Raw genomic sequence first — 230686 nt, forward strand, 5'->3', positions numbered from 1 at the left:
CTGGATAGAATGCCGGTCCCGCACCGCCTCATGGCGCTGCGATGCCCGCCCCGGCACTGGTCGGTGGCGCGGCGGTTCTACAACGCGCCCGTAGCTCAGCCGGATAGAGTAGTGGCTTCCGAAGCCATTGGTCGGGGGTTCGAATCCCTCCGGGCGCGCCATTTTTCCTGTCTGGATCAACGCCGCTCACCGTGCCCAGGTGCAACGACGCCCCATCCTGCAGGCAGGCAACCGGATCTTCGACGTCGGCGGTCGGCCCCATAAGCGGGTACGCAAGCCATGCCGGATATGACATCGATCTATGCTCATGCGGTTGCCAGCCAGATCCGGATTGACCACGGGAACATGGTCTCGGATTGGTCCATGCTCTGCTCGATTTAGACGGGACGGCACGCACGGGTCCGACCAGCCTGTGTGGATGCTCATCATCCGAGCGCAGACCAGGCGCTGAAGCCAGAGTACCCGTCGAGCAACCAGGCACGTCGTTGCTGGTCTCCAGCCAGGCCCACAGCGCCATTGACACCTGAGTGCCTGAAACGCAATCTCCGTGACACCCACGCCTCCAGCGCGTGGGTGAGGCTAATCATGGACCGAACGCCAAGGAGAAATTCGTGGACCCGCGATTCTGGCTGATCCTGCTGTTGGCACCCGCAGCCGCTCTGTTTTCGACCCCGTCTCTGGCGTCTGATGCCGTCGGCTACTGCGGAACTCCGTATGACAAGGCTGTCACCACAGAGTACCCAATACGCGGAACATGGATGTACGCCCGGTCGGCCTGTGGGTGGCAGACCTCGCTGCAGGACTTTCATCGGATGGGTGGCACGACAGTACTCAATTTCGGGCCGCATCTTAAGCGTCACACCGATCCTAGTACCGTCGCGATCGGTTGCACGACTGCGGAGGGCACCTCCTGCGTGCAGCAGGCCAGGCAGGAGATCGGGACTGGGCGCATCCGCAACTGGCTGAGCTACGAGTTCAACGAACACTACGGCTCTGCCATCGCGTGCCCCGGAGGATTTGATCGGAAGATCGAAACTGTCGTTGACGGCGTACCCAGAGTGTTCTGGCGCATTGTTCTGCCCCATGACGGGCAGGCAGCCTGTGATTACTCCAGTGGTTCATTCGACGTACTTTTCGTTCAGTACGACGCGAACGCAATCGAGAGCACCACCGCAATGCTCACTGTTGCCGATCACCTCGGCATGGAAGTCTACCTCGGAGCTCCCGCATTCCCCGTCGTCACCGGCCAAGAGTGGCAGATCGATGCAGCCATGCTCTCGTCACACCGCGACTGGGCGCGGCGCGTCTATGCCGACTGGGCAACAAGACATGCTGGACACAGTAGTTTTCGCGGCGCATATCAATCCTATGAGGTGCTGCTGGGAAGCACCTACACTGCGTCCGACACGGAGTACGGCCAGGATGCCGGCCTGTTCCGAAACCTCAACCCAGGCAGAAAATATGCCATCTCACCCTACCTTTTTCTTCTGAAGGACGGTCGCGGCAATACCCAGACCGTCGAGCAGACCGTCAGCGGTTTCAGGCGCTTGGCCACGGCCGGAGTGGACATCATCGCGCCTCAGGATGGGCGCGGTACCGGAAATGCGGCCTACTACTGGCCGGGCCAGGCAACGCAGCTGGTGGGCGCCGTCGACCCCAGGCTTGGTCTTTACCCGCGCGTTGACGCTTCTAGGAGTTTCTCCAGTCAATACGGCGGATCGATACGGGATGTATTCAATGCCCTGGGAGAGGCCAAGAGTGAATTCAACCAAGGGAATCGACGGGTCGAACTGTGGGCCAATATTGAGGCGTTCGAGGAAGACACCGAAAGTCCAGACTACGCAGGTTGCAGCTACATCTCGCTATCGCGAACAACGAAGGAACGGATGGATCGAGCCCTGACATTCGTAGCAGGGCGCGTCGACAAAGTTATTTCCTTCATGTACGACCCGTTGTTCACCTGCACCGATCGCTTCGGTCTTCCGCTCCATCAAGCTATCGCGGCCGATCATGATCGCCCTGTCATAACCGATGCATTTTTCTGGGATGCACCGTCAACCGGCATGGTTGTGAACGGCCACGGCATCGGTGCGGGCACCGAACTTCAGATCACCTGGTACGACTCCAACTGGCAATTGCAGACCCAGCGTCTTTCGCCAGGCTGGATCTATCCAGGTGGCGCCGGCGCAGGGCTTGACTCCATATGGATTCCATTCCAGCGCTCAGATCTTGCTCCCGGCTTCTTCATTTACATCGGTGCGGTTAAAAGTACCCAGTCCGGAACAAAATCCACTACCGAGAACTTCAGCCTCGGATATTGACTGGTTTCGTCGCAGCCGAGCGTGGGCTCGGCTCTACAAGGCGAATGCCCCAGAAACAGCAACGCCGGGAATCGCCCGGCGTTTCCGTCACAACATGGAAGGGGTAAATCTCAGTACTTGCCGTCAAACGCAAAGATCGGCTTGCGCTGCTTCCACTCACCGGCGGTAAAGTCCGGGAACTCCAGGGTCTGGAAGCTGTTGGCGATCGACTGCTCGCTCAATGGGGTGATCGCGCTCCAGGTCACCGCGTCGTAGATGTCGATCGGCATCGGTGCCTTGGCCTTCAGCGCTTCAACAAATGCATGGATGACGAACCAGTCCATGCCACCATGCCCTGCACTCGCGGCGGTGTCGGCATTCTGCTTCCACAGCGGATGCTCGTACTCGTCCTGGTACTTCTTGAACTCTTCCCACTGGTGCGGCGGGCTGCGGCCTTCGATGTGGATCGAATGGTTCACATCCATCCACAGGCCCTTGGTGCCCTGCACACGGAAGCCCATCGAGTACGGTCGCGGCAGTGAAGTATCGTGCTGCAGCAGGATGGTTTCGCCGTTCTCGCAGGCCAGCGTGGTGGTCACGATGTCGCCCAGCTTGAACTTCACCTTGGTGCTGGGGTGGGTGGTGCCGCCGCTCTTGGCCACGGTGTATTCGTGCAGGCCGCGTGCCTTGGTCGCGAAGGCATTGATGTGGGTGAAGCGGTTGCCACGGTTGATGCCGGTGTACATCGCGCACGGGCCGATGCCGTGGCTGGGGTACAGTTCGCCATTGCGCTCCACCGAATGCTCGGTGCGCCAACGTGCTTCGCTCCAGCCCTTGGGACCGAATTCCACGCCGCTGTCGTAGGGCTGGTTCGGGTCGCCGGAATTGAACTTCACGCCGCGCAGGTCGTGCTGGTAACCGGCCTGCAGGTGCACCAGCTCGCCGAACAGGCCCTGGCGCACCATCTGCAGCGCGGCCATCACGTCACGGCGGTAGCAGACGTTTTCCAGCAGCATGTACGGAGTGCCGGTGCTCAGCTGGGTCTTCAGCACATCCCAGTGGTCCTGCAGGGTGATGCCGGCCACCACTTCGCAGCCCACGGCCACCCCGGCCTGCATGGCGGCAATCGCCATCGGCGCGTGGTATTCCCACGGCGTGGCGATGATCACGCCATCGATGCCCTTCTGTTCCAGCAGGCGCTTCCAGGCGTTGGTATCGCGGTCCTGGCCGTAGGTCTTCGGGGCCGGCTTGCCGGCCTTGGCCACCATGTCCATGGCACGGCCGAGCATGATCGGTTCGATGTCGCACAGCGCGACCACCTCGACGTCGTCGCGGCGCACCAGCTCCTTCAGCAGCACCAGGCCACGCATGCCGGTACCGATCATGGCCAGGCGCACCTTGCGCCCGCGCGCCCATGCCGGGGTCTGCGGCAGCAGGCTGCTGGCGGCGACAGCGGCACTGGCCGCGATGAATTCCCTACGCTTCATGGCAAACATCTCTCCTCTTGGCAGCGAGCCGGCCGTAGCCGGCCCGCCGGGTCACGCAAACGGGATTACTTGAAACGGTAGCCGATGGTCACACTGTAACCACGGCCAAAGATGGTTGCGTAGTCACTGGAGTCACCCAGGAAGCTGTTCGGATCGTAGAACGGCAGGCGGTTGAACAGGTTCTTGACGGTGAAGCTGAGGTTCCACGCATCATCCGGGCGCCAGGTGACGCTCATGTTGGCGGTCCACCACGACGGCGCACCATCACACTTGCTCTTCTGCAGGGCCAGGTAGCCGCCGGTGCAGGTTTCCTTGTTGTTGCTCACTTCATCGACCTGGTCGGTGGCCCACTTGGTGCCGCCCACGTAGTTGACGAACATGCTGGTGGTGACCTGCTTGTAGGTCCAGTCGGCATTGAGCGTGGCACGCAGGCGCGGGTTGTTGTAGTAGCCCACTACGTCGCCGTAGTACCAGCCGTTCTCCGCATCCATGTAGAAGCGGTTGCGGTTGGCAATGGTGGCGGCCAGGCCGATGTTCAGGTTGCCCCAGTCGCCCAGCGAGAAGCGGCTGCGCGCATCGATGTCGAAGCCATCGATCAGGGTCTTGCCGCGGTTCTTGTACTGGCCCACCACGCTGGCCACGTTGCCGGCCGAGTAGCCCGGCAGGTTCGCCGGGCAGCTCACGCCGCTGGCCGGGTCGGCGCACATCGCCGCCAGCTGGGCCAGGTTGGCACGGTCACTGTCGGTGATCGGCGAGCGCGACATCGAGATGATGTCTTCCATGCGGCGATAGTCCGGCGCGACGATTTCGTTGTTGCGGTAGATGAACCAGTAGTCGGCCGACACCGAGAGCCAGCTCGCCGGCTCGTAGACGAAGCCGAGAGTAGCGATCTTCGCCTTCTCCGGCTTCAGGTCCTTGTTCGGCTGGGTCATGCGCGCCACGGTGCGGCTGCAGTCCACGTTCAGCAGGGTCTTGCCCAGATCGACGTCACCCGGGCGCTGCGAGCGCAGCAGCAGGTTGGCGATGGCGTTGGTCTCGTTGCAGCGCAGCTCGTCGCGGAAGCCACCCAGCTGCGCGAACACGCCACCGTTGCCCGACTCGGCCAGGCTGGGTGCACGGAAGCCGGTGGAATAGGTACCGCGCAGCATCAGCTGGTCGAAGGCCTGGTACTTGAAGCCGATCTTCGGTGCCACGTTGGCGCTGAAGTTCGGGTACTTGTCCACGCGCACCGCCGCATCCAGTTCCAGCTTGTCGGTGATCGGCGCCACGGTCTCGGCGAACAGCGCGTAGGTGTTGCGCTTACCGTCGAACCAGGAGCCACCCTGCTGGGAGATCAGGCCGTTGGCCGCATCGGCGTTGCCCGGGGTGTAGAAGGTTTCGCGGCTGGCGTTGAAGCCGAAGGCCGCACGCATCTCGCCGGCCGGCAGCTGGAACAGCGGACCTTCGATCTTGCCGTCGAGGGTGTGCAGGCGGGTCCACGACTGGATGTCGAAGGTCGGGAACGCTTCTCGGATCAGTGCGGCGTTGGCTTCGCTGATCTCGCCGAACTTGTACGCCGGGTGGTCGGAGATGATCACGCGGCCGGTGCCCGGATCGATCGAGTACGGGCCGAACGCCTTCTCGAAGCCCTTGATGTTGACGTTGATCGTCTGGTACGTGGTGGAATGCGTACCCGCGCTGGCGAACGCGGTTTCCCAGTTCCAGTCACCGCGGTTGCCACGCGCACCGGCCAGCACGCGGTAGCTCTTGTCAGTATTGCGCTGGCCGAAGTAGTTCGGGCCGGCATCCTGCAACAGGTAGTTCAGGCCGACCACGCCGCCCATCATTGCCTTCATCTGCGGGCTGGCGTGGTTGTACTCGTTGTTCGGGCCCAGGAACGGGTACAGGAACTGGTTGACGGTGTTGCCGGTATTGCGCGAGAACCAGCTGGTGGGGTTGCCGGTGGTGGTGCCGTAGGTGCGCGGCGTACCGCCGTTGGCGCGCAGGTCGATATCGGTGTAGGTCGCCTCGGCGAAGATCTCGGTGCTGTCGCCCACCAGGAAGGTGCCGTTGAGGTAGGCGGTGTTGCGCTCGGATTTGGCGCCGGCATCGATCTCGTTGTTCATCCAGGTTTCCCAGACGCAACGCGGGCCGGCCGCTTCACTGGTCAGCACGTTCTTGCAGCCCGGCGCGGCTTCCTGCACGCGGCGGCCGGTGACCGGATCGAACGCGAAGTAGCTGCCCGGGTTGAACTCACCCGGCTTGCTGCCCACGCCCAGGCGCAGGTTGTTGAGGTAGTTCGGATTGTTGACGTAGTACTGGTCGGGCCGCTTGTCGTAGAAGTCGCTCAGCGGAATCGCGTCGCGGCGGTACATGTTCACCGCGCCGTAGATGTTGAAGCGGTTCTCGGCCAGGTCACCGAAGCCGGCGGTAATGCTGGCCTGGCGCTCGCCGTAGGAGTCGATGCGCGAGGAGGTGTCGTTGGTGAAGCTGACCTCGGCACCCTGGAAGTTGCGCTTGGTGATCACGTTGATCACGCCGGCCACCGCGTCGGTGCCGTACACCGCCGAGGCGCCGTCGGTCAGCACTTCCATGCGCTCGATGGCGGCGGCCGGGATCGCATCGATGTTGACGAACTGGGTCTGGAATCCGGCCGGTGCGCCGTAGTACGACAGGCGACGGCCGTTCAGCAGCACCAGCGTGCCCTGCGCACCGAGCCCGCGCAGGTTGGCCTGCGAAGCGCCATCGGAACCGGTGAACAGCGAACGCGCATCCTGCTGTGCCGGGCGTGCGGCGGGCAGGTTGTCGAGCACCTGCAGCAGCGTGCGCGCACCCATGTTCTGGATGTCCTGCTTGCTGATCACCTGCACCGGGGACGCGGTTTCCACGTCGGTGCGGCGGATGTTCGAGCCGGTGACCTCGATGCGGGCCAGGTCGGTGGCCTTGTCCTTGCTCTCCTGGGCGAAGGCGGGAACGGCGACCGACAGCAGCACGCCGGCGATGGCCAGCGACAGCGGAGCGATCGAACGACAGGGGGGGCGGTGGTGGCGTGCGGGCAACATCGGGGTTCTCTCCTGGCAGGGGTGCAGCGCAATAAGTGAGCGCGTGGGCGTTCGGCGGGCAAAACGCTCCCGGGCCACGGCCATGAGGGCCGTAGTCGGAATGGGCGGGGGGAGGAGCGGTGTTACGAGGGGGTCATGGGGCGACGATGCTGGCGGAGTCGCCCTCCTGGCCGATCAGCACGGCGTTGGCCCAGTTGGCGCAGACCTGGGCGGGTTGGCTGCCCTGCGCACCCAGCGTGCGCAGGCTCAGGCTGGAAAGGCCACGGATGTCCAGCTCCGGCTTGACCACGCCGGGCGCCTTCACCAGGCCGCTGTCGTACAGCAGGCGGTTGTCACCCCAGACCTGGAACTGGAGTCCACCAGCGCTGCGGCACGCGTCGTCGATGCCGAGGTCGGCACGCAGCAGGTGCCAGCCCCCCTGCAGGCGCAGGTCGATGCGGCTGGTGGCGCCCACGCCCAGGCCACGGCGGAACTGCAGGCCGTTCATGCGCATGCCGGCGTCGCCACGGAAGGACTGGTCGGTGCGCACCTGGCTGGCCAGCGCGGCCGGCACCGGCAGCTCGGAGAGATAGCGCTGCCGGGCCGGTCGCTCCGGTTCCTGGTGTTCGAGGATGTGGAAGGTGGACAGGGCGATCGGGCCGACGTCGCGCGGCTGCAGCGCATCGAAGGCACGGGCGCTGCCCTGCGCTGCCGTAACCATCGGATCGGTGCTGCTGGCGCCGTCGCCTTCGGGGTTCTGCACGCTCAGCACGCGGAAGCGCAGCAGGCGGCCGGCGTGGGCCGGGAAGTCGATGCGCTGCACGCCTTCCTTCAGCTGCAGGCGGCCGCGGGCGATCGGCTCACCCCACTCGCCATTGCTGTCACCCAGGTACACCTCGTAGTCGCGCACCTGGCCATGCTTCCAGTTCTTGTCGTTGCGCGGCGCGATGTCGATGCCATCGATCATCTTCCGCTCACCGAACCCGATCACCCACTCATGCGCTCCGGTGCGCACGGCCTGGTTGCGCACGCTGCGGAACCAGGTACCCGGGTCATCATCGAAGGCGTTTTCCAGGGCGTGGCCGGGCTCTTCGGCCGGGCGGTTGACCACCAGCAGGCTGTCGGCGGGCAGTTCGCGGCCGAGCACCGGTGCGGCCGGATAGGCATCGTCGGCAGCGGCAGCGGCGGCGGCGACCGCGAAGTCCAGCTGCAGCTGCAGCGGCTGGCGGATGTCCTGGCTGGCGGTGCGCACATGCAGGGTGCCGCGACGCTCGGCGGCATCGAAGTACCAGCCTTCAGCAGCAGCGTTGAACGCAGCGGCATCAGCCAGCGCCGGCAGCGCGCGGCCAGCGGCCTGCACCGCACGCGGTGCCTGGCGGCTGAGCACGCGCAGGCCATAGCGGCGCTGCGGCAGCTGGCCGTTGTACTGGCCCTGCACCGCATCGATCTGCACCTGCACCGGGCCACTGCCCTGCGCCGGCGCCTGCACGCGGATCCGCTGCGTGCTCGACTCGCCCTGCTGGTAACGGCGGGTGTTGCCGTCGTCTTCGTACAGCGTGTACTGCGAGTCGCCCTGCGGGTACAGGTCGAAGGTCACTTCATCGAGCGGTTTCTCGCCATCGAACAGCATCGACGGGTACATCGGCAGGATCGCACCGGCACGCACGAATACCGGCAGCGTGGACAGGTCCACCTGGCGGTCGAGCTGGCGGCCGTCGGCGCCGGCCTGCACGCGGCGGCCATCCCAGTAGTCGATCCAGCCGCCGGCCGGCAGGTGGATGTCGCGACGCCAGCCACGGCTGGCGGCCTGGCTGCGGTAAACCGGCGCTACCAGCAGGTCGCGGCCGAGCAGGAACTGGTACTTGTAGGTTTCATCCTGCGCATGCGGGTCGCGCGGGTTGTCCCACATCAGGCCACGCACCGGCGGCGCACCGGTCTGCGCGGCGTCGTGCACCAGCCCGTACATGTACGGGGTCAGGCGCATCTTCAACTTCAGGTAATCGCGGTTGATGCTGCGGTAGGGTTCGTCGTACCACCACGGATGCTTGCGTGCGTTCGACGACCAGCCGCTCATGCCCATCAGTACCGGGGTGAATGCTTTCCACTGCAGGTCGCGGGTGAAGGTTTCGGCGCTGCCGCCGAAGATCGCATCCACATCGCCGCTGGCGTAGGCCATGCCGGACAGGCCGGAGCCGACCAGGGTCGGCACGTGCCAGCGGATGTAGTCCCAGCTGCTGCTCTGGTCGCCGGTCCAGGCCACGGCGTAGCGCTGGATGCCGGCCCAGCCCATCACTGTCCACAGGAACGGGCGCGAATCGGAATTGTCGAGGATGCCGTTGAACGCCTGGCGGTTGGCGTCCATCGCGAACTGGTAGCCCTTGCCGGTCCAGGCCACGTCCAGCTTCTGCACGCGGCTGCCAGCCTTGCCCACTTCCCAGGCGATCTTGTCGACGCCGTTCTCGGTCCACAGTCCGGTGCGGAAACCGTAGCCGGCCAGCCCCTTCACCGTTTCCGGCAGCTGCTTGTAGCCACAGCCGTAGCCATCGTTGGGCAGGATCCAGCCACCGGGCATGTCGTGGGCGCGGTACTGCTTGGCCACGCTGTCGATCACATCGGGGGTGGTGCCGGTCGGGCCGTCGCTCCAGCCTTCGGGCACGGTGCCGGGCTTCTTGCTGTTGTCGCCGTCGTTGTAGCAATCGGCATCGCCGTAGGACAGCGCCCAGCGCGCGACCATGTTCGGGCGGCCGGTCAGCTGGGTGTAGCGCTCGATCAGCTTGGGCAGATCCGCGCCGACGAAGTAGTAGGCGTCGAAACGGTCTTCGCGATGCAGCAGCGTGGCCTGGTCGGCCTCGCGCAGATCGTAGCTGCCATCACTCCAGGTATTGCGCAGCATGCCCCAGCCAAGGCTGCTCAGCAGCATCGGCGCCGGGCTCGGGCGGTCGCCCTCTTCCCAGCCGCCGGAATAGGACACGTCCAGCTCGCGGCCCTTGAACTGGTAGCGGCCGTTCTGCTGGCCACCGCCGAAGTAGCCTTCATCGGCCTGCGACGACAGCACCTGCACGCTCTGCGTGGCATCCAGGTCCAGCGGCTGAAGCTCCCGCCACAGCGGGGTGGGCTGGCCATTGTCCAGGCGTTCCAGGCGCATGCGCAGCGGCTGCCGCTGCACATGCAGCACCAGCGCATCGGTACGCACGCGGATTTCCTGCGCGTCTTCTTCCAGCTGCGCCTGCACGTTCGCCTTGGGCTGCGGCAGCACGATCGGCGCGGCCTTGTCGCCGGCGCCGATCAGTTTGCCGTTGCGGCCGGCCTGCACGCGGATGATGTCGGCAGCCGGCAGTTCGATGCGGATGCGTGCGCCCTTGTCGGTCTGCAGGTCCCAGCCGCGCACGCCATCGCGGCTGTCGCTGGTGCTGACCGAATGCAGGTTGCCGACCGGCTCGGCCCGGGCCGGCATGGACGCCAGCATCAATGCCGGCAACAGGGCCAGCATCAGCGGCGAGCGACGAACGCAGTTTTCCACGCGGACTCCCAACCCGTTCACCGGGCGTTTCGAAAGCGATTGGGCCGACTCTAGGGCAGCAATTCGAAAGATGTCAATAAACTGAAAGGAAAAAGGAAGATATATTCCATTGAAACGAAAGTTGTTGCGGCGCAATACTTTGTGTAACCGCTTGCAGATGCCTGTTAAGCATTGTGCGATACGGCATTCGACGGTTTCTTTCGTTTCCCGGCATGCCCGGGACAGAGCGAAGTCGGCATCACATTTTCTTTCTTTTTACTTTCGCTATTTGACATTTCGAAAGAAAACACAGATGGTGCGCTGGCCCAACTGGAACCTCCGAATGGACGTCACCCTGCTTTCCGATGTGTCCGCCTGGCAGCGCCTGGGCGGAGCCGATACCGCTACCGAAATCGCCCAGCAGCCTGCGCTGTGGGAAGCCCTCGCCCAGGACCTGTCGCGGGCCCGCGACCGCCTGCAGGCCTTCCTCGGCGACAGCCTCAACGATCCCAACCAGCGCGTGCTGTTCACCGGCGCCGGCAGCTCCGGCTTCATCGCCGAAATGGTGGCCGACGCGATCAATGCGCAGTGGCCGGCCGAGGTGCGCGTGGTGCACACCACCAGCCTGCTGACCCACCCGGCGCTGTACCTGCAGCGCGACCGCCCCACCCTGCTGGTGTCGTTTGGCCGCAGTGGCTCCAGCCCGGAAAGCGTGGCTGCGGTGGACCGCGTGCGCGCCGATGTGGATGACGCACGCTTCCTCGACATCACCTGCAACGCCGATGGCGAACTCGCCCGCCGCGGCGCCGGCCGCGCAGATACCTGCACCCTGCTGATGCCCTCGGCCAGCTGCGACCGCGCGTTCGCGATGACCAGCAGCCTGACCTGCATGCTGCTGGCTGCGCTGACTGTATTCGACCGCTCGCCGTGGGATGCCCGCGTGGCACGCCTGAAGCAGGTCGCCGCGCTGGCCCGCGAAGGCCAGGCGCAGTGGGATGCACCGGTGGCAGCGCTTGCACAGGGCCCGTTCAACCGCGTGATCTACCTCGGCAGTGGCCCGCTGGAAGCACTGGCGCGCGAGTGCGCGCTGAAGGTGCTGGAGCTGACCGCCGGCCGCGTGCTGGCGTTGGCCAATACGCCACTGGGCTTCCGCCATGGCCCGAAGTCGACGCTGGACGGCAACACCCTGGTGGTGGTGCTGCGCAGCGTGCAGCCGCTGGCGCGCCGCTACGAACAGGACCTGCTGGAAGAACTGCGCCGCGACGGCGTGGCCGGCCAGGTGCTGGCGATCGGCCCGCACTCGGATATCGGCACCGATGACGAGTACACCCTTGTGGTGCCGCCGCTTCACACTGCATTCGACGACCCGTGGCTGGCGCCGGTGTGGCTGGGCTTCGCGCAGCTGTTCGCGCTGCAGCGCTCGGCCGCGCTCGGCCTGACCCCGGACAACCCGTTCCCGGACGGCACCGTCAACCGCGTCGTCAAGGGCGTCACCATCCACCATGGCTGAGCTGATCGCCCACGCCTGCTACGGCATCGACATCGGCGGCACCAAGATCGAGCTGGTGGCGTGCGATGCGGCGATGCAGGTCACCTGGCGGCGCCGGGTCAGCACCCCGCAGGGCGACTACGACGGCTTCCTGCAGGCCCTGCTGGGCCTGGTGGCCGACGCGGATGCCGCGCTGGGCCGCAATGATTCCGCCATCGGCATCGCCCTGCCCGGCGTGCGCGATCGCCGCAGCGGCCGCCAGCTGAGCGCGAATGTGCCGGCATTGACCGGCCACAGCGTGGCCGCCGACCTGCAGGCGTGCCTGCAGCGGCCGCTGCACTTCGGCAACGACCTGCAGTGCTTCGCCCTGTCCGAGGCACATGGCGGTGCTGCTGACGGTTACCCCAGCATGTTCGGCGCCATCCTCGGCACCGGTGCCGGCGGCGGCTTCTGCCTGCAGGGTCGCCTGCTGTCCGGCTTCAACGGCCTGGCCGGCGAATGGGGCCACTGGGGCGTGCCCGGCCACCTGCTGCAGCGCCATGGCCTGCCACTGATCGACTGCGCCTGCGGCCTGCAGGGCTGCGTGGAGCGCTATGTGTCCGGCAGCGGCCTGGCGATGATCGAACGCCACCTCGGTGGCAGTGCAGTGGATGCCAGCGCTGTGATCGCCCTGGCCGAAGCCGGCGATGCACGTGCGCGCAAGGCGCTGGACATCCACCGCGATCTGCTTGGCCACAGCCTGGCCGCGCTGGTGCTGGCGCTGGACCCGCACGTGATCGTGCTCGGCGGCGGCCTGTCGCAGTACGCGCCGCTGTACCAGCAGCTGCCGGCCGCGATTTCCGCGCATCTGTTCAACGGCGTGCAGGTACCCCCGATCGTGCCGCCGCGCTTCGGCGATGCCGGCGGCGCACGCGGTGCTGCCCTGCTCGCTTGCCAACCCTCGTTTTCCTGATCGACCGGAGCCTGACCATGTCCCCGTTGCAGACCCTGCTTGCCTCCCACCGCGCCGGTGCCAATGTCGGCCTGTACAGCGTCTGCTGCAGCAACGAGCAGGTGCTGCGCGCGGCCATGCACGTGGCGCTGGCGCATGGCACCGTGCTGCTGATCGAGGCCACTTCCAATCAGGTCGACCAGTTCGGCGGCTACACCGGCATGACCCCGCCGCAGTACCGCGACTACGTCGGCAGGCTGGCCGATGAAGAAGGTTTCCCGCGCGAGCGGCTGATCCTGGGCGGCGACCACCTTGGCCCGAATGCCTGGCAGAAGCGCCCGGCCGCCGAGGCGATGACCCACGCACGCGTGCTGATCGAAGCCTATGTCGCCGCCGGCTTCCACAAGATCCACCTGGATTGCAGCATGTCCTGCGCCGATGACCCGGTGCCGCTGCCGGACGCCATCGTCGCAGCGCGTTCGGCCGAGCTGGCTGAAATCGCTGAGCGCACCGCTGCGGATCATGGCCTGCCGCCACCGGTCTACGTGATCGGTACCGAAGTGCCGATTCCCGGTGGCGAAGCCTCGCTGGCCGAAGGCCTGCAGGTGACCACGCCAGCGGCCGCCGCGCAGACCCTGGCCATCCACCAGCAGGCCTTCGACACGCCGCAACTGCGCGATGCGTGGCAGCGCGTGATCGCGATAGTGGTGCAGCCGGGCGTGGACTTCGACCACAGCAGCGTGCACGAGTACGACGCGGCCGCTGCCAGCACGCTGGCCGACTTCCTCGAACAGCAGCCGCGCATCGTGTTCGAAGCGCATTCCACCGACTACCAGCGCGAAAGCGGCCTGCACGCCCTGGTGCGCGACCACTTCGCCATCCTCAAGGTTGGCCCGGCGGCGACCTTCGCCTACCGCGAAGCGCTGTTCGCGCTGGCCGCGATCGAGGCCGAACTGCTGCCGGCCGCACAATGCTCGCGCCTGCCGCAGGTGCTGGATGAAGTGATGGTGGCGCAGCCGAAGTACTGGCAGTCCTACTACCAGGGCGATGAGGCAGCGCTGCGCCTGCTGCGCAGCTATTCCTTCAGCGACCGCTGCCGCTACTACTGGGGCGAGCCGGCGCTGGTACAGGCGGTGCAGACCCTGTTCGCCAACCTGGAACAGCACGCGCCGCCGCTGGTGCTGCTCAGCCAGTACCTGCCGGAACAGTACCGCGCCGTGCGCGAAGGCACCCTGGCCAACACCCCCACCGCACTGGTGCAGCACCGTATCGGCCTGTGCCTGGGTGAGTACGCCCGTGCCTGCAGCGCCAACCAGGCCGGAACCCGCACTCACCACGCAGGTTCGGCTGCCGCCGTTGCTGCGAACGGCTAATCTCTACCTTTCCCCGCGACACCGAGAATGGCCATGCGCAACACCCGCTCCCGCCGGCAACAGATCCTGCAGCTGCTGATCGAGCACGGCTCGGTGCAGGTGGCCGATCTGGTCGAGCGCTTCGGCGTGTCGGCGGTGACCATCCGTGCCGACCTGACCCATTTCGAATCGCAGGGCCTGGCCAACCGTACCCACGGTGGCGCCACGCTGGTGCGCACGCCGCCGCAGGAACAGGACATCCACGAAAAGGACGCACTGAACCTGCCGCTGAAGGAATCGATCGGCGCGTGTGCCGCGCGCCTGGTACGGCCTGGTGACAACATCATCATCGATTCCGGCTCGACCACGATGACCCTGGCCCGCCACCTGCGCAGCCAGCGCGACGTGACGGTGATGACCAACGGGCTGAACATCGCCTGGGAACTGGCCAACGCGCCCGGCATCAACGTACTGCTGACCGGTGGGCTGCTGCGCCAGCAGTCGCTGTCGCTGCAGGGCAGCCAGGCCGAAGCCAGCCTCAACTCCTACAGCTTCGACACCCTGTTCCTGGGCGTGGACGGCCTGGACCTGCAGTTCGGGTTGACCACCCATGACGAAGCCGAAGCCCGCCTCAACCATCGCATGGTCGAGCGTGCACGCCGCATCGTGGTGCTCACCGACGCCTCCAAGTTCGGGCGCGTCAGCCTGCACCGCATCGCCCTGCTGGATCAGATCCACACCATCATCACCGATGCCGGCATCGACGACGCGTCCCGCGAGGGCCTGCAGCGGCTGGGCATCGAAGTGATCATCGCCGAGCCAGCCGCATGACCGACACCCGTTCCCTGCATGGCCGCATCCTCACCCCGCTGGGCTGGCGGCGTGGCCAGGTCCACTTCGATTCGCACGTGCGCCAGCTGCAGGTGGACGACCACAGCGGTGCCGACGACCTGCAGCTGCCGGTGATCCTGCCCGGCTTCATCGACCTGCATGTGCATGGCGCCGCCGGCGTGGACCTGATGCAGGGCGGCGACGTGGCGCGCACCATCGCCCGTACCCATCTGCGCTTTGGCACCACCACGCTGCTGGCGACCACCATGACCGCTGGCCTGGATGAGATCGAGCACGCGCTGCATGGCGTGGCCGCCACCATGGCCGCACCCGACGCCGAGGCCGCCTGTATTGCCGGCGTGCATCTGGAGGGGCCGTTCATCAGCCCGCAGCGGCTGGGTGCGCAGCCCAACCGGACCATCGAGGCGACGCTGGCGCTGGTACAGCAGCTGCGCGCGCTGGCGCCGATCCGGGTGATGACGCTGGCGCCGGAGATCGGCGAGCACACCGCGCTGATTCCCGCGCTTTCGGCAATGGGCATCCGCGTGCAACTCGGCCACAGCGCCGGCACGTACGAAGAGGGTGTGGCTGCGCTGCAGGCCGGTGCCTCCGGCTTCACCCATCTGTTCAACGGCATGACCGGCGTCGATCACTATCGCCCGGGCATTGCGGCGGCGGCACTGGCACATGCGCAGTACGCCGAGATCATTCCCGACCTGCAGCACATCCATCCCGGCGTGATCCGTCTGGCCGCGCGCGCGATCCCGCGCCTGTACGCGGTGACCGATGCCACGGCCGCCACCGGCATGCCCGATGGCGAATACGCGCTGGGCGAGCAACGCGTGCACAAGTGCGGCGGCTGCGTGCGCCTGGCGACCGGTTCTCTGGCGGGTAGTGCACTGACCATGGACCAGGCGCTGCGCAACCTGGTGCAGGTGGGCCTGGAGCTGGCCGATGCCTCGCAACGTGTTTCCACCTTCCCGGCCGATTACCTGGGCCTGGGCGATCGCGGCCGCATCGCGCCCGACGCCCGTGCCGACCTGGTGGTGCTGGACGCCGAACTGCGCCTGCAGCAGGTGGTGGTAGGCGGGCGCGTGGTCGATTTGAACTGACACGCGCGATGCGGCCCGGATGCCGCGCAGGCTCCCTGTAGAGCCGAGCCATGCTCGGCTCAGCGCGCGAAGCGCGGCATGGGGAACCTCGATATCGGAACGGAAAGCAGCCGAGCATGGCTCGGCTCTACAGAAAGCACTCTGCGACGAACCGCCGCCGGGCGTGGCCCGGCGCTACCACAGGAACTGCCGATGACTCCAAGCACCGCTCCGCGCTGGCCCGTACGCTACCTGCTCTTCATCGGCGGCCTGGGTGGCCTGCTGTACGGCATCGACATCGGCATCATCGCCGGCGCCCTGCCCTATCTTGAAGCAACTGCCAGCCACGCCTGGCAGCTCAGCAGCCAGCAGCTCGGCTTCGTGGTGGCCGCGGTACTGCTGGGCAGCGTGCTGTCCTCGCTGTTCGCCGGCATGGTTGCCGACCTGATCGGCCGTCGCGGCGCGATGCTGCTGGCCGGCCTGCTGTTCACCGCCTCGATTCCGATCATGGCACTGGCCTCCGGCTACACGCCGCTGCTGCTGGGGCGCCTGCTGCAGGGCATCAGTGGCGGTTTGATCGGCGTAGTGATTCCACTGTACCTGGCCGAAGTGCTCAGCCCCGAGCGACGTGGGCGCGGCGCGGCGATGTTCCAGCTGCTGCTGACCGTTGGCCTGGTGCTGGCAGCCCTGATCGGCCTGTACCACGCCCACGCCGTGGATGCCGCCGCCGAAGCCGTGCGTTCGCTGCCGGTCGCGCAGCAGGCGCAGGAACTGTTCACGGTGAAGGACCACGCCTGGCGCACCATCTTCTGGACCTGCCTGGCGCCGGGCCTGCTGTTCTGCGCCGGCATCTTCTGGCTGTCCGAATCACCACGCTGGCTGGTGCGCCGCGGTCGCATCGATGAAGCCCGCCGCAGCCTCCAGCGCGTCCTGCCCGCCGCAGATGTCGAGCCCACGCTGGCCCAGATCCAGGCGCCGGAATCGAGCAGCAGCGACGGCAAGCGCGATCCGCTGCTCAGCCGCCGCTACGTGGTGCCGTTCCTGCTCGCCTGCGTGGTGCTGGCCTGCACCCAGGCCACCGGCATCAACTCGGTGCTGGCCTACGCGGTGAACATCCTCAACCAGGCCGGCCTGTCCGGTTCAGTGGCCAACGGCGCCGACGTGGCGATCAAGCTGCTCAATGCGGTGATGACCGTGGTCGCGTTGCTGCTGGTCGACCGCAAGGGCCGCAAGTTCCTGCTGATGCTCGGCAGTGGTGGCATCTGCGTGGCGCTGCTGGCCGCGGCCACGCTGTTCTTCCAGGCCGAGCGCGGCCGTGCCGATGTGCAGCCGCAGCTGCAGGCGGCGGTCAGCGGCGACGGCCTGCAGCTGGTGCTGGATGATGCGCAGTGGCAGCGCCTGGGCGCGGGGATCGACCGCGAAGGGCGGCCGATGCAGCTGACCGTCTCTTATGCCTACGGTGATTTCACCAACGTGCGCGCCCTGCGCAGCGACAACCTGACCGATCGCGAGCTGCGCATCGAGCGCGCCGGCACTGTGCAGCCCGACAGTGTGATTGGCGCATTCTTCCGCAAGTTGCATCTGAACCCGTTCGCCGACCCGGCCAGTGCCGCGCAGGCGCCGCTGCGCATCGAACAGGCCCGCATCGGCCCGGTGCCGCCGCCTGCACATGGCTGGGCGGTGGCCGCCTGCATCCTGGTATTCGTCGCGTTCTTCGCGGTCGGCCCCGGCGTGTGCGTGTGGCTGGCACTGTCGGAACTGATGCCGAACCGCATCCGCTCCAACGGCATGAGCATCGCACTGCTGATCAACCAGTTCGTGTCGACCACCATCGCCGCCATCTTCCTGCCCACGGTGGGCCACTACGGCTACGCCAGCATGTTCGTGTTCTGGGCGGCGTGCACCTTCGTGTTCTTCCTGGTAGCCGCGTTGTGGCTGCCGGAAACCAAGGGCAAGTCGCTGGAGGAGATCGAGGCACGGTTCGCCCGGTAGCGGTCGACCTTGGTCGACCTCCGCGCGTAACGCGGTGGTGTTGGCGCGCCCGTCACTGACCGGTGATGTGCTTCGCCAACGCCTGTGCCTCGGCAATGCTCGGCAGCCCGCTCAGCATCATCGACTCACCGAACGGGCCTTTCACCGTCGCCACCATCAGCACGCGGCCATCCACACTGATCGCTGCTCGCTGGCCCACCAGTGCTGCCGTGCCATCGTGGATGCGCTGGTGCGCTTCGGGTCGATAGCGGATCTGCAGGCCAGGTTGCTTGGCTTCATCCAGCACGTAGCGCACGTCGGCAATGTCGGTGCTGCCGGCAATCGGCGGCTCGCGCAGGGCCAGGGTTTCGCCTTGCCATTGCGCCGGCTTGCCTTTGCCGGAGGCGTCCACCGCGCTCAGGCGCACATCCACGCCAGGGCGCGGCACGTGATCCTTCCCTGCCAAGCCACCGGGCGTGGCGCCCGGCATGCAGCCGGCCAGGGTCAAGGCCACGCCCAGCAACAGCGGAAGCGCAGCCCTCACTTCAGCTTCCGCAGCTTGAATGCCACCAGCACCTGCAGCAGGCCGTACAGCAGGCTGCCGATGCCGATCCACAGCGTGGTTACCGCCACGCCGGCATATGGATTCGCCGCAAACAGCAGGCCCAGCACCACCGCCAGCACGCCGCTGAGGATCAGCAACCATTCGCCCTGGATCTGCTTGCGCACGCGGATCGCGAACACGATGCGATAGATGCCGGCCACCAGCAGCCACGCCGCCAGGAACAGCACCAGCACGCTGGCGGTGGCCAGCGGATTGATCACCGCCAGGATGCCGAAGCCCAGCGAGGCGAGGGCGTACAGCGCCAGCCAGCCGCGGGACGCGCCGCTGCCGCCATTGATCAATGCGAACAGGCTGATGACGCCCTCGATGATGGCCATCACGCCCAGCGTCCAGGCCAATGCCATGGCCGCCGACAATGGCCAGCCGATGGCGACGATGCCGAAGCCGAGAGCGACCAGGCCATACAGCAGGAGGATCCACCAGCTACGGCCAACCGCCGACAACAGGGGAGACAAGGGGGAATTCATGACCACTCCTTCGATCCGGAACCGGGTTCATCGTAGCCGTTCGAGATGAAGGGGGAGATGACGGTGATCGTTGGCGGGTTCGTCGTGGGCCGGCGCTGCCATGGACGAAATTGCTCCGATCTCATCAATAGACAACAGCTGTCGTTCTTCTTCGCGTCGCCCGGCGCCCCATTTCGCCAGCGACGGTGAGCCGGGTGGGGCTGATGCCACTGCCATTGATCCTGGCGCGGGATCGGTCAGCAGAACAAGGCTCATCACCTCATGACCTCAAACTGCGCTGACCTTAGTGAAATCTGCGCAATTGTTGCGCCGCCCCCATCGCAGAACTCAACCTCATAGGCTTCCTCTGGCTCGGAGAGTACGGCAACTACCACCCCGAGACTGCCACGATAAATTCCCACTGAAGGAATATCCTCCAACAAGCGTACACCTTCATTGATTCTAAAATTCATATATAAATTACTTCACAAATACTGCTGTCAGCTCTGGAGCATCTGATCCGAGCTTATAGATCCACCCACCTCTAACGACCCCGCCCTAAATGCAAGAATATGAGTAGATCTACACCGCCCCCAGAACAAGCCTATTAAAACGTTCAAGTTCCGAAGGACTTACATCCTGATACTCACAATTCAATCCCGAACCACAAACAAAGCCGATACGTTCACTATATGCGGCATATACCGAACCAGAGCTATCCACTGATGAGAACACATCCAAGGAGGGGCTACTCAGTTCCGATCCACACCAGGAAATGATTGCGCCCCCCTCAACAAACCATTCCAGTGATCGCCTAATGCATATCAACCACTCGTCCTCATCAGGCCAGGAATTTATCTTAACTTCGGCGGACAAATTGCTCATACCTTGCCCCTCCCACTCCCTGAATCTCACATCGACGCGACCACTCCATATGTCCTCAAACGAGGCACTATTCTTGCCAAATTCGCCAATCGAACCACAACTCCAATACCCGTAGAAAATAATTCCGCATACCTCCTCCTGATAAACAACACGACCAGACTGGTCTGGAATGGCCCAATATATTCCGAGGCTGCCTTTCGTTATCATAGTCCGAAATTCTTGATCTGCTGCGGGGATGGCTTGATCGCTGTAACAATATCTCCAGCCGCTATCTTGCCGCGAGGCTCCTTCGCCACAAAGATAACAACGTCCTCTCCGTTAATTTTCCCATAAAAGCCTTTAACCGGCTGCCCGCCTTGAACCATTACGTGGTCAAAAGTTTTTATCGGTTTTGTAAGAATAGCCCGCCCGATATCCTGGAACGCCTGCCGAGCGGCTTTTGACCCAGAGTTCTCCGTAATTATTCCAGCATCGATCAAATGCCTGGCAGAGTGGTCAATTCGACCGATGTTGGAGAGCGGAAGATTTACGACATCATTGGCGAATGCTACGTGCCCTTCTTTGGCAGCTTCGCTAGCTGCATTCTACACCGACTTCAGGATCTCCTCAGATTTGAGCACACCCTGCTTGGTCGCGGCCCCGGCGATCTCCGCACCCACTTCACCAACGATCTTCGCTCCAGGCAACCGCACCGGGATCAGGAACGACGCTGCGCCGATGGCAGCACCGTTGCCGTCGCCCTTGGCTACGCTGGCGATCACGGTACCAGCGGCGCCAATGTCGCCACTGAAGGTCCCCATCATCGTCCAGCCGTCACCTCCCCGGATCTTCGTTCCGCGCAGGTTGTTCAGATCATAGAATTTGAGCTGCATGTCGTCCTTGGATACGCCGGAGGACAGCAGGGATCCGATGACCTGCCTGTACAGTGCATCGTCGTTGAGCAGATCGTTGCCATAGAGGTTGAAGTTTTTGTATTCCGCCTCCGTCGCGCCGAACCCGTATGCCCCGCCCATCTTGCTCAGGAAGTCAGTGGCTTCCAAATCAACGTTCTCGATGCCCACCAATCGGGCGACCTTTGCATCAACACGCGCAGCACCCTCCGTGGTCAGCCTCCGTACTGCCTCTGCTTCGCTGATACCCTCCTGGGCAGCGAACGCGGCAGCATTCATGTTGATCCACTTCACCTCATCCGGGTGCAGCTGCCGATTGAACCGGTCCCCGGTCACGGCAATGTTGGCGCCCGTGCTTCCACCCAGAGCACCACCCACCATCGCGCTGCCCACTTCCATCAGCGACTGGTAGTCCTCCCAGCTCAGGCTGCCCTTGTTGTTCTCGAGGAATTCGGAGATCGCGATCTTGGCCTTCTCCGCACCGGCAGCACTCACTGCGCCCTTCAGCGCATCCGCACCACCCAATGCGGCCATCGCTGCACCGGCCATGCCGTGCAGCAGCGCGCGGCCATTGCCGCCGTCGGCCCAGAACGCCTTGCCTTCTTCGGTCTCCGCCTTCTGGCTCAGGTAGCCGCCCAGGTCGCCCACGCCCTTGAACAGCAGCTGCCCACCCAGCTGCATCACCTCGGCGCGCTCCTGCATCTTGCGCAGGTCAACGGCCGACAGTGCGCTGTCGGTATCAAAGCCGGTCGCGGTCCGATCGAGGCCGGCCAAAGCGCTCTCATTGCCATCGCGCACCACCACGGTGCCGGCGGCGATGTCCGAGCGCGTGGTGCTGCTGTCGTTCTTCTTCGTGCCGCCCAGCAGGCTCAGCCCCGCGCCGGCCGCGCTCCCCAGCGGGTTACTGATGCCACCGCCGCTGCTCATCCCGGTGCCGATGCCACCGCCACTGGTCTTGGCGCGGGATTCGTTCTCGATGTCGACAACGGTCAGGCTGCCGGTATCCAGGCGGTTCTTCGAAGCGTCGGCGGTGCTGCCGATCACGCCGCCTTCCAGGTGCGTGTTGCCGCCCACGGTGATGTTGAAGCCACCGCTGCCGGCAACGATGCCACTCTGTTCCTGCACGCTGCGCAGGTGGCTCTCGACCTTCTGTTGGCCGATGTTGACGCTGCCACGGCCGCTAGCTTCTACATGTTTCTCACCCTTGTTATTTCCCTCTTAGCCATGACCCTATTCTTCTGTGAAACTTTTTTGTCGAAGGCAACAGAATTCAAGTCATCGATAATTAGTTCAACGTCTTGCTTATCCAAGAATGAAACCCAAGAAAGCGCCAACCCTATCCAGTAGTCAGAGTCATGATTCAAGCCAAGTTGAACCAAAAGAAGATATGGGAAATTTCGACCTAAATCCGAAATTAAATTTTCAAATTGAAACTAAAGAAGAGTAATCGCACGCCTGAGCGCCTCCTTTCCTTCTAGGGGAAATTATACTGATGGCCCTCAAGTCGCCACACTCCCATCCCGTCACTAAAAATAACGAGACCGCCACCCAGGAATTTTTTCCCGCGGAGTACTCATAAATTACATTTGATTCGCATGAATGACTCATCGCACCGAAGGATCTGGTCATTCACTTGATCGATCGTTGAGTAGCCAAGGAATGCATTGGGGCCCCTGATAAGCTGCTGCTCTGCCGCGTATCCACGTCCGCGTTTCTCCGAGGCCTCCAGTTGAGCCTTGTTCGGATCGCTATCCGGTACGCCGACGGAACAATGACTCAGGGCACACATTGCGTCGTTCAAGCGCTGCTGCTCATCAGCGGTCTTGCCCTGCTTCAACTCATCCAGCTTCTTTGCTTCGTCAAGGTGCAGCTGCCGATTGAATCGATCTCCTGTAAGCGCAATGTTGGCGCCGGTGCTTCCACCGGCCAGTCCACCCACCATCGCACTACTGACCTCCATCAAGGACCGGAACTGCTCGGGGCTGTTCTCGCTCTGGTTGGCGGTGAGGTAATCCGAGATCGCCTTCTTGGCCTTCTCCGCACCGGCAGCACTCACCGCGCCCTTCAGCGCATCGGCCCCACCCAGCGCGGCCATCCCAGCGAGTTGCTCCGAATGGCTCCTATGCCACCACATTAACCGCATGACCGACGCAGAAATCGACGGGTCATTGCACATTAGCAACATGCGCCGATTGAAATCTGATTGCGGTGCAACTCAGGACCCCAGCCGGCCAGCACACGAGAAGGCTCCGACCAAATCGGGCGCATACATCCTGATTACATCAATCAAGCGTACCCACCCACTTCTTCCAGCCCAGCGAATATATGAATTATACCATCCTCAATACTGGAGGCATCTCTCCTCAATATAATATCCCTGGCACGATCACAAAAAACAAATGTCAACCTCGATCCAACCCTCCCCCCATCCAGCTTGAAAATGAAGTAGGAACCCTCTCCATTGATAAGCCCATTTATGACATCAACAAAATCAGAGAAATAGTTTTCGCCAATAGGCACGCCTACTCGCTCAGAAAAGTTCACAGCCAGTTCACTCTTGCTTTTCACTCAAGCCCCCTAAGAGCCTTTGAAATTTCGTCAATTGACTTTAACTCGCCAGTGGAAACACGGTCAACGACCTTCCACACCAGCTCACGTGGCGGCCCGTCAACGGCGTTCCTTTCCACAAGAACCTCGAAAACCTCAACAGCAGTCCTCTTATTTCCATTTACAAATCCGTGAGCCCCAGCAATGTCACGAATGAACACGGCACTCTTATTATAAAACCCCTCGTAATTGGCGGCGTTTGCGATTGTTTTTGAAACATCCCAGTACTCACCGGATCCACTTATTCTTTGATTTATCCCGCGAACCTCTTCTGCGGTAATTCCATATTTAAATCCGGAGACGCCCTTCGCACTTTCATAGGCTCGAGACGCAGCGCGACTTGTGCTTATTGTTTCCTCTGCAGCCAACCCGGCTTTCGCAACGACACCAGCCGCGACAGGAACAGAAATCGTATGTCCGCCAACAAAGTCTGCCGCAAGAGCGTCCGCCGTTCCCTTTAGCGCATTGGAGCAAGCGATCGGATTTAGCAAGCACCAGCCACCGAACTCAACAGCCGCCGCCGCACCGATGCCAAGAGCGGCTGCGCCAGCCTGGACCACGGCAACGCCCTTCTGAGAGCGCGAGGCGTCGCCGTAGTAGCGCAGTGGCTCCTGGAACTCAAAGCGCCAGTCCTTGGTTGATCCGGCGGCGTAAGCAGTTCCCGAGATGGCAGTGTAGACGTCTTTGAAATAGCCGGTTTCGCGCCCAAGCTCTTCGCTGAACTTAGAGAAGTTGTCCCGATCGCTGCTGTCGAACGCGGTACCCCAGTCGTACTTGTTCTGGTTCTTGTGCAGGAAATCAATTGCGTCAGTGTTGTTTTCTACTCCACTCAGGTCGGACTGTATTTTCGAGTCAACGTACGCAGCCGCTTCCACAAGAAGGATGCGATAGGCCTCTTCCTTCGATATCTTCTGCTCGCGGGCGAACTCCTCTGCATGGAAGCGGATCCACTTCACCTCATCCGGGTGCAGCTGCCGATTGAACCGGTCCCCGGTCACGGCAATGTTGGCGCCCGTGCTTCCACCCAGAGCACCACCCACCATCGCGCTGCCCACTTCCATCAGCGACTGGTAGTCCTCCCAGCTCAGGCTGCCCTTGTTGTTCTCGAGGAATTCCGAGATCGCGATCTTGGCCTTCTCCGCACCGGCAGCACTCACCGCGCCGTTCAGCGCATCCGCACCACCCAATGCGGCCATCGCTGCACCTGCCATGCCGTGCAGCAGCGCGCGGCCATTGCCGCCGTCGGCCCAGAACGCCTTGCCTTCTTCGGTCTCCGCCTTCTGGCTCAGGTAGCCGCCCAGGTCGCCCACGCCCTTGAACAGCAGCTGCCCGCCCAGCTGCATCACCTCGGCGCGCTCCTGCATCTTGCGCAGGTCAACGGCCGACAGCGCACTGTCGGTATCAAACCCGGTCGCGGTCCGATCAAGACCGGCCAGGGCACTCTCATTGCCATCGCGCACCACCACCGTGCCGGCGGCGATGTCCGAGCGCGTGGTGCTGCTGTCGTTCTTCTTGGTGCCGCCCAGCAGGCTCAGTCCTGCGCCGGCCGCGCTCCCCAGCGGGTTGCTGATGCCACCACCGCTGCTCATCCCGGTGCCGATGCCACCGCCACTGGTCTTGGCGCGGGATTCGTTCTCGATGTCGACAACGGTCAGGCTGCCGGTATCCAGGCGGTTCTTCGAGGCATCGGCAGTACTGCCGATCACGCCGCCTTCCAGGTGTGTGTTGCCGCCTACGGTGATGTTGAAGCCACCGCTACCGGCAACGATGCCGCTCTGTTCCTGCACGCTGCGCAGGTGGCTCTCGACCTTCTGCTGGCCGATGTTGACGCTGCCGCCGCTGCCGTACACGAAGGTGCCGCCAGCCTGGGTCTGCTTGCTGGCGTAATCGTCGGTGTCCTGCTCGCTGATGATGGACAGATTGCCGCCGATGCTGGCCACCACCTTGTCGCCGCTCAGCTGGGCACCCTGCAGCGTGGTGTCCTTGCCACTGATGACGGTCAGGTTGCGGTCGGCGTCCACCACGGTTTCAACATGCGTGGTGCCGTTGCCGCTGCCCTTGCCCTTGGCGGTGCTGGCCGACACGTACCAACCGGTCTGCGCGCCGATGCTGAAGCCGATCTCACCGCTGCCGCTCTTGTTCTTCGACGACTGCGTGTGGTCTTCCGCTTCGCTGCGCAGGGTGATGTTGTCCCGCGCGGCCAGCGCCACGTTGTCACCCTTCACCTGGCTGCCGATGATGTTCAGGTCACCGGCGGTGGCGACGATGCTGACGTCGCCCTGGCTGCGGATGGTGCTGCCCACCGCCGACTGGTCGTGGCTGGTCTGGCTGGCACTGGAGCTGGAGGCGCCGATGCCGATGCGCAGGCTCACGCCGTCGGTAGCGCCGGAGGCGCCTTGCTGCATGGCGCCGCCGACGCCAGCGGCGGCATTGGCCGCCTGCACCGCGTACAGCGCCTTCAGGCGATCATCCTGCGCATGGCCGGCCGCCTTGGCCGCACCGTAGGCGGCCAGGGCGGCATCCACCACCCCGCCGGTCAAGCCGACGTTGATACCGGCACTCTTCTGCTTGGTGCTCTGGTGTACGTCAGTGGTGCCCTGTGCCGCGTCGATCACCACCTGCCCGCCCACCAGCTGCGTACCGGTCTTCGACAGCACGTCCGAACCGGTGATGTGCAGCGTGTTGCCGGCGCTCAGGTTGACCCGGCCATCAGTTGAACCGATCAGGCTGCCCTGCGGCGCGCTCTGCTCGATCTCCAGGCCCTTTTCAAGCTTGCTCTGGCCGATGGTCAGGTTGAAGCCACCACCGCCGAACACGCCCGAGCGCTTGACGGTCTTGTCGTGCTCTTCGCTGTGCGTGGAGGTTGCCGTGCCAATGGTCAGGTCACGGGTAGCGGCCACCACCACATCACCGGTGGCTGCCACCTGCGCCGCCTGCGCGACGACGTCACGACCGGCGCCGATGGTGACGGTCTCGCCGCTGAGCGTGGTGCCTACCACCAGGCTGTCGTGGGTCGCGTCATAGGTGGTAGTGGTCTTGCTCGACAGCAGGCCCTTCTTCCTGCGCGTGGTCTCCTGCTCCCAGCTGTGGTCTTCCTGTGCCGCCAGCAGCTTCACGTCGCGCGTAGCGGCAATGCTGATGCCACCGTCGGTGCTGCCGACCTGCGTGGCAGTGAGGTTGGCATCACGTCCAGCCACCAGCGCGATGTCGCCGCCGGCCTGCAGCGAAGTGCCGTGCACGGTTTCGTCCATGCTCTGCGTGGTCTGCGAGAACCGCTTGCCACGGCTCTGCTGCTGGCTGGTGTTGGTGGTGGTTTCGGCCTGCAGGTTGAGATCGCGCCCGGCCACCACGGCCAGGCCGTCGCCGGCCTTCAGCTGCGCGGCCTGCAGGTTCACGTCCTGCCCGGCCTGCATGCCCAGCGAGCCACCGGCCTCGATGCCGCTGGCGTTGAGGGTTTCGCGCACGTAGCGGTTGCTGCCCCAGCCGCCCTGTTCGGTGGTGGTCAGTGCGTTGAGGTTGATGTCGTTGCCAGCCGTGGCATGGACGCTGCCGCCGGCCTTGGCGGTCACCGCCGTCAGGTTCAGATCGCGGCCGGCGTCCAGCGACAGGCTGCCGCCGACATCCAGCGTGGTGCGGCGCAGGCTGCCATCACCCTGCATCTGCGTGGTGAGGTTGAGGTCGCGGCCGGCCTCCAGCGCCGCGTTGCCGCGGGCACGGGTCTGCGAACCGACCAGTGCCAGGTCACGCCCGGCTTCCAGCGCCAGGCTGCCGCCGCTGCGGATGCTGGCCACGTCGATGCCGCTGACACTCTTCAGGTCGCGGCCGGCCACCAGGGCCACGTTGCCGCCCTGGATCAGGCCGCTGTTGTTGAGGATGTCCTCCACGGCGGTGATGCGGGCATTGCCGCCCGCGGAGATGCCACCGCGATCGTTGAGCAGGCTGCCGGTATCGATGGTCAATCGATCATCGGCGCGGATCATGCCCTGGTTGGACACATTGCCGGCGCGGATCTCCACCGACTCGCCAGCGATGGCGGCGCCCCCCAGCTGCAGGCGGTTGGCGGTGGCCTGGGACAGGTACACCACCGGCACCAGCACCTTCTGGCCATCCACTTCCTGGGCGACCATCCACACGATGTCTTCGTTGAGCGCGGCCACCTGTTCGGCCGACAGCGCCACGCCCACGCTCAGCTGCTGGCGCGCGGCTTCGCTCACGCCGGCATCCATCATGGCGCGGTACTGGCCCATGCCATCGCCTTGGTCGGCATCCAGGTAGCGACGCCCGGTCAGGCCAGTGATCTGTTCCATCACCAGGCGCTGCTCGTAGAAGTCGTCACCCATCCGACGCAGCTGCTTGTCGGGGTCCAGGTTCAGGCGCTGGAACATGTAGTCCGAGCCGATCCACTGCCCGAAGTTGGCGAAGCGCGGATCGGTTTCCACCAGCCAGCGCTGGTTGCCCGGATTGACCGTGTACAGGCCGCCACTGGGCAGCGACAGGCCCGGCAGCGGATTCTGCGGGCTGCCCACCACCTGCGGCGGCGGCACCGTGGTGACACGTCCAGGGCCCGGGGAGCCGGTATCACCGGCCGTTCCCGCACCCTGCGCCTGCGCGCTGGCAGGCCCGGTGGCCACGCCCTGCTGTGCACCCGGTGCGCCAGCATTGCCGCCGACCGCGCCGGCGCCCTGCTGCTGGCCCAGTTCGGGTGCATAGGCGTTGTTGCCCTGCCAACCGGCGACGTCCAGCGGCGTGCCACCGCTATGCGCGGTGACCACGGCGTTGTTGACCTCGCGCGCTTCGATCTGCACCTTGCGGCCGGCGGTGATGCTGGCATTGCCACCGGCCAGCGTGACCTGCTTGGTGACCGTGCTGGTGCCCAGCGCGCGGCTGCCGCCATAGATCTCGAAGTCGCAGCGGCTGGGGCAAGGGCGGTAGGTGTAGTCGATGGTCGACGTACGCTGAACCACCTTGTAGCCGGCCAGCGCCTCGTTGTTGACCACGCCGGCCCAGTCGTTGGGGTCTTCGCTGTTGGACGAGCCGCGGCCGTTGATCGAGAGGTTGCGACCAGCGGCGATGGCCGAGTTCCGGTTGTCGACCGAGCCGCCGGACATCTGCATGTCGCGACCGGAAATCAGCTGCGACGCCGCGCTGGCGGCGATGACGGTGGTGCCTTCGAGTACCAGGTCCTTGTGCTCGGTCCAGACTTCCAGCACGGCACAGTCGCCGGGGCACAGCTTGCCCGGTGGTGCCGGGCCATCGATGCCATCGACCCTGAACGTGCCGCTGTCCGGGTCGGCAGCGCCTTCGTTGCCGCTGTAGACCTTGTGCTGGGTGACCAGCACACGGCGCTCGTTGGCCACGCCCAGCGCAGCCAGGATCAGGTCGTTCTCGGCCTGGATGCGCCCGGAGCGGTTGCGGATCTGCTGGGCATTGCCGCCGTTCCAGCCCTGCAGGCGGATGTCGCCCAGGCTGAATAGCTCGCCGTCGAGGTTGTCGATGTAGTTGGCATACAGATTGATGCGGCCGGTGGCCGCCATCAGCCCTTCGTTGTAGTCGCGTACGACCAGCGTGTCGCCCAGGTCGCGGCCGTTGGTGATGCGCGAGGCGCGCAGTTCCAGCGCGTTGCCCATCAGGGTGCCGGTGTTGGTGATGTTGGCAGCCGACACCTCCACCGTATCGCCGTCAACGCGACCGGCGTTGCTGAAGTCACCTGCCGTGGTCAGCACAACGCGGCCGCTGCCATTGCCTGCCGTGGCATTGAGCAATGCACCGGCGGTGTTCTCGATCCGGGCCGCCGAAACTTCAAGGGTGCCCTTGCTCTCCAGGCGCCCCTGGTTGACCAGTGCGCCGGCAACGTCCAGCTTCAGCAGTCCGTTGCTCTCCAGGCGCTGGCCGTTGCCATGCACGTAATCGCCCGCCAGCGTCAGGCGCAGCTCGCTGCCGCCGAACAGGCGGCCGATGCCGCTGAAGGCCTGCAGGCGTGCGCCGAGTGCTTCATAGGCGCTGATTTCGCCGCCACCATTGGCCAGGCTGCCCAGCGTCAGCTGGCTCTGGCGACTGAGCAGCCGGCCGTTGCTGTTGTCCAGCGCGGCAAGATCCAGGCGCAGCAGGTTGCCTGCGCTGAGCTGGCCACCAACGTTGAATACCTGTGCGCCTGCGCGCTCCAGGTACAGGGTATTGGCGGCGTGGACCATGCTGCCGGCGTTGTCCAGCGAAGCGGTCTGCAGGCGCAGGTCGGTTCCAGCCACCAGCTTGGCCTGGCCGCCTTCGGCGCGGTTGTCCACGCTGCCTGCGGTCAGCGCCAGCGCACCACCGGTACTGCCCAGGGTGCCGCCACGGTTGTCCAGCGCACCGGCCGATTCCAGCGTCAGCTGCCCGGTGCCGTTGGCCACGATGCGGCCGCCACGGTTGCCCACCGACGCCGCACGGATGCTCGCCGAGCCCTGTGCTTCGATGTTGCCTTGGCTGTTGTCCAGTGCCTGGCGGCTCTGCAGATCCAGCGAGGTGCCGCCGTGGACCAGGCCCCGCTGGTTGGCCAGCGCACCGGCCACGTCAAGCGCGAGTTCCTGGCGGGCGTACAGGTTGCCATCCACGTTGCGCAGGTCGCCCGTGCGACTGGTCACGCGCGCATTGCCCTCGGCCCCCAGCAGGCCATTGCTGTTGTCCAGCTGGGAGGCCAGCACCTGCAGCTGGCCGGCGCCGCGCTGCACGATGGTGCCAGTGCGGTTGTCCAACGCCCCGGCAGCGTCCACGGCAAGGTTGCCGCCAGCATCGAGCCGACCACCGGTGTTGACGATCTCCGTACCAGCCACGCGGGCACCGGTGCCCGCGGTGAGCGTACCGCCGCTGTTGTCGAGGCGACCGGCAACGGCCACGTCCGCCTCGCCGTTGCCGACGATCAGGCCTGCATTGCTATTGTCCAGCGTGCCGGTCTCGATCTTCAGCACACCCGTGCCCGCATGCTCGATGCGGCCGCCCTGGTTCAGCAGCTGCGCCGCCCGCAGATGGACATTGCCGGCGTTGGCAGCGATGCGCCCGCCGGTGTTGCGCAGCGCGCCTGACAGGCTCAGCTCGAACGGATCGGTGCCGGTCTGCAGCAGTTCGCCGGCGCTGTTGTCCAGCGCGGCCGCCAACAGACCGATGCGCGTGCCCTGCAGGCTGCCCGCATTGCGCAGCAGGTCGGTGGCACGCAGGTCGAGCAGACCGATGGCGGTCAGGCTGCCGCCGATATTGCGCCACTCACCGCTGCGCGCCTGCGCCAGCAGGGTGCCACCGGACCAGACCTGGCCACCCTCCAGCAGCAGGCTGTCGCCCAGCAGGTGAACCTGCTGGCCGGCGTTGATCTGGCCGGCGTTGCGCAGCTGCTGACGCGCATCAAGGGTGACGCTGCCGGTGCTGCCGACCTCGCCGTCGGCCAGCAGGCCCGCCACGATCACGCCGCTGTTGTCGATCTGCCCCGCCCGCAATTCGATGTCACCCGAGGCCAGCACGCGCCCGCGATTGCTGGCCTGGGCGGCCTGCAGCGTGACCGTGCGCGCCTGAACGTCGGCCGCAGTGCGCAGTGCCTGCGCAGCCTGCAGCGACAGCGCGCCGCTGGCGAACAACGCCGCCTGGTTGTCCAGGTCGCCATCGCTGCGCACCTGCAGATCAGCGGCGCTGTCGATCGTTCCCTTCAGCGTCACGCCGGCATCGGCGGACAGCACGACGCCCTGCTGCGCAAAGACCTTGCCCGACTGCTCCAGGCTGCCGCCCGCGTGCGCGGTCAGTGTGCCGGCAGCCAACGTGCGCCCGCCCAGCACCAGGGCCTGGTCACTGCTGAGCTGCACGTTGCCGCGCTCGCTGCCCAGTTCACCCTCGCTGCGCAGGGTCCGGCCCCGCACCTGCAACGTCTGGCCGGCCACCAGGCTGCCCTGGTTGTCCAGCGAATCGCGCACGGTGACATCGACATCGCCGGCGCCATAGAGGTCGCCACGGTTGTCGATCACATCGGCCTTGGCCGTCAGTGCTCCCTTGGCGAACACGTTGCCGGCGTTGTCCAGCGTCACCGCATCCAGCTGCAGCGACTGCGCACTGGACAGGTTGCCGCCGGCGCGGTTGTGCAGCGCGTCGGTGCGCACGTCAAGCGCGCCATCGCTGGCGATCACGCCGGCATTGTCCAATGTGGTGGTGCGCAGCTGTGAGCGGTCGCGACCGTAGATCACGCCACTGTTGCTCAGCTCAGTGGCGCGAAGATCCATTGCCTGCTGGCCATGCAGGCGACCGTCGTTGATGACCTTCTGCACGTCCACGGCCACCACGCGTGCCAGCGCCGTGGCGGCCGCCTGCTGGCGCAGGACGCCGCCCTGCAGGGTCAGGGTGCCGCCGGCTTCAAGCCGGTTGCGGTTGTCGAGCGTGGCAACGGACAGGCGGGCATCGGCTGCGCTGCCGATGATGCCGGCGTTGTCCAGCACATCGGCGTCGACCTGCAGGCCCTTGCCCCCCTGGATGCTGCCGGTGGTGTCATTGTCGATGCGTGCGTTGGACTTCAATGCCAGCAGGTCCACCGCCTGCAGCGTGCCGCTGTTGCGCAGACGGTCGACCGTCAGCGTGGCCTGGCGGGCCTCAAGGGTGCCTTGGTTGTCCACGCCGCCGGCAGACAGTTCCAGCGCCTGCTCGGAGAGGATGCGTCCGGCGTTGTCCAGCTGCTGGCGCGCCTGGACCTTCAGCAGCCCGCCCGCAGACAGCTCGGCACCCTTCAGCTGGGTGATGCGGTCGGCCGCTGCACGCAGGTTGGCACCGGCACCGATGATGCCCTCGTTGTCGATGCTGGCCGCATCGAGTTCGACGTCGGCGTCGCTGTACAGCTGGCCGGCGTTGTGCAGCTGCGCGGCCTGCATCCGTACGCCCTGGTTGCCCAGCAGCAGGCCGGCGTTGTCCACCTGGCGGGCCTGCACGTCCAGCACCTGTGCGCCCAGGCGCGCGCCCTTGTCCTGCGCCAGCGTGTCGGCGCGCACGGCAAGCCCGGCACCTGCGGTCACCTGTGCACGGTTCTGCACCTGCGCGGCAGCCAGCGCGATGCTGCCCGCGCTCTTCACCGTGTCAGCCAGGGTCAGCGTGCCACCGGCGTCCAGCTGCATCTGTGCGGCCTGCGCGCTGCCGGCCAGGTCCAGATTCTGGTTGGCGCGTACGGCCAACGCAGCGCCCGCCGACGTCGAACCGGCAAGCGACGCCTGCCGGGCACGGATCTGAAGATCTCCCTGCGCGTACTGGGTGCCGTCGGCCTTCAGGTCACCGTCGGTTTCGATCTGCAGGCGGCCTGCGGCCGCCGTGCGTCCGCTCAGGCGGACATCGCCGGCCTGGGTCAGGATGAAGTCGCCTGCGTCGGCCACCATCTCGCCCGTGCTGCGCACGCCCACGCCGGCCTCGGTACCGACCAACCGGATCTTGCCTGCATACATGCCCCCGAGAGCGGCAACATCCAGGCCGAACTGCGGGCGTTCGCCGTCTCCGGTGATCGCCTGCGTCGCCAGGGTCTGGGCATCGATCTGGTTGGCGCCGGTGACCACGTTCACCTGGCGCGCCCAAAGGCCCGCGTTGAGCTGCACCGCGCGGGCCAGCAGGTCGACGCCTTCCAGGTTGCCGGCATCCAGGCCGTTGCCTTCCAGGCGGATCGTTCCGCGCGACACCCGGAACGCAGACAGGCTGCCATCGTTGCCGAACACCGGGGTGCCGGTGGTCAGCGTGCCACGGGTGGTATTGATGAAGCCGCAGCCATCGCAGGTGATGCCATTGGGGTTGGCGACGATCACCGCCGCCGAGCGCCCCGCCACCTCGATGTGGCCCTGCAGGCGCGACGCGTTGGTGGATGTCACCTCATTGAGGATCAATCGTGCCGACTGGCCCGGCTGCAGGTTGCCGTTGCCCTGGATGTAGCCACCCAATTGGGTCTGCACGGTGCTCGCGCTGTTGTTGAGGATCTGCCCCTCGCGCCCGACGTTGTAGTCCTGGAAGCGGTTGTGCGATACGCCGCCCGCGTTGGGCCGGTTGATCTGGATGACCGGCACGCCGTTCGCCGCCTGGTCGGCCCGCGCCTGCTCGCCGGCCTGTACCTGCACCTGGGCAAACGAGCTGCCCGGGGCCAGGAACGCCAATGCCAGGGTGGCGCTCGCCATCGCGGTGCGCAGGCGCGTGGCCCAACCGGCGCCCGAAGCGGACAGGGACAGACTGCGGAATACGTTCTTCATGCCAGGTGCTTCCATCAACCCAGGGGGAACTGCACACACAACAACCCGATCACGTCGCCACGTGGCGACGGTGCTTCCAGTCGAATCAGAACTGCCAGGACGCGCGGAATCCGATCACGTGACCGCGTGCCTCATGCTTGAGCCAAGCCGGGCGGCTCATCGGTACGCCGACGAAGCCATCCCACGCCAATCCGCCCAGCTCGCCACGTGCACCCAGGTGGGCGCCGCTGAGGGTTCCGCCGCCGATACCCTGGCGGTCGTCGCGCTCGATGTGGCCGATATCGATGCCCGCATAGGGCGCGATGGCGCGATGTGCCATCCAGCTGATGCTGTTGCGCCAGTAGCCGCCACGGCTGCCGCCGAGTGGCACCTCGCCGTCGAAGCCGTTGACGGTATAGCGGCCACCGACGCTGATGAACTCCGAGCCGTACAGCGTGTCCTTGCTCCACTGGTAGCGGAGCGCGGTATTCCATGCCAGCGGACGCGGCCCGGATGTCAGGGCGCCACCGGCGCCGATATCCAGCGTGGTCAGCCCATAGCGGAACGTCGGCGCCAGGCCATCGCGGCCCACGGCGTCATCATCGCCTCCCAGCCACGGCACGCCGCGGCGGTGCGCCAGGCGGATATCGGCCTGGACCCGCCCCAGGTACTGGCGGTGCAGCAGCGCCAGCTCGACCGAGGTAGTACGCCGGCGCTGGCCTTCGATCTCCACGCCTTCCACGTAGCTGTGCGACGACCGTTGCGCCACGCGCAGCTCGATGCCGCTGCGATAGCTCTGGCCACGCACCAGCAGCCGTTCCACGGCCAGGTCGACGTTGCTGGAGGTGCCGGTGCTGGCGAATGTGTCGGCGTTGCTGGCGATGGTCTGCTTGTAGCGCGAGCTGTAGGTGCTGGTGCTGAAACGCCAGTTGCCCAGCGGAACCGACCACGATGCATTGAAGCCGTGGGTACCCCGGCCCTTGTCGGCACTGCCGTCGCTGCTGACGCCGATGCTGAGCAGGTCGTTGACGCGAGCCAGGTTGTCTACCCACGCGGTCGCGCCGACCTGCTGCTTTCCGGTCGCACGGCTGCCGGCATCATCCAGCGACACCGAGGCACGCCATCGCTTGCCGTGGCGGATGCTGATGACCACGTCCGACTCGCCGGGCGCCTCGCCCGGCACCAGTTCCATGTTCACGTCCTGCGACGGAACTCGCTTGAGCTGCTCCAGGCCCTGTTCCAACGCGCGCAGATTGAGTACGTCCCCCGGCCGCGCGGGAAACGCACTCTTCCACATCGAATCGGGTACCTCTTCCGCGTTGAAGCGGATCTGCCGGATCACGCCCGGCACCAGCTGCAGGCGCAGGGTTCCGCTGCCCAGGCTCTGCTCGGGCAGGCCGATGCGCGTGGTCACGTAGCCCTTGGCCAGCGCCAGATCCGAGGCACGCCGCACGATCAGCGCGATGCCCTGCTGGCCCACGCAGCGGCCACGGTAGCGGTCGAGATAGCGCTGCAGGAACGCGAACTGCGCCAGATGCGCGCCGTCGAGCTGCAGCTGCTGCAGGGTGAAGCACGGTTCTTCGTCCGGCAGTGCCAGCGAATGCAGATCGGTGGCAGCGGCCGGCTGTTCACGTGATACATCCGGCAATGCCTGCCGCTGCTCACGCTCGCGTGCCTCGCGCTCGGCGCGTTCGCGCAGTTCCTGCTGCTCGGCGAACGAGGGACTGGCCGACTGCGCATGCACGACGCCGATCAACAACAGCCCCGCAGTGCCCAGAACGGCACGCATGCTGAATCCTGCTTTTCTGTTACCCATCAACGACTTCCTTGTCCAGCATTGGTACAGACCTGAAGCTGTGAACAGACATCGTGCAGAGAGAACGTGCGACCGACACCGACTCGACCGCCAACCGCTATCGGCGGGAGTGCGCGGAACTTTAGGGTCTTTGCATCCGTGCACCCATTGCGGCGATGCAGTCGAGCACCGCGCGCTGAAGGATGGGCATCCTTCAGCTGCCGTCATGCGATGTCAATCGCTCCGGTCATCACGGCACCCGTGCGCACACCCATGCCCGCACGTCCCTGGCACCGGCCAGCCGCAACGTCTCGGCGATTTCCATCACTGTGCTGCCGGTGGTCATCACATCGTCCACGACGGTCAGCCGTGTCGGCGGCGACAAGCGCGTGCCGAATGCGTCAAAGAGATTGTCCCTGCGCTGTTCTGCGCTGCGCTCGGACTGCGGCGCGGTGTGGCGGCGTCGGTAAAGCCCCTGCCAGACCGGCATCGGCAACAGGCGGCACAGTTCGGCGGCCTGGTTGTAGCCGCGCTGGCGCAGGCGTTGATTGTGCAGGGGGACCGGCACCAGCGGCGCGCATGACCACGGGGGCGGGGCGCGCTGCATCAGCTGCGCGAGCAGGCGACCTGCCGCCAGGTCCTGATGGAACTTGTAGCGCACCAACAGCTGATCGACGGGGGGAAGGTACAGCAGGCTGGCATGCGTGGCGGACTGCGGCGGTACCTCGTCGCGGCATATACCGCAGACGATCAGGGCGTTGTCCGGCAACGGCAGTGCACAGCGCAGGCAGGCACGACCGGCCCAGGGCAGTCCGGCGAGGCAGGCGCTGCACAGGTCAAGTTCATCGTGGCCCGGCTCGCCACAGACCAGGCAGCGCAGTGGCAGCAGCACGCGAAGCGCTGCCTGCAGAAGACGAGTGGGCGTGGACAGGGCCGGCATGCGCTACAGCGTGATCGCGCCGCGACCCCGGGGCCATCAGGCGCACGCCCTTCAACCCGTAGGCATCCTTACCCGTTTACGGAGCACTTCACCGCGTCGGCGCAGGTGCGGCATCCACACGCGTGCGGTACACCATGTAGGGCTTCTGCCGGCGATCCACGCCGCCATTGAAGCCGGCCTGTCGATGCAGCTGGTTGGCGGTGAAATACAGATAGCCGTCCGGCCCCATCGACAGCGTATCCGGCCACAGGATGCGCGGGTCGTGCACCACCGTCGTCCATCGCCCCTGCGCGTCGCGGGCATGGATGGCGTTGTGCTCGTAGTCGCTGGCATACAGCCGCCCGTTGGCGTCCATCTCCATGCCATCGGAGGCACCCTTGTCGCCCAGGTCGACCACCGCTGCCGCCAGTTCCGCTTCACTCAGCTTCGGGTCGCGCAGCAGCGCGGTCGGCACGCTGTACAGATGACGGCTGGACAAGGGTGTGTAGAACAGGGTGCCGCCATCGGGCGACAGGGCGATGCCATCGGCGGCCACGGTGAACGGCTGCGTCGAACCATCCGCGTTGCGCAGTCGCATCTGCTGCCCTTCCACGATCGGCACGAACGCGGGATCGGCCGAGGTGGATACGTGGCCGACCAGGCGCTTGGACGCGGCGCCAGTGGCGAGGTCGATCACGATGATGCCGCCGATACCGCTCAGCGACGAATCGGTCACGTAGGCCACGCCCTCGCGGCCGACCCGGAAGTCGAAGCGCACATCGTTGACATAGGTGCGCGCATCGATGACGTTGGCCGGGAACACCAGCGTCCTGGCCACGCTGTCGGTGGCAAGGTCGATCGCCACCAGTTTGGCACCGCCGGCCTGCGGAGCGGAGAAGCCCGGCGCAGCGGTATCCAGCACCCAGAGGCGCCCCTGGCCATCGGCCACCACGCTCTGCACGCTGATGAAGTGTGCAGCCGGGTCCGCTCCTTCCGCGCTGTTGATGCGCGCATCCGGATAGGGCACGGCGCGGCCGTCGCGCCATTCGGCCACGCTGTAGGCCACCTCATCGCCCCAGCGCGGGAAGTTGACGAAGATGCGCCCGGTTTCAGATACCGCCACGCTGGTGGGCATGGCGCCTTCGAAACGCGCCACCGGTTCGAGGGTGCCGATGCTGCGCTCGCTGGGCAGCAATGGGGTGCCCGCCAACGCCAGCGCGGGGGAACTGGCCAGGGCCAGGACGGCAGCCGCCAGGCTGCGGATACGGCAGTTGATCATGGTCGCGCTCTCGATGCAGGTCCGGGTGCAGCCCCGGCGTGGACGCATCTTCTGCGTCGCGCGTGGCATCGGGTAGACGGTGCAACGCGGAATCAGCTTCACCGCTGGAGTGAAGATGGAGGGCTGATTGATCGCGTTGATGGAAGCAATGAATGTCGTCTATCAGTTGCGTGCCTGCGTTGGGGCGAACCCGCTCAACACATCTCAACGGCTGCCAACGCGGTCTCGAACCTGCGCTGGCCTTCTTCACCCCACCAGGGAACGGTCATCACGCCACCCCGTCGCTGCAACTGGTGCAGAAGGAGCAGGAAGGCCTGGACCTCCCGCTGGCCCCATGACGATCCCATGCGGTAGTCGAGCGTCAACCCATGGCGCATGACGAGCACACCCAGTTCTGGCAGAAGAACGCCGCCGCAGGCAATGTCTGCAAGGCCGACATGGAAGGGTTCCACTTCGCCCTGGAGAACGCGTCGCGCGTCGCCCGGTCCCATGAACGGCTGACCACGATCTTCCGCACGGTGCCAGAGTTGCACGCTTCCAGAACCCGCGACGCGGGCACCGCAGGCAAACAGATAGGCGAACGCATCGGCCGTCCCGGCGGCCTCACGGTACGCGAGCTCCACTTCCGGAAGCGAGCCATCATCGGTGACGAAGTAGCACCGCAACGTCGCCAACACCTCCTGTCGGAGGAACATTGCTGCTCCAGGCTGCATTGCTCCTAGTCATCTCCATTTTCACGGGTGCGGGAGGTTCGCACGGCAGGCGCCTCGACAGCCACATCTCCAGCCGTTTTCGGCACCATCAACAGCTCCGCCAACCCGCGATAGATCGGTACCCTGCACACCAGCCCGGACACACCACGGGCGATCAGCACCGTCGCCAGGATCGGCAACAGCAGGTCGCCACTGTCGGTCAGCTCCAGCGAGATCACCGCCGACGTCAGCGGGGCCTGGGTAACGCCGGTCAGGTAGGCACACATGCCCAGCAGCACGAACGCGCGCGGGTCCACGCCCGGCATCAGCACTGCCAGGTTGTGGCCGAGTCCCGCGCCGACCGCCAACGCAGGCGAGAACAGGCCACCGGGAATGCCCGCCACGTACGAGGCCAGATTGGCCAGCAGCTTCATCAACCCGAACTCGTGGCCGACCATTGCCTGGCCCTGCACCAGGCTGCGCGCCTGCTCGTAACCGGTGCCGAACGCGCCTTCACCGAACACCAGGGCGAGCAGTACCACCACCAGGCCACAGCCTGCGGCCAACAGCACCGGATGCCGCTGCCGCAGTAGCCCGAGCCAACGCGGGCGACCCGCAGCGCTGGCCAGCACCGCACGTGCGAACAGCCCGCCCAGCAGCCCCGCCACCACGCCGCACAGCAGGATTGCCAGCCAGCCCTGGCCCAGCGGCAGGCGTGCGCTCACATGGCCGAAATAGGTGTAGTTGCCCAACAGACCGAGCGATACCACGCCACCGACGATCACCGCGGTCAACAGGGTGCCGGAGAAGCGATGTTCAAAACGGCCGCTGAGCTCCTCGATGGCGAAGACGATGCCCGCCAGCGGCGTGTTGAACGCCGCCGCAATACCGGCAGCGCCACCGGCCAACAGGAAGTGCGAGAGCTCGCGCGGATCCTTGAAGCCGAACCAGCGGCCGAACAGGTACATCAGGCTGGCGCCCACATGAACCGTCGGGCCCTCGCGGCCGACCGATGCACCACCCAGCAACGACAGCGAGGTCAGCAGCAGCTTGCCGGCCGAAACCACGGGTGACAGGTTGGTTTTCCGGAACGGCTCATCGGCCTTGTCCAGCGCAGCGATGACCTGCGGAATACCGCTGCCCCGCGTGGGTTTCAGCACGCCGGAGGTCAGCCAGGCCAGCAGTGCGAAGATGCCCGGCGTGAGCAGCAGGGCCCACCACGGCGAGTGCGAGGTGATGCGCTGGAACAGATGGAAGGCCGCATCGCTGGCCTTGGCGAACAGGATCGCCACCAGCGCCACGGCCACGGCACCGCCCCAGAGCGCGGCGCGGCGGCGCCAGGCCTCGCTGAGGACCAGCGCGGTGATGCGGCCGCGAAGGCGATGGAGATCGGTCATGCAGGACAGTCTGGACACGTCGGAGGTCGACGGACAGCGGCCACTGTGGCTGAACGCCTTGCAGGATGCGGTGAAACGCGGCGTGTCCGCCGGGGGTGACTGGGCGGGCACGCCGTAAACCAAACTATGTACACGCTAGTTGACAGTCTTTCTCGACCCACCCACACTGCCGCCCTCGCTCCACTCGTACCCAAGGTCCCGCCATGGCTGCTGCCATCCGCCACGACTGGCAACACGACGAACTGCAGGCGCTGTTCGATCTGCCGTTCCCCGAGCTGCTGTTCCGCGCCGCGGCGGTCCATCGCGAGCACTTCGACCCATCGCAGGTACAGGTGTCCACGCTGCTGTCGGTGAAGACTGGTGGCTGCCCGGAAGACTGCGCGTACTGCCCGCAGGCGCAGCGCTACAACACCGGGGTGAACGCGCAGAAGCTGATGGAGACCGATGCGGTGCTGGCCAAGGCGCGCCAGGCCAAGGCCGCCGGCGCCTCGCGTTTCTGCATGGGCGCCGCATGGCGTTCGCCGAAGGACCGCGACATCCCGAAGGTGGCGGCGATGATCGCCGGGGTGAAAGCACTGGGGCTGGAAACCTGCGCCACGCTGGGCATGCTCAGCAGCGAGCAGGCGCGCGCGTTGAAGGATGCGGGCCTGGATTACTACAACCACAACCTCGACACCGCGCCGGACTACTACGATTCGATCATCCACACGCGCCAGTACCAGGACCGTCTGGATACGCTGGAGCACGTGCGCGATGCCGGCTTGAAGACCTGCTGCGGTGGCATCGTCGGCATGGGCGAGACGCGCGCGCAGCGCGTCGGCCTGCTGCTGGCGCTGGCCACGCTGCCGGCGCATCCCGATTCGGTGCCGATCAACAAGCTGGTGCAGGTGGCGGGCACGCCGCTGCATGGCAGTGCCGAGCTGGACCCGTTCGAGTTCGTGCGCATGATCGCAGTGGCGCGCATCGCCATGCCGCGCTCGATGGTGCGGCTGTCGGCCGGGCGCGAGGCGATGAGTGACGAACTGCAGGCACTGTGTTTCCTGGCCGGTGCCAACTCGATCTTCTACGGCGACAAACTGCTGACCACCGGCAACCCGGAGAGCGAGCGCGACCTGGCTTTGTTCGCCCGGCTGGGCCTGCAGCCGATGGCGGTGCAGGTGGATGCCGAGGGCCATGACCACGGCGGCACCGTGCACGCCGATATCAGTGCCGATACGCCCGGCTGCGGCTGCGCTCACGCGGCCTGAGACGGGCCGCAAGCAGGCGCCGCGGCAACGCGCTACCCTAGCCGCCCCGTCGACGCATTCAGCCACCATGGCCCGCCCCGACCTGACCGCCCGCCTCCACGCCCAGCGCGCCCTGCGCGATGCCCAAGGCCGTCGCCGCCCGCGACGCACGGTCACCCGTCGCGATGGCGTGCGCCTGGAAGTGGACGGCCAGTGGCTGACCGGCTTCTGCAGCAACGACTACCTCGGCCTGGCCCAGCAGTTCAGCGTGGTCAACGCGCTGCAGGACGCCGCCGCACGCGAAGGCGCTGGCGCCGGTGCCTCGCACCTGGTCTGCGGCCATCATGCCCTGCATGAGGCGCTGGAACGCGAGGTGGCCGAATGGCTTGGCTATCCGCGTGCGCTGCTGTTCGGCAGTGGCTTCGCCGCCAACCTGGCGGTGCAGCAGGCGCTGCTGAGCGAAGAGAACGATGTCTGCGTACAGGACAAGCTCAACCACGCCAGCCTGCTCGATGCCACCCGGTTGGCCGGTGCACGCCTGCGCCGTTATCCGCACCTGGATGCGGAAGGCGCAATGCGTCAGCTCAAGCATGCGCCCGATGGCGCGGCAATGCTGGCCACCGATGGTGTTTTCAGCATGGATGGCGACATCGCACCGCTGCGTGCATTGTCGCTTGTGGCACGCCTGCAGCAGGCGCTGTTCTATGTGGATGATGCGCACGGTGTAGGCGTGGTCGGTGATGGCCGTGGTGCCGTGGCCGCCGCCGGACTGGGCGTGGACGATGTGCCGCTGCAGCTGGTCACGCTGGGCAAGGCACTGGGCGGTTCCGGTGCACTGGTGCTGGGCCGCGACGACCTGATCGAGCATCTGGCCGAGACCGCACGCCCGTACATCTACACCACCGCCGTGCCACCAGCGATGGCCGCCGCTGCGCTTGAAGCGGTGCGCCTGGCGCGCAGGGACAACTGGCGCCGTTCCAAACTGGCAGATCTGATCGCGCTGTTCCGCAGCGAAGCACGCCGCCATGGGCTGGACCTGATGGCTTCGGACACGCCGATCCAGCCGCTGCTGTGCGGCGATGACCACACCGCCGTGGCCATGTCCACGGCGTTGGAACAGGCCGGCTGGCTGGTCGGTGCGATCCGCCCGCCGACCGTGCCGGAAGGCAAGGCGCGCCTGCGGGTGACGCTGTCCGCGCTGCACACGCCGGAACAGGTGCGTGGCCTGGTCGAGGCCATTACCAGCGCGCGTGAACGCGTGGCCCTGGCCGTGCGTGAAGCCGCGCCACCGCCGCTGCCTGCATTCGCCTGAGTTCCGCGTCGTTGCCCATGCATATTGAAGTCACCGGCCGTGGGCCGGACCTGGTAGTAATTCACGGCTGGGCCCTGCAGGGCGGTGTGTTCGCGCCGCTGGTGCAGCGCCTGGCGGACCAGTTCACCCTGCATCTGGTCGACCTGCCCGGCCATGGTCACAGCCGCGAGGACACCACGCCGCTGCGCCTGCCGTTCGTGGTCGGTGCCATTGCCGCGGCTACGCCGCCGGCGGTGTGGTGCGGCTGGTCACTGGGCGGCCTGTTCGCATTGCACGCGGCGGCCACGCTGCCAAAGGTGCGCGGGCTGGCGATGATCGCCGCCACGCCGCGCTTCGTGCGAGGCGATGACTGGCCGCACGCGGTGGAGCCGGCGGTGTTCGAGCAGTTCGGCCGCGAGCTGGCGACCGACTTCGGCGGCACGCTGGAACGCTTCCTCGCGCTGGACGTAATGGGCTCGGCACACGCCCGCGAGGAGCTGCGCACCCTGCGCCAGCGCCTGGTCGAGCGCGGTGCGCCCACCGAACGCGCCCTGCTGGAAGGCCTGCGCCTGCTCGAAAGCACTGACCTGCGCGGCGCACTGCCAACGCTGGGCAAGCCCAGCCTGTGGATCGCCGGCCAGCGTGACCGGCTGGTGTCTCCGGTGGCGATGCAGGCCGCCGCAGCACTGGCCCCGGGTGCGCAGGCGCTGACCATCGCCCACGGCGGCCACGCGCCGTTCCTTGGCCATGCCGACGAAGTGGCCGCCGCCCTGCAACACTTCGTTGCCGCCCTGTCGCCGGCTGATGGCGGACAATGAGCACCTTCCGAATTCCGCAGGACTGACGCATGGATCTGGGTATCAACGGCCGCTGGGCACTGGTCTGCGGCGCCAGCAAGGGGTTGGGCCTGGGCTGCGCACGTGCACTGGTGCGCGAGGGCGTGAACGTGGTGATCGTGGCGCGTGGCGAGGCTGCACTGCAGGTCGCCGCCGACGAACTGCGTGCACTGCCCGGTGCCGGTGGGGTACGCGCCGTCGCCGCCGACGTCACCACCGAGGCCGGCCGCACTGCCGCGCTGGCCGCCTGCCCGCAGGTGGACATCCTGGTCAACAATGCCGGTGGCCCGCCGCCGGGCGATTTCCGCACCTTCGAGCGCGAGGATTGGATTGCCGCGCTGGATGCCAACATGCTGGCGCCGATCGCGCTGATCCGCGCCACCGTGGACGCGATGATCGAGCGCGGCTTCGGCCGCATCGTCAACATCACCTCGTCGGCGGTGAAGGCACCGATCGACATCCTGGCGCTGTCCAACGGCGCGCGCAGCGGCCTGACCGGTTTCGTCGCCGGCCTGTCGCGCCGCACGGTGGCCCACAACGTCACGATCAACAACCTGCTGCCCGGCCAGTTCGACACCGACCGCCTGCGCGCCAACTTCGCCCACAGTGCGGGCAAGGACGGCGACGCCGCGGAAGTGGCCGAGCGCCGCCGCCAGCAGATTCCCGCCGGCCGCTTCGGCACGCCGGACGAGTTCGGCGCCGCCTGCGCCTTCCTGTGCAGTGCACAGGCCGGTTACCTCACCGGGCAGAACCTGCTGATCGACGGCGGCGCCTACCCCGGTACGTTCTAAGAGAGTTTCGCAATGCCGTCCCACTTCGATGCCCGCCATGTCCGCCGCGCGTTCGCGCGTGCCGCCAGCAGCTACGACGCCGCCGCCGCCCTGCAGCGCGAGGTGCAGTCGCGGCTGATCGAATCGCTGGACTACCTGGAGGCACGCAAGCCCGAGGTGGTGCTGGACATCGGTGCCGGCACCGGACACGCCAGTGCGCTGATGAAGAAGCGCTGGCCGAAGGCACAGGTGATCGCGTTGGACGTGGCGCTGCCGATGCTGGACCAGGCCAAGCGCCAGGCCAGCTGGTGGAAGCCGTTCCAGCGCCTGTGCGGCGACGCCGCTGCGCTGCCGCTGGCCGACAACAGCGTGGACGTGATCTTCAGCAACCTGTGCCTGCAGTGGGTGGACGACCTGCCGGCGGTGTTCGCCGGGTTCCGCCGCGTACTCAAGCCCGGCGGCCTGCTGCTGTGCTCGACCTTCGGCCCGGAAACGCTGATCGAACTCAACGAAGCCTTCGCCGCCGCCGACGACCGCCCGCACGTGAGCCGCTTCGCGCAGATCGCGCAGTTCGGCGATGCACTGATGATGGCTGGCTTCCGCGACCCCGTGCTGGACCGCGATCTGTTGACCCTGACCTACGACGACCTGCCCTCGCTGATGCGCGAGTTGCGCGCGATGGGCGCAACCAACGCGCGGGTAGACCGCCGCCATACCCTGACCGGTCGCGGGCGTTTCGCCGCGGCCGCGGCCGCGTACGAACCGATGCGTCGCGCCGACGGCAAGCTGCCCAGCAGCTGGGAAGTGATCTACGCCCACGCCTGGGCACCGGACCCCGGCGCCCCGATCCGCGAAGGCGGGCATGACGTGGCCGCGGTGCCAGTGTCGGCGATTCCGATCCGCCGCAAGCAGACCTGACTGTCTGGTAGTGTCGGCCGCTGGCCGGCAAACCTCACGATTCCATGGTGGGCATCTGCCGGCCAGCGGCCGGCACTACCGCATGCCACGCCGATCAGATCGCGGTACCGCCAGCATTGTGCCAACCAAGGTTGGCACCCACCCAAAGCAGGCGGCCGCCGCTCAGGTATTGGCCGGCGAACTCAGCGGCGGGCGCACCAGATCACGGTGGAAGAAGTAGATCTCCTGCACCAGGAAGCGCCAGCTGGTATGGAAGCTGCGGAAACGCGTGCTGGGTGTGGACGAGGCCAGCGCATCGATGCCCAGCGCCTTGCTCAGGCGCAGCGCGCGTGCCATGTGCAGCGGGTCGCTGACGATGATCACCCGGTGCAGGTCGCGCTGGTCCATCAAGCGCTTGGCTTCCACCAGGTTCTGCACGGTATTGCGCGAGGCGGTCTCGATCAGGATGGCGTCGTCCGGCACGCCATGCTTCAGCGCGTAGCGCCGCGCTACCTGCGATTCGGAGAAGCGCGCACCGGTGCCACCATAGCCACCGGTGAAGATCAGCAGCGGCGCATAGCGTGCTTCATACAGATCCAGCCCATGGCGGATGCGTTCTTCGAACACCGGTGACGGCTTGGCGTCATAGGCGGCGGCACCCAGCACGATGATGGCGTCGGCCTTGGCGGCCTGGTCGCGTTCACCCACCCAGACGATCCAGGCGGTCACGCCCAGCAGCCAGATCACCAGCAGCACGAACAGCCGCCACAACCAGCCCAGCAGGCCGGTGCGTTCGCGATGCCACCCGCGGCTCACGCCGCCCCCCAGCGCAGCGCTGGCAGGTCGACGTTGCCGCCGGACAACACCAGGCCCACGCGCAGGCCGGCGAAGCGCTGCGGCTGCGCCAGCACCGCAGCCAGCACGGTGGCCGAGGAGGGTTCCACCACCTGCTTGAGCACGTCCCACAGCAGGCGCATCGCCGCCAGCGTCGCGGCGTCATCGACCACGATCACCTCGGCACCGGCGGCGCGCAGCAACTCGAAATTGGGCGCGCCGATCAGGGTACGCAGGCCATCGCAGATGGTGTCCGGGGTGAACGCGCCCTGGCGCTCGCCGATGGCCAGCGAGCGCGCGGTGTCATCGGCACCGGCCGGCTCGGCCAGGATCAGACGCGTGTGCGGACTGGCGTGCTGCAGGGCCAGCGCGGTACCGCTGGCCAGGCCACCGCCGCCCACCGGCACCACCAGCACATCGAACGGGCCGTCGCTGTGCAGCAGTTCCAGGGCCGCAGTGCCCTGCCCGGCCATCACCGCCGGGTCCGTATACGGATGGACCAGGGTCGCGCCGGTATCGGCCTGCACCCTGGCACAGGTGGCCTCGCGGTCGGCGATGGTCGGCGGGCAGCGCCAGAGCGTGGCGCCGTGGCGGGCGATGTTGGCCAGCTTGGCGGCCACCGCCCCTTCCGGTACCACCACATGGCAGGGGATGCCCCGGGTGCGTGCGGCCAGGGCCAGCGCGGCACCGTGGTTGCCGGAGGAATGGGTCACCACGCCAGCAATGGCACGATCAGCATCAAGCGACCACACCGCATTGCAGGCACCACGGAACTTGAATGCGCCACCGCGCTGCAGGTGCTCGGCCTTGAATGCCAGCTGTGCGTCGGTCATCGCATCGAGCGTGCGCGAGCGCAGCACCGGGGTCACGCTGGCATGCGGGGCGATCCTCGCAGCAGCAAGCAGGACGTCATCGGCGCGGGGCAACAGTGAATCGCTCATGACGCAAGATTAACGTATGCCCCTGCGCTGGCGACCGGGGCACAGGTCATGCCAGCATGCAGGCCTACGCCTCCATTCATCCTGGCCAGCCGAATTAAGGGCCGATTCAATGCCCGCGCACGAAGCTGGCTGCACACCCGTCCTCTGGGGGGACCCACCATGAAAATGCGCCTGTTGCTTGCCGGTGGCCTGTTGCTGGGCCTGACTGGCTGCACCACCTACGACTATGTGGGCGGTGGCCGCGGTGGCGGCTACTACCACGGCGCGCCGTCGGTGGAGTACCGCTACCCGGCCGGCTATCCCTACAACTACGGCTACCCGTACTACGGTGGCTATGGCGGCTATTACGGCGGCTATGGCAACCCGTACTACTCGCGCCCGATCTACCGCCCGCCGCACAACCACCGCCCGCCGCCGCGTCCGCCCGGCAACGGTGGCGAGAACCGTCCGCCGCCGCCGCCGCGGCCGTCGTACAACGGCGGTTCCCCGTGGCGGAACATGGATTCGATGCGCCGCCCGCCGCAATCGAACATGCAGCCGCCGGCGCCCGCGCCACAGGCCCGCCCGGCCCCGGCACCGAGTGCGCCGAGGATGAACGGTTCCCCCTGGCGCAACATGGATCGTGCGACGCAGCGCACAGTTGAGCGCTGAACCGTCTTGCATTTCACACGGTCTAAGCCGCAATCTACGCGGACAGTGACGGCCCGCGTCACAAAGTGACAAAAACGACACGGGCCGCCGCAAAAAGCTCTACGTCGATATCCGACAGGAACATCTGGATCCCCCCTGTTCCGGCCCTGTCGGATGTCGGCACCTCTGAAGGCAGACGGCCCCGCAATGCGGGGCCGTCTGTTTTGGGGACAAGCCAAGCGCCATTCGCGCAGGCCCGGTTTCAGTAGAGCCACGCCATGCATGGATGAAGCTCTCCCGGCAGCCCTGAAAAAAAACAGGGCCGGACAGTCCCCCGACTGCCGGCCCTCTGCTCCCCCATCGTGCGCCTGTACCGGCCCCTGTTCCAATTCCGGTCACGGGCGCCTGCGGCGCCAGCCACGATGGGTGCTATTGGGTTATCTGCAAAAATCCTGCCAACTTTAGGGCCGATTTCGCCGCCAACTGACCGGCGCCGGCGTCCGGACCCCGAATGGCGCTAAAATCGCCACCCCGGCGCCGCCCCCGGCCGCGCCTGCCCCAAGCTGAACAGCCCCCATGAACCCGTCTTTCCATCGTTACGACGTCATCGTCATCGGCGGTGGCCACGCCGGCACCGAAGCCGCGCTGGCCGCAGCCCGTACCGGCGTGCGCACCCTGCTGCTGACCCACAACATCGAAACCGTGGGCGCGATGAGCTGCAACCCGGCCATCGGCGGCATCGGCAAGGGCCATCTGGTCAAGGAAATCGACGCTCTGGGCGGTGCGATGGCGCATGCCGCCGACCGCGCCGGCATCCAGTGGCGCACGCTCAACGCATCGAAGGGCCCGGCCGTACGTGCCACCCGTTGCCAGGCCGACCGCAACCTGTACCGCATGGCGATCCGCGCCATCGTCGAAGGCCAGGCCAACCTGACGGTGTTCCAGGCCGCGGTCGATGACCTGGTCATCGAAGGCGATGCCGTGCGCGGGGTCATCACCCAGACCGGGCTGCGCTTCGACGCCGAGGCGGTGGTGCTGACCGCCGGCACCTTCCTGGCCGGCAAGATCCACGTCGGCCCGACCCAGTACGCCGCCGGCCGCATGGGCGATCCGCCGGCCACGACGCTGGCCGCGCGCCTGCGCGAGCGTCCGTTCCAGGTCGACCGCCTGAAGACCGGCACGCCGCCGCGCATCGATGGCCGCTCGCTGGATTACAGCGTGATGGATGAGCAGCCCGGCGATTCGCCGCGCCCGGTGATGTCCTTCCTCGGCTCGGTGGACGAGCATCCGCAGCAGGTCAGCTGCTGGATCACCCACACCACGGAACAGACCCACCAGATCATCCGCGACGCGCTGCACCGCTCACCGCTGTACAGCGGCCAGATCGAAGGCATCGGCCCGCGCTACTGCCCGTCCATCGAGGACAAGGTGGTGCGCTTCGCCGAGAAGGCCAGCCACCAGATCTTCGTCGAACCCGAAGGCCTGGGCATCGTCGAGATCTACCCCAATGGCATCTCCACCTCGCTGCCGTTCGACGTGCAGCTGGAGATGGTGCGCAGCATCCGCGGTTTCGGGAACGCGCACATCACCCGCCCCGGCTATGCGATCGAGTACGACTTCTTCGACCCGCGTGGGCTGAAGGCCTCGCTGGAAACCAAGCTGGTCAACGGCCTGTTCTTCGCCGGCCAGATCAACGGCACCACCGGCTATGAAGAAGCTGCCGCGCAGGGCCTGCTGGCCGGCCTCAACGCCGCGCGCCAGGTGCGCGGGCTGGACGGCTGGTGCCCGCGCCGCGACGAGGCGTACCTGGGCGTGCTGGTGGATGACCTGATCACCCACGGTACCAACGAGCCGTACCGCATGTTCACCAGCCGCGCCGAGTACCGCCTGCAGCTGCGCGAGGACAATGCCGACCAGCGCCTGACCCCGGCCGGCCGCGAAATGGGCCTGGTGGACGACCGCCGCTGGAACGCGTTCGAGACCAAGCAGGCCGCCGTGGCCGCCGAGCGTGCGCGTCTGGGTGCGCTGTGGGCGACCCCGGCCAATGCGCTGGGCCGTGAAGTGCAGGAAACGCTGGGCGTGGCGGTCAGCCGCGAAACCAATGTGCTGGACCTGATCAAGCGCCCCGAGCTGGATTACGCGCAGCTGATGCAGGTGCCGTCGCTGGGCCCGGCCGTGGCCGACGGCAAGGTGGCCGAACAGGTGGAGATCGGCGTGAAGTACGCCGGCTACCTGGATCGCCAGCGCGAGGAAATCGAGCGCCAGCAGCGGCATGAGGCCACGCCGATCGCCGAGGCGTTCGACTATGCGACCGTGCGCGGGCTGTCGGCCGAGGCGCTGCAGAAACTGGAGCGCGTGCGCCCACAGACCATCGGCCAGGCGCAGCGCATTCCGGGCATGACCCCGGCGGCGATCTCGCTGCTGCTGGTGCACCTGGAGCGGGCGCGCCGCGGCCGCGTGGCGTAAGCGGTCGCACCTGCCTCTGGTGGGTGCCGACCTTGGTCGGCACAAATCATCCGATCGCGATGCTGCATGCATGTGTGCCGACCAAGGTCGGCACCCACCGGAGCGGAACACACACCCACATTGGCGAACGCGTTACCGTGCGTCCGTGCCACCGCCCAGCACCTTGAACAAGGTCACCCGGTTGCCCGCTTCCTGCTGCTGCAGCGCGATCAGGTCCTGCTGCGCGGCATACAGGCTGCGCTGTGCATCCAGCGACTGCAGGTAGCCGTCCAGCCCGGTGCGGTAGCGCGCATCGGCCAGCGTGTAGCTGCGCTGGCTGGCCGCCACCAGCGCGCGCTGAGCGTCCATCTGCGCGGTCAGGTGGTCACGCGTGGCCAGCGCATCGGCCACTTCGCTGAAGGCCTGCTGGATCGCCTTCTCGTACTGCGCGATGCCGATGTCCTTGCCGATCTTCGACGCATCCAGCGACGCCTTCAGTGCGCCGGCATGGAAGATCGGCGCGGTGATACTGGGCGCGAACGACCAGCCACGGGTACCAGCCGAGAACAGCGTCGACAACGCGGTGGAGCTGTGGCCGTAGTTGGCAGTCAATGTCAGCGTCGGGAAGAACGCGGCGCGCGCGGCGCCTATATCGGCATTGGCCGCCTGCAGCGCATGTTCGGCGGACAACACGTCCGGGCGTTGCAGCAGCACGCTGGAGGGAAGATTGGCAGGCAACGGGGCCAGTGCCACGCTGCCCTCCAGCACCTGCGCGGTCGGCAGCAGGGCCGGATCCAGCGGCGCCCCCACCAACAGCTGCAATGCATCGCGATCCTGCGCCTGCTGCGTCTGCAGCTTGGCGAGCGCGCCGCGCGCGGCTTCCACGCTGGTCTGCACCTGCGACAGGTCCAGCCCCGAGGCCAGCCCCTGCGCATGGCGGGCCTCGGTGCGCTGCAGGGTCTGCTGCTGGCTGTCCAGGGTCTGTTGCGTGAATGCCAGTGACTGCCCATCGGCGGCCAGCGCCAGCCACGCCGTCGCCACTTCGGCGACCAGGCTGGTGCGCGCCGCGCGCTGGTTCTCGGCACTGGCCAGCCAGTTCTGCAGGGCTTCGTTCTTCAGGCTGCGGATGCGCCCGAACAGGTCCAGCTCCCAGCTGCTGATGCCGACCTGTACCGCGTCGGACTCGGTCACCTGGGTGGCCCCGGTCTCACTGTTGGCATCGCTGACCCGCGAACGGGTGACGCTGCCGCTGGCATCCACCGACGGCAGCAGCGCCGCGCGCTGGATGCGGTACTGCGCACGCTCCTTCTCCACCTGCAGCATCGCTACACGCAGGTCGCGGTTGTTCTGCAGCGCCAGCGCGATCACCTGCTGCAGGCGCGGTTCCAGGAACACCTCACGCCAGGCCGGCATCGCCAACGCCGGCTGGGCCTCGCCGGTGGCGGCATTGCCGAACTGCACCGGCACCGGTGCCTCGGGCCGCTGGTAATGCGGGGCCATGCTCACGCAGCCACCGAGTACGGTGGTCATCGTCGCGGCCGCCAGGGCGCGCAGCAGCATCGGCTTCATGGGCGTGCCTCCGGGGCAGTGGCGTGGGTCGCTGCGCGCCCCGGGAACAGGCGGCGCACCAGCAGGTAGAACAACGGCACGAAGAACATGCCCAGCACCATCGAGGCGACCGTACCGCCGGCCACGCCGGTACCCAGTGAACGGCGCGCCGCCGAACCGGCACCGGTGGCGAACACCAGCGGCAACACGCCCATCAGGAACGCCAGCGAAGTCATCACGATCGGCCGCAGCCGCAGATAGACCGCCTGCAGGATCGCTTCGCGGGTGCTCTTGCCCTGCTGTTCGAGGATGCGCGCGAACTCGACGATCAGGATGCCGTTCTTCGCTGCGAGACCAATCGTGGTCAGCAGGCCGACCTGGAAGTACACGTCGTTGTTGAGGCCACGCAGGTTCATCATCAGCACGGCACCGAACACGCCCACCGGCACCGCCAGCATCACCGCGAACGGCACCGCCCAGCTTTCATACAGCGCGGCCAGGCACAGGAACACGAACAGCAGCGAGATGGCGTACAGCATCGGCGCCTGGTTGCCCGACAGCTGTTCCTGATAGGCCATGTCCGACCAGGCATGGCTGAAGCCCTCCGGCAGTGTGTCGGCCAGACGCGCGATCTCGGCCATCGCTTCGCCGGAGCTGACACCCGGTGCAGGCTGGCCGGTGATCTCCATCGCCGAGATCCCGTTGTAGCGCTGCAGTGCGGCCGGTGCGCTGGTCCAGTGCGTGCTGACCAGCGACGACAGCGGCACCATCTGCCCGGCCTGGTTGCGCACGCTCCAGCGCTCGATGTCCTGCGGCTGCATGCGTGCTTCGGCCGTGCCCTGGATGAACACCTTCTTGATGCGGCCCTTGTAGATGAAGTTGTTGACGAAGTCGCCGCCCAGCGCCGCGTTCAAGGTGTCATTGATGTCCTGCGGATTCACGCCCATGGCCTGCGCCTTGGCGTCGTCCACCTTCACCGCGTACACCGGTGCATCTTCCAGGCTGGCATAGCGCACGTTGACCAGCTTCGGATCCTTGGCAGCTTCCTTCAGCAACGTGTTGCGTGCAGCCACGGCGGCGGCATGGCCGGCGCCGCCTTCGTCCTGCAGTTCCAGGGTGAATCCGCCCGCATCACCCAGGCCGAGGATGGCCGGCGGCGAGGTGATGAACACCTGCGCATCGGGCACGCTGGCCATGGCCTTGGTCAACCGTGCGGCGATGGTATCGGCATCATCCTTGCGGTCATCCCAGTCCTTCAGGCGGATGAAGGCCTGGCCGACATTCTGGCCGCTGCCGGTCACGCTGAAGCCGGCGGTGGCCTGGATCGACAGCACGCTGTCGTCCTTTACTGCGGCGGCACTGAGGCGATCCATCACAGCACGGGTCTGTTCCAGCGTGGCGCCGGCCGGCAGCTTCACCAGCGCGTTGAGCATGCCCTGGTCCTCGTCGGGCAGGAACGCGCCGGGCAGGTGCCACAGCAGCAGGCCGGTGACCACGCTCAGCACCAGGTAGAACACTACGCCGAGCGTGCGCCGACCGAGGAAGCCATCCACCCGACGACGCAGGCCGTTGGAGGTGCGCTCGAAACGGTGGTTGAACCAGATGAAGAACTTGCCCAGCAGGCTCGGTTCGCCGCCGTGGTCGCCGTGCGGATGGCCGCCCTTGGGAATCTGGTGCAGGATGCTGCCGCACAGCGCCGGGGTGATGGTCATCGCCACCAGCACCGACAGGATCATCGCTGCCGCAATCGTCACCGAGAACTGGCGGTAGATCACGCCGGTGACGCCGCTGAAGAACGCCATCGGCAGGAACACTGCGGTCAGCACCAGCACGATACCGACCAGCGCGCCGGTGATCTGGCCCATCGCCTTCAGCGTCGCCGGCTTCGGCGCCAGCCCTTCGAAGGTCATCACCCGTTCCACGTTCTCCACCACCACGATGGCATCGTCCACCAGCAGGCCGATGGCCAATACCAGCGCGAACATGGTCAGCGTGTTGATCGAATAACCGAACGCGGCCAGCACGCCGAACGTGCCCAGCAGCACCACCGGCACTGCGATGGTCGGGATCAGGGTGGCGCGCCAGTTCTGCAGGAACAGGTACATCACCAGCACCACCAGGATGATCGCCTCGATCAGGGTGATCACCACTTCCTTCAGCGAGATGGTCACGAACGGCGTGGTGGTGAACGCCAGGTGGGCGGTGTAGCCATGCGGCCAGTACTTCTGCAGCTGTTGAAGCCGTGCATCGATGGCCTTGGACACGGCGATGGCATTGGCACCGGCATTGAGTTCGATACCCAGCGACGCAGACGGCTTGCCGTTGAAGGTGCTGATGCTGTCGTAGCTCTCCGGGCCCAGGCCGATCTTCGCCACGTCGCCCAGATGCACCACGCTGCCGTTGGCATCGGCCTTCAGCACCACCTGCGCGAACTGTTCGGGCGTGTGCAGGCGGCTGCGCGCGGTCACCGTGGCGTCGAGCTGCTGGCCCTTCAGCGCCGGCTGGCCGCCGAGCTCACCGGCCGAGACGTCGGTGTTCTGTGCCTGCAGCGCGGTCTCGATGTCCGACGGCATCAGCGCGTACTGGCGCATCTTCTCCGGGTCCAGCCAGATGCGCATGGCGTACTCCTGGCCGATCGGCTGGATGTTGCCGACACCGCTGACGCGGCTGATCTGGTCATCGATGCGCGCTTCCATGAAGTTGGCGACATCGAAGTTGTCCATGCTGCCGTCTTCGCTGGTGAACGACAGCACCTCAAAGATCGAACCACTGGACTTGGTGATGGTCAGGCCGTTCTGCTGCACCGCCTGCGGCAGCGTGGCCATGGCCGCCTGCAGCTGGTTCTGCACCTGCACCTGCGCGGTATCCGGGTTGGTGCCGGTGGCGAACACCAGGTTGACCTGCGCCGAGCCATCCGAGGCACTGGTCGAGGTCATGTACATCAGGTGATCGAGGCTTTGCTGCGACTGCTCGATGACCTGGGTGACCGCGTTCTCCACGGTCTGCGACGAGGCACCGGTATAGGTGGCGCGGATGGTGATGGTCGGTGGGGCAATCTGCGGGTAGCGGTCCACCGGCAGGATCAGGATCGCAAGCAGGCCGAGCAGGCTGACCGCGATGGCGATCACCCAGGCGAAGATCGGCCGGTCGATGAAGAAACGAACCATGCGCGGCAGGCCTCAGTGCGACTTTTCGTCGGTGTTGCCGTTCGGGTCGATCGCCGGCATCGCCGCCAGCTGCGCCGTCGTGGCCGCCACCGCCTTCACCTGCTGGCCCAGTGATACCGCACTGCCGTTGCTGACGATCACCCTTTCGCCGGTCTTGAGACCATCGGTGATCTGCCACTGGTTGCCGACCACCTGGCCGGTGCTGACCCGGCGCTCGACCACATGATCCCTGGCGTCGAGCAGGCGCAGCAGCGGCTCGCCGCGTTCGTTGCGCGTCACCGCCTTCTGCGGCACCAGCAGCGCGCGCGCGTCGGTGGCCATCGGCAGCACCGCCTTCAGGTACATGCCGGGCAGCAACAGGCCGTCCGGGTTCGGGATGACCGCACGCAGCACCACATTGCCGGTACCCGGATCGACCGCGCTGCCGACGAACTCCAGGGTGCCTTCGTGCGCATAGGTGCTGCCGTCCTCCAGCAGCACCTTCACCTGTGCCTTGCCATCGATGGCCTTCACCAGGCCGGCATCGAGCTGCTTGCGCAGCGCCAGCATCTGCGTACTGGACTGGGTGACATCCAGATACACCGGGTCCAGCCGCTGGATGGTGGCCAGCGCGGCGTCCTGCCCGGCCGCGACCAGCGCACCAGCGGTCACGCTGGAGGTGCCGATGCGACCGTCGATGGGCGCGGTCACCCGGGTGTAGTCGAGGTTGATGCGGGCGGCCTGCAATGCAGCGCGCGCAGCAATCACATTGGCCTGCGCCTGCTTCAGCGCCGAGGTGGCGTCGTCGGCATCCTGCTTGCTGGCCGCATCCATGCTCACCAGCGCGCGGGTGCGCTCGGCCTTCGGTTGTGCCGACAAGACGGTGGCCTCGGCCTGCGCCAGCTGCCCGCGGGCGGTATCGAAGGCCGCCTGGTAGGGCGCCGGATCGACCTGGTACAGCAGCTGCCCTGCCTTGACCTGCTGGCCTTCGGTGAACAACCGCTGGCGGATCAGGCCGCCGATCTGCGGCCGCACCTCGGAGATCTCGAACGGCACGGCGCGGCCGGGCAGGGTCTGCTGGAGTGCCAGCGGCTGCGCGCTGGCCGTGATGACGCCCACTTCGGGCATGGCCGGTGCTTCAGTCCTGCCCGCCGAACAGGCCGCCAGGGCCAGCAGCAGGGGCAGCAGCAGGGGACGCGGGGAACGGGACAGCGGGTGCAGGAGGGACATGGGGGGCGTGGGGGGCCTTGCGTTGACCCGTGCACGCTGCCGTGGAACTGTGCAGAGAATATGGAGATTGTGCGACCGGCTCAGCTGGCGCTTGCTTTCGGTGCCGCATGCGCCGCTAATGGCCTCCGCGATGGCGAAGATTCGACTCAAATTCGGCCTGACCGCGAAGACCTTCCTCGCGATCTTCACCGCCTGCCTGCTGGTGCTGGCAGTGAACGGTATTGCCAGCCGCGTGGCCTTCCAGACCGGCTTCCTGGACTACCTCAACGACCAGGGCGACCTGCGCATGCAGCGGCTGATGCCCCACCTGCAGCGCGAGTACCGTGAGCACGGTGGCTGGGGACATCTGCACGGTGATGGCGACCGCTGGGCGCGGTTGCTGCGCCCGGATCTGGCCCATGGGCACGAAGGACCGGTGCCGCCGCTGTCCGACCAGACCGGCGTGCCGTCGCGTCTGGGCCTGTTCGATGCGCAGCATCGATTCGTGGCCGGCAACCCCGACGCCACCAGCGATGACGAGCCGCATGCGGTGCAGGTGGACGGGCAGACCGTAGGTTGGCTGGGCATGGTGCCATTCCAGACCGTCATCGCCACCAACGACCTGAACTTCTACAACACCCAGGTGCGCGCCTGGTGGGTGATCGGCATCGCCCTACTGCTGGTGACGGTACTGCTGGCCTGGCTGGTATCGCGGGCGCTGCGCCAGCGCCTGGCCAAGCTGGCCGCGGCCACGCACCGGCTGGCGGCCGGTGACTACGCCACCCGCATCGAGCGCACCAGCGACGATGAGCTGGACGCACTGGTCAACGACTTCAACCGGATGGCGCAGGCGCTGGACGATACCGAGCGCAACCGCCGCGCCTTCATCGCCGACATCTCGCACGAGCTGCGCACGCCATTGGCGGTGGTGCGCGCCGAGCTGGAGGCGATCGAAGATGGCATCCGTCCGCTGGACCGCGCCAACCTGGTCGGCCTGCAGGGCGAGATCCGCCAGCTGGGCAAGCTGATCGACGACCTGCACGACCTGTCGATGACCCAGTCCGGCGGCCTGGCGTACCGCTTCGCGCCACTGGACCTGGCGGCGCTGCTGCGCAGCGAACTCAACGGCATGCGCGTGCGCTTCGCCAATGCAGGCCTGGCGCTGGAGGAAGATCTGCCCGCCATGCCGTTGCAGGTGTCCGGTGACGAGCGGCGCCTGCAGCAGGTGCTCGCCAACCTGCTGGAGAATGCACTGCGCTACACCCAGGCCGGTGGCCGCGTACTCGTGCAGGCAGCGCACGTGCCTGCCGGCGTGCAGCTGATCGTGGAAGACACCGCGCCGGGCGTGCCGGCCGACAAGTGCGCGCTGCTGTTCGAACGCTTCTACCGCGTGGAGAGTTCGCGCAATCGTGCCAGTGGTGGCAGCGGGCTGGGCCTGGCCATCAGCCACAACATCATCCTCGCCCACCACGGCGTCATCCACGCCGAGCCCTCGCCACTGGGCGGGCTGCGCGTGGTCATCACCCTGCCGGAGCCTGCATGAGCACGTCGCCCGCCACGTCCGCGAAGATCCTGATCGTCGAGGACGAGCCACGCCTGGCCTCGGTACTGCGCGACTACCTGGCCGCTGCCGGCATGGCCAGCGAGTGGGTGGACGACGGTGGCCAGGTGATCGACGCGTTCGCGCGCTACCAGCCCGATCTGGTGCTGCTGGACCTGATGCTGCCGCAGCGCGACGGCGTGGACCTGTGCCGCGAACTGCGTGCCAGCAGCGATGTGCCGGTCATCATGGTCACCGCACGGGTGGAAGAGATCGACCGCCTGCTGGGCCTGGAGATCGGTGCCGACGACTACATCTGCAAGCCGTTCAGTCCGCGCGAAGTGGTCGCTCGGGTAATGGCGGTGCTGCGCCGCTACCGCCCAGACCCCGGTGCGCGCGCCAACGGCGGCCTGCACATCGACGAGCCGGCCGCACGCGCCACCTGGAACGGCAAGGGCCTGGACCTGACTCCGGTGGAGTACCGCCTGCTGCGCACGCTGCTGGCCACGCCAGGCCGGATCTGGGCGCGCGATGAACTGCTCGACCGGCTGTACCTGGACCATCGCGTGGTGGTCGACCGCACCGTCGACAGCCATGTGCGCAACCTGCGCCGCAAGCTGGCCGACGCCGGCATGGAAGGCGAGCCGATCCGTTCGGTGTACGGCATGGGCTACAGCTACGAGCCATGATCGCGCTCGCCGGGCATGGCCCGGCGAGCGCAGCGATGCAGACCTGCGCTACAGTCGAGAACGCTCGACATCAACGAATCACGATTGCATGGACGACATCCACCCGATCGCGCCGGACAAGCGCGCCGCCATCCTTTCCACCCTGGCCGACATCGAACAACGCTACGACGTACGCGTGCTGCTGGCCTGCGAGTCGGGAAGCCGTGGCTGGGGCTTTTCCTCACCGGACAGCGACTACGACGCGCGCTTCATCTACGTACATCGCCAGCCGTGGTACCTCAGCGTCAACGAGAGCACCGGTCCCGGCGAAGCGCAGCGCGATGTGATCGAACTGCCGATCGACGATGAGCTCGATGTCAGCGGCTGGGACCTGCGCAAGGCACTGCGTCTGGTCTCAAAATCCAATCCGACACTGATCGAATGGCTGCGTTCGCCGATCATCTACCAGCAGGATCACAGCGCGGTGTCGCAGCTGTGGAAGGCAGCTGAGTCGTTCTATTCACCACTGGGAACGTGGTGGCACTACTTCAACATGGCGCGCTCGAACCATCGCGGCTACCTGCGTGGCGAAACGGTACGCACGAAGAAGTACCTGTACGTGCTGCGCCCACTGCTGGCCTGCCAGTGGATCGAACACGAGCAGACACCCCCGCCGATGGCCTTCGAGGATCTGCTGGACCGGCTGCTGCCGCTCGGCCCGGTGCGTGAAGCCATCGATGCCCTGCTGGCCGTGAAACGCGCCAGTGCCGAGGTCAGTGCCGGACCACGCATCGCGGCGATCAGCGATTTCATCGATCGTGAACTGGCCGCCCGCGCCGGGCAGGCCCCGCACCTGCCTGCTGGCCAGGGCGACAGCGCCTGGCTGGACGCGCTGTTCCGGCAGATGCTGGCCGAGCACGCGCCTGCGTGAAGAGCCGCACCTGCCTCTGGTAGTGCCGGCCGCTGGCCGGCAACCGCGCGGCACGCCTGGATTTCCGTGGTTGCCGGCCAGCGGCCGGCACTACCACACGCGTATCATCGTCGCGAATGCCCTGATTTCCGGAGACACCGATGAACCCGCTGCGCCCCTTCCGCGACAAGATGCCCGTCCTCGGCGAGCGTGTGTACATCGACCCGGCCTGCACCGTCATCGGTGACGTGGAACTGGGCGACGACGTGTCGGTGTGGCCGGGCACGGTCATCCGCGGCGATGTCAATTACGTGCGCATCGGTGCGCGCACCAACGTGCAGGACGGCACCATCATCCATGTCAGCCACCACAGCCCGTACAACAAGGCCGGCTACCCGACCCTGATCGGCGAGGGCGTGACCGTCGGCCACGGCTGCATCATCCATGCCTGCACCATCGGCGATTACAGCCTGATCGGCATGGGCGCCTGCATCCTCGACGGTGCCCGCGTTGAACGCCATGGCTTCGTCGGTGCCGGCGCGGTGATCGGCCCCGGCAAGGTGGTGGGCGAAGGCGAGCTGTGGGTCGGCAACCCGGCCCGGCCGGCGCGCACGCTGAGCGACAAGGAGATCGAGTCGCTGCACTATTCGGCCGACCACTACGTGCGGCTGAAGGGCGAATACCGGGGCTGAGCAGCCAACGCCGCCACGCGGCTCTGCTAAAGTCTGGGCCCGACCAGGACCTGTCGAGACCCCCATGCCTGTGGTTGCCAGCCGGAGAGGACTCCGGCGCCCACAACGAAGGCCATCGCGCTGATGGCCGCACCGATGCTCGATACCTACCGTGAGGTGGTGACGCCGGAGGGTGTGCTGCTTCAGTTGCCGGTAGCCGGGCCGCTGCCGCGGGCCATGGCCTGGCTGGTCGATCTTGGCGTGCGCATCGCGGTACTGGTGCTGATGGCGATTCCGCTGGCGGTGCTGGACGAATTCGGCTCCGGCATCAACCTGGTGCTGATGTTCCTGGCCTACTGGGTCTACCCGATCGTGTGCGAGGCGCTGTGGGGCCGCACCCTGGGCAAGCGCGCGCTGGGCCTGCGCGTGCTGTCGCGCGATGGCGCGCCCGTGGGCTGGATGGCGGCGATCACCCGCAACCTGCTGCGTACGGTGGACATGCTGCCGTTCGGCTATGCACTGGGCCTGGTCAGCAGCCTGTTCGATCCGCACGGCCGCCGCCTCGGCGACCTGGTGGCCGGCACGGTGGTGGTGCACGCACCTGTGCTGTACCTGCCACCGCCACCCACCATCGACAGCGTGCTGGCCCCGCCGCAGCCGCTGCGGCCGGAGGAACAGGCCGCCCTGATGGCCTTCGCCGAGCGCGCCCCGCGTCTGTCCGCGCCCCGCCAGCAGGAGTTGGCCGGCATCGCCGAACCCCTGACCGGCAGCCTGGGCCAGATCGGTGTGCTGCGCCTGTACGCGATGGCCAACTGGCTGCTGGGGCGGCGATGAAACAGGAACAGTTCGTCGCCCGTTACCAGCAGGAATGGCAGGACCTGGAACAGTGGCTGCTGCTGCGTGCCGGCGCCTCGCGCCGTGCGCGCCGCAAGGCCAGCGGCCTGGCACTGGACGATGCCACCGTCCCGCAACGCTATCGGCGCCTGTGCCAGCAGCTGGCGCTGGCCCGCGAGCGCGGTTACAGCCCACAGCTGGTCCAGCGCCTGCAGCAGCTGATGCAGCAGGGCCACAGCGTGCTGTACCGCACACGGCCGACGCGCTGGCGCGCCGCGCTGGAATTCCTGGTGGCCGACTTCCCGCTGCTCGTGCGCAGCCAGGCACGCAGCATGTGGGTAGCGCTGGCGATGTTCGCGTTGCCGGCAATCGCCTGCTTCGTGCTTGCACAGGTCTACCCGGACCTGATCCACACGCTGATGGACAACCGCCAGATCGCCGCGATGGAGCGCATGTACGACCCTGCCGCCGAACGACTGGGCCGCGACAGCGGCACCGACTGGATGATGTTCGGCCACTACATCCTCAACAACATCAGCATTGCCCTGCGCACCTTCGCCAGCGGCCTGCTGGCCGGGCTGGGCACGCTGCTGGTGCTGCTGTTCAACGGCGTCACCATCGGGGCGGTGGCCGGCCACCTGCAGCACATCGGGCACGGTGGGCCGTTCTGGCGCTTCGTGGTCGGCCATGGCGCATTCGAGCTGACCGCGATCGTGATCGCCGGCGGTGCCGGTCTGCAGCTGGGCATGAAACTGCTGGCACCGGGCCGGCGCAGCCGCCTGGATGCGCTGGTCGACGGTGGCCGCATCGGTGCCCGGCTGTGCCTGGGCGTGGCGTTCATGCTGCTGGTCGCAGCCTTCATCGAAGCGTTCTGGTCGTCGATCGCCGAAGTCCCTGCATGGATCAAGTTCAGCGTCGCCGGAGTGCTCTGGGCCGGCGTGCTGCTGTGGCTGTGGCGTGGCGGGCGTGGAGGTGGTCATGCGCATTGACCGCCTGGACGTGGTGCTGCGTGCACGCAGCGGCTGGGAAGCGATGGAGCTGGGCAGTGCCCTCGCCCGCCGCCATGCGCGCGCCGTGTGGGGCAGCTGGCTGCTGGCCAGTGCTCCGTTGTTCGTGATCTTCAACGCGCTGGGATGGTGGCTGGATGCCTTCGGCTGGGCCTGGCTGGCGATGTGGTGGTGCAAGCCACTGTTCGAGCGTGCGCCGCTGTATGTGCTGTCGCGCGGCATCTTCGGCGAACCGGTCAGCACGCTTTCGGCCCTGCGTGCGCAGCGCCACTGGGGCAACACTGGTTTCTGGGGCTACCTGGGCTGGCGTCGCTTCAGCGTGCTGCGCAGCCTGTGCCTGCCGGTGAACCTGCTGGAAGGCAACGCACCGGGCCAGCGCGGTCCACGCCGCCGTGCGGTGGCGGCCGGCGCCGCAGGTGCGGCGACAGTGCTGACCGTGACCTGCATGGCGTTCGAAGCGGTGCTGGTGTCCGGTGCCATCGGTGCAGTGTTCATGTTCATGCCACTGGACCTGATGTCCGAATCCTGGCGTGCGGCGTGGGACATGATCGGCAAGGACACGCCGGCCTGGGCTCGCTTCGGTTTCAATCTGGCCTGCTGGCTGGCCTCGGCGCTGATCGGCCCGTTCTTCGTCGGTGCGGGCTTTGGCCTGTACTTGAACCGGCGTACGCAGATGGAAGCCTGGGACGTCGAAATCGCCCTGCGCCGCCTGCGCGATCGCCTGCTGCCGGCAGCGTCGACGCTGGCCCTGCTGCTGTGCCTGGCACTGCCGCTGGTCTCCGCACCGGTGCATGCGCAGGACGCAGATGCCGAGCCCGGACGCGCCATGGGCAAGCCCAGCGACAGCGGCATCGCCGCCGAAGAGGACGACGAAGAACCGACCATCGACCCGGCCAACACGCCGGCCACCATCTTCGGTGGCACGCCAGTGGACACTGCTGGATTCCGCCAGGCGGTGAATCGCGCCTATGAGGATCCGCTGCAGCGCCCGACCCGCCAGGTCACCCGCTGGAAGCCGATCGAACAGGCCGAGGAAAAGAAGAAGGAAGACAAGCAGCTGCGGAGTGACAGCAGCCCCCGGGGCGAACGCAAGGCGCGCAAGGAGGGCATCGCCTGGCTGGCACGGTTGGCCGAGTGGGGCCTGTGGGGCCTGCTGGGCATCCTGCTGCTGGTGCTGCTGCTGACGGCCCGGATGTGGTTGCCCTGGCTGCGCGGCAGCGGCCGGCGCAAGACCGATGCACCACCGCAGGTGATCGAGGAACAGGTGGAACTGCCCGTGGTGCTGCCGCCGGACGTGGCCACCCAGGCCGGCCTGCTGTGGGACCAGGGCCGGCCCCGCCAGGCGCTGGCCCTGCTCTACCGTGCCAGCGTGGGTACCGTGGGAGAGCGCAGCGGCATCGCGCTGCCCCCCGGCGCCACCGAAGCGCAGTGCCTGCGTGCATCGCGACGCATGCCTGACGCCACCGACCGTGACCTGTTCGCGCGCATCGTCCGCATGTGGCAGTACGCGGCCTACGGTGGCCGCCTGCCCAGCCGTGCCGATTTCGATGCACTGGCCGACACCCTGCGCCAGCAGTACGGGTGGCAGGCATGAGCCCGCGCGTATTTTGGTCGTTGTTGCTGGGCGTGCTGGTTCTGTTCGGCGTGCCGCTGACCATTCTCTACCTGCGCACGCATGAGCGCGTGACCGAGACCATCCGGCTGCCGCCACAGGGCGAGGCGGCTTACAACCCGCTCTACGTGCTCGGCCAGGCCCTGCGTGCCGACGGCATCGACGTGCATTCGCTGCCCCGGCTGGAACTGCAGCAGATGACGCTGGGGCCGCACGACACGGTAGTGCTGCTGCAGGACAGCAGCGAACTGCCGCCGCCCGTCGCCAACGCCCTGCTGGATTGGGTCGAGGATGGTGGACACCTGCTGGTACGCACACCGCCGCCGGCCGAGGACGATGCCGGCAGCACGCAGGGGCCGCTGCTGGACCGGCTGGGCGTGGACAGCCTGTTCCAGCGCAGCGACTGCCAGCCTTTCCATGTCGATGATGATCCGGGCCACGTTGAATTCTGCGGTGGCCGCCGTTTCACCCTGGGGTTTGCGGCCAGTGCGCAGGCCGAACGCCGTTGGGGCGGTGATCGCGATCTCGTGTTCGCACGCCTGCGCCATGGCCAGGGCAAGGTGAGCGTGCTGGCCGACATGGACTTCATGCGCAGCGAGGTGGATTCACCGGCAGCGCGCCTGGCCTCGGCGGGCGGCAAGGCCAGCGATGGCCTGCACGATGCTTCGCACCGCGACCTGACCCGCTATCTGCTCGACCCGAACTACGGCAAGGGTGCGGTCTGGCTGATCTACGCCAGCCGCCCGCCATCGCTGTGGGCACGCATCTTCTACCAGGGCTGGCCACTGTGGGCGCCTCTTCTGCTGGCCCTGCTGGGTTGGCTGTGGAGCCGCTCGCAGCGCTTTGGCAGCCTGCAACCGTCGCCGGTGCTGGAACGCCGCTCGCTGCTGGAGCATGTGCGCGCCAGCGGCGAACTGCTGCTGCGTTTCGGCCACGGTACACGCCTGTACGACGCCGTGCTCGCCCTGTTCCTGCATCGCCTGCGACTGCGCGCGCCAGTTGCCGCCGCGCTCGATGGCGCACCGCGTGAGCAGGCCATCGCCGCGCTGCTGAAGTGGCCACAAAGCCGCGTCGCCAGCGCGCTCACACCGCCTCCGCCGCACGATTCCTCCGCCCTGCGCGAGCGCATCCGCTTGCTGCTCCAGATGAGATCCCTGCTATGACCGAAGTCCCCGAGCTGCCGGCGGCCGCCGATGCCCGCCTGATCGAACGCGTCGATGCCATCCGCGAGGCCGTCGGCCGCGCCTTCATCGGCCAGGCCGACGTGCTGGACCAGATTCTGGTGGCCCTGCTGGCCGGTGGCCACGTGCTGATCGAGGGCGTGCCCGGGCTGGGCAAGACCCTGCTGGTGCGCGCGCTGGCGCAGGCCATGGAGCTGGACTACGGCCGCGTGCAGTTCACCCCCGACCTGATGCCCAGCGACGTCAGTGGCCACGCGGTGTACGACCCGAAGAGCGAGAGCTTCAGGATCCGTCGCGGCCCGGTGTTCACCAACCTGCTGCTGGCCGACGAGATCAACCGCGCTCCGGCCAAGACCCAGTCGGCGCTGCTGGAAGTGATGCAGGAAGGCCAGGTGACCATCGAAGGCAAGGCCTTCACCCTGGCACCGCCGTTCATGGCGCTGGCCACGCAGAACCCGCTGGAGCAGGAAGGCACCTACCCGCTGCCGGAAGCACAGCTGGACCGCTTCCTGCTGAAGGTGCTGATCGACTACCCGGAGCTTGAGGACGAGAAGCGCATGGTGACCGCGATCACCAGCGGCCGCGCCGCCAGCGATTTCGACCTGAGCCAGGTGCCGCGCGTGCTTGGCGGCGGCGAACTGCTGGAGCTGCAGCGCGCCACCGCAGCGATCACTGTCGATGACGAAGTGATCGACTACGCGGTGCGGATCGTGGCCGCTACCCGTCAGTGGCCGGGCATCGCGGTCGGTGCCGGCCCGCGTGGCAGCATCGCGCTGGTACGCGCCTCGCGCGCACAGGCGGTGTTGGCCGGCCGTGACTTCGTCACCCCCGACGACGTGCGCGACATCGCGCGCCCCGCGCTGCGCCATCGCATCGCGCTGGCCCCGGAGCTGCAGATCGAGGGCCAGGATGCCGACGACGTGCTGGGCGCACTGCTGGCCAAGGTGGAAGCACCGCGCCGATGAGGCCGGCCCCGCTGCTGCTGGTGCTGCTGCTGGCCTGGGCCGCCCTGGGCGGCCTGGTGCTGGGCGGACTGCTGCCACGCTGGAGCTGGGCGTTGGCCGCGGTGGCCATCGCACTGCCTGCACTGTTCGACCTGTCGCGGCAGACGCGGCGTCCATCGCCGCAGATCCAGCGTGAGCTGCCCGAAGCGCTGGCATTGGGTGTGCGCCGCGAGGCCGCGCTGCGCCTGCAGGCGGACGCAGCGATGACGGTGCAGGTGTTCGACCTGGTCCCCGGCGGCTGGCCGCTGGAATCGCTGCCGCAGCGCGTGCGCCTGCAGCCTGGCAGCGCCTCCACCCTGCACTACCACCTGCAGCCGCTGCAGCGTGGCCGCTTCCGCTTCGACGGCGTGCATCTGCGCATGCGCTCACCATGGCGGCTGTGGTGGCAGCAGCGCACCCTGCCACCGGCGCTGGACGTACGGGTCTATCCGAACTTCGTGCCACTCACCCGCTTCGCCCTGTTCAGCGCCGACCAGGCCTCGCGCCTGGTGGGTGCGCACGTGAAGCGTCGCCGTGGTGAAGGCACCGACTTCCACCAGATGCGCGAATACCGCGTGGGCGACAGCCTGCGCCAGCTCGACTGGAAGGCCACCGCAAGGGCGCGCAAGCTGGTCTCGCGCGAGTACCAGGACGAGAAAAACCAGCAGCTGCTGCTGATGCTCGACAGTGGGCGACGCATGCTGGCCAGCGAAGGCGGTCTCTCGCATTTCGACCACGCCTTGAACGCCTCGCTGGTGGTGGCGTACCTGGCATTGCGCCAGGGCGATGCCGCCGGCCTGTTCGCTGCCGGTGGCGAGCGCCGCTGGGTGGCGCCGCAGCGTGGCATGGGCACGGTCGAGCACCTGCTGCGTGCCAGCTACGACCTGCAGCCGCGCGCGGTGGCCACCGATTACCTGGCCGCCGCCACCGAGGTGTCGCTGCGCCAGCGCCGGCGCGCACTGGTGATGCTGGTCAGCAACGTGCGCGACGAGGACATCGAGGATCTGCTGGCGGCGGTGCGCCTGCTGCAGAAGCGCCACCTGGTGTGCGTGGCCAGCCTGCGTGAGCGCGAACTGGATGCTGTCCTCGATGACGAGGTGCAGTCGCTGGAGGACGCCGCCCAGGCCGGCGCTGCGGCGCTGTACCTGCAGCAGCGCGCGAAGGCGCATGAAGCGCTGCGCAGCGAGAAGGTGATGGTGCTGGACGTGACCGCCGACGCCCTGCCCGCAGCGCTGGTGGAGCGCTACCTGGCAGTGAAGCGCGAAGGATTGCTCTGAAGCGGTAGCGCAGGGCATGACCCGGCGCTGCCGACGTACCGCTCTGGTAGGTGCCAACCTTGGTTGGCACGAACCCCACAGCGCCAACCCAGGTCGGCATCCACCAACACCGATTGCCGGCCAGCGGCCGGCACTACCCCTGCGGCAACCGATGCCTCGCTCTGGTAGGTGCCAACCTTGGTTGGCACGAACCCCACAGCGCCAACCCAGGTCGGCATCCACCAACACCGATTGCCGGCCAGCGGCCGGCACTACCCCTGCGGCAACCGATGCCTCGCCCTGGTGGGTGCCTACCTTGGTTGGCACGAAACTCACGGCGCCGACCAGGGTCGGCATCTACCAGCGGCGGTTGCCGGCCAGCGGCCGGCACTACCCCCCTGCACCCACCAGTGCATCGCCCTGGTGGGTGCCAACCTTGGTTGGCACGAAACCCACAGCGCCGACCAGGGTCGGCATCTACCAACAGCGGTTGCCGGCCAGCGGCCGGCACTACCCCCCCTGTAACAACCGCCACATCGCCCTGGTGGGTGCCTACCTTGGTTGGCACGAAACTCACGGCGCCGACCAAGGTCGGCATCTACCAGAAACGGTTGCCTGCCAGCGGCCGGCACTACCCCCTGCAACAACCGGTGCATCGCTTTGGTGGGTGCCAACCTTGGTTGGCACGAAACCCAAAGCGCCGACCAGGGTCGGCATCTACCAACGGCGGTTGCCGGCCAGCGGCCGGCACTACCCCTGCAGCAATCGCCGCTGCAATCGCTCCACCGCGCGCTGCAGCAACACCCGGTTGCGGGCCAGCTTCATCCACTGCGGCAGGCGCGAGAACATGGATCGGTGATGGCCGCGGCTTTCGCGCAATGTCGCGCTCGCATACTCGTGCAATGCCTGCAGATGTTCAGCGTTATAGGCCCAGAGCAGGCCTGCACGGGTCGGTTCGACCAGGCACAGCGGCAATCCGAAGTGCGGATCGGCAGGCTCGGCATCACGCAATGGACGCACCAAGACCGAAACATCGGTACTGCGATCACATTGCGCACATCGAGCAGCGAAGGACGCTGGTGCAGGAACGCCAGCGGGAACCCGACGACGCACGTGCAGCCACTGATGCCCACAGAATCCACAAGGTTGGCGGCCCAGCATGTAGACCGCACCGACCCAGTCACCACTGTCCAGTGCAGAACTGCAGCCGGTGCAGCGGAATCGCGCGGTCCACCGGTAGGGTTCCCAGCTGGCGACCACCCAGCCGGGGGTGTCGCAGCGATGGCAACGCACCGCGACGCGGTCCGCGAAGGCCTGCAGGCTGCGCCCGTCATCGAAGTGCCGGCCAGGCACGGGCGAAAAACGCCCATGCCGGCCAGGCCAACGCCGCACCGCCATCAAACGTAGATCCGCGTCGGCGCCTCATCAACGATCGCATGTGGCACGAAGCGCGCACTGTCGCGGGTGATCGCACTGTCGTCTTCGCGGATGCCGATGCCGCAGGCGTGGTCGCCGATCACCCAGCTGCCGATCAGCGGGTAACCCCCTTCGAAGCGGGTGAGCGGATGTGCGCGCTGGATGATCGCCGGGCCGTCGTAGGGACCGTCGCTGCGCTGGGTGCTGCCATCGTCCAGGTGCATCTCGATGTTGGCACCTTCGCGCGAGAACAGCGGCTTGCGCACCCAGCCCGACGCCAGCGTGCTGCCGTCATCGAAGTGCGCTTCCAGCAGGTTCGGATGGCCCACGTTGCGCTGCCACAGCAGCGGCAGGATGCCCTTGTTGCTCAGCACCGCCTTCCACGCCGGTTCCAGCAGCTGCACGCCCGAACCCGGAAGCGCGCGACCGAACTCCTCGGCCATCAGGTCTTCCAGCGGGTACAGCTTGAACAGCGTGCCGATCACCGAATCATCCAGCGCGGTGAAGCGTCCGTCCTCGGACAGGCCGATGTCCTCGATGGCAATGGCCTGGCCATGCAGGCCGGCCTGCGAAGCGCAGTCGCGCAGGTAATCGACGGTGCCACGGTCTTCTTCGGAACTGCCCACCGCGCTGAAGTACAGCGGCGGTGGCAGCTGCGTGGCCAGTTCGCCGAAACGCTCGACCAGCGCCTCATGGATCGCATTGAACTGGTCGGCATGCTGCGGCAGGCGGCCGGCGTTGCGCTGGTCTTCCAGCCACTGCCACTGGAAGAAGCTGGCCTCGAACAGCGAGGTCGGCGTGTCGTAGTTCAGTTCGTACAGCTTGGCCGGGCCAGTGCCGTCGTAGGCCAGGTCCAGGCGGCCATAGAGGTGTGGCTGACGCTGGCGCCAGCTGTCGGCGATCCAGTCGCGGTAATGCGACGGAATCGCCAGCTGGTCCATCAACCGCTCGCTGCCGATGACATCACCGACCAGGTCCAGCGCCATCTGGTGCAGCTCGGCACTGGGGTCTTCGATGTCCTGTTCGATCTGGCGCAGGGTGAACGCGTAGTACGCGCTTTCATCCCAGTACGGCTGACCATCGATGGTATGGAAACGGAAACCCGCTTCCTCCGCACGTGCCCGCCACTGGGCACGCTCGGCAATCCGGATGCGCTGCATGGGTCGATCAGCCGCCGTAGCTGCCGCTGTTGCTGCGGCGCGCGCTGGTGTTGCCGAAGCCACCACGGCTGGCAGTGACTGCACGGTTCGGCTCGCTGGTGACCGGGGCCAGGCCAGCCTTGCCGGCGCCGATGCCGCTGGCAGTGTTCAGGCCACCGGTGCCACCCGGTGCCGGGCGCGCCCAACCCGCATTCTTGTCCTGGTAGGCCGGCGCCGACGCCGGTGCCTGCGGTGCCAGGCCCCCGCGGTTGCTCAGCATCTGCGACATGAAGAAGCCCATCATCATCGGGCCGATGAACGAGGTACCCGCCGACGTGTGCTGCTGCACGCACTGCTCCGGCTTGTAGTCCTTCTCGCAGGCTTCCTTGCTGGCGTACTTCGGCGCCGCATCGGCGGCCTGCTTCTGCGCTTCGGAGAAGGCGTTGCGGCACGACGACGGATCGCCGGTAGCCTCGGTGCAGGCCTCGACCGAGGTGTACAGGCCTTCCTGCACCTTCACCTCCGGCTCCTTCTGGCAGGCGGTGAACAGCAGCGGCGCGGCGCTCATCAGCAGCAGCGCGGTGGTGCGGGAACGTTTCATGGCCTCATGCCCTGTCGACGGATCAATGCCCCAATGATGCCAAATCCGGGCCAACAACCGGAATCGGCAAAGTCCGAAAGATGAACGGACTTTCATTTTCGTCGTTCCCCATCAGCCACGCATGGCGTGGATCTACCACGTCGACCAATGTCGACACCCACCAACAGCATTGGGAATCTGTCGAAGGCGGGGTGGGGCCGCTGGCGGGGGTGTCCGCTGCATGGATGCCGCGGCCAAGCCCCCAAGGACGGGTTTACGGCGTCCCCCGCCAGCGGACCCACCCCGCCATCCCACGGATAGCCCAGCTGTTGCTGTTGAGGTTGCCGGCCAGCGGCCGGCACTACCGCGGGTGCCGGGCGCAGCCCGGCCGGACCACCTCCGGTGGTTGCAGCAGCAACCGAAAAAATTGGCCATGATCGGGTGACCCCCACGTCGTACGGCCCGCCCGTTCCGCCAGCCATGCCCGAATACCGTTCCCGCACCTCCACCGCCGGCCGCAACATGGCCGGCGCCCGCGCCCTGTGGCGTGCCACCGGCATGAAGGATGGCGACTTCCACAAGCCGATCATCGCCATCGCCAACTCTTTCACCCAGTTCGTGCCCGGCCACGTGCACCTGAAGGACCTCGGCCAGCTGGTCGCGCGCGAAATCGAACAGGTCGGCGGCGTCGCCAAGGAATTCAACACCATCGCCGTGGACGACGGCATCGCGATGGGCCACGACGGCATGCTGTATTCGCTGCCCAGCCGCGAGATCATCGCCGACGCCGTGGAATACATGGTCAACGCGCACTGTGCCGACGCGCTGGTGTGCATCAGCAACTGCGACAAGATCACCCCCGGCATGCTGATGGCCGCGCTGCGCCTCAACATCCCGGTGGTGTTCGTGTCCGGCGGGCCGATGGAAGCGGGCAAGACCAAGCTGTCCGAGCACAAGCTGGACCTGGTCGATGCGATGGTGGTGGCCGCCGATGACAGCGCCTCCGACGAGAAGGTGGCCGCGTTCGAGCGCAGCGCCTGCCCCACCTGCGGTTCCTGCTCGGGCATGTTCACCGCCAACTCGATGAACTGCCTGACCGAAGCGCTGGGCCTGTCGCTGCCCGGCAACGGCACCACGCTGGCCACCCACGCAGACCGTGAGGCACTGTTCCGTCGTGCCGGCCGCCTTATCGTCGAGCTCTGCCACCGCTGGTATGGCGGCGAAGACGCGAGCGCGCTGCCGCGCGGCATCGCCACCCAGGCCGCCTTCGCCAATGCGATGACCCTGGACATCGCCATGGGCGGTTCCACCAACACCATCCTGCACCTGCTGGCTGCCGCGCAGGAAGCCGAGGTCGACTTCGACCTGACCCACATCGATGCACTGTCGCGGCGCGTCCCGCAGCTGTGCAAGGTGGCACCGAACACGCCTAAGTACCACATCGAAGACGTGCACCGCGCCGGCGGCGTCTTCGGCATCCTCGGTGAGCTGGACCGCGCCGGCCTGCTCGATACCCGCGTGCCGACCGTGCATAGCGCCAGCCTGGCCGACGCGCTGGAACGCTGGGACGTGGTGCGCAGTGACAACGACACCCTGCATACCTTCTTCAAGGCCGGCCCGGCCGGCATCCCCACCCAGGAGGCCTTCAGCCAGGCCACGCGCTGGCCGACCCTGGACGTGGACCGCGCCGAAGGCTGCATCCGCTCGCTGCAGCACGCGTATTCGCTGGAAGGCGGCCTCGCCGTACTGCGCGGCAACCTGGCCGTGGATGGCTGTGTAGTGAAGACTGCCGGCGTGGACGAGTCGATCCATGTGTTCGAAGGCCCCGCGCGCGTCTACGAAAGCCAGGACGCCGCCGTCGCCGGCATCCTCGCCGACGAAGTGCAGCCGGGTGACGTGGTGGTGATCCGCTACGAAGGCCCGAAGGGCGGCCCCGGCATGCAGGAGATGCTGTACCCGACCAGCTACCTGAAATCGAAGGGGCTGGGCAAGCAGTGCGCGCTGCTCACCGACGGCCGTTTCTCCGGCGGCACCTCGGGCCTGTCGATCGGCCACGTCTCGCCGGAAGCCGCCAGCGGCGGTGTCATCGGCCTGGTGGAAGATGGTGATCGCATCCGCATCGACATCCCTGCCCGCCGCATCGACCTGCTGCTGGATGAGGCCACGCTCGCCCAGCGCCACGCCGACACCGATGCCCGCGGCTGGAAGCCGCGCGCGCCGCGCCCACGCAAGGTCACCAGCGCTCTGAAGGCTTACGCCCTGCTCGCCACCAGCGCCGACAAGGGTGCCGTACGCAACACCGCCCTGCTCGGCGATTGAATTGCCGTGGGGTCGGATCCGTTCCGCAGGAAGGTCTGACCCCGGCTCAGGCATCAGAACGCGAATGGCGCGCCATCCAGGCGGCACGCACCTGCTGAAATGTGGATCGCGCCGCCGGACTGCAGCTCAAACACCACGCGGATGACACCTTCGGCGCGATCTTCGCTCGCCATCACGTCGTTGATCGAAGCACTCGGTCCCCACGGTTCGCTCCTGTCCAGCGTCACATGCTCGACTGCATCAAACTGCATACGGCGCTCGGCTTGCGTTGAATCACGCAGGACGAGTTCAAATGTGGCGGCGATCCAGTCACTGTGGGTCGCGATGATGGTCCAGTCGTGCATGTGGCCTCACTCACCTATCGCCGCGGACGACGCGTGCCGGGCACTCACACTCGCCAGCACATCGACCGAGGGATAGCGGAGGAACCGTGCATGCTCATCGCCGCGCGATTCCAAGCGCAGGTCCTTGCCACTCCAAGACTCGGGTTCCCCCTTCAGCACCACGCCGCGTCGGTGCAGGAACGTTGTGCGGAGCAGTGCATCGAACGCCTTCGCGCTCTTGTCCAGGCATCGACGCAACTGCTAGTTTTCCACATCATCAATCGATGCAACCCAGTAGACGCGGTCCTGGCTGGCGTCAGAGAAATCGACGCGAATGCAGAAAGCGTAGAACACGCTGCCGTCGTCAGACAGCACGCCCTGGATCAGGCCGTCGTAATACTCGGAAAACAACTCGATCTTCATCTGCGCGCTCCCTGCCTGCTGGGGCATGTTAGCGCGGCTGCCGGTGATCTGCCGGCCAGCGGCCGACACTACCCGTCCCTATGGGTTACGGTTACGGTGCCGACCCTGCCTCAGCCGATCACGCGCTTGAACGGCGGCAGTGCGTCGATGATGCGCTTGCCGTAGCGGCGGGTCAGCAGCCGCGAATCGAGGATGACCACGCGGCCGGTGTCGGTGGAGGTGCGGATCAGGCGGCCGGCGAACTGGGTCAGCGTGCGCAGCGCATGCGGAATGGCGATCAGGTTGAACGCATTGAGCCCGCGCCCCTCGAACCACTCACTGAGCGTGGCGGTCTGCGGGTCGGTCGGCACCGCGAACGGCACCTGGGTGATCACCACCGTGGTACAGGCCTCACCCGGCAGGTCGAGGCCTTCGCCGAACGAATTCAGGCCGAACAGCACCGAGCCTTCGCCTGCGGCCACGCGGCGCAGGTGCTCGTCGATCAGGCGGGTCTTGGACATCTCGCCCTGCACCAGCACCTGCTTGCGGCGCGCGGCCGACATCAGCCCGGCCACCTTCTCCATCTTCCAGCGCGAGGTGAACAGCACCATCGAGCCCTTGGCCCAATCAAGTTCGGTGTCGAGATAGCGCGCCACTTCGCGCGGGTGGCCTTCGCGGTCGTCCGGGGTGACCGGGAATTTCGGCACGATCAGCTCGGCCTGGTTGGGCAGGTCGAACGGTGACGACAGCGAGACCATCTCGGCCTCTTCCGGAATGCCGTTGTCGATCGCCAGCGACTGGAAGTCGCCACCGCCGGTCAGCGTCGCCGAAGTCATCACCACCGAGTCCACTTCATCCCACAGCAGCTTGCGCAGCACGTGCGCGGCCGACACCGGCGAGCCGTGCAGCACCAGGTCGCCGTCGCGGGTGGCGGTGACCCAGCGCGCCATCGGCGGCGCACCGTCCTTGTCTTCGCGACGCCAGGCCTGCCACAGGTTGTACTGCTGCTCGATCATTTCCAGCGCCATGCCCAGGTTGCGCTGCAGGCGCTCGCGCGCGGCATCGTCCGGCTTGCCCTTGGCCACCTGCGCGGTAGCGGCATGCGCCCAGTTGTAGAGACTGCGGGTATCGTCGGCCAGTGCTTCGATCGGCTCGCGCCAGGCCTCGGGCAGGCGTCCATTGGCGGCGCGCCACATCGGTTCCTCATCGGCCGGCGCCGGCATCCACACCCGCTCGATGTGGTCACGGAACGCGCGCAGCTGCTTGGCCACGTTGCTGGCCACTTCGATCGCTTCGTTCGGCAGCAGGTTGCCAAGGCGGTCCTTGTCGACCGCACGGTAGGCGCCGGCGATCAGGATCTGCAGGCGGCCGGTGCGCTTGGCCATTTCATCCAGCGCCAGGCTGGCCGCGCCCTGGTCGATCGCCACGTTGCCGATGTGATGGCCTTCGTCCAGCACCAGCAGCATGTCCGACGGCGGCGCGATCAACGGCTGGCCGTTGTCGCTGTCGCCGATCGACAGTGCCGACAGCAACAGCGCATGGTTGGTGACCACGATCTGCGCATCACGCACGGTGTTGCGCGAACGCAGCACCGCGCACTGCGCCGAATACGCACAACGGCGCCCGGCGCAACCCGAGGCCGGCGTGGTGATGCGGCTGCGCAGGCCGGGGCTGATCGTCTCCGGCGCGTTGTCGATGTCGCCATCCCAGCTGCCGCCGGTGAAGGCATCGGTCAGGCGCTTGGCGATGTCCATCTCGATCGGCGCCAGTGGCCGGTCGAACAGCGGTGCATCATCCTCGAACATGCCGCCCTGCGAGCCCTCGCCCTGCGCCTCGGCGGCATTGCGCGTGCACAGGTAGCGGGTACGGCCCTTGGCCAGCGCCACGGTCGCTTCCAGGCCGGTGGCCTTGAGGAAGTTGGGAATGTCGCGCTCGACCAGCTGCGACTGCAGCGCCACGGTGCCGGTGCTGATCACCAGCTTCTTCTTGCTGGCCAGCGCGATCGGCACGCCCGCGGTCAGGTAGCCCAGGCTCTTGCCGACGCCGGTGGGCGCCTCGACCACGCCAACGCCGCCACTTTTCGACAGCGCGCGCGACACCACGCCGATCATCTGGCTCTGCGAGCGGCGGGTGGAAAAGCCGGGCGTATTGGCCTGCAGCGTCGTGTACGCCTTGCGGATCGCGTCCTTCAAGGAGTCATCGAGCGTGCGCGGAGCGGCGACGGTTTCGGTCACGCCGGGAACTACCGTAGCTGGATCAGGCTGACCATTGTCGCATGGCCGGCCGCATTCACCGGCGCTGGGACCCTGAACGGGCCAGCGACGACGCCCGCTGGCGGTCACGGTCCGATGGCCGGACCGTCCCAGGGGCAGATACGCCGGGCATGCCCCGGCGCGACCGGTCAGGCGGCCGGGACCGTACGGCTACGCAGCAGGCGCACCAGCGCCCACACCAGCAGCACCACACCGATGGCCTCGACCATCGCCAGCGCGAAATGCAGCACGCCGAGGATGGCGCTCAGGCTCGACACGGCACTGAAATCACCGCTGCGCACCATCCACATCGGCAGGATGCCCGCCGCCATTCCACCGAGGCTGGCCAGCAGCAACAGCAGCAGGCCGACCAGGGCGCCGGTGCGGGTGGCATCGCGCGGTGCGCCGACCACCCAGACCAGGCCCACGCACAGCGCGATCAGCACCGGCAGGCGCACGCCGACCATGCTCAGCACGGTCACCATCAACGTTGTGCTGTCCATCGATCAGTCCTCGCCGGCCAGCACTGCCGAGCCCTGCCGCAGCGACTGGTAGATCTCGTCGGTCTGCGGGCGCACGCCATGCCACTGCAGGAAGCTCTCGGCCGCCTGCTCGACCAGCATGCCCAGGCCATCAACCGTATTGCGGCACTCTGCGGCGCGCGCCCAGGCCAGGAAGGCGATGGCGGCCTCACCGTAGTTCAGGTCGACGGCGGTGGTCATTGAATTGACCAGCGACAGCGGCAGCTTGAACTCGACGGCGCGGTCGCGGCCGGCCGAGGTGGCATTGACGATCAGCTCGAAGTCGCCCAGGTCACGCAGGTCTTCCCAGTAGCGGCTGATCGCCCGGCCCGGTTCGCCCATCGCGTCGATCAGTTCATCGGCGCGTTCCGGCGTGCGGTTGACCACCACCAGCTCGGTGATGCCGGCATCGAGGAAGGCCGGGGCGACGCTGCGCGCGGAGCCACCGGCACCGATCAGCAGCATGCGGCGGCCACGCAGGTCCAGGCCATGGCGGTCGGTCAGGTCACGCACCAGGCCGATGCCATCGGTGGTGTCGCCATGCCAGCGGTCGCCCTTGCGCAGCAGCGTGTTGACCGAGCCGGCGCGGCGCGCGCGTGCGGTCAGGGTGGTGCACACCGAGAATGCGGCTTCCTTGTGCGGCGAGGTGACGTTGGCGCCGACACCGCCGTCGGCGGCGAAGGCTTCCAGGCCGGCCAGGAACGCATCCTGGGCCAGGTCGATCGCGCGGTAATCCACCGCGATGCCTTCCTGGCGACCGAACGTCGCGTGGATCTGCGGCGACTTCGAGTGGGCAACGGGGTGTCCGAAGACGGCGTAACGGTCGGTCATGGAATCCTCAAGCTGGCTAGACTGATGCTCTTTCGTGCACGGACCCGGATGATGCGCATCACCCCGCCCCTGCTGGTGCTTGCCGCCAGTCTACTCTCTGCCCCCGTGGCGATGGCGTTGAACGAGTACGGCATCGAAGGCATGGGCGTGGTCTCGACCCGTGCCGACGAAGGCCGCGCCACGATCAGCGCCGACGGCCAGCGAATCGTGTTCGCGCGCCGCGGCGAAGCCGGCTGGGGCCTGTGGGAGGCACGCGTGGTCGACGGTCGCTGGCAGCAGGCACAGGCACTGACGGTGGGTGTGGCCGGCGAGGCCCGCGATCCCTACTTCAGCCGCGATGGCCGCTGGCTGCTGTTCGCGGCCGGCCGCGACGGCAAGCTGACGCTGTACCGCGCCGCGTTGGCCGCCGACGGCCAGCTGGGCCCGGCGCAGCCGCTCGCCGGTGACGGCGAACGCCGGGAAGAGCGCGGGCCGGCCCTGAGCGCGGATGGCCAACGGCTGTTGTTTGCCCGCCAGCAGGGCCGTGGCGGCGGCTGGGACCTGTTCGTGGCGACGCTGGATGCGCAGGGCATCCGCGGACCGGCCACCGCACTGAGCGCGTTGAACAGCGCCGACGACGAGACCGATGGCGACTGGCTGGGCCATGACGGCGCCGTGGTGTTCAGTCGTGGCAGCGGCGCGACCGCGCAGGTGTGGAGCAGCGGCTGTGCGTGGACCGGCGCGGCGCTGCAGCCGTTGGGGCTGTCGTTCAACCAGGCCAGCGGCTGGACCGGCGCACCGGTGATCGACAACGCCAAGCCGGGCGAGATGCTGGTCGCCAGCAGCGCGGCCAAGGCACCGCGTGCCGGTGGCGTGGATGTGTACCGGTTGGCGGTACCGAAGGTGGCGTTGGTGGCGGGGTGCGTGCCGGGCGCACGCTGACGGCGCTACCGGTAGATCCACGCCATGCGTGGATGATCGCGGGGTGGGTGCCAACCAAGGTTGGCACCCACCCGTCAGCGCGACAACACCTTGGCGCGCAACTGCTCGTACTCGACCTCGCTCAGCTGGCCATTGTCCTTGCGCTGGTTCAGCGCGGCCAGTTCGGCCTGCACGCTCTCCGGCAGGGCCTGCTCACGGGCCACGTGGCGGGCAGCGGAGAACTGCTCCGGCGGGCGCTTGCCGGCCCGCCAGGCGGCGATGAAGACACCGACGATGATGGCGCCGAACACCAGCGTACCGATGCCCCAGATCAGCCATTGCATCCATCCCAGTTCGGGGCCCATCGCGCATTCCTCCGTCTATCGTGGCGCTATTGTCAGCGCTCGCGCAGCCATCGCGCCACCTGCGGCGCGAAATAGGTCAGCACGCCATCGGCACCGGCCCGCTTGAAGCCCAGCAGCGACTCCAGCACGCAGGCGCGCTCGTCCAGCCAGCCGTTGGCGAAGGCGGCCTTCATCATCGCGTACTCGCCACTCACCTGGTAGGCGAAGGTCGGAACGCCGAATTTCTCCTTCACCCGGCGCACCAGGTCCAGGTACGGCATGCCCGGCTTGACCATCACCATGTCGGCGCCCTCTTCCAGGTCCAGCGCGATCTCGCGCAGGGCCTCGTCGCCGTTGGCCGGGTCCATCTGGTAGGTCTTCTTGTCGGCCTTGCCGAGGCTGGCCGCGCTGCCCACCGCATCACGGAACGGACCGTAGAACGCCGAGGCGTACTTGGCCGAGTAAGCCATGATGCGCACGTTGACGTGGTTGTCGGCATCCAGCGCTCGGCGGATCGCGCCGATGCGGCCGTCCATCATGTCCGACGGCGAGACGATGTCCACACCGGCCTCGGCGTGCGACACCGACTGCTTGACCAGCGCCTCGACGGTGATGTCGTTCAGCACATAGCCCTTGTCATCGATGATGCCGTCCTGGCCGTGGGTGGTGTACGGGTCCAGCGCCACGTCGGTCATCACCCCCAGTTCCGGGAAGCGCGACTTCAGCGCGCGGATCGCGCGCTGCGCCAGGCCGTCCTCGGCCCACGCCGCCGATGCATCCAGCGATTTCAGCGACGGGTCGATCACCGGGAACAGGTCGATCACCGGAATGCCCAGCTCCAGCGCCTCTTCGGCCACCTTCAGCAGTTCTTCGATCGACAGCCGCTCCACGCCCGGCATCGACGGCACTGAGGTGCGGCCGGCCAGTTCGTGCACGAACACCGGGTAGATCAGGTCGTCGGTGGTCAGCGTGTTCTCGCGCATCAGGCGGCGCGAGAACTCGTCGTGGCGCATGCGGCGCGGGCGGTACAGCGGGTGGGACATGGCAGGCTCCGAGGAGTGGCTATTGCAACAGGTAGCCCTGCGGCAGCAGGGGTTCGGGCAACGGGCGTTCGCCGAGCGCATCGAGCTGGTCGATCTCGATCGTGCGCACCAGCGCGTCCAGCGGCAGGTCGTTCGGCTCCAGGCCGAACGGGTCTTCCATTTCTTCGCCCAGCTGGTCCAGGCCGAAGAAGGCATAGGCCAGCACCGCCGACAGCACCGGCGTCCCCCAGCCCAGCGAACTGGCCAGGCCGAACGGCAGCAGCACGCAGAACATCCACGCGCAGCGGTGCAGCAGCAGGGTGTAGGCGAACGGCAACGGCGTGGTGAGGATGCGCTCGCAGCCGGCCTGGATCGACGACATCGCGTGCAGGCGTTCTTCAAGCTGGGTATAGAGGATGGGGTCGAGCTGGCCAGCGCGCAGCGCCTGCGCCAGTTCGGCCGCGATCATCGCCAGCAGTGCATCGGGCACGTTCTCGCGCTGGCCCAGCTGTTCGCGCTGGCGCTTGTCCAGCCACGGCAGTGCCGCCAGGGCGACGATGCGACCACGCAGTCGCGCCGCCAGCGCATGGGCGAACGCAGTGGTGAGGTAGGCGACGCGACGACGACGGCCCGCGTCGTCGGCCAGCAGCAGGTTCACCTGGCGCGCCAGCGAACGCGATTCGTAGACCAGCTGGCCCCACAGCTTGCGGCCTTCCCACCAGCGGTCGTAGCAGGCGCTGTTGCGGAAGCTGAGGAAGATTGACAGCACCAGGCCAAGCAGGGTGAACGGCGTGACCGAAACGCGTTCGATGCCGGTGGGCGGCGCCAGGTCGACCACTGCGGCCACGGCGATGGACAGGACCAGGATGGCCAGCACCTTCGGCGCGATCGCTTTGACGATCGAGCCGCGCAGGATGTACAGCAGTTGCCAGCCGTGGGGACGGGGTCGGATGATCATGGGGCAGCCGCGCGGAGCGCGGATTCACAGGCACGCGGGGGGCTCGCGCAGCCATTCATTGTACGCCCCCGCCCGGCCATCGGCCGTGTGCCTGCGACGCCCTGTCGCACCCGGGACCCGGGCTCAGACCACGCCGCCGCCCAGGCCAAGACGCAGGATGCCGACCACCACCACGATACCGTTCAGGACCAGCCCGGCCCACGCCCGGCCACGCTTGCTCGGGTGGGTGAACAGGATGCCCAGCGCGGCGATCACCGCACCGACCGCGGCGAACGGGATCAGGAACCAGTTGCCCCAGCCCAGCAGCGGAATCAACGCCAGGATCATCCACAACAGCGCCAATACGCCCCACAACAGACTGATCACACCCATGCCGCTCTCCCGCAGTTGGTTCCTGGCCCCACCATAATCGTTCCCGTTGCTGCCGCCTACTGCCATTGGCGGGGCTGTCACCCGACCCGTGCTAGCGTGGTGTCGTGCGTGCCCCGGCCCGGGTGTTGGCGCCGATTCAGAGTGGCCCGCCGATCATCGCAACCAGTCCTGCAGGGGTAGTGCCATGAACATCCGTTGGGCCGCGTTGGCGGCCATGCTGCTGGTCGCCGCCGGCTGTGCCAGCACCTCCAAGGTGATGCTGGGCCGCGCCCGCGCACCGATCGATCCGGCGCTGGTGCAGATCTATTCGACGCCACCGGCCGGCTCCCAGGAAATCGCCCAGCTGGAATCGGCTTCCGCCGTCGGCTTCGGCACCCAGGGCCAGACCGATGCCGCCGTGGCCCGCCTGAAGCGCGAGGCCGCCGCGCTCGGCGCCAACGGCGTGGTGCTGATGGGCGTGGGCAGCAGTGGTTCGCCGGTAGGCATGTCGGTGGGCGCCGGCACGTTCGGCTCGCATGTCGGTGGCGGCGTCGGCATCGGGATTCCGACCACCCAGAAGCGCGCCGCTGGCGTCGCCATCTGGGTGCCGAATCCGGCACCCCCGGCGCGGTTGCCGACACAGGTGATCACGCCGCAACCACAGCGGTGATGCGATTGCATCACCGCGGGTAGTGCCGGTCGCTGGCCGGCAACCTCATGAACCTGTCCGGCGCCCAGGGAATGCCGGCCAGCGGCCGGCACTACCGGATAGCAGGCATCACTTGTACTTCGGCACGAACACCTTGTTCACCGCGTCGGCCAGCTGATCCGGCGGCAGCAGGCCCTGGTCGAGCAGGAAGTTGTTGAACGCCAGGCGGTCGAACTTCGCGCCCAGCGCCAGCTCGGTCTGCATGCGCAGTTCCAGGATGCGGGTGTAGCCGTAGAAGTAGCTGCCGGCCTGACCCGGCATGCGCACCATGTAGCGGTCCAGTTCCTGGGTGGCCATCGCCTTGGACAGGCCGACCTGCTCCATCAGCACGCGCTCGCCGTTGGCACGGTCGGTCAGGCCGAGGTTGAGCATCGGATCGAGCATCGCGCGCGCGGCGCGCAGCAGGCGGAACTGCAGGGCGATCATCTGCCCGTCCAGCGGCTCGTACGGCACCATCTCGGCTTCGGCATACAGCGCCCAGCCTTCCACGTTCACCGAATTGAACGCGAACATGGTGCGCGCCAGCGACACGCCGCGCTCGACCATTGCGGTGAACTGCAGCTCGTGCCCCGGGCGGCCTTCATGCGCGCTCAGCGTCCACGCCGCCGCACCGAAGTTGAAGTCGTCGTACTGCGCGCCCGGGCCCGCGGCCGGGTTGCCCAGCGGCAGCACGAAGGTACCCTGCTGCCCGGTGTTGTTCACCAGCGGCGCCGGCAGGAAGTGCGGGGCCGGGCTGGCCGCGCTCTCGGCCGCCGAGCCCAGCCGCATCTGCATGGCGCGCTTGGGCACGTCGACGATGGCGTGTTCACGGATCAGCGGATCGATCGCATCGATCACCTTGCGGTAGTGGCCTTCCAGGTGATCGTCGGCGATCTTGTCGGCCTTCAGCGCGCGGATCACCGCCACCGGGTCGCTCGGATCAGACACCTTCAGGCCCTTGTCCTTCACCACCAGCGGTGCCAGCTGCTGCATCGCCGAGCGGGTTTCCATGAACTCCAGCTGCGCGCGCTGCATCAGCAGCTTCGGGTCGATATCGATGCCTACCTGCTTGAGCTGGTAGGCGTACAGCGGCGCCGGCAGGCGTGCATCGGCACGTGCCTTCGGCAGCACCTCCCTGCGCGTCCAGGCGGCGTAGTCCTTCATCTGCCCGGCCAGGGTCTTCATCGCCTCGTCGGCGCCGGCGATCTGGTACTTCTTCAGCAGCGACTCGATGCCGGTGACGTAGGTCTCGACGTTGTCCAGCGACTGCTGCACTTCGATCTTCGTCGGCTGCAGCAGGCTGCTGTCCTTCAGCCGCTCTTCGTAGCGCTGGCGCGCCAGCGTGGTGAAGGCGGTGCCGCCCGGCTGCAGGCCGGCGTAGGCCTTGAGGCGGTCGACCGCCTTGGCCCGGCGCTCGGCCGGCACCTGGTCGGACAGCAGCAGGTTGAGGCCGCTGAACACCGTCTGCGGCGCGTCGCTCCACGGCAGCAGGTATTTCTCGTTGAGCTCGCTGCCTTCGATGTTCTGGTTGGCGGCGTGGATCATGATCTCCAGGTCCTGGCGGACGTTGGGATCCTTTTCGGCGGCCAGCTTTGCCTTCAGTTCGTCGCGTGCCTTGGCCATGGCAGCGCGGTAGCGCTTGCCGTTGTCCGGGCCGAGGTCGGCCACCTTGTCGTCATAGCCGGGCACGCCGAAGAAGCCGGTTTCCTCCGGCTGGAACGGGCCCTGCGCATCCAGCAGGATCTGCGCCAGCGCATTGCTGCGGGCGACCCAGGCCGGGCTGGCCGGGGTAGCGGCCTTGGCGGCAGGTGCCGCCAGCGCCGGCGGTGCGGACAGCAGCGGTGCGGCGCTCAGCGCCAGGGCAACGGCCAACGCGATCGGCTTCATGGTGCACTCCAGGACAGGGTTGCCCGCACCCTACGCGCTCACGGCGGTGGCGACAATCGGCGGGAAGTCATGGCGGGCTGGTTGTGCGGCCGGGCTCCGCGGAAACCTGGCAGGGGTAGAGTCGACTGTCAGTCGACTATCGCGCGCAGCGCGGGGTTTTTCGCTTTCTGATTGAAGAGCAGTCGACTGACAGTCGACTCTACCCAGTCGCCTCTACCCGGTTGACGTCCCGCAGTCGCCTGCCCGTGAAGGTCACAACGCGGCGGTCAGCGGGCATTCGCCACGATCACGGCAGGCCTGCAGTTCGCATTCGTGTGCAGCCTCATCATCATCCAGCGCCGTCAGGTCGAAGGTCTGCTTGTCCTCGCCCAGCACGTACATCACCGGGTAGTCCCACACATCATCGCGACGGGTGCCCTGCACGAACAACCGTCCATGCGCGTGCGGGCCTTCCAGGGCCACGGTCAGGCCGACATCACGCTGGCCGTTGATCGCAGTCTGCATGCTGCCCAGCGGCATCGACTCGATGTTCAGCGGCTCACCGAACGCTCCCACCAGTTCGATACTGCAACCCGCGCGCCGCAGTGCCTCGCGCATCGGCGGGCTCTCGCGTGCCGCCTCGCTCCAGCGCAGCACGCTCCAGGTCACCACACCCCCTGCCCCGCCCAGCACCAGCACCACCACCAACGGCATGGCCCAGCGCCAGTGGCGGCACCACCAACCGGCGGATGCCGGGTCATGGGCGGGAATCGGCGGTGGCAGGGTCATCGGCGGGCTCCTTCCCGTAGCTGGATCAGGGTTTCAGGCAACGTCCCAGGAAGGCTTCGGCCACACGGTAGCGATGCAGCGCATCGGCGCCGGACAGGCCGTGCTTGGCACCCGGGTAGGTCATCAGTTCGAACGGCTGGGCACGCTTCTGCAGCGCGCTCATCAGGCTGGTCGAATTGGTGAACAACACGTTGTCGTCCGCCATGCCGTGGATCAGCAGCAGCGGCGAACGCAGGCCGTCGATGTGGGTCAGCACGCGTGCTTCACGGTAGCCGGCTTCATTGCGTGCCGGCAGGTCCATGTAACGCTCGGTGTAGTGGCTGTCGTACAGGCCCCAATCGGTGACCGGTGCACCGGCCACGCCACAGGCGTAGCTGTCGGAGGCCTTGGCCAGCAGCATCAGGGTCATGTAGCCGCCATTGGACCAGCCCTGTACGCCGATGCGCGCCGGGTCCACCCATGGCTGCTGCTTCAGCCAGGCCACGCCGCGCAGCTGGTCGGTCACTTCCACCGTACCCTGCCTGCCGTACAGCGCGCCGCCGAAATCCCGGCCACGGCGAGGGGTGCCGCGGTTGTCCAGCGAGAACACCACGTAGCCCTGCTGGGCCAGGTACTGGTTGAACAGGTGGTCGCCGCGGCCGGGCCAGCTGTCGGTGACGGTCTGGCTGGCCGGGCCGCCGTAGACATACACCGCCACCGGGTAGCGCTTGGACGGATCGAAGCCGGCCGGCTTGATGATGCTGTAGTTCAGCGGCGTCCTGCCGTCAGCAGCGGTGAGCGTGCCGAACTCGATCGGGCGCTGCGCATCGCGGTAACGCGCATACGGATGCTTGGGATCGGCCAGATCGTTCTCGAGCAGGGTGGCGATCTTCTCGCCATTGGCGCGGAACAGTTCGATCTGCGGCGGCGTGCTGCTGTTGGACCAGCTGTCGACGTAGACGCTGGCGTTGCGCGCAAAGCTGGCGCTGTGCATGCCCGGCGCCTTCGACAGGCGCTGCGGCTCGCCGCCCTGCAGCGACACTGCGTAGATCTGGCTTTCGCGCGAGGTTTCGATGCCAGCGCGGAAGTAGGCCTTGCCGGCCTTCTCATCGACCGCCAGCAGTTCGTCCACCGGCCAGTTGCCGTGGGTCAGTGCAGTGGCCTTGCCCTTGCTGTCGATGCGGTACAGGTGCTGGAAACCGGAGCGTTCGGACGACCACAGCACGCTGCCATCGTCGAGGAAGCGCAGGCTGTTGTGCAACGGCACCCAGGTCGGGCTGGTTTCGTGGGCGAGCACGCGCTGGCGGTTGGAGTCGAGCGCCACTTCCACCAGGTCCAGCTGCTTCTGGTCACGCGACTGGCGCTGGAAACTCAGGTGCTGCGCATCGCGCCAGTCCACGCGGGCCAGGTAGATGTCCTGTTCCTTGCCAAGATCGACCCAGCGCGGCTGCGCATCGGCAGCCGGTGCGATCACGCCCAGCTGCACGCGCACGTTTGCGTCGCCGGCGGCCGGGTAACGCTGCTCGATCACGTCAGTGCGGTCGGCATAGACCTCGTAGCGCTTCTGCACCGGTACCGGCGATTCGTCGATGCGGGCAAAGGCGATCGCCGAATCATCCGGCGCCCACCAGTAACCGGTGTGGCGGTCCATTTCCTCGTCGGCGACGAACTCGGCCACGCCGTTGCCGATGGTGGTGCTGCCGTCGCGGGTCAGCTGCAGCTGCTTGCCGCTGGCCAGGTCGATCACCCACAGGTTGCGACCGCGGATGAAGCTGACGAAGCCACCCTTGGGCGACAGCTTGGCGTCGGTGGCAAAGCCCTCACCGTGGGTCAGCTGGCGTACCGCCGCATGGCCCTGCTGCGTGAGGTCGTACAGGTACAGTTCGCCGCCCAGCGGGAACAGCAGGCGCTGCGCATCCGGCGACCACTGGTAATCGACGATGCCGGTCATCGCGGCGATGCGCTGGCGCTCGCGGCGGGCCTTTTCCTCATCGCTGAGGGTCTCGGTGCCGGGCAGCACCACCTTGGAATCGACCAGCAGCCGGGTCTGGCCACTGCCAATGTCATAGGTCCACAGGTCCAGCTGGTTGCGGTCGCTGTCCTTGCCACGCAGGAAGCTGACCTGCGAACCGTCCGGCGCCACCTTGGGCTTCATCAGGGTCGGGCCGGACAGCGGCAACGGGCCGGTGATGGCTTCCAGGGTCAGCTTTTCAGCGTGGGCGGCGGTTGTGGTGGCGAGCATGAGGGCGAGCGAAGCGAACAGGTGGCGCATGGAGGATCCCGGCAAACGGCAGGTCCGCCCCCGCGATGGACGCGGAGCGGTCGTCCCCCATCCTAACCAAGCCTGTGCGGGAAGGCAGCATGACCTTCTGCCCATGGCCGGGTGCTGGGGTCAGAGCCCTTTGCGCTGCAAAGGGATCCGACCCCGAGGCGGTCAGCGTTGGCCGAACAGGTGCTTGCGCTCTTCGTCGCTGAGCGGCTTGCCGGCGTTCGGATTGACCTGCTGGCGCAGGGCATAGGCACGCTGGGTAGCCGGGCGTGCGGCAATGGCTTCATGCCAGCGCTTGAGGTTCGGGAACGCGGTGAAATCCACCGGCAGCTTGTCGTAGGCGCCGATCCACGGGTAGCTGGCCATGTCAGCGATGGTGTACTCGTCGCCGGCCAGGAACGCGTGCTGGGCCAGGCGCTTGTCCATCACTCCGTGCAGGCGGCGCACTTCGTTGTCGTAGCGCTCGATGGCATACGGGATCTTTTCCGGCGCGTACACGTTGAAGTGGCCCATCTGGCCACTCATCGGGCCCAGGCCGGCCATCTGCCAGAACAGCCACTCCAGGGTGGTGACGCGGCCGCGGGGGTCGCTGGGCAGGAAGCGGCCGGTCTTCTCGGCCAGGTACAGCAGGATCGCGCCGGACTCGAACACGCTCTGCGGGGCGCCGCCATCGGCCGGGGCATGGTCGACGATGGCCGGCATCTTGTTGTTGGGCGAGATCGCGAGGAATTCCGGCTTGAACTGGTCGCCCGAGCCGATGTTGACCGGGTGGATGCGGTACTCCAGGCCGGCTTCTTCCAGCAGCAGGGTCACTTTGTGGCCGTTCGGGGTGGGCCAGTAATACAGGTCGATCATGGCGGCGGCTCGGGGTGCGGAAAGGAACCTGAAGTCTAGTGCGTGAGTTGGGTTGGCACCGTCATGGCGGGCCGGTAACCTCGCCTCTCCCCCGAAACGCAGCATCCCCCGCATGAGTGCAAACCGCCCGCCGCTGTCCCCGTTGTCCACGCTGATCTTCGCCTCGCGCTGGCTGCAGCTGCCGCTGTACCTGGGCCTGATCGTGGCGCAGTGCGTCTACGTGTTCCTGTTCGGCAAGGAACTGTGGCACCTGATCTCGCATTCGGTGTCGATGGGTGAGCAGCAGATCATGCTGATCGTGCTGGGCCTGATCGATGTGGTGATGATCTCCAACCTGCTGGTGATGGTGATCGTCGGCGGCTACGAGACCTTCGTCTCGCGCCTGCGCCTGGAAGGACACCCGGACCAGCCGGAATGGCTGAGCCACGTCAACGCCAGCGTGCTGAAGGTGAAGCTGGCAATGGCGATCATCGGCATCTCCTCGATCCACCTGCTGAAGACCTTCATCGCCAGCGGTGCGCTGGGCGGCATCCCACTGTGCACGCCGGAGCAGATGAGCGTGGCCGCTGCCAACATCGGTGTCGCCCGCTGCTCGATGCTGACCCAGGATGGCGTGCTGTGGCAGACCATCATCCACTGCGTGTTCATCCTGTCGGCGATCGGCATCGCCTGGACCGACAAGCTGATGTCCAACAGCCACAGCAAGCCCCACGACAAGTCGCACGACCACTGATGTCGTTGCCAGCAGCGACATGACTCCGTTGCCCGTCCCGGCCACCGCCCCTTGTGCGCGGCGGTGGCCGGGATGCTAGATTGCACCCTCGCCGTTGCCGGCGGTGGCGTCGGGAAACGTCACCCTGCCGCGCCCGGACCGCAGGTCCCGGCCATGCGTATCAATGATTTACGTCACGTCGTCTTCTAGAGGGGAGCAGGATGTCGCACGTCTCAACGATCACCGCCGCGCGCCGGTGGCTGCCGGTTGCCCTGGCACTGGCCCTGGCCGCCTGCTCGGGCAAGGAAGAAACCGCAGCACCGGCCCCGGCCGCCGCACCCACCGCCGCTGCACCGGCCGCACCGGTGGTCGCCGCCAAGGTGCAATCGATGGGCACCGAGCAGCTGCGTGAGTCGGCCAGTCAGGCGCTGCGCGAGAACCGCATGTACGCGCCAGCCGGCGACAACGCCATCGAGTACTACCTCGCCCTGCGCGACAAGACCCCGGACGACGCCTCGGTGAAGAGCGCGCTGACCGACCTGCTGCCCTACACCCTGATCGCCGCCGAACAGCACCTGGGCCGCGAGGACTACACCGAAGCGCAGCGCCTGGTGGCGCTGATCGAGAAGGTGGATGCGTCCGCGCCGGCGCTGCCGCGCCTGAAGGACGGCCTGGCCAAGGGCGTGCAGAACGCTGCCAAGCGCACCGAGGCCGAAGCCGAGAAGGCGAAGAAGGACGCCGAGGACCGCAGCAAGCAGCAGACCGAGCAGCAGCGCCTGACCGAGCAGCGCGCCAAGGAAGCCGACGCCGCCAAGCAGATTGCCGCGCAGCAGGATGCCGCCCGTCGCGACAATGAGCGCCAGGAGGCCGAACGGCAGGCCGCCGCCCGTCGTGAAGCCGAGCAGAAGCAGCAGCAGGCTGCTGCCCAGCAGGCCAGCGCCGCACGCCAGGCCGCCGCATCCGCAGCCCCCACCCTGCGCCCGGTCAGCACACCGGCGCCGCGCTATCCGGGCGAAGCCCTGCGCTCGGGAACCTCCGGCGAAGTGCTGGTGGAGATCACCGTCGGTACCGACGGCTCGGTGGTGAACGCTCGCGTGCTGCGCGCGACGCCGGGACGCGTGTTCGATCGCGAAGCCCTGAACGCCGTGAAGCGCTGGCGCTTCGAGCCCGTCAGCGCGCCGGTGACCACACGCCGTACGCTGGTGTTCGCGCCGGGCAACAACTGAGGCACGTCGAGGTAGCGCCGGGCCACGCCCGGCGACAATGGATCAAGGCCCGGCATGTCCGGGCCTTGTCCGTTTCAGGCCCCTCCATCGATCAGGCGTTGCAGGGCCGGCTCGTGCGCCATCAGCACCTGGAACAGGCCCAGCGCATGCAGCCCGGGCAGCAGCGCGCGCAGATCCGCTTCGGCCGTGGCCCGGGTGGCGGGATCGCTGGCCGGGTCCTGCCAGTCGCGGACGCTGGCCAGGAACGCACCCACACTGCCCTTGCGCACGGTCACGCCGTTCACGTGCACGTCGTTCTGATGGTCGGGGAGGATGTCGTGTGGCTGCATGGATGAGACTCCGTTGGGATCGGAAGCCAGTGTGGCGCCCCGCAGCCGGCGCATCTGCCGTATAACTGCCAATTGATATGGCAGATCAGACATCCATCGCGTTGATCGATCCCACCCTGGCGGACGCCGGCGATGGTCCCGCCGTGCTGTCGTCGCAACTGCGCGCAACTGGACGACGCCGCACAGCACGCCACCGGCACGTGCGCGGCCAGCTGCTGGGTGTCCACCACGGCATGCTGCGCATCGAGGCCGGGGATCTGCAGTGGCTGCTTCCGGCCGGGCACGTCGCATGGATACCGCCCTCGCTGCCCCACGCACTGGTGGAGGCAGAGGATTTCGATGGCTGGAGCCTGTACTTCAGCGCTGCGGCCTGCGTGGAACTGCCAGCGACACCGCGTATTTTCCAGCCCACTACGCTGCTGCAGGCGGCGACGGCTCGTGCACTGCGATGGCCCCATCGGATGCTGGATGCTGCGCAGGAGCGCCTGGCCGGCGTGATCGCCGATGAGATCACCGCCAGCACGCCGCTACCGCTTGCCCTGCCGCAGCCGCGCGACCGACGCCTGCGCCGTATCGCCGCCGCACTGGCACGCGCCCCGCACGACAACCGCAGCATCGACGACTGGGCCGCCAGCAGCGGTCTGTCCAGCCGCAGCCTCGCCCGCCACTGGCAGGCCGAAACCGGCATGACGCTGAGCCAGTGGCGGCAACGCCTGCGGGTGCTGCTGGCGCTGCCACGCCTGCTGTCCGGCGAGCCGGTGATCAGCGTCGCGCTGTCGATGGGGTACGACACGCCCAGCGCCTTCATCGCCGTGTTCAAGCGCGAGATGGGGGTGACGCCTGCGCGGTATGGAAAGGACTGACGCATTCGGCACTACCGCCACCTTTCCGCACCTCCTAAGCTCGCTGTCGATCTCAAGGGAAGAACAGATGAAGTACGACGACGCCAGCTGGCATTCCGGCGGTGATTTCCCCACGGATCTTCCTCCAGAGGCTGGGGCTACTCACATTGGCATGTACCTGGCGTGGCTGCTGCTACAGGGAATGGCAAGCGCGGAACTCGCGGAAGACGCAGAAGAAGACCTGCAAGCGCTGCTGGAACGCAGAACGACGCCAGGCCTGTTCCTGCTGGAGTGCAGCGACGGCAAATTCGTCGACGATCTGATCAGTGATGAAGCCAACTCGTTCACCGCTGCGTACTACGACCTCGAGAATGGCCAGTACCTGGACGACTATGAGGAACAACTGGGCGCCAATGTCCCGGATCTGTACCACGTCGCCGATACCTGGGAGAACTTCGACCGCCTGGCGCCGGTGATTGCCCAGCGCTTTGCCACTTGGCAGGCAACCCAATCCTGAAAACAACGAGGCCCGGACTGACCGGGCCTCGTTTCATATCCGCCGGGCACAGCCCGGCGCTATCTCTGCGGTCAGCCGGAGATGGCCAGGCGCTCGTTGTGATAACGGCGCACGGCGGCGAACCACAACACGGCGGCAAGGCCGAGGCTGGCGCCGAGGTAGATGGCCCAGACCGCGGGTGTGATGGTCTCGTGGCGGATCACCTTCAGCAGCATCTGGTTCTGCGACAGGAACGGCACGGCGTACTGCCACAGCTGGCTCTTCACCGGGTAGGCAATCAGCGCATAGCCCGGCAGCATCGGCAGAAGCATCAACCAGGTCATGTGGCTCTGCGCTTCCTTCATGCTCTTGGCCGCTGCGGCCAGGAAGGTCAGCAGCGAGGTGCCGATCAGCAGCATCGGCAGCATCACCAGCAGCATCTGCACCATCGCCATGATGTTCATGTTGAGCTGGCGGCCGATGTTGCCGGGGGCGATCTGCGCGCTCACCTTGAACGCGGCCAGGGTCAACAGCAGCGACGCAAAGCCGACCATGCAGGCGGCGGCGATCTTGCCGCTGACAATCGCACTGCGCGACCCCGGCGTGGCCAGCAGCGGCTCCAGCGACTGCCGCTCACGCTCGCCGGCGGTGGTGTCCATCACCAGGTAGGCACCACCGAGGAACGAGGTGAGGGTCAGCAGGATCGGCAACAACGCCGACAGCATCAGGCCACGCTTGGCTTCGGCACTGGCCATGTCCTGGCTGGCCACGTCCAGCGGCCGTGCGACCTGGGCGTCGATGCCCCGCGCCATCAGCCGCAGCGCCCCTACCTGCCCGTTGTACGTGGCCAACGCCGCCTGCAGGCGCGCAGTGGGCACCTCGGCGGCACGTCGTGTGCTGTCACTGATCACCTCCACCAGCGCTGGCTTGCCATCGGCCCAGTCCCTGCCGAAGTCCGGGCTGATGCGCAGCGCCACGTCGATGTCCTGCGAACGGATGGCCTCGGCCAGGTCCTTCGGCGCAGCAGCGGTATTCAGGCCCTGGGCAGCCAGGAAGCGCACCAGGTTCGGCGCATGTTCGGCGCCGATGGTGGGAATCTGCAGCGGCTGCTCGATCTGCGTGCGCACGCGGCTTTCGGACAGCTTGCCCATGCCCAGGATCAGCAGCGGGTACAGCAGCGGCCCGAACAGCAGGGTCAGCGCCAGCGTACGGCGGTCGCGCGACAGGTCACGCAGCTCCTTGCGCATCACCGTCATCAGGGTCGACATCATGCTCATGCGTGCAGGCCCTCTTCGCTGCCGATCAGTTTCACGAACGCATCCTCCAGGTTGGATTCGCCGGACTGCGTGCGCAGTTCATCGGCGCTGCCGGCGGCCATCACCGTGCCCTTGGCGATGATCACGATGTGATCGCACAGCGCGGCCACCTCCTGCATGATGTGGCTGGACAGGATCACGCAGCGGCCTTCTTCGCGCAGACCCAGCAGGAAGCGGCGCAGTGCGCGCGTGGTCATCACGTCCAGGCCATTGGTCGGTTCATCGAGAATGACGTTGCGCGGGTCGTGCACCAGCGCGCGGGCAATCGCGGTCTTGGTGCGCTGGCCCTGCGAGAAGCCATCGGTCTGGCGGTCGAGGATGTCCCCCATGTCCAGCGCGTGCGACAGCACCTCGATGCGCTCGCGGATGCGCTCGGCGGACAGGCCATGCAGTTCGCCGAAGTAAGCGATGTTCTCGCGCGCGGTCAGGCGCTTGTAGACGCCACGCGCATCGGGCAGCACGCCGAGATGGCGACGCACTTCCACCGGATTGCGCGCAGCGTCCACACCATCGACGCTGATGCTGCCCTGGTCGGGCGTCATCAGCGTGTACAGCATGCGCATGGTGGTGGTCTTGCCGGCGCCATTGGGCCCCAGCAAGCCGGTGATGCGACCATCCTCGGCGCGGAAGCCGACGTTGGCCACCGCCTGGATGCGGCCGGTGCGGGTATCGAAGGCCTTGTGCAGGTTGTCGGCGACGATCATGGGGCCCATCCGTTGAACGAAGTGAACGCCGGCACGTAGCTCAGCGTATCCAGGCAGCTGGCATCGATCGCCTTGGCATTGGTGGTGTCGATGAACTGGCCGAGCAGGCGCGGCATGCAGCCGGCGTTGAGCGTGCCGTGACCCTGCCCGCGGGCAACCAGCGCTCGGCCGTTGGGCAGGCCCTTGAGCACCTGCTCGGCGTAGCGCGGCGGGGTGACCGGGTCCAGCTCACCGGAGAGCAGCAACACGGGCAGATCGCCCTTCAGCGCTGCGGTGCTGGCGGCCGGCGCCGGCTGGTGGGGCCACACCGGGCAGGCGGCGAAGAACGCGCGCGCTGCTTCGGCACCGAACAATGCGTCATCGCTTTCAGGCGGGGCCTGGTAGCGCGGCGCGTCTTCGCTGCAGATCACCGACCACTGCATGCCGCGGTTGATCTGGAAATCCATGCTGCGGGTGGCGCCACGCACCAGCGAGGCCAGCGGTGCGTAGCGGCCCTGTGCGGCTTCATCCAGCACCAGTGGCAGCAGCGAGGAATACTCGGGCACATAGGAGAAGGCGAACGCCAGGCCAACCACGCTGTCCGGCGAAAGCACGTCCTGGCGCGGCGCGTTCGTACCGGGGTCGCGGTAATCGACCGTCACCGGCGTGCGGCGCAGGGTGTCGGACACGCTGCGCAGCTGTTCACGGGTATCAACCGGGAAGCGCTTGCTGCAGGCGGCATCCTTGCGGCACTGCGCCGACTGCAGGGTGATGGCGTTGTCGAAGGTCCTGGCGAACTCGCCACCCACCACCAGATCGTTGGGCACCACGCCATCGATCACGATGCTGCGGGTGTGCTGCGGGTAGGCCATGGCATAGCGCTGGGCCACGCGGGTGCCATAGGAGCCCCCGACCAGATTGAGCTTCTCGGCACCCAGCGCCTGGCGCACGGCGTCCAGATCGGCAATGGCTTCGGTGGTGGTGTAGAAGCGCGGATCGGCACGGCCTTCCAGCGAGGCCAGGCACTGCGTGGCGAAGTCGCGCATCACCGCTTCGGTGGGCGCGGCGTCTTCGTCCAGCTGCAGTTCCTTGCCGTCGGCGCCCAGGCAGCTGAGCGGGTTGGAGCCGCCGGTACCGCGCTGGTCGATCAGGAACACGTCGCGCTGCTTGCGCACCTGGCGCAGGGCAGTATCGACAATGACGGCCACCTCGCTGGCGGCCTGGCCGGGGCCGCCGGCCAGGAAGAACACCGGATCGGGCTGGCTGCTGCTGCCGTCGCCCGACTCCAGCCAGGCGATGCGCAGGCCGATGCTGCGGCCTTCGGGATGGGCGCGATCCTCCGGCACCTGCAGGGTGGCGCACTGCGCTTCCACATTGGCGCTGGCGCCGACGGTGGACAAGGTGCAGGGCTGGAAGCCGATCGTGCCGAAGCGGCGGCTGGGCGCGTCGGTGCTGCCCTTCGCGTCGGCGGACGGCGGTTGGCTGCAACCGGCAAGCATCAGGCTGGCCAGCATTCCGGCCAGCGCGAGGTGGTGTCTTTGCATCGTGCGTGTTTCCCCTGGAGGACGTTCCTGCCGACCACGACGGGCTGCCGTGGAAGATGTGACCCAACTTACACGGGCAGCGCGCCGGCGGCGATGGGCAGAGGCGGATTCCCGGCCGGGACGGCGCAGGCCAGGCGATCGCGGCCCTCGGCCTTGGCCCGGTACAGCGCCGCATCGGCCGCCGCCAGCAGCGTGGACAGGTCGCCTTGGCCTTCGTCCATCGCCAGACCGATGCTGGCGGTGACCGTCACCGGTCCGGTGGCCAGCCGCGCCGGGCACCGCTGCAGAGCGGCACGGATCGCTGCGGCCCCTGCCATTGCGTCGTCCTGCGTGCTGCCGGCCATCACCAGCACGAACTCCTCACCGCCGTAACGGCCCAGCAGGGCGTCGTGGCCCGGTGCACAGCGCTGCAGCAACGCTGCGAAATGGCGCAGTACCTGGTCGCCTGCCAGATGGCCCCAGCGGTCATTGATCTGCTTGAAGTGATCGACATCCACCAGCAGCAGCGCCAGCGGCCGCCCTTGTCGACGCAGGCGCTGCAGATGCGCCTGGCCATCGGCCAGCACGGCACCGCGGTTGAGCAGGCCGGTCAGGCCGTCGGTGCGCGCCGCATGCCGCAGATCGACCAGCATCCGCTCGACCAGCAGCAGCACCATTGCGAAGCAGCGCGCCAGTTCCAGCATCACTCCGGCGATGTAGGTGGCGAACATCGGCGAACCGGTACGCATGATGTCCTCGCCGGCATCCGGAGCCACCGGCAGGAACAAACGCACGGCATACAGCGTGGCTTCGGCCAGGAACACCGCCGCGGCCAAACGGCAACTGGTGCGTTGCTGGACCGGGGCATGGCGCAGCAGTAGCCATGCAATCCAGCCATCGACAACCAGCGCGAACACGCTGAACACCTGCAGGCGCACGCCGAGGCTCGGCCACAGCACCAGGAATGCAAAGATGCAGGCCATGAACGCGGCCGCCATCAACAACGGCCGCCACAGAGGCAACGGCTGCTCCAGGTGCAGCGCCACGCCGCGCAGCATCATCAGCGCGCACCCGGCCATCGCTGCATTGCCGGCCAGCACGGCCGGCACCAGTGGCAGATAGGGACGCAGCGCCAGCAGGGTCACGCCCAGGGTCAGCAGCCACAGGCTGGCGGTCCACTGGCGCAGCGCGGGTTGCCCGCGCAGCACGAGCAGCAGCAGCGAGAACCCCACGGCAATGCCGATGCAGAGCAGGAAGCCAAGCACGGTGATGGTGCGGAAATCCAGGGACATGCAGCGCTCGTCGGCCGGGGCGGCGCGCGCATCTTAGCGCCTTGCAGCGTGATTCCTGCGGCGCTCTTCGGCTCGAGGGTGATGCCGGGTCTGAAAACGGCGAGCAGGCCCACCGGCGCATGCGCAGAATCGGCGAAAGCCCAAGGAGACGCACATGCACGCGTGGTACCTCGGTGGCATCGACCACCGCCCCTTCCTGCCCCTGTTCGAGATGAGTGACAACGCGCTCGCTGCACTGGGAATCCAGCGTCGCTGGGCAGGCGATTCGGGAGGACACCCCTGCCGGATCAGCCTGAGCGATCCTCCCTGCGGCAGCGAACTGCTCCTGCTGTCCCATGTGCACCTGCCGTTGCACTCGCCCTATCGCGCGTCCGGCCCGATCTTCGTGCAGCGCGGCGTCACCCGTTGCGTATTGCCCGCCGGGGAGGTGCCACCCTATGTGCAGCGCCGCGTGATCTCGCTGCGCGCCTACGACCGCGCAGCGTTGATGCGCAGTGCGCAGGTCTGCGCCGGCACCGAGGTCGCCACGCAGCTGGACACGATCTTCGCCGATCCAGCGGTGGCCTTTGTCCAGCTGCACAACGCGGCACACGGCTGTTTCTCATGCCAGGCAGATCGGGTTGGCATCAACGCCACGTAGCGCCACCTCCACGACGTGATCGACGGCACGCCGATCACGTGACCACTGGCGCATCCGTTCAGCACCACGTGAAGCCTGCGGGAAGGGCTTCACATGCACAGTCACGGATCGGCATTTCCAGGGTTCCGCCGCCCGCACCACGACTCGATACTCGCTGTGGTGCCGCCGCAAGTCCGCTGCGCAGCGCACGTCCTGCGGTCACCGTTCCCTTTCGACGACCACAAGGATGCGCCATGTCATTCCGATCCACACCGTTGCTGCTGGCCACCGCGTTCGCCGCCGCAGGCCTGAGCCTGGCCGGCACTGCGGCCGCCCACGGCACCATGACCACGCCGGTCAGCCGCGTCTATGCCTGCTTCCAGGGCAATCCCGAGAACCCGACCAATCCGGCCTGTGCCGCCGCCAAGGCGATCGGCGGCTCGCAGGCGTTCTACGACTGGAACGGCATCAACCAGGCCAACGCCAACGGCAACCACCAGGCGGTGGTACCCGATGGCAAGCTGTGCAGCGGCAACAACCCGACCTTCCGCGGCCTGGACGTGGACCGCAGCGACTGGCAGACCACGCCGATCCAGCCCGATGCGAATGGCAGGTTCACTTTCGTGTTCAAGGCCACCGCGCCGCATGCCACGCGCGACTGGCGCTTCTTCGTCACCCGCGAAGGCTGGCAGCCGGGCAGCCCGTTGCGCTGGGCCGACCTGCAGGAATTCTGCACGCTGGGCAATACACCGCTGTCGGCCGATGGCACCTACAAGCTGCAGTGCACGCTGCCGCAGCGCACCGGCCAGCACGTGATCTACAACACCTGGCAGCGCTCGGATTCGACCGAGGCGTTCTACACCTGCATGGACGTGCGCTTCCAGGGCGGCGGCACCACGCCGGCACCACAATGGCAGGATGCCGGCCCGGTGACCGCACGCGGTGACCTGCCGGTCGGTACCACGCTGGCGCTGCGCGTGTTCAACGCCAGCGGCAACGATGTCGAGCGCGTGGAGGCCACACTGGCCAACGGCCAGACCGCCGCTGCGCAATGGCCGTTGGCGCTGGCCCGCAAGGTCAATGCCAGTGCCCAGCATGCGCGCGTGGGCGTGCTGGCCAATGGTGCAATCACGCCGACGGCCTCGGCCACCGCCAACCGCGTGTACCTGAAGGATGGCAACCGCTTCCAGCTCGACACGAAGGTGCCGGGCCCGGGCACGCCGTCGCCGGGCGGTGATTTCGACCATGTGTACCCGGCCGGTATCGGCAGCTACGTGCCGGGCCAGACCGTGGTGAAGGGCACCGACGGCAAGCTGTATGCCTGCCGACCATTCCCGGAAGGTGCCTGGTGCAACGTCAATGCCGAGGCGTACCGGCCGGGTGTGGGTGCGGCCTGGCGCGATGCGTGGCTGCCGTACTGATCCGTTGCGGGAGGCGGTGCGCATGCGCCGCCTCCTGCCTGGAGGTCAGGATGATGAGCACCGTATTGCAGATCGGGCATGACAGTCATCGAATTCAAACTTGTCTGATGTTGCCGGCGCATCTGCATGTGAAGACTCCATGAGGTTTCCCACACCTCGCAAAGGAGTCTCTGCATGCACCTGTCCCATCGGGCAGTCCTCGCCCTGTCCGTCGTTGCCGGCCTCGCCTTGTCCGGCAGCGCCTTCGCCCACGGCACCATGACCAAGCCGCTCAGCCGCGTGAAGCAGTGCCACGAGGGCAATCCGGAAAACCCGACCAACCCGGCCTGTGCCGCAGCCAAGGCCGTTGGCGGCGCTCAGCCCTTCTATGACTGGAGCGCGATTGCCCATGGCAATGCCAATGGCAACCACCGCGAACTGGTGCGGGATGGCGAACTGTGCAGCGCCAGCATTCCCAAGTACCGCGGCCTTGACCTGAACCGCACGGACTGGCCGACCACGCCGATCCGCGCCGACGCCCGCGGCCGCTACACCTTCGAGTTCTACGCCCCGGCCCCGCATGCCACCCGCGAGTGGAAGTTCTACGTCACCCGTGACGGTTGGCAGCCGGGCAGTCCGTTGCGCTGGGCCGACCTGCAGGAATTCTGCACCCTGGGCAACGTGCCGGTGGACGGCAAGACCTACAAGCTGGACTGCCCGCTGCCCAAGCGCAGTGGCCAGCACATCATCTACAACACCTGGCAGCGTTCGGATTCGGGTGAAGCGTTCTACACCTGCATGGACGTCCGCTTCGAAGGCGGCAACGGCGTGATTCCGCCGCCGGAGTGGCAGGATGCCGGCCCGGTCACCGCCCGCGGTGCACTGGAGGCAGGCACCACGCTGACCCTGCGCGTGTTCAATGCCAACGGCAACGATCTGGAGCGCCCGGAAGTGACCCTGGCCGCCGGCCAGACCGCTCCGGCGCAGTGGCCGATGGCGCTGGCCCGCAAGGTCAACGGCAGCGCCCAGCACGCCCGCGTCGGCGTGATGAAGAACGGCGTGATCACGCCGGTGGCGTCCGCCACCGAGAACCGCGTGTACCTGAAGCCGGGCAACCGCTTTGAACTGGAAACCCAGATTCCGGGCCCGGTCGATCCGGTCGATCCGCCGGGTGGCGATTTCGACTTCGTATATCCGGCCGGCCTCGGCAGCTACAAGCCGGGCGAGACCGTGGTGAAGGGCACCGACGGCAAGCTGTACGCCTGCCGCCCGTTCCCGGAAGGCGCCTGGTGCAACATCAACGCCGATGCCTACCGCCCGGGCACCGGATTCGCCTGGCGTGATGCCTGGATCGCGTACTGAGGCAGGGCACCGGGGGCGGCGTGATGCCGCCTCCGGTTTGCGGGATTGCCGGCCAGCGGCCGGCACTACCCTGGCTTACTTGCTGCTGACGTACTTCTCGCGGCGGATCTGCGGGTTGCCCAGGCCAGCCGCCTTGAGCAGCTCGGCGCAGGCATCGACCATGTCCGGGTTGCCGCACAGGTAGGCGATGTCGGTGGCCGGGTCCGGCGAGAAACCGGCCAGGGCCTGCTGCACGTAGCCATGCTGCACGTCCGGGTGTGGATCGGCCGGCAGTTCGCGCGACAGGCACGGAACATAACGGAAGTTCGGGTGCTTTTCGGCGAAGCTGTAGAAATCTTCGCTGTACAGCAGCTCGCCCGGGCTGCGCGCACCCTGCAGCAGCACGATCTGCACGCCACGCTCAGCCATGGCCGTTTCCAGCAGTGGCAGCATCGAGCGGTACGGCGTGACGCCGGTACCGGTGGCAATCAGCAGGTAGCGGGCATTGTGGTCGCCAGGGTTCAGGCAGAAACGGCCGTAAGGGCCGGACGCGCTGACCTGGCCGCCGTGCTCCAGCGCCTCGAACAGCGCCGTGGCGGCGCCGCCGGGCACGAAACTGACCGCGATATCCACCGCCTCGCCCGGGCCCAGCGCGTGGTCGTGGATGGTCGCCAGCGAGTAGCTGCGCTTGGTTTCGGTGCCGTCGGCGTAGCTGAAATGGACCTGGATGAACTGGCCCGGCTGGAAATCCAGCGGCTGTCCATCGTCACGCACGAACTGGTAATGGCCGACGGTCGGGGCCAGCATGCGGCGGCCGACCAGCTTGAGGGGGAATTGAACAGGCACGACTTTTCGGGACAGTGTGTAGCCGGGGCAAGCCCTCGGGGTCTTCTATAATAGCCCCTCCCCGCCCCCTCTCCAGCGCCAGCCCATGGGCGCGAAGGCTTCGAGCTTGGCATCCCAGAACGATACGGCGCCCGCCCTGCGCGTGCGCGACCTGCGCAAGACCTACGACAACGGCACCCAGGCCCTGAAGGGTGTTTCCCTGGAAGTGGCCCCGGGCGACTTCTTCGCCCTGCTGGGCCCCAACGGCGCCGGCAAGTCGACCCTGATCGGCATCATCAGCTCCCTGGTCAACCTCAGCGAAGGCCAGGTGGAAGTGTTCGGCAGCGACCTGGTGCGCAACCGCAGCGCCACCATGCGCCTGATCGGGCTGGTGCCGCAGGAAATCAACTTCAACCTGTTCGAGAAGCCCTTCGACATCCTGGTGAACTACGCCGGTTTCTACGGCGTGCCGCGCGAGGAAGCCGAAAAGCGCGCAGAAGAGGAACTCAAGCGCGCGCACCTGTGGGAAAAGGCGCAGGTGATGAGCCGCACCCTGTCCGGCGGCATGAAGCGCCGGCTGATGATCGCCCGCGCGATGATGACCCGCCCGCGGCTGCTGATCCTGGACGAACCAACTGCCGGCGTGGACATCGAGATCCGCCGCGACATGTGGCGCGTGCTGAAGGAGATCAATGCCGCCGGCACCACGATCATCCTCACCACGCACTACCTGGAAGAGGCCGAGTATCTGTGCCGCCACCTGGCGATCATCAACCACGGCCAGATCGTCGAGCAGGGCCCGATGCGCGCCCTGCTGGCCAAGCTGGACGTGGAAGGCTTCCTGCTGGACATCGACGGTGAGCTGCCGGCGCAGCTACCGGTGATCGAAGGCGCGACGTTGACCGCCCCGGACCCGCACACGCTGGACATCGACATGCCGCGCGCCATGGACCTCAACCGCGTGTTCGCCACGCTGAACGAGGCCGGCATCCGCGTGCGTTCGATGCGCACCAAGAGCAACCGCCTGGAGGAGCTGTTCGTGCGCCTCACCGGCAACCTGGAGACCTCCGCATGAGCACCACCGAGCTGACCGACGGCCAGCGCAACCGCGTCGCGCTGATGACCATCGTGCGCCGCGAAGTCGCCCGCATCATGCGCATCTGGGGCCAGACCCTGGTGCCGCCGGCGATCACCATGACCCTGTACTTCCTGATCTTCGGCAACCTGATCGGGTCGCGCGTGGGTGACATGGGCGGCTACACCTACATGCAGTTCATCGTGCCGGGCCTGGTGATGATGAGCGTGATCCAGAACAGCTACGGCAACATCAGTTCCTCGTTCTTCGGTGCCAAGTTCGGCCGCCACGTGGAAGAGCTGCTGGTCAGCCCGATGCCGAACTGGGTGATCCTGTGGGGCTACGTGGCCGGTGCCGTGCTGCGCGGCCTGATGGTGGGCGTGATCGTGCTGATCATCGCGATGTTCTTCACCCCGGTGCGTATTCCGCATCCGATCGTGATGCTGACCACGGTGATCCTGGGCGCGACGATCTTCTCGCTGGCCGGCTTCATCAACGCGGTGTATGCGAAGAAGTTCGACGACGTGGCGATCGTGCCGACCTTCATCCTGACCCCGCTGACCTATCTGGGCGGCGTGTTCTACTCGGTGAAGCTGCTGCCGGGCTGGGCCGAGGCGGCCACCCACGCCAACCCGATCTTCTACATGGTCAACGCGTTCCGCTATGGCCTGCTGGGCAGCAGTGACGTACCGCTGCCGGTGGCCTACGGCCTGATGATCGGCTTCGTGGTGGTACTGACGGCGCTGGCGCTGTGGCTGCTGCGCCGTGGCGTGGGCATGCGCAGCTGAGTTCTGCCTGCAGGGCCTGCGGCCCTGCACCCGCTGAATCAACGTCAAGGTCAACTTCAACGGCAAAAGCTGACTAGCCGAGGGATGGCGGGGTGGGTCCGGTTGCGGGGGACGCCGTGAATCCGTCCATGGAGGCTTGGCCGCGGCATCCATGCCGCAGACACCCCCGCAACCGGACCCACCCCGCCTTCGACAAATTGCCGCTGCTGTTGGTGGGTGTCGACCTTGGTCGACACGATGGATCCACGCCATGCGTAGATGGAGCGTTCACGGTAAGGCCGACGCCCGGCTCTTTTCGTTCGGGATTGCGGCTAGGCTGTGGCGATGAAGATCACTTCCATTCCGTTGGACAAGGCCGTGTCGGACGGCCCCATCGATGCCTTCAGCCACGCGCTGCTGGGCGATTCGCCCACGCTGGATGAGGTGCTGGAATACCTGGCCACACGACACGCAGCTGATCCCCGGTACCGCTATCTGTGCACGCTCGATGATGCCGGTCAGTGCCGCTACACCAGCATGCACGCCTCAGACGACGCGCGCATCGCGCTGTACGAGGACGAAGACCCGGCAACCCCCGACGATGCGTTGGCGGCACGCGAGCGGTTGCTGGCGCATGTCATCGCGCAGCTCGAGCATTCCTCTCATCGGCTGGAATGGAGCGCGCTGGCAGGCACGCTGATGTGCAGTGACGCAGACATCGAGGCGCTGGTTGCTGCCAATGCCGCGCCGGATCTGATCGTCGACGAGGTGGTCTGCGTGCAGCAGGTACCCGTGGCCCGTGACGACCTGCTGATCGCCGCCCTGCCCAATGGCTACTTCAGCGCCGACTGGGACATCTTCCAGAACCACGCCCTGATCCGGCACCTGCAGGAACACCATGGCTACCGCCTGTTCGGGCTTGGCGCATCGTGGCTGGGCTTCCAGCATGACCGCGCGCCATCGCCAGCAGAGGCGAGCGCGTTGGTGGCGGGCCTGCAGCGCATCTATGCCGCAGGAAGGGACGACACCTGGTCGCAACTGGCTGCGACGCTGGCCACCCGCACCACGCTTCTGTTGGGATACACCGAAGACTTCAGCGAACAGCTGCGCTGAGCACCGCTCTACATGGGCGAGCGCAGCGAGCGACCCGCTTCCGCTCTTGAACGGCTTCCCGCGGTGGCCGCGCCCGGCCAACTCCACTGAACAGTGCTTTCCGCGAACCACCACGAGGGGCACCGACGCTGGTCGCAATCTCCGGCACAATCGCCATCATGATTCCCCCAGAACACGGTGAACGTGCAATGCGCATCCTGATCCTCGGCGCCGGCGGTACCGGCGGTTACTTCGGTGGTCGCCTGGCCCAGGCCGGCGTGGACGTAACCTTCCTCGTGCGCCCCGCCCGCGCAGCGCAGCTGGACCGCGATGGCCTGGTCATCCGCAGCCCGCTCGGCGACGCCCGCTTCCCGGTGCAGCACGTCACTGCTGATGCGCTGCCCGCACTGGCCGCGCAGAAGCCGTTCGACCTGGTCATCCTCAGCTGCAAGGCCTACGACCTGGACAGCTCGGTTGACGCCATTGCCCCAGCCGTTGGCGCAGGCACCACCGTGTTGCCCATCCTCAATGGCCTGCATCACTACAACGCGCTGGATCTGCGCTTCGGCCGCGAGGCGGTGCTCGGTGGGCTGTGCTTCATCAGCGCCACCAAGGCGCCCGATGGCGCGGTGCTGCATCTGGGCAAGCCGGCCAAGCTCACCTTCGGCGAGCGCGATGGCGGCGCGGTCTCCGCGCGCGTGCGCGACTTCGCTGCGGTCTGCGCGCAGGCCAACCTGGATCACTTGGCCAGCGAACGCATCGGCCAGGAACAGTGGGTCAAGTACACCTTCCTGACCGCGCTGGCCGCGGCCACCTGCCTGCTGCGCGCCGATATCGGCACCATCGTCGCTACCCACGATGGCGAGGCGATCGTGCGTGCCTTGTATGACGAGTGCCTGGCCGTGGCCGAGGCCGCCGGTGAACCGATTCCCGAAGCTGCGCAGGACACCGCGCGCGGTACCTTGACCCAGGCAGGATCTGCCCTGAAGGCGTCGATGCTGCGCGACCTGGAAGCAGGCCAGCAGGTGGAAGCCGAGCAGATCGTCGGCGACATGCTGGCGCGTGCCCGCAGGGCCGACCAGGAAGCCCTGCTGCTGCAGGTCGCCTACAGCAGCCTGCAGGCCTATCAGGCACTGCGCAGCGCGTGAGCTTCGCGTTGCAGGCCAACGCACTGCCGGCGCGGGTGCTGATCCTCGGCCTGGGCTGGAGCGGGTGCGTGCTGGCCACGCAGTTGCAGGCGCGCGGCGTGCAGGTTGCGGGGACGGTGCGTGATCCGGCGGCGGCGCCCGACGATGGCCTGCGTCGACACCGGTTGCATGCCGACGCCTCGCCCTCGCCATCCCTGCTCGAGGAAATCGCACAGGCCAACGCCGTTTTGTGCAGCGTGCCGCCAGATGCCGAGGGTGACCCGGCACTGCGCCTGCTGTTGCCCGCGCTGCAGGCCAACCCGGCATTGCGCTGGGTCGGCTATCTGTCGTCGACGTCGGTGTATGCCGACCGCGCCGGCGGTTGGATCGATGAGCGCAGCGCGGCCGATGCCACCGACGCGGCCGGCGTGCAGCGCCGGCTGGCGGAAGCACAGTGGCGTGCACTGGCCGGACAACGCGGCATCGCCTCGGCGGTGTTCCGCCTGCCCGGCCTGTACGGACCAGGCCGCAATGCGCTGGTGCAGTTGTCACAGGGCCGCGCACGCCACGTGATCCGCCCCGGCCTGGTGTTCAACCGGCTGCACGTGCAGGACCTGGCGGCGGTCATCATCGCCGCGATGCAGCGCCCCACCGCACAAGGGTTGTACCTGCCCAGTGACGACGAGCCGGCACCGCCGCAGGAGGTGCTGGCCTTCGCCGCGCAGCTGGGTGGGTTTGCGCTGCCGCCGGCCGTGGCCTGGGACGACCCGGTGCTGAGCCCGGCGTTGCGCCGCTTCTACGAAAGCAACAAGCGCATCGACAATCGTGGCACGCGTGCGGCGCTGGGGTGGGCACCGCGGTTTCCGACGTATCGGGAAGGACTGCAGGCGCTGGCCGCTTCGCTCGCCGGGCATGGCCCGGCGCTACCGGACAGCTCTTTGTAGAGCCGAGCCCATGCTCGGCTGCTCTTTGCGTCTTTCGCGCTGCGCGCGATAAGCCGAGCATGGGCTCGGCTCTACGGATCAACCGGCGTTGGGCAGGCGGAAGAACGTGCGCGTGGCAGCAGTGGCATTGGCCGCGGTCACCGCAACGTCCTCGCCACGGTCACGTGCCAGCTCTTCCACGATGTGGGACAGGAACATCGGTTCGTTGCGGCGGTCCTTCGGCATCGGCTTCAGCGTGCGCGGCAGCAGGTACGGCGCGTCGGTCTCGATCATCAGGCGGTTGGCCGGGATGTTCTTCACCAGTTCACGCAGGTGCGCGCCACGGCGCTCATCGCACAGCCAGCCGGTGATGCCGATGTACCAGTCCTGGTCCAGGTAGTCGAACAGTTCGTCGCGTTCACCGGTGAAGCAGTGCACCACCGCCGGGCCGATGCGGCCCTCGAAGTTCTTCATCTGTGCCATGAAATCGGCATGCGCGTCGCGCTGGTGCAGGAACAGCGGCTTTCCATTCTCAGCGGCCAGCTGCAGCTGGCGCTCGAACGCGCGGTGCTGGGCCGGGCGCGGCGAGAAGTCACGGAAGTAGTCCAGCCCGCACTCACCCACCGCCACCACTTCCGGGTGGGCGTGCAGCGCGCGCATCTCGGCATCGCATTCGTCGGTGTATTCCACCGCATGATGCGGGTGCACGCCGGCGGTGGCATACAGGAAGCCCAGATGCTGCTGCGCCAGCTGCAGGGCCAGCGGCGAGTGCTCGCGGCTGGCACCGGTGATGACCATCTGCACCACGCCGGCCTGGCGCGCGCGGTCCAGCACGGCGTCACGGTCGCGGTCGAAGGAATCGTGGGTCAGGTTGGCGCCGATATCGATCAGGTGCATGGTCATCGCGGGGGAAAAGTGCCCGCGCATTGTACCTGCGCCCGCCGTGGCCCCTTATCCTTTGCACATGAACGCCCCGCTCTTCCCGATTTCCCCGCTGCTGCCACAGATCCAGCAGCACCTGGCCGCGCAGCCGCGGCTGGTGCTGGAAGCCCCACCTGGCGCCGGCAAGACCACCCAGGTGCCGCTGGCACTGCTGGATGCACCCTGGCTGCAGGGGCGGAAGATCATCCTGCTGGAACCGCGCCGGGTGGCCGCACGCAGCGCCGCGCTGTTCATGGCGCGGCAGCTGGGCGAAGAGGTGGGCGGCACCGTCGGCTACCGCATCCGTTTCGAGAACAAGGTTTCGTCGCGCACGCGGATCGAGGTGGTCACCGAAGGCATCCTGACCCGCATGCTGCAGGACGACCCGATGCTGGAAGACGTCGGCGCGATCCTGTTCGACGAGTTCCACGAGCGCCATCTCAGTGGCGATCTGGGCCTGGCGCTGGCGCTGGACGTTCAGGCCCAGCTGCGCGATGACCTGCGCCTGGTGGTGATGTCGGCCACGCTGGATGGCGAGCGGCTGGCGCGCTTCCTGGATGCACCGCGCCTGAGCAGCGAGGGCCGCAGCTACCCGGTGGCGATCAGCCATTTCCCGGCGCGCCGCGATGAAGCGCTGGAGCTGCAGGTGCGCCGAGCGGTGCAGCAGGCGCTGGCCGAACACCCCGGCGACGTGCTGGTGTTCCTGCCCGGCCAGCGCGAGATTGCGCGCGTCCAGGCCGGGCTGCAGGAATCACTGGACGGCAACGTCGAGGTACTGGCACTGCATGGTGAGTTGCCGGTGGAACAGCAGGCGCGCGTACTGCAGGCCGCCAGCGACGGCCGCCGCCGCGTAGTGCTGGCCACCAACGTGGCCGAGTCTTCGGTGACCCTGCCCGGCGTGCGCGTGGTGATCGACAGCGGCCAGGCGCGCGAACCGCGCTACGACCCCAACAGCGGCTTCACCCGGCTGGACGTGGTGGCGATCGCGCAGGCCTCGGCCGACCAGCGTGCCGGCCGTGCCGGACGCGTGGCCGAGGGCGTGGCCTGGCGGCTGTGGCCGCAATCGCAGCGGCTGGAACCGCAGCGCCGCGCCGAGATCGACCAGGTGGAGCTGGCCGGGCTGGCGCTGGAACTGGCGGCCTGGGGCAGCAGCGATCTGCGCTTCCTCGATCCACCACCGACCGGCCCGATGAGCGCGGCGCGCGAACTGCTGCAGCGTCTCGGTGCCCTGTCCGGCAGTGGCGCGATCACCGCACTCGGCCGGCGCGTGCTGGCATTGGGCACGCACCCGCGGATGGCGGCAATGCTGCTGGCCGCGCCGGATGCACGCGCGCAGGCACTGGCGGCGGATCTGGCCGCACTGCTGGAAGCCCGCGACCCGCTGCGTCAGGGCGGTGACGCGCTGGCGGCCCGCTGGCGCGCACTGGCCGCGTTCCGCAATGGCCGCGCACCGGGCGATGCCAACCGCAGCGGACTGGCCGCGATCGATGCCGCCGCCAAGCAGTGGCGTCGCCGCCTGCGCTGCGAGGCTACGCCGCCGGCCAGCATCGAGGCGCACGAACTCGGTGACCTGCTTGCGCACGCCTTTCCCGACCGGATCGGTTTCCAGCATCCCAGCGATCCGCTGCGCTACCTGCTGGCCAATGGCCGCAGCGCGCGCCTGCACGAGCTGAGCGACCTGCGCGGCGAACCGTGGCTGGTCGCCAGCGAACTGCGCTTCGAGGCGCGCGATGCACTGCTGCTGCGCGCCGCGCCGGTGGACGAAGATCGGCTGCGCAAGGCATGGCCGGAGCGCTTCGTCACCGAAGACGTAGTGCGCTGGGACAGCGAGCGACGCGCCCTGGTGGCACTGCGCGAGACCCGTTTCGACCGGATCGTGCTGGACAGCCGCTCTGCCGGCCGGGTCGATCCGCAGCACGCCGCGCAGGCGCTGACCGACGCGGTCGCCGAACTCGGCCTGCACGCCTTGCCGTGGACCGAAGGCCTGCGCCAGTGGCAGGCACGGGTCGAATCGCTGCGGCGCTGGATGCCGGAGCTCGGCCTGCCCGACTGCAGCGACGACGCCCTGCTGGCCAACCGCGCGCAGTGGTTGCAGCCCGCGTTCGCCGGCAAGAGCCGTCTGGATGCGCTGGACGAATCCAGCTTCGGCGAAGCGTTGAAGTCGCCGCTGGAGTGGTCGCAGCGGCAGCTGGTCGAGCGTCATGCGCCGACCCGCATCACCGTGCCGTCCGGGCTGGAGCGGCCGATCAGCTATGCATTGGACAGCGAGAGTGGTGATCCGCTGCCGCCAGTGCTGGCGGTGAAACTGCAGGAACTGTTTGGCCTGGCCGACACGCCGCGCATCGCCGATGGCCGCGTGCCGCTGACCCTGCACCTGCTCTCCCCCGGCGGCCGCCCGCTGCAGGTCACCCAGGACCTGCGCAACTTCTGGGAGAACACCTATGCCGAGGTGAAGAAGGAAATGAAGGGCCGCTACCCGCGCCATCCGTGGCCGGATGATCCGTGGACCGCGATAGCGACGCACCGGGCCAAGCCGCGCGGAACCTGAGGGGGCGGGGTCGGATCCCATTGCATCGCAATGGGCTCTGACCGCATACATCGCGCTGGGGTCAGAGCCCTTTCCCAACGGAAAGGGATCCGACCCCACCCTGCCTGATCCTGAATGGCTGGAGTAGAGTCACACCATGCGTAGCCCCGACTGACATACCGTTTACGGGCAACACGCGACACTGGACTTCGACCCGAGGCAAAGGACCCCCGCATGAGCAAGCTGACCGTAATCACCGACCGCGCTCTGGAGCGCGCCCTGGAGCTGGCCCACACCGCCGGCGATGGCCTGAAGAGCGCCGGTGGCAGCCTGCGCAACGCGGACTGGATCAAGACCGGCGCCGCCATCGGCGCAGTGAAGACCGGCGGCAAGGCCGCGACCAAGTTCGTGCGCCGCAATCCGGCAGTGGCCGTGGCCGCAGCTGCGGTCGGCGTGGGCCTGCTCGGCTATGCGCTGTACCGCAAGCAGCAGAAGAAGAAGGCCGCCAATGGCCACGTGGTGAATGGGCAGGCGCAGCGCATCAATGCACGTGACCGCCGCAACGACACCGTGGTGGATGAGCACAGTGATATCGGCAGCGACGCCTGAGATCGTCGGCCGCTGCCAGGGCCGGGGTCCTTCCGCAGGAAGGGCTCCGGCCTTTTCATTTCAACCGATCTGCCGCCACTGCCCCGGCTGCAGGTCATCCAGCCGGTACGGCCCCATCGAAACGCGCACCAGGCGCAGCGTTGGCAGGTTCACCGCCGCCGTCATCCGCCGCACCTGCCGGTTGCGGCCCTCGCGGATCGTGATCGCCAGCCAACTGTCGGGCACGGTCTTGCGGAAGCGGACCGGTGGATCACGCGTCCACAGCGACGGCGCCGGATCAAGGCGTTCGATCTTCGCCGGCAGCGTCGGGCCGTCGTTGAGCACCACGCCTTCGCGCAAGCGTTGCAGCTGCTCATCGCTGGGCGTGCCTTCCACCTGCACCCAGTAGGTCTTGTCGGCCTTGTGCCTGGGATCGGTCAGCTTGTGCGCCAGCGTACCGTTGTCGGTCAGCAGCAGCAGGCCCTCGCTGTCATGGTCGAGCCGGCCAGCGGCATACACGCGCGGCGGCAGGCCGAACCCGGCCAGGGTCGGCCGCGGCGGCACGCTGCGGTCGGTGAACTGGCAGAGCACGTTGAAGGGCTTGTTGAAGGCGATCAGCATTGCAGGCACGGCGGGCGGCAGGTAGGGCATTGTCCCATTCCCGCATCGCCGCCGCGATCACCGGCTACTCAGCCGAAGACCTTCCTTTCCATCAACAGCGCGACGAGCACCAGCACCACGCCGCACGTGGCGGCCGCGTTGGCCTGGTGCCGCAGCCGCGCTACCGGTGGGCAGGCCCTGCGCGCACGCTCGTCCCACAGGCCACCAACGAGCAGCGCCGTAAAACCTGCCGCCGCCACCAGGTCATGCACGTGACCCGCATGGAACACGAAGTCGTACAACCGCGGCAGCGCCATCAATGCGAAGGCGAAGTACAGCACCTTCTTCAACAGTCCACTCCATTGGCGGTAGCGCCGGGCCATGCCCGGCGGATACACAGTACGTCCATTGCAGCGCCGCTGCGCTCGCCGGGCGTGGCCCGGCGCTACCCCCTTACGGCTTGATGAAGCGCAGGGTCATGCGGTCGCTCTCGCCGATCGCCTGGTACTTCGCGTCGTCGGCCTTGTCGTGCTGGTTGGTCGGCGGCAGCGTCCACACGCCGTTCGGGTGGTCCTTGGTATCGCGCGGGTTGGCGTTGACCTCGCTGCGCGCATCCAGCTTGAAGCCGGCGGCCTCGGCCATCGCGATCACCTGCTGCTGGCCGACATAGCCGGTGTCATCGTCGTCGGCCACATCGGCATTGGCACGATGCTCGACCACCCCCAGCACGCCACCCGGCTTGAGCACGTTGAAGAAGCCCTGGAACATGCCCTGCGCCTGGCCGGCCTTGCGCCAGTTGTGCACGTTGCGGAAGGTCAGCACCACGTCGGCTGAATTGGCCGGGCCGAACACCGGCTTGGCCGGATCGTAGGCGACCACGGCGGTCTTGCCGAACTGTGCCGGTGCGCCGGCGTACTTCTTTTCCAGGCTGTCGCGGCTGCGCTGCTGGTAATCGCGGCCACGGCCTTCGGGCACGGCCATCGGATCGACCACGGCAGCGACGTAATGACCCTTGTCATGCAGCAGCGGCGCCAGGATCTCCGAGTACCAGCCGTTGCCAGGGGTGATCTCGATGACGGTCTTTTCCGGAGCCACCTTGAAGAACGACAGCGTCTGCGCCGGATGACGGAAGCCATCGCGCTTGACGTTGTTGGCATCGCGGGTGGGCGCCTTCACCGCTGCGTCGATGGCCGGCGATACCTGGATCTTCGCCGGCGCTACCGTGGCCGGTGCGGCGAACGCGGGAACAGCAGCAAGCAGGGCCGAGGCAAGCAGCAGTCGGCAACCACGCAGGGACGAAGCAGGCATCATCGGAACGACTCCAGCGGAAGATGCGGCGAGACTAGCAGTCGCAGCGTCCCAGGTGTTCACAAAACGTTAGCAGCGTGCGTGTCGCGGAACACTGTTTTGTGGCCATCGCCGCAGCACGGTCACACAACGCGTTTTATTCTGGAGCACTTCCCCCAAGGAGTCCGTGCCCATGACGGCAACCCGCGAACTGGGCCGTTCCGGCCTGCATGTACGTCCGCTCGCCTTCGGTGGCAACGTGTTCGGCTGGAGCGCCGATGAGAAGGCCAGCTTCGCCCTGCTCGATGCCTTCGTCGATGCCGGCTTCAACCTGGTCGACACCGCCGATGTGTATTCGGCGTGGGTGCCAGGCAATGCCGGCGGCGAATCGGAAACGCTGATCGGCAAGTGGTTTGCCCGCAGCGGCAAGCGCGACAAGGTGGTGCTCGCAACCAAGGTGGCCAAATGGGCCGAACGCCCTGGCCTGACCCCGGACAACATCAATGCCGCGGTCGAGGATTCGCTGCGCCGCCTGCAGACCGACGTGATCGATCTGTACCAGGCCCACGAGGATGACGAGTCGACGCCGCTGGAAGCGACCCTGGCCGCGTTCGGGCGCCTGATCGAAGCCGGCAAGGTGCGTGCGATCGGTGCGTCCAACTACAGCGCCACCCGCCTCGCCGATGCGTTGAAGGTGTCCACCGACTACAAATTGCCGCGTTACGAAACCCTGCAGCCGGAGTACAACCTGTATGACCGCGCCGGCTACGAAAAGGAACTGGAACCGCTGGTGCAGCGCGAACAGATCGGCGTGATCGGCTACTACGCGCTGGCCAGTGGCTTCCTCAGCGGCAAGTACCGCACGCCGGCCGATGCAGCCAAGAGCCCGGCACGTGGCGAAACGGTGGTGAAGCGCTATCTGAACCCGCGCGGCCTGCGCATCCTGCAGGCACTGGATGACGTGGCCAGCAAGCACGGCGCCAGCGCCGCGCAGATCGCACTGGCATGGCAGATCGCACGGCCGTCGATCACCGCACCGATCGTCAGCGCCACCAGCGTCGAGCAGCTGCACGACCTGCTGGCCGCAGCGAACCTGTCGTTGAGCGTGCAGGATGTCGCGCAACTCGACGCCGCCAGCACGGAAGCCTGAGACCCGGTAGTGCCGGCCGCTGGCCGGCATGACACATACACCGAAGAAAATAATTGAACAAAATGGTTGCACGCGACTAAATCGTGGTTTATCGTGCGCACCTCGTTTCAACAACCACTGGAAACTTCCCTTGAACGCGCATTCCGTCGCCATCGCCAAACTGCTGCCATGCCTGCGCATGGACGTGCTGGCGCGCGCGTTCGGCAAGGAAATCCAGCTGACAACGGCCTGATATCCGCCCTGCGGAGATCGGCCACCCCGATCTCCGAGGCCTGACGACGCCCTCGGAACGCAAGTCCCGGGGGCGTTTTCGTTTGCGTCGGCACAAGGACCCGCGATGCCAGAACTGCACCCCGCGCGGCAACCCGCCGCTCACTGACCCAGGTTTTTCCGCCCCGCCGAAGGATTTACTTCGCGCGAGTGGCGACGCCTGGACATTATCTGCATCGCACCCAAACATTATCGCTCGCGATAATGTCGTTGGCCTGCACCCTCGATTCTCCAACGGTCCCGTTTCATCCACGGGCTGGTGCGCGCGGCGTTGCCGTGGCGTATGCCGGAGGTCGCGGACATGCCATCGCCTGGATCGCCTGCTGGAGGCAGGCGCCGGTTCGCCGGCACGCGGTTCGATTCCGCGCGGTTCACCACTGGATAGCTCAGTAGGGTAGAGCAACGGATCCTGATTCCGTCTGTCGTGGGTTCGATTCCCACTCCAACCACATGACCTTCCACGTCATGACTTGAAGCAACACCCGGGGCGCAAGCCCCAGCGGCCATCGTCGCCGTCCACGGACATCGCCTTCGGGCAGGAACGTGGAAGGCAACGGACCGCACGCCGGGCCCCGGCCCGCCGCCACTGCCAGCCACGTTCCGCCCCGGTGCTGCCTGCCGGGAACGACGATGGCAGCACTGCCGGTGCACCGATGGCCCCGCGCGCGGACCGTCCGCCGATGGCCGCCCTCTTCCGCAGGCGGCACAGCGTGTGCCGCCTGTCCTGCCACGACCGGTTCGACCCGGGTCATGGCATTCATTCCATCGGGTCGAACCACCAGAGCCATACAAGGAGAGACTCCCATGTTCTGGACCATCAAGGTCGTGATCGGCGACGGCGAGCGCGGCCTGGTGTATCGCAACCGTCGCTTCCAGCAGATCCTGCTGCCGGGTGTGCACCGCCTGTCGCTGTTCGGCGGCCGCCCGCAGGTGGACCTCCACAACGCATCGAAGGGCGCGGCCTACACCGGCAGCGATCAGGACAGCCTGATCGAAGCGCTGGGCGCGACGCTGGACACGCACTTCGTGCTGGCCAACGTCGGCGCCGGCGAGGTCGGCCTGTTGCTGCGCAACGGCCGCATCGATGAAGTGCTGCCGCCGGGCAGCCGCCGTCTGTACTGGCGCGGTTCGGTCGACACCCAGGTACGCGTGATGGCGCTGGGTGACGATCCGCGCATTGCGGCGGACGTGCAGCAGCGCCTGGGCCAGTTGGGCGTGCTGCCGCGTGTGGCGGTGATCAGCACCGTCCCGAGCGAGTCGGTCGGCCTGCTGTTCATCGACGGCACGCTGCGGCAGACGCTGGATGCCGGCCTGCACGCGTTCTGGAACTTCAACGGCAACGTGTCGGTGGAGCGTGTGGAACTGCGTGCACGTTCACTGGACGTGTCCGGCCAGGAGCTGCTCAGCCGCGACAAGGTGACCCTGCGTGTGAACCTGGCCGCGACCGTGCAGGTGATCGACCCGGTGCGTGCACACCGCACGCTCAGCAATGCCGATGAGTTCGTCTATCGGCAGCTGCAGTTCGGCCTGCGCCAGGCGATTGCCGCGCGCAGCCTGGACGAGCTGCTGGGCGACAGGGCGGCGCTGGACGGCGAGATCGCCGCCCATGTGCAGGCCGCGATCGAGGGCCATGGCGTGCGGCTGCTCGGCGTGGGCATCAAGGACGTGATCCTGCCGGGCGAGATGAAGGAGATCCTCAACGGCGTGGTGCTGGCCGAGAAGCAGGCCCAGGCCAGCGTGATCCGTCGCCGCGAGGAGGCCAACGCCACGCGTTCGCAGCTCAACACCGCAAAGCTGATCGAGGACAACCCGGTGCTGATGCGCTTGAAGGAGCTGGAGGCACTGGAGAAGGTCACCGAGAAGATCGACAAGCTCACCGTGTTCGGCGGCCTGGATGGCGTGCTGAAGCAGCTGGTGACGATCAGGTAGGGGGCAGCGGTGGCGCAGGGACGCGCCACCGGCCCATCAAGGACATAGACGAAGACATGGACACTCAACAGAACTATCAATGGCTGCACGCCGAGGGCACCACGCCGATCAAGGGCTGGGTCAACGGCGTTCCGCTGGAAGCGCAGGCCCACGAGCAGCTGCGCAACATCGCCGCGATCCCGTTCGTCGGGCCGTGGGTGGCGGTGATGCCGGACGTGCACCTGGGCAAGGGCGCGACCGTGGGCTCGGTGATCCCGACCCGTGGCGCGATCATTCCGGCCGCGGTCGGCGTCGACATCGGCTGTGGCATGGCCGCCGTGCGCACCACCCTGCGCGCCAACGACCTGCCCGACGACCTGCGGCAGCTGCGCAACAGCATCGAGCGCAGCATCCCGGTCGGCAACGGGCGCGGCGGCGAGCACCAGCGCATGCCCGACAGCATCCACACGCGGCTGGTGCAGTCCGGGCTGGCCGCCGGACTGGAGAAGATCAAGGACAGGCACCGCAGGATCCGCACCGACAAGCTCGACCGTCAGCTGGGAACGCTGGGCGGCGGCAACCACTTCATCGAACTGTGCCTGGACGAGACGGACACGGTGTGGGTGATGCTGCACAGCGGCTCGCGCGGTACCGGCAACCTGATCGGCACCTACTTCATCGAGAAGGCGCGCGAGGAGCTGGCACGGCGCGTGCTCGGCTTCCACCTGCCGGACAAGGACCTGGCGTTCTTCATGGAAGGCGAGCCGCTGTTCGACGACTACGTCGAAGCCGTGTCGTGGGCGCAGGACTACGCGCGGCAGAACCGCGAGGCGATGATGTCGCGGGTGCTGGCCGAGATGCGTCACCGCTTGCCGAAGTTCCAGCTGGCCGCGATGGCGGTGAACTGCCACCACAACTACGTGCAGAAGGAAACGCACCACGGGCAGGAACTGCTGGTGACACGCAAGGGCGCGGTCAGTGCGCGCGAGGGCGAGCTGGGCATCATTCCCGGCAGCATGGGCACGCGCAGCTACATCGTGCGTGGCAAGGGCAACGCGGACAGCTTCCACAGCTGCAGCCACGGTGCCGGCCGGGTGATGAGCCGTGGCGCTGCACGCCAGCAGATCACGCTGGCCCAGCACCGCGAGGCCACCGCGCATGTGGAATGCCGCAAGGACAGCGGCGTGCTGGACGAGTCACCGGCGGCGTACAAGTCGATCGATGACGTGATGGCCGCCCAGCTGGACCTGGTGGACGTGGTGCACACGCTGCGGCAGGTGCTGTGCGTGAAGGGATGATGGAACGGTGCCGGCCAAGGCCGGCACCCACCGCACCCGATTGCGGTGGATCCACTCCATGCGTGGATGGAACAGCCCCGACCAAGGTCGGCATCTACCGGAACACGCCCGATCAACGCGGCACGCTGTCCTCGGCCACCAGCGCATGGTGCACGCCAATGCCCGCGCGCACGCCCTCGGCAGCAGCCAACGTGATGTTGCCGACCGTTGTGGCATCGCCTGCGGCATACACGTTCGGCACCGAGGTGAGCTTCATCATGTCGACCTCGATCAGCACGCCCAGCGGGCTCTCGGCCAACGCGCAGCCCAGCTGCTGCACCAGTGGCGTGGCCATTGCCTGCAGTGCCGGCACGAACAGCGCCCGCTGGGCGATGCGGCGTCCATCGGCCAGCTCCACTTCCAGCCAGGTCGGCTGGTCACCCTGCACGCCCACCACCGGTGTGGTCTCGATCTGCACGCCGCGCTGCTGCATGGCGGCCTGCTCCTCATCGGTGATCGGCAGGCCCTGGCTGAAGAAGGTGACATTTCCCCAATCGGCGAACAGTGGCGCCTTGCTGGCGGACATCGGGTGACCACCAAGCAGGCCGATGGCGCCACCACCCACTTCGTAGCCGTGGCAGTAGGGGCAGTGCAGTACAGTGCTGCCCCAACGCTCGGCCAGCCCGGGCAGCTCCGGCAGCTGGTCGGCGATGCCACTGGCCAGCAACAGCTTGCGTGCGGCCAGCACCTGGCCGTCGGCGGTACGCACCTCCACGCCCTCTGCGCTGGCGGTGGCCTGCACCGCCTCTGCGTGCAGCCAGCGCACGCTGGGGTAGTCCAGCAGTTGCTGGCGCGCAGTCTTCAGCAGCTCGGCGCCACTGGTGCCATCCAGCCCCAGCACGCCATGCGAATGGCTGGCGAAGCGGTTGCGCGGCAATCCGGCGTCGATGACCGTGACCGGGCGGCGGGCACGGGCCAGGATCAGGCCGGCGGCGATGCCGGCATAGCTGCCGCCGACGATGAGCACATCAGGATTCATGGTGACCTTCCAGGGAACGGTGATGGGCGAGATGGCGGGCGAAGTCGGCGCCGAGCTGGTCCAGCATGGTCGCCTGCAGCCGCGCTTCGAGCAGGCGCTGCGCCTCGCGTGCACCCTCGAGCAGGGCGCCGTTGACCAGCTGCTGGATCGGGCAGCCGCCGCCGGAATCGCGGGCGCCGACCTGCACCAGCGGGGGTGCGCCCACGGCCAGATAGATGTCATGCAGGGTGATCGTTGCGGCATCGCGTGCCAGCTGGCTGCCACCGCCATGACCGCGTGTGCTGCGCACCAGGCCGGCCTTGTGCAGCTGCGCCAGCAGGCGGCGGATCACCACCGGATGGGTCGGCAGGCACGAGGCCAGCTGCTCGGAGGTGCGCGGGGCGGCCTGGCCGACCAGGTGCGCCATCACATGCAGGGCGTCGGAAAGCGGGTTCGCGGATTTCATGTAACAACAATAGTTACATTTAAATCACCTGTCGAGGGTGCGCATTCGTTCCATCTGGACACATTTGTCCTATGAAATATCTCCTTCACATCACTAAACGAAACGGTAATGTGATCCAAGTCGCACTTCAGAGAGAAGTGGCGCCGGTCGATACCGAATCGCCCCTTCCCGAGAGTCCCTCCCCATGAATGCGTCTGTCCGTGCTCCGCGCCTGCAGTCCAAGCTGCTCGGCGCGGTTTCCGTTGGTCTTGCTGTGGTCCTGCTGTGCGCTCTGGCGGGCCTGGCCTCCGCTTGGTTGAAGTTGTCCACCGAGGTTCCGCCCGAAGTCGCGCACAGCCGCGACGCCGAACGCCTGCAGCGCGAGTTCCGCGGCCAGGTGCAGGAATGGAAGAACGTGCTGCTGCGCGGCCATGACGACGCACTGCGCCAGCGCCATCTGGACGCCTTCGACAGCGAGGGTCGCCTGGTCGAGCAGCTGGCCAAGGGCCTCACAGCCAGCCCGGACGCGCGCACGCGTGAACTGGCACAGGCCTTCATCGGCCTGCACACGCAGCTGCAGAAGGACTATCACGCCGCCCTGCAGGCATTTGCGGAGGCCGGCTACGATCCCGCTGCCGGCGACAACCTCGTGCGCGGCAAGGATCGCCCGGTGGCGAATGCGCTGGACGCGCTGAGCACGCACGCCACGCAGGTGGCCGAAGCCGCAGTGGCGGCGCGCTCGCAGCAGGCGCGGCAGACCCTGCTGCTGTGCGCGGCGCTGACCGTGCTGGCCGCGGTGCTGCTGTTGATGGGACTGGCCTGGTGGCTGCGACGCGCGGTGGTGCAGCCGGTGCTGGCGGTGGAAGCCGCCGCCCGCGCGGTGGCCGCCGGCGACCTGCAGCACGTGGTGCAGGTGCGCAGCCGCGACGAGATTGGACGCCTCGCGCAAGCCATGCAGGCGGTGCAGTCCACGCTGCGCGGCGTGCTGGATGCGCAGACTGCGATGGCACAGGCACACGAGGCCGGCACCATCAGCCACCGCATGGACGCCAGCGCGTTCCCCGGCGCCTTCGGCACCATGGTGGCCGACTGCAACACGCTGGTCGACGCACATATCCAGGTGAAGATGCGCGCGATCTCGATCATGGGCCGCTATGCCGTCGGCGACCTCAGCCAGGACATGGAGCGCCTGCCCGGCGAGAAGGCCGTGATCACCAACGCATTGGATACGGCCAAGGCCAATCTCGGTGTGATCAACGGCGAGATCCGCCGCCTGGCCGAAGCCGCTGCCGCCGGTGACTTCAGCCAACGCGGCGACAGCGCACGCTTCGAGCATGATTTCCGCGCGATGGTCGACGGTCTGAACCGCCTGATGCAGACCACCGAGCTGAACCTGGGCGAGGTTTCCAGCATGCTGCGCGCGATTGCCGACGGCCGCCTCGGCGCGCGCATGCACGGTGATTTCCAGGGCGTGTTCGCACGCATTGCAGGCGACGCCAACACCACGGCTGCACAGCTGGCGACCATCGTCACCGACATCAAGCACGCCTCCGGCAACATCCATACCGCTGCCGCAGAGATCGCCGCCGGCAACAACGATCTGTCGCGCCGTACCGAGCAGCAGGCGGCCAATCTGGAAGAGACCGCTGCCTCGATGGAGGAACTGACCTCCACCGTGCGCCAGAACGCCGAGCACGCGCGCCAGGCCAACCAGCTGGCTATCGGCGCGCACACGGTCGCCTCGCAGGGTGGCAGCGTGGTCGGCCAGGTGGTGGCAACAATGGGCGCGATCGAGACCTCGTCGCGGCAGATCGCCGAGATCATCAGCGTGATCGATGGCATCGCGTTCCAGACCAACATCCTGGCGCTGAACGCGGCGGTTGAAGCGGCACGCGCCGGTGAGCAGGGTCGCGGCTTCGCCGTGGTGGCCAGCGAAGTGCGCACGCTGGCACAACGCTCGGCCGCTGCCGCCAAGGAGATCAAGGCACTGATCGAAGCCTCGGTGGAACAGGTCGGCCACGGCGCGCAGCGCGTGCGCGAGGCCGGCGACACCATGGCCGAGATCGTGGCGTCGGTGCAGCGCGTGACCGACATCATGGCCGAGATCTCCGCGGCCTCGCAGGAGCAGAGCGCGGGCATCGAACAGGTCAGCCAGACGGTGATCCAGATGGATGGCACCACCCAGCAGAATGCGGCGCTGGTGGAAGAAGCCAGTGCCGCCGCACGCAGCCTGGAACAGCAGGCGAACCGATTGATCGATGCAGTGGATGTGTTCGACCTGTCGACCACCGCCGCAGCGAAGGACGCGCTGGCGCGCGCGGCCTGATTGATCCGGTTGCCGGCCAGCGGCCGGCACTACCGTGGAACGCGGTCACGGGTAGTGCCGGCCGCTGGCCGGCTCAGTGCGGACCAACGGTCCGCACCCACCCGAATCCGATCAGCGCAGGTAATCGCTCCGCGCCATCGCTTCACCCAGGTAATCCAGGAACGAGCTGATCCGCGCCGATACTGCGGTGTTGCGGTAATACACCGCATGGATCGGCTGGTACACGTCCAGCGTCTGTGCCGCCAGCACCGGAACCAGGGTGCCGGCGGCGCGGTCGCGATCGGTCACGAAGTCGGACAGGCAGGTGAGGCCCACCCCTTCCACCGCCAGCCGGCGCAACGTTTCCCCGCTGGACACCGCGATGTCCGGGCGCACCCGCAGCAGGCCATCGGCATCGCCCGGCAGCGGCCAGTGATTCAGCGATTCCGGCTCGTTGAAACTGAGCAGGGTGTGCTGGCCCAGCGCCGCCACGCTGGCCGGTTCGCCATGTGCGGCCAGGTAGGCCGGGCTGGCCACCAGACGCAGCTGGCAGCGGCCCAGTGGTCGTGCATGCAGGGTGGAATCGGCCAGTGGACCAATCCGGATCGCCAGGTCGGTGCGCCGTTCCAGCAGGTCGATGTAGCGCTCGGAGCTGTTCAGCTCCAGCTGTACTTCCGGATAGCGCGCACGATAGCCGGCGACCAGCGGCGCGATCACATGCAGCACGAACGGCATCGCCGCATCCACGCGCAGGCGTCCAGCCGGGCGTTCGCGGCGCGCCGCCATCTGCTCCTCGGCTGATTCCACTGCGTCGATGATCGCCCGGGCATGGCGCAGGTAAGCCTCACCCTCGGCGGTCAGGTGCAGGCGGCGCGTGGTGCGGGTCAGCAGAGTGGTGCCCAGCTTGTCCTCCAGCCGCCCCAGCGCACGGCTGACGCCGGAGGGCGTCTGCCCCAGCTGCTCGGCTGCGGCGCTGATCGAACCGCTGTCGATCACCGCCAGGAACGCCTGCATTTCATCGAGGGTCGTTTTCATGGCGCCATTATTGACCAAGCGGCAAGAGTGATTGGCGTGAAGACGGGTTTTTAGGCAAAGGTTCGCCGCGCACACTGCGCGCCTTCCTTCCCTCTGGAGCCTGCCATGATCCGTGGCATTCCCCTCGCCCTGCTGGCCCTGACCCTCGGTTCCTTCGCCATCGGCACCACCGAGTTCGTCATTGTCGGCCTGATTCCAACCATCGCCGCCGACCTGCAGGTCAGCCTGCCCTCGGCCGGCCTGCTGGTGTCGCTGTACGCGCTGGGCGTGGCCATCGGGGCGCCGGTGCTGACCGCGCTGACCGGCCGCGTGCCGCGCAAGACCCTGCTGGTGGCGCTGATGGTGCTGTTCACCCTCGGCAACATCATCGCGTTCATGGCACCGGGCTACACCTCGCTGATCGCTGCACGCATCCTTACCGGCCTCGCCCATGGCGTGTTCTTCTCGATCGGTTCAATCATCGCCACCGCGGTGGTACCGAAGGAGAAGGCGGCCAGTGCCATCGCCATCATGTTCACCGGCCTGACCGTGGCGCTGGTGACCGGCGTGCCGCTGGGAACCTTCATCGGCCAGCACCTGGGCTGGCGCGCGACCTTCCTGGCCGTGGCCGGGCTCGGCGTGATCGCACTGCTGGGCGCGCTGCTGTTCGTGCCGCGCAGCGTGCCGCAGAGCGCGCCGTCCAGCTTCCGCCAGCAGATGGCCGTGCTGGCCCAGCCGCGCCTGCTGCTGGTCTATGCGATGACCACGCTGGGGTATGGCGGCACCTTCCTGGCGTTCACCTATCTGGCGCCGATCCTGCAGGACGTCACCGGTTTCTCGGCCAACGCGGTCAGCCTGGTGCTGCTGGTGTACGGCGTGTCGGTGGCCATCGGCAACCTGTGGGGCGGCCGCATGGCCGACCGCATGGGCCCGGTGTCCGCGCTGAAGCGCATCTTCGCCCTGCTGGCGGTCGTACTGTTCGTGCTCACCTTCACCGCCTACAACGTCTGGCTGATGCTGCTGACGGTGCTGGCGCTGGGCGCGGTGGCATTCGGCAACGTGCCGGGCCTGCAGGTCTACGTGGTGAAGCAGGCGCAGCGCTACGCACCGCAGGCCAGCGACGTGGCCTCGGGCCTCAACATCGCCGCGTTCAACATCGGCATCGCCCTGGGCGCCTCGCTGGGTGGCCTGGTGGTGGAGCACATCGGCCTGATGCACACGCCGTGGCTGGGCGCGCTGGTGGTGTTGGGCGCCTATGCGCTGACCGTGCTCAGCGGCCGCCTGGACCGCCGCGATGGCATCGATGATCGTGCCGACGGCATCGCCGTGGCCGCGCACTGAGACAGTCCATGCCGTACCGGCGCCCTGCCGGTACGGTGGTGCAATGCACCGTTGCCGGCATGCATGCAGCCACTGGCCTACCCTTTGCCGGATATTCCCGCACCCCTCCCCCTTTGCTGGAGCTCCCCATGACTGTCCCCGCCTTCGGTCTCGGCACCTTCCGCCTGAAAGACCAGACCGTGGTCGACTCGGTGCGCAACGCGCTGGATGTCGGCTACCGTGCCGTTGATACCGCGCAGATCTATGGCAATGAAGCCGAGGTCGGCCAGGCGATCGCCGATTCGGGCGTGCCGCGTGATGATCTGTACCTCACCACCAAGGTGTGGATCACCGAGTTCAAGCGCGATGCGCTGCTGGCCAGCCTGCATGGCAGCCTGGAAAAGCTGCGTACTGATCATGTGGACCTGGCGCTGATCCACTGGCCGTCGCCGAACGACAAGGTCGACGTGCCGATGGACGAGTACCTGCCGGCGCTGGCCGAGGCCAAAGCGCAGGGGCTGACCAAGGCGATCGGCATCTCCAACTTCACCATCGCCCAGACCCGCAAGGCCATCGAGATCCTCGGCGCCGATGCAATCGCCACCAACCAGATCGAGATCCACCCGTACCTGCAGAACCGCCTGCTGGTGAAGTTCCTTCAGGACAACGGCATCCACATCACCGCCTACATGAGCCTGGCCTATGGTGAAGTGATCAAGGACCCGGTGATCCAGGCCATTGCCGGCCGCCACCAGGCCACACCCGCGCAGATCGCGCTGGCCTGGGCACTGCAGCAGGGCTTCTCGGTCATTCCGTCCTCGACCAAGCGCGAGAACCTGGCCAGCAACCTGGAAGCGGCCGCGATCCGCCTGACCGACGAAGACATGGCACAGATCGCCAAGCTGGATCGTGGGCACCGCCTGGCCAATCCGGAAGGCATTGCGCCGGCCTGGGATTGATCCCGACCGCGGTTACGGAACCGAATCGGTGGGTGCCGACCTTGGTCGGCACTGATCTCTGATCGATCGCTGAAACACCGTGCCGACCAAGGTCGGCACCTATCAGAAGCGGGGTTCACTCCCTGCTCTGCAACAACCACCCACGCATCGCCGCACTGACCTCGTCCGGCTTTTCCATCGGGGCCAGGTGCCCGCAATCGGGCACCACCACCAGCTGCGAGTGCGCCACCAGGGCGTGCATTTCCTCGCTCACTGCCAGCGGCGTGATGCGATCGTTGGCCCCGCAGATGATCAACAGCGGATCGCGGTAACCGGCCAGCACATCACGGCCATCGCGGCGTTCCAGCGCGCTCTGGCGCAGGAACACTTCCGCGCCCAGGCGAGCGGTCATGTCGCGCACGCGCTGCACCAGCACGTAATCGTCCAGCCGCGAGGCATCGATGTAGCTGCGCATCAGCGTATCGCCGAACCCGTGGAACCTGCCCGGCAGGCGCACGCTGGCGCGCTGACTGCGGCGCTGCTCGGCGCGCTCCGGTGAGTCGGCGTGGATCGAGGTGTCAACCAGCGCCAGCTGCAGTACGCGCTCCGGGGCGATGCGCAGGATCTGCTGGGCGACGAAGCCACCCAACGAGAACCCGGCCAGGGCGAAGCGCTCCGGCGCCTGCGCCAGCACATCCTCGGCCACGGCCTGCAGGGTCTCGCCACGGGTCTGGTCGCCTACGGTGCAATCGGCAATGTCGGCCAGATCGGCCAACTGCGCGCGCCACAGCTCGGCGTCGTTGAGCAGGCCGGGCAGCAGCAACAGGGGAATACGGTCGGTCATGCGGGTATTGTCGCGCTGGTGCGGTGACGGAACCATGCCGCAACGGGCGATTGCGCTGTAGAGTCGAGCCATGCTCGACTGCTCCACAGCCCGTCGAGCATGGCTCGACTCTACAGAAGACCCTACGACACGGACGCGGCCATGGCAGACCCCTACAACAGCGGCAACCCGACGACCTCGCTGGCACGCTTCGACGATTCACTGGTCACCACGGCCTTCGAGCTTCCCGGCCACCGGGTCGTGCGCAACCTGGGCGTGGTGCGCGGCATCACCGTGCGCTCGCGCTCGATCGTCGGCAATTTCCTGGGCGGCATCCAGACCCTGTTCGGTGGCAACATCACCATCTACACCGAGCTGTGCGAACAGGCCCGCGAGGAAACCTACCGCGACATGGTCAAGCACGCGCGGCAGCTGGGCGCCAACGCGATCATCGGCATGCGCTATGACGCTACCGATGTGATGACCGGGCTGACCGAGGTGCTGTGCTACGGCACGGCAGTGGTGGTGGAGCCGGTGCGCTGACGTTGTAGAGCCGAGCCCATGCCCGGCTCAGGCGCGCCCGTGCGATGCAAGGCAGCCGAGCGTGGGCTGGCTCTACAGAGGGGTCTCAGGCACTTCGACCTGCTGCACTGGCAGGGTCACCATCATCACCGTCGGGTCGTCCGGGTCCAGCCTGGTCTTGAAGCCCAGGCTCTGGCACATCGCCAGCATGGTGCTGTTCTCGCGCAGCACCTGGCCCTCGACCACATCCAGGCCCAGCCACTTGGCGTACTCGATCATGATCGCCATCAGCCGCCAGCCGATGCCGTGGCCCTTCAGGTCCGAGCGGATCAGGATGCCGTACTCGCCGCGGTGGTAATCGGCATCGGCGTGCAGGCGTACCGCGCCGAGCATTTCACCACTGCGCGGCTCGATCGCCACCAGTGCGATCGAGCGTGCGTAATCGAGCTGGGTCAGGCGCGCGATGAATTCGTGGCTGAAGTGCTTTACCGACTGGAAGAAGCGCAGGCGCAGGTCCTCGTCACTGACCCGGGCGAAGAACGCACGGAACAGTGCATCGTCTTCCGGCCGCACCGGCCGCACGAAGGCGCGACCGCCATCGGACAGTTCAATGGTGCGCTCCCACTCCTTCGGATATGGGAACACCGAGAAGCGAGGATGGCCACGCCCCTTGTGCAGGATGCGCGACGGCGCCACCGCCACGCGTGCGTCGAGGGCAAGTATGCCCTTGCTGTCGACCAGCAGCGGGTTGATGTCCAGCGTGCGCACTTCGGGAATATCGGCGGCCAGCTGTGCCAGCTTCACCAGTGCCAGGGCCAGCGCGCGCTCATCGGCAGCCGGTACATCGCCATACGCCTTGAGGATGCGCGAGGCGCGGGTCTGGCCGATCAGCTCATGGGCCAGGCGCAGGTCCAGCGGCGGCAACGCCAGCGCCTTGTCGTTGATTACTTCTACTGCAGTTCCGCCGCGACCGACCACGATCACCGGACCGAAGGTCGCGTCATCGGCAATGCCGACGATCAGTTCGCGCGCCTTCGGGCGGACGATGGTCGGCTGCACCAGCAGGCCGTCGATGCGCGCGTCCGGTCGCAGCTGTCGCGCACGCGAGAGGATCGCGTTGGCTGCGCTCTGCACTGCCGGCAGCGTCGCAAGGTTCAGGCGCACGCCATCGACTTCCGACTTGTGCGGAATGTCCGGTGACAGGATCTTCAGCGCCACGCTGGCACCACGCTCCAGCAGCGGCTGTGCCAGGTCCATCGCCTCGTGCGCGTCGCGCGCGTGCATCACCGGCGCCGACGGAATGCCGTAGGCCTTGAGCAGTTCGTGGGTGGCCAGCGGGTCCAGCCATTGCTGGCCGTTGGCCAGCGCCGCATCGACCAGTGCGCGTGCGGCCGCCGCGTCGACACTGAAGTCCTGCGGCAGGCTGGGTGGCGTTTCCATCAGCGCGTTCTGCGCCTCGCGGTAGCGCACCAGATGCTGGAAGCCGCGCACCGCTTCGGCCTCGGTCGGATAGGTCGGCACCCGTGCCGCGTTGAGCGTGGCGGTGGCCTGATCATCGTTGCCCAGCCACACCGCGAACACCGGCTTGTCGCGATGATGGCGCGGACGCAGGCCGAGCGTGCGGGTCAACGCCTGCGCGGCGTCTGCGGATGAGGTGAATGCGGTCGGCACGTTGACGACCATCACCGCGTCGTTTTCGTTGTCGGCCAGCAGCGCTTCGATGGCGGCGGCATAGCGGTCACCATCGGCGTCGACCACGATGTCGACCGGGTTGCTGCGCGACCAGCCCTGCGGCAGCACCGCATCGAGCTTCTCGACCGTGCTGTCGGACAGGTTGGCCAGCGTGCCACGCAATGCGATCAGCTGGTCCACGGCGAGGCGACCGACGCCGCCGCCGTTGCTGAGAATCGCCAGGCGACGGCCCGGGAAGGTGCCCAACCGCCCCAGCGATTCGGCAGCGGTGAACAGTTCATCCAGCGCGCCCACGCGCAGCAGGCCGGCGCGGTTGAATGCGGCGCCATACACATCGTCGGCGCGCGCCAGTGCCTGCACGTGGGTATCACGGCTGCCCGGCTGCACGCGCTCGGCGCGGCCGGACTTCACCACCACCACCGGCTTGGCGCGCGCGGCGGCACGCGCGGCCGACATGAACTTGCGCGCGTCCTTGATCTGCTCGACATACAGCAGGATGGCCCGGGTGCGGTAGTCGGTGGCGAAGTAGTCGAGCAGGTCGCCGAAGTCGACGTCCAGGGTGTCACCCAGCGAGACCACGGCGGAGAAGCCGACCGAACGCGCCACGCCCCACTCCACCAGCGCCGCGGCAATGGCGGAGGATTCGGAAATCAACGCAAGGTCGCCGGCCTGGGGGAAATGCGCGGCGATGCTGGCATTGAGCCGCGCGTGCGGCGCGATCACGCCCAGGCAATGCGGGCCTAGGATGCGCAGGCCATGCTTGCGTGCCACCGCCTCCACCTGTGCCGACAGCGAGCCCGGGCCTTCACCCAGGTGCGCGGTAAGGATGATCGCGGCCTGCACGCCGCGTTCGGCGGCGGTACGCACCACCTGCGGCACGATTGCCGCGGGGGCGGTGATCACCACCAGGTCCGGTACCCAGTCCAGGTCCTTCAGCCGCTTCACCGTGCGGATGCCATCGATCTCGGCATGCCGAGGGTTGATCCACGCCACCTTGCCGGGGAAACCCGTGCCACGCAGGTTGCGCATCACTGCGCGGCCAGCCGAACGCTCACGCGGGCTGCCGCCGATCACCGCGACCGACTGCGGACGGAACACGGACTGCAGGTGGTAGGTACTCATATGCGTACGGTAACCAAAAAGGGGACGGAGGGGATTAAGTCGTTCGTGGCACAAACGACTTAATCCCCTCCGTCCCCTTTTATTGCTTGCGTGCCGACCAAGGTCGGCACCCACCAGGGCACGGGGGCTTCGGTTTACAACAACGTGCCGTGCAGGATCATCGCGGCGATGCTGAAATAGATCACCAGGCCGGTCACGTCCACCAGGGTGGCGACGAAGGGGGCCGAGGCACTGGCCGGGTCGAAGCCGAGGCGCTTGAGGATGAACGGCAGCATCGAGCCGGACAGCGAGCCGAAGGTGACGATGCCGACCAGTGCCGCGCCAATGGTGATCGCCAGCAGGATCCAGTGCTCGCCGTAGTCATGCAGGCCGCCCAGCTGCCAGATCACGATGCGCACGATCGCCAGGCAGCCGAGGATGGCACCCAGCACCATGCCGGTCGGAATCTCGCGGATGGCCACCTTCCACCAGTCGCGCAGGCGCAGTTCGCGCAGCGCCAGGCTGCGGATCAGCAGCGAGGTGGCCTGTGAACCGGAGTTGCCGCCGGAACTCATGATCAGCGGAATGAACAGAGTCAGCACCACCGCGCGTGCCAGTTCGTCCTCGTAGTGCTGCATCGCGCTGGCGGTCAGCATCTCACCCAGGAACAGCACGCTCAGCCAGCCGGCGCGCTTGCGCAGCATCTCGAAGAAACCGATCTGCATGTACGGCTTGTCCAGCGCTTCCATGCCGCCGAACTTGTGCGCGTCCTCGGTGGATTCCTCGATCAGCGCATCGAGCACGTCATCGACGGTGACGATGCCGAGCATCTGCTGCTGCGCATCGACCACCGGGATCGCCAGCAGGTCGTGGCGGCGGATCAGCCGCGCCACTTCTTCCTGGTCCATCAGCGCGTCCACCGTCACCGGCGGATTGACCTGGGCCACGTCCAGGATCGATTCCTCGGGCAGGCCGGTGATCAACCGGCGCATGGTCACCACCTGCTGCAGCTGCTGGCTGGCCGGGTCCAGCACGTAGATCGCGTACACCGTCTCGCGGGTGCGCTCGACCTGGCGGATGTGCTGCAGGGTCTGCGCCACGGTCCAGCTGGCCGGCACCGCCACGTACTCGGTGGTCATCAGCGCACCGGCGGTGTTCGGCGGGTAACTGAGCAGCTTCTGGATGGCCTGGCGGGCATCGGTACCGAGCAGCGGGATCAGCCGTGCGCGTTCTTCTTCGTCCAGCTCGTGGACGATGTCGGTGGCCCGGTCATCGGCCATCAGCCCAAGCAGGGCGGCGGCGCGGGCCGGCGGCAGCGCGGCTACCAGTTCGCCGCTGCGGTGCAGTTCCGGTGCCTCCAGCATCTTCACCGCACGCGGCAACGGCAGCGCGGCCAGCGTTTCCGCAGCGCGCACGAGTTCCAGCGTGTTGAGGAATTCCACCGCATCGGCGGTGTTGTAGTTCGCCAGCGGTGCGGCCAGGGCGGCGGCATCGGCCACCGGGCGCAGCAATTGCTTCTGGTTCATCGGGTTTGCCTTGTGGGGGTGCGACCTCGCGCAACGCCAACGCAGGCAAACCGTCCCGATGTCAGGCGGTGGCCATCGCTGGCGTCGAACGAGGTCGACTTCTACTGTCGCTGGACATGGGTTGGGGACTCCGGGATGCGTGTGCTGGCGGACGCGCCGCCAGCGGCGGGCAGTCTGGACCCGTGGGCCATGCAGGTCAACCTGGCCCCGCCGCGGCAGCACCCTGCCCCGCAGGTTGTTCTCGTGCGTACACAGACCGGCGCGCATAATGGCGCGGTGGCGTTCGCCACGCTTTCTCCACCCGAACGGACGCACAGCGGGCTCCCCCGATGACCAGGTATTCCCATGCATAGCGGTGGTCTGGAACTGGCCCTGGTGCTGCTGCTGGCGGCGGTCATCGCCGTGCCGGTGTTCAAGAAGTTCGGTTTCGGCGCCGTACTGGGCTATCTGGCGGCGGGCGTGGTGCTCGGCCCGGACGGGCTGGGCTTCGTGCAGGACGCCGACCGCATCCTCGGCGCCGCCGAGATCGGCGTGGTGATGCTGCTGTTCGTGATCGGACTGGAGCTGTCGCCGGCGCGCCTGAAGGTAATGCGGCGCTCGGTGTTCGGTGCCGGTGCGGCGCAGGTGGCGCTGTCCGGGCTGGTGCTGGGCGGCCTGCTGCTGCTCGACCACTTCCAGTGGAAGAGCGCGCTGGTGGTGGGCGTGGCGCTGGCGCTGTCATCCACGGCGGTGGGCCTGCAGCTGCTGTCCGAGCACAAGGCGATCAACAGTGACCACGGCCGGTTGGGCTTTGCCATCCTGCTGTTCCAGGACCTGATCGCGATCCCGCTGCTGGCGGCCATTCCGCTGCTGGGCGGGGTCAAGAATGAAACCCTGCGCTGGGAAGATGCGGCCGTGGCGCTGGGTGCGCTCGCGGTGGTGATCCTGTGCGGGCGGCCGGTGCTGCGCCGGGTGTTCAGCACCATAGCCCGGACCCGCAGCCCGGAAGTGTTCACCGCCACCGCGTTGCTGGTGGTGCTGGGCACCGCTTGGTTCATGCAGGAAGCCGGCCTCAGCCCCAGCCTCGGCGCCTTCCTGGCCGGCGTGCTGCTGTCCGACTCGGAGTTCCGGCACGAACTGGAATCGCAGATCGAACCATTCAAGGGCCTGCTGCTCGGCCTGTTCTTCATCGCGGTGGGCATGGGCATCGACCTGGACCGCATCGCCGCCGAGCCGTGGCTGATCGCCGCGGGTGTCGGCATCCTGCTGGTGGTCAAGTTCAGCCTGCTGTACGCGGTTGGCCGTGTCGCCCGGCTCAGTTCGCGGCAGTCGCTGCTGCTGGGCAGCGTGCTGTGGCTGGGCGGCGAGTTCGCGTTCGTGGTGTTCAACGAAGCCCAGCGCGCGCATCTGCTGGGCAATGCCAACCACGACCGGCTGGTGGCGATCGTCGGCCTGTCAATGGCGATCACGCCGCTGTTGATGATCGCGCTGCTGAAACTGCTCGGCCAGGAGAAAGCCGCGCCGCGAGACCCGGCTGACGCCGACAAGGTGGCGCCGGACAACCGGCCGAAGGTACTGATCGCCGGCATGGGCCGTTTCGGCCAGGTGATCGCGCGCCTGCTGACCGCGCAGAAGGTACCGTTCGTGGCGCTGGAGGCGAACCCGGACACCGTGGCCGACCTGCGCCGATTCGGCAACCAGCTGTATTACGGCGACCCGACCCGGCCGGAGATGCTGCGCGCGGCCGGCGGCGAACACATCGATGTGTTCGTGATCACCGTGGATGACCCGGAAACCAATCTGCGCGCGGTGCGCATGGTGCGACGGCTGTATCCGGACGCGACGGTGCTGGCGCGTGCGCGCAACCGCCAGCATGCGTGGCGGTTGATGGACATGTCGGCCGAACCGTTCCGCGAGGTGTTTGGCACCAGCCTGGAGATGAGCGGCCGCGTGCTGACCGCGCTCGGCATTGCACCGGACGTGGCCGAGCGCCACGTGCAGCGTTTCCGCGAGCACGACGAACAGCTGCTGCGCGACCAGTACCTGGTCTATGACGACGAGGCCGCCGTGATCCAGACTTCGCGCGATGCACGTAACGACCTGATGCACCTGTTCGAGGCCGACGCGGAAAGCGACGACAAGTAGGCGTGCCGACCAACGGTCGGCACCCAGCCGATCGAGGGTGGACCCGGTAGTGCCGGCCGCTGGCCGGCAATTTCGGGATCCCGGTGGTTTCATCAGGTTGCCGGCCAGCGGGCCGGCACTACCCACTGCGGATTCCGACCCCGACCCTCAGCCGTTGTCGCGCAGGAACCGCGCCATCGACGAAACACCCGGCACGCGCGGTTCGAACTCGCCGGCCACGTCGATGAAGCCGCGCATCACCGCAATCTCGCGCGGGCTGCGGTTGAGGCTGTCCCGCGCCTCCGGATCGGCACCGGCACGCAGCAGGCGCTGCACCAGCAGTGGCAGGCCGTGCAGGGCCGCAAGGTGCAGCGGTCCGAAGCCGCGCGGATCGCGCACCTCAAGGCTCACGTCTTCGTCCAGCAGGCGTTCCACCGCGGCCATCACCACCTGTTCGTCGCAGGCGGTGCCGGGCTCGGCGCGGGCGCCCAGCAGCAGCAGCAGCGGCGTGACCGAACCGGCCGCGGCCTGGTCCGGTTCGGCACCGGCCAGCAGCAGGGTGTCGAGCAGGGCGAGCAGGCGCGAACGGTCGCGGGCACTGAAGCCGTACAGCGCGGCACAGTGCAGCGGGCCCAGCTGCTGCGCGTCACCGGCGTGCACGTCGGCACCGGCGGTGAGCAGGCGCGCAACGATGTCCGGCAGGCCCAGCGCCGAGGCCAGCATCAGCACGGTCACCCCACCCGGCAGGCGGTGTTCCAGCTTCGCGCCGGCGTCGAGCAGGGCCGAGACGATATCCACCTGGCGCATGCTGACCGCCGCCGACAGCGGCGTGGCACCACTGGCCGCCGCGTGCTGCGGATCAGCGCCACGCGCCAGCAGCAGGTCGGTCACCGCCAGATGGCCACCACCGGCGGCGCGCAGCAGCGCGGTGCAGCCCTGCGCATCGACCGCATCAACGGCGAAGCCCAGATCGATCAGGCGGCGCACTGCATCCACGTCACCAGCCATCGCGGCGGCCGGCAGATCGGCCTCGCGCAGGGTGCGGCGCGGCAACGGCCACACCCGCCAGTCCAACCAGTCGGCCAGATCGCGGCGGCCGATCGACAGCGCCACGCCCAGCGGCGTCTGGCCATCGGCGGCGCGGGCTTCCGGCGAGGCACCGTGCTGCACCAGCAGCTTCAGCGCACCTTCGCGGGCCAGCGCGGTGGCCAGATGCAATGCGGTCATGCCGTGGCTGTCGCGGGCTTCGCGATCGACGCCCGCCTTCAGCAGGGCCTGCTGCAGGCGCAGCCAGCCCAGGCGCACCGCCAGCGAAAGCGGCGGATCACCCGCCGGCGAAGCTGCGAACGGATCGGCGCCACGCTCCAGCAGTTCCAGCGCCAGCTGTTCCAGGCCGCGCGCCGCCTGGTCGTGCTGGGCGCAGGCGGCCAGGAAGCGCGCCAGGCCGCCACGGCCGGCCGGCGACAGGCCACGCTGCAACATCACCTGCAGCGCCGGCACCGCGTCGATGCCGCGCGACAGCAGGGCGAACATCGGCGTATCGGAACAGGCGTCTCGCACGTAGGGATCGGCGCCGTGGGCCAGCAGCCAATCGACCGCGCGCGGCTCCAGCGCCAGTTCCGGATCGAGCAGCAGGCCACCCAGTTCTTCCGGCTGGCACAGCTTGGCCAGCGCGGCCATGCCTTCGGTGTTGCCGAAGCCCAGCGCTTCGCGCAGCAGGGTCAGCGGCGGCCGGTCCGGCAGCAGGCCACTGGCACTGGCGGCTTCGCCACGCTCGGCCAGGCCGTCACTGACCGCGGCCGGCAACGGATAGGAGGGATCCAGCAGCGCGACGATCGCCCAGCGGCCGGCTTCGGCAGCGTAGTCCACCGCGCGGCGACCGACCGGATCGGTCGCGTCGGCGGCGATGCCCAGCTCCACCAGGCGCTTGACCAGCAACGGCGAGACATCCTCCGCCATCACCGCCAGCTGCACCGCGTTGCGGCCTTCGCCGTCCACGGCAACCAGGTCCGGCTTGTGCGGCAGCAGGTGTTCGACCACCGCGGCGCGCCCGGCACGGGCGGCTTCCAGCCAGGGCGTGCGCCCCAGTGCATCGCGCGCTTCCAGGTTGGCACCGGCGGCCAGCAGCACGCCGATGATTTCAACGTGGCCGGCCAGCGCCGCCTCGTGCAGCGCGCTGCGGCGCTGGCGATCACGCGCGTCGGCACGTGCCTTGTGCTTGAGCAGCAGCTGCACGCCAGCCGGATCGTCGTCTTCGGTGGCAGCGGCGGCCAGCAGCACCGGGGTGCCCTCTGCCGGTTCGCTGCGTGCACCGCGTTCGAGCAGGAAGCGGGCCAGGCGCCAGTTGCCGACCTGGCAGGCCACCGCCAGCGGCGACCAGCCATCGCGGTTCAGCGCGTCGACTTCGGCGGCGGCATCGCGCAGCAGCGCGGCCACACCCGGGTCGGAACTGCGCGCGGCATGGTGCAGCGGCGTATTGCCATCGCTGTCGGTAGCACGGGAGTCGGCACCGTTGGCGAGCAGGGTCATCACCGCTTCCGGGCGGCCATGCCAGCTGTCACGGGTGGCGGCCAGCAACGGCGTCATGCCGCGGTGCGGCGCGTTCACATCAACGCCGCGGGCGATCAGTTCGCGCAGCAGGCGCAGGTCCGGCAGCACGGCGGCCAGCACTGCCAGGCTGCGCTGGTCGCGCCAGTTCGGGTCGGGCAGCGCATACGGATCGGCACCGGCCTGCAGCAGCTGCAGGCCGCGGTCGATGCGGCCATGACGGGCGGCTTCATACAGTGCCGGGGTCAGTTCCTGCGGTGCCATCGCCTCCAGCGGCGCGGTCTCGGCCGCGACGGCGAACATCGGTTCGTGTTCGTGGCTGGACGTCGCCAATGGGCTGGAACGCAACGCCACCAGCGGTGCCGGCTTGACCCGCTGCAGCAGCAGATGCAGCAGCGGTGACAGCAGCACCACCGCCAGCGTGGCGGGCCAGCGTGCGCTTTCCGGCAGCAGGTCCGGCCAGGCGGGCAGCACCACCAGCGCGGCCAGCGCGATCACCAGTGCGGCCACGCCGAGACCGCGCCAGGCGGTCAGGTCGCGACCGGCCAGCGCCTGCCAATGGTGGGCCAGGCTGCCATCAAGCCGTTCAACATCGTTCCACAACGGCCAGGTGCGCCAGGCCGCGAGCAGGCCGGCACTGACCAGCACGCTCAGGCCCAGCACCGCCGCAAGGCTGCCGCTGTCACGCAGTGCGGCCAGCGGCCAGGCCAGCAGCAGCGCCAGCAACACCGGTGCCGCCGACCACAATGCCAGCAAGGCCGGCAGGTCCTGGCGCGCAACCACCTTCAGCGGCAGCAGCGCGCGGCTGCGCCGCCACCACGACACACCCAGCGCGAACGCCGGTTGTGCCAGTGCGCCAAGGACGGCACCGGCAACGCCGCCCACGGCAGCGCCCAGCGCCAGCAGGGCGCCGACAGCGAAGGCGATCGACAGGGCGCGCGGACGGGAGGCGTCAGTCATAGTGGCGCGGCATCAGGCTGGCCACCGACGGCGGCACCTGCAGGTAGAACCCGCGCTCGCTCATTTCGCTGCGAACCTTGTCCGGGTCGGCCTGGGCCAGGCGGCGCTGGGCATCCAGAGCCACGTCCAGGACGAAAGTGAGCGCACCCAGCGAGGTGAGCAGCGGCGCAGGCAGCGCGCTGAAATCATCGCGTCGGGGAACGTAGACGTAGGTATCAGGCTTGAGTTGGCTTTTATAGACGTAGGCGTGCATGTCCGCGGGACGATAACCCGGGAAGAGCCATGATTGTGTCGGAAAGCCGACACCGGGGAAAGCCGTCAGCCGACGATGGCGGCGGGATCAACGGCGTTTCCCCGACGGGGTTCAGCAATGTGGCGGCGGCGTTCAGGCAACGCCACCGCCCTGCGGTCGCTTACTTTACCTTGGCGTAGGTGCCCTTCAGCGCCACGCCGGCGACGAAGGTGCCGGCCCAGCACTCGTAGTTGGTGCTGCTCTTGAACTCGTTCTTCTTGTAGTAGCTGACGATGTCGACCACCGCGTTGGCACCGCGCGACTTGGCGCCATCCTGCAGCGCGCGCAGCGCCGACAGCGCGACCCAGCGGCAGGCTTCGGCGTCGCTCTTGTTGGCGGCGTTGGTCTTCTTGTTGGTCACGTCTTCGCCCAGGCGCTGCTGCACACCGACCGGCTGGCCGGCCAGGTAGAAGCGCACGCTGCCGTCAATGCCGGCGTCCCTGGCGGCCTGCGAGCTGACCAGCTCCTGCAGGGACTGCTCGACGCGGGTATCGCGGGCGGAAGCGGTGGAGGTCAGGGCCAGCAGTGCGGTGGCCGTGGCGATCATCAGGGTGCGGCGCATCGGAACATCTCCTTGTCGAGGGTGCGGGTGGGTTGCGGAAAAAGGCGGGATGGGACGGCGGATCATTCGCTCCAGCGGCGGAACACCAGCGAGGTGTTGATGCCGCCGAAGGCGAAGTTGTTGCTCATCACGTACTCGGCCTGCAGTTCGCGGCCCTGCCCGGTGATGAAGTCGAGCTGGCCGCAGCGCGGATCGACCTCGGCCAGGTTCAGGGTCGGCGCGAACCAGCCGGCGCGCATCATTTCGATGCTCAGCCAGGCCTCGAACGCACCACAGGCACCGAGCATGTGGCCGACGTAGCTCTTCAGCGAGCTGATCGGCACGCGGCTGCCGAACACCTGCGCGGTCGCCTGGGTCTCGGCGATGTCGCCGTGATCGGTGGCGGTGCCGTGGGCATTGACGTAGTCGATCTGCGCCGGCTCCAGGCCTGCATCTTCCAGCGCCAGGCGCATGGCGGTGGCCATGGTGTCGGCGCTGGGCTGGGTGACGTGCTGGCCATCGCTGTTGGTGCCATACCCGACCACCTCGGCCAGGATGGTGGCGCCGCGTGCCTGCGCGTGCTCCAGGTCTTCCAGGATCAGCGTGCAGGCACCCTCGCCCAGCACCAGGCCATCGCGGCCGGCATCGAACGGGCGCGGCGTGGTCTGCGGCGCGTCGTTGCGCACGCTGGTGGCGAACAGGGTGTCGAACACCGCCGCAGCGGTGGCATCGAGCTGCTCGGCACCACCGGCGACCATCACCGTCTGCTTGCCGCTGCGGATCGCTTCATAGGCCGCGCCCACGCCCTGGCTGCCCGAGGTGCAGGCACTGGACGTGGTGTAGACGCGCCCGGACAGGCCGAAGAACACGCCGATGTTGACCGGCGCGGTGTGGCTCATCATCTTCAGGTAGGTGGTGGCGCTGATGCCATCGGTGGTGAACTCGTTGAGCATGCGCCCGAACTCGCCGGTGGCTTCGTGACTGCCCGACGAGGAACCGTAGGCCACGCCGGTGCGGCCGCTGCGCAGCACCGGGTGCTCGTGCAGGCCGGCCTCGCGCAGCGCCACTTCGGTGGCGCGCACCGACATGATCGCGACCTTGCCCATCGAGCGGGTGGTCTTGCGGTTGTAGTTCGGCGGCAGCTCGAAGTCCTGCGCCGGCGCGGCCAGCTTGGTGTTCAGGCCGGCGTAGACATCCCATTCGGGCATCGTGCGCACCGCGTTGCGGCAGCTGCGCAGGTGCGCTTCGATGGTCGGCCAGTCATGGCCGAGCGGACTGATCGCGGACGCGCCGGTCACCACTACGCGACGATCGGCGGCCATCAGAGCATGCCTCCGTTCACCGAGATCACCTGGCGGGTGATGTAGCCGGCCGGCTCGGACAGCAGGAACGCCACCGTGGCGGCCACTTCGTCGGGACGGCCGACACGGCCGGCGGGAATCAGCTTGAGCGCGTGTTCAACCACTTCGTCGTTGAGCATTTCGGTCTCGATCAGGCCCGGGGCCACGCAGTTGACGGTGATCTGGCGGCTGGCCAGTTCCAGCGCCAAGGCCTTGGTGGCGCCGATGATGCCGGCCTTGGCGGCACTGTAGTTGACCTGCCCGCGGTTGCCGGCCAGGCCGGATACCGACGACAGGGTGACGATGCGGCCGGGTTTGCGCCGCCGCACCATCGGCATGATCAGCGGATGCAGTACGTTGTAGAAGCCATCCAGGTTGGTGTGGATGACCTGGTCCCAATCATCGGCCGACAGTGCCGGGAAGGCGCCGTCGCGGGCGATGCCGGCATTGCAGACCACGCCGTAATACGCGCCGTGCGCTTCGACATCGGCCTCCAGCACGGCGCGTGCATCCTCTCGATCGGCCACGTCGAACATCAGCACGCGGGCCTGCTGGCCCAATGCGTGGATCTCGGCCATCACGGCCTGTGCCTCATCCAGGCGGCTGCGGCAATGCACCACCACGTCGAAGCCATCGCGCGCGATGCGCAGCGCAATGGCCCGGCCGATGCCGCGGCTGGCGCCGGTCACCAGCACGCTTCGATTCCCTGTCATGCCTGTCCACTCTCCAGATAGGCCATCGCATCGGCCGGTTCGAACACCGACACGTTGGCTGTCGCCCATTCGTCCTCGCCCGCCAGGATGCGGCAGGCGAACATCCCCAATCCATTGTCACCCAACAGCTCGCAGCGCGCCTGTACACGCAGTCGCGAGCCGGTGGGGAAGCTGCTGCGCGCGCTGTTGTAGCGGCGGCTGCCGAGCAGGAAACCGAGCTGCGGCGGCTTGCCGGCCGCGCGCGCGCGGCAGCCGGCCCAGGCGGCGATGGCCTGTGCCATGTATTCGATGCCCACCCAGGCCGGCACTTCGTGGTTCTCCACGAACAGGCCGGCCTCGGGCACCACCAGTTCGGCCTCGATGGCGTCCTGGTCCCAGTGCGTGATGCGCTCCAGCAGGCACATGTCCTGGCGGTGCGGCACCACCTCTTCAATCGCATACAGCATGTTCATCGGCGTTCCAGCGCCAGCACGGCATTGCTGCCGCCGAAGGCGAACGAGTTGCTCAGCACCCGCCGCGGCGGCTGTGCCAGGCGGGTAGCGGGCGCGACCAGCGGCAGCGTCGGCAGCGCGGGATCCGCCACGCCATCCCACCAGTGCGGTGGCAGCTGCTGCTGCGGGTTCTCGGCCAGCAGGATCCAGCACAATGCGGCTTCGATCGCGCCCGATGCACCCAGCGTATGGCCGGTCAGCGGCTTGGTCGAACTGGCCGGAACGTCATTGCCCAGCACCTGGGAAACCGCCAGGCTCTCCATTGCATCGTTGTGCCCGGTGGCGGTGCCATGCAGGTTCACGTAGTCCACTTCATCGGCGGCCCAACCGGCACGCTGCAGCGCCTGCTGCAGAGCATCAATGGCGCCCAGGCCCTGCGGGTCGGGCGCGGACATGTGGTGGGCGTCGGCCGATTCGCCCCACCCGGCCAGGCACACCGGGCCCGGCTCGCGGGTGAGCAGGAACAACGCGGCGCCTTCACCGATGTTGATGCCGGCGCGGTGCTGCGAGAACGGGTTGCAGCGCAGGGCCGACACCGATTCCAGCGCACTGAAGCCGGCCACGGTGAAGCGGCACAGCGAATCGGCGCCGCCGGCGATCACGGCGTCGACGATACCGGCGCGCAGCATGCGCGCGGCCGACATCAGTGCCTTGGCACTGGAGGAGCAGGCGGTGGACAGGGTCCACGCCGGACCCTGGGCGCCGCTGCGCTGGCGCACGAACTGCGCAGCAGTCCCCATTTCCTGCTGGGCGTAATCGAAGCCCTGCGGCCACTGGCCCTGTTCGGCGTAGGTGCGCAGGGCCTGCTCGGATTCACCGATGCCCGAGGTGCTGGTGCCCAGCACCACCGCCACGCGCTCGGCACCGTGGCGGGCGATGGCAGCACTGACCGCCGGTGCGATCTGTGCCAGTGCCACCTCCAGCAGTGCGTTGTTGCGCCCGCGCAGGGCGACCGGCAGGTCCTCCAGCGCCGGCAGCGGCGTGCGCACTTCGCCCAGCGCCAGGGTGCGCCCCGGCAGCAGGCGGTCGTTGTCGCTGAGCCCGCCCGGCACATCGGCGAACATCGCCGACGCGACCGAGGCGCGGCCCTCGCCAAGCGCGCAGACCATGCCCAGGTCGTTCAGGTAGATCGGTGCACTCATCGGTCCTGCCCGGCCATGTCGATCGATTCAATGCGCAGGGCGTAGCCTTCGGCGCGATTGTCCAGCTGCACGCTGCCATCGTCCAGGCGCTGCAGCTGCAACCACACCGTGCCGTCGCGCGACAGGCTGCGCTGCTGGCCGTCATCGCTGACCTGCCAACCGGCCGGCAACGCGGCGGCAATGGCCGCGGTCGGCCACAGCGCGAACTGCAGGTCATCCAGCACGCGCTCGGCACGCACCTGCGGCGGCAGCCACGGCGCGCGCTGCTGGGTCAGCTGCTGGCCGTCCCACTGCAGGCGCACGCCGGTCTGGCCCATCGCCTGCACCGCCAGCTGCACCTGCTGCGCATCGGCTTCCAGCAGAGCATCCAGGTCGCGCTCATGCGTGCCGAACCGGAAATGCAGCTGCTGCTGCAGTGCCAGCGGCGCCGGCAGGCTGGCCGGCGACAGGCGCAGCGGCGGCAGTTCCACCTGTGGCTTGGGCATGCGGCCGGCACAGGCGGCCAGCAGCAGGCACAGCAGCAGGGCCGCAGTACGGAAGATCAGGCGCTGCACAGTTCCTCCAGCACGCGCATGCGGCGGCCGCTTTCGTCGGCCACATACGGGTTGTTGGTGTCCCAGGCGTATCCGGCCAGGATGGAACTGATCATGTTGCGTACTTCCGGCTGCTGCTGCGGGTGGTAGATGATCTTCTGGAAGCCGCCCTGGTACCAGCTTTCCACGAAGCGGCGGAAGGTCTTCACGCCTGCACGCAGCGGCCTGGAGAACTCCGCCTCCCAGTCCACGGTTTCGCCGGCATAGCGGCGCGCCAGGCACTCGCTGGCCAGCTGCGCGGACTTGAAGGCAATGGTCACGCCGGAGGAGAACACCGGGTCGAGGAACTCGCCGGCGTTGCCCAGCAGCGCATAGCCCGGGCCCCACAGCGAGCTGACATTGGCCGAGTAGCCGGTGATGCGGCGCACCGGCAGCACCGCCCATTCGGCATTGGCCAGCAGCCCGGTCAGGTTGGGGTCCTCGCCGACGATGGCCTGCAGCTTCTGCAGGTCGTCGCCTCCGTAGCGCTCGAAGAACGACGGCTCGGCGACCACGCCCAGCGAGCAGCAGCCGTTGGAGAACGGAATCGTCCAGTACCAGACGTCGATGTGCTCGGGGTGGGTGGTGATCAGGATCTTGTTGCGGTCGAAGTCCGCCTCGGCCGGGATGTTGTCGCGGACGTGGCAGAAGATCGCGCCGCGCACCGGGAAGTTGGACGGCGACTCCAGCTGCAGCAGGCGCGGCAGCAGGCGCGCGAAGCCGGAGGCATCGAGGATGAAGTCGGCTTCGATGCGGTATTCGCTGCCATCCGGGCGGCGCACGTTCACCGCCGGCTGTTCACCGGGTTCGACCGACAGCACTTCATCACCGAAACGCAGCGTGGTTCCCATGCGCTCGGCGCCGCGTGCCAGCACGTTGTCGAAGTCGGCGCGCTGCACCTGGTAGGTGGTGCCCCAGCCCGGCGAGAACTTCTTCCGGAAGTCGAAGGCGGTACGTGCTTCACCGTGCACGAAGGCCGCGCCATTCTTGTACTGGAAACCGGCCTCGACCACGTCCTGCAGCAGCCCGGCCGCTTCGATGTACTCCATGCTCTGCGGCAGCAGGCTTTCGCCGATGGAGAAGCGCGGGAACTGCTGGCGCTCCAGCATCAGCACCTGGCGGCCCTGCTGGCGCAGCATCGCCGCGGCGACCGAGCCGGCCGGGCCCGCGCCGATGATCAGGATTTCAGTGCGTTCGACAGCATCCACAGCAGTACTCATCGGGGCGTCCTTGTTGCTCGATCAGAGGGAAAGAAGAAAAGCGGAAGGCGGGCTCAGGCTGGCGGCAGATCGTGCGGCGGCGGCCGGAACAGCGGCGAGATCAGCCAGACCAGGCCGATGCCGAACAGCAGGGTCAGGCCGAACGCGCGCAGCGCCGGGGTCTGCGACAGGCCCAGCAGGCCGAACGACAGCCAGGTGCTGGCCGCGCCCACGCACACCGCCAGCCATGCACTGGCATCGCCACGGTGCTCGATCAGGAAGATGCCGTAGTCGATGCCCATGCCCAGCAGCAGCATCAGCGCCAGTACGTTGAACAGCTGCAGCGGCTGGCCGAACAGGCCCAGCAGCCCAAGGGTCAGCGCGCCGGCAATCAGGGTCGGGGCAAACACGCGCCAGGCCTGGCGGCGGTAGCGCAGCCACAGCGCGCCGAACACCAGTGCAATGCCGACCAGCAGCAGCCCGCCCATCAGCTTGCGATAGTGGCCCAGCAGCTTGGAGAAATCAGAGGTGCGGTCTACCCAGCGCACGCCGGGCAGGCCTTCGGCGGCACCTTCCAGCGTGGCCAGGGCATCGGCGCGCGACAGGTCATCAACCATCACCACGCTGATCATCTGCCCACCGACCTCACCCACCCACAGGTGGCGGAACGGCTGCGACGCCGGCGAGGCCAGGAAGGCCTCGGCACTAAGCGGCGCAGCCGCGAACTGCGGTCGCTGCAGCGGCTCGCCCACCGCCTCGGACACGGCATCCAGCACGCCCGGTTCCACCTTCGCGGTCAGCGCCGCATCGGCCTGCTGGCGCGCGGGCGACGGCAACCAGTCGCTGATCGCGCGGTAGCCGCCGATGCGCTTGTCATCGGCCAGCGCACGCAGGCGTTCGGTCAGTGCCTCTTCGCGCTGCAGCAGCTGCGCCGCATCGGTGCCCTGCAACAGGTAGAACTGCGCCGGGCTGGGCATGCCCAGCAGCTGGCTCAGGCGGATCTGCTGGGCCATCAGCGCCGGCGGCGACGACTGCAGGCTGCGCAGGTCGTCGTTGCTCTGCAGGCGCGCGATGCCCACCGCGGACAGCGCCAGCGCGGCCACCACGAAGATCGCCACCGGGCGGCGGCCGTGCAGGCGCGGGAATCGCTCCAGCGTATTGCCCAGCCACTGCGAGAAACGGGTCTGGCGGATCTCGCCGCCATCCAGCCACGGGAACCAGAAGATCACCGTGAGGAAAGCCGCGGCCAGGCCCACCACCGAGAACAGCGCCATCTGGCGCAGGCCCGGGAACGGGGCCAGGCCCAACGCGAGGTAGGCCAGCGCACTGGTCAGCAGGGCCAGCCACAGGCCGGGCAGCAGATGCCGCAGCAGCTTCCAGCGACGGTCGGCCGGTTCGGCCTGGCGCGACGCAAACCAGTGGATGCCGTAGTCCTCGGCCACGCCCACCAGCGATGCGCCGAACACCAGGGTCAGCACGTGCACCTTGCCAAACACCAGCACGGTCACCGCCAGTGCCACGCCGCAGCCGATCAGCAGCGAGGCGGCCACCAGCAGGATCGGGCGCAGCGAACGGAACGCCAGCCACACCAGCAGCAGCACCGCAGCCAGTGAACCCCAACCGATCGTGTTGATTTCCTGGTTGGCCTGCACCGCCGCCGCTTCAGCATGCAGGGGCACACCGGCATGCAGGATTTCCAGCGACGGCGCAGCCGCCTTGGCCGCCTTTCCGGCCCGCTCCAGCAGGCCATCAAGATGGCGCTCGCCATCGAGCTGGAACGCCGAACCCGGCGTATCGAACTGCAACGCCGCCCAATGCTTGCCCTCGGCTTCGAGCAGGCCGTCATCGCCCAGGCGCAGGCCCGACCCCTGCGCCTGCTGCTGCCACCACTGCGGCCACAGCGACAGCGGGTCCTGCCGCCAGTCGGTCAGGCGCGGCGCGCCCATCGGGCCATACAGCGCGGCCAGCGCCTGTTCGGCCAGCGCCCCGGTTTCGCTGTTCTGCAGCTGGTTGCGCTGGTCGGGAGTCAGCAGGCGGTCGCGGTACGGCGCATAGAACGCGCGCGCCTCATCGAACCAGCCTTCGATCGAACCACTGGGCACCAGCAACGCGCTGTCGGCATCGGCAGCCATGGCCGCGGCGAACGCGGACTGCGCGCACTTGGCGGCGGCACCGTCCTGGCTGCCAAGCAGCACCACCACCTGCCGCGAACTGCCATCGGCGATGCGCCGGGTGACATCGCTCAACAGGCGGTCATGCGCATCCTGCGGCAGCAACGCGAGGATGTCGGTGTCGATCCGGGATTGCTGGCTCCACAAATGCCACTGCTGTGCGCCCAGCGCCAGCAGCAGCGCAAGCCAGGCAATGCCCAGCCAGTGCCACCAGCGCCGCAGCCGGTCCGGTACGTTCGATGCCACGGCCTCACTCAAAGCGGCGCGCCTCGTCGGCGTTGAGCGCGGCCGGGGCCTCGCTCAACGCACTGAACTGGATCTGCGTGCGGTCCTTGTTGGCCTCGATGATCTCGACCTGGCGCACGTAGCGGTCACCTTGCAGCGTCAACGATTCGAAGGCCTTGGCCAGCATCGCCGACTTCGGTGTCAGGCGCAGGCGCCAGCCCTGCCCTTCGCGGCTGGCAGCGACGTTGAACTGACTGGACAGCGCCTGCACGTCGCCGCTCATCAGCGCGAACATGATCGCGTTGACCGAGCGCATCGCCGGCTGCTGCCGCGCGTCGAGCTCGACGCGGGTGCTGCCATCGCGCTGGCGGCTGAGGATGCGGTCGGCGGTGACCACCACTTCAGAAGGGAACGGCTTGAGCGTGGTCCAGATCACGCCGTGCTGGCGCGCGACCACGAACCGGCCCTGCGAACGCAGCGGGTTCTTGAAGCCACTGACCTGTTTTTCCTGGCTGAACTGGCCACGCAGCACGTCGGGCCGCGCCACCGTCTGGGTGATCGCATCGACGGCGGAATCGGCCGCCTGTACACGTGGTATGGCCACCAGCAGCAGCGCGCACAGCAGCACGCTCGAAAGACGGGCAATCATCGTCACGGCGCAGGCACTCCAAGGCGTTCCCACAGCACCGGCGGGCACTGGTACAGCATTTCCTTGCTGGCCGCGTCCACCGCGACCTGGATGGTCATCGCACGGGTCAGCACCTGGCCGCTTTCCGCATCGAGGATTTCGTACTCGATCTTCAGCCGGTTCTCCCATTCCACGATGCGCGCGACCACGCGCAGGGCCTGGTTGAACAGCAGCGGGCGCACGTATTTCACCCGCGCATCGACCACCGGCCACAGGTAGCCCGATTCGAGCATCTGCGGGTAGTCGTAGTCGTAGCGGCCGAGCAGCGCGCAGCGCGCGATCTCGAAGTACTTGAAGTAGTTGCCATGCCAGACCACGTTCATCGGATCGCAGTCATGGAAGGCAGGGGTCAGCGTGATTTCGCCGACCCGTTCGAGGGCCTCATTCACCGGCATACAGCTCCCAACGTTGCGCGCGGATCTCCACCAGCAGTTCCCGCAGCTCGCGATCCAGCGCGCGGTCTTCCTCGACCAGGGCGATGCGCTGCCCCAGGTCGGCGTACATGTCGGCCAGACTGCCATGCAGCTGCGCATTCAGGCCAACCCGTTCGCGCAGGGCCAGGCCCTGGCGCGCGGCAATCAGCATCGCCGCCACCACCTGTTCAGTCAGTTCGATCACGCGCAGGCAGTCGCGCGCGGCGATGGTGCCCATGCTGACCTTGTCCTGGTTGTGGCATTCGGTCGAACGCGAGAACACGCTGGCCGGCATGGTCTGCTTCAGCGCTTCGGCGGTCCACGCCGACACGCTGATCTGCAGCGCCTTCAGGCCATGGTTGATGGCCGCGCGCGGGCCGGTGGCCGCCGACAGGTTGGCAGGCAGCCCATGGTTGTAGCGGGCATCGACCACCAGTGCCAGCTGCCGGTCGAGCAGGTCGGCAACATTGGCCACGGTGTTCTTCAGGGTGTCCATCGCCAGCGCGATGTGGCCGCCGTAGAAGTGGCCACCGTGCAGGATGCGCTCGCCGTCTGCGTCGATCAGCGGATTGTCGTTGGCACTGTTCAGCTCGGTCTCGATCAGCTGGCGCAGGAACGGCAGGCTGTCCTCCAGCACGCCGATCACATGCGGCGCGCAACGCAGCGAGTAGCGATCCTGCAGGCGCTGTTCATTGCGCGGCGGACGCTCGCTGTGCAGGTCGCTGCGCAGGCGCGCGGCGATGCGGCCCTGGCCCGGGTGCGGCTTGGCTGCGAACAGGGTTTCGTCGAAGTGGTGCGCGTTGCCGTCGCTGGCCAGCACGTTGAACGCGGTCAGGCGCGTGGCCATGCGGGCCAGGTAATCGGCGCGCTGCCAGGCCAGGCAGGCCAGGCCGGTCATCACCGCGGTGCCGTTCATGATCGCCAGGCCTTCCTTCGGTCGCAGCTTCAGCGGGGTCATGCCGATCTTCGCCAGCACCGGGCCGGCCGGCTGCACCTGGCCTTCGAACAGTACCTCACGCTCACCGCACAGCACCGCCGCCACGTACGACAGCGGGGTCAGGTCACCACTGGCACCAACCGAGCCTTCGGCCGGAATCATCGGCAGCACGTCATGCTGCAGCAGCGTGGCCAGGCCTTCCAGCAGTGGCAGGCTGACACCGGACATGCCGCGCACCAGAGAGGCCAGGCGCGCCGCCAGCACCGCACGGGTCTCGACCGGGTCCAGGTAACGACCCAGGCCGCAGCCGTGGTAGGTGTACAGATGGTGCGGCAGCTCGGCCACCAGTGCCGGCGGGATGTTCACCGTGCACGAATCGCCATAGCCGGTGGTCACGCCGTAGATCACGCCATCCTCGCGCAGCAGGCGGTCGAGGAAGTCGGCGCCGCGCTGGATGTGCGCGCGGAATGCCGGCGCGTCGCTCAGTGCGGCCTCGCACTGGCGCTGGGCCAGGGCCACCACGTCTTCGATGGTCAACGGTGCATCGCCAAAGCGGCACGCGGGTACGGCGTCAGTCGTCATGTGGAGCCTGATCCCAGAAGGGGAAGAAATTGAACCAGTCCAGCGGGGACTGGATGACCTGGAGTTCCAGCCAGCGCGCGAAGCGCTGTGCCTGTTCGGCCAGCGCGGCATCGCGCGAGCCACGCGGCAGCACGATGCGTTCGGCGAACTGTTCGAATGCCACGCGATAGCCTTCGCCCTGGTGCAGGCAGGCCATGGTGTAGACCGGGCAGCCCAACGCGGCGGCCAGCACATAGGCGCCGATCGGGAACGGCGCGCGATGGCCGAGGAAATCGGCGGTGACGCTGCGGCCGCCCTGCACCGGCGTGCGGTCGCCGACGATGGCGACGAAGCCACCGGCCGCCACGCGCTCGGCCAGCATCACGGCGGTGGCCGGTCCCATTTCGGTCACCTGCACCAGTTCCACCGCCGCCAGCGGGTCCAGCCGCTGCAGCAGGCGGTTGAAGCGCTGCGCATGTGCGGTATGCACCAGCACGGTGATGCGGAAACCCGGCACCTGCTCGGCCAGCACCTGGCACAGTTCCAGGCAGCCGATGTGTGCGGTCAGGATCAGGCCGCCTTCGCGGCGCGCGATCTTCTGCAGTACCAGGTCGCGATGCAGGTGGATGCGTTCGGCCGGGTAGCGCCCGCCCAGGCCGAAGATCTTGTCCAGCATCGTGTCGGCGAAGGCGAAGAAGTGGCGCAGGCTGTCGCGCCGCGTGGGTGCGCGGCCCAGCACGCCGCTGTGTGCCTGCAGCCGCTGCAGGTACTGCATCGAGGCCTGGCGGCCGACGCGGTTGCCCAACCAGTGGCAGGTCACTACCGGCCACACGCAGAGGCGGAACGGCCAGCGCCCGAACCAGCGGTGCACCCAGCACAGGAACAGCACGCCGGCCACCGACGTGGATTCGCCGATGTCGGCCCAGTGTGGGGCGTCCTGCGCGGCCGCCATCTCAGCACTGCCCCCGCAGGCGGCGCCACAGCAGGCGCGGTGCGCGCCAGAGCATGCCGAAGAACAGGCGGGTGTGCATGCGGCTGATACGTACGTTGTCACGCCACACATCGAAGTGCGACACGCCATCGGCGGGATAGGTCACGCGCGTGGCCAGGTGTTCGACCGGCACCTGCCGCCAGTACAGGCGAACCATCACTTCAGTATCGAAATCCATGCGCCGGCCGATGGTCTCTTCACCGACCAGGCGCAGCACCGGCGGCAGTGGATACACGCGGAAGCCGCACATGGTGTCGCGCAGGTGCAGCGACAGCGTGTTGATCCAGACCCAGATGTGGGTGGCGTAGCGGCCGTACAGGCGCGCTTTCGGAACACTGGCGTCGTAGGCCGGAATGCCGCAGATCACCGCACCCGGGTGCGCGCGCGCCGCCTCGATGAAGCGCGGCAGGTCGGCGGTATCGTGCTGGCCGTCGGCATCGATCTGCAGCACGTGGCTGTAGCCACGCGCAGCGGCTTCGGCAAAACCGGCCAGCATCGCCCCACCCTTGCCCTGGTTGATGTCCAGGCGCAGCAGGTCGACGCCGTGGCGCTGCGCCAGCGAACGCAGCACCGTCGCGCACGCCTCATGCGAGCCATCGTCGACCAGCAGGCACGGCAGGCCGGTGGCCTGCACGCCGTCGACCACCGCCGCGATAGCGTGCTCGTGGTCGTAGACGGGAATCACCACCAGTGGCGCGAACGCGGCACCGGCAACGGCCGGGTCAGTCCGCATCGGCGAAAACCACCTTGCCGCTGGCATGCACACCGTGGCTGGAGGTGTAGCGGAAGGCCAGAACATTGCGTGTGGCATCCCAGTCCAGCTGCAGTGTCAGCTCATCACCCGGGCGGGCCACGTGCTGGAACTTCACCGCATCCATGCGCAGGAAAGCGGTCGGCATCGCGAATGCCTGGCGGCCGAAACGCACGGCCCAGTCCAGCTGCGCCACGCCGGGCAGGATCGCCGCCTGCGGGAAATGGCCCTGGAACGGCCGCAGCGCCGGGTCGAGGGTCATGCGCAGGGTGGCGCTTGCAGCGTCGCGGTGCTCCCATGCCGGTACCGGCATCAACGTTTGGAAGAGCGCCGCCAGTGCCGCCTGGGTGACCTTGCCCTGTGCGTTGATCGGCAGCGCCTGCACCAGGCGCCAGCGGCGCGGCCGGGTGACCGCGTCATGTGCCTGTGCCAGGCGCGCGCCAAGGCGCTGGCCCAGCGCGCGGCGCGCGGCATCGCCCCCCTCCAGCAGCGCCGGATCGGCCGGTACCACCACCGCTGCCAGCTGCTCGCGCTGTCCTGGCAGGACCAGCACGCGCACCTCGTCCACTTCGGCGTCTTCGCGCAGCGCGCGTTCCAGCGCATCCAGCGAAACGCGGCGCTCTTCGATCTTGACGATGCGGTCGGCACGGCCCAGCAGGCGGAAGCGGCCATCGGCCAAGGCTTCCACGCGGTCCTGGGTGCGCCACCAGTCGAGGGTTTCCAGATGCGCCGAGGCGACGGCCAGGCAGCCATCCTCGATGCGCCATTGCACGCCCGGCAGCGGCTGCCACGGCGGCAGGTCGGTGTCCCAGCGGCGCCAGGCGATACCACCGGTCTCGCTGCTGCCGTAAACCTCGGTCGGTGCCACGCCCAGCCACTGCCGTACCTGGCGTGCAGCTTCTTCCGGCAGTGGGCCACCGGAGGAGAACACCGCGCGCAGGCGACCATGCAGGCTGGCCCAGTCGAGCTGCTCAGGCAGGCGCTTGAGGTGGGCTGGCGTCGCCACCAGCACCGTGTCGGTACCAGTCAGCGCGCCTACCAGGTCTTCGTGGAAGAACCGGCGCGGATGGATCAGGCGGCCGGCCGCCAGCGGCCACAGCACGCGGAACAGCAGGCCGTAGATGTGCTGGTGGGACACCGTGCCATGCACCTGCACGCCTTCCAGCTGCGCGCCGAACGCAGCCTGCAGCGCATCCACCTCGCGCGCCAGCTGGTCCATGCGCTTGTTGATCGCACTGGGCTGGCCGGTGCTGCCGGAGGTGAACACGCACAGCTCGCAGCCGCGCTCGTCCAGCACCTGCAGTTCGCCGTCAACGCCAACGGCGGGGGCAACCAGCGGTCGGTAGTCGGCGGAAACATCACCGGCGAAACCGCTCACCTGTGGCTGCAGCGCCTGCAGCGTGGCCGGCAGGTTGTCGGCGGCCAGGAACACCCGCTTGCCGGCATGCCAGGCGCCGAACAGCGCCGCAGCGAAGGCCACCGCGTCATCGAAGTACAGGGCCCAGTCGCGGCCATCGGCAGCAGCAAAGGCCGCGCGCCAGGCCAGCACCCGCTGGCGGAAGCGGGGGTGATCGATCACCTCGCCATCGCAGAGGCCGATGCGGCGCTGCGGCTGCGGGTCCACCAGCAGCCGGTCCAGGGCGATCCACTCAGCCATGCGCGTGCGCTGCCTTGACCCGACGCCGCACCAGCCACTCACCTGCAAACAACACGCCCATCATCACGTACGCCAACAATCCGTTGTAGAGCATCCAGACCCGGTCCGACGCGTAAAGCGCGGTCAGCAGGGCCAGGCTGCCGTTGAGAACGAAGAAGCCACACCACACCTGGGTGACGCGGCGGGTATAGGCCACCGCGAACGCCGGCAGGTCCGGCTCCTGCAACCGCGCCAGGCGTTCCACCAGCGGCGGGCCGAAGCGCAGGCTGGTGCCGAACACCGCCAGCATCACCACGTTCACCAATGCCGGGTACAACTTCAGCGGCAGGGCCTGGTTGAGCACGGTGGCCAGCACGGCCAGCAGGCCGGTACCCGCGGCGGCGGCCCACCACAGCGGCTGGCGCGTACTCAGCGCACGCAGCAGGGCCAGGGTGAACAGCAGCAGCGACAGCCAGCGTGGCTCGAAACGGCCCATCGCCAGGTACACCAGCACCGGGTAGGCCAGCGAAATCGCAGCCACCACGAACGTGCGTGCGCGTGCCATGGCGGAGCCGCCGGCGCTGCGGTCAGGCGGCTGCCTGGTCCGGCAGCAGCCCGTGCACGACATCGACGATGTCCTGTACGGTGCGCACGGCCTTGAACGCTTCCGGCTGCAGGTTGCGGCCAAGCAGCGGCTTGAGCTGCACGATCAGGTCGACCGCATCGATGCTGTCGATGTCCAGGTCGTCGTACAGGCGTGCCTCGGGGGTGATCCGGGCGGTTTCGATCTCGAAGCTGTCGGTCAGGATGCTGACGATGCGTTCGAACAGTTCATTCTTGGTCATGGCAATTCCTGGCGCCGTTACGACTGGCGGGCGGCGACGAACTCGCCGAGCGCGCGCACGCTGGAGAAATGGCGACGGGTTTCTTCCGAGTCGGCCGAGAGGCTGACACCGTACTTCTTCTGCAGCGCCAGGCCCAGCTCCAGCGCGTCGATCGAATCCAGGCCGAGGCCTTCGACGAACAGCGGCGCGGTCGGATCGATGTCCTCCGGCGTGATGTCCTCCAGCGAAAGGGAGGAAATGATCAATTCCTTGATCTCGTGCTCAAGTGCTTGCACGGGGCGGCTCTCCAGACAGGTCGAAATAACGAGAAAGTTGCTCGGTAACGCGGCGTGCCGCCAAGGCATCCCCCCTTGGCGAGTCGTCTTCGGCCAAGAAAGGCGCGATCGGGATATCTTCGCCGATCTGCAGCCGAACGTGAAAGCGACGTGAGGGGACACGATACCACTTCTGCCCCTTGGTCAGGGTTGGCGGGGTGCAGGTGATCCGCACCGGGGTGATGTCCAGGCGGCCACGCACCGCGATGTTGGCCGCGCCCCGCTGCAGGCGCGGCGGCTGTCCGGGCACGCTGCGGGTGCCTTCCGGGAAGATGACCAAGGTACCGCCGGCCTGCACCGCGGCTACGCAGTCGTCCACCAGGCCAGCGCCGTCATCATTGGAGATGTAGCCAGCCGCCCGCACCGGACCACGCATGAACGGGTTGCAGGCCACGGCCCGCTTGACCACGCAATCGGCGTTGGGCAGCAACGAAATCAGGCAGACCACGTCGATCAGGGTCGGGTGATTGGCCAGAACCAGCAAACCGTCGCGCTGCAGGCGTTCCCGGCCTTCGATCTGCAGGGTCATCACCCCCAGCCGGCACATCAGCCGGACATGGCTGGCAAAGGCGGCCTGGACCACGCGCCGGGCGCGCCGGCGACGGGCCACCGGGTCCCGCATCAGCAGCAGCACCGGCATCACCAGGACACCGAGCAGCAGCCCGCCGAGGCCAAACGCAGCAAAGCTCAGGCCGGTGCCGAAGACCCGCCAGGCGTGATCGAGGCGGCGCAGCAGCTCACTCACGGCGGCCCCAGCGCCAACGCTGGCCGTGGGCCACGTGCTCCAGCGCCGGCGCGCCGGACAACAGGAAGCGGTGCAGGTCCAGCGCGTGCGGCAGCAGGCCCGGCGCGGAAGTGGCCTGTTCTTCGGCCGGCTGCCACTGCAGAGAAAGCGTCGGGTGGCCCGCGGCGGGCGCGGTCAACCGCCAGCACCACGCAAAGAACGGGTCCGGTTCGTCGGCGAACGTCGCGTAAATTTCAGGAAGCGAAGATTCGTAGACCACCACCCGCACCTCGCGGGCGCCATCGGCCAGCAGGCCAACGGCCTCCAGGCACGCGGCCTCGACCGTGGCCTGGCCGGCAGCCAATGCCAGGTAGTTGCCGCGATGGCCGCGGGCGATTGAATACAGTGCGGCGATCGCGTTGTGCACCGACAGGCCGAATCCAGTGGGCGACAACGGCTGGTCGCCGACCAGCGCACCCAACAGGTCCATCGAACGTGCGACGTCGCCATGGCGGCTGGCGAACACCAGCGGCACGTCGTTGTCGGCCCCCTGCCCATCCTCGCACCAGCACGCGGCCTGGATCGCCATGCGGCCCAACCGCTCGATGCGACGGCGTTGCATTGCCGGAACCTCCGCCAGTGCCGGGGTATCGCCGCCATGCGGCAGGTACGGCGCATCGGCCCAGCCCAGCCACTGGCTACGCTCGCTCAGGCCGGGCGCCCACGCGGCCCAGTCGACGATGGAGAATTCAATCATTTAGCGTTGGTGCTTCAACGGGAGAACGATAGGCACGAGCCATTACGGCGACGCGCGGCGGCCCCCATTCCTGCAGCCGTGCGTCCGTCCAGGACGTCGCCGGCTGCCCCCCTGGCCGCCGGAAAGGAGCGCACGCTAGCACGTCCCGCGCAGGGTGTGCAGGTTTCACATTCCCCAACGCGGGGCCGGGCAACGGCCGGCCCCGCCTTCAATCGATCAGTGGTAACCGGTGTCGGCGTGCACCTTGCCGCGGAATACCCGATAGGACCAGGCCGTATAGCCGAGGATGACCGGCAACAGAATGACCAACCCAACCAGCGTGAAGCCCAGCGAGGACGCCGGCGCCGCCGCCTGCCACAGGGTCATCGACGGCGGCAGCAGGTACGGCCACATGCCCAGCACCAGGCCGAGGAAGCCGAGCACGAACAGGGCCAGGCTGAGCAGGAACGGCGGCAGGTCACGGCGAGGATGGGTGGCACTGCGCCACAGCGCGGCTGCCACCGCCAGGGTCAACAGCGGCACCGGCGACAGCCACCAGAAGTTGCCGTCGCTGAACCAGCGCGCCATCAGCCGCGAATCGAGGAACGGCAGCCAGCTGCTGACCAGGCCCATCGCCGCGATCACCGCCACCACCAGCGGCCGGGTCATCTGCCGCGCCAGCGCCTGCACGCGCCCTTCGGTCTTCAGGATCAGCCAGGTGCTGCCCAGCAGCGCATAGCCGGCCACCAGCGCGGCACCGGTCAGCATCGCGAACGGGCTGAACCAGGCGAACGGTCCGCCCTGATAGACGCCGTCCACCAGCGGGATGCCCTGCACCAGGGTGCCCAGGATCACGCCCTGGGCGAAGGTCGCCAGCAGCGAACCGAGGCCGAACGCCACGCTCCACAGCCGGCGCGAACGATGCGCCTTGAAGCGGAACTCGAAGGCCACGCCACGGAACACCAGCGCCACCACCAGCAGCAGCACCGGCAGGTACAGCGCCGACAACAGCACCGCATAGGCCTTGGGGAAGGCCGCCAGCAGGCCCGCGCCGCCCAGCACGAGCCAGGTCTCATTGCCGTCCCAGATCGGCGCGGCGGTGTTCATCATCAGGTCCAGCTGTTCCTCGTCCTCGGCGAACGGCGCGAGGATGCCGATGCCGAGCACGAAGCCGTCCAGCACCACGTACATCAGCACGCCAAAACCGATCACCGCGAACCACGCCACCGGCAGCCAGGTCATCAGGTCCATGTCAGCGCTCCTCCAGCGGTTCGTCGGCCGCCGACAGCGGGCGTGCCGGGGTGTGGCTGCCGTGGTCCAGCGATGGCCCTTCGGCGTACGGCTGCGGCCCATGGCGCAGGATCTTCACCAGATACCAGATGCCCCAGCCGAACACGAAGGCGTAGCCGACCACGTAAACGCCCAGCGACAGCGCGGTCATCCATGCACTCTGCGGGCCGACCGCATCAGCGGTGCGCAGCACGCCATACACCACCCACGGCTGGCGGCCCATCTCGGTGACGAACCAACCCGACAGCAGCGCGATGAAACCGCTGGGCAGCATCCAGTTCCAGCCGCGCAGCAGCCAAGGTGAATCCAGCAGCTTGTTCCGCCACAACTGAAAGGCCGAGACCCAGGCCAGCAGCAGCATCAACGTGCCCAGCCCGACCATGATGCGGAAGGCGAAGAACACCGGCGTCACCGGCGGCCGCTCGCTGGCGGGGACCGAGGTCAGCGGATCGAAGGTGCCGTCCAGGCTGTGGGTGAGGATCACGCTGCCCAGCTTCGGGATGGCAACTTCGAAGTCGTTGCGCTCTTCCTTTTCGTTGGGCAGCGCGAACACCACCAGGGGTACGCCCTCGCCCTCCTTCGTTTCATGCCAATGCGCTTCCATCGCCGCGATCTTCATCGGCTGGTGCTTGAGCGTGTTCAGGCCATGCATGTCGCCGACGAAGATCTGCACCGGCACGGTCAGCGCGGCGAATGCCACGGCGGCGATCAGCATGCGCCGGCCCGCTTCCACGTGCGTGCCCTTGCGCAGGTACCACGCACCCACGCCACCAATCACGAAACAGGTGGTGATGAACGAGCCCAGCGCCATGTGCGCGAGGCGGTAGGGGAACGAGGGATTGAACACCACCTGCCACCAGTCCACCGGATGCACGATGCCGTTGACCATCTCGTAGCCGGCCGGCGTGTGCAGCCAGCTGTTGGACGACAGGATCCAGAACGTAGAGAACAGCGTGCCCAGCGCCACCATGCAGGTGGACAGGAAATGCAGGCGCGGCGAGACCCGGCCCCAGCCGAACATCATCACGCCGAGGAAGCTGGCTTCCAGGAAGAACGCGGTCAGCACCTCGTAGGTCAGCAGCGGGCCGATGACCGTGCCGGCCACCTCGCTCAGCCGTGGCCAGTTGGTGCCGAACTGGAAGGCCATGACGATGCCGCTGACCACGCCCATACCGAACGACACCGCGAAGATCTTCTGCCAGAAGAAATACAGCTCGCGCCACACGGGCAACTTCGTGCGCAGCCAGCGCCACTCGATGAAGGCCAGCCAGCTGGCCGTGCCGATGGTGAAGGCGGGGAACAGCACATGGAAACTGATGACGAATCCGAACTGGATCCGGGACAACAACAACGCGTCCAAGGGACGCCTCCTGCCTGCGACCGGTGGGATACCGGACCACTTTAGGAGGATTTGGTTAAGGTGGGATGCGACCGGGTGACGCGCTGCTTCACTTTGTCGCAGGGGAAGCTGGGTGACAGGATGAATGGGCTACAGGGGCTTCAGCAAGGCCAAGGGCTGCTCCTTGGCGATTCGCAGGGCCCGGGGCACAAGTGCAGTCAAGCAGGCCGCCATCACCAGCACGAAAGCGCTCGATATCGAGAACCACGGTGAACCCCCGATGTCGTCCCGTGGCGGCCAGAACCACTGCAACGACATAGCGCCAAGCATGGCACCGGAAGTGGTGAGCAGTGAAACCTCGAACATGATTTCAGCAAAGATCGCGGATCCGGGCGCCCCCAATGTCCGTCGGACCCCAATGGAGTGCCGACGTCGATCGAGCCACGCGCCTACGACCCCGGAAACACCGACCATCAGCACACCGAGAACAACGGCCGTCATGATCGCGAGCACGATCGTAGCGAAACGATCAGCCTTGACGTACGCATCGCGATAACCCGCCAGCGTCTCGACACCGGCCGGATTCATGATCCGATAAGGCCGCTGCAGCGCATCGACAACGCGATCAAGCCATGAGCGCTCGACCTCCAACATCCACTTCGCCAGATAGTAGCGACTCGCGCCCATGGGAAGGCCCGGAAGCAACGCCCACTGCGAGTCTCGCTCATTGCCCCCTGGTGCCGGCCCGGGGACGGACGCGAACACGCCCACCACGACCCGACTGCTGCCGGGGCCGAAATGAAGTTGCCGGCCAACGGCCCTCTCTGTTCCGAACAGACTCGCAGCCAGTGCTTCACTGATCAGAACCACCCGAGCACCTTCACTCATGTCGTCCTCGGTGACAGCCCTTCCCTGCACGGTTCCCGCGCCCAGCATCGCCAGCAAGCCAGCACTGGCTGTTACCACGGGAATGCGATCACACCCAGCAATGTCTGTCGTGCCCCCGTTCATCGAGTGCATCATGGCCAACTCACTGGTGCACACACCGTATCGATGGGCTCTTCCTCCGAACGGAACCGCGTCGCTCACAACGGTGTCCTGAACGCCAGGCAGCCGAATGGCGGACAGGTCTGTTCGCAGCACTGCAGCATCCGCGCCGTCTTCGCCATCCGAGACCCTGACCACACCAATCGATGCTGCATCCTTGATGTTCCGAGTGCTCAATCTGGAGAAACTGTCCATGGCGGACTGCAATGCGAACGCACATGCCAGGCTTGCAAGCCCTGCCTGCGCTACAAGCAGGGCAGCGCTTCCAATGTGCCTTCGGGTCTCCTTCATCGATTCGAACATATCAGGCAGTCCCTTTCGCGAAGGCGCTCGACAATGAGCTCCCCCAGCAGATCCCAAACGACGGGATCAATGAACAGATCAACGTCGTTGCAACTCCCAGGCCAGCTGCCATCAGCATTGCCCCAGCATGCATCGCTGTTATCGCGCTGGGCAGAACGTCTCCCGCAGCAACCACCCGGATTCCCAGCGCATAGGTGACGACAGCGAGTGCACTGCTTGCGACTCCCGCCGCGATGGATTCCCACATGAGCTGGACGAACACGTCCCGGCGTCGCGCTCCCAGTGCACGTCGTATCGCGAGCTCCCGCCTACGGCGCCCCAGACTGAAGCTCAGCAGTGCCGCCGCATTGACGACGCACACACCGAGAAGGATCAGTGACAGCCGAAGCTGCATCCTGGCCCGCTCCGGAACCAATCCCAGCCTGTCCAGCCAATCCATCAACGGCCAGAGTGCCACCTGCTGGGTGCCTGGTTCGATCCGAAGGCCCTTTGCCTGCGCGTAGGTATTCAGACTCGCGCGGTAGGCGGCGACATCATCTGCGGTGGGCAGCCACGCCCACAGTTGAAGCCATGAAACGTTGGCTCCTGCAGGATCCGTGTTCTGGTCACCCCCCCAGATCGCCGTCCCGTCCACAACAGTCAACTTGTCCGCGATTGCGGTTTCAACTGGCAGGTAGATCTCGTCAGGCTCCACAAACGGCCGGCGTGTGAGATCTCCCTGAAACATCGGCACCGGATGCCAATCCTCCGCGACACCCACAACGGTATAGGTGCGCCTGCCCAGTTCCAACCGATGACCAACACAATCCTGTGCACACTCACGCGCGGCGAGCGCACGCGAAAGCACCACGATTCGACTCGCAGCATGCCCCTCCTCGGCGGTCCATGCCCGTCCTTGAACAACGGCAATGCCAAGCACACTGAAGACTTCCGACGTAGCGAACCTCGCACGCAGCCTTGCGCTGGACTCTCCCGGCCGGGAGAGCGTCACCGCCCCCCCTGCCATTGCTGCCTGTTTCCACGTCCCACCTTGGCCCAGAAGCGCCTTCGCATCTGGCCAGGTCAGTGCCTGTCCCGGATTCGGGGAACCACTGCGCAGGGCATCTGGACGCGCGTCAAGGTACGGGCGGAACAATGCGGAGCTCCGGCCCGGCGCGGGATCCGACGATGCCTGGAGAACAATGGAGAGCATCACGGTCGTGATCCCCACCCCCGCACCCAGCATGAGAGCGATTGCCAGATGAGTGCCGATCCGTTGCTTGAATCGGGCAAGCGAAAGCTGGATGTAGTAGAGCATCATCCAATTGCATCCGGCGTTGGATTACTGGCGCACCTGTCCATGTGATTCTCACTCCATACCCGTGGAAGCTGATGGTTGAGAGTCTCTGATTGTGAAACTCCGACTCAAGCGGAGGCATGGAGTTTGCAACTTTCCTCAGGAAACACACGTAGCTCGCGGACCCTGGATAGAGCGACTGCCACTGATGACGAGGCCGACGTGACGGAGTCTGACGGGAAAGGCCAACTGCCGACGTGGAGACAACGCCCGACGCTTGGATATCTGATCGGAAGTTGGAGGAAGAAGCGTCCCAAAGCAGTTGCGGGCGTCAATGTTCTTCTAGACCCAGAAGTACCAGGCCGCTGCAGCCAGCAGCGCGCCAAACAACAGCACCTGCACCACCACATAGCCCACGCCACTGTCGCGCGACTCAGCGGCAATGCGCTTCTGCAGCGCCTCGCTCACATCCGGCGTTTCTTCCTGCTGCACCTGCTCACGCAACGCCTGCGCCAGCGCGCGCTCTTCCGCATCACGAGGGTCGGTCGATGGGTTCACAGCAGTTCTCCGGCGGCAGCACGCCGCGTCAGTTCCTGCTTCAGGATCTGCCGCGCGCGATACAGGTGGCTCTTGATGGTACCGCGGGCCAGCCCGGTCACCTGTTCGATCTCGGCCAGATCGAAATCCTCCAGGTAGTGCAGGCCGACGATCAGGCGCTGCGGTGCGCTCAGCCGTTCCAGCGCCGCGCCGAGCTGGCGCCCGGCCTGCAGCGCCTCGCTCAACTCGGCCGGGCCCGGGCCCTCATCGCCGATTCCCAGTTCCTCGGGTACTTCCACCGCCACCATCCATTGCGCCTCCAGCCGTCGCCGGCGCAGGTGTTGCAACGCCGTGGTGTAAGCCACCCGTGAAACCCAGGTGCGCAGCGAGGATTCAAAGCGGAACCGGTGCAGCTGGCGGAACACGGCCAGGAAGGTTTCCTGCAGCAGGTCGGCCACCTGATCACGGTCGACCACCATGCGCCCGATCACATGCGCGCAGGTGCGTTGATGGGTCTCGACCAGCTGCGAAAACGCCGCCTGCGAGCCGTCGATGATGGCCCGCACCAAGGCCTGGTCCGCATCCAGCGGTGCAGCGGGTGCCGCCGTCGCCGCTGCATCGTGGCGGCGACGGCCCCGAAGTGCCGACAGCGCTTCGCCGAGCAGGCTCATGCGCGGGGCGCCCCCTGTGCCCGTGGCATGTCCTGGCTCAGCCCTTGCGTGCGGCAGGACGGGTGAAGTGCCAGGCCAGCAGCTGGCCGAGGCCGGCACTGCCGACCATCGCGGCGGCGGCGCCGAAGGTCAGTTCGCGTGCACCGATCGCCTCCAGCAGGCCCATTGCCACGGCCAGGCTGACCAGGCTGATGCCCCAGCGCAGCGCGCCCTGGCGGCGGCGTTCTTCTTCCAGTACCGCCAGCGAGCGGATCACTTCCTCCGGCACGTGCGGAGCCACCAGCTTGCTGCGGGCGCGGGCATCGGCAATGGCATGGATCGCGTAGGCGATGCAGATGAAGAGGGTGATCGGGATCAGTTCCTGCATGGTCGGGCTCCTGTTCGGTGGATGATGCGGGTTCAGGAGAATGGATGCGCGACCACGGCAACCGGTTGCACCACTTTGCCAATCCCGCTGCCATGACCTGTGGCCCCTGCCCCGGGCCGGGGCGGCTGCTACCCTTGGCCGGTTTCCTCTTCTGGTGCCGTCCGCCCATGTCCCGAGTGCTGCCCCTGTCCCTCCTGCTGTCGGCCGTGCTGGCCGCACCGGCTGCGCATGCCGCGCCGACGCCGATCACCATCGAACAGGCCATGGCCGACCCGGACTGGATCGGTCCGCCGGTCGAGAAGGCCTGGTGGTCGTGGAACAGCCAGCAGGTGGAATACCAGCTCAAGCGTAGCGGCAGCCCGGTGCGCGATACCTTCCGCCAGCCGCTGGCCGGTGGTGTGGCCGCACAGGTCGCCGATGACCAGCGCGGCACCCTGGACGTGGCCGAGCCGGTCTACGACCGCAGCCGCAGCCGCAGCGCCTTCGTGCGCAATGGCGATGTGTTCGTGCGCGACCTGCGCAGCGGCGCGCTGACCCAGCTGACCCGCAGCAACGAGCGCGCGGGCAACGTGAACTTCGCCGCCGACAACGGCGTGATCTGGCGGGTCGGCCAGAACTGGTTCCACTGGACTGCCGCCAGCGGCGTGCAGCAGGTGGCCAGCCTGAAAGCCGAGAAGGACCCGCGCACGCCGCCGAAGGCCGACGTGCTGCGCGACCAGCAGCTGCGCACGCTGGAAACCCTTCGCCGCGACCGCGACCAGCGCGAAGCACTGAAGGACCAGGACCAGCGCTGGCGCCAGGCCGACCCGACCCGCGCACCGGGCCCGGTGTACCTGGGCGCCGACGTGGAGATCGCCGACAGCGTGCTGTCGCCGGACCTGACCCACCTGATCGTGGTGACCAAGCCGAAGGACTTCGATGACGGCCGCGGCGGCAAGATGCCGCTGTACGTGACCGAGTCGGGCTACGAGGAAACCGAGGACACCCGCACCCGCGTCGGCCGCAACGGCTTCGAACCGCACACCCTGTGGTACGTGGACGTGCGCACCGGCAAGGCCGAGAAGGTCTCGCTGGCTGGTCTGCCGGGCATCAGCACCGACCCGCTGGCCGAACTGCGCCGCAAGGCCGGCAAGGACGCGCTGAAGGGCGAACGCAGCGTGCAGGTGATGAGCGACTTCATGGGCGGCGGCATCCGCTGGAGCGCCGACGGCCAGCAGGCCGCAGTGATGCTGCGTGCCAACGACAACAAGGACCGCTGGATCATCAGCGTCAACGCTGCCGACGGCCGCGTGCAGAACCGCCACCGCCTGACCGACAACGCCTGGATCAACTGGGGCTTCAACGATTTCGGCTGGATGGCCGATGGCCGCACGCTGTGGCTGCTGTCCGAGGAATCCGGCTTCTCGCACCTGTACACCCAGGCCGGCACCGCCAAGCCGCAGGCGTTGACCAGCGGCAAGTGGGAAACCTCGGCGCCGGTGCCGTCGGCCGATGGCAAGGGCTTCTACTTCCTGTGCAACCAGCAGGCCCCGCATGACTACGAAGTCTGCGCGGTCGACACCGGCAGCCGCCAGGTGCGCGAGCTGACCAGCCTCAACGGCGTGGAAGACTTCTCGCTGTCGCCGGACGGCCAGCAGCTGCTGGTGCGTTACTCCGGCGCCTACCTGCCGCCGCAGCTGGCCGTGCTGCCCAGCGCCGGTGGCCAGGCCCGCGTGCTGACCGACACCCGCACCGCCGACTACAAGGCACGCCAGTGGATCCAGCCGAAGCTGGTGGCGGTGCCGTCCAAGCACGGTGCCGGCGTGGTCTGGGCCAAGTACTACGAACCGGAAAACAAGGAACCGGGGAAGAAGTACCCGATCGTGATGTTCGTGCACGGCGCCGGCTACCTGCAGAACGTGCACCAGCGCTACCCGGCCTACTTCCGCGAGCAGATGTTCCACAACCTGCTGGTGCAGAAGGGCTACATCGTGCTGGACATGGATTACCGCGGCAGCGAGGGCTACGGCCGCGACTGGCGTACGGCGATCTACCGCAACATGGGCCACCCGGAACTGGAAGACTACAAGGACGGCCTGGACTGGCTGGTCGACACCCAGCAGGGTGACCGCGACCACGCCGGCATCTACGGCGGTTCCTACGGCGGCTTCATGACCTTCATGGCGCTGTTCCGCTCGCCGGGCACCTTCAAGGCCGGCGCCGCGCTGCGCCCGGTGGTGGACTGGCACCAGTACAACCACGGCTACACCAGCAACATCCTCAACACCCCGGACATCGATCCGGAGGCGTACCGCGTGTCCTCGCCGATCGAGTACGCGCAGAACCTGCAGGACAACCTGCTGATCGCCCACGGCATGATGGATGACAACGTGTTCTTCCAGGACTCGGTGAACCTGACCCAGCGCCTGATCGAACTGCACAAGGACAACTGGTCGATCGCACCGTACCCGCTGGAACGCCACGGCTACACCCGTGCCGATTCCTGGCTGGACCAGTACAAGCGCATCCTCAAGCTGTTCGAGCAGAACCTGAAGTGAGCAACGCCGCGGCCACGATCCACATCGTGGCCGCGGTCATCCTGGATGACCGCGGCCAGGCGCTGGTGGTGCGCAAGCACGGCGCCAGCCGCTTCATCCAGCCGGGCGGCAAGCCCGAACCCGGCGAGGCGCCTCTGCAGGCGCTGGCACGCGAGCTGGAAGAGGAACTCGGCGTGCAGCTGCGCGCCGGGGCTGCCATCGCGCTGGGCACGTTCGAGGACTGGGCGGTGAATGAGCCCGGTCACCGCGTGCAGGCACAGGCGTGGTGGGTACAGGTGGACGGCACGCCACAGGCGCGCGCTGAGATCGCCGAACTGGCCTGGGTGCCGCTGCAGCCGCCGCATGGTCTGCCCTTGGCACCGCTGAGCGAACACCATATCCTGCCGGCCGTCGCCACCCGGGTGACGGCCCGCTGAACGCGCGGGCACCGATTGCAAGGACACCGGATGTCAGTGCCGCTCCCGCCGCCCTCGTTGCAGCCTTCGCCCTACCACGCGTGGATTCGACCGCTGGTCCAGGCCTCCTTCTGGCTGTCCGCGCTGCTGACCGGTTACTTCGTACTGCAGGGGCTGCTGGTGTGGCCGCTGCACGACATTCCACTCTGGCAACTGCTGGCCGGTGAAGTACAGCATCGGCAGATGCACAGCCTGACCTGGCTGCTGGCACACCCTGTGTGTGCCTCGATGATCGCCGCACTGCTCTGCCTGGCCTCGGCCGTGGCCAGTTGGGGCCTGCTGCGAGAGCGCCGCTGGGGCCTGTGGAGCTTCGTGGTGATGCTGCTGTTGAGCGCGCTGGCCAATTTCGCGATCACCTGGTGGCTGGACGTGTTCATGCGCGAGGTGATCGTGCTGCTCGCCGACGACCCGGGCATGCAGCAATCGATGCAGCCGCGGCGCTGGATGATGACCTTCACCCTGCTCGGCACGTCGGTGCTGTTCCTCGGCCTGCAGGGCTGGCTGGCCTGGCGCCTGCTGCGGCCGGACATCCGCTCGCGCTTCCACTGAGCCACACCCCGTTCCCGCACGACAAGGACCGTCGCATGCGCTTGCTGACCCTTCTCCCCGCACTGCTGCTGTTGGCCGCGCTGCCTGCCGGCGCAGACGCGCTGCAATGTGGCGAATACCGCAGCGCCGATGGTGGCATGGCGTTGGTGTTCAGCACCGCCAGCACCGGCTACCGCCACAACGACATCAGCGAGCCGGAACCACTGTGGGTTGATCACAGTGCGGCGCAGACCCGCCTGGTCATGCTCGATGACGGCGTCGCGCAGCCCATCCGGATCAGCGCCGACGGACGGCGCATCGCGGACGACGCAGGGATGATCTACACCCTGAGGCAGTCTCGAGCCTGCGCCGTCGAGCCCAGCGCGATGGACGGCAGCTGTCGCGCCGCCGGCAGCCACTGCATTGCGCAGCTGCCCACGGCCTCACCCGGCCAGGCCCAGCGTGCGTGCGGCGAAGGCGTTGGCGCGGGCTGCTCGGCGCTGCTGCGACAACTGCGCGATGGCAACGCCGCAGCCGCCGATGACACCGGCGCCGCGCGCTTCGAACGTCCGCCCGCCTGCCGCGAACACACACCCGGGCATGACCCGCAGGCCTGCGAGGCGCTGACTGACGATGCCTTGGCTGCCGCGATGCAGTCGGTGGGTGAGCGCCTGCAACAGGAAGACGAGGACACACTGAACTCACCGCTTCCGGCCGCTGCACGCGACCGTCTGCAGCAGCTGTGCCTGCATCACCGTGGTGGTCGCTTCTGCATCGAAGTGGCCGAACAGCAGTTGATCGCGCTGAAACCCGTGTTGGCGGTGCAGGCCCTGCAGGTGGTCTGCGATGCAGGACGCATCAGTGCCTGCGAACGCATCGCACCGCTGTACGATCTCGGTGCGGATCTGCGCCTCGTCCCGGCCCAGCGGGTGCCGTGCGGCCGCTACCAGGCCGACGGTGGCGTGATCGACAGGCTCGACTTCGGCGATGGCGCGCGTGGCCGCCTGCATGACGGTGCCATCCACCTGCAGCAGAACGGCGAAACCCTTGTGCTGCGCCAGCTCGGCAATGGCGACCTGCTTGGTATGGATGCGCAGACGGGATATCAGCGTTACCAGCCGGTGCCCGGCACGGCACAATGCACGCCCCCGCGCGAGGGCCGTGGTTCGCCGTAGCGCCTGGAGTTTCCCGTTCGATCGTCAAGGAGACGACATGCATTCACCCGCACCGCGCCGCCACTGGCTGGCCTGGGCGCTGCTGCTGGCCGCGCCGATGGCCGCCGCACAGTCACCGCAATGCGGCCTGTTCAAGGCCGACGAAGGCAGCGGTACGCTGCGCATCAGCTCGCCGAACCGCGGCGAGCAGAAGCACTTCGGCAGCGCACCGACGCCCGTCGCCTTCCAGCAGATCAACGGAACGCTGCAACTGGTGAACCTGGAGTACGGCCTGCCCAGCGCGCTGCAGGTGCGCGATCGTGGCCGGACGGTCGAGGTGGATGGCACGGTCTACATCCTGCAGACCCCCGCACAGTGCGCCGCAGCCGCCGCGCCGGCCGAAGGCAGCTGCCTGGCCGATGCGGCGGGGTGCCTGGACAACCGTCGCGAAGCGAGCCCGACCGCGCTGGAAGCAGGGTGCCGGGAAGGCGTGCCCGGCATGTGCCTGCAACTGGCTGATCGTTGGCACGAGGAGGCCAAACCTACGGTCGAGGCCGATCCCGCTCTGGCAAAGGCAGCGCTGGACGCCGCCCTGTCCGGCATCAAACTCCCCGCTGCCTGTGACGACGGTGGCTTCGAGCAGGGAACCCCGGCGTGTGCCGCCGCACTCGAGGCAGACCCCGCGGTGCAGGAGCAGCTGGTCAAGGCGGCGATGACGGCAGCCATGACCGAAGCCGTGGTGACGATGGCAGCGCCGACCGCGCCGGTGATCATTCCGGCTGAGCGGCGCCATAAGTTGTTGCAGCTGTGCCGCGAGGTATCCCATGGCGGCTTCTGCACCCGCGTGGCTGAACTGTCCTGGGAGGCGGGAGATCCCCAGCAGGCGGTGCAGGCCCTGGCTGCGGCCTGCACACCCGGTAACGACGCCGCCACCTGCGAACGCCTGCCGGCGCTGCAGGCGGTGGGTGCATCGTTGCAACCGCAGCCAGCAACGGCCCTGCCCTGTGGCAACTACCGGGCCGACGGCGGCCTGATGGACACGCTGGACTTCGGTGACAACGGCCTGGTCGGCGTTGGCTGGAACAGCCATCTTCGCGCGCGCGTCGAAGAGGGCGACATCCGCATCCGCCACGATCGGGACGGCGACTTCGTGCTGCGCCCGCTGCCCGGCGGCCAGTTGCTGGGCCTGGACACCTGGACCCGCTTCCAGGTGTTCACCCCTACCGGCGAGGGCCCGACCCGCTGCAGCGCACCGAGGCAATACACGGTACTGCCGCTGCCGCAGGATTGCCCGCTGGCGCTGGCCAACGAGGACGGTGCCGAAGCCTGCTGTGCGCAGGGCAAGCTGCAGGGCTGCAACATTCTCGGCAACCGCCTTGCGCTGTCCGGGCACTGGCTGCAGGCCGCCGGGCACTACACCACCGTCTGCCGCGCTGGCGTCCGCGAAGGGTGCGAGAACCTGGTCACCGCGCAGGGCAACGGTGCGGACGTGGACGCCCGTCGCATCCTGGAACAGCTGTGCAAGGCCGACCGCAGCGGCCTGCATGTGGCCTGCGACGTACTCGGAACCCAGAACTGGGAGCTGATCACGCTGGGCGGCGCCCTGCAGAAGTCGGTTGACGAGGCGGCGGTGGACGACACTCCGGCACCGCGCAACTCCAACCGCAAGCGCTGAGCCGGCCAGGGCCTGTCCGCAGCTTCGGGCGGGCCCTGCGGTAAAGTACGCGCCATGAACGAATTCGAGCGCGTGCGCGCCTACCTCACCGACCTGCAGGACCGCATCTGTGCGGCGATCGAGGCCGTCGATGGCCAGGCCCGCTTCCAGGAAGACCTGTGGCAGCGTGCCGAGGGCGGTGGCGGGCGTACCCGCGTGCTGCGTGACGGTGCGGTGTTCGAGCAGGCCGGCATCGGCTTCTCCGACGTGGCCGGCAGCCGCCTGCCGCCGTCGGCCTCGGCCAACCGCCCGGAACTGGCCGGCGCCTCCTGGCGCGCCACCGGCGTGTCGCTGGTGTTCCACCCGCACAACCCGTACGTGCCGACCACTCACGCCAACGTGCGCTTCTTCCAGGCGCAGCGCGACGGTGAAGTGGTGGCCAGCTGGTTCGGCGGCGGCTTCGACCTGACCCCGTTCTATCCGCTCGACGAGGACGTGCAGCACTGGCACCGGGTCGCGCGCGATCTGTGCGCGCCGTTCGGCGACGAACGCTATGCCGCGCACAAGCGCTGGTGTGACGAGTACTTCTTCCTGCGCCACCGCAATGAAACACGTGGCGTCGGCGGGCTGTTCTTCGACGACCTGCACGGTGACTTCGAACGCGATTTCGATTACCTGCGGGCGGTCGGTGATGGCTTCCTCGATGCCTACCTGCCGATCGTGCAGCAGCGCAAGGACACCGCATACGGTGAACGCGAGCGCGAGTTCCAGCTGTACCGCCGCGGCCGCTACGTGGAGTTCAACCTGGTCTACGATCGCGGCACCCTGTTCGGGCTGCAGAGCGGTGGCCGCAGCGAAAGCATCCTGATGAGCCTGCCGCCGCGGGTGCGCTGGGAGTACGGTTTCAGCCCGGAGGCCGGCAGTGCCGAGGCGCGCCTGGCCGACTACCTGGTGCCGCGCGACTGGCTCTGATCTTCCGGCGCCACGCCTGACGCGTGGCGCCTTCCCCGCCTGTAGTGCGTCCAGCACCGGACAGGTCCTGCTGTACCTCCTTCAAGGATGATCCCCCAATGCCTGTCGCTGTTTCCTTCCGTCCCCGCGCTGCGGGCTGGCGCTCCCTGCTGTTGCTTGCACTGGCCTCAGCCGCGCTGCCGGCATCGGCGCAGTCAATGGCCTGTGGTACTTACACCAACAGCAGCGGCACCACCACGCTGACCCTCGAGAGCGAGGGTCACGGCCACCTGTCCGGTCCCTACCAGGCCACCGAAGAACTGCGCGTGGCCCGCGAGCAGGACGTGCTCGGCACCGGCAACCTGAGCACCGGCCGCCTGGAAAACTGGTTCTTCGAGAACGACGACCGCAACATCGTCACTCCCTATGGCGAGTTCACCCGCCAGCGCTCCGCGGCCTGCAAGGCGATGCCGGAACCGATCGAGGGCGGCTGCGTGATGAATACCTCGGACTGCCTGGAGGCGTTGCCCGAGGCCGCACCGCCGAAGCTGCACGCCTGGTGCGCCGAAGGCGTGGGCGCGGCCTGCGTGCAGTTGCTGGAAACCTACCAGCAGCAGGCCAAGGACGCGGCCCCGAAGGCCACGCGGGCAGAGCCACCGATGCCTGAACTCTGCAAGGAAGATTCCCCATCGTTCGACGCAGAAGGATGCGAGGCGATGGCCTCAGTGGTGGCCTGGGAGCAGATGGGCAAGCTGGTGTTCGGGCTGGAACACGCGATGGCGCCACTGCTGCCGGCCACGCAGCTCGATGAATTGTCTGCGCTGTGCCGGCAGCAGCACGGTGAGACGTTCTGCAGCAAGGTAGCCGATGTACTGTGGAGTGCCGGGCGCACGCTGCAGTCCCGCGACGCGGTGCAGCTGGCCTGCGCACAGCGCCTGGAGGCGTCCGAGTGCGAGACCGCCAGACGTCTCGCGGTGCTGGACACGGTGCCGGCCACGGCGCTGGCACCGGTGCCAGCCATCACCCTGCCCTGCGGGCGCTACGAAGCCGAGCACAGCGTGCTCTCGCAGCTGAACTTCCTCGATGGCGGCGTGGTCGATGTCGAGGGCCGCAGCCAGCGCCTGCGCGCCAGCCTGGAAGGCGGGCGCATCCTGATCCGCCGCGACGTCGGCAGCGACTTTGTGCTGCAGGCGCTGCAGAACGGCAACCTGATCGGAATCGACAGCGGCAACCGCTTCGCCTACTACCAGCGCAAGCCCTCTGCCGGCGGGGCCAGCTGCAAGCCACCGGTGGCCTTCGTGGAGATCCCGCTGCCGCTGGACTGCCCGACCCTTGCCCGCAAGGACGGCGCCCAGGCGTGCTGTGCCGAGGGCAAACTACTTGGCTGCAAGGTCGCCGGCGAAGCGCTGTTCGAGTCCGAAAAATGGGCCGCGTCGCTGCCCTACTTCGAGACGCTGTGCGGCGCGGGCGTGCGCGAAGGGTGCCTGGCATTGGCAGCGGTGTATTCGCACACCGCAGACCCGAAGATTCCGCAGGCCATGGCGGCGATCTGCGCGAAGGACGGCAAGGGCACGCACGTGGCCTGTGATGTGGACGCCACCCGCAACTGGCCGGCACTGAAGGCCGAAGCCGCCCCCTGACGCTCATGCACCTGTAGAGCCGAGCCCATGCTCGGCTCCGGACGCAAGGCAGCCGAGCATGGGCTCGGCTCTACAAGGTCAGGTGCTCTTCCTCGGAATGATGGTGATGTGCCCGTTGATTTCCAGCAGGGCCAGCTCGACATCCTCCACGCCCAGACAGCCCTGCTGGCGCATGGCGGCCTCGAAATCCGAGCGGGTGACCTGCTCCCGGCGCAGAACGGCGTCGAACAGGCGCCCATCACGCGCGATCACCACCGGTTCTCCCTCCACCAGGCGTTCGATCCGCCGGCTGCGGGTACTTACCCAGCCCACCCCGTAGTTGAGCAGGATCAGGGTCGCGGCCAGCAGCAGGCCGCCGCCCAGCGAGGTGTCAGTGCCCAGCAGCGCGTTCTGCACCGCATTGCCCAGCAGCACCACCAGCAGCACGTCGAACGGGGTGATCTGCCCCAGCGGGCGCTTGCCGCTCAGCCGGACCATGCCCAGCACCACGACATACACCACCACCGCGCGCAGGATGAACTCCCACCACGGCATCGCCAGTGCGAACAGATCGGGCATTGCGGGTTCCCCTGCTGGACGGTGGCCCAGCCTAGCACCTGGGGTCAGATCCCTTTGCCCAGCGGGCAAAGGGATCTGACCCCATCCGAGATGTTCCGGCGGCACAAATAAAAAGCCCCGCTGACCAGGGGGAGGTCAACGGGGCCGGGGAACGGGCACTTGGGGAGGAGTCCCCGTTCCGAGATCTGCTCCAGGGGATGGGAGAGATCCACAACAGGCGTTGCGCCTGTCGAGAGTTATAGAAGCACTCCGAACACTAACGGTTCGTGAAGGGGCCCAATTTAATGAACCTCGATCAGGGCAACATTCATGATCGAGTCAGAAACCTCTGACGAATGAACGAATTCACGTCGTTTTCGGCCTGAAACACCCTCAGTGCGCTTCGTCCCAGTTGTTGCCGACGCCGGTATCGACCACCAGCGGCACCCGCAGTTTGGCCGCTTGCGACATGCGCTCCACCACCTGCAAACGCAAGTCTTCAACGAAACTACCTTCGGTTTCGAAGACCAGTTCATCGTGCACCTGCAGGATCATCCGCGCCGGTGCGCCGCTGTCACGCAGCCACTGGTCCACGTCCACCATCGCGCGCTTGATGATGTCGGCGGCGGTGCCCTGCATGGGCGCGTTGATCGCGGCACGCTCGGCACCGGCGCGCAGGCCCTGGTTACGTGCATGAATGTCGTTCAGGTACAGGCGGCGACCGAACAGGGTTTCCACGTAGCCCTGGTCGCGGGCCTGCTGGCGCATCCGCTCCATGAAGTCACGCACGCCCGGGTAGCGGCTGAAGTACAGCGCCACGTAGTCCTGTGCCTGGCCACGGTCGATGCCCAGGTTGCGGGCCAGGCCGAAGGCGCTCATGCCGTACATCAGGCCGAAGTTGATCGCCTTGGCGGCACGACGCTCGTTCGGCGTCACTTCTTCCAGGGTGCGCCCGAACACCTCGGCGGCGGTGGCACGGTGCACGTCGGCGCCCTGCTCGAAGGCACGCACCAGGCCCGGGTCCTCGGACAGGTGGGCCATGATCCGCAGCTCGATCTGCGAGTAGTCGGCGGCCAGCAGCTGGAAGCCCTCCGGGGCGATGAACGCGCGGCGGATGCGGCGGCCATCCTCGGTGCGGATCGGGATGTTCTGCAGGTTCGGGTCCGAGGAGGACAGGCGGCCGGTGGCGGCACCGGACTGGTGATAGCTGGTGTGCACGCGGCCAGTGTCAGGGTTGACCATCTCCGGCAGCTTGTCGGTGTAGGTGCTGCGCAGCTTGGCCAGGCCACGGTAGTCGAGGATCACCCGCGGCAGCTCATGCTGGTCGGCAATCGCCTCCAGCGCCTCTTCATTGGTGCTGGGCTGGCCCTTGGGGGTCTTCACCACCGCCGGCAGCTTCAGCTCATCGAACAGCACCGCCTGCAGCTGCTTGGGCGAATCCAGGTTGAAGCTGCGGCCGGCCAGTTCGGTGGCCTTCTGCTGCGCGGCCAGCATGCGCGAGGACAGGTCCTGGCTCTGTCGGCGCAACTCGTCGGTGTCGATGCGCACGCCGTTGGCTTCAATCGTGGTCAGCACCGGCACCAGCGGCATCTCGATGTCGCGGTACACGCTGTCCAGCGCTGGCTCGGCCAGCAGCTGCGGCTGCAGCGCGCGGTGCAGGCGCAGGGTGATGTCGGCGTCCTCGGCCGCATAGCGGCTGGCCTCGTCGATGCCCACCTGCGAGAACGGAATCTGCTTGGCGCCCTTGCCGGCCACGTCCTCGAACTTGATGGTGCTGTAGCCCAGGTAACGCAGGGCCAGCGAATCCATGTCGTGGCGGGTGGCGGTGGAGTTGAGCACGAAGCTCTCCAGCATGGTGTCGTCGTGGTAGCCCTGCATCTCCACGCCGTGGCGGCGCAGCACATGCAGGTCGTACTTGCCGTGCTGGCCCAGCTTCTTCTTCGCCGGGTCCTGCAGCACCGGGCGCAGTACATCCAGCACCTGCTGCAGCGGCAGCTGCGCCGGCGCCCCGGGGTAATCGTGGCCGACCGGAATGTAGGCGGCCCTGCCCGGCTCGACCGCCAGGCTGACGCCGACCAGGCGCGCGCGCATCGCATCCAGCGCGTCGGTCTCGGTGTCGAAGCTGATCAGGTCGGCCTGCTGCAGGCGCTCCACCCAGGCCTGCAGCTGCTCGCTGGTCAGCACGGTCTCGTATTCACCCGGCGCGGCCAGCGCCGGATCCAGCGTGCCGGCGGCCGGCGCCTCGGCGCTGCCACGGGCGAAGCCGGCAGCGGTGCCGCGCAGGCTTGGGGTGGCCTCACTGGCCGCGGTGGGGGCCGGCAGCGGTGCACCCAGCTCCTTCAGCGCCTGGGTGAAGCCATAGCGCGTATACAGCTCGGTCAGCTCCGGCACATCCTGCTCGCGCAGGGCGAGCGTGGTCGGGCTGGCGTCCAGCGCCACGTCGGTACGGATGGTCACCAGCTCGCGGTTCAGCGGCAGCCGCTCCAGCGCAGCGCGCAGGTTCTCGCCGATCTTGCCCTTCATGGTCGGCGCGGCCGCCATCACCCCGTCCAGGTGCTGGTACTCGGCCAGCCACTTGGCGGCGGTCTTCGGCCCGCACTTCTCCACGCCCGGCACGTTGTCGACCGCGTCGCCCATCAGCGCCAGCAGGTCGATGATCTGGTCGGCGCGCACGCCGAACTTCTCCATCACCGCCGCGTCCGAATCCATGCGGCTGCCGGTCATGGTGTTGACCAGCTCGATGCCCGGGCGCACCAGCTGGGCGAAGTCCTTGTCGCCGGTGGAAATGGTCACCTTCAGGTCCTGCGCCAGGCCCTGCAGGGCCAGCGTTCCGATCACATCGTCGGCCTCCACGCCGGGGATGCGCAGGATGCTGATGCCGAGCGCCTCGACGATGCGGCACATCGGCTCGACCTGGCTGCGCAGCTCATCGGGCATCGGCGGGCGGTTGGCCTTGTACTGGTCGTACAGGTCGTCACGGAAGGTCTTGCCCGGCGCGTCGACCACGAACGCGACGTAGGCCGGGCGTTCCTTCAGCGTCGAACGCAGCATGTTGACCACGCCGAACAGCGCGCCGGTGGGTTCACCCTGTGCATTGGACAGGGGCGGCAGCGCGTGGAACGCGCGGTACAGGTAACTGGACCCGTCGATCAGGACTAATCTGCTCATGGGTCGATTCTACGCGCCCGTGCCTGCACCGCGACGACACGGCACGCACCCGGCGATGGGGCATAATCAGGGCTCTATCCAGGCAAAGGCCCCCGCCGATGAAGACCCTGATGCTGGCTTCCCTGCTCCTGCTCGCTGGCTGCGCCAGCATGGGTGGCGCAGGTGCTCCCCCGGTGGACGTCAAGGGCGCCGATGTCTCCAAGCGCACCATGGACAACGGCGATGTCATCGAGGAATACCGCGTGTCCGGCCAGCTGCGCATGGTCAAGGTGACCCCGTCGCGCGGTGCTCCGTTCTACATGTACGACAAGAACGGCGACGGCCGTTTCGACAACGACAAGGACGGCGTGTCGCCGGTGTACTGGAAGCTGTACAGCTGGTGATGTGACCGGGGTCGGATCCCTTTCCGCAGGAAAGGGCTCTCCCCCCCCAAAGCCCCCGGGCCGCCCCCCCCCCGGGGGGGGGGGGTATCGGGGGGGGGGGGGAAACCCCGCCATGCTCGGATATGACGCCCCTCGGCCCCGCAAAAAACAACGCCGGCGCGCATCCTGCGGCCGGCGTCGGGTCCCCTCCCCGGGAACGCTTGAATCAGTGGGTGTGGATCAGCGGATGACCAGCACCGGCAGGGTGCTGCGCGCCAGCACTTCTGCGGTCTGGCTGCCCAGCAGCACGCGGGTCACGCCGCGACGGCCATGCGAGGTCATCACGATCAGATCGCTGTTGCGCTCGCCCGCCGTCTCGATGATGCCGTCGGCCGCATAGCGGTCCAGCACATGCACGGGGTTGGCGGTAATGCCCTGCTCGGCCGCCTTGGCCAGCGCCGGCTGCAGCACCTTCTGCGCGCCTTCCTCGCGGTCGGCCTTGTACTCGGGGCTGTTCATGTAGCCCACGCTCCAGCCCATGGCGTCGTACATGCCAACGGCCCACGGCTCGGAAACAGTCACGATATCGACCTCGGCGTTGAGGTCCTTGGCCAGTTCCAGGCCCTTGGCCAAGCCCTTGTCGGCCAGCTCGGATCCGTCGGTGGCAATCAGGATGCGCTTGTACATGGTGGGGCTCCGTAGCGATCTGCCAGATGGGAACGACACCATTGCACACCGGATGTGCAGGCCGCGCCTTGAGCAGGATCAATCCGGCGCCGCGCAGCGGCGTGTGCGCACCACCCGCTTGCCCGCCCCCTTGCCGCGGCGCATGCTGGACCAGCGGCACCGCGCCGCGCCGGGAGAACGCACATGCAGGACAGCAAGCCGACACCACGAAGCTCCCTCAGCATCATCCTTTGGAGCCTCATCGCCGCCTTCGTGCTGTTCTACGGCGGCTATCATCTGGGCAAGGACATGGCGCTGCGTGACAACGCCCGCCAGGCAGCAGGCAAGTAACCCGCTTCTGTAGAGCCGAGCCCATGCTCGGCTGCTTTTCCCGTCAGAAGCAGCCGAGCATGGGCTCGGCTCTACAGTTGACCTTCTCAGGCGATCTGCACCACGCGTGCGTTCTGGCACAGCGGGTAGCTGGCCACGAATCCGGCGATCGCATCGCGCATCGCCTCGAACGATTCGCCATACATGTACAGCGCGGTTTCGGTCGGGCCCTGCCACCAGCTGCAGATCTCGCCCAGGCCATCGATGTTCTCGGACAGCTGCTCGAACACGTGGTTGGAATCACACTGTTCGTAGACCTCGTCCGGCAGGTTCAGGCCATCCAGGTAGATGCCGAGGCCCTCGGTCACGCCGAAGCTGCGATCAGCCTCGCCAGCCCCCTGCAGCTGCGAACCCTTCGGCGCACCCAGCTGTTCCAGCAGGTCGATCAGCTTCGGCACGCCGGCCGCGTCCACCAGGGCAACTTCAATATCGCCGTACTCGACCTCACCCAGGTCCGACATCGCGGTGCCGCCGCCAGTCAGCTCGCCCACCTGGGCCGCCTGCAGCAGCGCGTCGAGCGGATCCTCGAACAGTTCGTGGCGATGCTCCGGCTGCAGCCGGGCGTTCAACTTCACGGTGACGTGCAACGTGGGTTCGGTCATGGGGCGTTCCTGGAACTGGAAGATGTGGCTTCTATTGTAGAGCCGAGCCCATGCTCGGCTGTTTTTCCCGCCAGAAGCAGCCGAGCATGGGCTCGGCTCTACAACAGCCCGTCAACGAAGGAAGGGCGTGACCTTGCGCTTCAGCAGCTCCACCAGCACCGGGTCCATGTAGTCGTAGTCATCCGGGATATCCATGCAGATCACCCGCTTGCCGTTCATCCACGCCTTGTAGCGGCTGGACAGCCGGTTGCGGTGGGCGCGCTCCATCACGAACACGATATCGGCCCACTGCAGCAGCTCGGGGCTGAGCACTTCCTCGGCGTCGGCCAGCAGCCCGGCCGAGGCGGTCTCGATGCCCGGCCAATCGGCGAATACCTGCTCGGCCGTCGGGCTGCGCAGGCGGTTCTGGCTGCAGAGGAAGAGCACGTTGCGGGTCATGAGCGCAGCCTAATCGGGGTCGGATCCCTTTTCCATCGGAGAAGGGGCTCTGACCCCAGGTGCTTTCAGACAAGTTGCATGGCCGGAAGACCTTCAGCAGACCATCATGTGCTTTTCCACCATCCAGATGCCCATGATCACCAAGGATGACCTGTTAACGACGTTCGCAGAGGTGGCTGAGGCCCACGGCTGCTACTTCAGCAAGTACGTAGTCGCGACCTACGTACTCTATTGCTGCATACGGAATGCCGGGGAACATGACCTCGCGATCGCGTCCAGAAATGTCGATGATCCGGAATTCGCTGCCAGCGTTGTGCTGAACGCGCCGCCCCGTCTTTCGCATGATGGGCCAACGATCTTCAAAATTCCTTCCAACGCCTATGGGTTCACTCATGCGATGGCGGTTCCCAGCACCTATCACGGGCTTCTGAATCAGATCGAGAAGCGCACGGGTCTGTTCCTGTGCCTGCCAATTTTCCCGTGTGAGTTCAACGGCAACGAATCAGAAGATGACTTCAGGTGGTCCACACATCACATCGTTGACGTCAACAACTGGCATCGGACCAGGCAGCCGAAGATAAGCCTGTACTTCGACAATGCCCGCACTGGCGGCGGAACGGACAAGGACGGCGCTATCGTGAGCCTGGAGACGTTGATAGCCGAAATCGACAACCTCAACGGCGTGGGCAACGGCTTCATCGAGATCACCAACTACCGCGGCGAGGTGATCGAGGTGTTGTCGCCGGCGGAAGACCACTACGTGCTGATCCGCAACCGCCAGGATGAAGAAGCGATGGACCGCGCCGGGTTGGTGGCAGCCGTGGAGACATTCACCATCGGCTGATAGCCGACCGCTGTTGTAGAGCTTTCCCACCAAGAGCAGCCGAGCATGGCTCGGCTCTACAGGAATTCCTGCCCCCCCGACAGTGATCAGATCACCGTCAGGTTGGCGTAGGCCATCACCAGCCACTTGCTGCCGGCGTCGGCGAACTCGACCTGCACGCGGGCGTGCGCGCCGCTGCCTTCGTAGTCGGTCACCATGCCTTCGCCGAACTTGGGATGGGTGACCAGCGCACCCAGCTTGACCGGCGGCGCCTCGATCGAGGCATGGCCCATCACCCGGCTGGCGCCCATCGAGGCCGGGCGCGAGACCTGCACCTTCGGGCGCACTTCGTGCAGCAGCTCGCGCGGAATCTCGCGCAGGAAGCGCGACGGCAGGCTGTAGTTGTCCTGCCCGTGGATGCGGCGCGATTCGGCATAGCTCAGCACCAGCTTCTGGCGCGCGCGGGTGATGCCGACGTAGGCCAGGCGGCGCTCTTCTTCCAGCCGCCCGCTTTCCTCCAGCGAACGTGCGCTGGGGAACAGGCCTTCTTCCAGGCCGGCCAGGAATACCAGCGGGAATTCCAGGCCCTTGGCCGAGTGCAGGGTCATCAGCTGCACGCCGTCCTCGCCCGCCTGCGCCTGGCCTTCACCGGCCTCCAGCGCGGCATAGGCCAGGAACGCGACCAGCTCGTCCATGTCCTCGCCCACTTCCTCGATGTCATCGGCACGGCGCACGAAGCGCGAGGCCACCGAGACCAGTTCGTCGAGGTTGTCGGTGCGCGATTCCGAGTCCAGCGCGTTGCGGCTTTCCTTGCTCCAGTGCTCGCGCAGCTGCGAGCGGGCGAGCACGTGGTCCACGCGCTCGGCCAGGGTCATGTGCAGGGTCTGCGCCTGCAGCTCATTGACCAGCACCAGGAAGCCGGCCAGCGCGTTGCGCGCGCGTGCGGCCAGCGCACTGCCCTGGGTGACCAGCATGGTCGCTTCCCACAGCGAAATGCCCTGCGCGCGCGCCTCGCGGCGTACTTCGTCCAGCGTGCGGTCGCCGATGCCACGGGTGGGCGTGTTGACCGCACGCTCGAACGCCGCGTCATCGTTGCGGTTGGACAGCAGGCGCAGGTAGGCCAGCGCATCCTTGATTTCGGCACGCTCGAAGAAGCGCATGCCGCCGTACACCCGGTACGGCACCTGTTCGCTCAGCAGCGCTTCTTCCAGCGCGCGCGACTGCGCGTTGCTGCGGTAGAGCACGGCCACTTCGGTGTAGCTGCCACCGTCGCGCACCCACTGGCGTGCACGCTCGACGATGTAGCGCGCCTCGTCCATCTCGTTGTACGCCGCGTACAGGTCGATCGGCTCGCCGTCGCCGCTGTCGGTCCACAGCTGCTTGCCGATGCGGTCCGGGTTGTGCGCGATCACCGCGTTGGCGGCGCCGAGGATGTTGGCGGTGGAGCGGTAGTTCTGCTCCAGGCGGATGGTCTGTGCGCCCGGGAAGTCGCGCAGGAAGCCCTGCACGTTCTCGACCTTGGCGCCACGCCAGCCGTAGATGGCCTGGTCATCGTCGCCGACCACGAACACGTGGCCGGAATCACCGGCCAGCACGCGCACGAAGGCGTACTGGATGGCGTTGGTGTCCTGGAACTCGTCCACCAGGATCTCGCGGAAGCGGGCGCGGTAATGCGACAGCAGCGCCGGGTTGTCGCGCAGCAGTTCGTGCGCGCGCAGCAGCAGCTCGGCGAAGTCGACCAGGCCGGCACGGTCGCAGCGTGCCTGGTATTCGATATAGGCCTGGCGCATGGTTTCCAGCCACGCATCGTGCGGTTCGGGCTGGATGTGCTGCGGGCGGCGGCCCTCGTCCTTCTGCGCGTTGATCCACCACGCGATCTGCTTGGCCGGGTACTTGCCGTCGTCCAGTTCCAGCGCCTGCACCACGCGCTTGACCAGCCGCAGCTGGTCGTCCGAATCCATCACCTGGAAGCCTTCGGGCAGCTTCGCGTCCTGCCAGTGCAGGCGCAGCAGGCGGTTTGCCAGGCCGTGGAAGGTACCGATCCACATGCCACGGCTGCCGTTGGGCAGCTGTGCGTCGATGCGGTGGCGCATTTCGCCGGCCGCCTTGTTGGTGAAGGTCACCGCGAAAATGCCGTGGGTCGGCACGCCGTCGACTTCATGCAGCCAAGCGATGCGGTGGGTGAGTACGCGGGTCTTGCCGGAACCGGCACCGGCCAGCACCAGGTGGTGGCCGGGGGGAGCGGAGACGGCTTCGCGCTGGGCCGGGTTCAGGCCATCAAGCAGGTGGGAGACATCCATGCCCCCATTTTACGGCATCGCCGTCGCGGCTCCTGCGACCACCTGGGTGGCCAGTGCCTGGGCCTGCTGACGCAGTTCAGGCACCGCCAGGCTTTCCCACAGGCTGCCGATGCGCAGGCTGCCGAGCACGCCCAGCCGCGCCTGCGGCTGGCCACCGACGGCGCGCAGGCGGTCGCCCGGCACCGTGCTGTCCAGGCCCAGCCCATGCGGACCGGGGCGGGCAAGTCCATCGGCCTGCAGCTGCTGCAGCAACGGATTGCGCAGCGCACTGGCGCGGGTTTCGACGCCGGTGGCGTTGATCACACCGCCGATCGTCCACCGCTGTTCATTGCCCGAGGCATCGCGGCCGGACAGCTGCACGGCATCGCCTTCGCGCCAGACGCGTTGGAGGCGGGCGCGGTGGATGTGCAGCTGGCCGCTGTCCTGCAGAGTCTGCAGCTGCGCGTCGACCTCTTCGGCAATGCGGTGGCGATGCACATCCCAGTAGCGCACCACATGGCGCAGGAAGCGGCGCTGGTCGGCCGCGTCGAGGCTGCACCACAGCGCCTGCCCGTGCGGACGGATGCGGTCCATCACGCCCTGCCACGGCAGGCCGTCGGCCTGCGCTTGACGGGCGAAGCCACGCAGCGCACGCAGGCGCTGGCGCAGGTTCATCGGCAGCAGCACCGCCGGATCGAAGCTGGGCAGGCCGCCGTGCGCGTGCGGCAGCGGCAGCAGGCCATGGCGTGAGATCACATGAAGCGGGCCGGTGTGACCAGCAGCGACCAACGCCAGCACGGTGTCGGCCATGCTCAGGCCGGAGCCGACAATGGCCACGGCCTGTTCGCCGGCCAGGGTACGCACGCCGTCGTAGTCCCATGCCTCGATCACGTCATCGGCGGGCAGCGCATCGGCGCCGGGTACCGGCAGCGGGCGCATGCTGTTGCCGGTGGCCAGCACCGCCTGCGCGGAGTGCAGCGTGCTGCCATCGCCCAGTGTCAGCTGGTAGCCGTGGTCATCCGGCTGCAGGCCCAGTACCGGCTGTGCGATCACCTGCAGCTGTGCCGGGCTGGCGGCCACGGCCTCCTGCAGGCGCTGCTGCAGGTAGGCGGCAAAGAAGTGGCGGCACACATAACGCTCGCCCAGCACCTCGCGCGCCTCGCCCGGGTAGGCGTTGGCGGCCATCAGGTAATCGAGGAAATCGCCGGGCTGGTCGGCAAACGCACTCATCTTCGCCGCCGGCACGTTCAGCAGGTGCTCCGGCCATGGCGTGGCGTAGGCGATGCCCTGCGCCAGCTGCGGGGCCGGTTCGAAAATGGCCAGCGCCAGCGGCGCCTTCGCCTGGCGCAATACCTGGATCGCTACCAGCACCCCGGCCGCACCACCACCGATGATTGCCAGGTCCAGTTCGCCATTACGCGGTGAATCAGTCATGTACCGATTGTAGGCCATCGGCGATGACGGGAATGAGGGGAATAACCGGGGGTAGAGTCGACTGTTAGTTGTGATCTCTCTGTACGTTGTTCATCCGGGGCATCTTTGGAAAATGGTGGTTACCACACCGTTCCAGCCCCCAAAGAGCCCGGATGAACAATCATAAAAATGCCCGTTTGACGACGTTTAGTCGAGCGCTTCTGGTCCACCGTATCCTCCACGAGGGCTTACGCCCGGAAGAAGCAGCTCAAGCGTGTGGCGTAAGTGTGCGTACGGCCTACAAGTGGCTGGCCCGATTCCGCCAGTTCGGGGCACCGGGGCTGGAAAACCGCAGCTCACGGCCTCACCAGACGCCGCATGCCACACCTGCTCCGGTAGTCGAGCAGATCAAGGAGCATCGCCGTAAGCGGCAGACCTACCTGACCATCTCCAAGGCGCTGGGGGTCGGCCACAGTACGATTTCAAGGCTGATGCGCGCCCACGGCCTCAATCGGCTGTGTCGGCTTGATCCGCCCAAGGAGGTCATCCGATACGAATACGATCAGCCCGGAGGGCTGCTGCACCTGGACATCAAGAAGCTGGGCAACTTCCAGCGGCCAGGGCACAGAACCGATGCCAAACGCCGGGGAAATACCGCTGGCGGTGGCTGGGGCTACGTCCACGTGGCCATTGACGATCACTCCCGGGTCGCCTTCAGCAGCGTCCACCCCAACGAACAGGGCGAAACCGCCTGCCAGGCGTTGCTGGGCGCTCTGGAGTACTACGCCAGCCTGGGAATCACCTTCAAGCGGATCCTGACCGACAACGGTGCCTGCTATCGCTCCACCGCCTTTGCCAAGCTGCTCAAATCCCTTGGGATCAAGCACATCAGAACCAAGCCCTACACGCCGCGGACCAATGGCAAAGCCGAGCGCTTCATCCAGACCAGCCTGCGCGAGTGGGCTTACGCCTGCGAGTACGCATCCTCGGACCAGCGCAATTCCGTGTTGAGCCAATGGCTGCACCACTACAACTGGCACCGTCCCCATATGGCGATCGGCGGCCAGCCACCTATCTCCAGAGTGCCGCTGAACAACGTAGTGGGTTTACACAGTTAGTCGACTATCGCGCGCAGCGCGGGATTTTTATCGCAAGAGCAGTCGACTAACTGTGATCTCTCGGTAGGTTGTTCATCCGGGGCATCTTTGGAAAATGGTGGTTACCACACCGTTCCAGCCCCCAAAGAGCCCGGATGAACCACCATAAAAATGCCCGTTTGACGCCGTTTAGTCGAGAACTTCTTGTCCGCCGCATCACTGAGCAAGGCCTTCGGCCCGAAGAGGCCGCCCAGGCTTGCGGGGTGAGTGTGCGCACGGCTTACAAGTGGCTGGCCCGGTATCGAGCCGAGGGCTTGAGTGGGCTGCAGAACCGCAGCTCCCGGCCCGGCCGCAGCCCCCATAGCACCCCCGAGGCGCTCGTTGAGCAGATCGTCCAGCGTCGACGTCAACGGCAAACCTACCTGACCATTTCCAAGGCACTGGGCGTGGCTCACAGCACCATTTCACGACTGATGCGTCGAAGAGGACTCAATCGCCTGTGCCTTCTGGACCCACCGAAGAAGGCGGTCCGGTATGAGTACGACAGCCCGGGCGGCTTGCTGCACTTGGATATCAAGAAACTCGGCAACTTCCGCCGGCCCGGGCACCGGGTCGATCCGAATCGGCGTGGCAACGCTGGCGGCGGTGGCTGGGGCTATGTCCATGTGGCCATTGATGACCACTCCCGAGTCGCTTTCAGTAGCGTTCACACCGATGAGAAGGGCTCAACGGCCTGCCAAGCGCTGCTGGCCGCCGTGGCGTACTACAGGACGCTGGGAGTCACCTTCCAGCGTGTCCTGACTGACAACGGCGCCTGCTATCGCTCCGGCGTCTTCGCTCGACTCGTCGCCTCGTTGGGCATGAAGCACTATCGGACCAAGCCCTACACCCCGCGAACCAACGGTAAGGCCGAGCGCTTCATCCAGACCAGCTTGCGCGAATGGGCCTACGCCTGCGAGTACGCTTCGTCAGAGCAGCGCGACGCCGTGCTGCCTGAATGGCTGCACCACTACAACTGGCACCGACCCCACATGGGGATCGGCAGCCAACCGCCTATTTCCAGAATCCCGCTGAACAACGTGGTGGGTTTACACAGTTAGTCGACTATCGCGCGCAGCGCGGGATTTTTATCGCAAGAGCAGTCGACTAACAGTCGACTCTACCCCGCCGGTTGCATCCACCCCAACGGTTGCGTCCACCCTGCCGGTTGCATCCACCTCATCGGTTGCACGCTCCGCTCACATCAACGCATCGGCCAGCCGCGCGATGCCTTCGCGGCTGCGCCGCCACGTGGGGCGGCTGCGCCACTGCTGCAGGTCCAGCTGACGCGACTCACGCAGGTAGCCGTCCTCGATCGCGCACAGCTGCTGCACCAGCGCGCGGTCGTAGCAGATCAGGCCGATTTCGGCATTCAGCGCGAACGAGCGGATATCCATGTTGATCGAGCCGAGCACGGCGATGTCCTCGTCCACGCTCATGTGCTTGGCATGCAGGAACTGCGGTTCATACAGCGCGATGCGCACGCCACAGCGCAGCAGCTCGTCGTAGTACGCCTCCTGTGCCCACGAGGTCAGCCGCTGGTTGTTGCTGGCCGACAGAATCAGCTGCACTTCGACGCCGGACAACGCCGCAATGCGCAGCGCGCTCAGCGTGGCTTCGTCAGGCACGAAATACGGGGTGACCATCACCAGCCGGCGCCGTGCCAGGTGGATCAGCGCCGCCACCGCATCGCGCGCGTTGCTGTACGGGTAGGCCGGGCCGCTGGGCAGCAGCTGGGTGGCGATGTCGTCGCCGCATTCGGGCACATCGGTGATCACATCCAGGCGCTGCCCGGTTTCCATATACCAGTCGCTGGCGAACACCGCCTCCAGGTGCGCCACCGCCGGGCCGCGCAAGCGCGCCACCAGCTCGCGGTTCGGGTGGCCGGGCACGAACTGCGGGCGGGCCAGGTTCTGCGAACCGACATAGGCCACTTCGTTGTCGATCACCGCGATCTTGCGGTGGTTGCGCAGGTCCATGCGGCCGCTGCGGCGCCAGCGCAGGCCACCGGGCAGCATCGCACGCACTTCGATATCGCGTGCTTCCAGACGTTTGCGATAGGCGCGCAGGCCGCGCTTGGCACCCACCGCGTCGAGCAGCACACGGCACTGCACGCCCCGTGCAGCCGCACGCTGCAGCGCCTCGACGATGGCCTCGCCCACCGCGTCGTCGAACATCAGGTAGTACAGCAAGTGCACCCGGTCTTCGGCCTGGTCGATGTCGGCGATCAGCGTGTGCAACGATTCGTCGTAGTCGGTCAGTAGATCGACCGCATTGCCGTGCACCGGCATGAAATCGCCCTGGCGCTGCACCAGCGGCACGATCTCGGCGCTTGCGGTGTCCGGCTGCGGGGCCCAGCGCAGGCGGTGCTGCAGCGCCTGTTCCTCGCGGATGACCTGCGAGGCCTCGGCCTGGCGGCGGATGCGCTCGCGCGACAGCCATGGGTGGCCGAACAGCAGGTACAGCGGCAGGCCCAGCAGCGGCACGAAGCCGACCAGCAGCAGCCAGCTGCGCGCCGCACCCGGCGTGGTGCGGGTGGGAATCCAGCACAGCGCGACCAGCCGGATCAGCCAGTCGATCAGCAGCAGATACGAACCCAGCAACCACTCGAACAGCATTGTGTCGCCCGTCGGGAGGTGATGGGCCATTCTGCCCACCGGCCTTTGTAGAGTCGAGTCGCGCTCGACTGCTTTGAACCAGCGTGTCGACCAAGGTCGACACCTACCAGGCGCGGGGACAGCGTGCCGACCAAGGTTGGCACCTACCGGGGGTGGAGGGAGTGTGCCGACCAACGGCCGGCACCCACAGGCACCCACCACGGGAACATCGGGCATGAAAAAACCCGCCACAAGGGCGGGTTTCTTCGCGGGGATCGGCAATCCTTGCGGATTACTTGATCTTGCCTTCCTTGTACAGGACGTGCTTGCGCACGACCGGATCGTACTTCAGGAATTCCATCTTCCCCGGGGTGTTCTTCTTGTTCTTGTCGGTCGTGTAGAAGTGGCCGGTACCGGCCGAGGAAATCATACGGACCTTATCGCGCTTGCCTGCCATGATGCTTTACTCCTCAGACCTTTTCGCCGCGCGCACGCAGCTCAGCCAGAACGGAATCAATGCCGTTCTTGTCGATGGTGCGCAGTGCATGCGCGGAAACACGAAGCTTGACCCAGCGGTTCTCGCTGGCCACCCAGAAACGGCGCTCGTGCAGATTCGGCAGGAAACGACGACGGGTCTTGTTGTTGGCGTGCGAGACGTTGTTACCCGTCTGCACTCGCTTGCCGGAAACCTGGCATACGCGGGACATTGCGCACCTCGATAGTAGTAGTTGTCAGCCCGTAGCCCGGGAGACGGCGGCCTCGATGGTTGCCCACCACACGTCAAGAGAATCAAAGGGTTACGCTGGCGTTGGGCGGCCGGGGACGTGCTCCCGGGGGCGCCGCCCGGTAGAAAACCGGACACAGCGAGCCGCGCATTATGCACGGGTTCAAGCACTTGCGCAAGTTACCCACAGGCCGGGGCTGAACGCGGCGATCGCCCCCTGTAGAGCCGAGCGTGGGCTCGGCTCTACAACAATGACCGGGCCAGCTCAGCGCAGGTGCGGAATCACCTGGGCCAGCAGATGGGCGTCCTTCAACGCGCCATGCAGGCCACGCGTCCCTGGAATGCACAGGCGCTGCAGCACATCGTCCAGCTTGTTGCCCTGCCCGGGCCAACGCCCGCGCGCCAGCTTCAAGCTGCAGGTGACGCGACAGTGCTGGGCCAGCGTGGCAGGAATGCCGGCCAGGCGCAGCTCGTTATCGAGGAAGCCAACGTCGAAGGTGGCGTTGTGCGCGATCATCTCGCTGCCGCGCAGGAATTCCAGCAGTTCGGCGGCCTTGCTGGAGAACAGTGGCTTGCCCACCAGCATCGCATCGCTGATGCCGTGCACGCGCTGCGCGCCCCAGTCCACCTTGCGCTGCGGCTGCAGGTAGGTATGGAACTGGCGACCGGTGAGCTGGCCATCGATCAGTTCGACGGCACCGATTTCGATCACGCGATGACCCAGGCGATGGGAAATGCCGGTGGTCTCGGTATCAAGTGCGACGATGCGGCTCATCAGGGTGTGCGTTCTCCAGTACGTGCCCCCGGATTTTCGCACGCGATCAATGCACTCACCCTAACGCTTCCACCACCCAATCAATGAACACCCGCAGCCGCTGGCTCATGTGCCGGTTCGGCGGGAACATCACGTGCATCGGCATCGGTGGCAGCTGCCAGTCCTGTAGCAAAGGCAGCAGCTCGCCACGTGCTACATGCGGCGCGGCCATGTAGCTGGGCAGCGCGACCACACCCAGTCCCGCCAACGCGGCCGCCAGATAGGCATTGCCGTCGTCGAAGCCGACCGCATACCGGCCCTGCACCTCGATGCGCTCATCGCCTCGCTGCGCACCGAACACCCGGGCACGGCCGCTGCGCGGGCTGAGGAAGCCGACCATGTGGTGGTCCGGCCCTTCCAGCGCGCGCGGATCGGTCGGCAGGCCGAAACGCTGCACATAGCTGGGGCTGGCGTGGAAACCCATCGGCAGCGCAGCCAACGGCCGCGCCACCAGTGCCGGGTCGATCGGGGTGCCACCCCGGATCACGCAGTCGACGTTGTCGGCGATGACATCGACTTCGCGGTCGCTGACACCGACGTCCAGCTGGATGTCCGGGTAGCGCGCCTGGAAGTCCGGTAGCGCCGGCACCAACCGCAGCCGCGCGTAGGGTCCGGGTACATCAACCCGCAGGCGGCCGCGCGGCTGGCGGGCCGCGTCACCCAGCCCGCCCTCCACCTCTTCCAGCTCGGCCAGCAGGCGGGCGATGCGCGGGTAGTAGGCCGCGCCATCGGCGGTGACGCTGACCCGTCGGGTGGTGCGGTTGAGCAGGCGCAGCCGCAGGTGTGCCTCCAGCTGCTGCACCAGCTGGGTGACCGTGGTGCGGCTGATCTGCAGCGTGTGCGCGGCGCGGGTGAAGCTGCCGGTTTCCACGACCCGGGCAAACGCCCGCATCGCCTCGAAACGGTCCATGGCGGGCCATGATTGTTTGGAATTAGCAATCAATCTAGGCTGATCATCGCGGTTTATCCAGACAGCGCTGGCGCGGAGGATGACGTTCTCTCCCACGGGATCTTCCCCATGTCACAGCGTGATGTCGTTTTCCCCGCCGGGCGCCAGGCCCTGTACGAGCGCAACCGCTACTCGCCGGCGATCCGGTCCGATGGCTTCCTGTTCGTTTCCGGCCAGGTCGGCAGCCGCGAGGACGGTTCGCCCGAGCCGGACTTCGAAACGCAGGTGCGCCGCGCCTTCGAGAATCTCAATGCGGTGTTGGCTGCTGCAGGCTGCACATTCGATGACGTGATCGACGTGACCGTGTTCCTGGTCGATCCAGAGAAGAACTTTGAGAAGGCCTGGGCGATCGTGCCCGAGTACTGGGGCGAGGCGCCGCACCCGACCCTGACCGGCATCGGCGTGACCTGGCTGTACGGGTTCCAGTTCGAGATCAAGGTGATCGCGAAGCTGCCCGCAGACCAGCGGTAGTGCCGGCCGCTGGCCGGCAACGCGGTGGGGTCGAAAAGCGTGTCGACCAAGGTCGACACCCACCAAGGCAGGAGGTGCGCAGCCACCAGGGCAGGTGGTCGGCACACACCAGGGCAGGATGCCCCCAGGCCGTCCACCTGAACGGGAGATTCCGACGTATCCCCGAAGCGGCCATTGATATTGTATCCGGCGAAAACCGCTTGCTAGCCTCCCCTCCATGCGCCGGATCTCCCGCCACCTTCGCTCGTACCTGCTGATGCTGCTGATGGCGGCATTCGTGGTCGTGCCGGTGGCCGATGCCCTGGCGTGCACGGTGGAACCGCATGCCAGCACGGTGCATGTGGAGTCCGCACCGGATGCCGATGGCGATACCGACGGCAAGCATGTTGGTGCCTGTGGCCACAACCACTGCCACCACTCCAACCTGAGCCTGCCGGCGCACACGATCGCCGCCTTCGGGGCGCCCCTGCCGGCGCGCTGGATGAGTGCGGGCGATGCGGCGACCTATGCAGTCGCCCAGGATGAATTGACGCGTCCACCCCGGGCGTGAGTTGAGCGCGTCCCGCGATTGCGGGCTCCCGTTTCACTCACAACCGGAATCCCCCTATGTCGACCCTGACACGTCGGCCGCTGCATGCGGCCGGGCTGGTCGTCGCCGTGTTGCTGGGCCTGGCCCCGGCAATGCAGGCGTCGGCGCAAGCCGCCCCCTCCTACGACACCCTGCTTGAACGCCTGGACCAGCTGCCCGGTACCCGCGTCGGTACGGCGCTGGCCGAGGCCGCCGACGCGCGCGCCGACCAGGCCCGTGCGTTGCCCAACCCTTCCCTCTCCTACTCCGCCGAGAACGCCTGGGGCACCGGCTCCTATGGCGGCATGGGCAAGGCCGACACCGTGCTCACCCTGTCCCAGCCGCTGGAGGTCTGGGGCCAGCGTGGCGCGCGCGTTCGTGCCGCCCGCGCCGAGGCACAAGCCGCTGCCCTGCGTGGTTCGCAGAGCCGCAGCGACGTGGCCAGCCAGCTGGCGGTGGTCTATGCACAGGCGGAAAGTGCACTGCGCCGCTACGCCCTTGCTGAAGAAGCACTTTCACTGACCCGCGATGACGCCAACGCCGTCAACGCCATGGTCAAGCAGGGCCGCGAACCACAGCTGCGCGCGGTGCAGGCACAGAGCGAAGTGGCCAACGCCAGTGCCGCGCTGGATGAAGCGCAGGCCTTCCGCGATGCCGCGCTGGCACGCTTGGCCGGCACGGCACTGCTGGACGCGCCGGTGCAGTCGATCGACAACAGCCTGCTCGACCGCGCCCCGCCGCTGCCGCGCGGTGCCACCGATACCGCACTGGCGGTGCGCATCGCCGAAGCCGAAGCCGATGCGGCGGGCAAGCTGGTCGACGTGGAGCGCAAGCGCGCCCTGCCCGACCTCAGTGTCACCGCCGCGCAGACCCGCTTCCGCGAAGGCGGCGAGCGTGCCTACAACCTCGGGATCAGCCTCAGCATCCCGCTGTTCGACCGCAACCGCGGTGGCATCCGCGCCGCCAATGCCGACCAGCGCGCGGCCGAGGCACGCCTGGACCAGCAGCGCCGCGACAGCGAGGCCGAGCGCCTGTCTGCCGTGGCCGGGTTGAAGGCTGCCGGCAGCCGCACCCGTGCCGCCGATGAAAGCGTGGTCGCCGCCGAAGAGGCCTACCGCCTTGCACGCATCGGCTTCGACGCCGGACGCATCTCGCAGCTGGAACTGCGCAGCACGCGCAGCGCCCTCATCGCCGCCCGCGGCGCCGCCGTGGATGCGCGCCTGTCGCGCGTCGGCGCGGAAATCGATCTTGCCCGCCTTGAAGGGCGCGCACCTTTTGTGGAGGCCCCATGACTCTCTCCCGTTCCTTCCCCCTGCTCGGCGGCGTGCTGCTGACCGTGCTGCTGGCCGGCTGCGCTGGCAACGCGCAGACACCTGCAAATGAAGACCCCGCCGCGGCCAAGGCGGGCACCGACGATGGCCATGGCCACGCGACCGACAGCAAGGAAGCCAAGGCGGAAGCCGCCAAGGCGCCGGCTGACGCCGATGAAGGCGTGGTGCAGCTGACCCCGGAGCAGATCAAGGCGTCCGGTATCGAAGTGGTCGCCGTCGGTCGTGGCGGCGGCGGTTCAACCCGCCTCGCAGGCCGGGTCGAGCCCTCGGTCGGTGCGCGTGCATCGGTGGCCTCCACCGTGACTGGCCGCGTTGAACGCGTGCTGGTTGCACCGGGCACCGCAGTGAAGCAGAACCAGGCACTGGCCATCGTGGTCAGCGGCGAGGCGGCGGTGTTCCGCGCCAATGCGCTGGCCGCATCGGCCGAAGCCGAAGCCGCGCGCCTGGCCTATGGCCGCGACAAGGCGCTGGTCGATCAGGGCGTGGTCGCCCGCCAGGAAATGGAAGCCTCGCGCGCCCGTTCGCTGGCGGCTCAGGCCCAGGCCGCCGCCGCGCAGGCCCAGGCCGCCGCCAACGGTGCGCCCGATGCCAATGGCCGCGTGCGCATCACCAGCCCGGTGGCCGGCATCGTCGGCAACGTGCAGGTCACCCCGGGTGGCGTGGTCGCCGCCGGCAGTGCGGTGGCTGACGTCGCCGACCCGACGATGAACGAGCTGGTGTTCACCGCACCGCCGGCGCTGGCCGCGCAGGTCACGCCCGGCATGAAGCTGGAGGTGAGCGTGCCGGGTGGCAGCTTCACCGCCACCGTCACCGGTTCGGCCGCCGATGTCCGCCAGCAGGGCGGCGTCGCGGTGATCCGTGCCACGCCGGTGGATGCGTCGCTGCCGCCGGCCGGTTCGCCGGTATCGGCGGTGGTGGTCACCGAAGGCCAGGACGGTTCGCTCAGCGTGCCCGCCGATGCGGTGCAGAACGTCGATGGCAGCAGCGCGGTGTTCATTGCCATCGAAGGCGGCTTCAAGGCACAGCCGGTACTGGCCGGGCGTCGCGCCGGCGACCGCATCGAGATCCTCGGTGGCCTGGCCGGCAACGAGCGCATCGTCGGTGCCAACGCCTTCCTGCTCAAGGCCGAACTGGCCAAGGGCGAAGCCGAGCACGGCCACTGAGGAGGCGACCATGTTCAAGCTGATCATTGAAACAGCGGTGCGCCACCGCTGGCTGGTAGTGTTCCTGGCCGCGCTGATTGCTGCGGTGGGCCTGTTCCAGCTGGGCAAGCTGCCGATCGACGCGGTGCCGGACATCACCAACCGCCAGGTGCAGATCAACACGGTGGCGCCAGCACTGACCCCGGAGCAGATCGAGCGGCAGGTGACCTATCCGCTGGAAACCGCGCTGGCCGGCATTCCCGGCCTGACCACCACGCGTTCGCTGTCGCGCAATGGCTTCTCGCAGGTCACAGCGATCTTCACCGATGCGACCGACATCTACTTCGCCCGCCAGCAGGTGGCCGAACGCATGCGCGAGGCATCGGAGGACCTGCCCGATGGTGCGTCGCCGATGCTGTCGCCGGTCACCACCGGCCTCGGCGAGGTGCTGATGTGGACGGTGGACTTCACCGCGTTCGATCCGGCCAAACTGGCCAAGCCCGATGAAGCGGGCTGGCAGGCCGGCGAGGTCTACCGCACGCCGGAAGGCAACCTGCTGCGTACACCCGAAGAACGTGCGACCTACCTGCGTACCGTGCAGGACTGGATCATCGCGCCGCAGATGCGTTCCAGCCCGGGGCTGGCCGGCGTCGATACGGTCGGCGGCTATGTGAAGGAATACGGTGTACACCCGGACAGCGCCCGCCTGGCTGCGCATGGCCTCGGCCTGGCCGACCTGGTCACCGCGCTGCAGCGTTCCAACGTGCAGGCCGGTGCCGGCTTCGTACAGCGTGCCGGCGAGGGCCTGGTGGTACGTGCCGATGGCCTGGCACTGACCACCGACGATCTTGCACAGGCACCGGTGGCCACCCGCAATGGCGTGGTGGTACGCGTGGCCGATGTGGCCACGGTGGAACTGAGCCGCGCGCCTCGCCTGGGTGCGGCCAGCCGCAACGGCCACGAAGCCGTGTTGGGCACCGCGCTGATGATTGCCGGTGGCAACAGCCGCACCGTGGCGCAGGCCGCTGCGGCGCGCCTGGAACAGGTGAACAAGTCGCTGCCGGCCGACATCGTGGCCGCGCCGGTGCTGGACCGCAGCGTGCTGGTCAATTCCACCATCAAGACCGTGGCCAGGAACCTCACCGAGGGCGCGCTGCTGGTGGTGGTGGTGCTGTTCCTGCTGCTGGGCAATCTGCGTGCGGCGACGATCACCGCGCTGGTGATTCCGCTGTCGTTCCTGTTCGCAGTGATCGGCATGAACCGCTTCGGCATCAGCGGCAACCTGATGAGCCTGGGTGCGCTGGACTTCGGCATCCTGGTGGATGGCGCGGTGATCGTGGTCGAGTCGACCCTGCTGATGCTGGGCCAGCGCCGCGCCGAACTGGGCCGTGCGCTGACTGCGATGGAGCGCCTGCGCGTGGCCGCCGATTCGGCGCTGAAGATGGCGCGCCCGGCGGCGTTCGGCCAGCTGATCATCCTGCTGGTGTTCGCGCCGATCCTCAGCCTGGAAGGCGTGGAGGGCAAGACGTTCCACCCGATGGCGGCGACCTTCATGCTGGCCCTGGTCGGTGCCTTCCTCTTCTCTTTCACCTTCGTGCCGGCGATGACCGCACTGCTGGTGCGCGAGCCGATGCTGAAGGACGGCGATGCCCATGCGGACGACGGCGAGCACGAGACCAGGCTGATACGCGTGCTACGTGCGCGCATCGAGCCGGTGATCCGCAAGGCCGTGGCGCATCCGCGCACGGTGGTGGCCGGTGCGGTGGTGATGGTGATGGTGGGCATCGGCTCGTTCTCGCTGCTGGGCCGTGAGTTCATGCCGACGCTGGACGAAGGCAACGTGGCGATGCAGGCCCTGCGCGTGCCATCGACGTCGCTGGAGCAGTCACTGGCCATGCAACTGGCGTTGGAAAAGGTGATTGCCAAGCAGCCGGAAGTGGAAACCGTGTTCTCGCGTACCGGTACCGCCGAGGCGGCGATCGATCCGATGCCGACCAACATCTCAGACAGCGTGATCGTGCTGAAGCCGCGCAAGGACTGGCCGGATCCGAAGCTGGGCAAGGACGCACTGGTGGCGCGCTTCGAAAAACTCGCCGGACAGCAGCTGGGTAACAGCTTCGAGTTCAGCCAGCCAATCGAGCTGCGCTTCAACGAGCTGATTTCCGGCGTGCGTACCGACCTGGCCGTAATGATCTTCGGCGATGACTTCAGCCAGCTGCAGAAGGTGGCCGACCAGGTGGCGCTCAAGCTGCGTGCGGTGGATGGCGCCGCCGATGTGCGGGTGGAACAGATTTCCGGCCTGCCCACGCTGAACGTGGCGATCGACCACGTGGCGGCGGCGCAGTACGGGCTGACCGCCGCGGACGTGAGTGATGCGCTGTCCACCGGCATTGGCGGTACTGCGGCCGGCAAGATCTTCGAAGGTGATCGCCGCTTCAACGTGGTGGTGCGCCTGGACGATGCCTCGCGCAACGATCCGGACCAGCTCGCGTCACTGCCGATCGCCACGCCGTCGGGGCTGGTGATTCCGCTGTCGTCGGTTGCGCGTATCACGGTGAGCGAAGGGCCGAACCAGATCAGCCGCAACAACGGCAGCCGCCGCGTGGTGGTGCAGGCCAACGTGCGCGGTCGCGACCTGGGTGGCTTCGTCGGCGAGGCGCAGGCCGCCGTCGCCGATGTGGCGCTGCCACCGGGTGCCTACCTGACCTGGGGTGGCCAGTTCGAGAACCTGCAGCGCGCGGAGAAGCGGCTGGCGACGGTGGTGCCGGTGGTGTTCCTGCTGATCGGTAGCCTGCTGTTCATGGCGCTGCGCAGCGGCAAGGAAGCCATTCTGGTGTTCAGCTGCGTGCCGTTGGCGCTGGTCGGCGGCATCCTCGCCCTGCTGCTGCGTGGCATGCCGTTCTCGGTATCGGCGGCGGTCGGCTTCATCGCCGTCTCCGGCGTGGCCACGTTGAACGGCCTGGTGTTGATGCAGGCGATCCGCGAACGCCTGGATACCGGCGACCTGCCGCTGCAGGCGGCGATCAACGGTGCCTCCAGCCGCATCCGCGCGGTGCTGACCACGGCGCTGGTGGCGATCGTCGGCTTCATTCCGATGGCGATTGCCAGCGGTTCCGGCGCGGAGGTGCAGAAGCCGCTGGCGACGGTGGTGATCGGTGGCCTGATCACCGCCACCGTGCTGACCCTGCTGGTGCTGCCGACGTTTGCCGCGCGCGTGGCCAAGCCGCGGGCGGTGGGGTGAAAGGCGGCGGGGTCGGATGCTGTGATCCGACCCCGTTTTTCGGTAGTGCCGGCCGCTGGCCGGCAATGTCGAACGATTGCGGTGCGTGCAGGTTGCCGGCCAGCGGCCGGCACTACCCTGGTGTGATCAGGCCTTCTTGCGCTCGGCGATGTACGCCTGGATCTGCTGTTCCAGCACCGGCAGCGGCACCGAACCCTGCTTCAGCAGGGTGTCGTGGAAACCCTTGATGTCGAACTTGTCGCCCAGTTCCTTCTCGGCCTGCGCACGCAGGCGCACGATGGCGATCTCGCCCAGCTTGTAGCTCAGCGCCTGGCCCGGCCAGGAGATGTAGCGATCCACTTCGGTGGTCACTTCATGCTCGCTCAGCGCGGTGTGGTCGCGCAGGTAGGCCAGCGCCTGCTCGCGGGTCCAGCCCTTGCTGTGCACGCCGGTGTCGATCACCAGGCGCGCCGCACGCCACATTTCGTAGGTCAGGCGCCCGAAATCCTCGTACGGGGTTTCGTAGATGCCCATTTCCACGCCCAGCTTCTCGCAGTACAGCGCCCAGCCTTCGCCATAGGCGGAGATGTAGGCGTTGCGGCGGAACTCGGGCAGGTTCTTCTGCTCGGCGGCGATGGCGCCCTGCAGCGCGTGGCCCGGATCGGATTCATGCAGGGTCAGCGCCGGCAGGTTGTACAGCGGGCGCGATGGCAGGTTGTAGGTATTGAGCCAGTAGGTGCCCATGCCACCACGGCCGGCAGTCCAGAACGGCGCGATATCCGGCGGTACCGGCACGATGGTGAAGCGCGCGCGCGGCAGCGTCATGTACTTGCCCAGCTGGCCATCGGCGCGCTTGGAGATCCACGCAGCACGCGACAGCAGCTCTTCCGGCGTCTTGGCATAGAACTGTGGATCGGTACGCAGGAAGGTCAGGAACTCGGCGAAGCTGCCCTTGAACTTCACCTGCTTGATGATGTCGTTCATCTCGCCCTGGATGCGTGCGACTTCCTCCAGGCCGATGCGGTGGATCTCCTCCGGCGACAGGTCCAGCGTGGTGTATTCGTGGATCTGCTGCTTGTAGTACGCCTTGCCATCGGGCATCGCTTCGGCGGCCAGGGTGGTGCGCGCCTGCGGCACGTATTCGTTGACGAAGAAGGTGCGCAGCTGCTGGAACGCCGGCACCACCTTGCCGCTGATCGCCGCGCGCGCCTGCGCCTGCAGCTTGGCCTGTTCGGCGGCCGGAACAGTGTTGGGCAGCTTCTTGAACGGCGCGTACAGCGGCGATTCGGTCGGGTCCTTCAGTTCGGCGACAGTGGCGATGGACACCTCGCGGCCATCGAGCACCGCACGCGGCACGCTGAAGCCACGCTTCAGGCCGGCGCGCATGTTCTCGGTCTGCTGACCGAAGTAGCGCGGCACGTCATTCAGGCGCGCGATGTAGTTCTGGTAATCCTGCGCGGTCTTCATCTCGCGCCGCGCCATGAAGGACAGGTTGGACCAGAACGAGGAGTCGGCGTTGAACGGCATCTCATAGCCGCGCAGGCGCACTTCCTCGGCCAGGTTGAACACCTGGTCGTGGTAGATCGCGTAGTTGACCTGGTTGTCGGGCGACAGGGTCTTCGGGTCGATCTTCTTCAATGCGGCCAGGGTCTCGTCCCAGACCTTCAGGCGCGCCTGCTGCGCGACCGGGCCGACGTCGGGCATGCGGGTGGCATTGGCCGGAGCGTCTTCGTCCTCGCTGGCCTCGCCGCCGCCTTGCTGGCGCCACTTCCATTCCTTCTCGTACAGCGCGCGGAAGGCAGCATCGGCAGGCGATTCGGTAGCGACGCTGGCCGGCGCGGCGGCGGCGGGGGGCACGGCCAGGGCCACGGCGGGGGCGGACAGGGCGATCAGCAAGGCAACGGCAAGACGGGTTTTCACGAGCACAGGTTCCCGGGAAGGCAGACCCCGATGATGGCACCCCCCACCGCCCGTGGCATGGGACGAAGGTCCTGCCTGCAACGCAGGCAGGGCCGGGACCCCAGCGCCGAAGGCGCGTGGTAGAGCCGACTGGGTAGAGCCTACTGTTAGTCGGCTGCTCTCCGGCCAGACGTGGCAAAGCCCGCGCTTCGCGCGAAAGTCGACTGACAGTCGACTCTACCCACAGCAGGCAGGGCCGGGGCCCCAATGCCGAGGGCGCGTGGTAGAGCTGACCGAGTAGAGCCGACTGTTAGTCGGCTGCTCTTCCGCCAGACGTAGCAAAGCCCGCGCTCCGCGCGAAAGTCGACTGACAGTCGACTCTACCTACGGCAGACCGCATCCCGGCGCAGCCTCAGTGGCTGGCCCTGTCGCGCTTCCAGCCACGGTGCTTGATGTCCAGGTGCAGGCTGTACAGCGCGGTGAACGCCGGGAACAGGTTCTGCAGCACGCCTACCGAGTCCTGCTTGGCCGAGAACAGGAAATAGCTCAGCGTCATCAGGCTGCCGAGCACGCTCATGTACCAGAACAGGCGCGGGATCACCGGCTTGCCGGCGCGCTTTGAGGCGACGAACTGGACCAGCCAGCGGCCGCCGAACATCAGCGCGCCGGTATAGCCGATCAGCTTCCAGCCGGTCACGTGCAGGCCGGTCCAGTACAGCCAGGTCAGCGGCTGGTCGAGCCAATGCAGCTCCAGATCCATCAACGCTCCTCCACCGCGGTGCGCTTGCTGCGGGTGATCAGCCAGGCCACGCCACGCAGGTCACGGATACCGACCAGCGCGCGGCCGAGGTTGTTGTACTTGGACACGCCGGCGGTACGGTGGCGGTGGTTGACCGGCACGCTGGTGGTCTTCCAGCCAGCGCGCTGCATCAGCGCCGGCAGGTAGCGGTGCATGTGGTCGAAGTACGGCAGGTCGAGGAACGCGCTGCGCTCGAACAGCTTGATGCCGCAGCCGGTATCGGGGGTGTCGTCGCGCAGCATGCGCGCGCGGATGGCGTTGGCCCAGCGGCTGGCCCAGCGCTTGCTGCCACTGTCCTGGCGGTTGACGCGCCAGCCGGCGAACAGCTTCACCTGCACCTCGGCGGCATCGCGCGCGGCCAGCAGTTTGGGAATATCGGCCGGATCGTTCTGGCCGTCACCATCGAGGGTGGCGATCCAGGGCGCCCGTGCGTGCTTGACGCCGGTGCGCACGGCGGTGCTCTGCCCGCTCTGGTTCACGTGGTGCAGCACCCGCAGTTCCGGCGTGGTCGCCTTCAGCCCCTGCAGCACCGCCAGGGTGTCATCGCGCGAGTGATCGTCGATGTAGACGATCTCGAACGGCAGCCGGCCACGCAGCGCAGCGGTGATTTCGGCGACCAGCGGGGCGACATTGTCGCGCTCGTTGAATACCGGGACGACAACGGAAAGCTCGGGTTGGCTCATAAGGCACTCGGCCAAAGGGGGGACAAAGACCGCGCATTCTCCGAAACCGAGGTTATCCGAAGATGAACCCCGTGGCGTGAGGATCCATCCTCAGGCGCGATCGCCAAAATACTCGCGGCACCACTGCACCACAGGCGGCAGGCCTTGTTCGATCGGGGTCACCGCATCGAAGCCGAAGGCGTCGTGCGCGCGCCGGGTATCGGCCATCGTGCGCACCATGTCGCCGGGCTGCATGGGCTTGTAGACCTTCTGCGCGGGGCGGCCGGCGGCCTGCTCGATCACGCTGATGAAGCGCTCCAGCTCGACCGGCGTATGGTTGCCGAGGTTGAACACCCGGTGCGGCACCGGACCGTCGGCCGGATGCGCGAGGGCGCCGAGGATACCCGACACAATGTCGGAAACATGTGTGAAGTCGCGCTGCATGCGGCCTTCGTTGAACACGTCGATCGGCCGCCCGGCCAGCACCGCGCGCGCGAACAGCAGCGGTGCCATGTCCGGCCGGCCCCACGGGCCATACACGGTGAAGAAGCGCAGGCCGGTGGCATGCAGGCCGTAAAGCTGCGCGTAGGTGTAGGCCATCAGCTCGTTGGCCGCCTTGGTCGCCGCGTACAGCGAGCGCGGCTGGTCCACGCGCTGGTCCTCGGAGAACGGCGGCGTGGCCGAATCGCCGTAGACCGAACTGCTGGAGGCATACACCAGGTGTTGCACGCCACGGTGGCGACACAGCTCGAGCATGTTGACGAAGCCGACCAGGTTGCTGTCGACGTAGGCCTGCGGGTTTTCCAGCGAATAGCGCACGCCGGCCTGAGCAGCCAGATGGATCACCGCCACCGGCTTCACTTCGTCGAACAGCGCGGCCAGGCCCTCGCGGTCGGTCAGGTCGAGGGTGCGCAGGTCCAGCGCCGGGCACAGTGCGGCCACGCGGTCGCGCTTGATCTGCGGGTCGTAGTAGTCGTTGAAGTTGTCCAGGCCGACCACCGGCTGGCCCGCCTCCAGCAGCGCGCGGGCGGTATAGGCACCGATGAAGCCGGCAGCGCCGGTGAGCAGGATGGTCATTGCAGTTGCCTGGAAATCAATGAGTACTGGTGCAGAGGATACGCTGCGGGCTCAGAACAACCCGAAACGCTTCTTGGCCACATTGGCGCGGCCGGGTTCGATCACGTCCTGGATCTTCTTCGCATCGAAGCGGTCGAGCAGCGCCTCGGCGCCCTTCTTCAGCTTCAGATCCATCTCTTCCGGATACAGCGGAACCAGGGTCATGAAGCTGATGGTCTTGCCGTCGTCCAGTTCCAGCGTGGCGAATTCTTCCGGGGCAGTCACCGGTGGCAGCACGATGGCACCGTCGAAGCCCACCCCCGGCGCGTAGGGCTCGCTGGGATGGCCGTTGGGAATGGTGTGGCCGAAGCCCAGCCAGGTGTCGTACTCATGCGGCAGCCGCGCCATGCCCTTCAGCAGGCGCACCGGCCAGTAGTTGCGTTCGTCCTCGAAGGCGTCCTGCGTGATCGGCCAGTCGGCCGGCAGGGTCACCATCAGCTCCATGTAGCGCGGCACGTCCGCGTCCACCTCGGCGGGCACGGTCATCGGCAGGTCGCTCATGCCGGAGGTGACCAGGCGCAGGTACGGGAACTGGTCATTGGCCGGCACCACGTGCACGTCGATGTGCACCAGGTCGGAGATGATCTCGTGGAAGACACCGGACACCGGACCCAGATGGCGCTCGATGTGCGCGCCGATCGCCTCGATGTGTTCTTCGCCCTGCGGCGGGGTGAAGTCCTTCTGGCGGCTGTGCACCATGATCGGGCTGCCGCCCGGGCTGACGTCGTCGAATGCGTTGCTCATGTCCTGCTCCCTGGATGAGGCCACGGGCCGGAAGGCAGTACATCCCACGGCGCGCGCGGCGGTACGTTCCCTGTCATTCGCGGGGCACGGCAGGAACGGGCCGCGCCCCCTGTCACTGCGCCGGGCTCAGCCCTGGCGCGTACGCAGCTTTTCCAGCACGCCGTCCAGGGTATCCAGGTCGGTGTAGTGGATGATCAGCTTGCCCTTGCCGCCGCGGCCGTGGCTGATCGCCACCTTGGCACCCAGCGCTTCGGACAGTTCGGTTTCCAGCGAGGCGATGTCGGCCTGCTGCACCTTCGGCGTGGCGACCGGGCGGTTGCTCGGCACCTTGCCGGCGGCGAAGGCCTGCGCACGGCGCTCGACCTCGCGCACCGACCAGCCTTCATCGGCCGCTTCCTGCGCCAGTTTGCCGGCCAGCTCGGGGGCCAGGGTCAGCAGCGCGCGGGCGTGGCCCATTTCCAGGCGGCGGGTTTCCAGCAGCAGGCGGATCGCCACCGGCAGCTCCAGCAGGCGCAACAGGTTGGACACCGCCGCGCGCGAGCGGCCGACGGCCTCGGCGGCCTCGGCATGGGTCAGGGTGAATTCGCTGATCAGGCGCTGCAGCGCCTCGGCTTCTTCCAGCGGGTTGAGGTCTTCGCGCTGGATGTTCTCGATCAGCGCCATCGCGATGACGGTGCGGTCTTCCAGCTCGCGCACCACCACCGGCACTTCGTCCAGGCCGGCCAGCTGCGAGGCGCGCCAACGGCGCTCACCGGCGACGATTTCGTAGTTGCCTGCCGGCAGCTGGCGCACCAGGATCGGCTGGATCACGCCCTGCGACTTGATCGAGTCGGCCAGCTCGGAGAGCTTGCCCTCGTCCATCTCGCGGCGCGGCTGGTACTTGCCCGGCTGCAGCTGGCCCACGGCCAGCTTGCGCAGCACTTCGCCCGGCAGCGGCTCGATCACCGCGGTGGTGGCCTGCACCTGGCTGACCGCCCCCTTCGGGCCCAGCAGCGCATCCAGACCACGGCCGAGGCCTCGCTTCTTGGCTGCCGGCTTGCTGCTGGTCATCAGACGGTCTCCACGGCCTTGGTGGCCTTGTTGCGTTCGTTGTTGCGGCGGATGATCTCGCCGGCCAGGCCCAGGTATGCCACCCCACCGCGCGAGGCACGGTCGTAGCCGACGATGCTCTGGCCATGGCTGGGCGCCTCGGCCAGGCGCACGTTGCGCGGCACGATGGTGCGGAACACGCGGTCGCCGAAGTGTTCGGTCAGCTCGGCCGAGACCGCGTTGGCCAGGTTGTTGCGCACATCGAACATGGTGCGCAGCACGCCTTCGATCTCCAGCGCCGGATTGAGGTCGGCACGCAGCGCTTCGATGGTTTCCACCAGCGCGCTCAGGCCTTCCAGTGCGTAGTACTCGCACTGCATCGGCACGATCACCGAGTCGGCGGCGGCCAGCGCGTTGAGCGTCAGCAGCGACAGCGCCGGCGGGCAGTCGATCAGGATGTAGTCGTACTCGTCGCGGATCGGTGCCAGCGCGCGCTTCAGCCGCTGCTCGCGCTCGCTCTGCGCCATCAGCTGGATCTCGGCGGCGGTCAGGTCGATGTTGCCGGGCAGCAGGTCGTAGCCTTCGGCGGTCTCCACGCGCACATCGGCGGCGCTGGACTCGCCCAGCAGCAGATCGTAGGTGGAGGCGGCCAGCTCACGCTTGTCCACGCCACTGCCCATGGTCGCGTTGCCCTGCGAATCCAGGTCGACCAGCAGCACGCGCTTGGGTGCGTTGGCCAGGGAAGCGGCCAGGTTGACGGCGGTCGTGGTCTTGCCGACGCCACCCTTCTGGTTGGCGATGGCGATGATGCGGGCCATGCGGGTGTGCCTCGTCGACGTGTGCTGGGACCGGTCATTATGCGTACAACCGGCCCCTTGCGGAAATCGTGAATCGCCAACCCGTTGTTCCACAAAGGGCTGGCGGCGGGAATCAGGGACCTGTAACAGTGACCAGGTGGCGTTCGCCGGCCAGGCCAGGCACGCTCAGCGGGGTCACTTCACGCACCTTCCAGCCAGCCGGCAGGTCCGCGATCTCCTCATGCGGGTAGACGCCCTTCATGGCCAGCAGCACGCCGCCGGGGCGCAGCAGGTGGCCACCGACGCGGACGATGCCGGCCAGGGTATCCATCGCGCGCGCGGTCAGCTGGTCGTAGCGGCCGGCCTCGTCCAGCGCCTCGGCGCGCGATTCGGCCACGCGGGCATTGTCCAGGCCGAGCTGGCGCACGGCCTCGCGCATGAAGCGCGCCTTCTTGCCGTTGCTCTCGACCAGGGTGACCTGCAGGCCCGGGCAGGCGATCGCCAGCGGGATGCCGGGCAGCCCGGGGCCGGTGCCGAGATCAGCCAGACTGCCATCGGCCACGAACGGCTGCATCGCCAGCGAGTCGAGCAGGTGGCGGGTGACCATCTCCTGCGGGTCGCGGATGGCGGTGAGGTTGTAGGTGCCGTTCCAGCGGTGCAGCAGGGCCAGGTAGCGCAGCAGCGGCGGCGCCAGCGCGGCGTCCAGGCCCATGCTGGCCAGGCCCTGTTCCAGCGTGGCGGCCACGCTGGCGGGAAGTGGGTGTTCGCTCATGCCGGCATTATCGCCGGTTTTGCGCGCTGATTCCCCGCTTCAGTGCGGATACCAGGCCAATGCCGCACGGAACTGGCCGGTGGCCTGCCATTCGTGCAGGTGCCAGCGCGCGGCCTCGCCCAGTTCCGGGTCGCACCAGCGCAGGTGCAGGGCGCCATCGGCCCCGGGTGCCAGCTGCAGGCGGTGCAGGCCGAACGAGATACCCTGGCCGTGCGCCTTCAGCATCGCTTCCTTGGCGCACCACACGCGGAAGAACCAGTGTTCGCGGTCGGCCTGGTCCAGACTTTCCAGCCAGGCCACCTCCTCGGGGTGGAAGAAGCGCTGCACGATCTCCAGCAGGCGGGCCCGCGGCCGCAGCAGTTCCAGGTCGACGCCCAGCCGCACACCCTCGCCCAGCGCCACCAGCAACACCTCGCCGCTGTGGCTCCAGCCAGTGCCGTAGTGGGCCAGCGCGCCGCTCAGCTCCGGCCGGCCCTTGTCGTCGCGGACCAGCGGCAGCGTGTCGGGGTCGGCGCCCAACGCCTGTGCCAGCACCTGCCGGGCCTGCGGTTCGCCGCGATGGCCGGGCACGTGCGGGCGCCGCCAGACCGTCACCGGGCCGAAACGCCACGGGCCCTCAAGGGTGGCTGGCAGGCTCATCCGCACGCGCCCATCACACGATTGCACGACGGGTTCACAGGCCTGCGCGTCAACTGGTCACAGTTCCCCACCGGAGGTTCGATCATGGGCATCATCATCTGGCTGATCGTCGGCGGCATCGTAGGCTGGCTGGCCAGCATCATCATGAAGCGCGATGCCCAGCAGGGCATCATCCTCAACATCGTGGTCGGCATCGTCGGCGCGCTGATTTCCGGCTGGCTGTTCGGCGGCGGCATCAACGAAGCGATCACCATCCGCACCTTCCTGTTCTCGCTGATCGGTGCGGTGATCCTGCTGGCGATCGTCAACCTGTTCACCCGCAAGAGCATACGGTGATCTGAGGGGTAGCGCCGGGCCGTGCCCGGCGTCTCTCTGCCGCCGCTGCGCTCGCCGGGCATGGCCCGGCGCTACCTCAACTCAGCCCAACTGCACCCACGCCGGCGCATGGTCGCTCGGGCGTTCCCAGGTACGCGGCTCGCGGTCGATACCCGAAGCCACCGCACCGCTCTTCAGCGCATCGGAGACCAGGGTCAGGTCGATGCGCAGGCCCAGGTTGCGACGGAATCCGGCGGCGCGGTAATCCCACCAGCTGAAGGTACCCGCCTCGTCGTTGTGCAGGCGGAAGCCATCGTGCAGCCCCAGCTGCAGCAGCTTGTTGAGCGCGCCGCGCTCGGCGGTGGAAGTAAGGATGTGGTTGTCGTTCCACACCTCCGGGTCGTGCACGTCGCGCGCGTCCGGGGCGATGTTGAAGTCGCCCATCACGATCAGCTTCGGATGCCGCTGCAGTTCTTCGGCGATCCAGGCATGCACCGCCTCGAGCCAGCGCAGCTTGTAGTCGTACTTGTCGGTGCCGATGTCCTGGCCATTGACCACGTACAGGTTGATTACCCGCAGGTCGCCGAAGGTACCGGCGATGACGCGCTTCTGCTCGTCCTCGAAGCCGGGAATGCCGATCTGCACGTCCTGCGCCGGCTCACGCGACAGCAGCGCCACGCCGTTGTAGGTCTTCTGGCCGGCGAACACGCTGCGGTAACCCGCGGCGATCAGCGCCGAATCGGGGAACTTGTGGTCCTCCAGCTTGGTTTCCTGGATACCGACGATGTCCGGGCCGAACTCCTTGAGCCACTGCTCCAGGTGCGGCAGGCGGACATTGAGCGAATTGACGTTCCACGAGGCGATCTTCATGCGGGCATTCTACCCGGGTGGCCGGGATGGGGCTCGGGCCGGATTCCCGTGTAGAGCCGAGCCCACGCTCGGCTGCGTTGATCGGGCACCCAGCCAGGAGCAGCCGAGCGTGGGCTCGGCTCTACAGAAGAATCGGGCCGGGCCCTGATTCAGCAGAGCCACGCCCTGCCTGGGTTCACCGCAGCAGCAGCTTCAACAACCCCGCAATCTTCGAATACGGCGGCCGCAGCCGATCGCTGGCCGCCCAGCGCGACTGCCAGAGCACCGGCAGGCGCTTGCTCATGGCATCGAACCCGGCGCGGCCGTGGTAGGCACCCATGCCGCTGGCGCCCACCCCGCCAAACGGCAGGCCATCTGCGGCGAAGTGCAGCAGCGTGTCGTTCACCGTCACCCCGCCCGCCACCACCTGGCCGAGGATGCGCTCCACCGTCGCCGTGTCGTGGCTGAAGGGATACAGCGCCAGCGGCCTGTCGCGGGACAGCACGTCGGCCAGCGCCGCCTCCAGGTCCGGGTAGGCCCGCACCGGCAGGATCGGGCCGAAGATCTCCTCGCGCATCAGGTGCAGGTCGTCCGGCGGGTCCAGCACCACGGTCGGCACCAGCAGGCGCTCGCGGTCGGCACGTGCCTCATCCACCTGCGCCAGCGGAATGACCGGCACGCCGCGTTCGCGCGCCTGCGCCAGATAGCCCTGCAGGCGCCGGTACTGGCCGTCGTTGATGATGCGGGTGTAGTCGCCGGCATCGCTGAAATCGCCATAGCGTTCGCGCACCTGCTGCTGCAGCGCCTGCACGAACTCGCGCTGGCGCGCGGTATCGATCAGCACGTAATCCGGCGCGATGCAGGTCTGGCCGGCGTTGAACCACTTGCCGGTGGCCAGCCGCGCGGCGGCCTTGTCCAGCGGGAAATCTCGGCAGACGATGGCCGGCGACTTGCCACCCAGTTCCAGCGTGACCGGCACCAGATGCTCGGCGGCGGCGGCCATCACCTTGCGGCCAACGGCCGTCGAGCCGGTGAACAGCAGATGGTCCAGCGGCAGCGAGGATACCGCCGCGGCCACGTCCGCCCCGCCCTGCACCACCGCCACCCGATCGGGCGGGAACACGCTGGCCAGCAGATCGGCCAGGAACGCACTGGTGCGCGGCGTGTGTTCGGACGGCTTCAGCAGCACGTGGTTGCCGGCAGCAATCGCGGTGGCCAACGGCACCAGGGCAAGGGTGACCGGATAGTTCCATGGCGAGATCACCCCGATCACACCCAGCGGCGTCGGCCGCAGCTGCGCGCGCGCCGGCCACAGTTTCCAGCCTGCACCGAGCCGCTGCGGCTTCGACCAGCGCCGCAGATGGCGGCGCAGGTGGTCGATGGCCGACAGCACGCTCATGCCATCGGCCAGCTTCGATTCGACGTGGGCGCGGTGGCCGAAGTCTTCGGCGATGGCCTGGGCCATTTCGTCCAGGCGTGGCTTCAGCGCTTCGCGCAGGCGGCGCAGGTCATTCTCGCGCTGGTCCAGCGTGGGGCGCTGCGACTGCCAGGCGCTGCGCAGGGTGTGCAGGATGGCGGGGAGGTCTGCCGGCGTGGTGGTGGTCATGGGCCGACTATACGGGGTGCCGAGCCATGTAACGGTAGAGCCGACTTGGTAGAGTCGACTGTCAGTCGACTGCCCTTGGCGGGACATCTGGAAACCCCGCGCTGCGCGCGATAGTCGACTGACAGTCGACTCTACCCCGCCTCAATTCCCCCATTCCCTCGAACAGAAAGGCCGTGGTCTGCACCACGGCCTCTCCTTCATCCGATGAACATCATTCCTACTTGGTGATATCCACGTCCTTGGTCTCGCGCAGGAACAGGCCGCCGATCACCACCGACATCAGCGCAATGATGATGGGGTACCACAGGCCGTAGTACAGGTTGCCGGTACCGGCCACCAGCGCGAACGAGATCGCCGGCAGGAAGCCACCGAACCAGCCGTTGCCGATGTGGTACGGCAGCGACATCGAGGTGTAGCGGATGCGGGTCGGGAACAGTTCGACCAGGTAAGCGGCAATCGGGCCGTAGACCATGGTCACGTACAGCACCAGCAGCCACAGCATGAAGATGGTGCCGGCGATGTTGATGCGGGCGCCATCGGCCTTGGCCGGGTAGCCGGCGGTGGTCAGGGCGGTCTTCAGTTCCGCACCGAATGCATCGGCCTTGGCCTTGCCTTCTTCCTTGGTCAGGCCAGCGGCCTCATACGAGGTGACGCTGGCACTGCCCACGTTCACCATCGCCAGCGAACCGGCGGCGGCGGGCTGCACGTCGTACGGCACACCGGCCTTGGTCAACGCGGCGGTGGCCACGTCGCAGGAGCTGGTGAACTTGCGCAGGCCCACCGGATCGAACTGGAACGAGCAGGTGTTCGGATCGGCCACGACCAGCGCTGGCGAGGACGCACGTGCTTCTTCGATGGCCGGGTTGGCGAAGTGGGTCAGGCCCTTGAAGATCGGGATGTAGGTGACGGCGGCCAGCAGGCAGCCGGCCAGGATGATCTTCTTGCGGCCGATACGGTCGGACAGCCAGCCGAAGAAGATGAAGAACGGCACGCCCAGCGCCAGCGCGGCCGCGATCAGCAGGTAGGAGGTGGTGGCATCGACCTTCAGCATGCTGCTCAGGAAGAACAGCGCGTAGAACTGGCCGCCGTACCAGACCACGGCCTGGCCGGCCGCGGCGCCGAGCAGGACCAGCAGCATCAGCTTCAGGTTGCCGCCCTTCAGGCTGTCACGGAACGGGGTCTTGGAGCCCTTGCCTTCCGACTTCATCTGCTGGAACAGCGGCGACTCGCTCAGCTGCAGGCGGATCCACACGGACACGCCCAGCAGCAGGATCGACACCAGGAACGGAATGCGCCAGCCCCAGGCTTCGAAGGCTTCATTACCCAGGAAGTAGCGGCAGGCCAGGATGATCAGCAGCGACATGAACAGGCCGAGCGTGGCGGTGCACTGGATGAAGCTGGTGTACAGGCCGCGCTTGTCGTCCGGCGCGTGCTCGGCCACGTAGGTAGCAGCACCGCCGTATTCGCCACCCATCGCCAGGCCCTGGGCCAGGCGCAGGATGATCAGGATCACCGGAGCGGCGAAACCGATCGAGGCGTAGTTGGGCAGCACGCCGACCAGGAAGGTCGAGATGCCCATGATCAGGATGGTGACCAGGAAGGTGTATTTGCGGCCGATGCGGTCGCCGAGGCTGCCGAAGAAGGCCGCGCCGAACGGACGCACGAAGAAGCCGGCGGCAAACGCCAGCAGGGCGAAGATCATGCCCGTGGTTTCATTGACGCCGCTGAAGAACTGCTTGGCGATGATGGCGGCGAGCGAGCCGTACAGGAAGAAGTCATACCACTCGAACACCGTGCCGAGGCTCGAGGCGAAGATGACCTTCTTGTGACCCTTGGTCAGGGTGCCCGCTTTGTGTGCGGTACTGGGTGTGCTGGACATGGGGCGTTTTCCCTCTGTAGGTGCCGACCGTTGGTCGGCACTCAATCTCGGTAGATGCCGGTCACTGGACCGGCTCCGCTTTGGGTAGGTGCCGGCCGCTGGCCGGCACACAATTCGGTAGGTGCTGGCCGCTGGCCGGCACGCTCTTAGAAGCTGTACTTCGTGGTGAACTGCAATCGAGTGATGTCACCCTTGTTGCCGTTCTCCACTTCGCGGCGGCCGTACATCAGCTCCGCACCGATATCGACCTTGGGCAGCGGCGAGTAGAAGATGTTGCCGCGGATGCTCTGCACGCTCTTGGTCACCAGCGGGCCGAGCATGCTGTCGTTGTCGTAGTCGCTGCGCGCGTAGATCAGGTTGGTGCGCAGCTTCGGCGAGAACGCATGCCGCCAGCCGACATAGCCGGCCAGCACGCCGGTCGGGTTGAGCTCATCGCGGGCCACGTCGTAGGCGCTGTCGGCGGTGATGCCCAGGCCGATGTAGCGGGCGATGCCTTCGCCGCCGGTCAGCTGGTAGTGCAGCGAATCGCTGTCACCCATTACCCACTTGCCGCCCAGGGTCAGGCCGCCAGCCACCTTGTCGGCCTTGGCGCCGGTGGCCTGGTTGTCGACCTTCAGCTGACGGACGATGCCGCCGACACCGAAGGTGCCCCAGTCGCCCTTCCAGCCATAGCGCATCGTCAGGTCGGGCAGGCTGCCTCGGTCGGAGTTGGCGCTGGCGTTGGTCCAGGCCCCGGTGACCGGGTTGCGGGTACCGGTGAGGGTGGTGGTTTCCGGGTTTTCCAGCGCGACGCTGAAGCCGCCCTGGGTGTAGCGCACCTGGGCCTGGCGCACGAAGATCACGCCGTCGGTGGGGCCGACGAAGTCGACCGCTTCGGGCAGTGCGGCCGCGTCCATGAAGTTGGACCAGGTCTGGCCGGCCAGCCAGTTGTTCCAGTACATGTAGGCGTGACGCAGGGTCACGCCGTAGGTGTTGGTGGCGGTCTGGTTGCCCAGCGAGTTGCCGAAGAAGTCCATCTCGAAGAACGCACCGGCCTTGTTGCCCGATTCGCTCACGTTGTCGATGCCCAGGTTGAAGCGCGAGAACTTGGCGTGGGCGTTGAAGTCGGTGCCCGAACGCTTGCCGCTGCCGCCGGCGCCTTCCACCGGGGTCTGGCCCGGCAGGTACAGCGAACGGCCGGTGGCGTCGTCGGCCAGCTGGCCATCGCTGGTCTGGGTGGCCAGGAAATCGGCCTTGATGAAGCCGCCGATCTTGACCGTGGTGCCCGGCGCCGCGCCCGGGGTGATGGTGGTGACCTGGATCGGCTGCTTGCCGGCCGGCACCTGTACGACCGGCTTCTGCTCGGCCTGCACCGTGCGGACTTCGGTTACGGCCTGCTGGGTCTGGCTGATCTGGGTCTGTTGTTGTTGCTGCGAAGACAGCAGCAGCTGGACCTGGCGTTCCAGTTCGGCAACGCGTGCTTCCAGCGCCTTCTCTTTGGCGGTCTCTGCGAACGCCATGCCCGGTGCGACCAGGGCGACCAACAGGCAGGCCGCCAAAGGTTTGCGCACGGCTTTCAACGTACGGTGGCTCATGTTGCCCTCTCTCCCAAGTGGCAAGGTGATGCCGCGCGTGGGGCACGGTCGAGCCGAGACTGCGGGGCGATTATGTATAGCGGCTATTCGCCATTGGTCGAACCCGGCCCTGCTGGGCGCTCACTTTCGACCATGGTCTAACCAAGGTGGTGACGCGACCCGGGGTGGATGGGGCAAACTGAGGGGGATCGGTCGTTGCGATGCTGCGACCGCACATACAAAGTCAACGTGCAAGTGAGGGTGCCATGGCTGATATCTACCCCGTCGATCCGCAGTTCGCCGCCAAGGCACGCATCGACAAGAAGACCTATGAACAGCAGTACCAGGCGTCGGTGACCGATCCGGATGGATTCTGGGGCAAGGCCGCCGAACGACTGGACTGGATGCGCAAGCCGACGAAGATCAAGAACGTCAGCTACGACCTGTCCGACTTCCACATCAAGTGGTTCGAGGATGGCGAGCTCAACGCCAGCGTGAACTGCCTGGATCGCCAGCTGGAAAAGCGCGGTGACAAGACGGCACTGCTGTTCGAGCCGGACAGCCCGGATGCGCCGGCCCAGCACGTGACCTATCGCGAGCTGTACGAGCGCACCTGCCGCCTCGGCAATGCGCTGCGCAACCTCGGGGTCAAGAAGGGCGACCGGGTCACCATCTACCTGCCGATGATCGTCGACGCCGCCGTGGCCATGCTGGCCTGCGCGCGCATTGGTGCGATCCACTCGGTGGTGTTCGGTGGCTTCGCGCCGAACTCGATCGCCGACCGCGTCAGCGACTGCCAGAGCAAGCTGATCATCACCGCCGACGAAGGCCTGCGCGGTGGCCGCAGGATTCCGCTGAAGGCCAACGTCGATGCCGCGCTGAAGCTGCCCGGCACCAATACCGTGGAAACCGTGCTGGTGGTGCGCCACACCGGCGGCGCGGTGGACATGCAGGCGCCGCGCGACCGCTGGTTCCATGATGTGGTGGACAGCCAGCCGGCCAGCTGCGAGCCGGAACGCATGAACGCGGAAGACCCGCTGTTCATCCTCTACACCTCCGGTTCCACCGGCAAGCCGAAGGGCGTGCTGCATACCACCGGTGGCTACCTGCTGTACGCAGCCTACACCCATGAAGCGGTGTTCGACCTGCGCGAGGACGACATCTACTGGTGCACCGCCGACGTCGGCTGGGTTACCGGCCACAGCTACATCGTGTACGGGCCGCTGGCCAACGGCGCGACCTCGCTGATGTTCGAAGGCGTGCCGAACTACCCGGACACCTCGCGCTTCTGGAACGTCATCGACAAGCACAAGGTCAGCATCTTCTACACCGCCCCGACCGCCATCCGTGCGCTGATGCGCGAGGGCGAGGAGCCGGTGAAGAAGACCTCGCGCACCTCGCTGCGCCTGCTCGGCAGCGTGGGCGAGCCGATCAATCCGGAAGCCTGGCGCTGGTACTACGAGGTGGTCGGCGACAGCCGTTGCCCGATCGTCGATACCTGGTGGCAGACCGAGACCGGCGGCATCCTGATCTCGCCGCTGGCCGGTGCGATGGATCTGAAGCCGGGTTCGGCCACCCTGCCCTTCTTCGGCGTGCAGCCGGCGCTGGTCAATGCTGATGGCGAGATCCAGGACGGCCCGACCGAGGGCAACCTGATCATCCGTGACTCCTGGCCGGGCCAGATGCGCACGGTGTACGGCGACCACCAGCGCTTCATCGATACCTATTTCCGCACCTACCCGGGCAGCTACTTCACCGGCGACGGTTGCCGCCGCGACGAGGACGGCTATTACTGGATCACCGGCCGCGTTGACGACGTGATCAACGTGTCCGGCCACCGCATCGGCACCGCCGAAGTGGAAAGCGCGCTGGTCTCGCACCCGAAGGTGGCCGAGGCGGCCGTGGTCGGTTTCCCGCACGACGTGAAGGGCCAGGGCATCTATGCCTACGTGACCCTGGTGGCCGAAGAGGCGCCGAGCGACGAACTGCAGAAGGAACTGGTCGCCTGGGTACGCAAGGAAATCGGCCCGATCGCCACGCCGGACCACCTGCAGTGGGCGCCGGGCCTGCCGAAGACCCGCTCGGGCAAGATCATGCGCCGCATCCTGCGCAAGATCGCCGAGAACGCGCCGGACCAGCTTGGCGACACCTCGACCCTGGCCGACCCGTCGGTGGTGGCGTCGCTGGTGGACGAGCGCAAGGTACGCTGATGCACGACCCGGGGTCAGATCCCTTTCCGCAAGGAAAGGGCTCTGACCCCAGGGGCTTGGCCCCCGAACAGTTTCCCCCACGGTTCCCCCCGACCATGACCACCCTCCTGATTGCCGATGACCACCCGCTGTTCCGCGAAGCCCTGCGCGGCGCCGTGCAGCGGGTCATCCCTGGCGTGCAGTTGTTCGAGGCCGACAGCGTGGAAGCGCTGTATGCACTGGCCGATCAGCACAACGACGCCGACCTGGTCCTGATGGACCTGAACATGCCCGGTGCGCAGGGCTTCAACGCACTGGTGCACATGCGCTCGCTGCACCCGCACCTGCCGGTGGTGGTGGTCTCCGCGCGCGAAGAAGCGACGGTGATGCGGCGTGCGCTCGACCACGGCGCGCTGGGCTTCATTCCCAAGTCGGCCGACTCGGACACCATCGGCCATGCGCTGGGCACCATCCTCGATGGCGAGACCTGGGCACCACCGGAAGCGCACAACGTGCCACCGACCGAGCGAGAGGAGCGCGAAGTCGGGCAGCGTCTGCGCGAGCTGACCCCGCAGCAGTTCCGCGTGCTGCAGATGCTGGGCGCAGGCCGCTTGAACAAGCAGATCGCCTACGACCTCAACGTCTCCGAAGCGACGATCAAGGCCCACGTCACTGCGATTCTGCGCAAGCTCGGCGTGACCAACCGCACCCAGGCCGTGCTGATGGCCGGCAAGCTGGCCATCGACGACGACGCCATCGTGCTGCCGCCGGAAGAAGATTGACCGTGACGGGCTGCGGAGTCGAACATGGGCTCGGCTCTACAGACGTTGTGATGCCCTTGTAGAGCCGAGCCTACGCTCGGCTGCTCCTCGTCTGAAGACCGCACTAGTCCTGCAGAGGCCACCTGCTCCAGGCGTGGGGATATTCGCCGAGACAGTTGGCCAGCCCTGCGCGTACTGGATTGGCCGCGATGTACACCGCCTGGGTGCGCAGGCATTCATCACTGCGCAGCGCATGGTCGTAGTACCCCGGCTGCCAGATCGGCGCGTTCGCATCAACGCGCGTGGCGATGGATCTTCCACTCCTGGACTTCAGGATCTGCATGCAGCCGGCCAGCGTGCCGCTACGCAACTCGATCAACCAATGCAGGTGGTCCGGCATGATCACCCAGGCCAGTGAGTATGTCCGACCTGTACGCTCGACCCTGCGTAGTGCCTCGACCAGAAGGTCGGCGTTGGCTCCATCGTGGAACCAGCGCCGACGAGCATGTGTCACAGCCGTTATCGCATAGACATTGCCGGTCTGCGACCACCGGCCAATACGGAGTGCGGGGCTGGCCATGTCCGAAGACTGCGCTGCGATTCACAGGCTCTCCATCAGTGCACCGGCGCTCAGCCTGTCAGCCAATGCCCCGCTGTAACGCCGAGACCATGCTCGGTTGCCTTTTGCGGGACGCCCGTGCTACACGCGTAAGCCGAGCGCAGGCTCGGCTGCTTTTTGCATTGCGCCCGCGCTGCGGGCGTAAGCCGAGCATGGGCTCGGCTCTACAGGTCCGTGTGTTACGCCACGCCGTGCAGGTGTTCATACAGGATCGTTGCACCGATGATCACCAGGATCACGCCACCGATGATCTCGGCCCGCTTGCCGACCATGCTGCCCAGCACGCGGCCGAGCATGATGCCGACGGTGACCATGGTCAGCGTGCACAGGCCGATGACCGCGGCCATCACACCGATATGCACGTCCATGAAGGCCAGGCCGATACCCACCGCCATCGCATCGATGCTGGTGGCGAAACCGGTCAACGCCAGCTTCCAGAAGCCGTGGTGCTGTGAAGGATCTTCGTCGTCCTCGGCACTGTACGGTCGCAGTCCGTTGTAGATCATGTGGATGCCCAGCGCACCGAGCAGGCCGAAGGCGATCCAGTGGTCGAAGGCTTCCACGTACTGCAGGGCGGCACGGCCGAGCAACCAGCCGATGATCGGCGTGATCGCCTCGATGACGCCGAAGATGATGCCGGCGCGCAGTGCATCGCGGAACACCGGCTTGCGCATGGCCGCACCCTTGCCGATCGCCGCAGCGAAGGCATCGGTGGACATGGCAAAGCCGATCAGGAGGATCGAAATGGGGGACATTGGCGGCTGCTGAGGTCGGGCAAGGACGGACGCACGGCTCGCGCTCGCGCCCAACCTGACGTTGCGCGCGCGGGCCGCTGGTCTCGCCAACCATCATGGTTGTCCACGCCACGGCGCACTGGCCGAGTGTGTTGACGTGGACGATTCCTGCGAAGGAATCCGGCTACTCCCCAAGGGGACGCGCAGCTTAGCACCGCGATCCGCGCGTGGCGCATTTCCAGGCAAACGCGCAGGCAGGGCTGGTTTGTATAGCGATGGCTATATCAGCGCCGCGCTGCACATGCGAGCCGAGCGTGGGCTCGGCTCTACAGAGGTGTCGCGCAACCGGGAATTTGTAGAGCCGAACCGGTGCTCGGCTGCTGTTCGGTCGGACCACGGAATACCACGCACCACGCGCGAGCCGAGCGTGGGCTCGGCTCTACAGAGGGGTCGCGCAACCGGGAATTTGTAACGACGAGCCGATGCTCGGCCGCTGTTCGGCCGGACCACGGAATACCACGCACCACGCGCGAGCCGAGCGTGGGCTCGGCTCTACAATTGCCCGTCAGGGGTCGTTGTTGCCAGCATCGCGCAGCGCGCCCAGGAAGGCGCGCAGCGAGGCCGGCTTGATCGGCTTGGTCAGCACGCGGTAGCCACGCTCGCGTGCCATCCGCTTCAGTTCGTCGCGGCCATCGGCGGTCAGCAGCGCGCCCGGCAGCGGGTAGCCGGCCGCTTCACGCAGCGCCACCAGCGCATCCAGGCCATCCATGCGGTCATGCAGGTGGTAGTCCACCAGCATCACCTGCGGGCGCTCGGCAATCTTCTCCAGCGCCTGGTCGACGGTGGCGGCGGTGATCACCTGCACCTGCCAGCGGCCCAGCAGCGCGCGCATGCCGTCGAGGATCTCCTCGTCATTGTCCACGCACAGCACGCGCAGGCCGGCCAGCGAATCGCTGCGCAGTGGCGTGGCCACGGCCTGCACCGGCGTGGCCAGTTCGGTGTAGCCCGGCAGCGGCGCCACCCGCGGCAGGATGATCGAGAACATCGAGCCGCTGCCGACGCGGCTGCGGGCATTGAGGCGATGGTCCAGCAGGCGCGAGATGCGCTGGCAGATCGACAGGCCCAGGCCCAATCCCTGTTCTCCCCAGTCGAACGGCTGCTGGTAGCGGTGGAACTCATCGAAAATCTGCCGCATGTGGTGCTCGGGAATGCCGGGGCCGGTATCCCACACCTGCAGTTCCACTTCGTCGCCACGATGGCGCACCGCCAGTACGATGCGCCCCTGCCGTGTGTAGCGCAGCGCGTTGGCCAGGAAGTTCTGCAGCACGCGGCGCAGCAGGCGGCGATCGCTGCGTACCCAGGCCGGCCGCGCGAACAGGTCCAGGCGCAGTCCGCGACCGGCGGCGACCGGCGTGTACTGCGCGGCCAGCTCGCGCATCAGCGCGCTCACATCGAACTCGCCGATCACCGGGTGCAGGCCACCGGCATCCAGGCGCGACACGTCCAGCAGGCCATCGAGCAGTTCTTCGGCAGCACGCAGCGACGCATCCACGCGTTCGGCCAGGTGCTTCTGCTCATCACTCACGTGGTCGCTGTCACGCAACGCCGAGGCGAACAACCGCGCAGCGTTCAACGGCTGCAGCACGTCGTGGCTGATCGCCGCCAGGAACCGCGTCTTCGACTGCTGCGCGACCTCGGCCTCGTGCGAACGCTCGGCCACGCGCTGCTCCAGCGTCTCGTTGGCTTCCAGCAACGCCTTTTCCGCGTGCTTGTAGTCGGTGATGTCGTTGTAACTGGTGACGTAACCTCCGCCGGGCAGTGCCTGCCCACGCATCTCGATCACCTTGCCGTCGCTGCGGGTTCGCTCGAACACATGCGGCGAACCGGCGCGCATGTAGCCGATGCGGCGGTTGATCTGCACCTCGATGTCGCCTTCGCCCAACTCGCCGCGCTCGGCGTTGTAGCGGATCAGGTCGGCCACCGGGCGGCCCACGTAGAGCATGCCGTCTGGGTAGCCGAACATGTCCTGGTAGCGGCGGTTCCATGCGGTCAGGCGCATGTCCGGATCAACCACACTGACGCCGGCGCTGATGTTCTCCAGCGTGGTCGACAGGATCTCGCGGTTGAAGCGCAGCTCCTGCCCGGCTTCGTCCAGCACCGCCACTACTTCGCCCAGGTCCATGCCCGAGCCACGCAGCAGGCTGGTCAACAGCAGGCGTGCAGACGCCGCACCAATCGACGCGGCCAGCAGACGCTCGGTGAACTGAACCCACGGCCGGTCGGCCGGCGCGGAGGACTGCAGCTCGCGACCCAGTGACTGCGCCTGCTCGAAGAACGATCGCCGTGCATGGCGCTCACCGACCACGCGCGAAGCCAGCGCAAGCAGGTCGCCAACATGCACATGACCGGGCCAGCCACCGGCCACCGACGGGCGCTCGGCATAGGGGTCGAGGAACGGTGCCGCACGCAGCCGCTCGTCCACACCGGGGCGCCAGCGCGCGGACACCAGCATCATCGTCGCCGCGTTGACCAGCAGCGACCAGAAGGTGCCGTGGGTCAGCGGATCCCAGCCGGTCATGCCGAACAGCTGCTGCGGACGCAGCCACTCGATGCCGAACGGGCCGTGCTGCACCCAGGCGGCATCGACCCAGCCGGCCATGGTCATCGCCGGCAGCAGCAGCGTGTACAGCCACGTCGCGAAGCCGAGCAGCATGCCCATCTCGACGCCACGCCGGCTGGCGCCACGCCAGTACAGGCCGCCGATCAGGCCCGGCGCGAACTGCGCCACCGCTGCGAACGCCATCAGGCCGTAGGAGGCCAGCGTGCTGTCGTTGCTGCTGGTGCGGTAGTAGCTGTAGGCCATCAGCGCCAGCAGCAGGATCGCCAGGCGGCGGATCCACAGCACGCGCGAGGCAACATCGGCCGCTTCCTGGTGGTCGCCACTGCGGCGCAGCAGCACCGGCATCACCAGGTCGTTGCTGACCATGGTGGCCAGCGCGATGGACGAGACGATGACCATGCCGGTGGCCGCAGAGAAACCACCGACATAGGCGATCAGCGCCAGTGCGTTGCGGCCCTCGGCCAGCGGCAGCGCCAGCACCATCGAATCATCGGCAACGCTGCCGCCGGTGCCGAACAGGGTCACGCCGGCGGTGGCAATCGGCAGCACCATGCCGGAGATCAGTACCAGATAGCCGCCGAACATCCAGCGCGCGCGGCGCACATCGCGCACGTCACCACACTCGACCACCGCCACGTGGAACTGGCGCGGCAGGCAGATGATGGCGAGGAAGCTGAGCAGGGTCTGCGAGATGAAGCCCACCGGCGGCAGCCCGGTGAACAGCGTATGCACCGACTCGACCACCGCATCGGTGCGGTTGCTCAGCCACAGGTAGGCGAACACGCCCACCGCCACCATCGCCAGCAGCTTGATCACCGATTCAAAGGCGATCGCCAGCATCATGCCGTGGTGGTGCTCGGTGGCATCGACCTGGCGGGTGCCGAACAGCGTGGCGAACAGCGCCATCAGCAGCGCCACGTACAGCGCCGGGTCGGTGAAGAAGCCGGTGGGGCCGGTGTTGCCGGTCAGCACCTGCAGGCTCATCGCCACCGCTTTGTACTGCAGGGCGAGGTACGGAATGATGCCGATCAGCGCGATGATCGCCACCAGCGCCGCCAGCCGCCGCGAGCGACCGAAGCGCGAGGAGATGAAATCGGCGATGGACACCACGTTCTGGCTGCGCGCGATCAGCGCCAGGCGCTCGATGATGCGCCAGCCGAACAACAGCAGCAGCAACGGACCGATGTAGATCGGCAGGTAGCCGATGCCGTTGCGCACGGCGGTACCCACTGCGCCGTAGAAGGTCCACGACGAGCAGTAAACGGCCAGCGCCAGGCTGTAGACCACCGGCCGCAGCCACGGCCGGTCGGGATACATCGGCCGACGGTCACCCCACCACGCTACTCCGAACAGCAGCGCGGCATAGGCAACCGAGACCAGCAGCAGGATCCAACTGGAGACCACGCGTGTGTTTCCGTCGGAGGAACCCGCAGTGTAGGCCAGGCGTGGCCGGGGGTGCGGGCTCGTTGGGGGCAACCACCCCCACCAAGGTGGGGGCCCACAATCACCAGGCCCCCATCGAGGTGAGAGCCGGGAATCCGTGCTCGAACCGGCCTTACTCCGCCGGTACGCCCATTTCCTTCAGCAGCTCGGGCGCCGGGTAGACCTTGGCCAGCAGCCAGCGCAGGTAGCGCATGTCCACGTGCACGGCGCGCTTGTAGCGCGGGTCGAACCACCAGCTGGCGCTGACCGACTCCCAGTTGCTGTCGAAGTTCAGGCCGATCAGTTCGCCCTTGGCGTTGAGCACCGGCGAGCCGGAGTTGCCGCCGGTGGTATCCAGGTTGGTCAGGAAGTTGACCGTCTGGGTCTTCAGCGCCGGGTCGGCGGTGCTGCCGAAGTCACCCTTGGCGATCGCGGCCAGCAACGGCTTGGGTGCATCGAACGGATAGGCGTTGGTGTTCTTCTCGACGATGCCGGCCACGGTGGTCACCGGCGAGTAGGTCACGCCATCGCGCGGGTGCAGCGCCTCGACCTTGCCGTAGCTGATGCGCAGGGTGCGGTTTGCATCCGGGTACACCGCGCGGCCCTGCTTGGCACGCCAGGCGAACAATGCCTGCATGTATGCCGGGCGCAGGCGCAGCTGCTCGCCTTCGCGGGTCTTGCTCTCGTTCTCGATGCGCAGCTGCGCGGCCACTAGCGGGCCGGCCACGGCGATCAGCGGATCGGCGGCCAGTGCCTTGCCCTCGCGTGCGGCAGCGAAGCGCGACAGGCGCTGCGCCTCGTCACCCAGCTGGGTGCCGGCGTAGAGGGTGTCCAGCGCCTTGGCCAGCTGCTCCGGGGTACGGCCGAAGGCAGCGTCGAACTCGGCCACGCGCTGCGCGTCCGGCAGCTGCTGGTAGCGGGTCAGCAGGGTGGTCAGCAGGGCCTTCTCGACCTCCGGTGCGTAGCGGCGCTGGACCTGCTTGAGCACGCCTTCGATCATCGCCTGGTCGCGCTGCTGGTAGCCGCTCTCGCGCTGCGCGTCCGGCTTGGCCGATTCAATGCGCAGGCGCTCCAGCAGCAGCGCCGAGCGCAGCAGCTGGCTCTGCATCGCCATCTGGTCCAGCAGCAGGTCACGCTCGCCCACCGCCGCGCCCTGCGACAGGTTGGCCAGCAGCGCCTTGATGTCGCCCTGGTACTTGCGGTCGGTCGCGGCCAGCATCGCCGTCTCGTCGGCGGCACGCTGGGCCTTGGCATCGCTGCGCAGCAGGCCTTCCAGTTCACCGGCAGCGCGCTTGCGGTTGTTCTTCAGCGACTGCAGCTGCGAGGCGTAGCGGGTACGCGCCTGTGCATCCTTGGCGCTGGCGGCCTCGATGGTGTCGATCATCTGCTGGAACACCGACACGCGGCGCGGCAGCACGGCATCGATCTGGCCGGCGAATTCGGCGGCTGTGCGGTGGCGGTAGGTGATGCCCGGGTAACCGGCCAGCATCGCGTAATCGCCTTCCTTCGGGCCTTCCACCGACATCTGCAGGTGCGCCGGTGCCTGGTAGGGCACGTTGTCCTTGCTGTAGGCGGCCGGCTTGCCGTCCTTGCCGACGTAGGCGCGCAGCAGGGTGAAGTCGCCGGTGTGGCGCGGCCACATGAAGTTGTCGATCTCGTCGCCGTAGTTGCCGATCGCACGCGGCGGCGCGTACACCAGGCGCACGTCGCTCAGTTCCAGCTGGGCGATGCGGTAGAAGTCGGTGCCGTAGTACATGTTGGCCACCGAGCAGCGCACGCTGCCATCCTTCTCGCACTCGGCCACGATCTGCTTGCTGGCCGCATCCACGGCATCGAAGTAGGCGCGACCGGTCTTGCCACGGGCCTGCGCCAGCACCTGGTCGGTCACCTTGTCGAAGCCGACGGTGACCAGTACGCGGAAGTCCGGGTTGGCGGGGCGCTCGTCGGCGCGGTCCCTGGCGATGAAGCCACCATTGATCAGGTCGTGCTCGGGCGAGCTGTTGTACTGGATCACGCCCATCGCCACGTGGTGGTTGGTCAGCAACAGGCCATCGGCGGACACGAACGAGCCGGTGCCGCCACCGGCACGCACCACCGCGCTCAGCGGCGGCGCGGTGACGTTGGCCAGGTCAGCCGGATTGCCCTTGAAACCGGCTGCCTGCAGCGGCTTGGCCAGTTCCGGCAGCTGGGTCGGCATCCACATGCCTTCATCGGCATGGGCGCCCGCGGCGAGGGTCAGGCCCAGGGCCAGGGCGGTGGGAAGGGCTTTGCGTGGTGACATGAGGCAATCCGGTACGACAGAACAGCCCGGGACCATAGCTGCTGGGGCGCTGTCGGGCAACGCCCGATAGTCAGGCCTGCGCCGCACTCCTAGAATTGCCGTTTTCTGCACAACGGACGTCAGCAGATGATCGTCGGTATCGATCTTGGCACCACCCATTCCCTCATCGGCATGCACACGGCAACCGGGCCGCAGCTGTTCCCCAATGCCCATGGCGAGCTGTTGACGCCGTCGGTGGTGAGCCTGATCAATGGCGCCGTGCTGGTTGGCCAGCCGGCCCGCGACCGTCTGGTCAGCCATCCACAGCAGACCGTGGCCCACTTCAAGCGCTGGATGGGCAGCGATCGCGAGACCCGGCTGGGTGAGCGCAGTTTCCGCCCCGAGGAGCTCTCGGCCATGGTGCTGCGCTCGCTGCTGGCTGACGCCGAAGCGGCCCTGGGCCAGAAGGTGGAGGAGGCTGTGATCAGCGTGCCGGCCTATTTCTCCGACGCCCAGCGCAAAGCCACCCGGGCGGCCGGCGAGCTGGCGGGCATCCGCGTCGAGCGCCTGATCAATGAACCCACGGCCGCCGCGCTGGCCTATGGCCTGCAGGAGCGTGACGGCGAAGGCCGCGTGCTGGTGCTGGACCTGGGCGGTGGTACCTTCGATGTCTCCATCCTGGAACTGTTCGACGGCGTGGTCGAAGTGCATGCCAGCGCCGGCGACAATTTCCTGGGCGGCGAGGATTTCCTGCAGGTACTCGTGCAGGCCTTCCATGCCGACCAGGGCACGTCCGCCGGCGACCTGTCCGCTGCCGAACAGGCGCAGCTGCTACGTCGGCTGGAACTGTTCAAGCGCGAACTCAGCCTGAGCGGCGCCGCCAGCCTGCAGTTGCCCCTGGCCGGCAGCGAACGCCAGTGGCAGATGGACGAGGCGCACTACACGCAGCTCTGCGAGCCGCTGCTGCTGCGCATGCGTGCGCCCATCGAACGCGCGATCCGCGACGCCCGGCTCAAGCCCGAGGCGCTGGACGACATCATCCTGGTCGGCGGTGCGGTACGCATGCCGATGGTCAGCAAGCTGGCGACCCGCATGTTCGGCCGGCTGCCGCTGCGCCACGTCCATCCGGACCAGGCAATTGCATTGGGTGCCGCCGTTGCCGCCGGGCTGAAGGCACGCGACGAATCGCTGCGCGAGGTCGTGCTGACCGATGTCTGCCCCTACACACTGGGCACGCAGGTGTCCCGCCAGGATGCTTCCGGTGGCGAGCGCAGCGGCTATTTCCACCCGATCATCCAGCGCAACAGCGTGGTGCCGGTCAGCCGCGAGGATCGCTTCTACCCGCTGCACGAGCGGCAAAGTGCCATTCGCATCGACGTGTTCCAGGGCGAGAGCCCGACGGTGGATCGCAACATCAAGCTCGGTGAGCTGACCGTGCCGCTGACCCATTCTGTCCCGATGCAAGAACGCAGCGTCACCGCCCGCTTTACCTACGACGTGAACGGGCTGCTGCAGGTCGAAGTCACCGAGGACGCCACCGGCAAGCGCCACGAGCTCATCCTGGAACAGAATCCCGGGCTGCTGTCACCCGAAGAGATCCAGCAGCGCCTGCGCGCACTGGAAGCGCTGAAGATCCACCCGCGCGACGCCCAGCCCAACCTCGCGGTGATCGCCCGCACCGAGCGCCTGTACGAGGAACGCATCCATCACCGCGAACAGTTGCAGTCGTGGCTGAGCAGCTTCCGCCATGTGCTGGAGAGCCAGGATGCCGTTGCCGTCGAGCGTCATCGCCATCAGCTGGACGAGGCACTCGACACCCTCGAGCGCGATGCATGAGCTGGGCACTTCACGTTCTGGAGCTGGACGAAACCGCTGACGAGCGCGTGATCAAGCGTGCCTATGCAAAGCGCCTGCGGGTGACTCGCCCCGACGAGGATCCCGTCGCCTTCCAGCACCTGCATGAGGCCTATCAGGCGGCATTGGACTGGGTCCGCCAGGAAGCGCTGGCCGATGCCGCGGACGAGGGCGAGGGCGAGGGCGAGGGCGAGGGCGAGGGCGAGGACGAGGACGAGGACGAGGACGAACCGGCGGAGCATGCAGCCGATATCGGCCCCTGGCCGCACGACGCCGACGTGGCATGGGCGCCGCCCGAAACGCGTTCTTACTCGCCTCCATTGCCACCGCGCGGCACGCCTGTGCTGCTGCGCACGGCGCCGGTGGTGGAGTTGGACGGGGTGGTCGACGTAGCAAGCCACGCGCAGTTGATCCTGCGCCAGGCCTACCTGTTGCCGGTCGACGACTTCGGCCCCTGGCTGGAGGCCACGCCGGTGCTGTGGTCGTTGCGCTACAAGCCATTGGTGGGCGACGCGCTGCTGGATGAACTGGCACGCAGTCACAACGGCATCAGCGCAGCCAACATGGGTCTGCTGGCACGCTGCTTTGGCTGGGATGATGTACACGATGGCGTGGATCCGGACAGGCTGGCATCGATCCAGTCGCGCGGTCATCTACGCTGGGCCGCCGAGACCGGGAATGCGGCGGAGCTGTCGGCACTGCTTGAACAAGAGGGCAGCCTGCGGCTGGGGAAGATCACGATCAGCCGTTGCCTGCGTTACGTGTCGCAGCCATGGCACCGGCGACGATCCCTCTGGCAGGCGCAGCTGCCCGAGCACATCAATGAAGTCAACGCACTGCTGGATGCCATCGAGGCGGGCGGAAGGGAACAGGTGCCCGAGGCATGGGATCCGCAGCAGATCCTGTTCTGGCGAAGTCTTGCAGACATCTCCCGGCCCAACCGGTGGCGCTGGCAGGTGAACGCACTGCGTGGCGTGCTGCTGGGCGTCTGCAGCCTGTTGTTCTTTGCTGGAATCGCAGGCGTCTCGCTGGTCCAGGGAAAGACGGGCGAAGCCGCGATTTTCACCCAGCTGGGGGTGCCTTTTGGCCTGCTCCTGGCTGCGATCGGCGCACTGTGGGTGCCTGTGCGCTGGGCGCTGCGCCAGCTGACGCTGGATCTGCCCCCTTCGCGCTGGAGATGGCTGCTGGCGCTGCCAGCGCCCTTGATGGCGATCAGCAGCCTGGTTCTTGTCCATGGCCTTGGCCACCGCATCGAAGGTACCCTGTTGATCTTCATGGCACTGCCCTTGGCGACTGCGCGCCTGTGGCGACGCGTCGGTTCGCGGGTGCGGTTCGGAATCCGCCATGCCGTGTTCATGGTGCTTGCCATGCTTATCGCCGAAGCAGGCATCGTTCTGATCCTGCTGCAGTGGGGAGCCGAGTTCATACATCGCACGCGCCGTCACGCGTCGATTGACGGGCTCCCGCCAGCCTCTGGAAACACTGCGTGAACCGGGCGCTGGACGCGCTCGGGCTCGACGCCAGCGCCGACGAACGGGCGATCAAGCGCGCCTACGCGCAGAGACTGCGTGCGGCACGCCCTGACGAAGACCCCGTGGCATTCCAGGCGCTGCACGAGGCTTACCAGGAGGCCCTGCTGTGGGTGCGCAACCGCACGCAATGGCAGGAGGAAGACGGTGCAGAAGCGCTGTCGGCCCCACCTGCAGACAACAGCCCACCCGGCCCACCGGCGCTGTACGACAGCCATTCGTCGATGGACCACATGCCGGTGCTGCATCGTCCAAGCACGTTCGACACCGACCTGCCGGACGATGTGGTGGAGCCGTCATTGAACCTGCCCCGGTTTGCGCGTCTGCTGATCAACACCGCGACCGATGCCGACCCGGCCAGCTTCGAGCACTGGCTGGCCCATCGTCCGGAGCTGTGGTCATTGGCCGACAGGCCGCGTATCGGTGACGTGGTATTGCAGCAGCTGCTGCACGAGGGCCGGCCGCTGTGCGAGTCCAACTTCGATCTGCTCGGTCGATACTTCTGCTGGGATGAGATCCGGGCTGATATCGATCCCTACCGTGTCCGCGCACGGCGCAACCTGCTGCATCGCCACTGGCAGCTGCAGCCGCGCAACCACGCGGCCCTCACCGCAGCCCTGGACCGACCGCACGACCGGGTGTCCGCAACCGAGGCGCATGCCCGCGTGGAACGCTTGACCCGACCATGGCACTGGCTGCAATCGCTGCTGTCGGCCAGCGTGCCCGGGCGTGCTGCCACCATGCGGCACACGATGCAGCGTCTGGGGGTGCATGGCGTCCGTGACACGCTGGCGCCATTGGACGGGGATCAGGTCGCCTTCTGGATGGCGATATCCGAACCCAGGCGCTTCAATCTCATGAAGATGCAGGTGGCAATTGTCCGCTGCCTGCTGGGCGCTCTCGTCGTGCTGGCCGTCCTGGCGGCGCTGGCCTTGCTGGGTGATGCCGCTCGACCCATCGCGATCAGCACGTCCAGCATGAAACACGTGGCAATCCATGCCTCGGTGGTCATCGTGTCTGGCGTCCTCATGCTGACACCCTTCGTTGGAGGGACTCCATCGCGGACGGCGTCCGCGCCAGCGCCCGTCGAGCGACCGTCGCCGCTTGATGGACTCGGCATGCTCACGCACGGGCCTCGTCCGCGCAGGCCAGCCCGTTCCTTCGCCGTTGTCCGCCAGATGGACCCCGGCACAGAGGGGGGTTGAGTGGCGACGGGTTATTTCTCCCGCCGCCAGTTGATCGAACCACGGTTTTCCACCGTGCTCGATTCCACTTCCACGTCGAAGCCGCGGCGCAGCAGGTACTTCAGCGTGATCACCGAACCGGCACCGACCAGCGATACTCCGTAGCCGACGTACAGCTTGGGCGAGATGTACTTGCCGACACCGATCACCGAGCCGCCCAGCGCGCGCGACTGGCTCACACCGGCGTCGTCCAGGCCCAGCTTGGCACCCAGCTGCGACGCCAGCAGGCCGCTGCCGGCCGAGAGTGCCGCCGAGGCCGCGTTGACCTGCTGGGCCTGGTCGCTGCTGGCACCGGTCAGGCTGCGACCCAGCACCAGATAGGCCAGTGCTTCGGACTGCGACATCGCCGGCTCGGACCACACGTCCGCACGCGGCTGCTGCGCACGCCCGGTCACGTCGATGCCGGCAGTGACATCACCGATCCGGCGCTCGGCACGGATGTTGATGCGCGGGTCGGACACCGCGTTGTAGTTCCAGGTGAGGTTGCCACGGGTGATGGTCAGGTCCTGCCCGTACGCCTTGTAGCGGCCACTGACTTCCAGCCCGCCGTTGGCGGTCATTTCGCGGCCAGGCTTGGCCCAGACCTGCATCTTGCCGGTCAGCGCGCCCTTCAGGCCGAAGCCGGTCATCTTCACCTTGTCGCCGAGGCTGACCGTCAGGTCCATGTCCAGCGGCGAGGTGCGCGACTCTTCCGGATCGGCCGGGTCGAGCACCACCACGTCTTCGGACACCGAGGTGCCGCGGTCCAGGCGCTCAAGGTCGATGTCGGCCTCGGGCACGTGCACGGTACCGCGCAGCTCCATCGCCGCCTTGGCCAGGGTGAAGTCGAGGTTGGGATTGGCGACGATGCGCAGCTCGCTGGTGTTGGACAGCAGCACGTTCTCGCCGTGGATCTTCAGCTGCAGCGGCTGTGCATCGCCGAACCAGGACAGGCCACCATCCACGTACAGCGTGCCCTGGCCGGAGTTGGCCTGCGCAGTGATCTTGGCCGAGCCATCGGGCTGCGCCACGAAGCTGCCCTTGCCCTGGTCGAAGGTCAGGCCCAGTGCCGGGAATTCACCCTTGAAGTTGCTCAGCTGCGCGTCGCCACCCAGCGACGGCTGGCCACGCGTACCGCGCAGGCTGACGTGGCCTTCGATCAGGCCGGTCGGGCGCACGATGTCCGGCGAGAACAGCTCCAGCCAGTACAGCCGCGACATGTTGAGGTAGAGCTCGCCGTTCAACGGCGCGCTGGCTTCCCAGCCGGTCTGCATCTTCGCGTCGACGAAGCCGTTGCCCTGGAAGCCCATGCCCAGGTAGCCCTTGATGCTGGCTGGGGTCATGTCGAGCTTCAGCGAGAACTGGTCATATCGCACCAGCTCGCCACGGGTGGTATCGCCCACGGTGTTGCGGTTCTCGCCCAGGCGCACGCCGCCTTCCTTCGAGCGCACTTCCACGTGGCCTTCCCAGGCATTGCCGCGCGGGCGGATCTGCGCGTCCAGGCTGACATCGCCGCGCAGGTAGATGCGGCGGCCGGACTGCGGCGGCAACCACGGCTGCACCAGTGCCAACGGCAACGCATCACTGCGCACCACCAGGCCCTCGCGCGGCCAGTTGGCCTGTGCGCACAGTGCGCCGCTGCTGGCGGCGGCCAGGCAGGCCTCGGACAGCGTGTAGGTTCCGCCGTTGATCGCGAACGCCGCCGGTGCACGAAGCGACCAGGCATCGCCCTTCACCGGCGCGATGCGCAGCGAAGCCAGTTCGCCGCGCCACTGCGTGCCCTGCTGGCGCACGATGCCCTGCAGCTCGACCGCGCCCATCTCGTTGCGGGTCTGCGCCGCCAGGCGCAGGTTGGAGACACTGCCCTGCGCCTCCACATTCAAGCGTTCCAGCAGCATGCCGGCGTTGACCTGCTGGCCCTGCACCGCCAGCGTGCCGCTGTCGCCGCGCCACGGCAGGTGGCCCTTGATGCTCACGCTTTCGGCGCCGTAGCCATCCCAGTTGAGGTTGTTGCCGACCAGGTCGGCGGTGATGTCCGGTGCATCGCGCGGGCCCTTCACCTGCACCTGGCCGCGCAGGCCACCATCGGCGCCCGGCAGCAGATCGCTCAGCTGCAGCGGTTCGAAACGCGCATCGATGTCGAGGCGGTCGCCGACCTTGCCCGACGCGGTCACCCGGCTGCTGCCCAGCGACAGCTTCAGGTCACCCTGGCCCTGCGCGCCCTGCAACGCGAACTTGCCCTGCGCGTCGAGGTTGCGCTGGCGCAGCACGCCCTTCAGCGACGGCAGATCGACCGTGGCTTCGAGCGTGCCGGCGGTACCCGGCGGCGCATTGGCCGGCGGCGGCAGCTGGCGGCCCTTCGAGGCCAGGTTGCCGGACAGGCGGCCATTCCAGCCCGGCACGAAATAGCCGGGGTCGAAGTCCTTCAGCGTGGCCTTGGCATCCCAGTCCAGCTGCGGTGCCCACGCCACCTGGCCTTCCACCTGCAGCTGGCCACCCGGGGTCTGTGCCTGCAGCTGGTGGATCGACGCGGCCTGGTCGTTGCCGCGCACATCGAAGCGCAGCTGTGCCTTCTGCGCATCACGCTCGACCTCGGCACGGCCGATCGCCGCCCAGGCCTTGAGGGTACCGGCCAGTCCGAAGCGCGCTTCCTTCAGGGTGACCGGCACCGGTGCGCTGCCGGCCGTGTTCGGATCGGGCGCCGGCACGTAGGTCAGATCGCGTGCGACCACCGAGAAGTTGAGCTTCTGCTGGTCTTCCTGGCTGAAATCGGCCGTGCCTTCCAGCCGCGCTTCGCCGCCAAGCCCCTTCACCAGCAGTGGTGAAACCTTCAGCACCTGGTCCTGCAGCGACACCACCGACGGTGCCAGCTCCAGTTCCTGATCGCCCTGCTTGATCCTGCCGTGCAAGTTGGCGTTGCCGCCCTTGCCGGCCGCGGTGAAATCCAGTGCCAGCGGTGCGATCGCCGTGCTCACCAGTGCCGGCGACAGCAGCGCCAGGTCCAGTTCGTCGCTGCGCACCGTGGCGTTCCAGGTCGGGTCGGTACGGCCATCGAACACCAGCATCGCGTGCAGCGGCTTCGGCGCGCGCCCGGCTACGGCCACCTCCATGTGCGCCAGGTCGCCACGAGCGACCAGGCCGACGGTGGCGGCGGTACGTCCACGCGGCGCCGGCAGCACGGCAGTGACGGTCACGTCGGTGTCGTAGTCCTTGGCCGGGATATAGCGGCCCTGGGCGGTGAAATTGCCCATGTCGCTGTCCACCACCAGTTTGTGCGCCTGGAACTCGCCGTTGGCGATCTCGATGCCGCCACGCACGCGGCTGATGTCGATCACCGGCTCGTTGGCCTGGCTGATGCGGAAGCCATCGATGGCGATGGCGTCGGCCTGGATCGCCAGCGGCATCTCGATCTGCGGCAGCGAATCCGGCCACGACGGCAGCTTGAACGGCTCCTCACTCTTGGCCAGGTTCAGCGTCGCGTTGGTCAGCTCCAGCTTGTCCAGCAGCAGCTTGCGGCCCAGCAGCGGGCGCAGGTCCGGCTCCAGGTGCGCGCGCTCGGCGTGGAAGTGGATGTCGTTGTAGCGGAAATCGACGTTGTACAGGGTCAGCGGGCCGGCCACCGGGCCGTCTACCTTGTCCCAGGTGAAGCTGGCGCCCACCGGCAGCCGCGCCACCACCTGGGCCAGCAGCACATCACGACCGGCCACGGTCTGCAGCAGCCAGTAAACCGCCAGCAGGGCCAGCAGCACCAGGCCCAATACGCCAACACCCGACCAGGCCCAGAAGCGGCGGCGGCGATAGAAGCGCACGCGCGGCGGCGGCGTGTTCGGGGTGGGTGCGGGCGTGCTCACAGGTCCGCTCCGATGTTCAGGTACAGCTGGAACTGCGAATCCGGGTTGTTCAGGCCATGCGCGATATCCACGCGCACCGGGCCCACCGGCGATTTCCAGCGCACGCCGAAGCCGACGCCGGTATGCAGGTCGATGGTGTTGTCGAAGGCGCTGCCGGTATCGACGAACACCGCCGCACCCCACGGCCCGCCATTGAAGTAGTGCTCGTACTCGGCCGAGCCGATCACCAGGTTCTTGGCGCCCAGCGCGTACTTGTCCGGTGCCGGCGTGCGCGGCCCCACTTCGCGGTAGGCATAGCCACGGATGCTGCGGTCACCGCCGGCGAAGTAGCGCAGGCTCGGTGGCATCGCCACCAGATCGCTGGTCCAGGTGGTGCCGCCTTCGCCGCGCAGGATCAGGCGATTGCTTTCACCCACCGGGATGTACCAGCGCAGCACGGCGTTGGCCTGTATGAAGCTGGTGTCCGAACCAGCGCCCTCGATGCCGGCACGCATGGTCGCGGTACCGCTGATGCCCTTGCGCGGGAACATCTCGTCGTCGACGTTGACGTAGTCGGCGACCATCTGCGGATACACCAGCGTCGAGGTGTTGTAGACCGCATCGGTGAATTCAGTGCCGGAGGCATAGCGCCAACGCTCGCGCAGTGCGTTGATCGAGGCGATCGCGGTCCAGTGCTCGTTGATCTCGCCGCTGCGGCTGGCGATCAGCTTGAAGTTGCGCAGGTCGATGTAGTCGGTCTGCTCGTCGTAGGCGCTGGCAGCGAAGGTGTACCAGCCATCGAGCCAGTTGAAGGCCGGAATGCGGTAGCTGGTCACCAGGCTCTTGCGCTTCTGCGCATAGTCCAGCTGCGTGTTCATCTTGTGGCCGCGGTTGTTCAGGAACCGCCGCTCGATGCCACCGCGCACACCCGGGCCGCTCTCGCTGCCGTAGCTCAGGCCGGCGGTGTAGATGGTGCGCTTGGCGCGGGTCAGCTTCACATCCACCGGCACCTCGCCGTTGGCATCGGCCTCGTCCGGCCGCGGCTGGATGTCGATCACGCTGAAGTAGTCCAGCTTGGTCAGCGACTCGCGCAGCCGGTCCAGCTTGCCCTCGTGGAAATAGCTGCCCTGTTCCCAGTACACCAGCGGGTCGAACAGCTTGTCGACGAAGTAGTCCTGCTCGAAGCGCACCGGGCCCATGTTGTAGCGCCGCCCGCTGTCCCAGGTCAGATCGATGTCGGCGGCATTATCGGCACGGGTGATCTGCACCTGGCGCTGGGTGTAGTCGGCGTCGAAATAGCCACGTTCGGCCAGGCGGCGGGTGACGGTGATCTTGCTGGCTTCGTACTGCGTATGCTCGAACCGCTGGCCCTTGCGCGGCTTGAACGCGGCCAGGTCGTCCTGCAGGTACTGGTCGTACATCGCCGGGCCGGTGATGTCGATGTGCTCACGGCGGACGGTCACCGGCGTGCCCTTGTCGACATGGATCAGCACACGCACGTGCTCGTCCACGCGCGGCGCCTCGACCTTGATCACCGGGTTGTAGTACCCGAAGGGTTCCAGCGCCTGGCGGGTCTGCCGCTCGGCCTGTGACAGCAGGTATTCCAGGCGCGACTCGCCCTGCTCCTTGCCGATCGTGTCGTACAGCGACAGCGATTCCTGGATGTTCTCGATGATCGCGGCGTCGTCGCCCTTGTCCAATCCCTTGATGTCCACCTTGTCGATGGTGCCGCGCGCGTGGGCCACGGAGGTGGCGGCCAGCGACAGGACCATCAGCGGCAGGGCGTATTTCTTTGGCTGCATGCGGCACAGCATACCGACCGGAGGTGACGATGCGAAATGCATCACGTCATTGGGGATCGGTTGTTAAGTGGCGGTCAAAATACGCGCCGTTGTGGCGATCGTCGTGATCGCAGGCGAGGATGCCGGCATCGTGCGCGATGCCGGCAATGACCCCGATGGACATCCGCCGACGGTGATCCGGTAGTGCCGGCCGCTGGCCGGCAATCCACAGGTCGATGCGATGCGCGGTGGCAATGCCGGCCAGCGGCCGGCACTACCGATACCGGCGTCAGCTCGACAGGTGCTCGATCGCCGCCACCTTGCCCAGGCGTTCGCCCAGCATCGTCAGCAGCGCCAGGCGGTTGCCACGCAGCGCGGGATCCTCTGCATTGACCATCACGCCATCGAAGAACGCGTCGACCTGCGGGCGCAGGCGCGCCAGGCGCGCCAGCACGGCCACGTAATCCTTCTGGTGCAGGCTGGCGCCGGTGTCATCAATGGCGGCGGTGACCGCTTCAGCCAGTGCGCGCTCGGCGTCTTCCTGCAGCAGCGCCGGGTCGATCTGGGCCGGGATGTCGCCCTCGGCCTTGCGCAGGATGTTGCGGATGCGCTTGTTGGCCGCAGCCAGCGCCTCGGCTTCCGGCAGCGCAGCGAAGGTGCCGATCGCATCCAGGCGGCGGTCGAAGTCATACAGCGAGGCAGGCTTCAGCTCGGCCACCGCGTTGAAGTGCGTGGCCGGCACGTTCTTGTCGCCGTAGTAACCCTTCAGGCGGTCGAGGATGAAGTCGTACAGCTCGCCGACGTCGGCCTGCACGTTGCGCGCCGCCAGGCCGGCATTGGCGCTGGCCAGCAGCGCGCGCAGGTCCAGCTCGAAGCCGCTTTCGATGATCGTGCGGGCCAGGCCCAGCGCGTTGCGGCGCAGGGCGAACGGATCCTTGTTGCCGGTCGGCTTCAGGCCCGCGGCGAAGCCACCGGCCAGGGTGTCCACGCGTTCAGCAATGGCCAGCACCTTGCCCAGCGGCGACAGCGCGATGTCATCACCACCGAAGCGCGGCTGGTAGGCCTCGTCGATGGCCAGCGCCACCTCGGCCGATTCACCACCGGCCACGGCGTAGTGACGGCCGGCGATGCCCTGCAGTTCCGGGAATTCGTTGACCATGCGCGACTGCAGGTCGTTCTTGGCCAGCTCGGCAGCCCGCCTGGCCTGCGCCGGATCGGCGCCGACCTGCGGCGCGATCGCTTCGGCCAGTGCAGCCACGCGCGCCACCTTGTCGGCCACGCTGCCCAACTTGGCCTGGTAGGTCACCGTCTTCAGGCCGTCGCCCATCGACGCCAGGCCCTGCTTCAGGTCCTCGTCGAAGAAGAACTTGGCATCGGCGAAACGCGGGCGGATCACGCGCTCGTAGCCCTTGGCCACTTCGGCCACGTCCCTGGATTCGATGTTGGCGATGCCGATGAACTTCTCGGTCAGCGTGCCTGCGGCATCCAGCACCGGGAAGAACTTCTGGTTGATCTCCATCGTCTCGATCAGCGCCTCCTGCGGCACCGCCAGGAACGCGCGCTCGAAGCTGCACAGCACCGCCGACGGCCACTCGACCAGGTTCACCACCTGCTCCAGGTTGTCGTCGGTGATGCGGGCGCTGCCACCGGCCTTGGCCGCGGCAGCCTCGACCTCGGCGACGATGCGCGCGCGGCGCTCGCTCGGGTCGACCAGCACGAACGCAGCGCGCAGCGCTTCAACGTAGTCCTGCGGCTGCGCCAGCGACACGGTCTGGTCGTGGTGGAAGCGATGGCCACGGCTTGCACGGCCAGCCTGCAGGCCGAACAGTTCGGCTTCGACCACGTTGGCGCCGTGCAGCAGCACCAGCCAGTGCGCCGGGCGGGCGAAGCCCCAGGCGTGGTCGCCCCAGCGCATCGGCTTGGGAATCGGCATCGCCGCGATCGCCTCGCGCAGGATCTCCGGCAGCAGGCTGGCGGTGCTCGCGCCCGGGGTCACCGCGCGGTGCACGAAGCGCTCACCCTTGTTGTCGGTGGTCTTCTCCAGCGCGGTCCAGTCGATCCCGGCCTTGGCGGCGAAGCCCTGCAGGGCCTTGGTCGGCTGGCCTTCGGCGTCCAGCGCGATGTTCAGGTATGGGCCCAGCACTTCGCTGTGCTGCTCCGGCTGTTCCAGGCCGACGCCTGGCAGCAGCACGGCCAGTCGGCGCGGGGTCGACAGCGGGCATGCATCGCCCAGTTCCAGCGCGACGCCGCGCTTGCGCAGGCCTTCGACGACACCGTCGAAGAACGCCTGGGCCAGGCCCGGCAACGCCTTGACCGGCAACTCCTCGGTGCCCAGTTCAATCAGCAGGGGGGACAGTTGGCTCATCGGTTCGATCCTGTGGTGGGGGCGCAGCGCGCGACGCGTCCGGCGCCCCGGAAGTTGAGAGAGGGAGGGAGCGGCCGTCAGGCCTTCTTCGCGCCCGGGAAGCCCAGCTTCTCGCGCTGCTCGTAGTACGCCTTGGCCACCGCCTGGGCCAGCGCGCGCACGCGCAGGATGTAGCGCTGGCGCTCGGTCACGCTGATCGCACGGCGTGCATCGAGCAGGTTGAAGGTGTGGCTGGCCTTCATCACCTGCTCGTAGGCCGGCAGCGGCAGGTTCACTTCCACCAGCTTCTGCGCTTCGCGCTCGCAGGCGTCGAAGCGGTGGAACAGTTCTTCCACGTCGGCGTATTCGAAGTTGTAGGTGCTCTGCTCCACCTCGTTCTGGTGGTAGACGTCGCCGTAGGTCACCGGCTGGCCGTCCGGGCCGTAGGTCCAGACCAGGTCGTAGACGTTGTCGCAGTTCTGCAGGTACATGCACAGGCGCTCGAGACCGTAGGTGATCTCGCCCAGCACCGGGCGGCACTCCAGGCCACCGGCCTGCTGGAAATAGGTGAACTGCGTCACCTCCATGCCGTTGAGCCAGACTTCCCAGCCCAGGCCCCAGGCACCCAGCGTCGGCGATTCCCAGTTGTCCTCGACGAAGCGCAGGTCGTGCACCAGCGGGTCGATGCCCAGCGCCTTCAGCGAATCCAGGTACAGCTGCTGGATGTTGTCCGGCGCCGGCTTCATCGCCACCTGGTACTGGTAGTAGCGCTGCAGGCGGTTCGGGTTCTCGCCGTAGCGGCCGTCGGTCGGGCGGCGCGAGGGCTGCACGTAGGCCGCGTTCCAGCCTTCCGGACCGATCGCACGCAGGAAGGTGGCCGGGTGGAAGGTGCCGGCGCCCACCTCCAGGTCGAGCGGCTGGATGAGCACGCAGCCCTGCTGGGCCCAGAACTGGTTCAGGGTCTGGATCAGGCCCTGGAAGGTGATCGGAACGGTCGGGGTCGCGGACATGCGTACGAGTCTTGGCCGGCAAGGGGGTGCGCTAGTATAACGGCCGACCTGCGGGGCATTCCGTACCCGGGAGGAGCAGGCAGATGGAACATCGGCTGCCGGCAGGCACGCCCGGCGAGGCGGGCGGCGTCCCGCTGCCCTGGGGACGGCTGCATTTCGAGCAGATTGCCGCGGCCCTGGCCGCCGATGGACTGGTGGCCGAGCAGGACCGCGAGCGCATGCGGTTTTCCGCAAAGGGCGCGCGCAACGCCAGTGAAGTGCATCCGCTGGTACTGCTGTCCAACCTCAAGCTGGCCGCCACCGGCGGCGGCGAACTGACCCTGGAACGCCTGACCGAGTGGCTGGCGCAGCGCACCGGCAGCCGCTACCTGCGCATCGACCCGACCCGTGTGGACGTCGCCGCGGTCACCGCGCTGGTGTCGCATGCCTACGCCCGCCGCCACCGCTTCCTGCCATTGGCAGTGGATGCCGAGCGCGTGCTGGTGGCCACCAGCGAGCCGCTGGTGCAGGAATGGCGTCGTGACCTGCAGCACCTGACCCGCCGCCGCATCGAGCTGGCGGTGGTCAATCCGCTGGACCTGCACCGCTACACCATGGAGTTCTACGGGGTGACGCGCTCGGTGCGCGGCGCCCGTGGCGATGTGCGCGGCGAGGCCAGCACCACCCTGCCCAGCTTCGAGCAGCTGGTCGAGCTGGGCCGTACCGGCGACGTCAACGCCGACGACCAGCACATCGTGCACATCGTCGACTGGCTGCTGCAGTACGCCTACGAACAGCGCGCTTCGGACATCCACCTGGAGCCACGCCGCGAGATGGGGCGCATGCGCTTCCGCATCGACGGCGTGCTGCACAAGGTGTTCGAAGTGCCGCCGGCGGTGATGACCGCGGTGGTCAGCCGTATCAAGGTGCTGGGCCGCATGGACCTGGCCGAGCGCCGGCGCCCGCAGGATGGCCGCATCAAGACCCGCTCGCCGGGTGGCCGCGAGGTCGAAATGCGCCTGTCGACCATGCCCACCGCCTTCGGCGAGAAGTGCGTGATGCGCATCTTCGACCCGGATGCGGCCTTCAAGAGCATCGACCAGCTCGGTTTCAGTCCGCAGGAAGCCGCCGGCTGGAATGCGCTGGTCGAGCGCCCGCACGGCATCGTGCTGGTCACCGGCCCGACCGGCTCGGGCAAGACCACCACCCTGTATTCCACGCTGAAGCGGCTGGCCACGCCGGACGTGAACGTGTGCACGGTGGAGGACCCGATCGAGATGATCGCGCCCGAATTCAACCAGATGCAGGTGCAGGCCAACATCGACCTGGACTTCGCCAGCGGCGTGCGCACCCTGCTGCGACAGGACCCGGACATCATCATGATCGGCGAGATCCGCGATCTGGAAACCGCGCAGATGGCGGTACAGGCCTCGCTGACCGGCCACCTGGTGCTGTCCACCCTGCATACCAACGATGCGCCGTCGGCGGTCACCCGCCTGCTCGACCTGGGCGTGCCGCATTACCTGCTGGCCAGCACCCTCAACGGCATCCTCGCCCAGCGCCTGGTGCGCACGCTGTGCCCGCACTGCAAGCAGCCGCACAGCCTCGGCGCCGCCGATTGGGCGGTGCTGGCTGATAGCCATGGTGCATATCCAGATGCCGCCACGCCCTGTCGGCCGGTCGGCTGCCTGGAGTGCCGGCGCACCGGATTCCTCGGCCGTATCGGCCTGTATGAGTTGCTGCCATTGGGCTCGCGGCTGCGCGGGCAGATCCGCGCCGACATGGATCTGGCCGGCTTCACCCGTGCTGCACGGGCTGAAGGGCTGCGAACCCTGCGCCAGGCCGGGCTTGAAAAGGTGGCGCAGGGGCTGACTACAATCGAGGAAGTCCTGTCAGTCCTGCCGCCCCCGGATGAACCCAGCTCCGTTCCTGATCCTTGAAACCGGCCGCCCGGTGCCGTCATTGCGCCGCTACGGGCGCTTTCCGCACTGGATCCGCGTCGCCGCCGGACTGGACGAGCACGAGACGGTGGTAATTGATGTCGAGCACGGTGACGCCCTGCCTGATCCGCACGCCTTCGCCGGCGTGCTGGTGACCGGCTCGGCGGCGTTCGTCACCGACCACGCCGACTGGAGCGAGCGCAGTGCCGCGTGGCTGCGCCAGACCGCGCACGAGGACCTGCCGGTGTTCGGCATCTGCTACGGCCATCAGCTGCTGGCGCACGCGCTGGGGGGCGAGGTGGCCTACAACCCGGCCGGCCGCGAGTCCGGCACGATCGAGCTGGAACTGCAGCCGCAGGCCGCGCAGGACCCGCTGTTCCAGGGCCTGCCGCAGCATTTCGCCGCGCACGCCACCCATCTGCAGACCGTGCTGCGCGCGCCCGACGGGGCCGAGGTGCTGGCCCGTTCGCCGCTGGACGGCTGCCACGCCTTCCGCTGGGGGCGCCAGGCCTGGGGCGTGCAGTTCCATCCGGAGTTCGCCACCCACCATATGCGTGGCTACGTGCGTGCCCGCGCCGACTGCATCGGCCGCCATGGCGGCTGCGCCCGCAGCATCGAGCGCGCGGTCAGTGCCGCGCCGCTGGCCCGTCAGCTGTTGCGGCGCTTCGTCCGCCAGGCACGGCTGTCTTCAGCCCAGCCGGCGGCAAAACAGGGATAATCGGCGGCACGGGCAGCCGCCCGGCCCCCTCCTGTCCTTCCCGGATGTCCATGAAAGAGATTCGCAAGCTGCCGGCTTCGGCGGGCGCCCAGTGGTTGCTGGATACGTTCTCCCTGTACCGGCGTGCGCCGCTGCAGCTGGCCCGGATCGGCCTGACCTGGCTGCTGGTGAGCTGGGTG

Annotated in this window: 189 protein-coding genes and 2 tRNA genes (1 of these 191 running past the window's edge); 77 read left to right on the forward strand and 114 right to left on the reverse strand. The window is 67.2% G+C overall.

What is annotated here, in order from left to right; translation table 11 throughout:
* The first annotated feature begins 84 nt into the window (after nt 1-84).
* Together ACZK29_RS20645 and ACZK29_RS20650 are read left to right on the forward strand one after the other, a co-directional pair.
* A tRNA-Arg gene (locus ACZK29_RS20645) sits at nt 85-161 on the forward strand.
* A 450-nt stretch (nt 162-611) separates the two neighbouring features.
* Nucleotides 612-2321, forward strand: coding sequence for a DUF4434 domain-containing protein (locus ACZK29_RS20650; protein WP_049404399.1), 1710 nt, complete (start codon nt 612-614; stop codon nt 2319-2321).
* A 110-nt stretch (nt 2322-2431) separates the two neighbouring features.
* Here the strand turns inward: ACZK29_RS20650 and ACZK29_RS20655 are convergent, their stop codons facing one another.
* The 3 genes from ACZK29_RS20655 to ACZK29_RS20665 all read right to left on the reverse strand — a co-directional run bounded on the left by ACZK29_RS20655 (nt 2432) and on the right by ACZK29_RS20665 (nt 10327).
* A complete protein-coding gene (locus ACZK29_RS20655; RefSeq protein WP_478446446.1) occupies nt 2432-3787 on the reverse strand; it encodes a Gfo/Idh/MocA family protein in 1356 nt (451 codons plus the stop codon).
* Nucleotides 3788-3852: 65 nt separating this feature from the next.
* Complete coding sequence (locus ACZK29_RS20660; RefSeq protein ID WP_478448669.1) at nt 3853-6828, reverse strand: TonB-dependent receptor; 2976 nt, start codon at nt 6826-6828, stop codon at nt 3853-3855.
* Nucleotides 6829-6961: 133 nt separating this feature from the next.
* Nucleotides 6962-10327: a TIM-barrel domain-containing protein gene (locus ACZK29_RS20665; RefSeq protein WP_478446448.1), complete on the reverse strand. Its 3366-nt coding sequence runs from the start codon at nt 10325-10327 to the stop codon at nt 6962-6964.
* A 322-nt stretch (nt 10328-10649) separates the two neighbouring features.
* Here ACZK29_RS20665 and ACZK29_RS20670 point away from each other — a divergent pair, with 322 nt between their 5' ends.
* From ACZK29_RS20670 to ACZK29_RS20695, 6 genes are all read left to right on the forward strand, one after another.
* On the forward strand, nt 10650-11816 hold the full coding sequence (locus tag ACZK29_RS20670) for an SIS domain-containing protein (protein WP_478446449.1): 1167 nt from the start codon (nt 10650-10652) through the stop codon (nt 11814-11816).
* Nucleotides 11809-12747 (forward strand): ROK family protein, encoded by a 939-nt coding sequence (locus ACZK29_RS20675; protein WP_478446450.1) that lies wholly within the window; start codon nt 11809-11811, stop codon nt 12745-12747. Before ACZK29_RS20670 ends, ACZK29_RS20675 begins: the two co-directional genes overlap by 8 nt.
* A gap of 17 nt (nt 12748-12764) precedes the next feature.
* Nucleotides 12765-14099, forward strand: coding sequence for a D-tagatose-bisphosphate aldolase, class II, non-catalytic subunit (locus ACZK29_RS20680; RefSeq protein WP_478446451.1), 1335 nt, complete (start codon nt 12765-12767; stop codon nt 14097-14099).
* A gap of 33 nt (nt 14100-14132) precedes the next feature.
* Nucleotides 14133-14909 (forward strand): DeoR family transcriptional regulator, encoded by a 777-nt coding sequence (locus ACZK29_RS20685; RefSeq protein WP_106550030.1) that lies wholly within the window; start codon nt 14133-14135, stop codon nt 14907-14909.
* Nucleotides 14906-16021, forward strand: coding sequence for an N-acetylglucosamine-6-phosphate deacetylase (gene nagA, locus ACZK29_RS20690; protein ID WP_478446452.1), 1116 nt, complete (start codon nt 14906-14908; stop codon nt 16019-16021). The genes ACZK29_RS20685 and nagA overlap by 4 nt, the downstream gene beginning before the upstream one ends.
* Nucleotides 16022-16213: 192 nt before the next feature.
* Nucleotides 16214-17992: an MFS transporter gene (locus ACZK29_RS20695; protein ID WP_065197286.1), complete on the forward strand. Its 1779-nt coding sequence runs from the start codon at nt 16214-16216 to the stop codon at nt 17990-17992.
* A gap of 52 nt (nt 17993-18044) precedes the next feature.
* On the opposite strand, the gene ACZK29_RS20700 is transcribed toward ACZK29_RS20695, so the two are convergent.
* The 13 genes from ACZK29_RS20700 to ACZK29_RS20760 all read right to left on the reverse strand — a co-directional run bounded on the left by ACZK29_RS20700 (nt 18045) and on the right by ACZK29_RS20760 (nt 39705).
* The gene (locus tag ACZK29_RS20700) at nt 18045-18515 is read right to left on the reverse strand and encodes a SecDF P1 head subdomain-containing protein (RefSeq protein ID WP_478446453.1); all 471 of its coding nucleotides are present in this window, start codon (nt 18513-18515) and stop codon (nt 18045-18047) included.
* Nucleotides 18512-19063 (reverse strand): HdeD family acid-resistance protein, encoded by a 552-nt coding sequence (locus ACZK29_RS20705; protein ID WP_049431885.1) that lies wholly within the window; start codon nt 19061-19063, stop codon nt 18512-18514. The genes ACZK29_RS20700 and ACZK29_RS20705 overlap by 4 nt, the downstream gene beginning before the upstream one ends.
* A gap of 254 nt (nt 19064-19317) precedes the next feature.
* Complete coding sequence (locus tag ACZK29_RS20710) at nt 19318-19515, reverse strand: DUF4926 domain-containing protein (protein WP_081280504.1); 198 nt, start codon at nt 19513-19515, stop codon at nt 19318-19320.
* Between the two features lie 615 nt (nt 19516-20130).
* A complete protein-coding gene (locus ACZK29_RS20715; RefSeq protein WP_155760324.1) occupies nt 20131-20406 on the reverse strand; it encodes a hypothetical protein in 276 nt (91 codons plus the stop codon).
* Between the two features lie 105 nt (nt 20407-20511).
* Nucleotides 20512-21942 (reverse strand): hypothetical protein, encoded by a 1431-nt coding sequence (locus ACZK29_RS20720; protein WP_478446454.1) that lies wholly within the window; start codon nt 21940-21942, stop codon nt 20512-20514.
* Nucleotides 21943-22390: 448 nt separating this feature from the next.
* Nucleotides 22391-22912, reverse strand: a complete 522-nt coding sequence (locus tag ACZK29_RS20725; protein ID WP_146268099.1) for a hypothetical protein — start codon at nt 22910-22912, stop codon at nt 22391-22393.
* Nucleotides 22913-23103: 191 nt separating this feature from the next.
* Entirely contained in the window at nt 23104-23385 is a 282-nt protein-coding gene (locus ACZK29_RS20730; protein ID WP_146268101.1) for a hypothetical protein, read from the reverse strand.
* Nucleotides 23382-33644, reverse strand: a complete 10263-nt coding sequence (locus ACZK29_RS20735) for a hemagglutinin repeat-containing protein (protein ID WP_478446455.1) — start codon at nt 33642-33644, stop codon at nt 23382-23384. The genes ACZK29_RS20730 and ACZK29_RS20735 overlap by 4 nt, the downstream gene beginning before the upstream one ends.
* A gap of 85 nt (nt 33645-33729) precedes the next feature.
* The gene (locus tag ACZK29_RS20740) at nt 33730-35412 is read right to left on the reverse strand and encodes a ShlB/FhaC/HecB family hemolysin secretion/activation protein (protein ID WP_239504010.1); all 1683 of its coding nucleotides are present in this window, start codon (nt 35410-35412) and stop codon (nt 33730-33732) included.
* Between the two features lie 256 nt (nt 35413-35668).
* Entirely contained in the window at nt 35669-36358 is a 690-nt protein-coding gene (locus tag ACZK29_RS20745; protein WP_111188367.1) for a ComF family protein, read from the reverse strand.
* Between the two features lie 88 nt (nt 36359-36446).
* Nucleotides 36447-37616, reverse strand: a complete 1170-nt coding sequence (locus tag ACZK29_RS20750; protein WP_478446456.1) for an L-dopachrome tautomerase-related protein — start codon at nt 37614-37616, stop codon at nt 36447-36449.
* A 194-nt stretch (nt 37617-37810) separates the two neighbouring features.
* On the reverse strand, nt 37811-38311 hold the full coding sequence (locus tag ACZK29_RS20755) for a hypothetical protein (protein WP_164147064.1): 501 nt from the start codon (nt 38309-38311) through the stop codon (nt 37811-37813).
* 23 nt (nt 38312-38334) lie between these two features.
* The gene (locus ACZK29_RS20760; RefSeq protein WP_478446457.1) at nt 38335-39705 is read right to left on the reverse strand and encodes a chloride channel protein; all 1371 of its coding nucleotides are present in this window, start codon (nt 39703-39705) and stop codon (nt 38335-38337) included.
* A 203-nt stretch (nt 39706-39908) separates the two neighbouring features.
* Here ACZK29_RS20760 and bioB point away from each other — a divergent pair, with 203 nt between their 5' ends.
* From bioB to bioC, 5 genes are all read left to right on the forward strand, one after another.
* Complete coding sequence (gene bioB / locus ACZK29_RS20765; RefSeq protein WP_099473531.1) at nt 39909-40952, forward strand: biotin synthase BioB; 1044 nt, start codon at nt 39909-39911, stop codon at nt 40950-40952.
* Nucleotides 40953-41019: 67 nt separating this feature from the next.
* Nucleotides 41020-42243, forward strand: a complete 1224-nt coding sequence (gene bioF, locus ACZK29_RS20770) for an 8-amino-7-oxononanoate synthase (RefSeq protein WP_111205031.1) — start codon at nt 41020-41022, stop codon at nt 42241-42243.
* A gap of 17 nt (nt 42244-42260) precedes the next feature.
* On the forward strand, nt 42261-43040 hold the full coding sequence (gene bioH / locus ACZK29_RS20775; RefSeq protein WP_212561681.1) for a pimeloyl-ACP methyl ester esterase BioH: 780 nt from the start codon (nt 42261-42263) through the stop codon (nt 43038-43040).
* 29 nt (nt 43041-43069) lie between these two features.
* Complete coding sequence (locus ACZK29_RS20780; protein ID WP_111205033.1) at nt 43070-43849, forward strand: SDR family oxidoreductase; 780 nt, start codon at nt 43070-43072, stop codon at nt 43847-43849.
* A 12-nt stretch (nt 43850-43861) separates the two neighbouring features.
* Complete coding sequence (bioC, locus tag ACZK29_RS20785; RefSeq protein ID WP_111205034.1) at nt 43862-44746, forward strand: malonyl-ACP O-methyltransferase BioC; 885 nt, start codon at nt 43862-43864, stop codon at nt 44744-44746.
* Between the two features lie 162 nt (nt 44747-44908).
* Here bioC and ACZK29_RS20790 read toward each other — a convergent pair whose 3' ends face one another.
* Nucleotides 44909-45553: a YdcF family protein gene (locus ACZK29_RS20790; RefSeq protein WP_164147076.1), complete on the reverse strand. Its 645-nt coding sequence runs from the start codon at nt 45551-45553 to the stop codon at nt 44909-44911.
* Nucleotides 45538-46500 carry a pyridoxal-phosphate dependent enzyme gene (locus ACZK29_RS20795; RefSeq protein WP_111202323.1) on the reverse strand — a complete coding sequence of 321 codons (963 nt, stop codon included), beginning with the start codon at nt 46498-46500 and terminating at the stop codon, nt 45538-45540. The genes ACZK29_RS20790 and ACZK29_RS20795 overlap by 16 nt, the downstream gene beginning before the upstream one ends.
* A 159-nt stretch (nt 46501-46659) precedes the next feature.
* On the opposite strand from ACZK29_RS20795, the gene ACZK29_RS20800 reads away from it, so the two are divergent.
* Nucleotides 46660-47151 (forward strand): hypothetical protein, encoded by a 492-nt coding sequence (locus ACZK29_RS20800; protein WP_100443712.1) that lies wholly within the window; start codon nt 46660-46662, stop codon nt 47149-47151.
* A 555-nt stretch (nt 47152-47706) separates the two neighbouring features.
* On the forward strand, nt 47707-49596 hold the full coding sequence (gene mnmG, locus ACZK29_RS20805; protein ID WP_111202324.1) for a tRNA uridine-5-carboxymethylaminomethyl(34) synthesis enzyme MnmG: 1890 nt from the start codon (nt 47707-47709) through the stop codon (nt 49594-49596).
* A gap of 132 nt (nt 49597-49728) precedes the next feature.
* Here mnmG and smeC read toward each other — a convergent pair whose 3' ends face one another.
* From smeC to smeA, 3 genes are read right to left on the reverse strand one after another with little or no spacing between them, the layout of a single operon-like run.
* Nucleotides 49729-51144 carry a multidrug efflux transporter outer membrane subunit SmeC gene (gene smeC, locus ACZK29_RS20810; RefSeq protein WP_164147063.1) on the reverse strand — a complete coding sequence of 472 codons (1416 nt, stop codon included), beginning with the start codon at nt 51142-51144 and terminating at the stop codon, nt 49729-49731.
* Nucleotides 51141-54290: a multidrug efflux RND transporter permease subunit SmeB gene (smeB, locus tag ACZK29_RS20815; protein ID WP_164147062.1), complete on the reverse strand. Its 3150-nt coding sequence runs from the start codon at nt 54288-54290 to the stop codon at nt 51141-51143. Before smeB ends, smeC begins: the two co-directional genes overlap by 4 nt.
* 12 nt (nt 54291-54302) lie before the next feature.
* Nucleotides 54303-55499: a multidrug efflux RND transporter periplasmic adaptor subunit SmeA gene (smeA, locus tag ACZK29_RS20820; RefSeq protein ID WP_164147075.1), complete on the reverse strand. Its 1197-nt coding sequence runs from the start codon at nt 55497-55499 to the stop codon at nt 54303-54305.
* A 118-nt stretch (nt 55500-55617) separates the two neighbouring features.
* On the opposite strand from smeA, the gene baeS reads away from it, so the two are divergent.
* From baeS to ACZK29_RS20870, 10 genes are all read left to right on the forward strand, one after another.
* The gene (baeS, locus tag ACZK29_RS20825; RefSeq protein ID WP_478446458.1) at nt 55618-57021 is read left to right on the forward strand and encodes a sensor histidine kinase efflux regulator BaeS; all 1404 of its coding nucleotides are present in this window, start codon (nt 55618-55620) and stop codon (nt 57019-57021) included.
* The gene (locus ACZK29_RS20830) at nt 57018-57707 is read left to right on the forward strand and encodes a response regulator (protein WP_019337017.1); all 690 of its coding nucleotides are present in this window, start codon (nt 57018-57020) and stop codon (nt 57705-57707) included. The genes baeS and ACZK29_RS20830 overlap by 4 nt, the downstream gene beginning before the upstream one ends.
* Nucleotides 57708-57795: 88 nt before the next feature.
* Nucleotides 57796-58617 carry a nucleotidyltransferase domain-containing protein gene (locus ACZK29_RS20835; RefSeq protein WP_164146506.1) on the forward strand — a complete coding sequence of 274 codons (822 nt, stop codon included), beginning with the start codon at nt 57796-57798 and terminating at the stop codon, nt 58615-58617.
* 140 nt (nt 58618-58757) lie between these two features.
* Entirely contained in the window at nt 58758-59288 is a 531-nt protein-coding gene (locus ACZK29_RS20840) for a gamma carbonic anhydrase family protein (protein ID WP_478446459.1), read from the forward strand.
* A gap of 123 nt (nt 59289-59411) precedes the next feature.
* Complete coding sequence (locus ACZK29_RS20845; RefSeq protein WP_111202454.1) at nt 59412-60101, forward strand: RDD family protein; 690 nt, start codon at nt 59412-59414, stop codon at nt 60099-60101.
* Nucleotides 60098-61090 (forward strand): stage II sporulation protein M, encoded by a 993-nt coding sequence (locus tag ACZK29_RS20850; RefSeq protein WP_106550025.1) that lies wholly within the window; start codon nt 60098-60100, stop codon nt 61088-61090. Before ACZK29_RS20845 ends, ACZK29_RS20850 begins: the two co-directional genes overlap by 4 nt.
* On the forward strand, nt 61080-62702 hold the full coding sequence (locus ACZK29_RS20855) for a DUF4129 domain-containing protein (RefSeq protein ID WP_111202457.1): 1623 nt from the start codon (nt 61080-61082) through the stop codon (nt 62700-62702). The genes ACZK29_RS20850 and ACZK29_RS20855 overlap by 11 nt, the downstream gene beginning before the upstream one ends.
* Entirely contained in the window at nt 62699-63883 is a 1185-nt protein-coding gene (locus ACZK29_RS20860; RefSeq protein ID WP_111202452.1) for a DUF4350 domain-containing protein, read from the forward strand. The genes ACZK29_RS20855 and ACZK29_RS20860 overlap by 4 nt, the downstream gene beginning before the upstream one ends.
* Entirely contained in the window at nt 63880-64866 is a 987-nt protein-coding gene (locus ACZK29_RS20865; RefSeq protein ID WP_111202451.1) for an AAA family ATPase, read from the forward strand. Before ACZK29_RS20860 ends, ACZK29_RS20865 begins: the two co-directional genes overlap by 4 nt.
* Nucleotides 64863-66161 carry a DUF58 domain-containing protein gene (locus tag ACZK29_RS20870; protein WP_111202450.1) on the forward strand — a complete coding sequence of 433 codons (1299 nt, stop codon included), beginning with the start codon at nt 64863-64865 and terminating at the stop codon, nt 66159-66161. The genes ACZK29_RS20865 and ACZK29_RS20870 overlap by 4 nt, the downstream gene beginning before the upstream one ends.
* A 729-nt stretch (nt 66162-66890) precedes the next feature.
* On the opposite strand, the gene ACZK29_RS20875 is transcribed toward ACZK29_RS20870, so the two are convergent.
* Genes ACZK29_RS20875 through ACZK29_RS20885 form a run of 3 tightly spaced genes read right to left on the reverse strand, consistent with a single transcriptional unit; the run spans nt 66891 to nt 69296 of the window.
* Complete coding sequence (locus ACZK29_RS20875) at nt 66891-67538, reverse strand: hypothetical protein (RefSeq protein ID WP_478446460.1); 648 nt, start codon at nt 67536-67538, stop codon at nt 66891-66893.
* Nucleotides 67538-68716 (reverse strand): glutathionylspermidine synthase family protein, encoded by a 1179-nt coding sequence (locus ACZK29_RS20880; RefSeq protein ID WP_111202366.1) that lies wholly within the window; start codon nt 68714-68716, stop codon nt 67538-67540. The genes ACZK29_RS20875 and ACZK29_RS20880 overlap by 1 nt, the downstream gene beginning before the upstream one ends.
* A gap of 7 nt (nt 68717-68723) precedes the next feature.
* Complete coding sequence (locus ACZK29_RS20885) at nt 68724-69296, reverse strand: DUF1190 domain-containing protein (protein WP_164146503.1); 573 nt, start codon at nt 69294-69296, stop codon at nt 68724-68726.
* Nucleotides 69297-69755: 459 nt separating this feature from the next.
* On the opposite strand from ACZK29_RS20885, the gene ilvD reads away from it, so the two are divergent.
* Nucleotides 69756-71594, forward strand: a complete 1839-nt coding sequence (gene ilvD, locus ACZK29_RS20890) for a dihydroxy-acid dehydratase (RefSeq protein WP_111202364.1) — start codon at nt 69756-69758, stop codon at nt 71592-71594.
* A 53-nt stretch (nt 71595-71647) separates the two neighbouring features.
* Here ilvD and ACZK29_RS20895 read toward each other — a convergent pair whose 3' ends face one another.
* The 5 genes from ACZK29_RS20895 to aroE form a co-directional block, all read right to left on the reverse strand.
* Nucleotides 71648-71938 carry a hypothetical protein gene (locus ACZK29_RS20895; RefSeq protein WP_478446461.1) on the reverse strand — a complete coding sequence of 97 codons (291 nt, stop codon included), beginning with the start codon at nt 71936-71938 and terminating at the stop codon, nt 71648-71650.
* A 240-nt stretch (nt 71939-72178) separates the two neighbouring features.
* Nucleotides 72179-72340, reverse strand: coding sequence for a hypothetical protein (locus tag ACZK29_RS20900; RefSeq protein ID WP_478446462.1), 162 nt, complete (start codon nt 72338-72340; stop codon nt 72179-72181).
* A 110-nt stretch (nt 72341-72450) separates the two neighbouring features.
* Complete coding sequence (gene dinG, locus ACZK29_RS20905; RefSeq protein ID WP_106550680.1) at nt 72451-74553, reverse strand: ATP-dependent DNA helicase DinG; 2103 nt, start codon at nt 74551-74553, stop codon at nt 72451-72453.
* Nucleotides 74554-74720: 167 nt separating this feature from the next.
* Entirely contained in the window at nt 74721-75074 is a 354-nt protein-coding gene (locus tag ACZK29_RS20910) for a hypothetical protein (RefSeq protein ID WP_111202361.1), read from the reverse strand.
* Between the two features lie 3 nt (nt 75075-75077).
* Entirely contained in the window at nt 75078-75923 is an 846-nt protein-coding gene (gene aroE, locus ACZK29_RS20915; protein WP_478446463.1) for a shikimate dehydrogenase, read from the reverse strand.
* Nucleotides 75924-75971: 48 nt separating this feature from the next.
* On the opposite strand from aroE, the gene ACZK29_RS20920 reads away from it, so the two are divergent.
* Nucleotides 75972-76844, forward strand: a complete 873-nt coding sequence (locus tag ACZK29_RS20920; RefSeq protein WP_111202359.1) for a TolB family protein — start codon at nt 75972-75974, stop codon at nt 76842-76844.
* A 74-nt stretch (nt 76845-76918) separates the two neighbouring features.
* Here the strand turns inward: ACZK29_RS20920 and ACZK29_RS20925 are convergent, their stop codons facing one another.
* The 4 genes from ACZK29_RS20925 to ACZK29_RS20940 all read right to left on the reverse strand — a co-directional run bounded on the left by ACZK29_RS20925 (nt 76919) and on the right by ACZK29_RS20940 (nt 79519).
* A complete protein-coding gene (locus tag ACZK29_RS20925; RefSeq protein ID WP_111202358.1) occupies nt 76919-77188 on the reverse strand; it encodes an SHOCT domain-containing protein in 270 nt (89 codons plus the stop codon).
* Nucleotides 77189-77220: 32 nt separating this feature from the next.
* Nucleotides 77221-78210 carry a porphobilinogen synthase gene (gene hemB / locus ACZK29_RS20930; RefSeq protein WP_111202357.1) on the reverse strand — a complete coding sequence of 330 codons (990 nt, stop codon included), beginning with the start codon at nt 78208-78210 and terminating at the stop codon, nt 77221-77223.
* A 19-nt stretch (nt 78211-78229) separates the two neighbouring features.
* Nucleotides 78230-79147, reverse strand: coding sequence for a bestrophin family protein (locus ACZK29_RS20935; RefSeq protein ID WP_478446464.1), 918 nt, complete (start codon nt 79145-79147; stop codon nt 78230-78232).
* Between the two features lie 123 nt (nt 79148-79270).
* Nucleotides 79271-79519: a hypothetical protein gene (locus ACZK29_RS20940; RefSeq protein WP_005411548.1), complete on the reverse strand. Its 249-nt coding sequence runs from the start codon at nt 79517-79519 to the stop codon at nt 79271-79273.
* 184 nt (nt 79520-79703) lie between these two features.
* On the opposite strand from ACZK29_RS20940, the gene ACZK29_RS20945 reads away from it, so the two are divergent.
* Nucleotides 79704-80168 (forward strand): hypothetical protein, encoded by a 465-nt coding sequence (locus tag ACZK29_RS20945; protein WP_111202355.1) that lies wholly within the window; start codon nt 79704-79706, stop codon nt 80166-80168.
* A gap of 108 nt (nt 80169-80276) precedes the next feature.
* On the opposite strand, the gene ACZK29_RS20950 is transcribed toward ACZK29_RS20945, so the two are convergent.
* The 4 genes from ACZK29_RS20950 to ACZK29_RS20965 form a co-directional block, all read right to left on the reverse strand.
* Nucleotides 80277-82073, reverse strand: coding sequence for a DUF885 domain-containing protein (locus ACZK29_RS20950; RefSeq protein ID WP_164146501.1), 1797 nt, complete (start codon nt 82071-82073; stop codon nt 80277-80279).
* A gap of 252 nt (nt 82074-82325) precedes the next feature.
* A complete protein-coding gene (locus ACZK29_RS20955) occupies nt 82326-82841 on the reverse strand; it encodes a cytochrome c oxidase assembly factor Coa1 family protein (RefSeq protein ID WP_111202353.1) in 516 nt (171 codons plus the stop codon).
* Between the two features lie 25 nt (nt 82842-82866).
* On the reverse strand, nt 82867-85092 hold the full coding sequence (locus tag ACZK29_RS20960; protein WP_478446465.1) for a S9 family peptidase: 2226 nt from the start codon (nt 85090-85092) through the stop codon (nt 82867-82869).
* Between the two features lie 162 nt (nt 85093-85254).
* Nucleotides 85255-85944 carry a glutathione binding-like protein gene (locus tag ACZK29_RS20965; protein ID WP_106550671.1) on the reverse strand — a complete coding sequence of 230 codons (690 nt, stop codon included), beginning with the start codon at nt 85942-85944 and terminating at the stop codon, nt 85255-85257.
* 112 nt (nt 85945-86056) lie between these two features.
* Here ACZK29_RS20965 and ACZK29_RS20970 point away from each other — a divergent pair, with 112 nt between their 5' ends.
* Complete coding sequence (locus tag ACZK29_RS20970) at nt 86057-86677, forward strand: TIGR00645 family protein (protein WP_049427182.1); 621 nt, start codon at nt 86057-86059, stop codon at nt 86675-86677.
* Nucleotides 86678-86877: 200 nt separating this feature from the next.
* Nucleotides 86878-87882, forward strand: a complete 1005-nt coding sequence (locus tag ACZK29_RS20975) for an energy transducer TonB (RefSeq protein WP_106550670.1) — start codon at nt 86878-86880, stop codon at nt 87880-87882.
* 74 nt (nt 87883-87956) lie between these two features.
* On the opposite strand, the gene ACZK29_RS20980 is transcribed toward ACZK29_RS20975, so the two are convergent.
* The gene (locus ACZK29_RS20980) at nt 87957-88211 is read right to left on the reverse strand and encodes a hypothetical protein (RefSeq protein ID WP_106550669.1); all 255 of its coding nucleotides are present in this window, start codon (nt 88209-88211) and stop codon (nt 87957-87959) included.
* Nucleotides 88212-88288: 77 nt separating this feature from the next.
* Between ACZK29_RS20980 and ACZK29_RS20985 the strand changes: the two genes are divergently transcribed.
* Together ACZK29_RS20985 and ACZK29_RS20990 are read left to right on the forward strand one after the other, a co-directional pair.
* On the forward strand, nt 88289-89074 hold the full coding sequence (locus ACZK29_RS20985; RefSeq protein ID WP_478446466.1) for a helix-turn-helix domain-containing protein: 786 nt from the start codon (nt 88289-88291) through the stop codon (nt 89072-89074).
* Between the two features lie 67 nt (nt 89075-89141).
* Nucleotides 89142-89570 (forward strand): DUF7832 domain-containing protein, encoded by a 429-nt coding sequence (locus tag ACZK29_RS20990; protein WP_111202349.1) that lies wholly within the window; start codon nt 89142-89144, stop codon nt 89568-89570.
* A 71-nt stretch (nt 89571-89641) separates the two neighbouring features.
* On the opposite strand, the gene ACZK29_RS20995 is transcribed toward ACZK29_RS20990, so the two are convergent.
* From ACZK29_RS20995 to ACZK29_RS21010, 4 genes are all read right to left on the reverse strand, one after another.
* Nucleotides 89642-90826 carry an ABC transporter permease gene (locus tag ACZK29_RS20995; protein WP_012481564.1) on the reverse strand — a complete coding sequence of 395 codons (1185 nt, stop codon included), beginning with the start codon at nt 90824-90826 and terminating at the stop codon, nt 89642-89644.
* Nucleotides 90823-91569 (reverse strand): ABC transporter ATP-binding protein, encoded by a 747-nt coding sequence (locus ACZK29_RS21000; RefSeq protein WP_049445108.1) that lies wholly within the window; start codon nt 91567-91569, stop codon nt 90823-90825. The genes ACZK29_RS20995 and ACZK29_RS21000 overlap by 4 nt, the downstream gene beginning before the upstream one ends.
* Nucleotides 91566-93092 (reverse strand): alpha/beta fold hydrolase, encoded by a 1527-nt coding sequence (locus ACZK29_RS21005; RefSeq protein WP_111202348.1) that lies wholly within the window; start codon nt 93090-93092, stop codon nt 91566-91568. Before ACZK29_RS21005 ends, ACZK29_RS21000 begins: the two co-directional genes overlap by 4 nt.
* Nucleotides 93093-93160: 68 nt before the next feature.
* Nucleotides 93161-94363 carry a GGDEF domain-containing protein gene (locus ACZK29_RS21010; protein WP_111202347.1) on the reverse strand — a complete coding sequence of 401 codons (1203 nt, stop codon included), beginning with the start codon at nt 94361-94363 and terminating at the stop codon, nt 93161-93163.
* A gap of 154 nt (nt 94364-94517) precedes the next feature.
* On the opposite strand from ACZK29_RS21010, the gene ACZK29_RS21015 reads away from it, so the two are divergent.
* From ACZK29_RS21015 to ACZK29_RS21025, 3 genes are all read left to right on the forward strand, one after another.
* The gene (locus ACZK29_RS21015; protein WP_459047237.1) at nt 94518-95003 is read left to right on the forward strand and encodes a DUF1203 domain-containing protein; all 486 of its coding nucleotides are present in this window, start codon (nt 94518-94520) and stop codon (nt 95001-95003) included.
* A 233-nt stretch (nt 95004-95236) separates the two neighbouring features.
* Nucleotides 95237-96403, forward strand: a complete 1167-nt coding sequence (locus ACZK29_RS21020) for a lytic polysaccharide monooxygenase (protein WP_111202345.1) — start codon at nt 95237-95239, stop codon at nt 96401-96403.
* Between the two features lie 174 nt (nt 96404-96577).
* Nucleotides 96578-97744, forward strand: a complete 1167-nt coding sequence (locus tag ACZK29_RS21025) for a lytic polysaccharide monooxygenase (protein ID WP_111202344.1) — start codon at nt 96578-96580, stop codon at nt 97742-97744.
* Nucleotides 97745-97819: 75 nt separating this feature from the next.
* Here ACZK29_RS21025 and ACZK29_RS21030 read toward each other — a convergent pair whose 3' ends face one another.
* Nucleotides 97820-98569, reverse strand: coding sequence for a ferredoxin--NADP reductase (locus ACZK29_RS21030; protein WP_106550660.1), 750 nt, complete (start codon nt 98567-98569; stop codon nt 97820-97822).
* Nucleotides 98570-98654: 85 nt separating this feature from the next.
* Between ACZK29_RS21030 and ACZK29_RS21035 the strand changes: the two genes are divergently transcribed.
* The 5 genes from ACZK29_RS21035 to ACZK29_RS21055 all read left to right on the forward strand — a co-directional run bounded on the left by ACZK29_RS21035 (nt 98655) and on the right by ACZK29_RS21055 (nt 103553).
* On the forward strand, nt 98655-99623 hold the full coding sequence (locus ACZK29_RS21035; RefSeq protein ID WP_099551730.1) for an ABC transporter ATP-binding protein: 969 nt from the start codon (nt 98655-98657) through the stop codon (nt 99621-99623).
* Nucleotides 99620-100411, forward strand: coding sequence for an ABC transporter permease (locus tag ACZK29_RS21040; RefSeq protein WP_111202343.1), 792 nt, complete (start codon nt 99620-99622; stop codon nt 100409-100411). Before ACZK29_RS21035 ends, ACZK29_RS21040 begins: the two co-directional genes overlap by 4 nt.
* A gap of 324 nt (nt 100412-100735) precedes the next feature.
* Complete coding sequence (locus ACZK29_RS21045) at nt 100736-101503, forward strand: hypothetical protein (RefSeq protein WP_111202342.1); 768 nt, start codon at nt 100736-100738, stop codon at nt 101501-101503.
* A gap of 188 nt (nt 101504-101691) precedes the next feature.
* Nucleotides 101692-102630, forward strand: a complete 939-nt coding sequence (gene panE / locus ACZK29_RS21050) for a 2-dehydropantoate 2-reductase (RefSeq protein WP_111202341.1) — start codon at nt 101692-101694, stop codon at nt 102628-102630.
* Nucleotides 102627-103553 carry a Rossmann-fold NAD(P)-binding domain-containing protein gene (locus tag ACZK29_RS21055; protein WP_111202340.1) on the forward strand — a complete coding sequence of 309 codons (927 nt, stop codon included), beginning with the start codon at nt 102627-102629 and terminating at the stop codon, nt 103551-103553. The genes panE and ACZK29_RS21055 overlap by 4 nt, the downstream gene beginning before the upstream one ends.
* 78 nt (nt 103554-103631) lie before the next feature.
* On the opposite strand, the gene ACZK29_RS21060 is transcribed toward ACZK29_RS21055, so the two are convergent.
* Nucleotides 103632-104429 carry a TatD family hydrolase gene (locus ACZK29_RS21060; RefSeq protein WP_111202370.1) on the reverse strand — a complete coding sequence of 266 codons (798 nt, stop codon included), beginning with the start codon at nt 104427-104429 and terminating at the stop codon, nt 103632-103634.
* A 67-nt stretch (nt 104430-104496) separates the two neighbouring features.
* Between ACZK29_RS21060 and hrpB the strand changes: the two genes are divergently transcribed.
* A complete protein-coding gene (hrpB, locus tag ACZK29_RS21065; RefSeq protein WP_478446467.1) occupies nt 104497-107001 on the forward strand; it encodes an ATP-dependent helicase HrpB in 2505 nt (834 codons plus the stop codon).
* Nucleotides 107002-107214: 213 nt separating this feature from the next.
* Nucleotides 107215-107589, forward strand: coding sequence for a hypothetical protein (locus tag ACZK29_RS21070; RefSeq protein WP_019336760.1), 375 nt, complete (start codon nt 107215-107217; stop codon nt 107587-107589).
* Nucleotides 107590-107649: 60 nt separating this feature from the next.
* On the opposite strand, the gene ACZK29_RS21075 is transcribed toward ACZK29_RS21070, so the two are convergent.
* The 3 genes from ACZK29_RS21075 to ACZK29_RS21085 all read right to left on the reverse strand — a co-directional run bounded on the left by ACZK29_RS21075 (nt 107650) and on the right by ACZK29_RS21085 (nt 109479).
* Complete coding sequence (locus ACZK29_RS21075; protein WP_111202369.1) at nt 107650-108189, reverse strand: pseudouridine synthase; 540 nt, start codon at nt 108187-108189, stop codon at nt 107650-107652.
* 68 nt (nt 108190-108257) lie between these two features.
* On the reverse strand, nt 108258-108509 hold the full coding sequence (locus ACZK29_RS21080; RefSeq protein WP_478447100.1) for a hypothetical protein: 252 nt from the start codon (nt 108507-108509) through the stop codon (nt 108258-108260).
* A 112-nt stretch (nt 108510-108621) separates the two neighbouring features.
* Nucleotides 108622-109479 carry a class I SAM-dependent methyltransferase gene (locus tag ACZK29_RS21085; RefSeq protein ID WP_111202337.1) on the reverse strand — a complete coding sequence of 286 codons (858 nt, stop codon included), beginning with the start codon at nt 109477-109479 and terminating at the stop codon, nt 108622-108624.
* 169 nt (nt 109480-109648) lie between these two features.
* Between ACZK29_RS21085 and ACZK29_RS21090 the strand changes: the two genes are divergently transcribed.
* The 4 genes from ACZK29_RS21090 to ACZK29_RS21105 all read left to right on the forward strand — a co-directional run bounded on the left by ACZK29_RS21090 (nt 109649) and on the right by ACZK29_RS21105 (nt 114081).
* A complete protein-coding gene (locus ACZK29_RS21090; protein ID WP_459047231.1) occupies nt 109649-110605 on the forward strand; it encodes an aldo/keto reductase in 957 nt (318 codons plus the stop codon).
* Between the two features lie 648 nt (nt 110606-111253).
* A tRNA-Gln gene (locus ACZK29_RS21095) sits at nt 111254-111324 on the forward strand.
* Between the two features lie 355 nt (nt 111325-111679).
* Nucleotides 111680-112804: a slipin family protein gene (locus tag ACZK29_RS21100; protein ID WP_478446468.1), complete on the forward strand. Its 1125-nt coding sequence runs from the start codon at nt 111680-111682 to the stop codon at nt 112802-112804.
* Nucleotides 112805-112860: 56 nt separating this feature from the next.
* Entirely contained in the window at nt 112861-114081 is a 1221-nt protein-coding gene (locus tag ACZK29_RS21105; RefSeq protein ID WP_106549956.1) for an RtcB family protein, read from the forward strand.
* A gap of 112 nt (nt 114082-114193) precedes the next feature.
* Here ACZK29_RS21105 and ACZK29_RS21110 read toward each other — a convergent pair whose 3' ends face one another.
* Together ACZK29_RS21110 and ACZK29_RS21115 are read right to left on the reverse strand one after the other, a co-directional pair.
* Entirely contained in the window at nt 114194-115099 is a 906-nt protein-coding gene (locus tag ACZK29_RS21110) for an NAD(P)/FAD-dependent oxidoreductase (RefSeq protein ID WP_164146487.1), read from the reverse strand.
* Nucleotides 115089-115544 carry an Rrf2 family transcriptional regulator gene (locus ACZK29_RS21115; RefSeq protein WP_478446469.1) on the reverse strand — a complete coding sequence of 152 codons (456 nt, stop codon included), beginning with the start codon at nt 115542-115544 and terminating at the stop codon, nt 115089-115091. Before ACZK29_RS21115 ends, ACZK29_RS21110 begins: the two co-directional genes overlap by 11 nt.
* Before the next feature lie 184 nt (nt 115545-115728).
* Between ACZK29_RS21115 and ACZK29_RS21120 the strand changes: the two genes are divergently transcribed.
* Nucleotides 115729-117849, forward strand: coding sequence for a methyl-accepting chemotaxis protein (locus ACZK29_RS21120; protein WP_478446470.1), 2121 nt, complete (start codon nt 115729-115731; stop codon nt 117847-117849).
* 111 nt (nt 117850-117960) lie between these two features.
* Here the strand turns inward: ACZK29_RS21120 and ACZK29_RS21125 are convergent, their stop codons facing one another.
* Nucleotides 117961-118863: a LysR substrate-binding domain-containing protein gene (locus ACZK29_RS21125; RefSeq protein WP_478446471.1), complete on the reverse strand. Its 903-nt coding sequence runs from the start codon at nt 118861-118863 to the stop codon at nt 117961-117963.
* A 105-nt stretch (nt 118864-118968) separates the two neighbouring features.
* Between ACZK29_RS21125 and ACZK29_RS21130 the strand changes: the two genes are divergently transcribed.
* Nucleotides 118969-120183: an MFS transporter gene (locus ACZK29_RS21130; protein WP_478446472.1), complete on the forward strand. Its 1215-nt coding sequence runs from the start codon at nt 118969-118971 to the stop codon at nt 120181-120183.
* A 128-nt stretch (nt 120184-120311) separates the two neighbouring features.
* Nucleotides 120312-121121 carry a 2,5-didehydrogluconate reductase DkgB gene (gene dkgB / locus ACZK29_RS21135; protein ID WP_111202329.1) on the forward strand — a complete coding sequence of 270 codons (810 nt, stop codon included), beginning with the start codon at nt 120312-120314 and terminating at the stop codon, nt 121119-121121.
* 115 nt (nt 121122-121236) lie between these two features.
* Here dkgB and ACZK29_RS21140 read toward each other — a convergent pair whose 3' ends face one another.
* Entirely contained in the window at nt 121237-121944 is a 708-nt protein-coding gene (locus tag ACZK29_RS21140) for an alpha/beta fold hydrolase (RefSeq protein WP_164146509.1), read from the reverse strand.
* 141 nt (nt 121945-122085) lie between these two features.
* Here ACZK29_RS21140 and ACZK29_RS21145 point away from each other — a divergent pair, with 141 nt between their 5' ends.
* On the forward strand, nt 122086-122466 hold the full coding sequence (locus tag ACZK29_RS21145) for a YbjQ family protein (RefSeq protein ID WP_049426729.1): 381 nt from the start codon (nt 122086-122088) through the stop codon (nt 122464-122466).
* Nucleotides 122467-122538: 72 nt separating this feature from the next.
* Here the strand turns inward: ACZK29_RS21145 and ACZK29_RS21150 are convergent, their stop codons facing one another.
* Entirely contained in the window at nt 122539-125259 is a 2721-nt protein-coding gene (locus ACZK29_RS21150; RefSeq protein ID WP_164146484.1) for a bifunctional acetate--CoA ligase family protein/GNAT family N-acetyltransferase, read from the reverse strand.
* A gap of 134 nt (nt 125260-125393) precedes the next feature.
* Nucleotides 125394-126764 carry a magnesium transporter gene (mgtE, locus tag ACZK29_RS21155; RefSeq protein WP_099551749.1) on the reverse strand — a complete coding sequence of 457 codons (1371 nt, stop codon included), beginning with the start codon at nt 126762-126764 and terminating at the stop codon, nt 125394-125396.
* Between the two features lie 345 nt (nt 126765-127109).
* On the opposite strand from mgtE, the gene ACZK29_RS21160 reads away from it, so the two are divergent.
* Complete coding sequence (locus tag ACZK29_RS21160) at nt 127110-128888, forward strand: monovalent cation:proton antiporter-2 (CPA2) family protein (RefSeq protein WP_111204276.1); 1779 nt, start codon at nt 127110-127112, stop codon at nt 128886-128888.
* A 147-nt stretch (nt 128889-129035) separates the two neighbouring features.
* Here the strand turns inward: ACZK29_RS21160 and ACZK29_RS21165 are convergent, their stop codons facing one another.
* The 28 genes from ACZK29_RS21165 to ACZK29_RS21300 form a co-directional block, all read right to left on the reverse strand.
* The gene (locus ACZK29_RS21165; RefSeq protein WP_111204277.1) at nt 129036-132374 is read right to left on the reverse strand and encodes an ankyrin repeat domain-containing protein; all 3339 of its coding nucleotides are present in this window, start codon (nt 132372-132374) and stop codon (nt 129036-129038) included.
* Nucleotides 132367-132627 (reverse strand): YcgL domain-containing protein, encoded by a 261-nt coding sequence (locus tag ACZK29_RS21170; protein WP_049431711.1) that lies wholly within the window; start codon nt 132625-132627, stop codon nt 132367-132369. The genes ACZK29_RS21165 and ACZK29_RS21170 overlap by 8 nt, the downstream gene beginning before the upstream one ends.
* Before the next feature lie 160 nt (nt 132628-132787).
* On the reverse strand, nt 132788-133228 hold the full coding sequence (locus ACZK29_RS21175) for an excinuclease ATPase subunit (protein ID WP_106549966.1): 441 nt from the start codon (nt 133226-133228) through the stop codon (nt 132788-132790).
* A gap of 62 nt (nt 133229-133290) precedes the next feature.
* On the reverse strand, nt 133291-134529 hold the full coding sequence (locus ACZK29_RS21180; protein WP_100443721.1) for a beta-ketoacyl-ACP synthase: 1239 nt from the start codon (nt 134527-134529) through the stop codon (nt 133291-133293).
* On the reverse strand, nt 134529-135260 hold the full coding sequence (locus tag ACZK29_RS21185) for a 3-ketoacyl-ACP reductase FabG2 (protein ID WP_111113152.1): 732 nt from the start codon (nt 135258-135260) through the stop codon (nt 134529-134531). Before ACZK29_RS21185 ends, ACZK29_RS21180 begins: the two co-directional genes overlap by 1 nt.
* The gene (locus tag ACZK29_RS21190; protein WP_111204279.1) at nt 135257-135712 is read right to left on the reverse strand and encodes a hotdog family protein; all 456 of its coding nucleotides are present in this window, start codon (nt 135710-135712) and stop codon (nt 135257-135259) included. The genes ACZK29_RS21185 and ACZK29_RS21190 overlap by 4 nt, the downstream gene beginning before the upstream one ends.
* Nucleotides 135709-136893 carry a beta-ketoacyl-[acyl-carrier-protein] synthase family protein gene (locus tag ACZK29_RS21195; RefSeq protein WP_111204280.1) on the reverse strand — a complete coding sequence of 395 codons (1185 nt, stop codon included), beginning with the start codon at nt 136891-136893 and terminating at the stop codon, nt 135709-135711. The genes ACZK29_RS21190 and ACZK29_RS21195 overlap by 4 nt, the downstream gene beginning before the upstream one ends.
* A complete protein-coding gene (locus ACZK29_RS21200) occupies nt 136890-137447 on the reverse strand; it encodes a DUF3261 domain-containing protein (protein ID WP_478417501.1) in 558 nt (185 codons plus the stop codon). Before ACZK29_RS21200 ends, ACZK29_RS21195 begins: the two co-directional genes overlap by 4 nt.
* Nucleotides 137435-138685 carry an NAD(P)/FAD-dependent oxidoreductase gene (locus ACZK29_RS21205; RefSeq protein ID WP_111204282.1) on the reverse strand — a complete coding sequence of 417 codons (1251 nt, stop codon included), beginning with the start codon at nt 138683-138685 and terminating at the stop codon, nt 137435-137437. The genes ACZK29_RS21200 and ACZK29_RS21205 overlap by 13 nt, the downstream gene beginning before the upstream one ends.
* 53 nt (nt 138686-138738) lie before the next feature.
* Nucleotides 138739-141093, reverse strand: coding sequence for an MMPL family transporter (locus ACZK29_RS21210; RefSeq protein WP_478446473.1), 2355 nt, complete (start codon nt 141091-141093; stop codon nt 138739-138741).
* Nucleotides 141086-141709, reverse strand: coding sequence for an outer membrane lipoprotein carrier protein LolA (locus tag ACZK29_RS21215; RefSeq protein WP_181502609.1), 624 nt, complete (start codon nt 141707-141709; stop codon nt 141086-141088). Before ACZK29_RS21215 ends, ACZK29_RS21210 begins: the two co-directional genes overlap by 8 nt.
* A 2-nt stretch (nt 141710-141711) precedes the next feature.
* A complete protein-coding gene (locus ACZK29_RS21220; protein ID WP_106549975.1) occupies nt 141712-142143 on the reverse strand; it encodes an acyl-CoA thioesterase in 432 nt (143 codons plus the stop codon).
* On the reverse strand, nt 142130-143680 hold the full coding sequence (locus ACZK29_RS21225) for an HAL/PAL/TAL family ammonia-lyase (RefSeq protein WP_111204285.1): 1551 nt from the start codon (nt 143678-143680) through the stop codon (nt 142130-142132). Before ACZK29_RS21225 ends, ACZK29_RS21220 begins: the two co-directional genes overlap by 14 nt.
* Entirely contained in the window at nt 143670-144611 is a 942-nt protein-coding gene (locus ACZK29_RS21230; RefSeq protein ID WP_478446474.1) for an LpxL/LpxP family acyltransferase, read from the reverse strand. The genes ACZK29_RS21225 and ACZK29_RS21230 overlap by 11 nt, the downstream gene beginning before the upstream one ends.
* Before the next feature lies 1 nt (nt 144612).
* Nucleotides 144613-145383, reverse strand: coding sequence for a glycosyltransferase family 2 protein (locus ACZK29_RS21235; RefSeq protein WP_286074523.1), 771 nt, complete (start codon nt 145381-145383; stop codon nt 144613-144615).
* Complete coding sequence (locus ACZK29_RS21240) at nt 145373-147058, reverse strand: ApeI family dehydratase (protein WP_478446475.1); 1686 nt, start codon at nt 147056-147058, stop codon at nt 145373-145375. The genes ACZK29_RS21235 and ACZK29_RS21240 overlap by 11 nt, the downstream gene beginning before the upstream one ends.
* Nucleotides 147051-147602, reverse strand: a complete 552-nt coding sequence (locus ACZK29_RS21245) for a COG4648 family protein (protein WP_049431675.1) — start codon at nt 147600-147602, stop codon at nt 147051-147053. Before ACZK29_RS21245 ends, ACZK29_RS21240 begins: the two co-directional genes overlap by 8 nt.
* A 22-nt stretch (nt 147603-147624) precedes the next feature.
* Nucleotides 147625-147882, reverse strand: a complete 258-nt coding sequence (locus ACZK29_RS21250; RefSeq protein WP_005411609.1) for an acyl carrier protein — start codon at nt 147880-147882, stop codon at nt 147625-147627.
* Between the two features lie 17 nt (nt 147883-147899).
* The gene (locus ACZK29_RS21255; RefSeq protein WP_005411610.1) at nt 147900-148157 is read right to left on the reverse strand and encodes a phosphopantetheine-binding protein; all 258 of its coding nucleotides are present in this window, start codon (nt 148155-148157) and stop codon (nt 147900-147902) included.
* Nucleotides 148144-148941, reverse strand: coding sequence for a lysophospholipid acyltransferase family protein (locus tag ACZK29_RS21260; protein ID WP_164146479.1), 798 nt, complete (start codon nt 148939-148941; stop codon nt 148144-148146). Before ACZK29_RS21260 ends, ACZK29_RS21255 begins: the two co-directional genes overlap by 14 nt.
* Nucleotides 148934-149677: a beta-ketoacyl synthase chain length factor gene (locus ACZK29_RS21265; protein WP_111204289.1), complete on the reverse strand. Its 744-nt coding sequence runs from the start codon at nt 149675-149677 to the stop codon at nt 148934-148936. Before ACZK29_RS21265 ends, ACZK29_RS21260 begins: the two co-directional genes overlap by 8 nt.
* Before the next feature lie 216 nt (nt 149678-149893).
* Entirely contained in the window at nt 149894-150907 is a 1014-nt protein-coding gene (gene cydB, locus ACZK29_RS21270; RefSeq protein ID WP_005414876.1) for a cytochrome d ubiquinol oxidase subunit II, read from the reverse strand.
* Nucleotide 150908: 1 nt separating this feature from the next.
* The gene (locus ACZK29_RS21275; RefSeq protein ID WP_164146478.1) at nt 150909-152306 is read right to left on the reverse strand and encodes a cytochrome ubiquinol oxidase subunit I; all 1398 of its coding nucleotides are present in this window, start codon (nt 152304-152306) and stop codon (nt 150909-150911) included.
* Between the two features lie 129 nt (nt 152307-152435).
* Complete coding sequence (locus tag ACZK29_RS21280) at nt 152436-153527, reverse strand: ABC transporter permease (protein ID WP_239503936.1); 1092 nt, start codon at nt 153525-153527, stop codon at nt 152436-152438.
* Between the two features lie 109 nt (nt 153528-153636).
* Nucleotides 153637-154935, reverse strand: coding sequence for an ABC transporter permease (locus ACZK29_RS21285; RefSeq protein WP_478446476.1), 1299 nt, complete (start codon nt 154933-154935; stop codon nt 153637-153639).
* Nucleotides 154936-155253: 318 nt separating this feature from the next.
* Nucleotides 155254-155469: a hypothetical protein gene (locus tag ACZK29_RS21290; RefSeq protein ID WP_106549985.1), complete on the reverse strand. Its 216-nt coding sequence runs from the start codon at nt 155467-155469 to the stop codon at nt 155254-155256.
* On the reverse strand, nt 155466-156119 hold the full coding sequence (locus ACZK29_RS21295) for an RNA polymerase sigma factor (RefSeq protein ID WP_164146475.1): 654 nt from the start codon (nt 156117-156119) through the stop codon (nt 155466-155468). Before ACZK29_RS21295 ends, ACZK29_RS21290 begins: the two co-directional genes overlap by 4 nt.
* A gap of 37 nt (nt 156120-156156) precedes the next feature.
* The gene (locus ACZK29_RS21300) at nt 156157-156486 is read right to left on the reverse strand and encodes a hypothetical protein (RefSeq protein ID WP_010482336.1); all 330 of its coding nucleotides are present in this window, start codon (nt 156484-156486) and stop codon (nt 156157-156159) included.
* A 167-nt stretch (nt 156487-156653) separates the two neighbouring features.
* On the opposite strand from ACZK29_RS21300, the gene ACZK29_RS21305 reads away from it, so the two are divergent.
* The 7 genes from ACZK29_RS21305 (at nt 156654) to ACZK29_RS21335 (ending at nt 165405) form a co-directional block, all read left to right on the forward strand.
* Complete coding sequence (locus tag ACZK29_RS21305; RefSeq protein WP_111204293.1) at nt 156654-159023, forward strand: S9 family peptidase; 2370 nt, start codon at nt 156654-156656, stop codon at nt 159021-159023.
* Complete coding sequence (locus tag ACZK29_RS21310) at nt 159020-159439, forward strand: NUDIX hydrolase (protein ID WP_111204294.1); 420 nt, start codon at nt 159020-159022, stop codon at nt 159437-159439. Before ACZK29_RS21305 ends, ACZK29_RS21310 begins: the two co-directional genes overlap by 4 nt.
* A gap of 30 nt (nt 159440-159469) precedes the next feature.
* Entirely contained in the window at nt 159470-160027 is a 558-nt protein-coding gene (locus ACZK29_RS21315) for a hypothetical protein (RefSeq protein ID WP_111204295.1), read from the forward strand.
* 35 nt (nt 160028-160062) lie between these two features.
* On the forward strand, nt 160063-161181 hold the full coding sequence (locus tag ACZK29_RS21320) for a hypothetical protein (protein ID WP_164146474.1): 1119 nt from the start codon (nt 160063-160065) through the stop codon (nt 161179-161181).
* Between the two features lie 37 nt (nt 161182-161218).
* Nucleotides 161219-162835: a hypothetical protein gene (locus ACZK29_RS21325; protein ID WP_111204297.1), complete on the forward strand. Its 1617-nt coding sequence runs from the start codon at nt 161219-161221 to the stop codon at nt 162833-162835.
* A gap of 54 nt (nt 162836-162889) precedes the next feature.
* A complete protein-coding gene (gene hemF / locus ACZK29_RS21330; protein ID WP_111204298.1) occupies nt 162890-163786 on the forward strand; it encodes an oxygen-dependent coproporphyrinogen oxidase in 897 nt (298 codons plus the stop codon).
* 98 nt (nt 163787-163884) lie between these two features.
* Nucleotides 163885-165405: a hypothetical protein gene (locus ACZK29_RS21335; protein ID WP_478446477.1), complete on the forward strand. Its 1521-nt coding sequence runs from the start codon at nt 163885-163887 to the stop codon at nt 165403-165405.
* Nucleotides 165406-165483: 78 nt separating this feature from the next.
* Here ACZK29_RS21335 and ACZK29_RS21340 read toward each other — a convergent pair whose 3' ends face one another.
* Both ACZK29_RS21340 and polA read right to left on the reverse strand, forming a co-directional pair.
* The gene (locus ACZK29_RS21340) at nt 165484-165963 is read right to left on the reverse strand and encodes a DUF421 domain-containing protein (RefSeq protein ID WP_106549994.1); all 480 of its coding nucleotides are present in this window, start codon (nt 165961-165963) and stop codon (nt 165484-165486) included.
* Nucleotides 165964-166335: 372 nt separating this feature from the next.
* A complete protein-coding gene (polA, locus tag ACZK29_RS21345; protein ID WP_459047218.1) occupies nt 166336-169110 on the reverse strand; it encodes a DNA polymerase I in 2775 nt (924 codons plus the stop codon).
* Nucleotides 169111-169208: 98 nt separating this feature from the next.
* Between polA and ACZK29_RS21350 the strand changes: the two genes are divergently transcribed.
* Complete coding sequence (locus tag ACZK29_RS21350) at nt 169209-169493, forward strand: DUF2782 domain-containing protein (protein ID WP_005411628.1); 285 nt, start codon at nt 169209-169211, stop codon at nt 169491-169493.
* Nucleotides 169494-169712: 219 nt separating this feature from the next.
* On the opposite strand, the gene ACZK29_RS21355 is transcribed toward ACZK29_RS21350, so the two are convergent.
* On the reverse strand, nt 169713-170159 hold the full coding sequence (locus tag ACZK29_RS21355) for a universal stress protein (protein WP_005411629.1): 447 nt from the start codon (nt 170157-170159) through the stop codon (nt 169713-169715).
* A gap of 183 nt (nt 170160-170342) precedes the next feature.
* Here ACZK29_RS21355 and ACZK29_RS21360 point away from each other — a divergent pair, with 183 nt between their 5' ends.
* The gene (locus ACZK29_RS21360) at nt 170343-170489 is read left to right on the forward strand and encodes a hypothetical protein (protein ID WP_478446478.1); all 147 of its coding nucleotides are present in this window, start codon (nt 170343-170345) and stop codon (nt 170487-170489) included.
* Nucleotides 170490-170575: 86 nt separating this feature from the next.
* Here the strand turns inward: ACZK29_RS21360 and ACZK29_RS21365 are convergent, their stop codons facing one another.
* Both ACZK29_RS21365 and ACZK29_RS21370 read right to left on the reverse strand, forming a co-directional pair.
* Nucleotides 170576-171130 (reverse strand): hypothetical protein, encoded by a 555-nt coding sequence (locus ACZK29_RS21365; RefSeq protein ID WP_057500898.1) that lies wholly within the window; start codon nt 171128-171130, stop codon nt 170576-170578.
* Nucleotides 171131-171241: 111 nt separating this feature from the next.
* A complete protein-coding gene (locus tag ACZK29_RS21370) occupies nt 171242-171568 on the reverse strand; it encodes a low molecular weight protein tyrosine phosphatase family protein (RefSeq protein WP_111204301.1) in 327 nt (108 codons plus the stop codon).
* 133 nt (nt 171569-171701) lie between these two features.
* Between ACZK29_RS21370 and ACZK29_RS21375 the strand changes: the two genes are divergently transcribed.
* Entirely contained in the window at nt 171702-172412 is a 711-nt protein-coding gene (locus ACZK29_RS21375; protein WP_239503935.1) for a hypothetical protein, read from the forward strand.
* A gap of 86 nt (nt 172413-172498) precedes the next feature.
* Here the strand turns inward: ACZK29_RS21375 and uvrD are convergent, their stop codons facing one another.
* Both uvrD and ACZK29_RS21385 read right to left on the reverse strand, forming a co-directional pair.
* Entirely contained in the window at nt 172499-174691 is a 2193-nt protein-coding gene (gene uvrD / locus ACZK29_RS21380; protein ID WP_459047215.1) for a DNA helicase II, read from the reverse strand.
* A gap of 9 nt (nt 174692-174700) precedes the next feature.
* Nucleotides 174701-176122, reverse strand: a complete 1422-nt coding sequence (locus ACZK29_RS21385; RefSeq protein WP_478446479.1) for an FAD/NAD(P)-binding protein — start codon at nt 176120-176122, stop codon at nt 174701-174703.
* A 134-nt stretch (nt 176123-176256) separates the two neighbouring features.
* Between ACZK29_RS21385 and ACZK29_RS21390 the strand changes: the two genes are divergently transcribed.
* Together ACZK29_RS21390 and ACZK29_RS21395 are read left to right on the forward strand one after the other, a co-directional pair.
* On the forward strand, nt 176257-177201 hold the full coding sequence (locus ACZK29_RS21390) for an IS481-like element ISStma3 family transposase (protein WP_111202610.1): 945 nt from the start codon (nt 176257-176259) through the stop codon (nt 177199-177201).
* Nucleotides 177202-177335: 134 nt separating this feature from the next.
* Nucleotides 177336-178280 carry an IS481 family transposase gene (locus ACZK29_RS21395; protein WP_478446480.1) on the forward strand — a complete coding sequence of 315 codons (945 nt, stop codon included), beginning with the start codon at nt 177336-177338 and terminating at the stop codon, nt 178278-178280.
* 138 nt (nt 178281-178418) lie between these two features.
* Here the strand turns inward: ACZK29_RS21395 and cls are convergent, their stop codons facing one another.
* From cls to ACZK29_RS21420, 5 genes are all read right to left on the reverse strand, one after another.
* Nucleotides 178419-179837, reverse strand: a complete 1419-nt coding sequence (gene cls, locus ACZK29_RS21400; protein WP_478447101.1) for a cardiolipin synthase — start codon at nt 179835-179837, stop codon at nt 178419-178421.
* A 271-nt stretch (nt 179838-180108) separates the two neighbouring features.
* Entirely contained in the window at nt 180109-180276 is a 168-nt protein-coding gene (gene rpmG / locus ACZK29_RS21405; protein WP_169411268.1) for a 50S ribosomal protein L33, read from the reverse strand.
* Nucleotides 180277-180286: 10 nt separating this feature from the next.
* Entirely contained in the window at nt 180287-180523 is a 237-nt protein-coding gene (gene rpmB / locus ACZK29_RS21410; protein ID WP_005411638.1) for a 50S ribosomal protein L28, read from the reverse strand.
* Nucleotides 180524-180805: 282 nt separating this feature from the next.
* Complete coding sequence (gene dnaQ / locus ACZK29_RS21415; protein ID WP_111204306.1) at nt 180806-181315, reverse strand: DNA polymerase III subunit epsilon; 510 nt, start codon at nt 181313-181315, stop codon at nt 180806-180808.
* A gap of 55 nt (nt 181316-181370) precedes the next feature.
* Nucleotides 181371-182264, reverse strand: a complete 894-nt coding sequence (locus ACZK29_RS21420) for a LysR family transcriptional regulator (RefSeq protein WP_478446481.1) — start codon at nt 182262-182264, stop codon at nt 181371-181373.
* Nucleotides 182265-182372: 108 nt separating this feature from the next.
* On the opposite strand from ACZK29_RS21420, the gene ACZK29_RS21425 reads away from it, so the two are divergent.
* The 5 genes from ACZK29_RS21425 (at nt 182373) to ACZK29_RS21445 (ending at nt 189056) form a co-directional block, all read left to right on the forward strand.
* Complete coding sequence (locus ACZK29_RS21425) at nt 182373-182774, forward strand: RidA family protein (protein WP_164146466.1); 402 nt, start codon at nt 182373-182375, stop codon at nt 182772-182774.
* A gap of 217 nt (nt 182775-182991) precedes the next feature.
* Complete coding sequence (locus tag ACZK29_RS21430) at nt 182992-183324, forward strand: hypothetical protein (RefSeq protein WP_049403628.1); 333 nt, start codon at nt 182992-182994, stop codon at nt 183322-183324.
* Between the two features lie 56 nt (nt 183325-183380).
* Nucleotides 183381-184634, forward strand: a complete 1254-nt coding sequence (locus ACZK29_RS21435) for a TolC family protein (RefSeq protein WP_478446482.1) — start codon at nt 183381-183383, stop codon at nt 184632-184634.
* Nucleotides 184631-185836, forward strand: a complete 1206-nt coding sequence (locus ACZK29_RS21440; RefSeq protein WP_111204310.1) for an efflux RND transporter periplasmic adaptor subunit — start codon at nt 184631-184633, stop codon at nt 185834-185836. Before ACZK29_RS21435 ends, ACZK29_RS21440 begins: the two co-directional genes overlap by 4 nt.
* A 10-nt stretch (nt 185837-185846) precedes the next feature.
* Entirely contained in the window at nt 185847-189056 is a 3210-nt protein-coding gene (locus ACZK29_RS21445; protein WP_478446483.1) for an efflux RND transporter permease subunit, read from the forward strand.
* A 126-nt stretch (nt 189057-189182) separates the two neighbouring features.
* On the opposite strand, the gene ACZK29_RS21450 is transcribed toward ACZK29_RS21445, so the two are convergent.
* The 9 genes from ACZK29_RS21450 to ACZK29_RS21490 all read right to left on the reverse strand — a co-directional run bounded on the left by ACZK29_RS21450 (nt 189183) and on the right by ACZK29_RS21490 (nt 197492).
* A complete protein-coding gene (locus ACZK29_RS21450; protein WP_111204312.1) occupies nt 189183-190955 on the reverse strand; it encodes a DUF885 domain-containing protein in 1773 nt (590 codons plus the stop codon).
* Between the two features lie 391 nt (nt 190956-191346).
* Nucleotides 191347-191694 (reverse strand): lipid-A-disaccharide synthase N-terminal domain-containing protein, encoded by a 348-nt coding sequence (locus tag ACZK29_RS21455; RefSeq protein WP_164146461.1) that lies wholly within the window; start codon nt 191692-191694, stop codon nt 191347-191349.
* Nucleotides 191694-192416 carry a glycosyltransferase family 2 protein gene (locus ACZK29_RS21460; protein ID WP_111204313.1) on the reverse strand — a complete coding sequence of 241 codons (723 nt, stop codon included), beginning with the start codon at nt 192414-192416 and terminating at the stop codon, nt 191694-191696. Before ACZK29_RS21460 ends, ACZK29_RS21455 begins: the two co-directional genes overlap by 1 nt.
* Nucleotides 192417-192506: 90 nt before the next feature.
* Nucleotides 192507-193472 (reverse strand): NAD-dependent epimerase/dehydratase family protein, encoded by a 966-nt coding sequence (locus ACZK29_RS21465; protein ID WP_478446484.1) that lies wholly within the window; start codon nt 193470-193472, stop codon nt 192507-192509.
* A 51-nt stretch (nt 193473-193523) separates the two neighbouring features.
* Nucleotides 193524-194255 carry a suppressor of fused domain protein gene (locus tag ACZK29_RS21470; protein WP_111204315.1) on the reverse strand — a complete coding sequence of 244 codons (732 nt, stop codon included), beginning with the start codon at nt 194253-194255 and terminating at the stop codon, nt 193524-193526.
* Nucleotides 194256-194381: 126 nt separating this feature from the next.
* On the reverse strand, nt 194382-195305 hold the full coding sequence (locus ACZK29_RS21475; protein WP_019338308.1) for a ParB/RepB/Spo0J family partition protein: 924 nt from the start codon (nt 195303-195305) through the stop codon (nt 194382-194384).
* The gene (locus tag ACZK29_RS21480) at nt 195305-196102 is read right to left on the reverse strand and encodes a ParA family protein (protein ID WP_111204316.1); all 798 of its coding nucleotides are present in this window, start codon (nt 196100-196102) and stop codon (nt 195305-195307) included. Before ACZK29_RS21480 ends, ACZK29_RS21475 begins: the two co-directional genes overlap by 1 nt.
* Nucleotides 196103-196214: 112 nt before the next feature.
* Nucleotides 196215-196853: a 16S rRNA (guanine(527)-N(7))-methyltransferase RsmG gene (rsmG, locus tag ACZK29_RS21485; RefSeq protein WP_010482382.1), complete on the reverse strand. Its 639-nt coding sequence runs from the start codon at nt 196851-196853 to the stop codon at nt 196215-196217.
* 39 nt (nt 196854-196892) lie between these two features.
* Nucleotides 196893-197492, reverse strand: coding sequence for a 4'-phosphopantetheinyl transferase family protein (locus ACZK29_RS21490; RefSeq protein WP_111204317.1), 600 nt, complete (start codon nt 197490-197492; stop codon nt 196893-196895).
* 84 nt (nt 197493-197576) lie between these two features.
* Here ACZK29_RS21490 and ACZK29_RS21495 point away from each other — a divergent pair, with 84 nt between their 5' ends.
* Nucleotides 197577-197828 carry a GlsB/YeaQ/YmgE family stress response membrane protein gene (locus tag ACZK29_RS21495; RefSeq protein WP_005411656.1) on the forward strand — a complete coding sequence of 84 codons (252 nt, stop codon included), beginning with the start codon at nt 197577-197579 and terminating at the stop codon, nt 197826-197828.
* An 81-nt stretch (nt 197829-197909) separates the two neighbouring features.
* Here ACZK29_RS21495 and xth read toward each other — a convergent pair whose 3' ends face one another.
* From xth to ACZK29_RS21515, 4 genes are all read right to left on the reverse strand, one after another.
* Complete coding sequence (gene xth, locus ACZK29_RS21500; protein ID WP_459047207.1) at nt 197910-198677, reverse strand: exodeoxyribonuclease III; 768 nt, start codon at nt 198675-198677, stop codon at nt 197910-197912.
* A 175-nt stretch (nt 198678-198852) separates the two neighbouring features.
* Nucleotides 198853-200262, reverse strand: coding sequence for a coniferyl aldehyde dehydrogenase (locus ACZK29_RS21505; RefSeq protein WP_459047206.1), 1410 nt, complete (start codon nt 200260-200262; stop codon nt 198853-198855).
* Nucleotides 200263-200479: 217 nt separating this feature from the next.
* Complete coding sequence (locus ACZK29_RS21510; protein WP_111204323.1) at nt 200480-202141, reverse strand: MFS transporter; 1662 nt, start codon at nt 202139-202141, stop codon at nt 200480-200482.
* Nucleotides 202142-202287: 146 nt separating this feature from the next.
* Nucleotides 202288-203715: a DcaP family trimeric outer membrane transporter gene (locus tag ACZK29_RS21515; RefSeq protein ID WP_111204324.1), complete on the reverse strand. Its 1428-nt coding sequence runs from the start codon at nt 203713-203715 to the stop codon at nt 202288-202290.
* Between the two features lie 245 nt (nt 203716-203960).
* Here ACZK29_RS21515 and acs point away from each other — a divergent pair, with 245 nt between their 5' ends.
* Both acs and ACZK29_RS21525 read left to right on the forward strand, forming a co-directional pair.
* Nucleotides 203961-205904, forward strand: a complete 1944-nt coding sequence (acs, locus tag ACZK29_RS21520; protein WP_478446485.1) for an acetate--CoA ligase — start codon at nt 203961-203963, stop codon at nt 205902-205904.
* Nucleotides 205905-205999: 95 nt separating this feature from the next.
* Nucleotides 206000-206665 (forward strand): response regulator transcription factor, encoded by a 666-nt coding sequence (locus ACZK29_RS21525; protein WP_005411662.1) that lies wholly within the window; start codon nt 206000-206002, stop codon nt 206663-206665.
* Nucleotides 206666-206768: 103 nt separating this feature from the next.
* On the opposite strand, the gene ACZK29_RS21530 is transcribed toward ACZK29_RS21525, so the two are convergent.
* From ACZK29_RS21530 to ACZK29_RS21545, 4 genes are all read right to left on the reverse strand, one after another.
* On the reverse strand, nt 206769-207224 hold the full coding sequence (locus ACZK29_RS21530; RefSeq protein ID WP_478446486.1) for an REP-associated tyrosine transposase: 456 nt from the start codon (nt 207222-207224) through the stop codon (nt 206769-206771).
* A 218-nt stretch (nt 207225-207442) separates the two neighbouring features.
* Nucleotides 207443-208018: a manganese efflux pump MntP gene (locus ACZK29_RS21535; RefSeq protein ID WP_111204327.1), complete on the reverse strand. Its 576-nt coding sequence runs from the start codon at nt 208016-208018 to the stop codon at nt 207443-207445.
* 544 nt (nt 208019-208562) lie between these two features.
* Nucleotides 208563-212021 (reverse strand): hybrid sensor histidine kinase/response regulator, encoded by a 3459-nt coding sequence (locus tag ACZK29_RS21540; protein ID WP_111204328.1) that lies wholly within the window; start codon nt 212019-212021, stop codon nt 208563-208565.
* Nucleotides 212022-212172: 151 nt separating this feature from the next.
* Nucleotides 212173-214320, reverse strand: a complete 2148-nt coding sequence (locus ACZK29_RS21545; RefSeq protein ID WP_111204329.1) for a S46 family peptidase — start codon at nt 214318-214320, stop codon at nt 212173-212175.
* Nucleotides 214321-214446: 126 nt separating this feature from the next.
* On the opposite strand from ACZK29_RS21545, the gene ACZK29_RS21550 reads away from it, so the two are divergent.
* The 3 genes from ACZK29_RS21550 to ACZK29_RS21560 are packed head-to-tail and all read left to right on the forward strand — an operon-like array spanning nt 214447 to nt 218887.
* On the forward strand, nt 214447-216135 hold the full coding sequence (locus ACZK29_RS21550; protein ID WP_478446487.1) for an Hsp70 family protein: 1689 nt from the start codon (nt 214447-214449) through the stop codon (nt 216133-216135).
* Nucleotides 216136-216182: 47 nt separating this feature from the next.
* Nucleotides 216183-217643, forward strand: coding sequence for a heat-shock protein (locus ACZK29_RS21555; RefSeq protein ID WP_478446488.1), 1461 nt, complete (start codon nt 216183-216185; stop codon nt 217641-217643).
* A complete protein-coding gene (locus ACZK29_RS21560; protein WP_478446489.1) occupies nt 217640-218887 on the forward strand; it encodes a heat-shock protein in 1248 nt (415 codons plus the stop codon). The genes ACZK29_RS21555 and ACZK29_RS21560 overlap by 4 nt, the downstream gene beginning before the upstream one ends.
* A gap of 11 nt (nt 218888-218898) precedes the next feature.
* Here the strand turns inward: ACZK29_RS21560 and ACZK29_RS21565 are convergent, their stop codons facing one another.
* The 4 genes from ACZK29_RS21565 to glyQ form a co-directional block, all read right to left on the reverse strand.
* Nucleotides 218899-222756, reverse strand: a complete 3858-nt coding sequence (locus tag ACZK29_RS21565) for a translocation/assembly module TamB domain-containing protein (RefSeq protein WP_478446490.1) — start codon at nt 222754-222756, stop codon at nt 218899-218901.
* Nucleotides 222753-224549, reverse strand: coding sequence for an autotransporter assembly complex protein TamA (locus ACZK29_RS21570; protein ID WP_111204333.1), 1797 nt, complete (start codon nt 224547-224549; stop codon nt 222753-222755). Before ACZK29_RS21570 ends, ACZK29_RS21565 begins: the two co-directional genes overlap by 4 nt.
* A gap of 256 nt (nt 224550-224805) precedes the next feature.
* Complete coding sequence (glyS, locus tag ACZK29_RS21575) at nt 224806-226881, reverse strand: glycine--tRNA ligase subunit beta (RefSeq protein WP_111204334.1); 2076 nt, start codon at nt 226879-226881, stop codon at nt 224806-224808.
* A gap of 77 nt (nt 226882-226958) precedes the next feature.
* Nucleotides 226959-227870 (reverse strand): glycine--tRNA ligase subunit alpha, encoded by a 912-nt coding sequence (gene glyQ / locus ACZK29_RS21580; protein WP_049430272.1) that lies wholly within the window; start codon nt 227868-227870, stop codon nt 226959-226961.
* An 83-nt stretch (nt 227871-227953) separates the two neighbouring features.
* Between glyQ and ACZK29_RS21585 the strand changes: the two genes are divergently transcribed.
* The 3 genes in view from ACZK29_RS21585 to ACZK29_RS21595 are tightly spaced (at most 50 nt apart) and all read left to right on the forward strand, a layout consistent with a single transcriptional unit that may run on beyond the window.
* Complete coding sequence (locus ACZK29_RS21585) at nt 227954-229789, forward strand: GspE/PulE family protein (RefSeq protein ID WP_459047200.1); 1836 nt, start codon at nt 227954-227956, stop codon at nt 229787-229789.
* Nucleotides 229761-230507 carry a glutamine amidotransferase gene (locus tag ACZK29_RS21590; RefSeq protein ID WP_062605304.1) on the forward strand — a complete coding sequence of 249 codons (747 nt, stop codon included), beginning with the start codon at nt 229761-229763 and terminating at the stop codon, nt 230505-230507. The genes ACZK29_RS21585 and ACZK29_RS21590 overlap by 29 nt, the downstream gene beginning before the upstream one ends.
* A 50-nt stretch (nt 230508-230557) precedes the next feature.
* Nucleotides 230558-230686 carry the start of a BPSS1780 family membrane protein gene (locus ACZK29_RS21595; RefSeq protein ID WP_111204336.1) on the forward strand. 783 nt of this gene lie beyond the right edge of the window, so only the first 129 of its 912 coding nucleotides appear in the window; its start codon is at nt 230558-230560; its stop codon lies beyond the right edge, outside the window.

Source organism: Stenotrophomonas sp. 89682_Sma (assembly GCF_056481405.1).

Bases quoted from the DNA above. Each gene is read 5' to 3' on its own strand.
- ACZK29_RS21235 (WP_286074523.1), bottom strand. From the start codon at position 145,383: ATGCGGACTGACCCGGCCGTTGCCGGTGCCGCGTTCGCGCCACTGGTG.
- ACZK29_RS21440 (WP_111204310.1), top strand. From the start codon at position 184,631: ATGACTCTCTCCCGTTCCTTCCCCCTGCTCGGCGGCGTGCTGCTGACC.
- ACZK29_RS20860 (WP_111202452.1), top strand. From the start codon at position 62,699: ATGAGCCCGCGCGTATTTTGGTCGTTGTTGCTGGGCGTGCTGGTTCTG.
- glyQ (WP_049430272.1), bottom strand. From the start codon at position 227,870: ATGTCCGCGACCCCGACCGTTCCGATCACCTTCCAGGGCCTGATCCAG.
- smeA (WP_164147075.1), bottom strand. From the start codon at position 55,499: ATGTCCCTCCTGCACCCGCTGTCCCGTTCCCCGCGTCCCCTGCTGCTG.
- panE (WP_111202341.1), top strand. From the start codon at position 101,692: ATGCGCATCCTGATCCTCGGCGCCGGCGGTACCGGCGGTTACTTCGGT.
- ACZK29_RS21025 (WP_111202344.1), top strand. From the start codon at position 96,578: ATGCACCTGTCCCATCGGGCAGTCCTCGCCCTGTCCGTCGTTGCCGGC.
- ACZK29_RS20745 (WP_111188367.1), bottom strand. From the start codon at position 36,358: ATGCCGGCCCTGTCCACGCCCACTCGTCTTCTGCAGGCAGCGCTTCGC.
- ACZK29_RS20885 (WP_164146503.1), bottom strand. From the start codon at position 69,296: ATGAAACGTTCCCGCACCACCGCGCTGCTGCTGATGAGCGCCGCGCCG.
- ACZK29_RS21480 (WP_111204316.1), bottom strand. From the start codon at position 196,102: ATGGCCCGCATCATCGCCATCGCCAACCAGAAGGGTGGCGTCGGCAAG.
- ACZK29_RS20845 (WP_111202454.1), top strand. From the start codon at position 59,412: ATGGCCGCACCGATGCTCGATACCTACCGTGAGGTGGTGACGCCGGAG.
- ACZK29_RS21115 (WP_478446469.1), bottom strand. From the start codon at position 115,544: ATGAAATCCGCGAACCCGCTTTCCGACGCCCTGCATGTGATGGCGCAC.
- ACZK29_RS21455 (WP_164146461.1), bottom strand. From the start codon at position 191,694: ATGGATCTGGAGCTGCATTGGCTCGACCAGCCGCTGACCTGGCTGTAC.
- ACZK29_RS21570 (WP_111204333.1), bottom strand. From the start codon at position 224,549: ATGCTGTGCCGCATGCAGCCAAAGAAATACGCCCTGCCGCTGATGGTC.
- ACZK29_RS21040 (WP_111202343.1), top strand. From the start codon at position 99,620: ATGAGCACCACCGAGCTGACCGACGGCCAGCGCAACCGCGTCGCGCTG.
- ACZK29_RS21385 (WP_478446479.1), bottom strand. From the start codon at position 176,122: ATGGCCTACAATCGGTACATGACTGATTCACCGCGTAATGGCGAACTG.
- ACZK29_RS20840 (WP_478446459.1), top strand. From the start codon at position 58,758: ATGAACCCGCTGCGCCCCTTCCGCGACAAGATGCCCGTCCTCGGCGAG.
- ACZK29_RS21215 (WP_181502609.1), bottom strand. From the start codon at position 141,709: ATGATTGCCCGTCTTTCGAGCGTGCTGCTGTGCGCGCTGCTGCTGGTG.
- cydB (WP_005414876.1), bottom strand. From the start codon at position 150,907: ATGGACCTGATGACCTGGCTGCCGGTGGCGTGGTTCGCGGTGATCGGT.
- ACZK29_RS20830 (WP_019337017.1), top strand. From the start codon at position 57,018: ATGAGCACGTCGCCCGCCACGTCCGCGAAGATCCTGATCGTCGAGGAC.
- ACZK29_RS21125 (WP_478446471.1), bottom strand. From the start codon at position 118,863: ATGAAAACGACCCTCGATGAAATGCAGGCGTTCCTGGCGGTGATCGAC.
- ACZK29_RS21530 (WP_478446486.1), bottom strand. From the start codon at position 207,224: ATGGCCAGCCCCGCACTCCGTATTGGCCGGTGGTCGCAGACCGGCAAT.
- ACZK29_RS20875 (WP_478446460.1), bottom strand. From the start codon at position 67,538: ATGGCGGTGCGGCGTTGGCCTGGCCGGCATGGGCGTTTTTCGCCCGTG.
- ACZK29_RS20880 (WP_111202366.1), bottom strand. From the start codon at position 68,716: ATGCAGCGCATCCGGATTGCCGAGCGTGCCCAGTGGCGGGCACGTGCG.
- ACZK29_RS20670 (WP_478446449.1), top strand. From the start codon at position 10,650: ATGGACGTCACCCTGCTTTCCGATGTGTCCGCCTGGCAGCGCCTGGGC.
- dnaQ (WP_111204306.1), bottom strand. From the start codon at position 181,315: ATGAGCCGCATCGTCGCACTTGATACCGAGACCACCGGCATTTCCCAT.
- ACZK29_RS20975 (WP_106550670.1), top strand. From the start codon at position 86,878: ATGTCGCACGTCTCAACGATCACCGCCGCGCGCCGGTGGCTGCCGGTT.
- ACZK29_RS21240 (WP_478446475.1), bottom strand. From the start codon at position 147,058: ATGGCTGAGTGGATCGCCCTGGACCGGCTGCTGGTGGACCCGCAGCCG.
- ACZK29_RS20990 (WP_111202349.1), top strand. From the start codon at position 89,142: ATGAAGTACGACGACGCCAGCTGGCATTCCGGCGGTGATTTCCCCACG.
- baeS (WP_478446458.1), top strand. From the start codon at position 55,618: ATGGCCTCCGCGATGGCGAAGATTCGACTCAAATTCGGCCTGACCGCG.
- ACZK29_RS20750 (WP_478446456.1), bottom strand. From the start codon at position 37,616: ATGATCAACTGCCGTATCCGCAGCCTGGCGGCTGCCGTCCTGGCCCTG.
- ACZK29_RS21435 (WP_478446482.1), top strand. From the start codon at position 183,381: ATGTCGACCCTGACACGTCGGCCGCTGCATGCGGCCGGGCTGGTCGTC.
- ACZK29_RS21220 (WP_106549975.1), bottom strand. From the start codon at position 142,143: ATGCCGGTGAATGAGGCCCTCGAACGGGTCGGCGAAATCACGCTGACC.
- ACZK29_RS21000 (WP_049445108.1), bottom strand. From the start codon at position 91,569: ATGATCGTCGCCGACAACCTGCACAAGGCCTTCGATACCCGCACCGGC.
- ACZK29_RS20920 (WP_111202359.1), top strand. From the start codon at position 75,972: ATGATGCGCATCACCCCGCCCCTGCTGGTGCTTGCCGCCAGTCTACTC.
- ACZK29_RS21045 (WP_111202342.1), top strand. From the start codon at position 100,736: ATGAAGATCACTTCCATTCCGTTGGACAAGGCCGTGTCGGACGGCCCC.
- ACZK29_RS21325 (WP_111204297.1), top strand. From the start codon at position 161,219: ATGCATTCACCCGCACCGCGCCGCCACTGGCTGGCCTGGGCGCTGCTG.
- ACZK29_RS20865 (WP_111202451.1), top strand. From the start codon at position 63,880: ATGACCGAAGTCCCCGAGCTGCCGGCGGCCGCCGATGCCCGCCTGATC.
- ACZK29_RS21010 (WP_111202347.1), bottom strand. From the start codon at position 94,363: ATGTCCCTGGATTTCCGCACCATCACCGTGCTTGGCTTCCTGCTCTGC.
- ACZK29_RS20795 (WP_111202323.1), bottom strand. From the start codon at position 46,500: ATGAGCGATTCACTGTTGCCCCGCGCCGATGACGTCCTGCTTGCTGCT.
- ACZK29_RS21140 (WP_164146509.1), bottom strand. From the start codon at position 121,944: ATGACCGACCGTATTCCCCTGTTGCTGCTGCCCGGCCTGCTCAACGAC.
- rsmG (WP_010482382.1), bottom strand. From the start codon at position 196,853: ATGAGCGAACACCCACTTCCCGCCAGCGTGGCCGCCACGCTGGAACAG.
- ACZK29_RS21280 (WP_239503936.1), bottom strand. From the start codon at position 153,527: ATGGACAGTTTCTCCAGATTGAGCACTCGGAACATCAAGGATGCAGCA.
- ACZK29_RS20935 (WP_478446464.1), bottom strand. From the start codon at position 79,147: ATGATCATCCGACCCCGTCCCCACGGCTGGCAACTGCTGTACATCCTG.
- ACZK29_RS20680 (WP_478446451.1), top strand. From the start codon at position 12,765: ATGTCCCCGTTGCAGACCCTGCTTGCCTCCCACCGCGCCGGTGCCAAT.
- hemB (WP_111202357.1), bottom strand. From the start codon at position 78,210: ATGTCCCACCCGCTGTACCGCCCGCGCCGCATGCGCCACGACGAGTTC.
- ACZK29_RS20655 (WP_478446446.1), bottom strand. From the start codon at position 3,787: ATGAAGCGTAGGGAATTCATCGCGGCCAGTGCCGCTGTCGCCGCCAGC.
- ACZK29_RS20900 (WP_478446462.1), bottom strand. From the start codon at position 72,340: ATGAAGATCGAGTTGTTTTCCGAGTATTACGACGGCCTGATCCAGGGC.
- ACZK29_RS20965 (WP_106550671.1), bottom strand. From the start codon at position 85,944: ATGATCGACCTGTATTACTGGCCCACCCCGAACGGCCACAAAGTGACC.
- ACZK29_RS21105 (WP_106549956.1), top strand. From the start codon at position 112,861: ATGGACACTCAACAGAACTATCAATGGCTGCACGCCGAGGGCACCACG.
- ACZK29_RS21505 (WP_459047206.1), bottom strand. From the start codon at position 200,262: ATGACCACCACCACGCCGGCAGACCTCCCCGCCATCCTGCACACCCTG.
- ACZK29_RS21285 (WP_478446476.1), bottom strand. From the start codon at position 154,935: ATGATGCTCTACTACATCCAGCTTTCGCTTGCCCGATTCAAGCAACGG.
- ACZK29_RS20695 (WP_065197286.1), top strand. From the start codon at position 16,214: ATGACTCCAAGCACCGCTCCGCGCTGGCCCGTACGCTACCTGCTCTTC.
- ACZK29_RS20705 (WP_049431885.1), bottom strand. From the start codon at position 19,063: ATGAATTCCCCCTTGTCTCCCCTGTTGTCGGCGGTTGGCCGTAGCTGG.
- ACZK29_RS21420 (WP_478446481.1), bottom strand. From the start codon at position 182,264: ATGGACCGTTTCGAGGCGATGCGGGCGTTTGCCCGGGTCGTGGAAACC.
- bioB (WP_099473531.1), top strand. From the start codon at position 39,909: ATGGCTGCTGCCATCCGCCACGACTGGCAACACGACGAACTGCAGGCG.
- ACZK29_RS21015 (WP_459047237.1), top strand. From the start codon at position 94,518: ATGCACGCGTGGTACCTCGGTGGCATCGACCACCGCCCCTTCCTGCCC.
- ACZK29_RS20740 (WP_239504010.1), bottom strand. From the start codon at position 35,412: ATGCGTGCCGTTCTGGGCACTGCGGGGCTGTTGTTGATCGGCGTCGTG.
- nagA (WP_478446452.1), top strand. From the start codon at position 14,906: ATGACCGACACCCGTTCCCTGCATGGCCGCATCCTCACCCCGCTGGGC.
- ACZK29_RS21295 (WP_164146475.1), bottom strand. From the start codon at position 156,119: ATGAGCCTGCTCGGCGAAGCGCTGTCGGCACTTCGGGGCCGTCGCCGC.
- ACZK29_RS21170 (WP_049431711.1), bottom strand. From the start codon at position 132,627: ATGCACGCCTACGTCTATAAAAGCCAACTCAAGCCTGATACCTACGTC.
- ACZK29_RS21185 (WP_111113152.1), bottom strand. From the start codon at position 135,260: ATGACAGGGAATCGAAGCGTGCTGGTGACCGGCGCCAGCCGCGGCATC.
- ACZK29_RS21465 (WP_478446484.1), bottom strand. From the start codon at position 193,472: ATGACCATCCTGCTCACCGGCGCTGCCGGCTTCATCGGTGCCTATACC.
- ACZK29_RS21190 (WP_111204279.1), bottom strand. From the start codon at position 135,712: ATGAACATGCTGTATGCGATTGAAGAGGTGGTGCCGCACCGCCAGGAC.
- ACZK29_RS20945 (WP_111202355.1), top strand. From the start codon at position 79,704: ATGAACATCCGTTGGGCCGCGTTGGCGGCCATGCTGCTGGTCGCCGCC.
- ACZK29_RS20940 (WP_005411548.1), bottom strand. From the start codon at position 79,519: ATGGGTGTGATCAGTCTGTTGTGGGGCGTATTGGCGCTGTTGTGGATG.
- ACZK29_RS20995 (WP_012481564.1), bottom strand. From the start codon at position 90,826: ATGAGCATGATGTCGACCCTGATGACGGTGATGCGCAAGGAGCTGCGT.
- ilvD (WP_111202364.1), top strand. From the start codon at position 69,756: ATGCCCGAATACCGTTCCCGCACCTCCACCGCCGGCCGCAACATGGCC.
- bioH (WP_212561681.1), top strand. From the start codon at position 42,261: ATGCATATTGAAGTCACCGGCCGTGGGCCGGACCTGGTAGTAATTCAC.
- smeB (WP_164147062.1), bottom strand. From the start codon at position 54,290: ATGGTTCGTTTCTTCATCGACCGGCCGATCTTCGCCTGGGTGATCGCC.
- ACZK29_RS21120 (WP_478446470.1), top strand. From the start codon at position 115,729: ATGAATGCGTCTGTCCGTGCTCCGCGCCTGCAGTCCAAGCTGCTCGGC.
- ACZK29_RS21365 (WP_057500898.1), bottom strand. From the start codon at position 171,130: ATGACCGAACCCACGTTGCACGTCACCGTGAAGTTGAACGCCCGGCTG.
- mnmG (WP_111202324.1), top strand. From the start codon at position 47,707: ATGAACCCGTCTTTCCATCGTTACGACGTCATCGTCATCGGCGGTGGC.
- ACZK29_RS21510 (WP_111204323.1), bottom strand. From the start codon at position 202,141: ATGTCCAGCACACCCAGTACCGCACACAAAGCGGGCACCCTGACCAAG.
- ACZK29_RS20910 (WP_111202361.1), bottom strand. From the start codon at position 75,074: ATGGACAGCACAACGTTGATGGTGACCGTGCTGAGCATGGTCGGCGTG.
- ACZK29_RS20985 (WP_478446466.1), top strand. From the start codon at position 88,289: ATGGCAGATCAGACATCCATCGCGTTGATCGATCCCACCCTGGCGGAC.
- ACZK29_RS20685 (WP_106550030.1), top strand. From the start codon at position 14,133: ATGCGCAACACCCGCTCCCGCCGGCAACAGATCCTGCAGCTGCTGATC.
- ACZK29_RS21340 (WP_106549994.1), bottom strand. From the start codon at position 165,963: ATGCCCGATCTGTTCGCACTGGCGATGCCGTGGTGGGAGTTCATCCTG.
- ACZK29_RS21075 (WP_111202369.1), bottom strand. From the start codon at position 108,189: ATGCTGATCGCCTTCAACAAGCCCTTCAACGTGCTCTGCCAGTTCACC.
- ACZK29_RS21360 (WP_478446478.1), top strand. From the start codon at position 170,343: ATGCAGGACAGCAAGCCGACACCACGAAGCTCCCTCAGCATCATCCTT.
- ACZK29_RS21165 (WP_111204277.1), bottom strand. From the start codon at position 132,374: ATGACTGACGCCTCCCGTCCGCGCGCCCTGTCGATCGCCTTCGCTGTC.
- ACZK29_RS21005 (WP_111202348.1), bottom strand. From the start codon at position 93,092: ATGCAAAGACACCACCTCGCGCTGGCCGGAATGCTGGCCAGCCTGATG.
- ACZK29_RS21265 (WP_111204289.1), bottom strand. From the start codon at position 149,677: ATGATTGAATTCTCCATCGTCGACTGGGCCGCGTGGGCGCCCGGCCTG.
- ACZK29_RS20725 (WP_146268099.1), bottom strand. From the start codon at position 22,912: ATGGCCGCGCTGGGTGGGGCCGATGCGCTGAAGGGCGCGGTGAGTGCT.
- ACZK29_RS20835 (WP_164146506.1), top strand. From the start codon at position 57,796: ATGGACGACATCCACCCGATCGCGCCGGACAAGCGCGCCGCCATCCTT.
- ACZK29_RS20950 (WP_164146501.1), bottom strand. From the start codon at position 82,073: ATGAAGCCGATCGCGTTGGCCGTTGCCCTGGCGCTGAGCGCCGCACCG.
- ACZK29_RS21175 (WP_106549966.1), bottom strand. From the start codon at position 133,228: ATGCGCCGCACCCTGATGATCGCCACGGCCACCGCACTGCTGGCCCTG.
- ACZK29_RS21525 (WP_005411662.1), top strand. From the start codon at position 206,000: ATGACCACCCTCCTGATTGCCGATGACCACCCGCTGTTCCGCGAAGCC.
- ACZK29_RS21370 (WP_111204301.1), bottom strand. From the start codon at position 171,568: ATGACCCGCAACGTGCTCTTCCTCTGCAGCCAGAACCGCCTGCGCAGC.
- ACZK29_RS21100 (WP_478446468.1), top strand. From the start codon at position 111,680: ATGTTCTGGACCATCAAGGTCGTGATCGGCGACGGCGAGCGCGGCCTG.
- bioC (WP_111205034.1), top strand. From the start codon at position 43,862: ATGCCGTCCCACTTCGATGCCCGCCATGTCCGCCGCGCGTTCGCGCGT.
- uvrD (WP_459047215.1), bottom strand. From the start codon at position 174,691: ATGGATGTCTCCCACCTGCTTGATGGCCTGAACCCGGCCCAGCGCGAA.
- ACZK29_RS20800 (WP_100443712.1), top strand. From the start codon at position 46,660: ATGAAAATGCGCCTGTTGCTTGCCGGTGGCCTGTTGCTGGGCCTGACT.
- bioF (WP_111205031.1), top strand. From the start codon at position 41,020: ATGGCCCGCCCCGACCTGACCGCCCGCCTCCACGCCCAGCGCGCCCTG.
- ACZK29_RS21130 (WP_478446472.1), top strand. From the start codon at position 118,969: ATGATCCGTGGCATTCCCCTCGCCCTGCTGGCCCTGACCCTCGGTTCC.
- ACZK29_RS21390 (WP_111202610.1), top strand. From the start codon at position 176,257: ATGAACAATCATAAAAATGCCCGTTTGACGACGTTTAGTCGAGCGCTT.
- ACZK29_RS21250 (WP_005411609.1), bottom strand. From the start codon at position 147,882: ATGACCAAGAATGAACTGTTCGAACGCATCGTCAGCATCCTGACCGAC.
- ACZK29_RS21470 (WP_111204315.1), bottom strand. From the start codon at position 194,255: ATGAGCAACGCATTCGACGACGTCAGCCCGGGCGGCAGCCCGATCATG.
- ACZK29_RS21550 (WP_478446487.1), top strand. From the start codon at position 214,447: ATGATCGTCGGTATCGATCTTGGCACCACCCATTCCCTCATCGGCATG.
- ACZK29_RS21545 (WP_111204329.1), bottom strand. From the start codon at position 214,320: ATGTCACCACGCAAAGCCCTTCCCACCGCCCTGGCCCTGGGCCTGACC.
- ACZK29_RS21535 (WP_111204327.1), bottom strand. From the start codon at position 208,018: ATGTCCCCCATTTCGATCCTCCTGATCGGCTTTGCCATGTCCACCGAT.
- ACZK29_RS21445 (WP_478446483.1), top strand. From the start codon at position 185,847: ATGTTCAAGCTGATCATTGAAACAGCGGTGCGCCACCGCTGGCTGGTA.
- ACZK29_RS21425 (WP_164146466.1), top strand. From the start codon at position 182,373: ATGTCACAGCGTGATGTCGTTTTCCCCGCCGGGCGCCAGGCCCTGTAC.
- ACZK29_RS20955 (WP_111202353.1), bottom strand. From the start codon at position 82,841: ATGACCCTGCCACCGCCGATTCCCGCCCATGACCCGGCATCCGCCGGT.
- ACZK29_RS21090 (WP_459047231.1), top strand. From the start codon at position 109,649: ATGACGGCAACCCGCGAACTGGGCCGTTCCGGCCTGCATGTACGTCCG.
- ACZK29_RS21305 (WP_111204293.1), top strand. From the start codon at position 156,654: ATGTCCCGAGTGCTGCCCCTGTCCCTCCTGCTGTCGGCCGTGCTGGCC.
- ACZK29_RS21350 (WP_005411628.1), top strand. From the start codon at position 169,209: ATGAAGACCCTGATGCTGGCTTCCCTGCTCCTGCTCGCTGGCTGCGCC.
- hrpB (WP_478446467.1), top strand. From the start codon at position 104,497: ATGAACGCCCCGCTCTTCCCGATTTCCCCGCTGCTGCCACAGATCCAG.
- ACZK29_RS21085 (WP_111202337.1), bottom strand. From the start codon at position 109,479: ATGATGCCTGCTTCGTCCCTGCGTGGTTGCCGACTGCTGCTTGCCTCG.
- ACZK29_RS21300 (WP_010482336.1), bottom strand. From the start codon at position 156,486: ATGCAGGAACTGATCCCGATCACCCTCTTCATCTGCATCGCCTACGCG.
- ACZK29_RS21460 (WP_111204313.1), bottom strand. From the start codon at position 192,416: ATGAGCCAACCCGAGCTTTCCGTTGTCGTCCCGGTATTCAACGAGCGC.
- polA (WP_459047218.1), bottom strand. From the start codon at position 169,110: ATGAGCAGATTAGTCCTGATCGACGGGTCCAGTTACCTGTACCGCGCG.
- ACZK29_RS21205 (WP_111204282.1), bottom strand. From the start codon at position 138,685: ATGAGTACTGCTGTGGATGCTGTCGAACGCACTGAAATCCTGATCATC.
- ACZK29_RS21060 (WP_111202370.1), bottom strand. From the start codon at position 104,429: ATGCACCTGATCGATATCGGCGCCAACCTGACCCACGATTCCTTCGAC.
- ACZK29_RS21195 (WP_111204280.1), bottom strand. From the start codon at position 136,893: ATGAGTGCACCGATCTACCTGAACGACCTGGGCATGGTCTGCGCGCTT.
- rpmB (WP_005411638.1), bottom strand. From the start codon at position 180,523: ATGTCCCGCGTATGCCAGGTTTCCGGCAAGCGAGTGCAGACGGGTAAC.
- ACZK29_RS21335 (WP_478446477.1), top strand. From the start codon at position 163,885: ATGCCTGTCGCTGTTTCCTTCCGTCCCCGCGCTGCGGGCTGGCGCTCC.
- ACZK29_RS21355 (WP_005411629.1), bottom strand. From the start codon at position 170,159: ATGTACAAGCGCATCCTGATTGCCACCGACGGATCCGAGCTGGCCGAC.
- ACZK29_RS21590 (WP_062605304.1), top strand. From the start codon at position 229,761: ATGAACCCAGCTCCGTTCCTGATCCTTGAAACCGGCCGCCCGGTGCCG.
- ACZK29_RS20980 (WP_106550669.1), bottom strand. From the start codon at position 88,211: ATGCAGCCACACGACATCCTCCCCGACCATCAGAACGACGTGCACGTG.
- ACZK29_RS21475 (WP_019338308.1), bottom strand. From the start codon at position 195,305: ATGACCAGCAGCAAGCCGGCAGCCAAGAAGCGAGGCCTCGGCCGTGGT.
- ACZK29_RS21585 (WP_459047200.1), top strand. From the start codon at position 227,954: ATGGAACATCGGCTGCCGGCAGGCACGCCCGGCGAGGCGGGCGGCGTC.
- mgtE (WP_099551749.1), bottom strand. From the start codon at position 126,764: ATGAACCAGAAGCAATTGCTGCGCCCGGTGGCCGATGCCGCCGCCCTG.
- ACZK29_RS20895 (WP_478446461.1), bottom strand. From the start codon at position 71,938: ATGCACGACTGGACCATCATCGCGACCCACAGTGACTGGATCGCCGCC.
- ACZK29_RS20870 (WP_111202450.1), top strand. From the start codon at position 64,863: ATGAGGCCGGCCCCGCTGCTGCTGGTGCTGCTGCTGGCCTGGGCCGCC.
- hemF (WP_111204298.1), top strand. From the start codon at position 162,890: ATGAACGAATTCGAGCGCGTGCGCGCCTACCTCACCGACCTGCAGGAC.
- dkgB (WP_111202329.1), top strand. From the start codon at position 120,312: ATGACTGTCCCCGCCTTCGGTCTCGGCACCTTCCGCCTGAAAGACCAG.
- ACZK29_RS21430 (WP_049403628.1), top strand. From the start codon at position 182,992: ATGCGCCGGATCTCCCGCCACCTTCGCTCGTACCTGCTGATGCTGCTG.
- cls (WP_478447101.1), bottom strand. From the start codon at position 179,837: ATGCTGTTCGAGTGGTTGCTGGGTTCGTATCTGCTGCTGATCGACTGG.
- ACZK29_RS20710 (WP_081280504.1), bottom strand. From the start codon at position 19,515: ATGAATTTTAGAATCAATGAAGGTGTACGCTTGTTGGAGGATATTCCT.
- ACZK29_RS20735 (WP_478446455.1), bottom strand. From the start codon at position 33,644: ATGAAGAACGTATTCCGCAGTCTGTCCCTGTCCGCTTCGGGCGCCGGT.
- ACZK29_RS21180 (WP_100443721.1), bottom strand. From the start codon at position 134,529: ATGGCCGCCGATCGTCGCGTAGTGGTGACCGGCGCGTCCGCGATCAGT.
- glyS (WP_111204334.1), bottom strand. From the start codon at position 226,881: ATGAGCCAACTGTCCCCCCTGCTGATTGAACTGGGCACCGAGGAGTTG.
- ACZK29_RS21110 (WP_164146487.1), bottom strand. From the start codon at position 115,099: ATGAATCCTGATGTGCTCATCGTCGGCGGCAGCTATGCCGGCATCGCC.
- ACZK29_RS20755 (WP_164147064.1), bottom strand. From the start codon at position 38,311: ATGTTCCTCCGACAGGAGGTGTTGGCGACGTTGCGGTGCTACTTCGTC.
- ACZK29_RS20675 (WP_478446450.1), top strand. From the start codon at position 11,809: ATGGCTGAGCTGATCGCCCACGCCTGCTACGGCATCGACATCGGCGGC.
- ACZK29_RS20760 (WP_478446457.1), bottom strand. From the start codon at position 39,705: ATGACCGATCTCCATCGCCTTCGCGGCCGCATCACCGCGCTGGTCCTC.
- ACZK29_RS20970 (WP_049427182.1), top strand. From the start codon at position 86,057: ATGAGTGCAAACCGCCCGCCGCTGTCCCCGTTGTCCACGCTGATCTTC.
- ACZK29_RS21160 (WP_111204276.1), top strand. From the start codon at position 127,110: ATGCATAGCGGTGGTCTGGAACTGGCCCTGGTGCTGCTGCTGGCGGCG.
- ACZK29_RS21320 (WP_164146474.1), top strand. From the start codon at position 160,063: ATGCGCTTGCTGACCCTTCTCCCCGCACTGCTGCTGTTGGCCGCGCTG.
- ACZK29_RS20960 (WP_478446465.1), bottom strand. From the start codon at position 85,092: ATGCGCCACCTGTTCGCTTCGCTCGCCCTCATGCTCGCCACCACAACC.
- ACZK29_RS21070 (WP_019336760.1), top strand. From the start codon at position 107,215: ATGAGCAAGCTGACCGTAATCACCGACCGCGCTCTGGAGCGCGCCCTG.
- ACZK29_RS20660 (WP_478448669.1), bottom strand. From the start codon at position 6,828: ATGTTGCCCGCACGCCACCACCGCCCCCCCTGTCGTTCGATCGCTCCG.
- ACZK29_RS21395 (WP_478446480.1), top strand. From the start codon at position 177,336: ATGAACCACCATAAAAATGCCCGTTTGACGCCGTTTAGTCGAGAACTT.
- ACZK29_RS21495 (WP_005411656.1), top strand. From the start codon at position 197,577: ATGGGCATCATCATCTGGCTGATCGTCGGCGGCATCGTAGGCTGGCTG.
- ACZK29_RS20780 (WP_111205033.1), top strand. From the start codon at position 43,070: ATGGATCTGGGTATCAACGGCCGCTGGGCACTGGTCTGCGGCGCCAGC.
- ACZK29_RS20855 (WP_111202457.1), top strand. From the start codon at position 61,080: ATGCGCATTGACCGCCTGGACGTGGTGCTGCGTGCACGCAGCGGCTGG.
- ACZK29_RS21490 (WP_111204317.1), bottom strand. From the start codon at position 197,492: ATGAGCCTGCCAGCCACCCTTGAGGGCCCGTGGCGTTTCGGCCCGGTG.
- ACZK29_RS21315 (WP_111204295.1), top strand. From the start codon at position 159,470: ATGTCAGTGCCGCTCCCGCCGCCCTCGTTGCAGCCTTCGCCCTACCAC.
- smeC (WP_164147063.1), bottom strand. From the start codon at position 51,144: ATGAAGCCGATGCTGCTGCGCGCCCTGGCGGCCGCGACGATGACCACC.
- ACZK29_RS21150 (WP_164146484.1), bottom strand. From the start codon at position 125,259: ATGAGTACCTACCACCTGCAGTCCGTGTTCCGTCCGCAGTCGGTCGCG.
- ACZK29_RS21225 (WP_111204285.1), bottom strand. From the start codon at position 143,680: ATGACGACTGACGCCGTACCCGCGTGCCGCTTTGGCGATGCACCGTTG.
- ACZK29_RS21145 (WP_049426729.1), top strand. From the start codon at position 122,086: ATGGCAGACCCCTACAACAGCGGCAACCCGACGACCTCGCTGGCACGC.
- ACZK29_RS21515 (WP_111204324.1), bottom strand. From the start codon at position 203,715: ATGAGCCACCGTACGTTGAAAGCCGTGCGCAAACCTTTGGCGGCCTGC.
- acs (WP_478446485.1), top strand. From the start codon at position 203,961: ATGGCTGATATCTACCCCGTCGATCCGCAGTTCGCCGCCAAGGCACGC.
- ACZK29_RS21375 (WP_239503935.1), top strand. From the start codon at position 171,702: ATGATCACCAAGGATGACCTGTTAACGACGTTCGCAGAGGTGGCTGAG.
- ACZK29_RS21035 (WP_099551730.1), top strand. From the start codon at position 98,655: ATGGGCGCGAAGGCTTCGAGCTTGGCATCCCAGAACGATACGGCGCCC.
- ACZK29_RS21020 (WP_111202345.1), top strand. From the start codon at position 95,237: ATGTCATTCCGATCCACACCGTTGCTGCTGGCCACCGCGTTCGCCGCC.
- xth (WP_459047207.1), bottom strand. From the start codon at position 198,677: ATGAAGATCGCCTCGTGGAACGTCAATTCGCTCAATGTCCGCCTGCCG.
- ACZK29_RS20850 (WP_106550025.1), top strand. From the start codon at position 60,098: ATGAAACAGGAACAGTTCGTCGCCCGTTACCAGCAGGAATGGCAGGAC.
- ACZK29_RS21245 (WP_049431675.1), bottom strand. From the start codon at position 147,602: ATGGCACGCGCACGCACGTTCGTGGTGGCTGCGATTTCGCTGGCCTAC.
- aroE (WP_478446463.1), bottom strand. From the start codon at position 75,923: ATGACCGACCGTTACGCCGTCTTCGGACACCCCGTTGCCCACTCGAAG.
- ACZK29_RS21230 (WP_478446474.1), bottom strand. From the start codon at position 144,611: ATGGCGGCCGCGCAGGACGCCCCACACTGGGCCGACATCGGCGAATCC.
- ACZK29_RS20925 (WP_111202358.1), bottom strand. From the start codon at position 77,188: ATGGGCCCCGAACTGGGATGGATGCAATGGCTGATCTGGGGCATCGGT.